Origin of the sequence: Caenispirillum bisanense, from assembly GCF_900230255.1 — a bacterium.
Classification (GTDB): Bacteria; Pseudomonadota; Alphaproteobacteria; order Rhodospirillales; family Rhodospirillaceae; genus Caenispirillum; species Caenispirillum bisanense_A.
Window position 1 is genome coordinate 356,822 of sequence record NZ_OCNJ01000003.1, and the last position, 189,875, is coordinate 546,696.

185 protein-coding genes and 3 tRNA genes are annotated in these 189,875 nt (G+C 69.2%); 114 read left to right on the forward strand and 74 right to left on the reverse strand.

What is annotated here, in order from left to right; genetic code table 11:
• Positions 1 to 244: 244 nt before the first annotated feature.
• A complete protein-coding gene (locus tag CRP50_RS08845; RefSeq protein WP_097278682.1) occupies positions 245 to 1,102 on the reverse strand; it encodes an ATP-binding protein in 858 nt (285 codons plus the stop codon).
• A 116-nt stretch (positions 1,103 to 1,218) separates the two neighbouring features.
• Here CRP50_RS08845 and yajC point away from each other — a divergent pair, with 116 nt between their 5' ends.
• The 4 genes from yajC to CRP50_RS08865 all read left to right on the forward strand — a co-directional run bounded on the left by yajC (position 1,219) and on the right by CRP50_RS08865 (position 4,724).
• Entirely contained in the window at positions 1,219 to 1,659 is a 441-nt protein-coding gene (gene yajC / locus CRP50_RS08850) for a preprotein translocase subunit YajC (protein ID WP_097278684.1), read from the forward strand.
• An 82-nt stretch (positions 1,660 to 1,741) separates the two neighbouring features.
• Positions 1,742 to 3,313: a protein translocase subunit SecD gene (secD, locus tag CRP50_RS08855; protein ID WP_097278685.1), complete on the forward strand. Its 1,572-nt coding sequence runs from the start codon at positions 1,742 to 1,744 to the stop codon at positions 3,311 to 3,313.
• An 11-nt stretch (positions 3,314 to 3,324) separates the two neighbouring features.
• Positions 3,325 to 4,290: a protein translocase subunit SecF gene (gene secF / locus CRP50_RS08860; protein ID WP_097278966.1), complete on the forward strand. Its 966-nt coding sequence runs from the start codon at positions 3,325 to 3,327 to the stop codon at positions 4,288 to 4,290.
• 56 nt (positions 4,291 to 4,346) lie between these two features.
• Positions 4,347 to 4,724, forward strand: a complete 378-nt coding sequence (locus CRP50_RS08865; protein ID WP_097278687.1) for an Mth938-like domain-containing protein — start codon at positions 4,347 to 4,349, stop codon at positions 4,722 to 4,724.
• Between the two features lie 110 nt (positions 4,725 to 4,834).
• Here the strand turns inward: CRP50_RS08865 and CRP50_RS08870 are convergent, their stop codons facing one another.
• From CRP50_RS08870 to CRP50_RS08885, 4 genes are all read right to left on the reverse strand, one after another.
• A complete protein-coding gene (locus CRP50_RS08870) occupies positions 4,835 to 5,437 on the reverse strand; it encodes a superoxide dismutase (RefSeq protein WP_097278688.1) in 603 nt (200 codons plus the stop codon).
• 100 nt (positions 5,438 to 5,537) lie between these two features.
• Positions 5,538 to 6,818, reverse strand: coding sequence for a hydroxysqualene dehydroxylase HpnE (hpnE, locus tag CRP50_RS08875; RefSeq protein WP_097278690.1), 1,281 nt, complete (start codon positions 6,816 to 6,818; stop codon positions 5,538 to 5,540).
• Complete coding sequence (locus tag CRP50_RS08880; protein ID WP_097278692.1) at positions 6,815 to 7,651, reverse strand: squalene/phytoene synthase family protein; 837 nt, start codon at positions 7,649 to 7,651, stop codon at positions 6,815 to 6,817. Before CRP50_RS08880 ends, hpnE begins: the two co-directional genes overlap by 4 nt.
• Positions 7,648 to 8,535 (reverse strand): squalene/phytoene synthase family protein, encoded by an 888-nt coding sequence (locus tag CRP50_RS08885; protein ID WP_097278694.1) that lies wholly within the window; start codon positions 8,533 to 8,535, stop codon positions 7,648 to 7,650. Before CRP50_RS08885 ends, CRP50_RS08880 begins: the two co-directional genes overlap by 4 nt.
• Positions 8,536 to 8,627: 92 nt before the next feature.
• On the opposite strand from CRP50_RS08885, the gene CRP50_RS08890 reads away from it, so the two are divergent.
• Together CRP50_RS08890 and CRP50_RS08895 are read left to right on the forward strand one after the other, a co-directional pair.
• On the forward strand, positions 8,628 to 9,500 hold the full coding sequence (locus CRP50_RS08890; RefSeq protein ID WP_176525092.1) for a phytoene/squalene synthase family protein: 873 nt from the start codon (positions 8,628 to 8,630) through the stop codon (positions 9,498 to 9,500).
• 231 nt (positions 9,501 to 9,731) lie between these two features.
• Positions 9,732 to 9,926: a hypothetical protein gene (locus CRP50_RS08895; protein WP_097278697.1), complete on the forward strand. Its 195-nt coding sequence runs from the start codon at positions 9,732 to 9,734 to the stop codon at positions 9,924 to 9,926.
• A 63-nt stretch (positions 9,927 to 9,989) separates the two neighbouring features.
• On the opposite strand, the gene trmFO is transcribed toward CRP50_RS08895, so the two are convergent.
• Positions 9,990 to 11,381 carry a methylenetetrahydrofolate--tRNA-(uracil(54)-C(5))-methyltransferase (FADH(2)-oxidizing) TrmFO gene (trmFO, locus tag CRP50_RS08900; RefSeq protein WP_097278699.1) on the reverse strand — a complete coding sequence of 464 codons (1,392 nt, stop codon included), beginning with the start codon at positions 11,379 to 11,381 and terminating at the stop codon, positions 9,990 to 9,992.
• 112 nt (positions 11,382 to 11,493) lie between these two features.
• On the opposite strand from trmFO, the gene CRP50_RS08905 reads away from it, so the two are divergent.
• Both CRP50_RS08905 and CRP50_RS08910 read left to right on the forward strand, forming a co-directional pair.
• Positions 11,494 to 11,934: a rhodanese-like domain-containing protein gene (locus CRP50_RS08905; RefSeq protein ID WP_097278700.1), complete on the forward strand. Its 441-nt coding sequence runs from the start codon at positions 11,494 to 11,496 to the stop codon at positions 11,932 to 11,934.
• 113 nt (positions 11,935 to 12,047) lie between these two features.
• The gene (locus CRP50_RS08910; RefSeq protein WP_097278702.1) at positions 12,048 to 12,467 is read left to right on the forward strand and encodes a DUF4170 domain-containing protein; all 420 of its coding nucleotides are present in this window, start codon (positions 12,048 to 12,050) and stop codon (positions 12,465 to 12,467) included.
• A gap of 157 nt (positions 12,468 to 12,624) precedes the next feature.
• Here CRP50_RS08910 and CRP50_RS08915 read toward each other — a convergent pair whose 3' ends face one another.
• The 4 genes from CRP50_RS08915 to uvrA all read right to left on the reverse strand — a co-directional run bounded on the left by CRP50_RS08915 (position 12,625) and on the right by uvrA (position 16,739).
• Positions 12,625 to 13,008 (reverse strand): type II toxin-antitoxin system VapC family toxin, encoded by a 384-nt coding sequence (locus CRP50_RS08915; protein ID WP_097278703.1) that lies wholly within the window; start codon positions 13,006 to 13,008, stop codon positions 12,625 to 12,627.
• Complete coding sequence (locus CRP50_RS08920; RefSeq protein WP_097278705.1) at positions 13,005 to 13,280, reverse strand: type II toxin-antitoxin system Phd/YefM family antitoxin; 276 nt, start codon at positions 13,278 to 13,280, stop codon at positions 13,005 to 13,007. The genes CRP50_RS08915 and CRP50_RS08920 overlap by 4 nt, the downstream gene beginning before the upstream one ends.
• Positions 13,281 to 13,380: 100 nt before the next feature.
• The gene (locus CRP50_RS08925; RefSeq protein ID WP_097278706.1) at positions 13,381 to 13,830 is read right to left on the reverse strand and encodes a DUF29 domain-containing protein; all 450 of its coding nucleotides are present in this window, start codon (positions 13,828 to 13,830) and stop codon (positions 13,381 to 13,383) included.
• 53 nt (positions 13,831 to 13,883) lie between these two features.
• Complete coding sequence (uvrA, locus tag CRP50_RS08930) at positions 13,884 to 16,739, reverse strand: excinuclease ABC subunit UvrA (RefSeq protein ID WP_097278708.1); 2,856 nt, start codon at positions 16,737 to 16,739, stop codon at positions 13,884 to 13,886.
• A gap of 349 nt (positions 16,740 to 17,088) precedes the next feature.
• Here uvrA and CRP50_RS08935 point away from each other — a divergent pair, with 349 nt between their 5' ends.
• From CRP50_RS08935 to CRP50_RS09030, 20 genes are all read left to right on the forward strand, one after another.
• Positions 17,089 to 18,006 (forward strand): ABC transporter permease subunit, encoded by a 918-nt coding sequence (locus tag CRP50_RS08935; protein WP_097278709.1) that lies wholly within the window; start codon positions 17,089 to 17,091, stop codon positions 18,004 to 18,006.
• A 3-nt stretch (positions 18,007 to 18,009) separates the two neighbouring features.
• Positions 18,010 to 19,395 carry a high-affinity branched-chain amino acid ABC transporter permease LivM gene (gene livM, locus CRP50_RS08940; protein ID WP_097278710.1) on the forward strand — a complete coding sequence of 462 codons (1,386 nt, stop codon included), beginning with the start codon at positions 18,010 to 18,012 and terminating at the stop codon, positions 19,393 to 19,395.
• A 10-nt stretch (positions 19,396 to 19,405) separates the two neighbouring features.
• On the forward strand, positions 19,406 to 20,299 hold the full coding sequence (locus tag CRP50_RS08945; protein WP_097278712.1) for an ABC transporter ATP-binding protein: 894 nt from the start codon (positions 19,406 to 19,408) through the stop codon (positions 20,297 to 20,299).
• 1 nt (position 20,300) lies between these two features.
• On the forward strand, positions 20,301 to 21,011 hold the full coding sequence (locus CRP50_RS08950; RefSeq protein ID WP_097278714.1) for an ABC transporter ATP-binding protein: 711 nt from the start codon (positions 20,301 to 20,303) through the stop codon (positions 21,009 to 21,011).
• Positions 21,011 to 21,352 carry a DUF6867 family protein gene (locus tag CRP50_RS08955; RefSeq protein ID WP_097278715.1) on the forward strand — a complete coding sequence of 114 codons (342 nt, stop codon included), beginning with the start codon at positions 21,011 to 21,013 and terminating at the stop codon, positions 21,350 to 21,352. The genes CRP50_RS08950 and CRP50_RS08955 overlap by 1 nt, the downstream gene beginning before the upstream one ends.
• Before the next feature lie 199 nt (positions 21,353 to 21,551).
• Complete coding sequence (locus CRP50_RS08960) at positions 21,552 to 22,664, forward strand: branched-chain amino acid ABC transporter substrate-binding protein (protein ID WP_097278717.1); 1,113 nt, start codon at positions 21,552 to 21,554, stop codon at positions 22,662 to 22,664.
• Positions 22,665 to 22,804: 140 nt separating this feature from the next.
• Positions 22,805 to 23,407, forward strand: a complete 603-nt coding sequence (gene ssb, locus CRP50_RS08965; protein WP_097278718.1) for a single-stranded DNA-binding protein — start codon at positions 22,805 to 22,807, stop codon at positions 23,405 to 23,407.
• Between the two features lie 150 nt (positions 23,408 to 23,557).
• Entirely contained in the window at positions 23,558 to 24,598 is a 1,041-nt protein-coding gene (gene dctP, locus CRP50_RS08970; protein WP_097278720.1) for a TRAP transporter substrate-binding protein DctP, read from the forward strand.
• Positions 24,595 to 26,670, forward strand: a complete 2,076-nt coding sequence (locus CRP50_RS08975) for an ATP-binding protein (RefSeq protein ID WP_097278721.1) — start codon at positions 24,595 to 24,597, stop codon at positions 26,668 to 26,670. Before dctP ends, CRP50_RS08975 begins: the two co-directional genes overlap by 4 nt.
• Positions 26,671 to 26,830: 160 nt before the next feature.
• On the forward strand, positions 26,831 to 29,653 hold the full coding sequence (gyrA, locus tag CRP50_RS08980; RefSeq protein WP_097278723.1) for a DNA gyrase subunit A: 2,823 nt from the start codon (positions 26,831 to 26,833) through the stop codon (positions 29,651 to 29,653).
• Positions 29,646 to 30,185: a pantetheine-phosphate adenylyltransferase gene (gene coaD / locus CRP50_RS08985; RefSeq protein ID WP_097278725.1), complete on the forward strand. Its 540-nt coding sequence runs from the start codon at positions 29,646 to 29,648 to the stop codon at positions 30,183 to 30,185. Before gyrA ends, coaD begins: the two co-directional genes overlap by 8 nt.
• Before the next feature lie 122 nt (positions 30,186 to 30,307).
• A complete protein-coding gene (locus CRP50_RS08990) occupies positions 30,308 to 30,811 on the forward strand; it encodes a peptidylprolyl isomerase (protein ID WP_245913414.1) in 504 nt (167 codons plus the stop codon).
• A gap of 117 nt (positions 30,812 to 30,928) precedes the next feature.
• Positions 30,929 to 31,004, forward strand: a tRNA-Lys gene (locus CRP50_RS08995).
• 229 nt (positions 31,005 to 31,233) lie between these two features.
• Positions 31,234 to 32,016, forward strand: a complete 783-nt coding sequence (locus CRP50_RS09000; protein WP_176525093.1) for a hypothetical protein — start codon at positions 31,234 to 31,236, stop codon at positions 32,014 to 32,016.
• A 153-nt stretch (positions 32,017 to 32,169) separates the two neighbouring features.
• On the forward strand, positions 32,170 to 32,433 hold the full coding sequence (locus CRP50_RS09005) for a hypothetical protein (protein ID WP_097278729.1): 264 nt from the start codon (positions 32,170 to 32,172) through the stop codon (positions 32,431 to 32,433).
• Between the two features lie 97 nt (positions 32,434 to 32,530).
• Positions 32,531 to 32,929, forward strand: coding sequence for a hypothetical protein (locus tag CRP50_RS09010; protein ID WP_097278731.1), 399 nt, complete (start codon positions 32,531 to 32,533; stop codon positions 32,927 to 32,929).
• Positions 32,930 to 33,303: 374 nt separating this feature from the next.
• Positions 33,304 to 34,149, forward strand: a complete 846-nt coding sequence (gene coxB / locus CRP50_RS09015; RefSeq protein ID WP_097278732.1) for a cytochrome c oxidase subunit II — start codon at positions 33,304 to 33,306, stop codon at positions 34,147 to 34,149.
• Positions 34,150 to 34,176: 27 nt separating this feature from the next.
• Positions 34,177 to 35,799, forward strand: a complete 1,623-nt coding sequence (gene ctaD / locus CRP50_RS09020) for a cytochrome c oxidase subunit I (RefSeq protein ID WP_097278734.1) — start codon at positions 34,177 to 34,179, stop codon at positions 35,797 to 35,799.
• Positions 35,800 to 35,872: 73 nt separating this feature from the next.
• Positions 35,873 to 36,439 (forward strand): cytochrome c oxidase assembly protein, encoded by a 567-nt coding sequence (locus CRP50_RS09025; RefSeq protein WP_097278735.1) that lies wholly within the window; start codon positions 35,873 to 35,875, stop codon positions 36,437 to 36,439.
• A gap of 93 nt (positions 36,440 to 36,532) precedes the next feature.
• Positions 36,533 to 37,351, forward strand: coding sequence for a cytochrome c oxidase subunit 3 (locus CRP50_RS09030; RefSeq protein ID WP_097278737.1), 819 nt, complete (start codon positions 36,533 to 36,535; stop codon positions 37,349 to 37,351).
• Positions 37,352 to 37,958: 607 nt separating this feature from the next.
• On the opposite strand, the gene CRP50_RS09035 is transcribed toward CRP50_RS09030, so the two are convergent.
• The 3 genes from CRP50_RS09035 to CRP50_RS09045 form a co-directional block, all read right to left on the reverse strand.
• Positions 37,959 to 38,150: a hypothetical protein gene (locus CRP50_RS09035; RefSeq protein ID WP_097278739.1), complete on the reverse strand. Its 192-nt coding sequence runs from the start codon at positions 38,148 to 38,150 to the stop codon at positions 37,959 to 37,961.
• A 132-nt stretch (positions 38,151 to 38,282) separates the two neighbouring features.
• Positions 38,283 to 38,432 (reverse strand): hypothetical protein, encoded by a 150-nt coding sequence (locus CRP50_RS25540; RefSeq protein ID WP_176525094.1) that lies wholly within the window; start codon positions 38,430 to 38,432, stop codon positions 38,283 to 38,285.
• 98 nt (positions 38,433 to 38,530) lie between these two features.
• On the reverse strand, positions 38,531 to 38,809 hold the full coding sequence (locus tag CRP50_RS09045; protein WP_141415094.1) for a (2Fe-2S) ferredoxin domain-containing protein: 279 nt from the start codon (positions 38,807 to 38,809) through the stop codon (positions 38,531 to 38,533).
• Between the two features lie 174 nt (positions 38,810 to 38,983).
• Here CRP50_RS09045 and CRP50_RS09050 point away from each other — a divergent pair, with 174 nt between their 5' ends.
• The 3 genes from CRP50_RS09050 to CRP50_RS09060 all read left to right on the forward strand — a co-directional run bounded on the left by CRP50_RS09050 (position 38,984) and on the right by CRP50_RS09060 (position 40,720).
• Positions 38,984 to 39,400, forward strand: a complete 417-nt coding sequence (locus CRP50_RS09050; RefSeq protein WP_097278744.1) for a bacteriohemerythrin — start codon at positions 38,984 to 38,986, stop codon at positions 39,398 to 39,400.
• 92 nt (positions 39,401 to 39,492) lie between these two features.
• Positions 39,493 to 39,861, forward strand: a complete 369-nt coding sequence (locus tag CRP50_RS09055) for a cyclic nucleotide-binding domain-containing protein (RefSeq protein ID WP_097278746.1) — start codon at positions 39,493 to 39,495, stop codon at positions 39,859 to 39,861.
• A gap of 79 nt (positions 39,862 to 39,940) precedes the next feature.
• Complete coding sequence (locus CRP50_RS09060) at positions 39,941 to 40,720, forward strand: DUF502 domain-containing protein (protein WP_097278748.1); 780 nt, start codon at positions 39,941 to 39,943, stop codon at positions 40,718 to 40,720.
• Positions 40,721 to 40,868: 148 nt separating this feature from the next.
• On the opposite strand, the gene recG is transcribed toward CRP50_RS09060, so the two are convergent.
• Positions 40,869 to 42,956, reverse strand: coding sequence for an ATP-dependent DNA helicase RecG (gene recG, locus CRP50_RS09065; protein ID WP_097278750.1), 2,088 nt, complete (start codon positions 42,954 to 42,956; stop codon positions 40,869 to 40,871).
• Between the two features lie 91 nt (positions 42,957 to 43,047).
• Between recG and CRP50_RS09070 the strand changes: the two genes are divergently transcribed.
• Positions 43,048 to 43,317: a succinate dehydrogenase assembly factor 2 gene (locus CRP50_RS09070; RefSeq protein WP_097278752.1), complete on the forward strand. Its 270-nt coding sequence runs from the start codon at positions 43,048 to 43,050 to the stop codon at positions 43,315 to 43,317.
• Positions 43,318 to 43,325: 8 nt separating this feature from the next.
• Positions 43,326 to 46,823, forward strand: a complete 3,498-nt coding sequence (gene mfd / locus CRP50_RS09075; protein WP_097278967.1) for a transcription-repair coupling factor — start codon at positions 43,326 to 43,328, stop codon at positions 46,821 to 46,823.
• A gap of 41 nt (positions 46,824 to 46,864) precedes the next feature.
• On the opposite strand, the gene CRP50_RS09080 is transcribed toward mfd, so the two are convergent.
• The 4 genes from CRP50_RS09080 to CRP50_RS09095 form a co-directional block, all read right to left on the reverse strand.
• The gene (locus tag CRP50_RS09080; protein WP_097278754.1) at positions 46,865 to 47,758 is read right to left on the reverse strand and encodes an ABC transporter permease; all 894 of its coding nucleotides are present in this window, start codon (positions 47,756 to 47,758) and stop codon (positions 46,865 to 46,867) included.
• The gene (locus CRP50_RS09085) at positions 47,755 to 48,639 is read right to left on the reverse strand and encodes an ABC transporter permease (RefSeq protein ID WP_097278756.1); all 885 of its coding nucleotides are present in this window, start codon (positions 48,637 to 48,639) and stop codon (positions 47,755 to 47,757) included. The genes CRP50_RS09080 and CRP50_RS09085 overlap by 4 nt, the downstream gene beginning before the upstream one ends.
• Positions 48,636 to 49,754, reverse strand: coding sequence for an ABC transporter ATP-binding protein (locus tag CRP50_RS09090; protein ID WP_097278758.1), 1,119 nt, complete (start codon positions 49,752 to 49,754; stop codon positions 48,636 to 48,638). The genes CRP50_RS09085 and CRP50_RS09090 overlap by 4 nt, the downstream gene beginning before the upstream one ends.
• A 72-nt stretch (positions 49,755 to 49,826) precedes the next feature.
• Positions 49,827 to 50,960 carry an extracellular solute-binding protein gene (locus CRP50_RS09095; RefSeq protein WP_097278760.1) on the reverse strand — a complete coding sequence of 378 codons (1,134 nt, stop codon included), beginning with the start codon at positions 50,958 to 50,960 and terminating at the stop codon, positions 49,827 to 49,829.
• 302 nt (positions 50,961 to 51,262) lie between these two features.
• Here CRP50_RS09095 and CRP50_RS09100 point away from each other — a divergent pair, with 302 nt between their 5' ends.
• The 4 genes from CRP50_RS09100 (at position 51,263) to CRP50_RS09115 (ending at position 56,062) form a co-directional block, all read left to right on the forward strand.
• Complete coding sequence (locus CRP50_RS09100; protein WP_097278762.1) at positions 51,263 to 53,677, forward strand: heavy metal translocating P-type ATPase; 2,415 nt, start codon at positions 51,263 to 51,265, stop codon at positions 53,675 to 53,677.
• On the forward strand, positions 53,674 to 54,093 hold the full coding sequence (cueR, locus tag CRP50_RS09105; RefSeq protein ID WP_097278764.1) for a Cu(I)-responsive transcriptional regulator: 420 nt from the start codon (positions 53,674 to 53,676) through the stop codon (positions 54,091 to 54,093). Before CRP50_RS09100 ends, cueR begins: the two co-directional genes overlap by 4 nt.
• 128 nt (positions 54,094 to 54,221) lie before the next feature.
• A complete protein-coding gene (locus tag CRP50_RS09110; protein WP_097278768.1) occupies positions 54,222 to 55,658 on the forward strand; it encodes a divergent polysaccharide deacetylase family protein in 1,437 nt (478 codons plus the stop codon).
• A gap of 200 nt (positions 55,659 to 55,858) precedes the next feature.
• Positions 55,859 to 56,062 (forward strand): heavy-metal-associated domain-containing protein, encoded by a 204-nt coding sequence (locus tag CRP50_RS09115; protein WP_097278770.1) that lies wholly within the window; start codon positions 55,859 to 55,861, stop codon positions 56,060 to 56,062.
• Positions 56,063 to 56,129: 67 nt separating this feature from the next.
• On the opposite strand, the gene CRP50_RS09120 is transcribed toward CRP50_RS09115, so the two are convergent.
• The 10 genes from CRP50_RS09120 to phnG all read right to left on the reverse strand — a co-directional run bounded on the left by CRP50_RS09120 (position 56,130) and on the right by phnG (position 66,231).
• Positions 56,130 to 57,878, reverse strand: coding sequence for a hypothetical protein (locus CRP50_RS09120; protein WP_141415095.1), 1,749 nt, complete (start codon positions 57,876 to 57,878; stop codon positions 56,130 to 56,132).
• 103 nt (positions 57,879 to 57,981) lie between these two features.
• Positions 57,982 to 59,661 carry a methyl-accepting chemotaxis protein gene (locus CRP50_RS09125; protein WP_097278773.1) on the reverse strand — a complete coding sequence of 560 codons (1,680 nt, stop codon included), beginning with the start codon at positions 59,659 to 59,661 and terminating at the stop codon, positions 57,982 to 57,984.
• 161 nt (positions 59,662 to 59,822) lie between these two features.
• Positions 59,823 to 60,539, reverse strand: a complete 717-nt coding sequence (locus CRP50_RS09130; RefSeq protein WP_097278775.1) for a DUF1045 domain-containing protein — start codon at positions 60,537 to 60,539, stop codon at positions 59,823 to 59,825.
• Entirely contained in the window at positions 60,539 to 61,720 is a 1,182-nt protein-coding gene (locus CRP50_RS09135) for an alpha-D-ribose 1-methylphosphonate 5-triphosphate diphosphatase (protein ID WP_245913415.1), read from the reverse strand. The genes CRP50_RS09130 and CRP50_RS09135 overlap by 1 nt, the downstream gene beginning before the upstream one ends.
• Positions 61,710 to 62,411, reverse strand: coding sequence for a phosphonate C-P lyase system protein PhnL (gene phnL / locus CRP50_RS09140; RefSeq protein ID WP_097278776.1), 702 nt, complete (start codon positions 62,409 to 62,411; stop codon positions 61,710 to 61,712). Before phnL ends, CRP50_RS09135 begins: the two co-directional genes overlap by 11 nt.
• A gap of 10 nt (positions 62,412 to 62,421) precedes the next feature.
• Entirely contained in the window at positions 62,422 to 63,228 is an 807-nt protein-coding gene (gene phnK / locus CRP50_RS09145) for a phosphonate C-P lyase system protein PhnK (protein WP_097278778.1), read from the reverse strand.
• Positions 63,228 to 64,097 carry an alpha-D-ribose 1-methylphosphonate 5-phosphate C-P-lyase PhnJ gene (locus CRP50_RS09150; RefSeq protein ID WP_097278780.1) on the reverse strand — a complete coding sequence of 290 codons (870 nt, stop codon included), beginning with the start codon at positions 64,095 to 64,097 and terminating at the stop codon, positions 63,228 to 63,230. The genes phnK and CRP50_RS09150 overlap by 1 nt, the downstream gene beginning before the upstream one ends.
• A complete protein-coding gene (locus CRP50_RS09155) occupies positions 64,084 to 65,184 on the reverse strand; it encodes a carbon-phosphorus lyase complex subunit PhnI (protein WP_097278781.1) in 1,101 nt (366 codons plus the stop codon). Before CRP50_RS09155 ends, CRP50_RS09150 begins: the two co-directional genes overlap by 14 nt.
• A gap of 4 nt (positions 65,185 to 65,188) precedes the next feature.
• Positions 65,189 to 65,776: a phosphonate C-P lyase system protein PhnH gene (gene phnH / locus CRP50_RS09160; RefSeq protein WP_097278783.1), complete on the reverse strand. Its 588-nt coding sequence runs from the start codon at positions 65,774 to 65,776 to the stop codon at positions 65,189 to 65,191.
• Between the two features lie 2 nt (positions 65,777 to 65,778).
• On the reverse strand, positions 65,779 to 66,231 hold the full coding sequence (gene phnG, locus CRP50_RS09165) for a phosphonate C-P lyase system protein PhnG (RefSeq protein WP_097278785.1): 453 nt from the start codon (positions 66,229 to 66,231) through the stop codon (positions 65,779 to 65,781).
• Between the two features lie 139 nt (positions 66,232 to 66,370).
• Between phnG and phnF the strand changes: the two genes are divergently transcribed.
• The gene (gene phnF / locus CRP50_RS09170) at positions 66,371 to 67,102 is read left to right on the forward strand and encodes a phosphonate metabolism transcriptional regulator PhnF (protein WP_097278788.1); all 732 of its coding nucleotides are present in this window, start codon (positions 66,371 to 66,373) and stop codon (positions 67,100 to 67,102) included.
• Between the two features lie 219 nt (positions 67,103 to 67,321).
• Positions 67,322 to 69,280 (forward strand): methyl-accepting chemotaxis protein, encoded by a 1,959-nt coding sequence (locus CRP50_RS09175; RefSeq protein WP_097278790.1) that lies wholly within the window; start codon positions 67,322 to 67,324, stop codon positions 69,278 to 69,280.
• 47 nt (positions 69,281 to 69,327) lie between these two features.
• Here the strand turns inward: CRP50_RS09175 and CRP50_RS09180 are convergent, their stop codons facing one another.
• Both CRP50_RS09180 and dusA read right to left on the reverse strand, forming a co-directional pair.
• Positions 69,328 to 69,831, reverse strand: a complete 504-nt coding sequence (locus CRP50_RS09180) for a hypothetical protein (protein WP_141415096.1) — start codon at positions 69,829 to 69,831, stop codon at positions 69,328 to 69,330.
• A 202-nt stretch (positions 69,832 to 70,033) separates the two neighbouring features.
• Positions 70,034 to 71,059, reverse strand: a complete 1,026-nt coding sequence (dusA, locus tag CRP50_RS09185) for a tRNA dihydrouridine(20/20a) synthase DusA (protein WP_097278969.1) — start codon at positions 71,057 to 71,059, stop codon at positions 70,034 to 70,036.
• Between the two features lie 379 nt (positions 71,060 to 71,438).
• Between dusA and CRP50_RS09190 the strand changes: the two genes are divergently transcribed.
• From CRP50_RS09190 to CRP50_RS09200, 3 genes are read left to right on the forward strand one after another with little or no spacing between them, the layout of a single operon-like run.
• Positions 71,439 to 72,821, forward strand: a complete 1,383-nt coding sequence (locus tag CRP50_RS09190) for a class II 3-deoxy-7-phosphoheptulonate synthase (protein WP_097278793.1) — start codon at positions 71,439 to 71,441, stop codon at positions 72,819 to 72,821.
• Positions 72,822 to 72,857: 36 nt separating this feature from the next.
• Complete coding sequence (locus CRP50_RS09195) at positions 72,858 to 74,060, forward strand: nicotinate phosphoribosyltransferase (RefSeq protein WP_097278795.1); 1,203 nt, start codon at positions 72,858 to 72,860, stop codon at positions 74,058 to 74,060.
• A 31-nt stretch (positions 74,061 to 74,091) separates the two neighbouring features.
• On the forward strand, positions 74,092 to 74,571 hold the full coding sequence (locus CRP50_RS09200) for a methylated-DNA--[protein]-cysteine S-methyltransferase (protein ID WP_245913416.1): 480 nt from the start codon (positions 74,092 to 74,094) through the stop codon (positions 74,569 to 74,571).
• Between the two features lie 12 nt (positions 74,572 to 74,583).
• Here the strand turns inward: CRP50_RS09200 and CRP50_RS09205 are convergent, their stop codons facing one another.
• Together CRP50_RS09205 and CRP50_RS09210 are read right to left on the reverse strand one after the other, a co-directional pair.
• Positions 74,584 to 75,363, reverse strand: a complete 780-nt coding sequence (locus CRP50_RS09205; RefSeq protein ID WP_097278797.1) for a hypothetical protein — start codon at positions 75,361 to 75,363, stop codon at positions 74,584 to 74,586.
• Positions 75,364 to 75,468: 105 nt separating this feature from the next.
• Complete coding sequence (locus tag CRP50_RS09210) at positions 75,469 to 76,287, reverse strand: hypothetical protein (RefSeq protein WP_097278798.1); 819 nt, start codon at positions 76,285 to 76,287, stop codon at positions 75,469 to 75,471.
• Between the two features lie 206 nt (positions 76,288 to 76,493).
• On the opposite strand from CRP50_RS09210, the gene CRP50_RS09215 reads away from it, so the two are divergent.
• The 3 genes from CRP50_RS09215 to CRP50_RS09225 all read left to right on the forward strand — a co-directional run bounded on the left by CRP50_RS09215 (position 76,494) and on the right by CRP50_RS09225 (position 82,842).
• Positions 76,494 to 78,161: an NAD+ synthase gene (locus CRP50_RS09215; RefSeq protein WP_097278799.1), complete on the forward strand. Its 1,668-nt coding sequence runs from the start codon at positions 76,494 to 76,496 to the stop codon at positions 78,159 to 78,161.
• A 43-nt stretch (positions 78,162 to 78,204) separates the two neighbouring features.
• The gene (gltX, locus tag CRP50_RS09220) at positions 78,205 to 79,557 is read left to right on the forward strand and encodes a glutamate--tRNA ligase (RefSeq protein WP_097278800.1); all 1,353 of its coding nucleotides are present in this window, start codon (positions 78,205 to 78,207) and stop codon (positions 79,555 to 79,557) included.
• Positions 79,558 to 79,722: 165 nt separating this feature from the next.
• Positions 79,723 to 82,842: an EAL domain-containing protein gene (locus CRP50_RS09225; RefSeq protein ID WP_176525095.1), complete on the forward strand. Its 3,120-nt coding sequence runs from the start codon at positions 79,723 to 79,725 to the stop codon at positions 82,840 to 82,842.
• Between the two features lie 25 nt (positions 82,843 to 82,867).
• On the opposite strand, the gene CRP50_RS09230 is transcribed toward CRP50_RS09225, so the two are convergent.
• The gene (locus CRP50_RS09230) at positions 82,868 to 84,148 is read right to left on the reverse strand and encodes a nucleotide sugar dehydrogenase (RefSeq protein ID WP_097278803.1); all 1,281 of its coding nucleotides are present in this window, start codon (positions 84,146 to 84,148) and stop codon (positions 82,868 to 82,870) included.
• A 240-nt stretch (positions 84,149 to 84,388) separates the two neighbouring features.
• On the opposite strand from CRP50_RS09230, the gene CRP50_RS09235 reads away from it, so the two are divergent.
• The 5 genes from CRP50_RS09235 (at position 84,389) to CRP50_RS09255 (ending at position 89,526) form a co-directional block, all read left to right on the forward strand.
• On the forward strand, positions 84,389 to 84,931 hold the full coding sequence (locus tag CRP50_RS09235) for a DNA-3-methyladenine glycosylase I (protein ID WP_097278804.1): 543 nt from the start codon (positions 84,389 to 84,391) through the stop codon (positions 84,929 to 84,931).
• Positions 84,932 to 85,544: 613 nt separating this feature from the next.
• Complete coding sequence (locus CRP50_RS09240; RefSeq protein WP_141415097.1) at positions 85,545 to 86,012, forward strand: hypothetical protein; 468 nt, start codon at positions 85,545 to 85,547, stop codon at positions 86,010 to 86,012.
• 143 nt (positions 86,013 to 86,155) lie between these two features.
• Positions 86,156 to 87,466 (forward strand): proline--tRNA ligase, encoded by a 1,311-nt coding sequence (gene proS / locus CRP50_RS09245; protein WP_097278808.1) that lies wholly within the window; start codon positions 86,156 to 86,158, stop codon positions 87,464 to 87,466.
• 148 nt (positions 87,467 to 87,614) lie between these two features.
• The gene (locus CRP50_RS09250; protein ID WP_097278810.1) at positions 87,615 to 88,859 is read left to right on the forward strand and encodes a lipoprotein-releasing ABC transporter permease subunit; all 1,245 of its coding nucleotides are present in this window, start codon (positions 87,615 to 87,617) and stop codon (positions 88,857 to 88,859) included.
• Positions 88,852 to 89,526 (forward strand): ABC transporter ATP-binding protein, encoded by a 675-nt coding sequence (locus CRP50_RS09255; RefSeq protein ID WP_097278812.1) that lies wholly within the window; start codon positions 88,852 to 88,854, stop codon positions 89,524 to 89,526. Before CRP50_RS09250 ends, CRP50_RS09255 begins: the two co-directional genes overlap by 8 nt.
• Before the next feature lie 99 nt (positions 89,527 to 89,625).
• Here CRP50_RS09255 and gltA read toward each other — a convergent pair whose 3' ends face one another.
• Positions 89,626 to 90,936: a citrate synthase gene (gene gltA / locus CRP50_RS09260; RefSeq protein ID WP_097278814.1), complete on the reverse strand. Its 1,311-nt coding sequence runs from the start codon at positions 90,934 to 90,936 to the stop codon at positions 89,626 to 89,628.
• A gap of 68 nt (positions 90,937 to 91,004) precedes the next feature.
• Positions 91,005 to 92,411 (reverse strand): glutamate--tRNA ligase, encoded by a 1,407-nt coding sequence (gene gltX, locus CRP50_RS09265; RefSeq protein WP_097278816.1) that lies wholly within the window; start codon positions 92,409 to 92,411, stop codon positions 91,005 to 91,007.
• Between the two features lie 231 nt (positions 92,412 to 92,642).
• Between gltX (CRP50_RS09265) and CRP50_RS09270 the strand changes: the two genes are divergently transcribed.
• Entirely contained in the window at positions 92,643 to 94,775 is a 2,133-nt protein-coding gene (locus CRP50_RS09270) for a ComEC/Rec2 family competence protein (protein ID WP_176525096.1), read from the forward strand.
• A 16-nt stretch (positions 94,776 to 94,791) separates the two neighbouring features.
• On the opposite strand, the gene lexA is transcribed toward CRP50_RS09270, so the two are convergent.
• The 9 genes from lexA to CRP50_RS09315 all read right to left on the reverse strand — a co-directional run bounded on the left by lexA (position 94,792) and on the right by CRP50_RS09315 (position 102,606).
• Positions 94,792 to 95,547, reverse strand: coding sequence for a transcriptional repressor LexA (gene lexA / locus CRP50_RS09275; RefSeq protein ID WP_097278819.1), 756 nt, complete (start codon positions 95,545 to 95,547; stop codon positions 94,792 to 94,794).
• A gap of 154 nt (positions 95,548 to 95,701) precedes the next feature.
• Positions 95,702 to 96,172 (reverse strand): cyclic pyranopterin monophosphate synthase MoaC, encoded by a 471-nt coding sequence (gene moaC, locus CRP50_RS09280; protein ID WP_097278821.1) that lies wholly within the window; start codon positions 96,170 to 96,172, stop codon positions 95,702 to 95,704.
• Between the two features lie 4 nt (positions 96,173 to 96,176).
• Complete coding sequence (gene trpC / locus CRP50_RS09285) at positions 96,177 to 96,980, reverse strand: indole-3-glycerol phosphate synthase TrpC (protein WP_097278822.1); 804 nt, start codon at positions 96,978 to 96,980, stop codon at positions 96,177 to 96,179.
• The gene (gene trpD, locus CRP50_RS09290) at positions 96,973 to 98,025 is read right to left on the reverse strand and encodes an anthranilate phosphoribosyltransferase (RefSeq protein ID WP_097278824.1); all 1,053 of its coding nucleotides are present in this window, start codon (positions 98,023 to 98,025) and stop codon (positions 96,973 to 96,975) included. Before trpD ends, trpC begins: the two co-directional genes overlap by 8 nt.
• Positions 98,025 to 98,618, reverse strand: coding sequence for an anthranilate synthase component II (locus tag CRP50_RS09295; protein ID WP_097278970.1), 594 nt, complete (start codon positions 98,616 to 98,618; stop codon positions 98,025 to 98,027). The genes trpD and CRP50_RS09295 overlap by 1 nt, the downstream gene beginning before the upstream one ends.
• Before the next feature lie 77 nt (positions 98,619 to 98,695).
• The gene (locus CRP50_RS09300) at positions 98,696 to 99,514 is read right to left on the reverse strand and encodes an undecaprenyl-diphosphate phosphatase (protein ID WP_245913417.1); all 819 of its coding nucleotides are present in this window, start codon (positions 99,512 to 99,514) and stop codon (positions 98,696 to 98,698) included.
• A gap of 349 nt (positions 99,515 to 99,863) precedes the next feature.
• The gene (locus tag CRP50_RS09305; protein WP_097278827.1) at positions 99,864 to 100,514 is read right to left on the reverse strand and encodes a DsbA family oxidoreductase; all 651 of its coding nucleotides are present in this window, start codon (positions 100,512 to 100,514) and stop codon (positions 99,864 to 99,866) included.
• A 50-nt stretch (positions 100,515 to 100,564) separates the two neighbouring features.
• The gene (locus CRP50_RS09310) at positions 100,565 to 101,893 is read right to left on the reverse strand and encodes a diguanylate cyclase domain-containing protein (protein WP_097278829.1); all 1,329 of its coding nucleotides are present in this window, start codon (positions 101,891 to 101,893) and stop codon (positions 100,565 to 100,567) included.
• Positions 101,894 to 102,090: 197 nt separating this feature from the next.
• Positions 102,091 to 102,606: a sigma-70 family RNA polymerase sigma factor gene (locus CRP50_RS09315; protein ID WP_245913418.1), complete on the reverse strand. Its 516-nt coding sequence runs from the start codon at positions 102,604 to 102,606 to the stop codon at positions 102,091 to 102,093.
• 493 nt (positions 102,607 to 103,099) lie between these two features.
• On the opposite strand from CRP50_RS09315, the gene CRP50_RS09320 reads away from it, so the two are divergent.
• The 5 genes from CRP50_RS09320 (at position 103,100) to CRP50_RS09340 (ending at position 105,676) form a co-directional block, all read left to right on the forward strand.
• On the forward strand, positions 103,100 to 103,414 hold the full coding sequence (locus CRP50_RS09320; protein ID WP_097278831.1) for an integration host factor subunit alpha: 315 nt from the start codon (positions 103,100 to 103,102) through the stop codon (positions 103,412 to 103,414).
• A gap of 26 nt (positions 103,415 to 103,440) precedes the next feature.
• The gene (locus CRP50_RS09325) at positions 103,441 to 103,953 is read left to right on the forward strand and encodes a MerR family transcriptional regulator (RefSeq protein ID WP_097278834.1); all 513 of its coding nucleotides are present in this window, start codon (positions 103,441 to 103,443) and stop codon (positions 103,951 to 103,953) included.
• 146 nt (positions 103,954 to 104,099) lie between these two features.
• Positions 104,100 to 104,176, forward strand: a tRNA-Pro gene (locus CRP50_RS09330).
• A 108-nt stretch (positions 104,177 to 104,284) separates the two neighbouring features.
• Positions 104,285 to 104,497 carry a hypothetical protein gene (locus CRP50_RS09335; RefSeq protein ID WP_097278836.1) on the forward strand — a complete coding sequence of 71 codons (213 nt, stop codon included), beginning with the start codon at positions 104,285 to 104,287 and terminating at the stop codon, positions 104,495 to 104,497.
• 114 nt (positions 104,498 to 104,611) lie between these two features.
• Positions 104,612 to 105,676, forward strand: a complete 1,065-nt coding sequence (locus tag CRP50_RS09340; protein WP_097278838.1) for a hypothetical protein — start codon at positions 104,612 to 104,614, stop codon at positions 105,674 to 105,676.
• On the opposite strand, the gene CRP50_RS09345 is transcribed toward CRP50_RS09340, so the two are convergent.
• Positions 105,667 to 105,888 carry a hypothetical protein gene (locus CRP50_RS09345; protein WP_097278972.1) on the reverse strand — a complete coding sequence of 74 codons (222 nt, stop codon included), beginning with the start codon at positions 105,886 to 105,888 and terminating at the stop codon, positions 105,667 to 105,669. The two genes, CRP50_RS09340 and CRP50_RS09345, sit on opposite strands and share 10 nt — an antisense overlap.
• A 138-nt stretch (positions 105,889 to 106,026) precedes the next feature.
• Between CRP50_RS09345 and cutA the strand changes: the two genes are divergently transcribed.
• Positions 106,027 to 106,359: a divalent-cation tolerance protein CutA gene (gene cutA, locus CRP50_RS09350; protein WP_245913419.1), complete on the forward strand. Its 333-nt coding sequence runs from the start codon at positions 106,027 to 106,029 to the stop codon at positions 106,357 to 106,359.
• 14 nt (positions 106,360 to 106,373) lie between these two features.
• Here the strand turns inward: cutA and CRP50_RS09355 are convergent, their stop codons facing one another.
• The gene (locus CRP50_RS09355) at positions 106,374 to 107,534 is read right to left on the reverse strand and encodes a bifunctional 2-C-methyl-D-erythritol 4-phosphate cytidylyltransferase/2-C-methyl-D-erythritol 2,4-cyclodiphosphate synthase (RefSeq protein WP_097278839.1); all 1,161 of its coding nucleotides are present in this window, start codon (positions 107,532 to 107,534) and stop codon (positions 106,374 to 106,376) included.
• 146 nt (positions 107,535 to 107,680) lie between these two features.
• On the opposite strand from CRP50_RS09355, the gene CRP50_RS09360 reads away from it, so the two are divergent.
• The 12 genes from CRP50_RS09360 to CRP50_RS09415 all read left to right on the forward strand — a co-directional run bounded on the left by CRP50_RS09360 (position 107,681) and on the right by CRP50_RS09415 (position 121,545).
• Entirely contained in the window at positions 107,681 to 108,481 is an 801-nt protein-coding gene (locus CRP50_RS09360) for an inner membrane protein YpjD (RefSeq protein ID WP_097278841.1), read from the forward strand.
• Between the two features lie 102 nt (positions 108,482 to 108,583).
• Complete coding sequence (gene dusB, locus CRP50_RS09365) at positions 108,584 to 109,597, forward strand: tRNA dihydrouridine synthase DusB (RefSeq protein ID WP_097278843.1); 1,014 nt, start codon at positions 108,584 to 108,586, stop codon at positions 109,595 to 109,597.
• Between the two features lie 14 nt (positions 109,598 to 109,611).
• Complete coding sequence (locus CRP50_RS09370; protein WP_245913420.1) at positions 109,612 to 110,751, forward strand: two-component system sensor histidine kinase NtrB; 1,140 nt, start codon at positions 109,612 to 109,614, stop codon at positions 110,749 to 110,751.
• Positions 110,748 to 112,193: a nitrogen regulation protein NR(I) gene (ntrC, locus tag CRP50_RS09375; RefSeq protein WP_097278845.1), complete on the forward strand. Its 1,446-nt coding sequence runs from the start codon at positions 110,748 to 110,750 to the stop codon at positions 112,191 to 112,193. The genes CRP50_RS09370 and ntrC overlap by 4 nt, the downstream gene beginning before the upstream one ends.
• Before the next feature lie 17 nt (positions 112,194 to 112,210).
• Positions 112,211 to 114,550 (forward strand): sensor histidine kinase NtrY-like, encoded by a 2,340-nt coding sequence (locus tag CRP50_RS09380; RefSeq protein WP_097278975.1) that lies wholly within the window; start codon positions 112,211 to 112,213, stop codon positions 114,548 to 114,550.
• Positions 114,540 to 115,952 carry a sigma-54-dependent transcriptional regulator gene (locus CRP50_RS09385; protein WP_097278847.1) on the forward strand — a complete coding sequence of 471 codons (1,413 nt, stop codon included), beginning with the start codon at positions 114,540 to 114,542 and terminating at the stop codon, positions 115,950 to 115,952. The genes CRP50_RS09380 and CRP50_RS09385 overlap by 11 nt, the downstream gene beginning before the upstream one ends.
• 39 nt (positions 115,953 to 115,991) lie before the next feature.
• Positions 115,992 to 117,368: a Trk system potassium transporter TrkA gene (gene trkA / locus CRP50_RS09390; protein WP_097278849.1), complete on the forward strand. Its 1,377-nt coding sequence runs from the start codon at positions 115,992 to 115,994 to the stop codon at positions 117,366 to 117,368.
• A gap of 72 nt (positions 117,369 to 117,440) precedes the next feature.
• On the forward strand, positions 117,441 to 118,319 hold the full coding sequence (locus CRP50_RS09395; protein ID WP_097278851.1) for a D-amino-acid transaminase: 879 nt from the start codon (positions 117,441 to 117,443) through the stop codon (positions 118,317 to 118,319).
• Positions 118,297 to 118,977: an HAD family hydrolase gene (locus CRP50_RS09400; RefSeq protein ID WP_176525098.1), complete on the forward strand. Its 681-nt coding sequence runs from the start codon at positions 118,297 to 118,299 to the stop codon at positions 118,975 to 118,977. Before CRP50_RS09395 ends, CRP50_RS09400 begins: the two co-directional genes overlap by 23 nt.
• Positions 118,978 to 119,057: 80 nt before the next feature.
• On the forward strand, positions 119,058 to 119,318 hold the full coding sequence (gene hfq, locus CRP50_RS09405; protein WP_097278852.1) for an RNA chaperone Hfq: 261 nt from the start codon (positions 119,058 to 119,060) through the stop codon (positions 119,316 to 119,318).
• Between the two features lie 71 nt (positions 119,319 to 119,389).
• A complete protein-coding gene (gene hflX, locus CRP50_RS09410) occupies positions 119,390 to 120,658 on the forward strand; it encodes a GTPase HflX (protein ID WP_097278854.1) in 1,269 nt (422 codons plus the stop codon).
• A gap of 5 nt (positions 120,659 to 120,663) precedes the next feature.
• Positions 120,664 to 121,545 carry an alpha/beta fold hydrolase gene (locus CRP50_RS09415; protein WP_097278856.1) on the forward strand — a complete coding sequence of 294 codons (882 nt, stop codon included), beginning with the start codon at positions 120,664 to 120,666 and terminating at the stop codon, positions 121,543 to 121,545.
• A gap of 2 nt (positions 121,546 to 121,547) precedes the next feature.
• Here CRP50_RS09415 and CRP50_RS09420 read toward each other — a convergent pair whose 3' ends face one another.
• The 4 genes from CRP50_RS09420 to CRP50_RS09435 all read right to left on the reverse strand — a co-directional run bounded on the left by CRP50_RS09420 (position 121,548) and on the right by CRP50_RS09435 (position 127,428).
• Positions 121,548 to 122,813: a threonine ammonia-lyase gene (locus CRP50_RS09420; RefSeq protein WP_097278858.1), complete on the reverse strand. Its 1,266-nt coding sequence runs from the start codon at positions 122,811 to 122,813 to the stop codon at positions 121,548 to 121,550.
• The gene (locus CRP50_RS09425) at positions 122,803 to 125,115 is read right to left on the reverse strand and encodes a penicillin acylase family protein (protein WP_176525099.1); all 2,313 of its coding nucleotides are present in this window, start codon (positions 125,113 to 125,115) and stop codon (positions 122,803 to 122,805) included. The genes CRP50_RS09420 and CRP50_RS09425 overlap by 11 nt, the downstream gene beginning before the upstream one ends.
• A gap of 108 nt (positions 125,116 to 125,223) precedes the next feature.
• Positions 125,224 to 126,723: an aldehyde dehydrogenase family protein gene (locus CRP50_RS09430; protein ID WP_097278862.1), complete on the reverse strand. Its 1,500-nt coding sequence runs from the start codon at positions 126,721 to 126,723 to the stop codon at positions 125,224 to 125,226.
• A gap of 69 nt (positions 126,724 to 126,792) precedes the next feature.
• Positions 126,793 to 127,428: a GntR family transcriptional regulator gene (locus CRP50_RS09435; protein ID WP_245913421.1), complete on the reverse strand. Its 636-nt coding sequence runs from the start codon at positions 127,426 to 127,428 to the stop codon at positions 126,793 to 126,795.
• Positions 127,429 to 127,693: 265 nt separating this feature from the next.
• Between CRP50_RS09435 and CRP50_RS09440 the strand changes: the two genes are divergently transcribed.
• The gene (locus CRP50_RS09440) at positions 127,694 to 128,554 is read left to right on the forward strand and encodes an alpha/beta hydrolase (protein WP_322090849.1); all 861 of its coding nucleotides are present in this window, start codon (positions 127,694 to 127,696) and stop codon (positions 128,552 to 128,554) included.
• A gap of 13 nt (positions 128,555 to 128,567) precedes the next feature.
• Here CRP50_RS09440 and CRP50_RS09445 read toward each other — a convergent pair whose 3' ends face one another.
• The 3 genes from CRP50_RS09445 to CRP50_RS09455 are packed head-to-tail and all read right to left on the reverse strand — an operon-like array spanning position 128,568 to position 131,142.
• Positions 128,568 to 128,771: a hypothetical protein gene (locus CRP50_RS09445; protein WP_097278864.1), complete on the reverse strand. Its 204-nt coding sequence runs from the start codon at positions 128,769 to 128,771 to the stop codon at positions 128,568 to 128,570.
• 53 nt (positions 128,772 to 128,824) lie between these two features.
• Positions 128,825 to 129,853: a porphobilinogen synthase gene (hemB, locus tag CRP50_RS09450; RefSeq protein WP_097278866.1), complete on the reverse strand. Its 1,029-nt coding sequence runs from the start codon at positions 129,851 to 129,853 to the stop codon at positions 128,825 to 128,827.
• A complete protein-coding gene (locus tag CRP50_RS09455; protein WP_097278868.1) occupies positions 129,850 to 131,142 on the reverse strand; it encodes an O-acetylhomoserine aminocarboxypropyltransferase/cysteine synthase family protein in 1,293 nt (430 codons plus the stop codon). The genes hemB and CRP50_RS09455 overlap by 4 nt, the downstream gene beginning before the upstream one ends.
• Positions 131,143 to 131,365: 223 nt before the next feature.
• Between CRP50_RS09455 and CRP50_RS09460 the strand changes: the two genes are divergently transcribed.
• The 4 genes from CRP50_RS09460 to CRP50_RS09475 all read left to right on the forward strand — a co-directional run bounded on the left by CRP50_RS09460 (position 131,366) and on the right by CRP50_RS09475 (position 134,857).
• On the forward strand, positions 131,366 to 132,505 hold the full coding sequence (locus CRP50_RS09460; RefSeq protein WP_097278870.1) for an isobutyryl-CoA dehydrogenase: 1,140 nt from the start codon (positions 131,366 to 131,368) through the stop codon (positions 132,503 to 132,505).
• 85 nt (positions 132,506 to 132,590) lie between these two features.
• Positions 132,591 to 133,664 carry an enoyl-CoA hydratase/isomerase family protein gene (locus CRP50_RS09465; RefSeq protein WP_097278872.1) on the forward strand — a complete coding sequence of 358 codons (1,074 nt, stop codon included), beginning with the start codon at positions 132,591 to 132,593 and terminating at the stop codon, positions 133,662 to 133,664.
• An 82-nt stretch (positions 133,665 to 133,746) separates the two neighbouring features.
• Positions 133,747 to 134,637, forward strand: a complete 891-nt coding sequence (gene mmsB / locus CRP50_RS09470; protein WP_097278874.1) for a 3-hydroxyisobutyrate dehydrogenase — start codon at positions 133,747 to 133,749, stop codon at positions 134,635 to 134,637.
• A gap of 19 nt (positions 134,638 to 134,656) precedes the next feature.
• The gene (locus CRP50_RS09475; RefSeq protein WP_097278876.1) at positions 134,657 to 134,857 is read left to right on the forward strand and encodes a DUF6898 family protein; all 201 of its coding nucleotides are present in this window, start codon (positions 134,657 to 134,659) and stop codon (positions 134,855 to 134,857) included.
• 97 nt (positions 134,858 to 134,954) lie between these two features.
• On the opposite strand, the gene CRP50_RS09480 is transcribed toward CRP50_RS09475, so the two are convergent.
• Positions 134,955 to 135,401, reverse strand: a complete 447-nt coding sequence (locus CRP50_RS09480) for a MucR family transcriptional regulator (protein ID WP_097278879.1) — start codon at positions 135,399 to 135,401, stop codon at positions 134,955 to 134,957.
• 488 nt (positions 135,402 to 135,889) lie between these two features.
• Here CRP50_RS09480 and rpiB point away from each other — a divergent pair, with 488 nt between their 5' ends.
• From rpiB to CRP50_RS09535, 11 genes are all read left to right on the forward strand, one after another.
• Positions 135,890 to 136,330 (forward strand): ribose 5-phosphate isomerase B, encoded by a 441-nt coding sequence (gene rpiB, locus CRP50_RS09485; RefSeq protein ID WP_097278882.1) that lies wholly within the window; start codon positions 135,890 to 135,892, stop codon positions 136,328 to 136,330.
• Between the two features lie 56 nt (positions 136,331 to 136,386).
• Positions 136,387 to 137,667, forward strand: coding sequence for a serine hydroxymethyltransferase (glyA, locus tag CRP50_RS09490; RefSeq protein ID WP_097278884.1), 1,281 nt, complete (start codon positions 136,387 to 136,389; stop codon positions 137,665 to 137,667).
• A 38-nt stretch (positions 137,668 to 137,705) separates the two neighbouring features.
• Entirely contained in the window at positions 137,706 to 138,158 is a 453-nt protein-coding gene (gene nrdR, locus CRP50_RS09495) for a transcriptional regulator NrdR (RefSeq protein ID WP_097278886.1), read from the forward strand.
• A gap of 69 nt (positions 138,159 to 138,227) precedes the next feature.
• The gene (gene ribD, locus CRP50_RS09500; protein ID WP_097278978.1) at positions 138,228 to 139,304 is read left to right on the forward strand and encodes a bifunctional diaminohydroxyphosphoribosylaminopyrimidine deaminase/5-amino-6-(5-phosphoribosylamino)uracil reductase RibD; all 1,077 of its coding nucleotides are present in this window, start codon (positions 138,228 to 138,230) and stop codon (positions 139,302 to 139,304) included.
• A 3-nt stretch (positions 139,305 to 139,307) separates the two neighbouring features.
• Entirely contained in the window at positions 139,308 to 139,901 is a 594-nt protein-coding gene (locus CRP50_RS09505; protein ID WP_097278888.1) for a riboflavin synthase, read from the forward strand.
• A 2-nt stretch (positions 139,902 to 139,903) separates the two neighbouring features.
• Complete coding sequence (gene ribB / locus CRP50_RS09510; RefSeq protein ID WP_097278889.1) at positions 139,904 to 141,025, forward strand: 3,4-dihydroxy-2-butanone-4-phosphate synthase; 1,122 nt, start codon at positions 139,904 to 139,906, stop codon at positions 141,023 to 141,025.
• Positions 141,025 to 141,480: a 6,7-dimethyl-8-ribityllumazine synthase gene (ribH, locus tag CRP50_RS09515; RefSeq protein WP_097278891.1), complete on the forward strand. Its 456-nt coding sequence runs from the start codon at positions 141,025 to 141,027 to the stop codon at positions 141,478 to 141,480. The genes ribB and ribH overlap by 1 nt, the downstream gene beginning before the upstream one ends.
• 11 nt (positions 141,481 to 141,491) lie before the next feature.
• The gene (gene nusB / locus CRP50_RS09520; protein WP_097278893.1) at positions 141,492 to 142,073 is read left to right on the forward strand and encodes a transcription antitermination factor NusB; all 582 of its coding nucleotides are present in this window, start codon (positions 141,492 to 141,494) and stop codon (positions 142,071 to 142,073) included.
• On the forward strand, positions 142,057 to 143,043 hold the full coding sequence (gene thiL / locus CRP50_RS09525) for a thiamine-phosphate kinase (protein ID WP_097278895.1): 987 nt from the start codon (positions 142,057 to 142,059) through the stop codon (positions 143,041 to 143,043). Before nusB ends, thiL begins: the two co-directional genes overlap by 17 nt.
• Positions 143,044 to 143,079: 36 nt before the next feature.
• Positions 143,080 to 143,553 carry a flagellar basal body-associated FliL family protein gene (locus CRP50_RS09530; RefSeq protein ID WP_097278897.1) on the forward strand — a complete coding sequence of 158 codons (474 nt, stop codon included), beginning with the start codon at positions 143,080 to 143,082 and terminating at the stop codon, positions 143,551 to 143,553.
• 317 nt (positions 143,554 to 143,870) lie between these two features.
• A complete protein-coding gene (locus tag CRP50_RS09535) occupies positions 143,871 to 145,958 on the forward strand; it encodes a sodium-translocating pyrophosphatase (RefSeq protein ID WP_097278899.1) in 2,088 nt (695 codons plus the stop codon).
• Positions 145,959 to 146,059: 101 nt separating this feature from the next.
• Here the strand turns inward: CRP50_RS09535 and CRP50_RS09540 are convergent, their stop codons facing one another.
• Complete coding sequence (locus tag CRP50_RS09540) at positions 146,060 to 146,524, reverse strand: outer membrane protein assembly factor BamE (protein ID WP_097278900.1); 465 nt, start codon at positions 146,522 to 146,524, stop codon at positions 146,060 to 146,062.
• A 156-nt stretch (positions 146,525 to 146,680) separates the two neighbouring features.
• Between CRP50_RS09540 and CRP50_RS09545 the strand changes: the two genes are divergently transcribed.
• The 6 genes from CRP50_RS09545 (at position 146,681) to CRP50_RS25040 (ending at position 151,476) form a co-directional block, all read left to right on the forward strand.
• Entirely contained in the window at positions 146,681 to 147,217 is a 537-nt protein-coding gene (locus CRP50_RS09545) for a ubiquinol-cytochrome C chaperone family protein (protein WP_097278902.1), read from the forward strand.
• 22 nt (positions 147,218 to 147,239) lie between these two features.
• A complete protein-coding gene (locus CRP50_RS09550; RefSeq protein ID WP_097278904.1) occupies positions 147,240 to 147,803 on the forward strand; it encodes a YceD family protein in 564 nt (187 codons plus the stop codon).
• 88 nt (positions 147,804 to 147,891) lie between these two features.
• Positions 147,892 to 148,074 carry a 50S ribosomal protein L32 gene (gene rpmF, locus CRP50_RS09555; protein WP_097278905.1) on the forward strand — a complete coding sequence of 61 codons (183 nt, stop codon included), beginning with the start codon at positions 147,892 to 147,894 and terminating at the stop codon, positions 148,072 to 148,074.
• A 45-nt stretch (positions 148,075 to 148,119) separates the two neighbouring features.
• Complete coding sequence (plsX, locus tag CRP50_RS09560) at positions 148,120 to 149,181, forward strand: phosphate acyltransferase PlsX (RefSeq protein ID WP_097278907.1); 1,062 nt, start codon at positions 148,120 to 148,122, stop codon at positions 149,179 to 149,181.
• A 2-nt stretch (positions 149,182 to 149,183) separates the two neighbouring features.
• Complete coding sequence (locus CRP50_RS09565) at positions 149,184 to 150,158, forward strand: beta-ketoacyl-ACP synthase III (RefSeq protein WP_097278908.1); 975 nt, start codon at positions 149,184 to 149,186, stop codon at positions 150,156 to 150,158.
• 217 nt (positions 150,159 to 150,375) lie between these two features.
• Entirely contained in the window at positions 150,376 to 151,476 is a 1,101-nt protein-coding gene (locus CRP50_RS25040) for a hypothetical protein (protein ID WP_141415098.1), read from the forward strand.
• A 157-nt stretch (positions 151,477 to 151,633) separates the two neighbouring features.
• Here CRP50_RS25040 and CRP50_RS09570 read toward each other — a convergent pair.
• A tRNA-Ser gene (locus tag CRP50_RS09570) sits at positions 151,634 to 151,724 on the reverse strand.
• 98 nt (positions 151,725 to 151,822) lie between these two features.
• Here CRP50_RS09570 and CRP50_RS09575 point away from each other — a divergent pair.
• The 11 genes from CRP50_RS09575 to CRP50_RS09625 all read left to right on the forward strand — a co-directional run bounded on the left by CRP50_RS09575 (position 151,823) and on the right by CRP50_RS09625 (position 163,173).
• Positions 151,823 to 152,608 (forward strand): YdcF family protein, encoded by a 786-nt coding sequence (locus CRP50_RS09575; protein ID WP_097278909.1) that lies wholly within the window; start codon positions 151,823 to 151,825, stop codon positions 152,606 to 152,608.
• Positions 152,609 to 152,676: 68 nt separating this feature from the next.
• A complete protein-coding gene (locus tag CRP50_RS09580) occupies positions 152,677 to 154,047 on the forward strand; it encodes a lytic murein transglycosylase (RefSeq protein ID WP_097278910.1) in 1,371 nt (456 codons plus the stop codon).
• Between the two features lie 80 nt (positions 154,048 to 154,127).
• Complete coding sequence (locus tag CRP50_RS26340) at positions 154,128 to 155,069, forward strand: septal ring lytic transglycosylase RlpA family protein (protein WP_097278911.1); 942 nt, start codon at positions 154,128 to 154,130, stop codon at positions 155,067 to 155,069.
• Positions 155,070 to 155,204: 135 nt separating this feature from the next.
• Positions 155,205 to 156,434, forward strand: a complete 1,230-nt coding sequence (locus CRP50_RS09590) for a D-alanyl-D-alanine carboxypeptidase family protein (protein WP_097278912.1) — start codon at positions 155,205 to 155,207, stop codon at positions 156,432 to 156,434.
• Positions 156,435 to 156,444: 10 nt separating this feature from the next.
• Positions 156,445 to 157,125, forward strand: a complete 681-nt coding sequence (gene tmk, locus CRP50_RS09595; RefSeq protein WP_097278913.1) for a dTMP kinase — start codon at positions 156,445 to 156,447, stop codon at positions 157,123 to 157,125.
• A complete protein-coding gene (locus tag CRP50_RS09600) occupies positions 157,122 to 158,267 on the forward strand; it encodes a DNA polymerase III subunit delta' (RefSeq protein WP_097278914.1) in 1,146 nt (381 codons plus the stop codon). Before tmk ends, CRP50_RS09600 begins: the two co-directional genes overlap by 4 nt.
• Positions 158,203 to 159,855: a methionine--tRNA ligase gene (metG, locus tag CRP50_RS09605; RefSeq protein ID WP_281257909.1), complete on the forward strand. Its 1,653-nt coding sequence runs from the start codon at positions 158,203 to 158,205 to the stop codon at positions 159,853 to 159,855. Before CRP50_RS09600 ends, metG begins: the two co-directional genes overlap by 65 nt.
• Positions 159,855 to 160,652, forward strand: coding sequence for a TatD family hydrolase (locus CRP50_RS09610; protein WP_097278916.1), 798 nt, complete (start codon positions 159,855 to 159,857; stop codon positions 160,650 to 160,652). Before metG ends, CRP50_RS09610 begins: the two co-directional genes overlap by 1 nt.
• A 19-nt stretch (positions 160,653 to 160,671) precedes the next feature.
• On the forward strand, positions 160,672 to 161,442 hold the full coding sequence (locus tag CRP50_RS09615; protein WP_176525100.1) for an MBL fold metallo-hydrolase: 771 nt from the start codon (positions 160,672 to 160,674) through the stop codon (positions 161,440 to 161,442).
• Positions 161,443 to 161,539: 97 nt separating this feature from the next.
• Positions 161,540 to 162,310: an enoyl-ACP reductase FabI gene (gene fabI / locus CRP50_RS09620; RefSeq protein ID WP_097278917.1), complete on the forward strand. Its 771-nt coding sequence runs from the start codon at positions 161,540 to 161,542 to the stop codon at positions 162,308 to 162,310.
• A 101-nt stretch (positions 162,311 to 162,411) separates the two neighbouring features.
• Positions 162,412 to 163,173 (forward strand): sulfite exporter TauE/SafE family protein, encoded by a 762-nt coding sequence (locus CRP50_RS09625; protein ID WP_097278918.1) that lies wholly within the window; start codon positions 162,412 to 162,414, stop codon positions 163,171 to 163,173.
• On the opposite strand, the gene CRP50_RS09630 is transcribed toward CRP50_RS09625, so the two are convergent.
• Positions 163,170 to 163,910, reverse strand: a complete 741-nt coding sequence (locus CRP50_RS09630; RefSeq protein WP_097278919.1) for an NAD(P)H-dependent oxidoreductase — start codon at positions 163,908 to 163,910, stop codon at positions 163,170 to 163,172. The genes CRP50_RS09625 and CRP50_RS09630 overlap by 4 nt on opposite strands.
• A 98-nt stretch (positions 163,911 to 164,008) precedes the next feature.
• Between CRP50_RS09630 and CRP50_RS09635 the strand changes: the two genes are divergently transcribed.
• On the forward strand, positions 164,009 to 164,875 hold the full coding sequence (locus CRP50_RS09635) for a LysR family transcriptional regulator (RefSeq protein WP_097278920.1): 867 nt from the start codon (positions 164,009 to 164,011) through the stop codon (positions 164,873 to 164,875).
• 85 nt (positions 164,876 to 164,960) lie between these two features.
• Here CRP50_RS09635 and CRP50_RS25045 read toward each other — a convergent pair whose 3' ends face one another.
• Positions 164,961 to 165,230 (reverse strand): hypothetical protein, encoded by a 270-nt coding sequence (locus CRP50_RS25045; protein WP_141415099.1) that lies wholly within the window; start codon positions 165,228 to 165,230, stop codon positions 164,961 to 164,963.
• Between the two features lie 151 nt (positions 165,231 to 165,381).
• Here CRP50_RS25045 and CRP50_RS09640 point away from each other — a divergent pair, with 151 nt between their 5' ends.
• The 3 genes from CRP50_RS09640 to CRP50_RS09650 are packed head-to-tail and all read left to right on the forward strand — an operon-like array spanning position 165,382 to position 167,202.
• Positions 165,382 to 165,642, forward strand: a complete 261-nt coding sequence (locus CRP50_RS09640) for a hypothetical protein (RefSeq protein ID WP_097278921.1) — start codon at positions 165,382 to 165,384, stop codon at positions 165,640 to 165,642.
• 40 nt (positions 165,643 to 165,682) lie between these two features.
• Positions 165,683 to 166,519 (forward strand): nucleoside triphosphate pyrophosphohydrolase, encoded by an 837-nt coding sequence (gene mazG / locus CRP50_RS09645; protein ID WP_097278922.1) that lies wholly within the window; start codon positions 165,683 to 165,685, stop codon positions 166,517 to 166,519.
• Entirely contained in the window at positions 166,516 to 167,202 is a 687-nt protein-coding gene (locus tag CRP50_RS09650) for a hypothetical protein (RefSeq protein ID WP_097278923.1), read from the forward strand. The genes mazG and CRP50_RS09650 overlap by 4 nt, the downstream gene beginning before the upstream one ends.
• 31 nt (positions 167,203 to 167,233) lie before the next feature.
• Here CRP50_RS09650 and CRP50_RS09655 read toward each other — a convergent pair whose 3' ends face one another.
• The 4 genes from CRP50_RS09655 to CRP50_RS09670 all read right to left on the reverse strand — a co-directional run bounded on the left by CRP50_RS09655 (position 167,234) and on the right by CRP50_RS09670 (position 169,677).
• On the reverse strand, positions 167,234 to 168,064 hold the full coding sequence (locus tag CRP50_RS09655; RefSeq protein ID WP_097278924.1) for an inositol monophosphatase family protein: 831 nt from the start codon (positions 168,062 to 168,064) through the stop codon (positions 167,234 to 167,236).
• A gap of 65 nt (positions 168,065 to 168,129) precedes the next feature.
• Positions 168,130 to 168,399, reverse strand: a complete 270-nt coding sequence (locus CRP50_RS09660; RefSeq protein WP_097278925.1) for a hypothetical protein — start codon at positions 168,397 to 168,399, stop codon at positions 168,130 to 168,132.
• A gap of 112 nt (positions 168,400 to 168,511) precedes the next feature.
• Complete coding sequence (locus CRP50_RS09665) at positions 168,512 to 169,048, reverse strand: GNAT family N-acetyltransferase (RefSeq protein WP_097278926.1); 537 nt, start codon at positions 169,046 to 169,048, stop codon at positions 168,512 to 168,514.
• Between the two features lie 146 nt (positions 169,049 to 169,194).
• Positions 169,195 to 169,677: a flavin reductase family protein gene (locus CRP50_RS09670; protein ID WP_097278927.1), complete on the reverse strand. Its 483-nt coding sequence runs from the start codon at positions 169,675 to 169,677 to the stop codon at positions 169,195 to 169,197.
• Between the two features lie 261 nt (positions 169,678 to 169,938).
• Between CRP50_RS09670 and motA the strand changes: the two genes are divergently transcribed.
• The 6 genes from motA to CRP50_RS09700 all read left to right on the forward strand — a co-directional run bounded on the left by motA (position 169,939) and on the right by CRP50_RS09700 (position 176,336).
• Positions 169,939 to 170,799 (forward strand): flagellar motor stator protein MotA, encoded by an 861-nt coding sequence (motA, locus tag CRP50_RS09675; protein ID WP_097278928.1) that lies wholly within the window; start codon positions 169,939 to 169,941, stop codon positions 170,797 to 170,799.
• Between the two features lie 47 nt (positions 170,800 to 170,846).
• Complete coding sequence (locus CRP50_RS09680) at positions 170,847 to 171,806, forward strand: flagellar motor protein MotB (RefSeq protein ID WP_097278929.1); 960 nt, start codon at positions 170,847 to 170,849, stop codon at positions 171,804 to 171,806.
• Between the two features lie 180 nt (positions 171,807 to 171,986).
• Complete coding sequence (locus CRP50_RS09685) at positions 171,987 to 172,739, forward strand: arginyltransferase (RefSeq protein ID WP_097278980.1); 753 nt, start codon at positions 171,987 to 171,989, stop codon at positions 172,737 to 172,739.
• A gap of 179 nt (positions 172,740 to 172,918) precedes the next feature.
• Entirely contained in the window at positions 172,919 to 174,019 is a 1,101-nt protein-coding gene (locus tag CRP50_RS09690) for a TRAP transporter substrate-binding protein (RefSeq protein WP_097278930.1), read from the forward strand.
• A 165-nt stretch (positions 174,020 to 174,184) separates the two neighbouring features.
• Positions 174,185 to 174,748 carry a TRAP transporter small permease subunit gene (locus CRP50_RS09695; RefSeq protein WP_097278931.1) on the forward strand — a complete coding sequence of 188 codons (564 nt, stop codon included), beginning with the start codon at positions 174,185 to 174,187 and terminating at the stop codon, positions 174,746 to 174,748.
• 1 nt (position 174,749) lies between these two features.
• Positions 174,750 to 176,336, forward strand: a complete 1,587-nt coding sequence (locus tag CRP50_RS09700; protein WP_097278932.1) for a TRAP transporter large permease — start codon at positions 174,750 to 174,752, stop codon at positions 176,334 to 176,336.
• 86 nt (positions 176,337 to 176,422) lie between these two features.
• Here the strand turns inward: CRP50_RS09700 and parC are convergent, their stop codons facing one another.
• From parC to folK, 11 genes are all read right to left on the reverse strand, one after another.
• A complete protein-coding gene (gene parC / locus CRP50_RS09705) occupies positions 176,423 to 178,663 on the reverse strand; it encodes a DNA topoisomerase IV subunit A (protein WP_097278933.1) in 2,241 nt (746 codons plus the stop codon).
• Positions 178,664 to 178,714: 51 nt separating this feature from the next.
• The gene (gene recO / locus CRP50_RS09710) at positions 178,715 to 179,449 is read right to left on the reverse strand and encodes a DNA repair protein RecO (protein WP_097278934.1); all 735 of its coding nucleotides are present in this window, start codon (positions 179,447 to 179,449) and stop codon (positions 178,715 to 178,717) included.
• A 10-nt stretch (positions 179,450 to 179,459) separates the two neighbouring features.
• Entirely contained in the window at positions 179,460 to 179,681 is a 222-nt protein-coding gene (locus CRP50_RS09715) for a hypothetical protein (protein WP_097278935.1), read from the reverse strand.
• Between the two features lie 30 nt (positions 179,682 to 179,711).
• Complete coding sequence (gene era, locus CRP50_RS09720) at positions 179,712 to 180,827, reverse strand: GTPase Era (RefSeq protein WP_097278936.1); 1,116 nt, start codon at positions 180,825 to 180,827, stop codon at positions 179,712 to 179,714.
• Positions 180,824 to 181,519 (reverse strand): ribonuclease III, encoded by a 696-nt coding sequence (gene rnc, locus CRP50_RS09725; RefSeq protein WP_097278937.1) that lies wholly within the window; start codon positions 181,517 to 181,519, stop codon positions 180,824 to 180,826. Before rnc ends, era begins: the two co-directional genes overlap by 4 nt.
• A 3-nt stretch (positions 181,520 to 181,522) precedes the next feature.
• Complete coding sequence (gene lepB / locus CRP50_RS09730) at positions 181,523 to 182,263, reverse strand: signal peptidase I (RefSeq protein WP_097278938.1); 741 nt, start codon at positions 182,261 to 182,263, stop codon at positions 181,523 to 181,525.
• Between the two features lie 105 nt (positions 182,264 to 182,368).
• Complete coding sequence (gene acpS / locus CRP50_RS09735; protein ID WP_097278939.1) at positions 182,369 to 182,788, reverse strand: holo-ACP synthase; 420 nt, start codon at positions 182,786 to 182,788, stop codon at positions 182,369 to 182,371.
• 40 nt (positions 182,789 to 182,828) lie between these two features.
• Positions 182,829 to 183,443 (reverse strand): DUF2062 domain-containing protein, encoded by a 615-nt coding sequence (locus CRP50_RS09740; protein WP_097278940.1) that lies wholly within the window; start codon positions 183,441 to 183,443, stop codon positions 182,829 to 182,831.
• A 142-nt stretch (positions 183,444 to 183,585) separates the two neighbouring features.
• Positions 183,586 to 185,772, reverse strand: a complete 2,187-nt coding sequence (locus CRP50_RS09745; RefSeq protein ID WP_097278941.1) for a RelA/SpoT family protein — start codon at positions 185,770 to 185,772, stop codon at positions 183,586 to 183,588.
• Between the two features lie 123 nt (positions 185,773 to 185,895).
• Complete coding sequence (gene rpoZ, locus CRP50_RS09750) at positions 185,896 to 186,357, reverse strand: DNA-directed RNA polymerase subunit omega (RefSeq protein ID WP_097278942.1); 462 nt, start codon at positions 186,355 to 186,357, stop codon at positions 185,896 to 185,898.
• Positions 186,358 to 186,430: 73 nt separating this feature from the next.
• Positions 186,431 to 186,970, reverse strand: coding sequence for a 2-amino-4-hydroxy-6-hydroxymethyldihydropteridine diphosphokinase (gene folK, locus CRP50_RS09755; protein ID WP_097278943.1), 540 nt, complete (start codon positions 186,968 to 186,970; stop codon positions 186,431 to 186,433).
• Positions 186,971 to 187,177: 207 nt separating this feature from the next.
• On the opposite strand from folK, the gene CRP50_RS09760 reads away from it, so the two are divergent.
• A complete protein-coding gene (locus tag CRP50_RS09760) occupies positions 187,178 to 187,774 on the forward strand; it encodes an NYN domain-containing protein (RefSeq protein ID WP_097278944.1) in 597 nt (198 codons plus the stop codon).
• 123 nt (positions 187,775 to 187,897) lie between these two features.
• Here CRP50_RS09760 and CRP50_RS09765 read toward each other — a convergent pair whose 3' ends face one another.
• Positions 187,898 to 188,947: a response regulator gene (locus CRP50_RS09765; RefSeq protein WP_141415100.1), complete on the reverse strand. Its 1,050-nt coding sequence runs from the start codon at positions 188,945 to 188,947 to the stop codon at positions 187,898 to 187,900.
• An 83-nt stretch (positions 188,948 to 189,030) separates the two neighbouring features.
• Between CRP50_RS09765 and CRP50_RS09770 the strand changes: the two genes are divergently transcribed.
• Positions 189,031 to 189,855, forward strand: a complete 825-nt coding sequence (locus CRP50_RS09770; RefSeq protein ID WP_097278946.1) for an IS5 family transposase — start codon at positions 189,031 to 189,033, stop codon at positions 189,853 to 189,855.
• Positions 189,856 to 189,875 lie beyond the last annotated feature (20 nt).

Below are 189,875 nucleotides of genomic sequence, written 5' to 3' on the forward strand. Positions count from 1 at the left end.
CCCGGCCATCCACGGCGTCACCGGCGGCGGCCGTTGGGGCTCTTGTCGCCACGGCCACCGGCGGCGGAGCCGTGGATGCCCGGATCAAGTCCGAGCATGACATAAGTGTCTGAAATTACGAAGAAACGTGTCATGGCCGGGCTTGGCCCGGCCATCCACGGCGTCACCGGCGGCGGCCGTTAGGGCGCCTGTCGCCACGGCCACCGGCGGGGGAGCCGTGGACGCCCGGCCGCAGCCGCAACCCCTACCCCAGCGTCCGCCCCTGCTCGCCGGCCAGGTCCTGGATGAACTGCCACGCGACGCGGCCCGAGCGGCTGCCGCGGGTCACCGACCACTCGATGGCGCGGGCCTTCAGGGCGTCGGGCTCGATGGCGAGGCCGTAGGCCTCCACGTAGCCGCGGATGATGGCGAGGAAGGTCGCCTGGTCCAGGTTGTGGAAGCCGAGCCATAGGCCGAAGCGGTCCGACAGCGACACCTTCTCCTCCACCGCCTCGCTGGCGTGGATGGCGGTCGACTTCTCGTTCTCGATCATGTCGCGCGACAGGATGTGGCGGCGGTTGGACGTGGCGTAGAGAATCACCGTGTCCGGCCGGCCCTCGACGCCGCCTTCCAGCACCGCCTTCAGCGACTTGTAGCTGCTGTCGTCGCCGTCGAAGGACAGGTCGTCGCAGAACAGAATGCAGCGCCGGTCGCCGTCGCGCAGCACGTGCAGCAGGTCGGGCAGGGTGGGGATGTCCTCGCGGTGGATTTCCACCAGCGCCAGCGAGCCCGGCACGTCCTCGTTCACCTGGGCGTGCACCGCCTTGACCAGCGAGCTCTTGCCGGTGCCGCGCGCGCCCCACAGGAGGGCGTTGTTGGCCGGCAGGCCGCGGGCGAAGCGGCGGGTGTTTTCCAGCAGCGTGTCGCGCTGGTGCTCGATGCCCTGCAGCAGGCCGAGGTCCACCCGATTCACCTTGGGCACCGGCTCCAGCCACTGTCGTTCGGCGTGCCAGACGAAGGCGTCGGCGGCGGTCAGGTCGGGCGTGCGCGGCGCCGGCGGGGCGAGCCGCTCCAGCGCCTCGGCGATGCGGGTCAGCACGGGAAGGAGATCGTTGTCGTTCATGGCTTTCTTCGACGAACTTGAGTGGCAACGCTAAGGGGATCGGCGGATTGCGTTTGCAACTGTCGCCCGGCCCGTTATAGTCCGCCCAATCGGTTTGGACCTAGGAGTTTGTCCGGATGTTCATTTCGCCTGCGTACGCCCAGGCCGCCGCGCCGGGCGGCGGCATGGGGGGGATCGAGGCCTTCCTGCCGCTGATCCTGATTTTCGTCGTGTTCTACTTCCTGCTCATCCGCCCGCAGCAGAAGCGCATGAAGCAGCACAAGGAACTGCTGGCCAACATCCGCCGCGGCGATCGCATCGTCACCAACGGCGGCCTCATCGGCCAGGTGACGAAGGTGCAGGACGGCGAGCTGCAGGTGGAAATCGCCGAAGGCGTCAAGGTGAAGGTGCTGCGCGACATGGTCGCCAACGTGCTCGCCAAGACCGAGCCCGTCTCCGGCGGCAAGGCTGACGACGGCGAGACCGCCGACGCCACCGCCGCCAACGACGGCGCCGCCGCCCCGGCCGAAGAAAAGAAGCCGGGTGGCTTGAAGGGCCTCCTGTCGGGCCGCAAGTAAGCAGCCGAGCAGAGAGAGTGGCGGGCGTCGACGCCCGCCGCTTTGGTTTTCAGCATAGCCCCACCGGATCCAAGCCCGACCCATGCTCTATTTCGCCAAGTGGAAGATCGGCCTGATTCTGGCCGTGGTCTTGGCCGGCATCGTGTTCGCGCTGCCGACCGCGCTGCCGCGATCGGTGACCGCCGATCTGCCCGAGTGGCTGCAGCCCGTCACCCTCGGCCTCGACCTGCAGGGCGGCTCCTACCTGCTGCTGGAGGTGGAGACCGACGCGGTCATCGAGGAACAGCTGACCAACACGGTCGAGACGATCCGGTCGTCGTTCCGCGAGAACCGCATCCGCTACCGCGACCTGGGCGTCCGTGCCGGCGCCGTCGAGGTGCGCGTGCCCGAGGCCGAGGACCGCGCCAAGGCGGACGAGCTGCTGCGCGGCATCGACCCCGAGGGCCAGACGGTGGATGCGGCCGACGACGGCCTCTACCGCGTGACCTTCACCGAGCAGGCCCTGCAGCAGCGGCGCATCAACGCCGTCACCCAGTCCATCGAGATCGTCCGCCGCCGCGTCGACGAGACCGGCACCCGCGAGCCCACCATCCAGCGCCAGGGCGACCAGCGCATCATCGTGGAGCTGCCGGGCCTGGACGACCCCGAGCGGGTGAAGGAACTCATCGGCCGCACCGCCAAGCTGACCCTGCACATGGTCGACCACGAGGCCGACATCCAAGACGCCCTGCGCGGTCGCGTGCCGCCGGGCTCCACCCTGGTGCAGAGCAACGAGCAGACGGCCGGCGGGCAATCCATCCCCTATGTGGTGAAGCGCCGCGTGGAAGTGTCGGGCGACCGCCTGACCGACGCTCAGCCGTCGTTCCAGAACGGCCAGCCGGTGGTGTCCTTCCGCTTCGATTCGGCCGGTGCCCGCCAGTTCGGCAACGCCACGACCGAGAACGTCGGCCGCCAGCTCGCCATCGTGCTCGACGACCGCGTCATCAGCGCACCGCGCATCAACGAGCCGATCATCGGCGGCTCGGGCATCATCACCGGCAACTTCACGGTGCAGGAAGCCCAGGACCTGGCGCTGCTGCTGCGCGCCGGCGCCCTGCCGGCGCCGCTGACCGTGCTCGAGGAACGCACCGTCGGCCCCGGCCTCGGCGCCGACTCCATCGAGGCGGGCGCCATCGCCTCGGTCCTCGGCCTCGTGCTGGTGGTGGTGTTCATGGGCGTGGCCTACGGCCTATTCGGCCTGTTCGCCAACATCTCGCTGCTGACCAACCTGGTGATCCTGCTCGGTGCGCTGTCCGGCCTCGGCGCCACGCTGACGCTGCCCGGCATCGCCGGCATCGTGCTGACGCTCGGCATGGCGGTGGACGCCAACGTGCTGATCTACGAGCGCATCCGTGAAGAGATCGCGGCCGGCCGCACCATCCAGAACGCCATCGAAGTGGGCTACCGCCAGGCCTTCAGCGCCATCTTCGACTCCAACATCACGACGCTGGCGGCGGCGGCCCTGCTGTTCTCGTTCGGCACCGGCCCGGTGAAGGGCTTCGCCGTGACGCTCGGCCTCGGCATCCTGACCTCGATGTTCACCGCCATCATGGTGAACCGCTTGATCGTGGTCACCTGGCTGCGCCGCGCCCGTCCCAAGACCCTGCCGATCTGAAGGTGACCGTCATGTTCCGCGGTATTCGTCTCGTTCCCGACACGACGACCATCGACTTCATCGGCAAGCGCATGATCGCCATGGCGCTGTCGGGCCTGCTGATCCTGGCGTGCCTCGTCTCGCTGGTGACCCAGGGCCTGAACTTCGGCATCGACTTCGCCGGCGGCCTGCTCATCGAGGCCCGCACCGAGCAGCAGGCCGACCTGAGCGACATGCGCCAGCGGCTCAACGCGCTGGGCCTCGGCGACGTCGCCATCACCGGCATCGGCGACACCGGGCGCGACGTCATGATCCGCGTGCCCAAGCAGCCGGGCGAGGAAGAGGCCCAGATGGCGGCGCTCAACGCCGTGAAGGCCGAACTCGGCACCGGCGTCGAGTTCCGCCGCACCGAGGTGGTCGGCCCCAAGGTCGGCGAGGAACTGGTGCGCGACGGCGCGCTCGCCGTCGGCCTCGCCATCCTGGTGATCTCCGCCTACATCTGGATCCGCTTCGAGTGGCAGTTCGGCGTCGGCGCGCTGGTCGCGACCATCCACGACGTCATCGCCACGCTCGGCATCTACTCGCTGTTCCAGATCGACTTCGACCTGACGACGGTGGCGGCGCTGCTGACCATCGCCGGCTATTCCATCAACGACACCGTGGTGAACTACGACCGCGTGCGCGAGAACCTGCGCCGCTACAAGACCACCACGCTGGCCGATCTCATCAACATCTCGCTGAACCAGGTGCTGTCGCGCACCATCCTCACCAGCGGCACGACGCTGGTGGCGGTGCTGGCCATCCTGTTCTTCGGCGGCCCCGTGTTGCGCGGCTTCGCCATCGGCCTTACGTGGGGTATCGTGATCGGCACCTTCTCGTCCATCTACGTCGCCATGCCGCTGCTGCTCTACACGGGCGTGCGGCGCGAGAGCGAGGAAGACCCCTTCACCGAGGGCGAGCAGCAGCAGCCGGACGCCGGCGGCAAGGCCAAGGGCTGAAGCAGCGCGGGCGGCCGCCGTTCGTGCCGGCCGCACCCCTTGCATCGGAGGCCGTATTGGACATCACCCCCCTCATTCCCGGCGATCGCAAGCTCATCCAGCGCTACGGCGACGGCCGGTTCCGCATCACCAACGAACAGTACGACGGCAACGTCATCGTCTTCCCCGACAAGGTGGTGCCCTGGCCGGTGGACAGTGCCGGTGCCATGACGCTGGAAAGCCTGCAGTCGGTGGTGGATGCAGCGGGGGCGGTGGACATCCTGCTGGTCGGCTGCGGCCGCTCCATGGTGCCGCTGCCGCCGGCGGTGCGGCGCGGGCTGAAGGAGCAGGCGGGCGTGACCATGGACCCCATGGACACCGGCGCAGCCTGTCGCACCTACAACGTGCTGCTGTCGGAAGAACGCAAGGTGGCGGCGGCGCTCATCGCCGTCTGAGCCGCCGCGGCCGCGTCGGCGCCGGCGTTGGTGCCGCAGCCGAAACCCAGACATGAAAAAGGGCGGAGCCTGTCGGCTCCGCCCTTCGTCCGTCAGGAAGACGACGGCGCTCAGGCGCCGGCCTTCTCCAGCTGCTGGTTCACGAAGTCCCAGTTGACCAGGTGGTCGAGGAAGGTCGTGACGAAGTCCGGGCGACGGTTCTGGAAGTCGAGGTAGTAGGCGTGTTCCCACACGTCGATGGTGAGCAGCGCGGTCGCGCCGTGAACCATCGGGTTCTCGGCGTTCGGCGTCTTCATGATGTCGAGCTTGCCGTCCTTCACGACCAGCCACGCCCAACCGGAGCCGAACTGCGTCTTGGCGGCGTCGGAGAACTTCTCCTTGAAGGCCGCATAGCCGCCGAGGTCGGAGGCGATCTTCTCGCCCACCTTGCCGGTCGGCTCGCCGCCGCCGTTCGGCTTCATGCAGTTCCAGAAGAAGGTGTGGTTCCACACCTGGGCGGCGTTGTTGAACACGCCCATGTTCTTCGACGACCAGGCGTCGTGGATCACCTCTTCCAGCGACTTGGTCGCCAGCGGAGTGTCCTTGGTCAGGTTGTTCAGGTTGGTGACGTAGGTGTTGTGATGCTTGCCGTGGTGGAACTCCAGGGTCTGGGCCGACATGTGCGGCGCCAGGGCATCCTTCGCATACGGCAGGGCGGGCAGTTCGAAAGCCATTACCAACCTCGCAATTATGGGTTTTGGAAAGTATCTAAACAGGGTGCCTACATAAGCCGGACCGAGCGGCGGATGCAAGGCCGCGCGGCGAAATTTCTGGTCATCGCTCGCGCACTCCGTGCGGTGCCGGGCCGGCCCGCCGTGCGGCTTCGACGCCGGAACGGACGGCGCCTTCCACCGTGCAGGGATAGCCGGTGGCGGTCCAGTCGCCCGCCAGGAAGAGGTTGCTCCATGGCGTCGTCGTGCCCGGCCGCAGCCGTTCGGCCGCCGGCGTGTGGGCGATCGTGGCCCGCCGCTCCCGCACAACGCGGCAGGGGGGCAGGCGGTTCCGCAGGGCGGCGAGGGCGGGCAGGCGGCTCGCGTCCGCCCACAGCCGGGCGGCGATGGCGGCGTCGTCGGCCTCGGCCAGCGCGTCGGCATCGCTGACCGTCACGGACAGCACGTCGTCGCGCAGGAACACCCAGTGCGCCTGCCCGCCGACCAGCCCGACGAAGCCCGGCGGCGGCAGCCGCACCGGCTCCGGCAGCAGGAAGTGGGCGTTGACGATGGCCCGCGTCGCCAGGGCCGGCGGCGGCAGGTCCGGCAGCAGGCGGCCGACGGCGAAGGCGGGCAGGGCGACCACCACCCGGTCCTGCGGCGCGAGGGCGATCAGTCCGTCGCGGGTCTCCAGCCGCTCCGCCCGGTCGGCGGCGAAGCCGATGCCCTTCACCGGCGCCGACAGCCGCACCTCCGCCCCCTGCGCCGTCAGCCAGGCGAGTGTCGGCTCCACCAGCGCGGCACCGAGGCCGGCGGGGAACAGCCACGGCCGGCAGGCCGCTTCGCCGCGGGCGAGGCTGTCGCCCACCACGGCACGGAAGCCGGCGGCGGAGGCTTCCGCCGGCGCGGTGTTCATCACCGCCTCGGCGATGGGGTGCCACAGCCGGTCGTAGAGCGGCCCGGCGAGCGCCTCGGCCACCGTCGCGTTGCGGCCGGCGGTGAACAGCCGGGCGAGGGCGCGCAGGTGCTGCATCGCCGTGGTGCCGGGGGTGCGGTGGTCGGCGCGGAACAGCCACAGCGGCAGCCGTCCGGGTGTCAGGCGCACGCTCCAGGCCGCATCGTCGCGCAGGTCATGGAAGGCGAAGGCGGCCGGGGCGACCTCGGTCACCCGCGCCCAGCCACCGGTGGTCTCCAGCAGGCGGCGGGTCTCGCGGTTGGCCGACAGCATCAGGTGGGAGCCGTTGTCGATCACCCGGTCGAGCCGCGCGTCGCGGTAGGAGCGGCAGCGGCCGCCGGCCTGCGGAGCGCCTTCGTGCACGGTCACCCGCCAGCCGCGGCGCACGGCCTCCACCGCACACGCGAGCCCGGCCATGCCGCCGCCGATGACGTGCAGGCGGGCGGTCATGCGGCGCCGAACACCCGGTGCCGCAGCGACAGTCCGATCAGCTCCAGGCGCCCGAGCGCCGGCCGCTGGTCGAGGTCCCGCCAGCCGCGCGCCGTGAGGCGGTCGAGCAGGCGGCGGTGCGCCTCCAGCATGACGCCGGCGCCCTGGGCGGCGGTGGGCCGCAACTCGGGCAGCATCAGCCGCGCTTCCTCGAACCGGCTGGCGGCCAGGGCTGCGAGGCTGTCGCACACCCATGGCAGGGCGTCGTGGCCCAGCACCTCGGCCGGGCTGGCGGCGACGATGCCCGCTTCCGCCAGCGTCTCGCGCGGCAGGTAGAGGCGCCCGAGGGCGGCGTCGTCGGCGAGGTCGCGCAGGATCACCGTCATCTGCATGGCCTCGCCGAGCACCAGACCGAAGCATCCGGCGGGCCGGCTGCGGTCGCCCAGAATGCCGAGGCCGAGGATGGCGACGGCCCCCGCCACGCGGCGGCAGTACAGGCGCAGGTCGCACAGCAGCGGCGCCAGCATGATGCCGGCGGCGTCCATCTCCATGCCCTTGACGATCTCTTCCAGCTCGTCGCGCGGCAGGTCGTAGCGACGGATGGGGTCGAGCAGGGCGAGACTGAGGCCGGTGGCGGGCAGGCCGGCGTAGAGGGCGTCCAGCTCCCGCCGCCACGCCGCCAGCCGGCCGCGCTTCTCGGCCAGCGGCACCGGGCCGTCGGCGACGGCCTGCAACTCGCGGCAATAGGCGGTCAGCGCTGTCAGAGCCGCCCGCCGGCCGCGCGGCAGCAGGCGCAGGCCCCAGTCGACGGGCGCGCGCGGGCGGAGCGGCGGGGTGGCGGGCGGCTGGCTCATCGGCCGCCTCCGATCCCGGCCCACAGGCCGGCCAGCGCCGCCGCGGCCCAGTCCAGGCGGCCGGCCTTGACACCGGCGGTTTCCGGTGCGGCGGCGCGCAGGCGGCGGGACAGGCGCTCGGCGAGGTCGATCACCATGCGCGCCTGCATGGCGAGGCCGCGGTCGCCGGCGAGGCCGGGCAGCGGCCGGGCCTCGGCGAGCAGCGCGTCGGTGCGGTCGAGCGCCGCCAGGATGGGGCCGCGGAAGGGCTCCGGCATGGGGCCGCGCGCCATGTCCTCAGGCGTCGCCCCGGCCGCCTCGATCCACGCGAGCGGCAGGTAGAGGCGGCGCAGGCGCAGCCAGTCTTCCCGCATGTCCTGCAGGTGGTTGAGGATCTGCAGGGCGCTGCACAGGGCGTCGGAAGGGCGGTCGGCGGCGGCGGGCGCCCCGTGCAGGCGCAGCAGGAAGCGGCCGACCGGGTTGGCGGAATGAACGCAGTAGTCGAGCAGGTCCTGCCAGGTGCGGCAGATCTCGCCCCGGCTGTCGGCGCGGAAGGCGATCAGCAGGTCGGACGCGACGGCGAGCGGGATGCCACGGTCCAGCAGCAGCGGGCGCAGGGCGGCGGCTTCGGCGGACAGGCGCGGGTCGGCCTCGCCGGCCAGCACGGCGGCCATGGTGTCGAGGGCGGCGACCTTGGCGTCGGGGGCCACGGCCTCGGCGTCGGCGATGTCGTCGGCGGTGCGGGCAAAGCGGTAATAGGCGACCACCACCGGCCGATGCCGGGCGGCCAGCAGCCGCGAGGCCACCGGGAAGTTCTCGTCCCCCATGCCCTTGCCGGAGCGCGGCGCCGCCGCGGGGGCCGCGGTGGGCGAGGGGTCGGAGACGGCGGTGTCGCTCACCGGCATGCGGGCGGGTTTCCCTGCAACGTTGAAACCTATATATGGCACAGCAGACGATGCCCCCGCAAACCACCCCGTCAGTCGCAAGGCAGGAAACCATGGCCGACGCCGCCAGCCGCCCCGTTCGCACGCCGCCGCTGTCGCTGGTGGGCGAGGAAGTGCGGCGCCACGATCGCGACCGCTTCACCACCGCCCTGTTCGCTCCGGCGGAGGCGCGCGAGGACCTGTTCGCGGTCTATGCCTTCAATGCGGAGGTGGCGAGCATCCGCGAGAAGGTGCACGAGACCATGATCGGTTTCATGCGGCTGCAGTGGTGGCGCGACACGCTGGATGGCATCTACGCCGGCGGCGCGGTGCCCGCCGGTCACCCGGTGGCGCAGGCGCTGGCGGAGGCGATCCGCCGTCGCGACCTGCCGCGCGACGCCTTCGACGCGGTGCTCGAGGCACGCGAGCTGGACATGGCCGACGAACCGCCGGTCGACCGGGCCGCCTTCCTCGCCTATGCCCGCGGCTCCGGCGGCGGCCTCCAGCGGCTGGCGGCGCACGTGCTGGCCGGCCGCGACGCCGAAACGGCGGCGGCGGCCGAGGATGTGGGCACGGCCTGGACGGTGGTCGGGCTGCTGCGCGCCGCGGCCTTCCACGCGGCGCAGCGGCGGGTCTACCTGCCGGCGGCCGATCTGGCGGCGCAGGGTGAGGGGCCGGAGGTGGTGGTGGCGGGTGTTCCGCACGCCGCCGTCGCCGCCGTCGCCGAGCAACTGGCGGGGGAGGCGAGGGGAGCCCTTGCCGCCGCCCGGGCGCGGCGTGGGGCGGTGCGGCGCGAGGCGGTGCCGGCCCTGCTGCCGGCGGTGCTGGCGGACGGCTATCTCGCCAGGCTTCAGCGACTCGACTGGAACGTCTTTCACCCCGACATGGCGATGGTCGACCCGCAGCCGCTGCGCCTGACCCTGCGCGCCTTCCTGCGCAGGTGGTGAGGGGGTGGCCTGGACTTCCGCCCGTTGTGGCACGGAAGGCTATGTCCATACTGAGTTTGGTGATAGGCCCGGCCGCCGACTTACGTCGGGTGGTTAGGGGCGGTTGCCAAACAAATCAAGCCATTGATTCCGAGTCGCTGCGGGCGTACTTTAACAGCCGACCCTCAGGGTCTTGGTGAAGAGAGGATTTTTTCGCCCAACGCAATCCCGCGAAGAGGGGAGACGGCGATCATGGACCCGCGCAAAGCAACCGCCGGCCAGCATGCTGCTGCCGTGTTGTGCGTTCTGCTCGTCAGCTTCGTCATGCATGGCCTGATTTCCCTGGGCGGCTGGGGTGAGACGGGGGCGCAGGCCTCGCTGTCCACCGACCCGGCGCTGGCGCAGACCTTCGACAGCGTGCTCTACCTGAAGCCAGGCCTGCGCTGAAACACCGAAGGGGCGCCTCGCGGCGCCCCTTGCGTTTGAACTCCATCGTTTTCCGGCCGTGTCTCAGGCCGCCGCCGTTCCCGTCCCGCCGAAGGGCGACGCGGCGAGCCAGGCGTCGAAGTCGCGCATGGCCCGCCGGCTGTAGGCGGCTTTGCGGTCGCGCCCCTTGGGCAGGCGGCCGCGGGCGGTGCGCTCCAGGTCATCGGGCCCGAGGTCGGGGAACAGGCCGAAGTTCACGTTCATGGGCTGGAAGGTCTCCGCCTCCGCCCCGCCGGTGATGTGGCCGAGCAGGGCGCCCATGGCCGTGGTGCGCGGCGGTGCCGTCTGGTCCAGCCCGAGCCGCTCGGCGGCGGCGAATCGGCCGGCGACCAAGCCCATGGAGGCGCTTTCCACATAGCCCTCGCAGCCCGAGATCTGGCCGGCGAAGCGCAGGCGCGGCGCGGCCTTGAGGCGCTGGCGGTCGTCCAGCAGGCGGGGGCTGTTGAGGAAGGTGTTGCGGTGGATGCCGCCCAGCCGCGCGAACTCGGCATTCTCCAGGCCCGGGATCATGCGGAAGATGCGCGATTGTTCGCCGTACTTCAGCTTGGTCTGGAAGCCGACGATGTTGTAGAGCGTGCCGAGCGCGTTGTCCTGGCGCAGCTGCACCACCGCATAGGGGCGCACGCCCGGCGTGTGCGGGTTGGTCAGGCCGATGGGCTTCATGGGGCCGAAGGTGAGGGTGCGGCGGCCGCGTTCGGCCATGACCTCGATGGGCAGGCAGCCCTCGAAATAGGGCGTGTCCTTCTCCCACTCCTTGAACTCGGTCTTCTCGGCGGCCAGCAGGGCGTCGATGAAGGCCTCGTATTCGTCGCGGCTCATGGGGCAGTTGATGTAGTCGGTGCCCGTGCCCTTGTCGTAGCGCGACTGGTACCACGCCTTGTCGAAGTCGATGGACTCCTTGTAGACGATGGGCGCGATGGCGTCGAAGAAGGCGAGGCTTTCTTCGCCCGTCAGCCGCCCGATCGCCTCGGCCAGCGGGGCGCTGGTCAGGGGGCCGGTGGCGACGATGACGCTGTCCCATTCCTCGGGCGGCAAGCCGGCGACCTCGCCGCGCTCGATTGTGACGAGCGGGTGCTCGGCCAGGCGCTGCTGCACTTCTTCCGCGAAGGCGTCGCGGTCGACGGCGAGCGCCCCGCCCGCCGGTACCGCATGCTTGTCGGCGCAGGCCAGGATCAGCGAGCCGCAGCGGCGCATTTCCCAATGCAGCAACCCGACGGCGTTATAGTCGGCGTCGTCGGAGCGGAACGAGTTGGAGCACACCAGCTCCGCCAGCCGGTCGGTCTGGTGGGCGTCGGTGCGGCGGTGCGGGCGCATCTCGTGCAGGATCACGGGGACGCCGGCGCTGGCGAGCTGCCACGCCGCTTCGGACCCGGCGAGACCGCCGCCGATGATGTGGACGGGTGCGATGTCGGACATGGGCCGTCATGTAGTCGTCCGCCGCGCTGCTGTCCAGCGTGGAGTTGACTTAAGGCCCGCCGCGACCATTCTATGAGCGCCTTTTCATGAACACGGGCCGGGACGACCAGACGTGGAAGCCTTCTTCGCCGAGTACAAGGACCTCATTCTCGCCGCCGCCGCCGGCGTGTTCGCCTATGTGGGCATCAAGGTCATCCCGCGGCTGATCTCGGGCGCCGGATTCATCGGCCCGCGCGAAGTGAACGAACGCCTGAAGGCCGGCGACGAGGTGGTGATTCTCGACGTGCGCGAGCCGGCCGAGTTCAGCGGGGATCTCGGCCACGTACCGGGCGCCGTCAACCTGCCGCTCGGCGAGCTGGGCCGGCGCATGGACGAGCTGCGGCCGCAACTGGCGGCCTATGCCGACACGCCGGTCTACGTCATGTGCCGCACCGCCGCCCGCGCCGCCTCCGCCGCCCGCGTGCTGAAGAAGGCGGGGCTCGGCAAGGTGCAGGTGGTGGCCGGCGGCATGGTCAAGTGGAACAGCGAGAAGCTGCCCACCACCCGGCGCTGACGCCGCCGCCCCGTTCGGGTGGGTTCGGCGAAACTTCATGGTTTCAACGGCGCCCGGAAGGCCTTATACAGGGCGCCGTCCTTTTTCTGCCGACCTAAGGAGACCGGGGCGTCATGGCGAGCAAATCCTACTACGTGATCGGCGGCGAATATGCCGACACCAGCTTCACCAAACCGGCGGCGGGCACCGAGCTGGAAAAGCACGGCCCCTTCACCGAGAAGGAAGCCCACGACTTCTGGCGCGACCTGACGGGCAAGACCGTCGACAACGCCATGGTCCGCTACGTGGTGCGCAACGAGGGCGACCTGCCCGACCAGCAGTTCTGGGTGGTCGGCGGCGAATACAAGTCGACCGACTTCGAGGAGATCGCCGAGGGCCGCAAGTTCGAGGTCTACGGCCCCTTCGGCAAGCAGCAGGCGCTGGACTTCTGGCGCGGCCTGACCAGCCAGACCATCGACAGCGCGACGCACCGCTACAGCATCGTCACCGACCCGGACAAGACCCGCGAGAAGCAGGCCGAACAGGCCTCCTGACGCGAGCCGAGAGGCCAGGGCAGAGCAGGCGGTCGGAGTTCGGTACTCCCCCAGTCTCCACGACGACCGCCCCTGCACCGCGACGGGACACGGATGAACCAAGGCCCGGCCGGGGAAACTCGGCCGGGCCTTCGTGAGTCCAGCTCCCGATTGCAGTCTAGCTGCTGTGGACGGGTAGGAGCGTCGCGCCGTATCGCGGCATGGTCCGGTCGGCAGAGACGAACGTCAGTCCGTCGCATAGCGCCTGCGCGACCAGAACGCGGTCGAACGGGTCACGATGGTGGGGCGGCAAACCTTCGAGGACGGCCAGGTGCCGGATCTCGATCGGTAGCAGTATGAAGCCGGCGCGTTCCAGCAACTCGCGGAAGTCGAGATCGAAGGTCAGTTTGCCGAGGCTTCGCTTGATGACGATCTCCCACAGCGACGCAATGCTGACGTAGACCGTCGCGTCCGGTGCCGCGATCGCATCGGCGACCGCTGCTGGAAAATCCTCGCCGTTGGCCCACCAGATCAGGATGTGGGTATCGAGGAGTAGCTTCACCGGCTGACGTCCCCGTCGTCGCCGCGGCCCTCGAAGGCGTCAATCAACCACTCCGGTGTCTCGTCGAAGTCCGGCGCCATCCAGACCCGGCCCTTGTACTGGCCGGGGCGCCGGTCGGGACGGCTCTTCACGTCGACAGGGTCCGGAACCGCCACCAGCCGCACCGCCTTGCCGTCCTTGCGAATGACCACGTCCTCGCCGGCCGCCACGCGGTCGACGAGGGTCCCGAGCTGGCTTGCCGCTTCCTGGTCGGTGACGACGGTGGTCCGCATCGGCGCGCTCCTTCTTCATCAGAGTATAAGGCCACGCCCGGTCGCCGTCACGCCCGTTGCCGTGCGCGCAGACATCCATGGCGTCCCTCGATGCTCAGCGCTAGTCCGGCATGTACTCGTCGTCGAGCGCCTGCTCCAGGGTGAAGGGCGCTTCCTCGGGGAACGTGGAGGCGGGCAGCCCGGTTTCCGCTACCGCATTGCGGCGGGCCACGCCATAGGCCTTGTCCCAAAGGGTCGTCAGGTGTGGCCGCAGGCTCGGGCTGTCGGCGACCAAGGCCGCGATCTCGTCGCGGGCATTGATGATGGAGACTTCCCTCCCGCCTTTGCGCTTGTCCGGTTGGTACGTCCACTTCAGGAGGTGCAGCAGCAGCACCTTCAGGTGGCTGTTGAGCGCCTGGCGTTGCGCCTTGCCCATGTCTTCCAGTTCCTCCGCCACCGTGTCGGCGTCGATGGCAGTGCCGATGCGGCTGCCGGCGGCGCGCAGGGACGCCGCCTGATCCATCAGCCAGGCGTGATAGTCCTCGTCGTAATGCGGTCGCTGGTGACGCATGGGTGCCTCCAGGGGCGGTCTCGCGCCAAGTCTATCCGCTGCCGCCGCCCCCGTCACGCCCGCAGCCGGGTGGCCGTGTTGGTCAGGTAGGGCTTCAGGTAGCGGCCGGTGTAACTCTCCTCCACCTCCACGATTTCTTCCGGCGTGCCGGCGGCGACCACCTTGCCGCCGCCCGAGCCGCCCTCGGGGCCGATGTCGACGATCCAGTCGGCGGTCTTGATGACTTCCAGGTTGTGCTCGATCACCACCACCGTGTTACCCGTCTCCACCAGCTGGTGCAGCACTTCCATGAGCTTGCGCACGTCCTCGAAGTGCAGGCCGGTGGTCGGTTCGTCTAGGATATAGAGGGTGCGGCCGGTGGCGCGGCGCGACAGTTCCTTTGCCAGTTTCACGCGCTGCGCCTCACCGCCCGAAAGGGTGGTGGCCTGCTGGCCGAGGTGGATGTAGCCGAGGCCCACCTGCTTCAGCAGTTCCATCTTGTCACGGATCACCGGCACCGCCTTGAAGAAGTCGGCCGCCTCTTCCACTGTCATGTCGAGGACGTCGGCGATGGACTTGCCCTTGAAGGCGACCTCCAGCGTCTCGCGGTTGTAGCGCTTGCCCTTGCAGACGTCGCAGGTGACGTAGACGTCGGGCAGGAAGTGCATTTCGATCTTGATGAGGCCGTCGCCCTGGCACGCCTCGCAGCGCCCGCCCTTCACGTTGAAGCTGAAGCGCCCCGGCTTGTAGCCGCGCGCCTGGGCCTCCGGCAGGCCGGCGAACCAGTCGCGGATGGGGGTGAAGGCGCCGCAGTAGGTGGCGGGGTTGGACCGCGGCGTGCGGCCGATGGGGCTCTGGTCGATGTCGACGATCTTGTCGATGTGCACCAGCCCGTCGATACGCTCGTGCGGCGCCGGGTGTTCGCGGGCGCCGTGCAGGGTGCGGGCGAGGGCCTTGTAGAGCGTCTCGATCACCAGCGACGACTTGCCGCCGCCGGAGACGCCGGTGACGCAGGTGAAGGTGCCGAGCGGGAAGTCCACCGTCACGTTCCGCAGGTTGTTGGCCCGCGCCCCGACCACGCTCAGCGCCTTGCCGTTGCCCTTGCGGCGCACCGCCGGCACCGGTACGAACTTCTTGCCCGTCAGGTACTGCCCGGTCAGCGAGGCCTCGTTGGCCATGACTTCGTCCGGCGTGCCCTCGGCGACGATGACGCCGCCGTGGCGGCCGGCGCCGGGGCCCATGTCCACCAGATGGTCGGCGCTGCGGATGGCGTCCTCGTCGTGCTCGACCACGATGACGGTATTGCCGATGTCGCGCAGCCGCCGCAGCGTCGCGAGCAGGCGGTCGTTGTCGCGCTGGTGCAGGCCGATGGACGGCTCGTCCAGCACGTAGAGCACGCCCGTGAGGCCCGAACCGATCTGCGACGCCAGCCGGATGCGCTGGCTCTCGCCGCCCGACAGGGTGCCGGAGGTGCGCGCCAGGGTCAGGTATTCCAGGCCGACGTTGTTGAGGAACATCAGCCGCTCGTTGATCTCGCGCAGGATGCGGCTGGCGATCTCGCGGTCCTTGGGCTTGAGCTGCGCCTCCAGGCCCTCGAACCAGGCGCCTGCGTCGGCGATGGACAGGTCGGTGATGTCGGAGATGTCCTTGCCGGCGATCTTCACCGCCAGCGCTTCGGGCTTCAGGCGCTTGCCGTTGCAGGCCTCGCAGGGGGCGGAGGCGCGGTACTTGTCGAACTCGTCGCGCATGTGCTGCGATTCGGTCTCGCGGTAGCGCCGGGCGATGTTGGGGATGACGCCCTCGAACGGCCGTTCCGTGGTGAAGGCGCGCGAGCCGTCGCGGTAGCTCATGCGGATGGGCGTGTTGCCCGAGCCGTCGAGGATCACCCGCTGCAACTCCGCCGGCAGGTCCTTCCACGGCGTGTCCATGTCGCAGCCGAAGTGGGCCGAGACGCTTTCCAGCGCCTGCTGGTAGTAGGGCGAGACCTGCCCCGTGGCGGCCCACGGCGCGACGGCGCCCTGGCGCAGGGTGCGGCGTTCGTCGGGCACCACCAGCATGGGGTCGAAGTACATCTTCACGCCGAGCCCGTCGCAGGTGGGGCAGGCGCCGAAGGGGTTGTTGAACGAGAACAGCCGCGGCTCCACCTCGTCGATGGTGAAGCCGGAGACCGGGCAGGCGAACTTGGCCGAGAAGGTGGTGCGCTCGCCCGAGCCGGCGTCCTCCGCGAACACAAGGCCGTCGGTCAGGTCCAGCGCCGTCTCGACGGAGTCCGCCAGGCGGCTCTCGATGCCTTCCTTCACCACCACGCGGTCGACCACGACCTCGATGTCGTGCTTCACCTTCTTGTTGAGGGCGGGTACCTCGTCGATCTCGTAGAGCTCGCCGTCGACCTTGACGCGCTGGAAGCCCTTGGCCTGCAGCTCGCGCAGTTCCTTGCGGTACTCGCCCTTGCGGCCGCGCACGATGGGGGCCAGCAGGTAGAGGCGGGTGCCGTCGCCCATCTCCATGATGCGGTCGACCATCTGGCTGACCGTCTGGCTCTCGATGGGCAGGCCGGTCGCCGGGCTGTGCGGCACGCCGACCCGCGCCCACAGGAGGCGCATGTAGTCGTAGATCTCCGTCACCGTTCCGACGGTGGAGCGCGGGTTGCGCGACGTCGTCTTCTGCTCGATGGAGATGGCCGGCGACAGGCCCTCGATGGATTCCACGTCCGGCTTCTGCATCAGTTCCAGGAACTGGCGCGCGTAGGCCGACAGGCTCTCGACGTAGCGCCGCTGGCCTTCCGCGTAGATGGTGTCGAAAGCGAGCGACGATTTGCCCGACCCCGACAGGCCGGTGATGACCACCAGCTTGTCGCGCGGCAGGGCGACGTCGATGTTCTTCAGATTGTGCTCGCGGGCGCCGCTGACGCGGATGTACTGCTGCGACATGGAGACTCCGGGGAAAATCGAGAGCGCAGGCGGGCCGGTCCCTCGGCGGCGAGCCGGATTTCGGAACCAACCCGGAACAGATAGAGCAACTTCACCGCCGTGACCAGAGCCCATTACGCACATCCGAAAGGGCCGGATCGGTCCCTATTGCGGTGCAACAAATGATCCACGCAATGCCGTTTCGCCGCAACGACTGTTCCGGGAAACTCCCTTTCGTAAAGAAGAAAATTTCGTGACGGGGGCGGGTGCAACTTCTTGACAGGTCGGATGGGTCCATTACGCTTCCGCCCTTGCTAGTCCCACCGTGCAACTGGGACTTGAAAAAAATTTAAACATGGGGAACAGCAGGGTGGCCTACTTCCTCCAACAGCTCATCAACGGTCTGACGCTGGGGTCGATCTACGGATTGATCGCCATCGGCTACACGATGGTGTACGGCATCATCGGCATGATCAACTTCGCCCACGGCGAAATCTACATGATCGGCGCCTTCCTGTCGGTCATCACCTTCCTGGTGCTCGGCACCGTCGGCATCGACAGCGTGCCCTTCGCGCTTCTCGTCATGCTGGTGGTCGGCATGGTGTTCACGGCGGCCTACGGCTGGACCGTGGAACGCATCGCCTACCGTCCGTTGCGCGGGTCCTTCCGCCTGGCGCCGCTGATTTCGGCGATCGGCATGTCCATCGCGCTGCAGAACTACGTCCAGATCACCCAGGGCGCGCGCGTGAAGCCGCTGCAGCCCATCATCTCGGGCGGTTTCACGCTGTATACGGGGCCGGACGGCTTCACCGTGCAGCTGTCGTTCCTGCAGCTGTTCATCTGGGTGCTGACCATCGCGCTCATGGTGGCCTTCACCTACGTCATCACGCAGACCTCCATGGGCCGCCAGCAGCGCGCCTGCGAGCAGGACCGCAAGATGGCGGGGCTGATCGGCGTCAACGTCGACCGGACCATTTCGCTCACCTTCGTTCTCGGTGCGGTGCTGGCCGCCGTGGCCGGCCTGATGGTGACCCTGCAGTACGGCGTGATCGACTTCTACATCGGCTTCCTGGCCGGCATGAAGGCGTTCACCGCGGCCGTGCTGGGCGGCATCGGGTCGCTGCCGGGCGCCATGCTGGGCGGCCTGCTGATCGGCCTCATCGAGGCCTTCTGGTCGGCTTACTTCACCATCGAGTACAAGGACGTGGCGACCTTCGGCATCCTGGTTCTGGTGCTGATCTTCCGTCCCACGGGCCTGCTCGGCAAACCCGAGATCGAGAAGGTCTGATCCATGGCGACCGATATTGCCTCCCCCTCGGCGTCGGCCGCCGCCAAGCGCCCGGGCAGCTACGACCTGCCCGGCGCGCTGAAGGAATCGGCCATCACGGCGGGCGTCGCCGCCGTTCTCGCGTTCCCCTTCCTCGGCCTGCAGGCCAACAACGACGGCCCCGAGCTGGTGCTGCTCACCCGCTGGGAGCTGTTCTTCTGGGCGGTCGCGGTCGTCTTCGTCGGCCGCATGCTGCTCACCGTGTTCCGCTGGCGCTCCGACGCCCGCGCCAAGAGCGCCGAGGGCCTGAAGGCCTTCGGCGCCAAGTTCCAGCGCTACAACGTCTGGATCGGCCTGGCCGGCGCGATCTTCGCCTTCACCCTGCCCATGTGGCCCTTCGCCGACCGCTACGTGGTCGACATCGCCACCACCTTCCTCATCTACGTGATGCTGGGCTGGGGCCTGAACATCGTGGTCGGCCTCGCCGGCCTGCTCGACCTGGGCTACGTGGCGTTCTATGCCGTCGGCGCCTATTCCTACGCGCTGCTGGCGACCATGTTCGACTGGTCGTTCTGGATCTGCCTGCCGCTGGCCGGCCTGTTCGCCGCGACCTTCGGCGTCATCCTCGGCTTCCCGGTGCTGCGCCTGCGCGGTGACTACCTGGCCATCGTGACGCTCGGCTTCGGCGAGATCATCCGCGTCGTGCTCATCAACTGGTACGACGTGACCAACGGCCCGGACGGCATCGGCTCGATCCCGCGCCCGACCTTCTTCGGCTACGCCTTCGACCGGTCGCCGGAGGAAGGCACCATGGCCTTCCACCAGCTGTTGGGCATCGACTTCGACAGCATGCACCGGATCATCTTCCTCTACTTCCTGATCCTGATCCTGGCGCTCATCACCAACGCCTTCACGCTGCGGGTGCGCAAGCTGCCCATCGGCCGCGGTTGGGAGGCCCTGCGCGAGGACGAGATCGCCTGCCGCTCGCTCGGCATGAACCCGACCAACACCAAGCTGTCGGCCTTCGCCATCGGCGCCATGTTCGGCGGTTTCGCGGGGTCGTTCTTCGCCACCCGCCAGGGCTTCATCAGCCCCGAGAGCTTCACCTTCATCGAGTCCGCCATCATCCTCGCCATCGTGGTGCTGGGCGGCATGGGCAGCCAGCTCGGCGTCGTCATCGCCGCCTTCGTGCTGGTGATCGTGCCGGAATGGCTGCGCGAGTTCGCCGAATACCGCATGCTGCTGTTCGGCCTCGCCATGGTGCTCATCATGGTGTGGCGTCCGCGCGGCCTGTTGTCGCACCGCGACCCGACCGTGCGGCTCCATCCACCAGGATACGTGCCGCGGCACGGGGTGGAGGCCCAGAAGGTGCAGGCCCAGGAGGCCGAACTCGCGGCCAAGGCGAAGTGAGGGTGTGACGATGACGACCGGAAATGTTCTGCTCGACGTCGAGCACCTGACCATGCGCTTCGGCGGCCTGGTGGCGATCGACGACCTGTCCTTCGAAGCCCGCCGCAACGAGATCACGGCCCTCATCGGTCCCAACGGGGCCGGCAAGACCACCGTGTTCAACTGCCTGACGGGTTTCTACAAGCCGACCGTCGGCCGGCTGAAGCTCAACCACCCCGCCAAGGGCGACTACCTGCTGGAACGCATGGACGGCTTCCGCATCACGCAGAAGGCGGATGTGGCCCGTACCTTCCAGAACATCCGCCTGTTCCCGCAGATGTCGGTGCTGGAAAACCTCATGGTCGCCCAGCACAACCGGCTGATGAAGGCGTCCATGTGGACCGTCGGCGGCCTGCTCAACCTGCCGTCGTTCCGGCAGGCGGAGAAGGAAGCCATCGAGCTCGCCAAGTACTGGCTGAACAAGGTCAGCCTGTACGAGCGCGCCGACTGGGAAGCCGGCAACTTGCCCTACGGCGACCAGCGCCGCCTGGAAATCTGCCGCGCCATGTGCACCCGGCCCGTCCTGCTCTGCCTCGACGAGCCGGCGGCCGGCCTCAACCCCAAGGAATCGCTGGAACTGAACGAGCTGCTGCTCGGCATCCGCGACGAGGAGAAGATCGGCATCCTGCTCATCGAACACGACATGAGCGTGGTGATGCAGATCTCCGACCACGTCGTGGTGCTCGACCACGGCCGCAAGATCTCGGACGGCACGCCGACCGAGGTGAAGAACGATCCGGCGGTGATCCGCGCCTATCTCGGCGAGGACGAAGACGAGGACCTGCCCAAGGAGGTCGCCAACGATCTCCACATGCCGAGCCACGCGCACGGCACGGGTCACGACCATGGGGGAGGGCAGGGCTGACATGCTCCGCGTATCAGGCGTACACACGTACTACGGCCAGATCCATGCCCTGAAGGGCGTGGACGTCGAGGTCAACGAGGGTGAGATCGTCACCCTCATCGGCTCCAACGGCGCCGGCAAGACCACCCTGCTCATGACCGTCTGCGGCAGCCCGCAGGCGGCCAGGGGCGAGATCGTCTTTCAGGGCCAGGACATCACGCGCATCCCGACCCACAAGCTGGTGGAACTGGGCATCGCCCAGTCGCCGGAAGGGCGGCGCATCTTCCCGCGCATGACCGTCTACGAAAACCTGCAGATGGGCGCCCTGCGCGCCGATCCGGGCCACTTCGAGAAGGACCTGCGGCGGGTCTACGACCTGTTCCCCCGCCTCGAGGAGCGCAAGAGCCAGCGCGGCGGCACCCTGTCGGGCGGCGAGCAGCAGATGCTCGCCATCGGCCGGGCGCTCATGAGCCGGCCCAAGCTGCTGCTGCTCGACGAACCGTCGCTCGGCATCGCGCCGCTGGTGGTGCGCCAGATCTTCGAAGCCATCAAGGAGATCAACCGCACCCAGGGCATGACGGTGTTCCTGGTGGAGCAGAACGCCTTCCACGCCCTGAAGCTGGCGCACCGCGCCTACGTCATGGTCAACGGCAACATCACCATGTCCGGCTCGGGCCGCGAGCTGCTCGACAATCCCGAGATCCGGGCCGCCTACCTCGAGGGAGGCCACTGATGGAAGACTTCATGGGAACCGACCCGCTGGCTTTCATTCTGTTCACCTGCGTGATGGGCGGCTGGCTGGCCTACATGACCGGCAATGCCTGCGCCGGCACCTGGCGTCCGCTGTGGCAGGTGGTGCCCTACACCATCCTGCTCGGCGTCGCCGACCGCTTTTTCCACTTTGCCCTGTTCGGCGGCGAGCTGCTGTCCGTGACGGGGTGGCTGATCGACACCGCGGTGCTCATGGCCATCGGCGTGCTCGCCTACAAGGCGACGCAGGCGCGCAAGATGGTCGCCCAGTATCCGTGGATGTACGATCGGGCCGGTCTGCTCGGCTGGCGCTCCAAGGGCTGACGGCAGCGGCCCCGGCCGGCCGCGCAGGCGGTGCGGCGGGGGCCACTTGCCGATTGACAGGAGCGATCCAATACCCGCCATAATGTTTCGATAAAACAAGCGGGTAATGTCCGAGCGAAATACCCTGTCGGCCGAGGGGATCGATGCCGGCGGGGACCGTGGATCAGAGATCCCACCTTGCGAACCAGGGAGAGCAAGCATGTCGAAGTTCAAGATCACTCTCGCCGCCGCCGCCAGCGCCGTCGCGCTCCTGGCCGCGACCGGCGCGAACGCCGAGATCGTGATCGCCACCGTCGGTCCGATGACCGGCCCCTATGCCACCTTCGGCGAGCAGATGAAGATGGGCGCCGAAATGGCGGTCAAGGACCTCAACGCCAAGGGCGGCGTGCTGGGCGAGAAGCTCGTCCTCGAGGTCGGCGACGACGCCTGCGACCCGAAGCAGGCCGTGGCCGTGGCCAACCAGTTCGTCAACAAGGGCGTGAAGTTCGTCGCCGGCCACTTCTGCTCGGGTTCGTCGATCCCGGCGTCGGCCGTCTACAACGAGGAAGGCATCATCCAGATCTCGCCGGCCTCCACCAACCCGCAGCTGACCGAGCAGGGCTTCAAGGGCGTGTTCCGCACCTGTGGCCGTGACGACCAGCAGGGCGAAGTGGCCGGCAAGTTCATCGCCGACAACTACAAGGGCAAGAAGATCGCCGTCGTCCACGACAAGCAGGCCTATTCGAAGGGCCTCGCGGACGAGACGCAGAAGGCCCTCGAAGGCCTGGGCATCAAGCCGGCCCTCACCGAAACCGTCACCCCGGGCGAAAAGGACTACTCTGCCCTGGTGACCAAGCTGAAGCAGGCCGGCATCGACGTCCTGTACTACGGCGGCTACCACACCGAAGCGGGCCTGATCGTGCGCCAGATGCGCGAGCAGGGCATGGACACCCAGCTGATCTCGGGCGACGCCCTGGTGTCGGACGAGTACTGGTCCATCACCGGTGACTCCGGTGCCGGCACCCTCATGACCTTCTCGCCGGACCCGGCCAAGAACCCGACCGCCAAGCCGGTGGTCGAGGCCTTCGAGGCGATCGGCTACAAGCCCGAGGGCTACACCCTCTACACCTACGGCGCCATCCAGGCGTGGGCGCAGGCCGCCGAGAAGGCCAAGTCGTCCGAGTTCGACGCCGTGGTCGCGGCGCTGAACGCCAACCAGTTCGACACCGTGCTCGGCAGCGTCGGCTTCGACGAAAAGGGCGACGTGACGGCGCCGGGCTACGTGTTCTACAAGTGGGAGAACGGCACCTACAAGGAGCTGGCCTCCAACTGATCCGCGCCCGCGCGTGATCGAACGGGAAGGGGCCCGGCGGCATCACCGCCGGGCCCTTTTTCCGTTCTTTCGCCGCGCGCGGGAAGGCGTTAAAGTCGCCGGCCGAGATCGATATCCAGACTCAGACAGAGAGCTTTTCCATGGCAGGCAGCGTCAACAAGGTCATCCTGGTCGGCAACCTGGGCCGCGACCCCGAGGTCCGGACCATGCAGAACGGCAACAAGATCGTGAACCTCAACATCGCGACCTCGGAGACCTGGAAGGACCGCCAGTCGGGCGAGAAGCGCGAGCGCACCGAGTGGCACCGCGTGGTGATCTTCTCGCCGCCGCTGGCCGACATCGCCGAGCGCTACCTGAAGAAGGGGTCGTCGGTCTACATCGAAGGCCAGCTGCAGACCCGCAAGTGGCAGGACCAGAACGGCCAGGACCGCTACTCCACCGAAGTCGTGCTGCAGCCCTTCAAGGGCGAGCTGACCCTGCTGGGCGGTGCCCCGGGCGGCGGCGGCGGTCGCGGCCAGGGCGGTGGGTACGACCAGGGCGGCGGCTATGACCAGGGCGGCGGCTACGACCAGGGCGGTTACGGCGGCGGCTCGGGCGGCGGCTACGGCGGCGGTGGTGGCGGTTACGGCGGCGGCCAGGGTGGCGGCGCCGGCGGCGGCCGTTCGGGTGGTGGCGGTGGTGGCGGCCAGGGCTCCGGCTGGGAGCCGCCGGCCTCCGACCTCGACGACGAAATTCCGTTCTGAGCCTGCGCGGCGCAGACCAGGGAAACGACTCAACGGCCCGGCATCTTCCGGGCCGTTGCCGTTTGGCCCGATGCCGTTGCTCCGTTTCGGCACAGGCCGTAAGATGACCCCGCGGGATGGCGCCCCCGAGGGGGCGGATGCGGGGGGTGCATGACTAGTCTCAGAGGCTTTCGGCGGTGGTTGCCGGCGGCTTTGGCGGCGGCGGCGGCCATTCTGGCGATGCCGGCGTGCGGGACGGCCGCGGGGCCGCTGCCCACGCTGACGCTGTCGACGGAAAACACGCCCGACCACGTCCAGACCCGCATGCTGCACCGTTTCGCCGAGCGTCTTCAGGTACGGCTGGACGGCCGTGTCGCGGTGATGGTCAAGGACAGCGCCGTGCTCTACAGCGACCGCGACGTGGTGGAGGCGGTCGCCGCCGGGCGGGTCGACATGGCGGCGCCGGGCCTGTGGCACCTCGATCGCTATGCGCCCGACTTCGCGGTCTTCCTGCTGCCCATGTTCTACGGCCGCGACGACGCGGTGAACTACGGCCTGCGCGACGGCCCGGTGGGGACGAACCTGGCGCGGCGCCTGGAGGCGGCGGTGGACGTCCACGTGCTCGGCCGCTGGATCGACCTCGGCGACGCACACGTCTTCACCCGCGGCGCCGATCTGCGCACCGTCGACGACCTGCGCGGCCTGCGCATCCGGGTCGCGGGCGGCGAGGGCAACGCCGAGCGCATCCGGGCGCTGGGGGCGGAAGCGACGGTCATCCCGTGGCCCGACTTCCCGCGTGCCCTGGGCGACGGCCGGGTGGACGGAACCCTGACGACGGCGGCGACGGTGGTCAGCGCCAACCTGTGGCGCTTCGGGCTCGACCATGCCTTCCTCGACCGCCAGTACTTCCCGCAGTACGTGCCGCTGGTGTCCGGCCGCCTGTGGGCCCGTCTGCCCGCCGACGTGCGCCAGGCCATGACCGAGGTGTGGGACGGCCTGGTGGATGAGGCGCGCCTCATGGCGGCAGAGGAACAGGCGTCGGCCCTCGAGACGTTGGCCGCCAACGGCGTCGCCATCGTCCGTCCGCGGCCCGCCGACGTAGCCGAGACGCGGGCCGCGCTCATGGCGCACCAGGATGCCATCGTCGCCCGCCTGGGGCTCGACGCGGCCCTGGTGAAGACGGTGGCCGAGGCGCTGGAGCGCGGGCCGTGATCCCCGCCCAACCGGCGCCGGGGCAGACGGGGCGCTGGTCGCGCCGGCTGTCGGGTGGCGCCGTGGTCGTGGCGCTGGTTCTCGTGGTGGCGATCATGGCCGTCGGCATTCTGCTGCTGCAGCGGGAACGCGCGAGCATTCTGCGCCTCGCCGCCGCCAACGCGGATCACCTGGCGCGGCAGGTGGCGGCGGAAACCGCGACGCTGACCCTGCTCGGCGACGTGGCGGCGCTGGCCGCCGCCGCCAGCGCCTTCGACCATGCCCACTCGGCAACGCGACTGGGGGCCGAACTGGAGACGACGGCGGTGGGTCTGCCGGGCGTCCGCGCAGCCGCGGTCTATGATGCCTCCGGCGCCGTTCTGGGCGCGAGCCGCCGGTACCCGGCGCTGGCCGCCGGGGCGATCCACGGCATCCTCGCGGCGCATCGCGACGGCTGGCAGGAGATGGGGCTGACGCCCGGCGGCTCCCTCGGCCTGGACGGCGTGCTGGCCGTCAGCCGGGCGCGCTGGAGCGACGACGGCGGGTTCGTCGGCTTCGCCGTCGCCATTGTCGATCTCGGGCGCCTGGCCGACTGGGCCCGCGAGCAGCGGGCCGTACGGGCGGCGGCCGTCGCGGTTTATCTGTCGGACGGGCGCCTGCTTGCGCGGCTGGAGGGCGACGAGCCCCACACCAGCGCCGCGTCCCTGGTCGCCGGGCTGGGCGAGCGTTGGACGGTCGAGGGCCACGCCCAGGGCGCCGGTCCGGTGGTGACCGGGGTCGGGATCGCGCGCGACCTGCCGGTGGTGGGGCTGGTCGAGATCGACAAGGCGGACCTTCTGGCACCGTGGCGACGCACCGCGATCATGGGGGTGTCGGCGGCAGCTCTGCTGTTCGCCGCCGCGCTCCTGTTCCTGGCCGTCTACGTTCGTGCCGAGCGCAGCCGGGCGGCCGCCGACCGCAGCCTCCGCCTCAGCGAGGAGCGGCTCGCCGCCGCGCTCGACAACGGCAACCTCAGCCTGTGGGACTGGTCCGTCGATCGCGGCGAGGTCCTGTTCGGCGACCGCCTGGCGGCCATGCTCGGGCGCCCGGCCGGGGATCCGCCGCCGAGCGTCGACGAGTTCCGCGCCCTCATGCACCCGGACGACCGCGAGGCGGTGGTGGCGGCGATCGACGCCCATGTGCGCGGCGAGACGGAGGTCTACGCCGCCCACTTCCGCGTCGCCCGCGCCGACGGCGGCTGGGCCTGGATCGCCGACCGCGGCCGCGCCGTCGACCGCCGGCCCGACGGCACCGCGCGCCGCGTCATCGGCGTCCACGCCGACATCACCGCGCTGAAGGAGGCGGAGGGAGCGCTGCAGGAGAAGTCCCGCGCCCTGGCGGACTCCAACCGCGAGCTGGAGCAGTTCGCCTACATCGCGTCCCACGACCTGCAGGAGCCGCTGCGCATGGTGTCGTCGTTCCTGTCGCTGCTGCTGCGGCGGGAAGGGGCGCGGCTCACCGACGAGGGGCGCTCCTTCGCCGAGACGGCCATGGACGGCGCCAAGCGCATGTCGCGCCTGATCCATGACCTGCTGGACTATTCCCGCATCGGCACCCGCGGCGCCGCCTTCGAGGCGGTGGAGACGTCCGAGGCCGTCGCCGAAGCCCTCGCCAACCTGAAGATGGCCGCCACCGATGCCGGCGCCGTGCTGGAGGTGCAGCCGGACGCGCCGGCCGTGCTCGGCGATCACGGGCAGATCGTGCGGCTGGTGCAGAACCTGGTCGGCAATGCCCTCAAGTACCGCGCGCCGGACCGGCCGCCGCACGTGCGCATCGGCTGGAGCCGCGATGCGCCGGGAAGGCTGCATCTGGCCGTCGCCGACAACGGCATCGGCATCGCCGCCGAGCACCACGAGACCGTGTTCCAGATCTTCAGCCGGCTGCACAGCGGGTCCGAGTACGAGGGCACGGGCATCGGGCTGGCCGTCTGTCGTCGCATCGTCGACCGTCACGGCGGCCGCATCTGGATCGACTCCGTCCCCGGGCAGGGCTCCACCTTCCATGTGGACCTGCCGCTCGCGACCGCCAAGGCCCGCAGCACCGCCGCCGAGTAGCGGAAACCGGCGCGCAAAGCAGCGAAACGTTGCCGCATCCCGCTCGATTTGCTAGGTTTCCCGGCTCTTGGGCGACGCTGTCTGCGGTGCCGCCCCACCTTCTGCGTCCGGCGCCTCGCGGTGCCGGCCCGTTGCCCTGAAACCGATCCAGGCCACAGCTTTGACGAACCCCCCGTCCACTCCGAAAGAGTTCGACGTCACGCCGGTCGCAATCGAAGACGAGATGAAGCGCTCGTACCTCGATTACGCCATGAGCGTGATCGTCTCGCGTGCCCTTCCCGACGTGCGCGACGGCCTCAAGCCCGTTCATCGGCGTATCCTCTACGCCATGAAGGAAAGCGGGTACGAGTACAACAAGCCCTACAAGAAGTCGGCGCGCATCGTCGGTGACGTGATGGGTAAGTACCACCCGCACGGCGACAGCGCGATCTACGACGCCATGGTGCGCATGGCGCAGCCGTGGTCCATGCGGCTGCCGCTCATCGACGGGCAGGGCAACTTCGGCTCCATGGACGGCGACGCCCCGGCGGCCATGCGCTACACGGAAGCGCGCCTCGCCAAGTCGGCCCATTCGCTGCTGGACGACATCGACAAGGAAACGGTCGACTTCCAGGCCAACTACGACGAAAGCTCGTGGGAGCCCATCGTCCTGCCGGCCCGGTTCCCGAACCTGCTGGTCAACGGCGCCGGCGGCATCGCCGTCGGCATGGCGACGAACATCCCGCCCCATAACCTGGGCGAGGTGATCGACGCGCTGTGCGCCATGATCGACAACCCGGACGTCACCGAGGACGAGATCCTGGAGATGGTGCCCGGCCCCGACTTCCCGACGGGCGGCACCATTCTCGGCCGCTCGGGCATCCGCAGCGCCTACACCACCGGTCGCGGCTCGGTGGTCATGCGGGCGCGCTGCCACATCGAGGAAATGGCCAAGGGCCGCGAGGCCATCATCGTCACCGAGATCCCGTATCAGGTGAACAAGGCGACGATGCAGGAGAAGATCGCCGAACTGGTGCGCGACAAGCGCATCGAAGGCATCTCCGACATCCGCGACGAGTCCGATCGGTCCGGCGTGCGCGTGGTCATCGAGGTCCGCCGCGACCATCAGGCCGACGTGGTGCTGAACCAGCTCTACAAGTTCTCCCAGCTGCAGACCAGCTTCGGCGTGAACATGCTGGCCATCAACGGCGGCAAGCCGGAGATGATGCGCATCGTCGACATCCTGCGGGCGTTCATCGTCTTCCGCGAGGAGGTCATCCGCCGCCGCACCGTCTACCTGCTGCGCAAGGCGCGCGAGCGGGCGCACACGCTGGTCGGCCTCGCCATCGCCGTCGAGAACATCGACCCGGTGATCGAACTGATCCGCGCCGCCCCCGACGCCAACGTCGCCCGCGAGCAGCTGATGGCGCGCGACTGGCCGGCCGGCGACGTGGCGCCGCTGGTGGAACTGATCGCCGATCCGTCGCATCAGGTGATCGACGGCAAGTACCGCCTGTCGGAAGCCCAGGCCCGCGCCATCCTGGAACTGCGCCTGCAGCGCCTGACCGGCCTCGAGCGCGAGAAGATCCACGGCGAACTGCGCGAAATCGGCGGCGAGATCGAGGAATACCTCTCGATCCTGCGCTCGCGCGAGAAGCTGTACGAGATCATGCGTACCGAACTGGTCGAGATGAAGACCGAGTACGCGACGCCGCGGCGCACGACCATCGAGTTCAGCGAGTTCGAAGCCGACATCGAGGACCTGATCCAGCGCGAGGACATGGTCGTCACGGTCACCCAGTCGGGCTACATCAAGCGCGTGCCGCTCGCCACCTACCGCTCCCAGCGGCGCGGCGGCAAGGGGCGCGCCGGCATGGCGACGCGCGAGGAGGACGTGGTCACCCGCGTCTTCGTCGCCAGTACCCACCAGCCGGTGCTGTTCTTCAGCTCGACCGGCATGGTCTACCAGATGAAGGTCTGGCGCCTGCCGCTCGGCAACCCGACGAGCCGCGGCAAGGCCATGGTGAACCTGCTGCCGCTGTCGGACGGCGAGACCATCTCGACCGTCATGCCGCTGCCGGAGGACGAGGGCACCTGGGGCGATCTGAACGTCATGTTCGCCACCACCTCGGGCACGGTGCGGCGCAACAGCCTGTCGGACTTCACCAACATCAAGTCCAACGGCAAGATCGCCATGAAGCTGGAGGAAGGCGAGGCCCTGGTCGGCGTCGCCACCTGCACCGACGAGTACGACGTGCTGCTGGCCGCCCGCGGCGGCAAGTGCATCCGCTTCCCCGTTTCGGAAGTGCGCGTCTTCGCCGGCCGCAGCTCCATGGGCGTGCGCGGCATCCGCCTCGCCGACGGTGATCGCGTGGTGTCGCTGTCGATCCTGCGCCACGTCGACTTCTCCAGCGAGCAGCGCGACTGCTACCTGCGGGTCGCCGGCGCCCTGCGGCGCGGCAACGGAACCGGCCACGAGGGCGAGGACGCGCAGGCGCCCGAGGTGTCGCTCGACCAGCTGCTGGCCGACGCCGGCCTGTCGCGCGACGACTACGAGACCTTCGCGGCGGCCGAGGAGTTCATCCTCACCATCACCGAGAACGGCTACGGCAAGCGCACCTCGGCCTTCGAGTACCGCATCACCGGCCGCGGCGGGCAGGGCATCACCAACATCGACACCGGCGAGCGCAACGGCATGGTCGTCGCGTCCTTCCCGGTGGCCGGGACCGACCAGGTGATGCTGATCTCCAATGCCGGCCAGATCATCCGCATGGGCGTGCACGACATCCGCATCGCCGGGCGCAACACCCAGGGCGTGACGCTGTTCCGCACCGCGCCCGACGAGACGGTGGTGTCCATCGCCCACCTGCCGCTCGACGGCAGCGAGGAGGACGAAGCCGCGGCCATGGACGCCGAGGCGGACGCCGCCACCGGCACCGAAGGCGGCGACACGGCGACCGGCGGCGACGACGCGGCCGGGGAAGGGAGCGACGGCAATGGCTGATCGTGCGGAGCGGGTGGGGGTCTACCCCGGCACCTTCGATCCGGTGACCAACGGGCACCTGGACATCATCACCCGCGCCACGCGGCTGGTCGACCGCCTCATCATCGGCGTCGCCGTCAATGCCGGGAAGGGCCCGCTGTTCTCGCTGGAGGAGCGCGTCGCCCTGACCGAGCAGGCGGTCGCCGCCCTGAACGGTCCCAACGGCTGCGCCATCGAGGTGCGGCCGTTCTCCAACCTGCTCATGCACTTCGCCGCCGAGTGCGGTGCCTCCACCATCGTGCGCGGCTTGCGGGCGGTCTCGGACTTCGAATACGAGTTCCAGATGGCCGGTATGAACGCGCGCGTGAACCCGCGCATCGACACCGTGTTCCTCATGGCGTCGGAGCGCTGCCAGTTCATCTCCTCGCGCTTCGTGAAGGAGATCGGCCGGCTCGGCGGCGACATCGCGTCCTTCGTGCCCGAAGTGGTGCGCCAGGCGCTCGCCGACCGTTTCGCAGAAGAGAAGGCCAAGGGGCTGGGTCCGGACGCCTGATCCGGTCCCGCCCGACCCCTCGACACCGTTTGCGCCCGCCGGACCCACCGCGCCGGCCGGGCGGAGGAAACCGTCCCATGCTGAATCGCATTCTGAGCGCACTCATCGGAGTTCTTTTCGCCATGACCGCTTCGCAGGCCGCCCAGGCTCTCGACCCCGAAAACACCCTGTACATGGAGCTCGAGTCGGGCCGCGTGGTGATCGAACTGCGCCCCGACCTGGCCCCCAACCACGTCGCCCGCATCAAGGAACTGGTGCGTGAAGGCTTCTACGACGGCACGCCGTTCCACCGCGTGATCCCGGGCTTCATGGCCCAGGGCGGCGATCCGACCGGCACCGGCACGGGCGGCTCGGGCCAGAAGCTCGACGCCGAGTTCTCCAAGGAGAAGCACGTGCGCGGCACCGTCTCCATGGCGCGCGCGGCGAACCCCAACAGCGCCGACAGCCAGTTCTTCATCGTGTTCGAGCCGGCGTCGCACCTGGACGGCCAGTACACCATCTGGGGCCGCGTGGTCGAAGGCATGGAACACGTGGACGCCATCAAGAAGGGCTCGGGCCCGAACGGCATGGTCAGCTACCCCGACCGCATCCTGAGCATGAAGGTCGCCGCCGACGCCAAGCAGTAAGGCGTTCCGGCAGCGGGAAAAAAAAGGCGGGGCCAGCGGCTCATGAGGCTTGACCGCCCCGCCCCCTTTCCCTAGTCTGCCGCCTCCCCGCACCGGGGGCCCGTAGCCCCGCACCGGGGGCCCGTAGCTCAGTTGGTAGAGCAGCTGACTTTTAATCAGCGGGTCACAGGTTCGAATCCTGTCGGGCTCACCATTACCGAGGCCCTGGAAGCACGCCGCTTCCAGGGCCTCGTCGTTATCCGCGGCCCGCTTGGTGCGGCGCGTCTGCGTCCATGGTCGTATGGCCGATGGACTATTCGGTTTCGGCTGCCGCGGCGCCAAAGGCGGTGCAATACTCCCGCCGGTTGCGGGAGAGTCGTGGGGAATTCCTCCCGCAGTGGACTTTCGGCCCAAGGGGGCCGAACTGGGGAGAGACCTTTCCGATGAGCGCACCGGACATCCTGCTGTCCTATCCGTCCATCCTGACCAACAAGGACTGGCAGAAGAAGAAGGGGCCGTTCGCCAAGATGGCCGGCAAGACCGGCCTCGGCGACACGCTGACCGACTGCGAGAAGGCCTGGGGGGCCGTCAAGTGGGCCGCCTTCGACGAGACCAAGGTGAAGAACGACCGGACCGCCATCGAGAATGCGTGGAAGGCGGCGCAGGCCGAGTACAAGAAGTCGGTCGAACCCCTGCGCAAGGCACTGCAGGGCGTCATCGCGACGGCCCAGAAGACGTCGGCCGCCTTCAAGAAGAACAAGCTGATCCCGAGCAGCGCCACCAAGGCCGCCGACGACATCGGCAAGGCGGCGGAGCGGCTGCTGGTCGCCACGCGGTCCATCGACACCAAGTGGTTCGAGGCCAAGATGGAGCGCTACAAGCGCATGGACAAACTGCGCACTTACGAGGACGCCCTGAAGGACCGCGAGTTCGCCAAGGAGTTCATGGCGTTCTGCGCCAAGGAGTTCTCGACCGAGAACGTCGAGTTCCTGGCGCGCAGCAAGGGCGTGAAGGTGACCGAGAAGAACGCCCAGGCTGTCTACGACACCTACCTGAAGCCTGGCGCCAAGTCGGAGATCAACATTCCCGGCTCGAAGCGCACCGCCTACGAAAAGTGCATGAAGACGGGCGACTGGAAGGGCATGGTCGACGTCATGCAGGGTATCCGCGCCGAGGTGGAGATCAACGTCGCCGACACCTTCTCGCGCTTCATCCTGCTGCCTTAGAACACGGGGCAGGGCGCGGCGGCAGACCGTGGCAGGGAAGGGTGCGGTCGACGCAGCGCCGCCCCCTTGCGATTTCCGGCATCCGGCGGCACCTTCGGTTCGTATACCGCAGGAGCGCCGGAATGCGGCGCCGGTATCCGAGGGGCGCTCGCCATGAAAGCCACGCACGACACCACCCTGGTCCGCTTCCTGGTGCAGCACTGCGCCGCCGGAGTGATCGCCGGCCTCGTGTTCTGCGGCGCCGTCATCTACCTCGACATCGCCAACATGCGCACCCTGCTGCTCGGGTCGGAGCACATGGGCAAGGGCCTCTACCTGCTTCTCGGCTCCATCTGCGGCACCTTCGGGGCGCTGGCCATGGCCGTCGGGGTCATGCGGCTCGGCGACCACAGCGACCACCCCGACCGCGAGTACTGAGGCACCGCCGCCTCCGACGGGGCGAGGCGAGGCTTTGCCGGCGCGCCGGGCTGTGGCACCATCGCGCCTCGTGAGGGTATTCGCCGGGGGATGAGACATGATCGGCACGTGGAGACAGGCGGCCGCCGCCGTGGCGGGACTGCTTCTTCTTCTGACGGCAGGCCAGGCCGCCGCCGACGGCATGCCGCCCGAGTTCGCCGATCCCGGCATCCGCACCGCCCCGGCCCCCGCGCCGCAACCCGCCCCGACCCCCGTCGTGCGGGCGATGCCGGCCCCCCTGCCGCTCGACATCGCGCCACCGCCGCCGCCCGAGCCCGTCGCCTTCACCGTCACCTTCGCGGAGTCCGTCGGCTACTTCGCCCGCATCGGCTACGAGGCGACCAAGGACAACGCCAGCCTCTATTGCGCGCGCTATGGCCGGGTCGCCACCCTCGACGCACGGTTCAGGGTGGAGAGCGACTGGTACGTGCGCTTCAAGTGCCTGCCGCCCGCCTGACGGGCGGTCCATTTCCATCATGCTCGAAGACTAGCGGGCGGCGGGGCAGGGCTCCGCCGCCCGTCTTCTTGCGCCGCGGCATGATCGCTAAACCCTTTCGCAACAGTCGAGAAATAACGACAATTTCCGTGTCGCAACGCGCCGCAACATAGGCAAAGCCTCTATTTTTGGTGCGGGCGAAATTGTGCGAAAAACCCCTCACGCTAGTCAGGAAGCCTCTTGCTCCCTTCGGCGCGAATCGCCCATACTGGCCTCACAGACAAGAAAACAAACAATGTCGCAAGGACTGGTCGCCGTTTTCACGCTCGAACCGATCCAGAGGGGCTGAAATACCCGGCAGGGGACGGCGCGGTCCAGCCAAGGGAGGCTAGGACATGACAGTGCAGTTGCCGCGGTTGCCCCGTCTGGGCGCGGCCGCAGTCGCCTTCGCCGGTGTGACTCTGCTCGCCGGTGCGGCCTTGGCGGGGCAGCCGGAGCCCTGGCAGGCCAACATGCAGGATCCCGCGTCTCCGACCATGGAGCGCATCTACAGCCTGCACAATTACATCACCATCATCATGATCGCCATCGTGCTGCTGGTGACCGCCCTGCTCGGGTGGTGCATGTTCCGCTTCAACGCGCGCCGCAACCCCGTGCCGTCCAAGACCGCCCACCACACGCTGCTGGAAGTGGCGTGGACGGCGGTGCCGGTCCTCATCCTGGTGGCCATCGCGGTGCCGTCGTTCCGGCTGTTGTACTTCATGGACCGCACCCAGGAGGCCGACATGACCCTCAAGGTCATCGGCCACCAGTGGTACTGGTCCTTCGAGTATCCCGATCACGAGAACGTCGCCATCGACAGCTTCATGAAGATGGACGAGGACCTGGCGGAAGGCGAGCCGCGCCTTCTGGCGGTCGACAACGCCATCGTGCTGCCGGTGGACACCAACGTGCGCGTCATCGTCACCTCCACCGACGTCATCCACAGCTTCGCCATGCCGGCGCTCGGCCTGAAGACCGACGCCGTACCGGGCCGCCTGAACGAGACCTGGGTGCGCATCGAGCAGCCGGGCGTCTACTACGGCCAGTGCTCGGAGCTGTGCGGCGTGAACCACGGCTTCATGCCGGCCGCCATCCGGGCCGTGCCGCGCGAGGAGTTCGATGCGTGGATGGCGGAAACCCAGGCGGCGATGGGCATCGAGCCGGGTGACGGGCCGGCGACCGAACTCGCCCGCCGGTAAGAAAAGCCAGGACAGGGGACTGAAGCGATGTATCAGGGAACAACGGCCGACCAGGCCCACGGCCACGGGCATGACGATCATGCGCCGACCGGCTGGAAGCGGTGGGTGTTCTCGACCAACCACAAGGACATCGGGACGATGTACATCGTCTTCGCGGTCATTGCCGGTTTGATCGGGGGCTTCATGTCGATCGTCATCCGCGCCGAGCTCTACGAGCCCGGCCTGCAGGTGCTCGGCGGCGACAACCAGCTCTACAACGTGTTCGTCAGCGCCCACGGGCTGATCATGATCTTCTTCGTGGTCATGCCGGCGCTCATCGGCGGGTTCGGCAACTGGTTCGTGCCGTTGATGATCGGCGCGCCGGACATGGCCTTCCCGCGCATGAACAACATCAGCTTCTGGCTGCTGCCGCCGTCCTTCCTGCTGATCTGCACGGCGCTGTATACCGGCGTCGGGCCGGGCACGGGGTGGACGCTCTACCCGCCGCTGTCGCTGAGCATCTCGCACTCAGACGCCGCGGTCGACCTGGCGATCCTGTCGCTGCACATCGCCGGCGTGTCGTCGATCCTGGGCGCCATCAACTTCCTGGTCACCATCATCAACATGCGCGCGCCGGGCATGACCATGTTCCGCATGCCGCTGTTCGCGTGGTCCATGTTCGTCACCGCCTTCCTGCTGCTGATGGCGGTGCCCGTGCTGGCCGGCGCGCTGACCATGCTGCTGACCGACCGCAACTTCGGCACGACCTTCTTCGACCCGGCCGGCGGCGGTGACCCGCTGCTCTACCAGCACCTGTTCTGGTTCTTCGGCCACCCCGAAGTCTACATCATGATCCTGCCGGCCTTCGGCATCATCAGCCACATCACCTCCACCTTCTCGAAGAAGCCCGTGTTCGGCTACCTCGGCATGGTGTGGGCCATGGTGGCGATCGGCGTCATCGGCTTCGCGGTGTGGGCGCACCACATGTACACGGTCGGCATGGACGTCGACACGCGCGCCTACTTCATCATGGCGACCATGCTCATCGCCGTGCCGACGGGCATCAAGGTGTTCTCGTGGATCGCCACCATGTGGGGCGGCTCCATCGAGTTCAAGACGCCCATGCTGTTCGCCATCGGCTTCATCTTCCTGTTCACCGTCGGCGGCGTGACGGGCGTGGTGCTGGCCAACGCCGGCGTCGACATCGCCCTGCACGACACCTACTACGTGGTGGCCCACTTCCACTATGTGTTGTCGCTCGGCGCGGTGTTCGCCATGTTCGCCGGCTTCTACTACTGGATCGGCAAGATGAGCGGCCGCCAGTACCCCGAGACGCTCGGCAAGATCCACTTCTGGCTCACCTTCGTCGGCGTGAACCTGACCTTCTTCCCGCAGCACTTCGCGGGTCTGGCGGGCATGCCGCGGCGCATTCCGGACTACCCGGACGCCTTCACGGGGTGGAACCAGATCTCCACCATCGGCGCCTACATCGGCGGCTTCGCGGCGCTGTTCTTCTGCTTCGTCATCTGGCGGACGCTCGCCGCCGGCGAGCGGGCCGCGAGCAACCCGTGGGGCGAAGGCGCCACGACGCTCGAGTGGACGCTGACCTCGCCGCCGCCGGTGCACGCCTTCGAGGAGCCGCCGGTGATCCCCGGCGCGCCGGCCGAGTAACGACCGCATCGACAGGGCAGGGGCCGGCCGCCGCGCCGGCCCCTGGCCGCACATCCGCACGGAGGGCCGTCGCATGACCGCAGCAGGGAACAGCAGGGCGCGCAGCAATGCCCGCACCGGCCTGATCTTCGCCGGCGTCGCCGTCGGCATGGTCGGCCTCGCCTTCGCCTCCGTCCCGCTCTACCGGCTGTTCTGCCAGGTGACGGGCTACGGCGGCACGCCGGCCATCGTGCTGGAGAAGAAGGGCATCACCGCCGATCCCGCCCATCCGGTGACGATCCGCTTCGACGCCTCGGTCAACGGCCGCATGCCCTGGCGGTTCGAGCCGCTGCAGCACGACGTGACCGTGCCGCTCGGCCAGGACACGCTGGTCGCCTATCGCGCCGTCAACACGTCGGACCGCCCCGTCGTCGGCACCGCCACCTTCAACGTGACGCCGGCCAAGGCGGCCCAGTACTTCAGCAAGATCGAGTGTTTCTGCTTCACCGAGCAACGCCTGGAGCCGGGCGAGGCGGTGGAGATGCCGGTCACCTTCTACGTCGACCCGGCCATCCTCGAGGACGAGCACGCCCGCGACGTCCATACCATCACGCTGTCCTACACGTTCTTCGAGAAGAAGGGCGAGGACGGGTCCTCATGACCGGGGCGTGACGCACCGCCGTCATCCTCCGTCACCGCGCGACGGGCCGCACCCTCCACAAGACGGCCCGCGCCATGCAAGGGAGCGCCAGCGATGAGTCAGGTTTCGGGCCATTCCGCCCGCAAGCATCCGTTCCACATCGTCGACCCGAGCCCGTGGCCCTTCGTCGGGTCGGTGGGCGCCTTCGTGCTGGCCATCGGCGCCGTGCAGTACTTTCACGACGCGCCGCCCTGGCTGATGCTGGCGGGCTTCGCCATCATCCTGGTCACCATGTTCGGCTGGTGGCGCGACGTGGTGAAGGAAGCCATGGTCGACAAGGCGCATACCGGGAAGGTGCGCCTCGGCCTGCGCATGGGCATGGCGATGTTCATCGCATCGGAGGTGATGTTCTTCGTCGCCTTCTTCTGGGCCTATTTCAACAACGCCTTCATGGTCAGCCCCGGCGTCACCGCCTGGCCGCCGGAGGGGATCGAGCCGGTGCACGCCTGGGGCATCCCGGCGCTGAACACGGCCATCCTCATCACCTCGGGCTTCACGCTCATGGCCTCGGCCACGGCGCTGAAGAAGGGCGCGCGCGGCCGCCAGCTGTTCTTCCTCGGCCTGACCATCGGCCTCGGCGTCATCTTCCTGGGCTTCCAGATCTACGAGTACGGCCTGATCGCCTTCGGCTTCCAGGACGGCATCTTCCCGTCGGTGTTCTACATGGCGACGGGGTTCCACGGCTTCCACGTGTTCGTCGGGGTGTGTTTCCTCGGCGTCATGTTCTACAGGAGCCTGAAAGGACACTTCGCCCCGGGCCGTGAGGCCATCGGCTACGAGGCGTCGGAGTGGTACTGGCACTTCGTCGACGTGGTGTGGGTGTTCCTTTTCGTGGTGTTCTACTGGTGGGTCGGCCCCGGCGTGGGTCACTGAGCCTACCCTCCGGCGCGATCCCGGCGCCCGTTCCCAGCCCCGGCCGCGGCTTCCGCGGCCGGGTGCTTTTTTGGGCGCGAAAAGCCCTTGCCAGGGCGCCGCGGCTTGGGGTAGTTTCCCGCCACTTCGCTCCTCCGGCCATCCCCGCGCCGGAAGTTATCCACAAGTCGGAAGATGCAAGCCACAAGCGGACCAACGGTGTTGGTGCCGCTCTTTTGTGCGTCCGGGATCCACCAGCGGTTCGCGCTTCCGACCGCTGCCGAAGTCGCGTGGCTGGTCCACGAACGTCGCAAACCGTTGCATTTTCTGTATTTGCCATGGTGTTTGGGCGGATCGCGGCGGCTCATGCCAGTAATCACCGCCTTGCCTCTTCCATGGGCTCCCGGTCGTGCCGAATTCTTAGGCAAAGGGGTGAGAGGTGCGCGGGGCGCGGGATCCGAACCGCTCTGCACAGACTTATCCACAGAAACGGGGGAAAAGCGCAAGCGCCCTGGGGAGAGTGCGGCGGCGCTATGGGGAGGGACTGCGGCGGATGCGAAAAGGGCGCCTCCCCGGTGGGAGACGCCCTCGACGGCCAGTCGCCGTGGTGCGGGGACCGCCTGCGGCCTTACGGCTGCGGCTCGGTCGGCAGGTTGATCTCGGCAGTGGGGTCGTTTTCGACGAGGCGCGCGACCTCCTCGTAGGCGGCCGCGTTCTGCTCCATCTGCTCGGCGAGACTCGGATTGTCCTGACCGACGGCCCGGAAGAAATTGGCGGCGCCGCGGAGCATGTCGCCGGCGATGTTGGCAATGGTGGCCATTGGGCTTCCCCTGATGTGTTTGCGAATTGTGCTGTGTTGCGCGCCCTCAGGCTACAAGCCCGCACACATCGGGTCAAACGCTGCGGGCGGGGCCGTCGTTACAATTTGCACCGCAGCGATAGGGGTATCCGCTCACCCCGCCACCGGCTCCACCCACCAGATCAACTGCGGCGCTGCGTGCCGTTCGTGCGCCAGCCGGAACTCGGCGAGGTAGCGGCTGAGGGGGCGGGAGAGGGCGCCGGTGGCACCGGTGAGGGGAGACTTCCAGAACACCTTGTACATCAGGACCACCCGTTCGGTTACGGAACCATGACGGCTCATACCTTCGGGCTAATCCCTTCGGCGTTTCAATGCTGAACTTTTTGTGGGTAAGGGAAGCGTCAGTCCGAGCGGGCGGCGACGGCGTCCACCACCGCTGCGACGTCGTGGGGCGCGACCCCGTGCAGCAGGGCGCCGCCGACGATCTTCACGTTGGGGCCGATGGTGCAGTGGCCGAAGCAGACGCCGACCTCCACCTCCGCCGCCAGGCGTCCTTCCGCGGCCGCCTGCTGCAAGGCGGCCAGCAACTCCTCCGATCCGCGCATGGCGCAGGACTGGGCCTGCGGGCCGAAACGGTAATGTGTACAGACGAGGACGCGGCAGGGGCTCGTTTCGGTCATGGCGGAGCGGCGGCAGGGGACGATCCATCGACTTTAGGTGCCGGCGCGGCGAAATCCTAGTCTTTCGGTCGGGCATGAGCGACAGGGTGCCCCCGCTTATCCGGCAGGACCTTTGCCCCTGTCGCCTGCGGGTGGCAAAGTTCCCCATGCAAACTTGAGGGGAGGTTGTCGCCGATGTTCGTAGAGTGGCGTCCGGAGTATGCCAGCGGCAACGGCGACATCGACGCCATGCACCGGCTCATCGTCGACCGGCTGGCCTGCGTCGGCCGCGCCGTCCAGGAAGGACGCGGGGCAGCGTCCGCCTTCCGCGACCTGCGGGGGGCGGTGCTCGACCATTTCGACGCCGAGGACCGGCTGTTGGAATTGATGGGGGCCGCCGCCAGCGCCGGTCACCGGCGGGAACACGGCCACCTCGCGCGGCTGCTCGCCGACGGGCAGGCATTGTGCGAAGACCACGGGCGCGCCGCCGCCGTCCCCACTTTCGTCGATGTGGTCGGGCGCTGGCTGATCCACGAAATCACCGCCAACGACCGCCATCTGGTCACCTTCCTCGCCGCCCGCGACCGGGCCCGGCAGCAGGCCGACTTCTGACGACCACCCGGCGACCACCACCTTCGGCTTACGCTTGACCGAAGGATCGGAAGCCCTCACCTTGCACGGCGGGAGCAGCCGGGGGAACGAACATGCAGCACATGGAGCCGAAGCAGCGGGTCATCGAGCGCAAGGTGTTCTATGCCGGGCAGTACGTCTTCCGCGAGGGGGAGGAGGGCAACCTCGCCTACCTGGTGCAGGAAGGGCGGGTGGAGATCATCAAGCGCACCGCCACCGGCGACAAGTTGCTGGGCGACGTGAGCCGCGGCGGCATCTTCGGCGAGATGGCGCTCATCGACAACCAGCCGCGCATGGCGTCCGCCCTGGCGGCCGAACAGACGACGCTCATCATCGTGACGCGCGAGCAGTTCGAGAAGAAGCTGCGCGACGCCGACCCCTTCATCCGCGGCCTTCTGAACATCTTCGTGCGCAACATCCGGTCCATGGCGGGCAAGTCCTGATCGTGCCGCCGGGAAACGTTGAACTGGGGCGGGGAATGCTCCACATTCACCCGCATCTTCTCCGTCCCACCGGATCCCGATGAGTCACGACCCCCACGAGCCCGCGCACGACCACCACCACGAGCCCGTGGACATCCCCTCCGTCAAGCCGCGCATCACGCTCGGCGGGCGGTTGCGGGCCTACTTCTTCGCCGGCATCCTGGTGACGGCGCCGGCGGCCATCACGTTCTACGTGGCGTGGCTGATCATCGGCTTCATCGACCAGCAGGTGACCAGCCTGCTGCCGAGCCGCTACAACCCGAACGACATCCTGCCGTTCTCCATCCCCGGCCTCGGCCTGGTGATCCTGATCGTGGTGCTGACCATGATCGGCGCTTTCACCGCCGGCTTCGTCGGCCGCATGGCGGTGCGCCTGAGCGAGGGGTTGCTGGCGCGCATGCCGGTCATCCGCTCGCTCTACGGCGCGGTGAAGCAGATCTTCGAGACGGTGCTGGCGACCCAGTCGACGGCCTTCCGGCAGGTGGTGCTGGTGGAATACCCGCGCCGCGGCATCTGGGCGCTCGGCTTCGTGTCGGGCGTCACCAAGGGCGAGGTGCAGAACCTGACGGAGGACGAGGTCATCAACGTCTTCCTGCCGACCACGCCGAACCCGACGTCGGGCTTCCTGCTGTTCGTGCCGCGCCGCGACCTGGTGGTGCTGAACATGACGGTCGAGGACGGCATCAAGATGGTCGTCTCCGGCGGCATCGTCACGCCCCCCGACCCGCGCCCGCCGGAAGAGAGCAAGGTGCCGCTCGTCCGCTCCAACGAACTCGAACAGCCGCCCGCGGTGCCGGAAGACCGCCAGCCGGTGGCGTGAGGCGCCGGGTTAACCACCAAGACATTGGGTTAACCACCAAGGCACCAAGACACCAAGACAGCGTGCCCATTGAAGCCGCAGTGCCTGCCGTCCCGCTGCGGCCTCTTGGTGCCTTGGTGTCTTGGTGGTTCAAAAAGCCGGAGCCGCCTCACCCGCTGCGCAGGGTCTTCACGCCTTCGTCGCGTTCGAACAGGTAGAGCAGGACGCGCAGGGCCTTGCCGCGCTCGGTCTGAAGTTCGGGGTCGCGGTCGACGATGAGGCGGGCGTCGTCGCGGGCGATGGCGAGCAACTCCCCATGCACCGCCAGATCGGCCAGCTTGAACTCCGGCAGGCCCGACTGGCGGGTGCCCAGCACCTCGCCGCCGCCGCGCAGGCGCAGGTCTTCCTCGGCGATGCGGAAGCCGTCCTCGGTGTCCTTCATGATGGTCAGCCGGGCGCGGGCCGTCTCGCTCAGCGGCTCGGCGAACAGCAGCAGGCAGGTGGAGGCCTTGTCGCCGCGCCCGATGCGGCCGCGCAGCTGGTGCAGCTGGGCGAGGCCGAAGCGTTCGGCGTGCTCGATGATCATCACCGTCGCCTCGGGTACGTTGACGCCGACCTCGATCACCGTCGTCGCCACCAGCACGTCGAGCCCGTCGCCGGCGAAGGCTTCCATCACCCGGTCCTTGTCCGTCGGCTTCATCTTGCCGTGGACGAGGCCGACGCGGTCGCCGAAGTGCTCGCGCAGGTAGGCCCAGCGCTCCTCGGCGGCGGCCATGTCGGAAACCTCGCTCTCCTCCACCAGCGGGCAGACCCAATAGACCTTGGCGCCGCCCTGCACGGCGCGGTCGACGGCGCCGACGATCTCGTCCAGGCGGTTGGTGGAGACGGTGCGCGTCTGAACCGGCTTGCGGCCCGGCGGCTTTTCGTCCAGGCGGCTGACGTCCATGTCACCATAGAGCGTCAGGGTGAGGGTGCGGGGAATGGGCGTCGCCGTCATCACCAGCACGTCCGGCGCCCGGCCCTTGGCGGCCAGTTGCAGGCGCTGGTGGACGCCGAAGCGGTGCTGCTCGTCGATCACCGCCATGCCGAGGTCCTTGAAGGCCACGTCCTCGGAGAACAGGGCGTGGGTGCCGACGAGGATGTCGATGCGGCCCTCGGCCAGTTCTGCGAGCAGCGCCTCGCGCGCCTTGCCCTTGTCGCGCCCCGTCAGCAGCCCGAGCCGCACGCCGGCGGCATCCGCCAGCGGCTCCAGCGTCGCCAGGTGCTGGCGGGCGAGGATTTCCGTCGGCGCCATCATGGCCGCCTGGGCGCCGGTTTCCACGGCGTTCAGCATGGCGAGCAGCGCCACCACCGTCTTGCCCGAGCCGACGTCGCCCTGCAGCAGGCGCAGCATGCGGCTCGGCTCGGCCATGTCGGCGTAGATCTCCTCCAGGCTGCGGGCCTGGGCGCCGGTCAGGGCGAAGGGCAGGGCGGCGAGCACTTTCTCCCGCAGGCGGCCGTCGCCGGCGAGCGGCCGGCCGGCCAGCCGCTTCTGGCTCTGGCGCACCAGCAGCAGCGCCAACTGGTTGGCCAGCAGTTCGTCGTAGGCGAGCCGCATGCGGGCCGGCGCCATGGCGCTCAGGTCTTCCTCGTCCTCCGGCGCATGGGCGGTGCGCAGGGCGGCGTCCCACTCGGCCCAGCCGTGGCGCGCCTTGAGGGGAGCGTCCATCCACTCCGGCAGCACCGGCACGCGACCGAGCGCCCCCAGCATGGCCTTGCCCAGCACCCGCGGCTGCACGCCGGCGGTCATGGGATAGACGGGCTCCACCCGTTGCAGGCTCTCCAGGTCTTCCGGCGGGCCGACGTGGTCGGGGTGGACGATCTGCGGCTCGTTGTAATTGTACTCCACCTTGCCCGAGACGACTCGGGTGGAGCCGATGGGCAGGATCTTCTCGATGAAGCCGCGCTTGAGGTGGAAATAGACCAGGTTCAACCGCCCGCCGGAGCCGTCGCCGCACACCACGCGGGTCGGCGAGCGCGGCCCGAAGCCGGTGTGATGCTCCAGCACGCGCACGACGAAGGTGCAGATGCGGCCCTCTGGCGCTTCCGTCAGCGGCGGCGAGAAGCGGCGGTCGATCATGCCGCTCGGCAGGTGCCACAGGAGGTCGACCACATGCCCGCCCTCCACCAGCCGTTCCACCAGCGGCGCCAGCTTGGGGCCGACGCCCGGCAGCACCGTCAGGGGCGCGAACAGGGGGTAGAGGATTTCCGGGCGCATGGTTCTCGGGCGGACTGCTGCTGACAGAAGTGTGCGGAAGCTTTATATCCTACCCCACCGCCCGCCTACCAGCAGAGCAGGACGACCACCCGTGGACGAAATTCGCCGCAAGCGCCTGATCTATCGCGCCAACCACCGGGGCATGAAGGAGGCCGACGTGATGATCGGCCGCTTCGTCGAGACCCACATCGACCGCCTCAGCCCCGAGCAGGTCGACCGGCTGGAAAGCCTGATGGACGAACTGGACCTCGACATCATGGATTGGCTCATGGACCGCCACCCCGTGCCGGCGCGCCATGATACGGACGTCTTCGCCATGCTGAAGGCCTTCGAACCCGCCGATCGCGAAGCCTATCGGTGAGCCGGCCGGTGTCGGATTTCGAAACGCTGTTCGCCGCCGCCGGCCGCCGCGCCATCGCCGGTCTGCCGGAGGGCATGGACGCCCTGTTCCTGGCCGACCTCGCCCGCTCGGGCGTGGCGCCGGAAATCCTCCACATCGCCCGCGACGACATCCGCCTTGCCACCCTGCGCGAGGCGCTGGCCGTCTTCGCGCCCGAGGTGGAGGTGCTGGAGTTCCCGGCGTGGGACTGCGTGCCCTATGACCGCGTCAGCCCCAACATCGAGATCGTGGCACGGCGCATCGACACGCTCTCGCGCCTCGGCCAGCCGCGCACCGGCACCGAAGGACCGCGCGTCGTGCTGGCGACCATCGGCGCCGCGGTGCAGCGCGTGCCCCGGCGCGAGGAACTGGAGGAGGTGGTCTTCGCCATCCGCCTCGGCGGCACGGTGGACATGGAGGCGCTGTCCCTCTACCTCGCCCGCAACGGCTACGGCCGCGCCGAGCAGGTGATGGAGCCCGGCGAGTATGCCGTGCGCGGCGGCATCATCGACGTCTTCCCGCCCGGCGGCGACGAGCCCTTCCGCATCGACCTGTTCGGCGACGAGGTCGACGGCATCCGCACCTTCGACCCCATGACCCAGCGCACCACCGGCAAGGCGGAGCAGGTGTTGCTCAAGCCCATGTCGGAAGTGTTCCTGGACGACGCCGGCATCGCCCGCTTCCGCACCGGCTACCGCGAGCTGTTCGGGGCGGCGACGGGCGGCGATCCGCTCTACGAGTCCATTTCCGAAGGCCGCAAGTTCAACGGCATGGAGCACTGGCTGCCGCTGTTCCACGACGGTCTCGACACGCTGTTCGCCTATGTGCCCGAGGCGGTGGTGACGCTGGATCACCAGGCCCCGGAGGCGCGCGACAGCCGCCTGGAGATGGTGTCGGAATACTACCAGGCGCGCCGCACTCTGTCGGACCAGAACATGGCCGAGGGCGGCTTCGTCTACCGCCCGGTGCCGCCGGAGCGCCTGTACCTCAACGCCGAGGAATTCGACCGCCTGCTGGCCGCCCGGCCGCACGCCACCTTCTCGCCCTTCGCCGCGCCCGACGTCGGATCGACGGCAATCGACCTGGGCGGCGTCACCGGGCGCGACTTCGCCGACGTGCGCGCGCGACCCGGCGAGAACGTTTACGACGCCCTGCGCCAGCACGTCGTCCGCCTGCAAGGCGAGGGGCGCACGGTGGTGGTGTGCTGCTACTCCGCCGGCTCGCGCGACCGCATCGGCGGCGTCATGCGCGAACATGGCATCGCCGGGCTGGAGTACGTCGACACCTGGGCCGATGCGCTGAAGGTCGGCACCAGGGGCGTCGCCATGCTGGTGCTCGGGCTGGAGCACGGCTTCGTCGGGCCGCAGGTGGCGCTGATCTCCGAGCAGGACGTGCTCGGCGACCGCCTCGCCCGGCCGAGCCGCAAGAAGAAGAAAAGCGACAAGTTCATCCATGACATCTCGGCCCTGGCCGAGGGCGACCTGGTGGTTCACGTCGAGCACGGCATCGGCCGCTATGACGGGCTGGAGACGCTCCAGGTCGGCGGCGCGCCGCACGATTGCCTGCGCCTGATCTACGAGGGCGGCGACAAGCTGTTCCTGCCGGTCGAGAACATCGACGTCCTCAGCCGCTATGGCACCGAGGCGGCCGGCGTCACCCTCGACCGCCTCGGCAGCCCGGCATGGCAGGCCCGCAAGGCCAAGCTGAAGGAGCGCATCCGCGACATGGCGGAGCAGCTCATCCGCATCGCCGCCGTGCGCCAGCTGAAGCCGGCCCCCAGCCTGTCGCCCGCCGAGGGCCTGTGGGACGAGTTCTGCGCCCGCTTCCCCTATACGGAAACGGAAGACCAGCTGAAGGCCATTTCGGACACCATCGACGACCTCGGCAAGGGCCGGCCCATGGACCGGCTGGTGTGCGGCGACGTCGGCTTCGGCAAGACCGAAGTGGCCCTGCGCGCCGCCTTCGTCGCCGCCATGTCGGGCATGCAGGTGGCGGTGGTGGTGCCGACGACGCTGCTCGCCCGCCAGCACTACCGCGCCTTCCTGGAACGCTTCCAGGGCATGCCGGTGCGCATCGGGCAGTTGTCGCGGCTGGTGACGCCGAAGAACGCGACCGTCACCAAGAAGGAACTGGCCGACGGAACCCTCGACATCGTCGTCGGCACCCATGCCGTGCTCGCAAAATCGGTGAGCTTCAAGCGCCTGGGCCTTGTCATCGTTGACGAAGAACAGCACTTCGGCGTCGCCCACAAGGAGCGGCTGAAGCAGTTCCGCTCCGACGTCCATGTGCTGACCCTGACGGCGACGCCCATCCCGCGCACCCTGCAACTGGCGCTGACGGGCGTGCGCGAGCTGTCCATCATCGCCACGCCGCCGGTCGACCGCCTGGCCGTGCGCACCTTCGTGCTGCCCTTCGACGGCGTGGTGGTGCGCGAGGCGATCCTGCGCGAGCGCTATCGCAACGGCCAGTGCTTCTACGTCTGCCCGCGGCTGGCCGACATCGACCGCGTCGCCGACCGCCTGAGCCGCCTCGTGCCCGAGGTGAAGGTGGCCATCGCCCACGGCCAGATGGCGCCGACCCAGCTGGAAGAGGTGATGACCGCCTTCGCGGACGGCGAATACGACATCCTGCTCGCCACCAACATCATCGAGTCCGGCCTCGACATGCCGTCGGTGAACACCATCATCGTCCACCGCGCCGACATGTTCGGCCTGGCGCAGCTTTATCAGCTGCGCGGGCGCGTCGGGCGCGGCAAGGCGCGCGGCTATGCCTACCTCACCCTGCCGCCCAGCAAGCCGCTGACCCCGGCCGCCGAAAAGCGGCTCCAGGTCATGCAGACGCTCGACACCCTCGGCGCCGGCTTCAACCTGGCGAGCCACGACCTCGACATCCGCGGCGCCGGCAACCTGCTCGGCGACGAGCAGTCGGGCCACATCAAGGAAGTGGGCATCGAGCTGTACCAGCACCTGCTGGAGGAAGCCGTCGCCTCCGCCAAGTCGGGCGAGGGCCTGGGCGAGGAGATGGCGACCGACTGGGCGCCCAGCATCAACCTCGGCACGGCGGTGCTCATCCCCGAGACCTACGTCAAGGACCTGGGCCTGCGCCTGTCGCTCTACCGCCGCATCGGCGACGTCACCGAAAGCAGCGAGATCGAGGCGCTCGCCGTCGAGATGATCGACCGCTTCGGCCCGCTGCCGCCGGAGGTGGAGAACCTGCTGGAGATCGTGGCGATCAAGGCCTATTGCCGCGTCGCCTGCGTCGAGAAGCTGGACGCCGGGCCGAAGGGCGCCGTGGTCGGCTTCCGCGAGAACAAGTTCCCGAACCCGGCCGGGCTCGTGCGCTTCATCAGCCAGCAGGTCGGCACCGTGAAGGTGCGCCCCGATCACCGGCTGGTGGTGCAGCGCAAGTGGGAAACGCCGAAGGAGCGCATCGACGGCGCCAAGCGGCTGCTCAAGACGCTGGCCGATCTGGCGCAGAAGGAAGGCTGAAGAAGGGCGAGGGAGGGGTGGCCCTCCCTCGCGCTCCTCCGTTACGGTTTCAGGGCCTGGCGGCGGCGCAACTCGTAGACTGCGGCGCCGATCACCGTGATGCCGATGAGGATCACACCCAGCGCGTTCACCGCCGGCGTCAGGCCGGTGCGCACCTGGCTGGCGATGTAGACCGTCAGCGTGGTGTCGAGGCCCTTCACGAACAGTGTCGTGTTGTAGTTCTCGAAGCTCTGCAGGAAGGCGATCACCGAGGCCGCCGCCAGTGACGGCGCCAGGAAGGGCAGGGTGATGCGGCGGAACACCTGGGTATGGGTCGCGCCGAGGTCGAGCGCCGCTTCCTCCAGTCCGGGGTCGAAGCGCTGCATGCGGGCCAGCACCATCAGCATGACATAGCCGGTGATGAAGCTCGCCTGCGCCAGGATGGTCAGCAGCACGCCGCCCGGCATGCCGAAGGCGCGGTCCCAGAAGATCAGGGTGGAAATGCCGATGATGACGCCGGGCGTCAGCAGCGGCGAGACCATGAGCGCATAGACGATGTTGCGCGCCCGCGCGTGCAGGCCGTTGAGCAGCAGCGCCGCCGCCACGCCCGTCGGCAGCGCCACGGCGACCACGCCGGCGCCGACGATCAGGCTGGTCCACAGGGCGTCCCACATCAGGCGGTCGTCGAGCAGCACGCCGAACCACTTGGTCGTCGTGCCCAACCACGGCAGCACCGTCGGGAAGCGGCTGTCGTTGAAGGTCGCCGCCGACATGATGGCGAGCGGCAGGAACAGGTAGGCGAAGAACAGCACCAGATAGAAGCGGGTCAGACCGCTGCGCAGCCGTTCCGCGGCGGGCGTCGTGGCGGCGGTGCGGCGGCGGCGGGTGGTCTCCGGCTCGCGCGGGGCCTGGGCCTCGGCGAGGGCGGCGAGGCGGTCGGGGGCGATCTCGGTCATTTCGCGATGTCCCCCAGCCGCACCTTGAACAGCTTCAGCATGAGCAGGATGAACCCGAGGCAGAGCAGCAGCAGGATGAAGGCATAGGCCGACCCCTGCGGCCAGTCGCCGCCTTCGAAGAACCAGTTGTAGATGATTTCCGTGAACCACCGGCTGCCCGGCGACCCCAGCAGCGCCGGCACGGCGTAGGATCCGGCCGCCAGCATGAAGGTCATGATGCAGCCCGTGGCGATGCCCGGCTTGGAATGCGGGATCACCACCCGCCAGTGGATGCGCGGGATGGACGCGCCGAGGTCGCGCGCCGCCTCGATCTGGTTGCGGTCCAGGCTCTCCATGGCGGTATAGAGCGGGAACACCATGAACAGGATATAGGCATAGACCATGCCGAGGATGACGCCGAGGTCGCCCTGCTTCAGGTCGATGGGCTCGGCGATGAGGCCGAGGCCCATGAGCGCCTCGTTGATGGGGCCACCGCGCGACAGCAGGATGTACCACGCGAAGGTGCGCAGGATCTCGTTCACCCAATAGGGGATGACCAGCAGCACCGCGAACAGCCCCGCCTTCGGCCCGCGCGCCACCTGCGCCATGTAATAGGCGATGGGATAGCAGACAACGAAGGTGACGAAGGTGACGAGGCAGCTCGCCCAGATGGTCTTGAAGAAGATGGCGAGGTGGATCTGGTTGGACCACAGCGTCTTGTAGTTCGCCAGGGTCCAGACGTCTTTCTCGGTGCCGATCTCGCGCGGCAGCAGGTTGGGGCGGAACGAGTAGTCGACCATCACCAGCTGCGGCAGGACGACCATCACCACCACCCACCACGCGCAGAGCAGCACGATGACCGCCGTCAGCGGCCAGCCGTAGCGGCGCAGCAGGGTGGTCATTCCGCCGCCTCCTGCGCCGGGGCGGCGCGGCCGTCGTCGGGCAGCACGATGGCCTCGTCGGGGCGGAAGGCGAAGACGGCGCGTTCGCCGACCGCCGGCCCGCCGTCGCCGCCGCCGGTGTGGACGAGGTGCGCGGTCACCGGCGTGCCGCCCTCGGTGCGCAGGGTGTAGAGGGCGAAGGCGCCTTCGAAGGCGCGGTCGGTGACGGTGACGGGGATGCGGTTCTCGGCGACGGCTTCCTCGCGCGGCGGCACGAGGCGCAGGCGCTCCGGCCGGGCGAACAGCAGCACGGCATCGCCCGTCTTCACGCCGGCTCCGGCGCGGGCGACGAGGCGGCCGGCGGCGGTCTCGACGCAGGCCAGCCCGTCCAGCACCTCGACCACGCGGCCGGGGAAGCGGTTGTTCTCGCCGACGAAGCCGGCGACGAAGGGGCTGACGGGGGCGTCGTACAGGCGCTCGGGCGTGTCCACCTGCTCGATGCGGCCGACGTCCATCACCGCCACCCGGTCGGACATGGCGAGCGCCTCGCCCTGGTCGTGGGTGATGTAGACGAAGGTGACGCCGGTGCGCTTCTGCAGGGCGCGCAGTTCCGACCGCATGTGCTGGCGCAGCTTGAGGTCGAGCGCCGACAGCGGCTCGTCGAGCAGCAGCACCTGGGGTTCGACCGCCAGCGCGCGGGCGATGGCGACGCGCTGCTTCTGGCCGCCCGACAGCTCCGCCACCTTCTTGTCGCCGATGCCGGGCAGGGCGACCAGGTCGAGCAGCGCGTCGGCGCGCTTGCGGCGCACGTCGCGGCGCACGCCGCGCACCTCCAGCCCGAAGGCGATGTTCTCGGCCACCGACATGAGCGGGAACAGGGCGAGGTTCTGGAAGATGAGCGTGGTCGGCCGCTTGTTGGGGCCGAGGCCGGCCATGTCCTTGCCGCCGATGCGCACGACGCCCTCGGTCGGCTCCATGAAGCCGGAGATGAGGCGGAGCAAGGTGGTCTTGCCGCAGCCCGACGGGCCGAGGAAGCTGAAGAACTCGCCGCCGTTGATGGTCAGGTGGGCGTCGCGCACGGCGGTGAAGTCGCCGAAGCGCATGGTGACATGGTCGAGATCGACGCTCTGGCTCATGGGGCCTCGCGGAAAAGGGCGCGGCCGCCCGGGTGCCGAGGCATCCGGGCGGCCGGCCTGTCACAGGGACGGTCAGGCCGACAGGAAGCGGTCCTGGTACTCGTTGCGGATGGCGACGTAGGCCGGATCCTGCACCGGCCACCACCACAGCTTGTCCAGCGCGTCGCCGGGGTAGGCTTCGGTCACGAAGGACTTCCACACGTCGCCGAGCTTGTCCTCGGCGCCGACCGAGGCGCTGGCGATGCCGCTCTTCTCGGTGTACATGGCGCCGGCTTCCGGCGTGTAGAACCAGTTGATGAAGGCGTAGGCCTGCTCCAGGTTCTCGGCGCCGGCGGGAATGCAGAAGCCTTCCATCCACGCCAGGGCGCCTTCCTTCGGCGCCATGAAGCCGATGGGCAGGTTTTCCTTGCGCAGCGCGTAGGCCGTCGAGTCCCAGGTCTGGCCGAGCACGGCGCCGTTGGTGCGGAAGGCGCCCTGGGCCTCGTTCTCGTTGGACCAGAACTGCACGATGTTGCCCTTGGCCTTGATGGCTTCGGCGACGATGGCGTCGAAGTTGGCGCGGGCGACGGCTTCGTTGCCCGGCTTGAACTGGTCGAGCAGCGGGTGCGGCAGCTTGCCCTGGCTTTCCAGGTATAGGCCGATGCCGATGAGCGCGGAGTGGGCGCGCAGGGTCACCTTGCCCGGCAGGTCGCCGCGCAGCATGTCGCCGTAGGACAGCGTGCCGTATTCGGCCTTCAGCTTGTCCTTGTTGTAGCACAGCGCCTCGGTGCCCCAGTCGGACGGAACTTGGTAGCGCTTGCCGTCGACCATGGCGCCGCGCGTCTCGGACCCCTTCACCAGGGCGGAAACGACGCCGTCCCACTTGATCTTGCTGTCGTCGAGCGGCTGGATCAGGCCGAAGTCGACGTAGTTCGGCACGCGGTCGACGGTCGGCCAGATGATGTCGAAGCCGCGGCCCTTGGTGGCGCGCAGCTGGTTCAGCAGCTCGTCGTTGGTGCCGTAGGGGGTGTAGGTCGGCTTGATGCCGGTCGACTTTTCGAAGGCGGCCAGCATCTCGTCGGAGATGTAGCCGGCCCAGGCGAAGATCTTCACCTCGCCCGACGACGCGCGGGCATTCGTCACGATGGCCGGGGCGGCCAGCACGGTCGCGGCGGCGGCGGTACCCTTGAGCAGCGTACGGCGGCTCAGCGCGGACAGGACGGTCATGATGGTTCCTCTCTTGCGGTTGGAGGATGTTGTAGGCCGAACCCGCCGATGGTGCGCCATATGTACCCCTGCGCGAAAATCACCCGGCGAGTGCTCGCCCTCCCTTATAGCGACGGCCCGAGAAACCTTTATGACGCCAATGTTACGAAATGATGTCAACGAGGGAGAAGGTCGAAATCTATCAGGGGTTTAGGGTCGAAGGTCCCACGACTTTCGTCGGGTATGCCGTGGGGCTTGACCTTCCAGCCGCTGGAAACCTCACATTGGACCCAACGTTCCAGTTTTTGGAAGGATTGGGTCCCATGACCACCACCACCGCCGCCGGGCCCGGCGCCAGCGTCGCGCTGCCCATCCGGGGCATGACCTGCGCCGCCTGTTCCACCCGGCTTGAGCGCGTGCTGAGCAAGGCGCCGGGCGTCGCCGAGGCGCGCGTGTCGCTGGCCGCCGAGCGGGCCGACGTGCGCTACGATCCCGCCGCCACCGGCGTCGCCGCCATCGCCGAGGCCGTCGCCAAGGCCGGATTCGCCGTGCCTGCCGCCGAGGTCGAGCTGGCGATTTCCGGCATGACCTGCGCCGCCTGCGCCACCCGCATCGAGAAGGTGCTGGCCCGCGTGCCGGGCGTGCAGACGGCCGCCGTCAATCTGGCGACGGAGCGCGCCAAGATCACCCTGCTGGAAGGCGCCGCCTCCGTCGCCGATCTCGTGGCGGCGGTGGAGCGCGCCGGCTTCACTGCCGACCCCACCACCGACAGCCGCGCCGCCGCCGAGGAGTCGGAGCGCAAGCGCGAGGCGGAGAACCGCCGCGAGCTGTGGATCCTGGGTGCGTCCATCCTGCTCACCCTGCCGCTGGTCGGCGGCATGGTGGCGGAACTGCTGGGCGGGTCCATGCTGCCCGGCTGGTGGCAGTTCGCCCTGGCGACGCCGGTGCAGTTCGTCATCGGCCGGCGCTTCTACGCCGGCGCCTGGAAGAGCCTGAAGGGCGGTGCCGGCAACATGGACGTGCTGGTCGCCATGGGCACCAGCGCCGCCTGGGGCCTGTCCACCTGGCGGGTCGCGGCAGGCGACGGGCACCACGGGCTCTACTTCGAGGCGGCGGCCGTCGTCATCACGCTCGTGCTCATGGGCAAGGTGCTGGAGGGCCGCGCCAAGCGCGGCGCCGCCTCGGCCATCCGCGCCCTCATGACCCTGCGCCCGGAAACGGCGCGGGTGGAGCGCGCCGGCGGCATCGTCGAGATCCCCGCCGAGCGCGTCGCCCACGACGACGTGGTGGTGGTCCGCCCCGGCGAGCGCCTGCCCGTCGACGGCGTCGTCATCGAGGGCCGCACCTCGGTGGACGAGAGCCTCATCACCGGCGAGAGCATGCCCGTCGCCAAGGAACCGGGCGACCCCGTCACCGGCGGCGCCATCAACGGCGAGGGTCTGATCCGCGTGCGCGCCACCGCCGTCGGTGCCGAGAGCACCCTGTCGCGCATCATCCGCATGGTGGAGAACGCCCAGGCGACCAAGGCGCCGGTGCAGAAGCTGGTGGACCGCATCTCGGCCGTCTTCGTGCCGGTGGTGGTGGTCATCGCCATCGGCACCTTCCTCGGCTGGTGGCTCATCGGCGGGTCGCCGGAGACCGCCTTCGTCGCCGCCGTGTCGGTGCTGGTCATCGCCTGCCCCTGCGCCCTCGGCCTCGCCACGCCGACCGCCATCATGGTGGCGACGGGCATGGCGGCGCGGCGCGGCATCCTCATCAAGGACGCCGAGGCGCTGGAGCGCGCCCACGACGTGACCGCCGTCATCTTCGACAAGACCGGCACCCTCACCGAAGGCCGCCCGTCGCTGACCGACGTGGTCGCCGCCGCCGGCGCGACTGAGGACGAGGTGCTGCGCCTCGCCGCCGCCGCCCAGCAGGGTTCGGAACACCCGCTCGCCAAGGCCGTGCTCGGCGCCACCGGCGCCCGCAGCATGGCGCTGCCGGCCGTCGTCGACTTCCAGGGCCTCGCCGGGCGCGGGCTCGCCGCGATGGTGGAGGGGCGGGCGATCCTGCTCGGCTCGCCGCGCCTGATGCGCGAGCGCTCCGTCGAGACCGCCGCGCTGGAGGCCCGCGCCACAGCGCTGGAGGAACAGGGCCGCACCATCATGTGGCTCGCCGAGGCCGACGGCCGCCTGCTCGGCTTCCTCGCCGCCGCCGACACGGTGAAGGAGAGCGCGCGCGGTGCCGTCGCGGCCCTCAAGGCGGCCGGTGTGACGCCGGTGATGCTGACGGGCGACAACCCCCGCGCGGCCCATGCGGTGGCGGCCGACCTCGGCATCGAGCGCGTCGTCGCCGAGGTGCTGCCGGAAGACAAGGCGGCCGAAGTCGCCCGCCTGCAGGCCGAGGGCCACACCGTCGCCATGGTGGGCGACGGGGTCAATGACGCCCCGGCGCTGGCCGCCGCCGACGTCGGCATCGCCATGGGCACCGGCACCGACGTCGCCATGCACACCGCCGGCATCACCCTCATGCGCGGCGATCCCGGCCTGCTGCCCGATGCCCTCGGCCTGTCGCGCCGGGGCTACGCCAAGATCCGCCAGAACCTGTTCTGGGCCTTCGCCTACAACGTGGTGGCCCTGCCCATGGCGGCGCTCGGCATGCTGTCGCCGGTGATCGCCGGCGCCGCCATGGCATTCTCCAGCGTCAGCGTGGTGTCCAACTCGCTGCTGCTACGCCGCTGGAAGGGAGGCGTGCGATGAACATATCCCAGGCCGCGAAGAAGTCCGGCGTCCCGGCCAAGACCATCCGCTACTACGAGAGCATCGACCTGATCCCCGAGGCCGGACGCACCGCCAGCGGCTACCGCGTCTACACCGACAAGGACGTGGAGCGGCTGCGCTTCATCCAGCACGCCCGCGGGCTCGGGTTCTCGGTGAAGGACGTGGGCGACCTGCTGGCGCTGTGGCAGGACCGCTCGCGCGCCTCCGCCGACGTGAAGGCGGTTGCGGCCAAGCGTGTGGAGGAGATCGACCGCAAGATCGCCGAGCTGCAGTCCATGCGCGACACCCTGAACCACCTCATGGACCGCTGCCACGGCGACGACCGGCCCGACTGCCCGATTCTGGAAAGTCTGGCCGACGCCGACGTGCCCGCAGCAGCCGGCGGCTGCCACTAAAGATCGCCGCCTATTGAAATTTTTAGGCGACTCTTCAAGGTGCTGCGGGAAGCTGCTAAGGTTGCGGCGCAAGGTCGGTCCAGCGCGACCGCCTTGCGTTCGCAACCTTCCCCCAGGACTCCCGTTTCGTGGCTGACACCCCCCGGTCCCGCTCGTCCTCGCGTTCCGCCACCGCGTCCGCCGCGGGCGGCGGCAGCCGGTCGTCCAAGGGGACCGGAACCCGCCGCGCCGCCGCCAAGCCGGCCGCGGGCAAGGGCACCAAGACCACCGCCGGCAAGCCGCGGCGGTCGAGCGGCGGCGGCTCGCGCACCGGGGCCAAGCGCCGCGGTGGCAAGGGCGGCGGCACTGCGGGCCGCATGCCGGGCCTGTCGCTGCGCACCCTCGTCCTGACGGCCGTCGCCGTCGCCCTGGTGGTGGTGGGTGCGGCCATCGGCGTCTCCATCGACAAGACCCTGCGCGAGGAGGAACGGGCCGAGGCCGCCGCCCGCCTCGCCGAGGAACGCGCCGCCGCGCCGCGCCCGGCGCCCAAGGTGACGGCCCCTTCCGCCGTCACTCCCGCGCCGGCCGAGCCGACTCCGGCGCCCGCCGCGGCACCCGCTCCGGTCGAAGCGTCGACGCCCGCCGTCACCTCGACCGAGGCGCTGGACTACGCCCACGCCAACTCCGGCTTCACGGAAGTCCCGCCGGCCCATTCGCCGGCGGTGTCCCCGCCCGCCGTCGTCACGCCGCGCACCAAGCCGCCGGTGCCCGCCGCCGCGCCGGCGCCGGAAACGCAGGTGGCCGCCCTGCCGGTGCCGCCGCGGGCGGTGTTCCAGCCGGCGCCCAAGGCCTTCGATGGCGAGGCGCCGTGGGTCAAGTACGCCGTGCCGTCGCCGGCGGCCAACGGCCGGCCCATGATCGCCATCGTCATCGACGACCTGGGCGTCGACAAGGCAGGCGCCAAAAAGATCGTCAGCCTGCCCGGGCCGCTCACCACCGCCTGGATGACCTATGCCGACAACGTCCGCGCCCAGGCCAAGGCGGCGCGGGCGGCGGGCCACGAACTCATCATCCACATGCCCATGGAGCCGCTCAACGGCGCCATCGACAGCGGCCCCGACGTGCTGAAGACCAGCATGACGCCCGAGCAGGTGCGCGCCCGCGTGCGCCACGGCTTCGAGCAGTTCGACGGCTACGTCGGCATCAACAACCACATGGGCAGCAAGTTCACCGCCGACAGCGAGGGCATGCGCGTCGTCATCGACGAGTTGCGGTCGCGCGGCCTGCTGTGGCTCGACAGCAAGACCTCCCCCAAGTCGGTGGGCGCCCGGCTGGCGGAACAGGCGGGCATCCCCTTCGCCGAGCGCCACATCTTCCTCGACAATACGGAAACCGTTTCCGCCATCCTCCACCAGCTGGCGGAAACGGAGAAGGTCGCCCGCAAGGTGGGTTACGCCATCGCCATCGGCCACCCGCACGACGCCACATACCGGGCGCTGAAGCAGTGGCTGCCGACGCTGGAGGACAAGGGCCTGGTGCTGGTGCCGCTGTCGGCCATCGTGCGCAAGCGCATGGGCCAGGGGTAGAGCGGTTTCCGATCGTACGAGATCGGAAGCCGCGGCCAGGGGCGCGACTGCGCCCCGCGCCGGTCAGGCGCGGGAGCCAGCGTGGCGCGTGAACGCAGCACTGGCGCGACGGCGACAGAGCGCAAACGGCTCCAGGGCTTGACCTTCCAGTAGCGGGAAGGTGCACTCTCGGCCCACAAGGTCAGCAGAGGAACCGACCCATGAGCAAGAGCTATACCGTGAAGGGCATGACCTGCGGCGGCTGCGCCCGCTCCGTCGAGCAGGCGATCAAGGCGCAGAAGGGCGATGCCGTGGTCACCATCGACCTGTCGACCGCCCGCGTGACGGTCGAGAACGGCCCCGACGACGTCGCCGTCGCCAAGGCGGTGGACGACGCCGGCTTCGAGTACGCCGGCCCGGCCTGACGCCCGTCCGGTGCCGCGACGAGGCCGCCGCTCCCGGCTGGGAGGGCGGCCTTTTCCGTGCCCGGGATCAGGCGCTGCCGACGAGCTTGGCGCGCGGCAGGCGCACCAGGCGGCCGGGCAGGGGGATGTCCTTGGAAAAGGCGCTGCCGCCGATCTGGCCGATGCCGTGGTCGAGCGCCGCCCCGATCTCCTGCCGCTTGCGCAGGCCCCACACGAAGGTGCCCGAGGCGCCGCCGAGGCGGGCCTTTTCCTCCAGCGTCTTGAGGCCGGGGCCGAGCCGCTCGGGCTGGCGGTGGGCGGCCGGCACGCTGTCGAGGTCCGACCCCACCAGCACGCCCTTGATGCCGAAGACGGCGCGGCTCGGGTCGAACAGGTTGGTCCGCAGGGCGACCTCGCGCACGACCGGCCGCAGGGCCTGCACGGCGGCGAGCACGGTCGCGGGCTTGGTGCCGGCGGTGATGCCGACCAGTTCCACCCGCAGCGACAGCATGCGCTGGCTCTGTGTCGCGCCGGACAGGGCCTTCAGCACATCCGCGCGTCGCTCGCCGGCCAGCGACACGGCGTGCAGGGGCACCACCAGCACCGCCTTGGTGCCGGCCGCCGCCATGGCGATGAGCGCCTCGGCCGCCTTGGTGGCGATGAGGGGATCGTGCAGCGACGCCGGCTCGCGCGTCTCGCCGGCGGGGATGGAGCCGCCGACCAGCACCGGGCGCAGCAGGAAGCAGTCCACCGCCTCCGTCGCCGCCGTCCAGCACGGCCGCAGGGACACCTGCACGCCGGCGGGCGCCTTGGCGGCTTCGTCCACCTCCGGCTCCGGTTCCTCGGGCGGCGGCGGCAGGGGCGCCGGCGTGTCGTCGGTCTTGTCCAGGCCGCCGCGCTTCAGATAGTCCTGCGGCGACAGGGTGGCGAGCAGGCCGCCGTGCATCTCCTCGAAGTGGCGACGCTCGGCCTCGCTCAACGGCTTGACGATGGGTTCCCACTTGGGCGTGCGTGCGGCCTCGCGGGCGGCGGCCAGGACCGGGTCCTCGGTTTCCGCCGGCTGTTCGTCGTAGTCGGCGCCGGCGCCCGAGGTGGCCCAGCTACGGCGGCTCGCCTCGCGGTCGGGCAGGGCGGCCTGGTGCCAGTGGCGGCGCTCCGGCTGGCCGAGGGCGGTGGGGTCGGTGGTCGGCAGCAGGCGCTGCGGCTTCTTCTCCGGCGGGCGGGTTTCCCAGAAGTGATGCGCTGCCTGCGAGTCGGGCGCCGCCGGCTCGACCGCCTGCCCGCCGGCGACCGCGGCGTGCAGCGCGTCCTCGTCGAGGCCGCCGTCGCCGCCGAGCAGCGCCTCGGGGTCGATCTCGGCGACGCGCACCAGCGCCTGCTTGCCGCCGAAGTTGGCGCCGGCGAGACGGCCGCCGATCTCCTCGGCCACCATGATGGCCCGGTTCTTCGCCTCGCCTTCCGACAGGCCGCGGAAGCCCAGCACGAACATGTCGGTGCCGCGCTGGGCGTAGGCATGGGCATGGCCGAGGCGCGAGCGCAGCACGCCCTCGGCGATGAGCATGATGTTGCGCGACAGCTTCAGCCACTTGGCCGAGCCGATGGCTTCCTTGAATTCCACCAGTGAGATGATGTGCATCTTGCCGCCGAAGGCGCCGATGTCCTCCTTCAGGATGTCCTCGAGGGTCATCTCGGGTGGCTCGTCGTCGAAGGCGGAGGCCTGCTGCCCGTCGGCGGCGGGCGCGGCGGCATCGGCCGGGTCGTCCTCGACCAGGCGCTTGATGACGTCGGGCACCACCTTGTCGACGATGCGCGAAAGGAACCGGGGCGGCTTGGCCATGACCTTGTTTTCCAAGAGGAAACGGCGCGGACCATGGGGGTCCGCGCCGTCGCTACTCTAGCGCCTGACGGGTGCCGCGGGCAACCGCCGCGCGCCGTCCGGTTCAGGCGGCCTTGATGGCGTCGAGGAAGGTCTCGACCTCGCGGCGCAGGGTGTCGGCTTCGGTTTCCAGTTCGTGGGCGGCGGAGCTGACGGCGCCGGCGGCCGACTTGGTCTCTTCCGTCGCTTCCGAGACGGCGGCGATGCTCTCCGTCACTTCCTGGCTGCCGCGGGCGGCTTCCTGGACGTTGCGGCTGATCTCGCCGGTCGCGGCCCCCTGTTCCTCGACGGCGGCGGCGATGGCGGCGGCGATCTCGTTGATCTCGACGATGGTGCCGCTGATGCCTTCGATGGCCTTCACGGCCTCGCTGGTGGTCTGCTGCACGGCGCCGATCTGGCCGGCGATCTCGTCGGTCGCCCGCGCCGTCTGGTTGGCGAGCGACTTCACCTCGTTGGCGACGACCGCGAAGCCCTTGCCGGCCTCACCGGCGCGCGCCGCTTCGATGGTGGCGTTCAGGGCCAGCAGGTTGGTCTGCTCGGCGATGTCGGTGATGAGCTTCACCACCTCGCCGATCTTGCCGGCGGCCTCGGCCAGGCCGCGGACGATGCCGTCGGTGCGGCGGGCTTCTTCCACCGCTTCGGCGGCGATCTGCGACGAGCGCGACACCTGACGGGTGATTTCCTGGATGGACGCCGACAGCTCTTCGGCCGCCGTCGCCACCGTCTGCACGTTGGCCGAGGCCTGTTCCGACGCCGAGGCGACGCGGGTGGAGCGCTCGGCGGTATGGGCCGCGCCGGTGTCGAGGCTGGAGGCGGCGCTGCGCAGGCTCTCGATGGAGCCTTCCACGGTGCCCATCAGGCGAATGACCGTCTGGTCGAAGCGGGCGGTCAGCTTGGCCACCTGCTCCTGGCGGGCGATCTTCTGCTCGGCCTCGGCGGCGCGGGCGGCGGTCAGGCGGTCCTGCTCGATGGCGGCGTCCTTGAACACCTGCAGGGCGCGGGCGAGGTCGCCCAGCTCGTTCTGCTCGTCGGCATAGGCGACGGTGATGGCGCGGTCGCCGGCGGCGAGCGCCCGCATGCCGCCGGTCAGCGCACCGATGGGGCCGGTGAGGGAGCGGCTGATCCACAGCGCGATGCCGACCACGATGCCGAGCATCACCAGCGCGATGGCGATGTACGGGCCGGCCACGCCCCAGAACTTGGCGTCGATGGTGTCGACGTAGATGCCGGTGCCGATGAACAGCTTCCACTCGGGGATCTCGATGGCGAAGCCGATCTTCGGCGCGTTGCCGCCGATGCTCGGCTTCGGCCAGATGTAGTCGACCACGGCTTCGCCGGTCTTGTCGGCCTGCCCGATCATCTCGCGCACGATGAAGGTGCCGTTCGGGTCTTTCAGGTCGATGAGCTCCTTGCCCACCATTTCCTTCTTCAGCGCGTGCATCTGGAACACGCCCTTGCGGTCGAAGGCGTAGAAGTAGCCGTCGTCGCCGAAGCGGTAGGTGGCGAGCGAGGCCAGCGCCTGGCTCTTGGCCTCTTCGGGCGTCATTTCGCCGGCCTTGCCGCGCGCGATGTAGTCGTCGACCAGCGAGCGGGCGGCCTGGGTCACCTGGCGCAGGCCGTTGGTCTCCTGCTCCACCAGCGAGCTGCGCAGCTGCCACAGGCCGTAGCCCATGAGCAGCGTCATGCCGACGGCCACGGTCGCCACGATCAGCCAGAACCGGGTCATGATACGGAACGTCTTCACGCTGAAAATTCCCTTCCCCAAACCCTCGCGAGCCCCGCCATGGCTGGCGGCAGGCAGGCGAGGCCAATCCTTCGTCATGGGATACGACAATAGGCGTATTCCCATCAAGCTGAAGGGTGATTTCGTATATCCGCGGTGTAATTCAGCGTTCGATAATACGATCAGCCGAACTTGTCGCGACAGAACAACCGGAAGTCGCCGTTGGGCTCGGGCTCGATGAACAGGCACACGGCGGTGACGTGCAGCGGCTTGCCGAGGCAGTCGCGGAACTCGTCGGCCAGGGCCGCCATGACCGCGTGCCGCTCGTCCTCGTCCGGCAGCGGCCCGCCGAGCGTCATGTGGAAGCGGTAGTCCTCGAAGACGTAAGGGTAGCCCCAGTGCTTCAGGTGGTCGAGCTGGCGCGGCGTCAGGCGGGTGTTGCGGGCCTTGCGGCGGGCGATCTCCTCGGCCGAGGGGGCGGCGCGGAACAGGTCGAAGGCGCGCACGCAGTCGTCCGCCAGGCGGTCGAGCGCCGCGCAGGGCTCTTCCGGCACCAGGGCGGGAAAGCCGAGGCTGGAGGTCAGCACCAGGCTCGGCACCGTGAAGGGATGGCGGACCAGGGTGAACTCCCGCAAGGACCGGCGCAGTTCGGTCGGGTCGCGCCCCTCCGCCAGGCGGAAGGGCGCTTTCAGCGTCGCATGGAAGCCGTAGCGCCGGGCGTCGGCCGTGATCTCGCGCAGCCGGTCCGGGCTGACGCCCTCCACCCGCGGCTGCTCGACGGGCGCGCCGGTGCGGCAGTCACGGCCGAGCCAGCGGCGCGCGATCTGCGCCAGCGGCTCGTCCGGCGACGGCGCGAAGTAGAGGGCGTAACGCCAGGCGGAAAGCTCCGTATGCTCCATCAGCAGACCCGTTTGCCGGTGACCCAGACCTCGCGGACCACCGGAGTATGCTCGGTGTGGGTGACGCGCACCAGATCGGCGCGCAGGCCTTCGGCGATGCGGCCGCGGTCGGGCAGACCGACCATCTGCGCCACGTTGTCGGAGACCTTGGCGACCGCGTCATGGAGCGGCATGCCCAGCTTCTCCGTGAGAAGGAACGCCGCGAACAGCAGTGAGGATGGCACGTAGTCGCTCGACAGGCCGTCGAGCTGCCCTTCCGCCGCGCAGTCGACGGCGGAGATGTTGCCCGAGTGCGAGCCGCCGCGCACCACGTTGGGCGCGCCCATGACCGTCTTCATGCCGGCCTCGCGGGCTTTGACGGCGGCGGTCATGGTGATGGGGAACTCGGCGATGACGACGCCGTCGGCGATGGCCTCGGCGACGTGGTCTTCCGTCGCGTCGTCGTGGCTGGCGAGCGGGATGCCGTGGGTGCGGGCCAGTTCCACCACCTGCCGGCGGTGCTTCGTGGAGTACTTCTCCTGCTCCGCCCGCAGGCGGTCGAGCTTGGCCTGCAGTTCGGCCTCGGACCAGTTCTCGCCCTTGTTGTACTGGACGAACTTGGACACGTCGGTCCACTGGCGCTGGCCCGGCGTGTGGTCCATGACCGAGACGAGGCGCACCAGCGGTTCGTGGGCGTAGGGCTCGAACATCTCGATGACGCAGGGGTCGGAGACTTCGCAGCGCATGTGGAAGTAGTGGTCGGCCTTGGTCAGACCCTCGGCGCGGCCGTGCTTCACGGCGGCGAAGGACTGGGCGAGGATGTTGCGGCGCGGGCCCTTTTCGGCGTATTCGCCGACCGAGATCGCGTCGAACACGGTGGTGATGCCGGCACCCGCCACCTGCAGGTCGTGGCCCAGCATGGCCGCCATGGGCGACGGCCACAGCACGCCGGGGCGCGGCACGAAGTGCTTTTCCATGTTGTCGGTGTGCATTTCGATCAGGCCGGGCAGCAGGTGGTCGCCGCTCAGGTCGAGCGCGCCGGGCGCCGCCGAGACGCCCTCGGCGACTTCAGCGATGAGGCCGTCGCGCACCACCACGGTGCCCTGCTCGATCACCCGGTCGCGGCAGACGACGCGGGCGTTGGTGAGGATCATCTCCTGGCTCATGGTCTTGCTGCTTCCGCTCTGCTGGTCACGCGGCATGACGGTATCCTTCGATTTCGAACAGACGGTCGCACACGCGGGTGCGCACATCGGCGTCGTGGAAGATGCCGACCACGGCGCAGCCGCGCGCCTTGGCCTCCTGGATCAGCGCCACCACCGTATCGCGGTTGGCGGCATCGAGCGACGCCGTCGGCTCGTCCAGCAGCAGGGCCGGATAGTCGACGACGAAGCCGCGGGCGATGTTGACGCGCTGTTGCTCGCCGCCCGAGAAGGTGGCGGGCGCGAGATGCCACAGGCGTTCCGGAATGCGCAGGCGGGCGAGCAGGCCGCCGGCCTTCTCCCGCGCCTCCGCCTCCGACGTGCCCAGCAGCTTCAGCGGCTCCGCCACCACATCCAGCGCCGGGACGCGCGGGATGACGCGCAGAAACTGGCTGACGTAGCCGAGGGTATGCTTGCGCACCGCCAGCACGTCGCGCGGTTCGGCCGTCGCCATGTCGACGAGGCGGTCGCCGTGGCGCACCAGCACCGACCCGGTGTCGGGCTTGTAGTTGGCATAGAGCGAGCGCAGCAGGGTCGACTTGCCGGTGCCCGACGGCCCGTGCAGGCCGACGCACTCGCCGGCCCCGACCGCCAGCGACAGGCCGTTGAACACGGGGATGCGCACGCCGCCCTGGGTGTGCAGGACGAAGTCCTTGCAGAGGTCGCGCACTTCGATGATGGGGGAAGACATGGAAGGCTCCTCAGACCTGCAGCACGGATGAGACGAGCAGCTGGGTATAGGGGTGGTGGGGGTCGTCCAGCACCTGGTCGGTCAGGCCGTGCTCGACGACGCGGCCGTCCTTCATGACCATCAGCCGGTGGGCCAGCAGGCGGGCGACGGCGAGGTCGTGGGTGACCAGGATCACCGACAGCCCCATCTCGCCCACCAGCGTGCGCAGCAGATCGAGCAGGCGCGCCTGCACCGAGACGTCGAGGCCGCCCGTCGGCTCGTCCATGAACATGAGGCGCGGGCCGGTGACCAGGTTGCGGGCGATCTGCAGGCGCTGCTGCATGCCGCCGGAGAAGGTGCGCGGCAGGTCGTCGACGCGCTCCTCCTTGATCTCGACGCGGCCCATCCAGTCGATGGCCTGGTCGCGGATGCCGCCGTAGTGGCGGGCGCCCAGCGCCATCAGCCGCTCGCCGATGTTGGCGCCGGCGGAGACGGCCATGCGCAACCCGTCGCGCGGGTTCTGGTGGACGATGCCCCATTCGGTGCGCACCAGCATGCGGCGGCGCGGCTCCGACAGGCCGTAGACGTCCACCACCTCGCCGTCGCGGGTCTGGTACTCGATCCGCCCGGCGGTGGGGTCCAGGCGGGCCGACAGGGTGTTGAGCAGGGTCGTCTTGCCCGAGCCGGACTCGCCGACGATGCCCAGCACCTCGCCGGGCCACAGGTCGAAGGAGACGTCGGTGCAGCCGATGCGGTCGCCGTAGTGGCGGGCGAGACCGGCGACGCGCAGCAGGGGGCGCTCGTCGCCGGGGGTGGCGGTGTTCTGGTCGAAGGGCATTATTCCGCGGCCTCCTGCGCCTGGGCAGCCTGACGGTCGCCGCAGAAGTCGGTGTCGGAGCAGACGTACATGCGGCCACCCTGGTCGTCGATCACCACCTCGTCCAGGTAGCTTTCGGTGGACCCGCACAAGGCGCAGGCGTGGTCCCAGGTCTGCACCTCGAAGGGATGGTCCTCGAAGTCGAGGCTGTCGACGCGGGTGTAGGGCGGCACGGCGTAGATGCGCTTCTCGCGCCCGGCGCCGAACAGCTGGAGCGCCGGCATGCGGTCCATCTTGGGGTTGTCGAACTTGGGGATGGGCGAGGGCGCCATGACGTAGCGGCCGTTCACCTTCACCGGGTAGTCGTAGGACGTGGCGATGCGGCCGAGGTGGGCGATGTCCTCGTAGAGCTTCACGTGCATGACGCCGTAGTCTTCCAGGGCGTGCATCTTGCGCGTCTCGGTCTCGCGCGCCTCCATCCAGCGCAGCGGCTCGGGGATGGGCACCTGATAGACCAGGATTTGGTCCTCGGTCAGGGGCTTTTCCGGGATGCGGTGGCGGGTCTGGATGACGGTCGCCTCCGTCGTCTTCTCGGTGGTGGCCACGTCGGCGACGGTGGCGAAGAAGCGGCGGATGGAGACGGCGTTGGTGGTGTCGTCGGCGCCCTGGTCGATGACCTTCAGCGTGTCGTCCGGCCCGATGATCGAGGCGGTCACCTGGATGCCGCCGGTGCCCCAGCCATAGGGCAGGGGCATCTCGCGCCCGGCGAAGGGCACCTGATAGCCGGGGATCGCCACCGCCTTCAGGATGGCGCGGCGGATCATGCGCTTGGTCTGTTCGTCCAGGTAGGCGAAGTTGTAGCCCGCCAGGGTGTCGTCACTCGGCCGCATCGGCAGCCTCCTGTCGCTTGTCGTGATCCTTGCGCAAGGTCCGCACGGTGACCAGCTCGCCCTGGAAGTCGACGTAGTGGGGCAGCTTGAGGTGCTGCACGAAACCGGACGCTTCCACGTTGTCGCAGTGGGACAGGACGAATTCCTGGTCCTGGGCCGGGGCCACCAGATCCTCGCCCAGGTCCTCCGCCCGCAAGCTGCGGTCGACCAGCGCCATGGCCATGGCCTTGCGCTCGCCGTGGCCGAAGGTGAGGCCGTAGCCGCGGGTGAACTGCGGCGGCGCCGCCTTCGATCCCTTGAACTGGTTGATCATCTGGCATTCGGTGACGGTGACCTCGCCGATGTCGATGGCGAAACCCAGCTCCTCCGGCACGATCTCCACCGCCACCTCGCCCATGCGGATCTCGCCGGCGAAGGGGTGGGTGCGGCCGTAGCCGCGCTGGGTGGAATAGGCGAGGCCGAGCAGCCAGCCCTCGTCGCCGCGCGCCAGGGTCTGCAGGCGCACGTCGCGGCCGGCGGGGAAGGACAGCGGCTCGCGGGTGATGTCGCCGACGGGGGCGGCGTCGGCCGGCCTCTCGTGCTCGATCAGGCCCTCGTGGTTGAGCAGGTCGGTGACGCGCGGCACCGTCTCGTCCTGGCGCGCCTCGGCGCGCTCCGGCTCGGGCGGCGGCGCGTCGGTCTCGGCGGCCAGCCGGAAGTCGAGCAGGCGGTGGGTGTAGTCGAAGGTCGGGCCGAGCACCTGCCCGCCCGGCAGGTCCTTGTAGGTGGCCGAGATGCGGCGGCGGACCGTCATGCGGGCGGTGTCGATGGGCTCGCTGACCGCCAGCCGCGGCAGGGTGGTGCGATAGGCGCGCAGGAGGAAGATCGCCTCCATCAGGTCGCCGCGCGCCTGCTTGATGGCGAGCGCGGCGAGGTCGCGGTCGTAGAGCGACCCTTCGGTCATGACGCGGTCGACGGCCAGCGTCATCTGTTCCTTGATCTGGGCGAGGCTGAGTTCGGGCACCGCCGCATCGCCCCGCCGCTCGTGGTCGAGCAGGCGATGGGCGTTGTCGATGGCGCGCTCGCCGCCCTTGACGGCAACGTACATGGCGTCACTCCGTGATGCGGGTGGTGCGCGGCAGCGCGGCGATGCGGTCCGGCGCGGCCAGGATGACGTCGATCCCCTGCGGGAACAGCGCCGCGTTGGCCGCCAGCGCCGGCCAGAACTCCGGCGCTAGGCCGGGGGCGGAGACGCGCGCGGTGTCGGCGATGCCGGGGCCGGTGAGGGTGGGCCCGGCGTCCTCGGTCAACGCCGCCACCTGCACGATGACGGTGGTGGAGGTTTCCGGGAACTCGGGCGTGCCGGTGGCGAAGCCGTCCATCTCGCCATCGGCGGGCACGACGGCGAAGGCGCCCTGCCAGCGCGCCTCGACGATGGGGCAGCCGGCGTGGAAGCGCAGCCAGGCCCGCACCGCGGGCGTATCCAGCGCCGGGTCGAGCCACACCGGCGCGTCCAGGTCGGCCAGCGCCAGCAGCACGGCGGCGGCGGCCGGGTTCAGCGGTGGCGGCGGCGTCAGGGCCACCGGCAGCGGCTGGATGCGGCCGGGGAAGGACAGGGCCTTCAGCACCGTGCGGAACACGGCCTGCCCGTCGAGCACCGGGTCGGCGAGGCCGGGGCGGAGGTCGGCAGCGGCGGTCATGGTCAATCCTCCCCGCGCACCATGGTGAAGAACTCGACCCGCGTCGCGGCGGCCTCGGCCACTGTGGCGGCGCGGGCGGCGGCCAGCACCTCGGCCTGCGGCTCGATCAGGTCGTTCAGCAGGCGGCGCCGATGGCGCGGCGTTTGGAGCAGGGCGTCGAATACCGCCGCCAGTTCCGCCTTGCGGCGCGAGCGGCCCGCCACATAGGCGTGGCCGACGGCCCCCTCGGCCGTGCGGACCGAGCAGCGGGTGACCGTCATCTCGCCCATGTTGAAGCGTTGGCCGGATCCGCCGGCGCGGGCGCGCACCAGGGCGGAGCCGATTTCCGGCCGCCGCAGGGCCTCGTAGGCCGGCGGCTCGGGCAGGGCGGCGAAAGCCTCTTCCAGGCGGGGCAGGGGCGTGCGGGCCAGGATGCCCATCCACCGCTGCCGGGCCGCGACGTCGTCGGTCGTCATCGTGATCCTCGACAATCAGAAAATTTGTCTAGACGTCTATATCTGAGCCTTTTATACTCCGCGCCAACCGGAGGCGGCAAGGGCGCATCCGGTGAAACTTCGATGACGAAAACCTTGAAATCTCTGGGGAGACAGAGCGATGGACGACGGCATCGACCGCCGCCGCGGCGCCGGGGTGGCCCTGTGGCGCCAGATCCAGCAGGTGCTGGAGCGCGAGATCGCCGACGGTGCGGTGAAGCCCGGTGAACGCCTGCCGACGGAGTTCGAGCTGGCCGAGCGCTTCCAGGTCAACCGCCACACGGTGCGTCGGGCTCTGGCGGAGATGGAGGAAAAGGGCCTGCTGCGGGTGGAGCAGGGGCGCGGCACCTTCGTGCACGAGCACGTCATCGACTACGCCGTCGGCAAGCGCACCCGGTTCGCCTCCAACCTCATGAAGGTGGGGCGCGAGGCCGGCCACGAATTCGTCCGCGCCGAAGCCGGCGAGGCCGACGGCTCGGTCGCCGAGGCGCTGTCCTTGCGGCGCGGTGCGCCGGTGATCGTGCTGGAGACGGTGGGCATGGCCGATGCGCGCCGCATCTCGTTCTCGACGCAATATTTGCCGGCCGACCGCTTCCCCGGCTTCGACATCGCCTTCCGCGAGACCCAGTCGATCACGCAGTCGCTGGCCCGCTACGGCGTCGCGGACTACACCCGCCGGTGGACCCGTGTCGTCGCCCGCATGCCGACCGCCGCCGAAGCGGACATCCTCCACCAGCCGCGCAACCGGCCGGTGCTGGTGACGGAAGCCCTCGACGTCGACCACGACGGCCGGCCGGTCAACCTGGGCGTGACGCGCTTCGCGTCGGACTGGGTGCAGCTGGTGATCGAGTAGGGTCGGGTCGTCTCGCCCCCAGCGTTCATACCCTCTTCGGCAGTGCGGGCCCTGTCTGCCCAATTCACGGATTGTATCGGCGATTCATCCTTACGGCGTAGGCGGCCCTCTTTTCTCCTCGTGCCGACCCTGTCCGATCGGGTAAGACCGAAAGATTACAGTTTTGTTCCGCTGCCGTGCCCTGTGCGCGGCGGTCGGTTCGCGCACGAGGGGAACTCCATGACCATCGCGAAGCTCGACCTGCGGACCCAGTTGGGTCTGATCGGTGTGGCCGTTCTCGCCGGCTTCGCTGCCGTGGCCGCCATCTATTGGTTCAGTGCCGACCGGGCCGCCGACGTCCGCGCTCGGCAGGCGGCGGTGGTCGGCGATCTCCAGTCGGTTCAGAATGCCGCCGCCGCCGCCCTGCGCGCCCAGACGGCGCAGAAGGACTTCCTGGCGTACCGCAACACGTCGGACATCGACGCCTTCCGCCGGTGGACCGAGGCCGCGGGCTCGGCCCTCTCGGCCGTCGACGATCCCGACCTGCGGCGCGACGCCGAAGCGGCCGCCAAGCGTCTCGGCGACTTCCGCGCTGCGTTCGCCAAGCTGGCCGACCACGCCCGCACCCTCGGCCTGGACGAGACGCAGGGGCTGCAGGGCGCCTTGCGCAGTTCCGTGCACGCCATCGAGAAGCGCCTGACGGAGGCTGCCTCCGACGACACGACCCGGCTGCAGGTCGACATGCTCATGCTGCGCCGGCACGAGAAGGACTTCATGCTGCGCCTCGACCCCAAGTACATCGAGCGCCACGCCGAAGGCGTGCAGGCCTTCGCGGCGACCCTGGCGGCGGCGTCGCTGCCCTTTCAGGCGCGGCAGGACATGAGCGATCTGCTCGCCGCCTACGGCCGCGGCTTCGCGGACTTCGCCGAGGGGCGCCTGATGGTGGAGGCCGACGCGGCAGCGCTGCAGGACATCCTGCAGTCGCTGCTGCCGCAGCTCGACGCCCTGGCGGAGCGGGCGGCGACGGCGGCGCAGGAAGCCGGCCGTCAGCAGGCGGAGAACGAGGTGCTGACCGGGCGCCTCATCACCGGCTCCATTGCCGGCGTGACGCTGGTGGTGGGCGCCCTGCTGGCCGTCATCGCCATGCAGCTGTCGTCGGTGCTGACGCGCATGGGTGCGGCCATGACGCGGCTGTCGGAAGGCGATCTGGACGGCGACGTTCCGGCCCACGGTTGGCGCAACGTGATCGGCCGCATGGCCGGCGCCATGGACGTGTTCCGGCGGAACATGACGGAGGTGCGCCGCCTGGAAGCCGAGCAGAAGGAGGCCGAGGTGCGCGCCGCCGCCGAGCGGAAGGCGCTGATGCAGCGCCTCGCCGACGACTTCGAGACGGCGGTCGGCGGCCTGGTGGCCGGCTTCCGCGGTGCGTCCGAGACCGCCAAGAACCACGCGGTGGAGTTGATCCGCGACGCCGCCGACACGTCGGAGGAAGTCGTCTCCGTCTCCGCCGCCGCCGAGCAGGCGACCACCAATGTGCAGACGGTGGCCTCCGCCGCCGAGCAGCTGTTCGGCTCCATCGCCGAGATCAGCCGCCGTGTGGGCGAGACCTCGAACCTCGCCCGCACCGCCTCCACCGACGCCGCCACGGCGGTGGAGCGCATGCAGTACCTCAACAGCGCCGCCGGGCGCATCGGCGAGGTGGTGACCCTCATCACCGACATCGCCAGCCAGACCAACCTGCTGGCCCTGAACGCGACCATCGAAGCCGCCCGCGCCGGCGAGGCGGGCAAGGGCTTCGCGGTCGTCGCCAACGAGGTGAAGTCCCTGGCGTCGCAGACGGCGCGGGCAACCGACGAGATCGTCGACCAGGTGAAGAGCATTCGCGAGGCGGTGGAGCACTCGGCCGCCGCCATCGGCGAGGTCGCGTCGCTGGTGGAGGAAACCGAAACCTACGCCACCGCCGTCGCCGGGGCGGTCGAGGAACAGTCCGCCGCCACCAACGAGATCGCCCGCAACGTCCAGGAGGCGGCGACGGGCACCCAGCACGTCAGCGCGGCGGTGCAGCGGGTGAGCGTGAAGGCCGACCGCACGCGGACCGCGGCGACCGTATTGGAGCAGGCGTCGGAAAGCCTGTTCGACGACGCCGCGCAACTGGACCTGCGGGTCCGCGACTTCCTCGGCACCATCCGCCACGCCTGAGGCGGGCAGGGGGCGCGGCGGAAGGATCCACCGCACCCCGCAAGGCATCAGGCGCCGTCGACGCGGGCGTTCGCTCGCTTCAGTTCCAGATCCGCCACGTCGGCGTCCAGGATCCGGTCGAGGGCGGAGAGGCGGCTCTTGCAGGCGTTCTCGTCGGCGCTGCACTGGGACGCGGTGGTCGCCTTCGTCTGCTCGTGCCGCACGCGCAGGGCGGCGATCTTCTGGTCGAAGAAGGCGTCGCGCGCCATGGCGCTGGGGAAGGACACCGGCGCGAGCTGCACGGTGACGCTCGGCGGGTACTTGTTCATGGCGCCCGAGGCGGCGTCGATGCCGACCCCGACGATGCCGCCGAAGATGATGTTGCCGAAGGTCATGCCCTCGAACGAACTGGCCAGCGTGCCGGCGCTGGGCTGGTAGCCCTCCTTCTCGCACAGCACCGTGACGTTGTCCTTGGACTTCTCCAGCTGGATCGACCCGGGCGTCGGGTTGACGATGCCGACGATCCCGCGGTTGCTCTCCAGCCGGCAGGACGCGCCAGACGGGTCGGTCATGACCGTGACATTCTGGGAAGACCCCTCGACGATGGTGGAGCAGGCGCCCAAGGTGACCAGCGACAGGCCTGCGAGTGCGGCACGAACGAACATTCGATATTCCCCCAAGAATGGCAGTTGCGGTGCTACCATATCCCAGGGGCAAACGATGCTGGCAATATTTAATCGGTGGGGCCGATGAACGGCGTGTGCCGTTCCTATGTCACGCCGCCGCGGCGGACTCCTCCGGCACCAGCGCGAGGGCCTGTTCCACCACCTCGGGGCCGGCGCCCGGGCGGGGGCCGTTTTCCGACAGGTGGCGGCGCCACGCGCGGGCGCCCTTGCAGCCCTGGAACAGCCCGAGGATGTGGCGCGTCATGTGCTTGAGGTGCGTTCCCGCCGCCAGTTGCTCCTCGATGTAGGGCAGGAAGCGGCGGACGACGGCGTGGCGGCTCTCCGGCTCGTGGGCCGGGTCGCCCCACACCCGCCGGTCGGCCTCGTGCAGGATCCACGGCGTCTCGTAGGCGGCGCGGCCGATCATGACGCCGTCGGTCGGGCCGAGGTGCGTCAGGGCCTCGGGCACCGAGCGGATGCCGCCGTTCAGGACGATCTCGAGGTGCGGGAAATCCTGCTTCAGGCGGTGCACCACGTCGTGCCGCAGGGGCGGGATCTCGCGGTTCTCCTTGGGGCTGAGGCCGCTCAGCCAAGCCTTGCGGGCGTGCACCACGAAGGTCCGCACGCCGGCGCCGGCCACCGTATCGACGAAGCGCGTCAGGTGGTCGTAGCCGTCCAGGTCGTCGATGCCGATGCGGTGCTTGACCGTCACCTCCGGCCCGTCGGCCGGTACGGCCTCGCGCATGGCGGCGAGGCACTCGGCCACCAGCTGCGGCTCGGCCATGAGGCAGGCGCCGAAGCGGCCGGCGCTGACACGGTCCGACGGGCAGCCGCAGTTGAGGTTGACCTCCTCGTAACCCCACTCCGCCGCGATGCGGGTGCAGGCCGTCAGCTCCGCCGGATCGGACCCGCCGAGCTGCAGCGCCAGCGGATGCTCGACGGCGCTGTGATCGAGGAAGCGCGCCGGGTCGCGGCCGTGCAGGATGGCGCCGGTCACCACCATCTCGGTGTAGAGCAGCGTGCGCCGGGTGAGGCAGCGCAGGAAGGCGCGGTCGTGGCGGTCGGTCCAGTCCATCATGGGGGCGACGGACAGGCGGCGGTCGACGCGGCGCGGCGGGAGGATATGGTCGGTCATGGCGGCGAATATAGGCCGGGCGGCGGTGCGAGAAAAGAGCGGGTTGACGCCGTGTTCCACGTGTGTTCTCATTCGCTCACGGGAACATTCCGCGAACTGAACCATCACAGAGGAGACCTGCCATGTCCTTCGCCGTGCTGTTCCGCGAAACCGTCGCCCTGCTGTCCCTGCTCGGCGTCATCTACCTGTGGTCGGTGATCGCGACGGCGCTCGTCGCCTGATCCTGCGCGCGATGTCGTGGGGAACAAAAGGAGATCGACCGCAGCCGCGGCGGTGGCCGGTTCCGTAGGTCCCGAATCGTTGCAATCGGTGCGCCCGCGTCGTATACCGGGTTCCTTCCATGAACACGCGCGTGCGTATTGCGTAAGGGAATTGCGAGATGCCTGGGACCTGGACGCCGGAGAGCTGGAGAAGCAAGCCGATTCAGCAGGTTCCGGTCTATCCCGACGCCGACCGTCTGGCCGCTGCCGAAACCACTTTGCGGGCCATGCCGCCGCTGGTCTTCGCCGGCGAGGCGCGGAACCTGAAGAAGGCGCTGGCCGAGGTCTGTGAAGGCAAGGCGTTCCTGCTGCAGGGCGGCGACTGCGCCGAGAGCTTCTCCGACTTCTCCGCCGACGGCATCCGCGACACCTTCCGCGTGCTGCTGCAGATGGCCGTGGTGCTCACCTTCGGCGCCTCCTGCCCGGTGGTGAAAGTCGGCCGCATGGCGGGCCAGTTCGCCAAGCCGCGCTCCGCCCCCACCGAGGTGATCGACGGCGTCGAGCTGCCGAGCTACCGCGGCGACATCGTCAACGGCCCGGAATTCACCGCCGAAGCCCGCGTGCCCGATCCCGAGCGCATGGTGCGCGGCTACAACCAGTCGGCCGCCACGCTCAACCTGCTGCGCGCCTTCGCGACGGGCGGTTATGCCGACCTGCACAAGGTGCACCAGTGGACGCTCGGCTTCGTCGGCAACAGCCCGCAGGGCCCGCGCTACGAGGAACTGGCCAACCGCATCGGTGAAAGCCTCGCCTTCATGGAGGCCTGCGGCCTGACCGCCGACCGCGTGCCGCAGCTGCGCGAGACCAGCTTCTACACCAGCCACGAAGCGCTGCTGCTGCCCTACGAGCAGGCGCTGACCCGCGTCGATTCCACCACCGGCAAGTGGTACGACTGCTCGGCCCATATGCTGTGGATCGGCGAGCGCACCCGCAACCCGGACGAGGCGCATGTCGAATTCCTGCGCGGCGTCGAGAACCCCATCGGCTGCAAGGCCGGCCCGTCGACCAAGGTGGACGACCTGCTGCGCCTGTGCGACGCGCTCAACCCGAAGAACGAGCCGGGCCGCCTGACCGTCATCGTCCGCATGGGCGCCGAGACGGTGCAGGAGAAGCTGCCGGCGCTGGTGCGCGCCATCAAGAACGAAGGCCGCAAGGTGGTGTGGGCCTGCGACCCCATGCACGGCAACACCATCAAGGCGTCCAGCGGCTACAAGACCCGCTCCTTCGACAGCGTGCTCGAGGAAGTGCGCGGCTTCTTCGCCGTCCACCGCATGGAAGGCACCCACGGCGGCGGCGTCCACTTCGAGATGACCGGCCGCGACGTCACCGAATGCATCGGCGGCGCCCAGGCCATCACCGAAGCCGGCCTCGCCGACCGCTACGACACGCTGTGTGACCCGCGCCTCAACGCCAGCCAGTCGCTGGAGTTGGCGTTCCTCATCGCCGAAGCGTTGAAGGAAGAACGGTCGCAGCAGTTCGCCGCCGCCACCGCCGCGCAGTAATCGCGCGGCGGCCGGCGCCGGCCTCCGGAGGACGGAATGGACGGCACTCAGCCCGATCCGGTTGCCCTGTGGCCCAGCCTGGACGACCTGCCCAGCTGGACCGACAAGTACTTCCGCCGCACCCGCGACGTCGTGCTGAAGTTCGGCGACGCCCAGGTGGTCTACGCGGTCTTCATGCGTCGCCCGGTGCTCTACGCCGGGCGCCTCGCCTGCGAGTGGCTGCGCCACATCACCACGCAGCGCGGCCAGACGGTGGCGATCGACGAACGCTACAAGGAAGGCGAATGGGTCGGCGCTGGTGAGCCGATGATCTACATCCGCGGCTCCTTCGCGGCGCTGGTGGATCTGGAAACCATCTTCCTGCAGAAGCTGGGCGCTGCCTGCGTCGCCGCCTACAACGCCCACGCCATGTGCGAGGAACTGCCGCACGTCGCCTTTCTCGCCATGGACGCCCGCCACTGCGCCGGCACGGAAATGGCCGAGCTGATGGCCTATGCGGCCTCGGTCGGCAGCGCGGCGGCCCGGCGGCGGGTGAACGCCGTCGGCTTCGTCGGCAACGCCACCGACGCCACGGCCCATTTCTTCGGCGAGAACGAAGGCCGCGGCACCATGCCGCACGCCCTCATCGGCTATGCCGGCTCGACGGTGCGCGCCGCCGAGATGTTCCACGAGACCTTCCCGGAGCAGATGCTCATCGTGCTCGTGGACTACTTCGGGCAGGAGATCACCGACAGCCTCGCCGTCTGCCGCCGCTTCCCCGAGCTGGCGGCGCAGGGGCGCATCGGCGTGCGGCTCGATACCCACGGCGGCAGGTACGTGGAAGGGCTCGACACCCAGGCCAGCTACGAGGTGCTGGAGCGCAACGCGCCCAAGGCCATCCGCGGCTACCGCACGGAGACGGAGCTGAAGCACCTGATCGGCACCGGCGTCTCGGCCGCGGCCATCTGGTACACGCGCGAACGGCTCAACGCCGCCGGCTTCCCCAATGTGAAGATCGTCGCGTCGTCGGGCTTCTCGCCGGCCAAGTGCCAGGTGATGGCGCTCGCCAACGCGCCCATCGACGTCATCGGCACCGGCAGCTACCTGCCGAGCGAATGGGGCGAAACCTACGCCACCGCCGACATCGTCGAGTACGACGGGGAATCGCGCGTGAAGGTGGGCCGCGAGTTCCTGCTGCGCGACCGCGCCCGCACGCCCGCCGGCAATGGCAACGGCAACGGCAACGGCAACGGCCGCTGAGGCCGCCAGCGCGGTCGTCGGGGTCGGCCGGTTGCCGACGCCGCTGGGTGATCTCGTCGTCGCCTGGAGCGGCGCAGCGCTGGTGGTCGCGGACTTCGCCGACAGCGGCCTTCGCCTCGACGGGCTGATCGGCAAGGCATTCAAGAACAAGCCGCAGGAGCTTGATGTTCCTGCGGTTTTTCGTGACCGGTTCACGCGCTACTTCAACGGGGAAATCGCGGCCTTGGACGGGGTGCCGGTGGCGCCCGTGGGTACGCCGTTCCAACTCGCCATGTGGCGCGGCCTGCGCGCCGTGCCGCCGGGCGAGCGCCTGACCTACGGAGCCATGGCGGCGCGGCTCGGGCTGTCGGCGACGGCGGCGCGGGCGGTGGGCCGGGCCAATGCGCTCAACCCCATCAGCGTGGTAATCCCGTGCCACCGCCTCACCGGCGCCGACGGAACGCTCACCGGCTATGCGGGAGGCCTGCATCGCAAGGCCTGGTTGCTGCGCCACGAGGGCCGCTTGGTCTGAGGCCGCCGCTGCTCAGGCGGCGGCGCCGGGCACGTCGCGGCGCGCGGCCAGATTGCCGAGCAGGGCGCGCAGCGCTGCCACCGCCTCGCCGCCGTAGTCCTCCGACAGGCGGCCTTCCCCGCCGGGCTGGGCCAGCGTCAGGCAGAGGTCGCCGTAGAGGGCGTCCAGCAGCAGGACGGCGCGGTCGGGGGTGCAATGCCAGTCCGGTTCGGCGTCTTCCTCGTAGCGCGGCGGCCGGTGGTTGTCGATCACCATGCACAGCCAGTCGAGCCGCCGATCGAAGTCGCCGAAGTGCTCGGCGGCGCCCATCAGGGTGGCGCGCACGAGGCGCGTCATCAGCGGGTCGCGGGCGAGGACGTCCCAGTCGGTGTTGCCGGCGGTGCGGGCGCGGTGAGCGGTCAGCAGGTTGGCGGCCAGCAGGCGACGCTCCGCCATGTGCTCTTCACCGGCCATCATGGTCAGGGCCTTCATGAGGCCGCGGATGAGGCGGCGCGACAGCGGGGCGCCGTGCAGCCGGCCGTCGTCGCCGGGGCGGTGCGGCAGCAGGTCGGCGAAGGCGCGGGCCAGCACGCGCTCGAAGGCCATGTGACGCCTGGCGTCGAACAGGGCGGTGCTGCCGTCGCCGATCTCGTCGGCGAGGTCGGCGGCCAGCCGGGCGAGGGTGGCGAGCGAAACGGTGGCACCGTCGCCCTCGGTTGCCGCGGCGGCGGCGGCGCGGCTCAGGAAGGCGCGGATGTGGGCGGCGCATGGGCCGGAAACGCCCAACTCCGGGCGGAACGGTACGGTCTGCATGAAATGATCCCCCAGGACATGCGATCCCTTCGCCCTGGGGTTTAGCAATGGCGGCGGCCATATACGCCGTTCGAATGAACGGGGCGCCAGCAGCCGCCGTCGCGCTCAGGCCGGCTGCATCGCCGGGTGCCCGACATCCGCCAGCAGATCCTGCACTGCCGCCATGTCGGCCTCGGTGAAACGCTCGCGCAGGCCGAGGCCGCCATCGCTCGCCAGGGCGAGGCGGAAGGGCTCGTAGAGGGCGCGCAGCATGGCGTCCACCGCCTCCGGGGTGCAGCGCCAGGCCGGATCGCGGTCCTCACGCAGGGGGGCGGTCAGGTGGTTGTTGATGACCAGGCACAGCCAGTCGCGGCGGCGCGCGTAGGGCCGGAAGTGCCGGGCACAGGCCACCAGCACCTCGGCCACCAGCGCCCGTGCGTCGTCGGAAGCGGCCAGGTCGCTCCACTCCACGAGGCCGAGGCGCTCCTCCCGATGACGGGCGAGCATGGTGGCGGCGGTGCGGCTGCAGCGCTCCATGGTCTCGACGCCGACCATCATGGTGAGCGCCGTCATGAAGCCGGGGATGAGGCGGCGCGACAGGGGCGCCGCGCCGGAGGCGGTGCCGTCGTCGCCGAAGCGCTTGGGAAACAGGTGACTGAAGCGCCGCGTCAGCAGGCGTTCGAAGGTGCGGAAGCGACGGTCTTCCCACAGGATGGTGTCGTGCAGGCGCAGGCAGTCGGCCGGGGCGGGCGTCGCCACCCGGGTATCGGCGAGGAAGCTCTCGGCCAGCCGGCGCAGGCGCAGCATGTCGAAACAGCCGTCGTCGGGGCCGCCGCTCGCTTCCACCTGCAGGTGGTCGAGGAAGGCCGTCAGAAGGCGGCGGTTCATGGAAAGCGGGCACCCGCGCTCCTCGGCAAGCCCCTCGGGCGACGGCACGGCGGCCATGGACGGTCTCCACCAGGAATTTAGGGTTATTACGGGCAGCCTACACGGCTTTGGCCGCAGGGGCGATAGCCTGAACCGCATGCGACGAAAGTCCAGGGTTGGCGCCGCCCGTCGTCGCGACAGATCCCGCCGCCGCGCCCCGGCGTTGACACGAACGAGCGCCGCCCATAGCTTCCCTGCCAGTCTTTCCCTGGGGTCCGCGTCCCATGACCGATGCCGCCGCCGCCCGCCTGTCCGTCCTGCTGGCGCAGATGAACCCAACCGTCGGCGACATCGCCGGCAACGTGGAGCTCATCCGCCGCACCCTCGACCGCGCGCAAGCGGCCGGTGCCGACCTGGTGGTGACGCCGGAACTGAGCATCTGCGGCTATCCGCCGGAGGACCTGGTCTACCGCCGTGCCTTCCTGGAGGAGGTGGAGCGCGGCGTCGAGGCGCTCGCCGAGGAAACCATCGGCCGCCCCGCCATCCTCATCGGCGCGCCGTGGCGCATGGAGCTGGGCGTGGTCAACGCCGTCCTGCTGCTGGCCGACGGCGGCGTGCAGGCGGTGCGGGCCAAGTGCCACCTGCCCAACTACGGCGTCTTCGACGAGCAGCGCGTCTTCGTGCCCGGCCCGCTGCCGGAGCCCATCACCTGGAAGGGCCTGCGCCTCGGCGTCCTGGTGTGCGAGGACATGTGGTATCCCGACGTGGCGGGCCATCTGCGCGCCACGGGGGCCGACATGCTGATCGTCCCCAACGGCTCGCCCTTCGAGGTCGACAAGCACGAGGTGCGCCTCAACCACGCCGTCGCCCGCGTGTCGGAAACCGGCTTGCCGCTGGTCTACGTCAACCAGGTCGGCGGCCAGGACGAGCTGGTGTTCGACGGCGGCAGCTTCGTGGTGAACGCCGACTACGCCCTGGCCGCCCGCGCCGCCAGGTGGGCCGAGGACGACCTGCTCACGCAGTGGACCAAGAGCGCCCGCTTCGGCACCTGGAACGTCGACTCCGCCCGCATCGAGCCGCAGCTCGACCGCTGCGAGGAGATCTACAACGCCATGGTGCTCGGCACCCGCGACTACGTGGGCAAGAACGGTTTCCCGGGCGTCATCCTCGGGCTGTCGGGCGGCATCGACAGTGCGCTGGCCGCCGCCGTGGCGGTCGACGCCCTGGGGCCGGAGAAGGTGCGCTGCGTCATGATGCCGTCGCCCTATACCAGCACCCACAGCCTGGAGGACGCGGGCGCCATCGCCCAGGCGCTGGGGGTCCGCTACGACACCGTCGGCATCGGCCCGGCCATGGAGGCCTTCGACGCCATGCTCGGCGGCTTGTTCGGGGGCACGGCACCGGGCATCACCGAAGAAAACATTCAGTCGCGCACCCGCGGCGTCATCCTGATGGCGCTGTCCAACAAGTTCGGCCCGATGGTTCTCTCGACCGGCAACAAGTCGGAGATGAGCGTCGGCTACGCCACCCTCTACGGCGACATGAACGGCGGCTACAACCCGCTGAAGGACGTCTACAAGACCGACGTCTTCGCCGTCTGCCGCTGGCGCAACGCCCACAAGCCGGCCGGCGCGCTCGGCCCCGACGGCCCGGTCATGCCCGACCGCGTCATCACCAAGCCGCCGTCGGCGGAACTGCGCGAGGACCAGAAGGACGAGGACAGCCTGCCGCCCTACGACGTGCTCGACGCCATCCTGCGCGGCCTCAACGAGGATCAGAAGGGCGTGCGTGAGCTGGTGGCCGACGGCTACGACGCCGAGGTGGTCGAGAAGGTCTGGACGCTGCTGAACCGGGCGGAGTACAAGCGCCGCCAGGCGCCGCCCGGCGTCAAGATCACGCGGCTGGCCTTCGGGCGCGACCGCCGCTACCCCATCACCAACCGTTACAAGTGACGGCCGCCGCATCCCGCGGCAGCGTCCCGAGACACCGGAAAGCATGACCCTTCGCGTACGCTTCGCGCCGAGCCCGACCGGCGACCTGCACGTCGGCAACGTCCGTGTGGCGCTGGTCAACTGGCTGCTCGCCCATGGCGCGGCCGGCGGTGCCTTCGTCCTGCGGTTCGACGACACCGACGCCGACCGCTCCCGCCCCGAATACGTCGACGGCATCCGCCGCGACCTGACGTGGCTCGGCCTGCGGTGGGACGAGGAACACTTCCAGTCGCAGCGCCTCGACGCCTACGACGCCGCCTTCGAGCGGCTGCGGGCGGCCGGGCGCATCTACCCCTGCTGGGAGACGCCCGAGGAGCTGGACTTCAAGCGCAACCGCCTGCGTGCCCGCGGCCTGCCGCCGGTCTACGACCGCTCGGCCCTGCGCCTGAGCGAGGCGGAGCGGGCGGCGCTGGAGGCGGAGGGGCGCCGGCCGCACTGGCGCTTCCTGCTGGAGGCCGAGGACGTGGCGTGGGACGACCGCGTGCGCGGCGCCTGCCACTACCAGGCCGGCAGCATCTCCGACCCCGTCGTGCGGCGCGAGGACGGCACCTACCTCTACATGCTGCCGTCGGTGGTGGACGACGTCGCCATGGGCATCACCGACGTGGTGCGCGGCGAGGATCACGTCACCAACACGGCGGTGCAGATCCAGATGTTCCGCGCGCTGGGGGCGGAGCCGCCGCGCTTCGCCCACCTGCCGCTGCTGGTCGACGCCGAAGGGAAGGGCCTGTCCAAGCGCCTCGGCAGCCTGTCCATGGCCGATCTGCGGGCCGAGGGCATCGAGCCGGCGGCCGTGGCCGCGCTGCTCGCCCGCCTCGGTACCGCCGACCCGGTGGTGCCGGTGCAGGGGCTGGCGGAACTGGCGGCGGCCTTCGACATGGGCCGCTTCGGCCGTGCCGCCGCGCGCTTCGATCCGGCAGAGTTGCGCAGCCTCAACGCCGCCGTGCTGCACGGCATGCCGTTCAGCGCCGCCGGGCCGCGTCTGGTGGCGCTGGGCGTCGCCACCGCCCAGGCGGAGGCGTTCTGGGAGGTCGTGCGCCCCAACATCGCCCGTTTCGCCGATGCGTACCAGTGGTGGCGGGTGGTCGTCGGCCCGGTGACTCCGGTCATCGCCGACGAGGATCGCACCTTCGCCGCCGACGCCGTCGCCGACCTGCCGGCCGAACCGTGGGACGCGACGACGTGGAGCGCCTTCAGCGGCGCGGTGAAGGCGCGCACGGGCCGCAAGGGCAAGGCGCTGTTCCAGCCGCTGCGACTCGCGCTGACGGGGCTGGACCATGGGCCGGAACTCAAGGGCCTGCTGCCGCTCATGGGTCGCGCCCGCGCCGCCGCCCGCCTGTCCGGGCGCACCGCCTGACACCGCGGCGTGGTTCGCCCGGCGCCTTGGATGCTACTCGCAGCCATGCCCGCCGATGCAGTGGGGTCAATACGACGAAAAGTGTAATAGGCTTGGGATTCTAGGTCTTTTGACGCTATTGTGTCACCCATGCCGATCAGGGTCGGCATGGCGGGCAGGAAGAGCATGACCACCGTACTCCTCGTCGAGGACAATCAGGTATTCGCGCAGTTGATCCGCGGATTGCTGACCTGTGCCCAGGGACTGGGCTTCACGGTCCTGCATGCGCGGACCCTGGCGGATGCCCACGACCGTCTGGCGGAGACGTCGGTGGATGCCGTGCTGCTCGACCTCGGCCTGCCCGACAGCGGCGGCATCGACACGGTCAAGCGCATGGTGGCCCTCGCGCCCAGCCTGCCGGTGGTGGTGCTGACCGGCGTCGACGGCGAGGAGACGGCGACCCAGGCCCTGCGCGCCGGCGCCCAGGACTACCTGACGAAGAACGAACTCACCACCGACCGCCTGGCCCGCAGCCTGACCTATGCCATGGAGCGGCGGGCCCGCCTCAACGCCGCCCGCGACGCCGACGGCGGCCTGATGGAAGGGCTGCTCAACAGCATGGCGGCGGTGGTCTGCCTGCTGGATACACACCGCGACGCCCTCGGCACCGTCACCGATTTCATCTTCCGCCTCGGCAATGCCGCCTGTGGTGCCGTGCTCGGCCGGCATGCGCGCGAACTGGCCGGGCGGGGCCTGCGGGAATGCCTGCCGGCGCTGGTCGACGCCGGCGTGCTGGACCAGCTGCGGGTGGCGGAGGCGACGGGCGCTGCGCCCGACATCGAGGTGACGGTGACGCCGGCCGGCGGCGGCCTGCCGCTCCGGGTCCGCTTCACCGCCAGCCGCATCGACCACGGCGTCGCCCTGGTCGGGCAGGACATCACCGACGTCCACCAGCAGACGGAAGCCCTGAAGTCCGCCAAGGACCGGGCGGAGAAGGCCGACGAGGACAAGTCGGCGCTGCTGCGCGCGCTGAGCCACGAGGTGCGGACGCCGCTCAATACCATCCGCGGCTTCGCCGAGATGATCACCTCGGAGATCCAGGGGCCGCTTCCGCATCCGCAGTACAAGGGCTACGTCGACCACATCCACAAGGCTGCCGAGGCGCTCGTCCAGATCGTCGACGGCATGCTCGACATGAGCCGCCTGCAGGCCATGGGGCGGCGCGAGAGCGGTTATTCCCACCTCATCGACCTGGCGCCGGACTGCATCGCGGTCTGTTGCGACGGCCGCATCGAACTGGTGAATCCCGCCGGCGCCGACATGCTGGGCCTGGCCGACCCCGAGGCGGCGGTGGGGCGCATGTTCAAGGAATTCGTGGCGCCGCACTACCGCCCCATCGTCGAGCACGGCCTCGACATCCTGGTGCGCGAACGCTCCCGCGTGCCCATGAAGATGGTGCGCGAGGACGGCCTGCCGGTGGACGCCGAAGTCGCCGCCACGCCCTTCGAGACCGAGGACGGCAAGCCGGCCGTCATGCTGGTCGCCCGCGACGTCACCGAGCGGCAGCGCGCCACCCGCGCCATCGTCCAGCGCGAGGAACGGCTGCGCAAGATCATGGAGACCATGGTCGACGCCCTGGTCATCATCGACAGCCGCGGCATCATCGAGACCTTCAACCGCGCCGCCGAGCGTATCTTCGGTTACAAGCCGCAGGAAGTGGTCGGCCGTTCGGTGAACATGCTGATGCCGGCCCACATCGGCGCCCAGCACGACGGCTTCATCCGCAGCTACATCAGTACGGGCGCGAGCCGCGTCGTCGGCATGGGGCGCGTGGTGGAAGGGCGCCGCAAGGACGGCTCCACCTTCCCCATGGAACTGGCCCTGTCGGAGCTGTTGCTCGGCGAATCGCGCCTGTTCATCGGCGTGCTGCGCGACATCACCGAGCGCCGGGCGCAGGAGGAGCGGCTGCGCTACCTCGCCACCCGCGACCACCTGACCGGCCTGCCCAACCGCGCGCTGTTCCAGGATCGGTTGGAGCAGGCGGTGGCAGCGGCCGACGACGAGGGCCACCACGTCGCCATCCTGTTCATCGACCTCGACCATTTCAAGAACATCAACGACACCCTCGGCCACCCCATGGGCGACCGCGTCCTGCAGGCGGTGGGGCGGCGGCTGGAGGCGGCGGTGCGGCCGGGCGATACGGTGGCGCACCTGTCCGGCGACGAGTTCACGGTAATCCTGAGCCGCGTCGGAGGCCCGACGGAGGCCTCCGCCATCGCCGACACGCTGCTCGACCGCCTCGCCGAACCCTTCGAAATCGAGGGACGGGAGATCTACACCTCGGGCTCCATCGGCATCGTCATGTACCCGGAAAACTCCGAGGACATCGCGAACCTGCTGAAGCACGTCGATACGGCGGTGAACTTCGCCAAGAAGCAGGGCCGTAACAACTTCCAGTTCTACACCGAGAAGCTCTCGGCCGACATGGTGCGTCGCCTGCAGGTGGAGAACGGCCTGCGCCGCGCCCTGGAACGCCAGGAACTGGAAGTCCACTACCAGGCCAAGGTCAGCCTCGCGAGCGAGGAGATCATCGGCTGCGAGGCTCTGCTGCGCTGGAAGTCCGCCGACCTCGGCTTCGTGTCGCCGGTCGAGTTCATTCCGGTGGCGGAAGAGACGGGCCTCATCGTGCCCATCGGCGAATGGGTGCTGAAGCAGTCGCTGCGTCAGCTGGACCTGTGGATGCAGGCCGGCCTGCCGCCCATCCGCGTCGGCGTCAACCTGTCGGCCCGCCAGTTCCGCGAGCCTCAGCTGGCGGCCAAGATCATGCTGGCGCTGGAAGAGGCGGGCGTCGGGGCCGAACTGCTGGAGCTGGAACTTACCGAGTCCATGCTGGTGGAAAACGCCGACGAGGCCATTCAGGCCCTGTGGGCGCTGAAGGGCCTCGGCATCACGCTGTCCATCGACGACTTCGGCACCGGCTATTCGTCGCTCAGCTACCTGAAGCGCTTCCCCATCGACGAGCTGAAGATCGACCGCTCCTTCGTCAAGGACATCCCCGACAGCGCCGACGACATGTCCATCACCAAAGCGATCATCTCCATGGCACGCTCGCTGGAGATGAAGCTGGTGGCGGAAGGCATCGAAACGCGCGATCAGGCGGCCTTCCTGCGCGACAACGGCTGCCACACGGGGCAGGGCTACCTGTTCGCCAAGCCGCTGCCGCCCGACGGCTTCCTGCAGCTGTTCACGGCGCAGAAGCAGCTCGCCTCCAACGACGATCTGCCGCTGGCAGCCCTCGGCGAGTAGCCGGGCAGGGCCGCGCCGGACTGCGTCACAGGTGCCAGACGAGGCGCCCGGTGGGCAGCACCAGATTGCGCCACATGCCCTTGATGTCGGCGATGATCCCGCCGGGGCTCACCAGCCGGTCGAACACATCCGACGAGAAGCCCTTGTAGGCGTCGTGCGGTACGGCGCCGATGAGCGCATCGTAGCCCCTGAGGCCGTCGAGGCTGCGCTTCAGCTCGATCTGGTAGTAGCGCGCCGCCTCGTCGGTGTCGGCCAGCGGGTCGTGGACGTCGACCAGATGCCCCTTGGCGCGCAGCTTCTGCACGATGTCGACCACGCGGGTGTTGCGCAGGTCGGGCACGTTCTCCTTGAAGGTCAGGCCGAGCACCAGGACGCGGGCGTTCTCTTTCTCCGGTCCCATGTGGTCCATGACGCGGTCGGCGATGTAGTGGCCCATGGCGTCGTTGACCTTGCGGCCCGACAGGATGATCTCCGGGTGGTGGCCGAGCTGGCTGGCGCATTCGGCCAGGTAGAAGGGGTCGACGCCGATGCAATGGCCGCCGACCAGGCCCGGCTGGAACTTGAGGAAGTTCCACTTGGTGGCGCTGGCTTCCAGCACGTCGTGGATGGACAGGCCCATGCGCTGGAAGATCATGGTGATTTCGTTGATGAAGGCGATGTTGATGTCGCGCTGGGCGTTCTCGATCACCTTGGCCGCCTCGGCCGCCTTGATGGACGCCGCGCGGAACACGCCGCCGGTGGTGACGCTGCCGTAGACCTGCGCCAGTTGCTCGGTCACTTCGGGCGTCTGGCCGGCGATCACCTTGGTGATGCGCTCCACCGTGTGCTCGCGGTCGCCGGGGTTGATGCGCTCCGGGCTGTAGCCGAGAAAGAAGTCGCGGCCGCACACGAGGCCGGAGAAGCGCTCCAGCAGCGGGCCGCACAGGTCTTCGGTGACGCCGGGGTAGACGGTGCTCTCGAACACCACCGTGGCGCCGGGCTCCAGCACCTCGCCGACCGTGCGGCAGGCCTTGCGGACGGGCTCCAGGTCCGGCTTGTTCCACTGGTCGACGGGCGTCGGCACGGTGACGATGTACATGTCGCTGCCGCGCATGTCCTCGGCATCGGTGGTCGACCGCAGGGTGGTGGCGCGCATGGCCTCGTCGTCCACTTCGCGCGTGCGGTCGTGGCCGGCCTGCAGTTCGGCGACGCGGCGGCCGTCGATGTCGAAGCCGACCGTCGCCGGGACGTGGCGGGCGATGGCGACCGCGAGCGGCAGCCCCACATAGCCGAGGCCGATGACGGAGATCTTGCTGATCGCGGACATGCGCGCTTCCCCTGGATGCCGTTGCACGAGGTGGACCCGGTGTAGCACCCGCCCCTGGGGCGGCCTATTCCGCTTGGGTGGGTACGCCGCGGGGGTTAAGCCGCTTCGTCTTCATCCGGGAGAGTGCGCGACGCCTCCGCATGGATGAGGCGCCGGCCCCCTCGGCGGCGGGCGGTTTGGCGCTGGACGCGGGCATTTCCAGAGGGTTGACTGAAGATCGATCCAACGAGGGGAACCTGCATGAGCTGGTATTGCGACGTCGCGCCGAACGATCCGTTCCACGCGCCCTACCACGACGGCGAGTACGGCTTCCCCGTTTCCGACGACCGGGTGTTGTTCGAGCGCCTGTCGCTGGAGGTCTTCCAGGCCGGCCTGTCGTGGCTGCTGGTGCTGAAGAAGCGGGCGGCCTTGAACGCCGCCTTCGCCGACTTCGACCCGGTGAAGGTGGCGGCTTTCGACGACACGGACCGGGAGCGCCTGCTGGCCGACGCCGGCATCATCCGCAACCGCCTGAAGATCGACGCCACCATCGAGAACGCCCGCCGGCTGTTGGTGATCCAGGCCGAGCACGGCAGCTTCGCCGCCTGGATCGACACGCATCACCCCCTGCCGAAGGAGGACTGGGTGAAGCTGTTCCGCAAGACCTTCAAGTTCATGGGCGGCGAGGTGGTGAACGAGTTCCTCATGAGCACCGGCTGGCTGCCCGGCGCCCATCGCCCGGACTGCCCGGTCATGGAGCGCATCCGGGAGGCGGGTCCGGCGTGGGGGCGGGTGGAGGGGTGAACCACCAAGACACCAAGACACCAAGGCGACCGAGCGGGGCGGCAGGCCCACGGGCTTCAAGCCCCCGTCTCATCATTGCCGGCGGCGCGACTCAGGCGGAGGCGCAACCTGCACGGCCTCTTGGTGTCTTGGTGTCTTGGTGGTTCAACAACCGCCGCGAACCCATTGAAAAAGGCCGGAACCTCCCGGGCTCCGGCCTTGCGCCTTTGCGGCGTCCTTGTTCGGCGCGGTGCGCCGGCCGCTGTCGCGGCGTCCTCCCTAAACCTGAGCCGTTGCAGCCCTTGTTCGAACGAGATGGAAGATATGAAATTTTCAGGCGTGTGTCACCCTGAAATCGACATGAAATGACCATACCTCTTCAGGGGTAGACGCATCATTGCGCGAGCGGGTGTCGGCTCGGCTCTCGCAGGTAGGCGAACGGGGGTGCGGCGAAGGCGGGGACGACGATCCAGGGCGAGCCCGAAGAGGCAAGGGGCGGGGCCTCCGTCGTCGCGGGTTGCGGGGGCGCCGCCGCAACCCTTCCTTAAGGGAGCGCCACGCAGACTGGCGCGGACGGTTCCGGATTGAAGGGGTGACGACGATGGCGCGTGGCGGGATGAGGGCGACGCTCGCGGTGCTCGCAGGACTCGCGCTGCCGGTGGGGGCCGCCGGTGCGGCGGAGGTGACCGTCACCGAGGACGGGCCGCTGCGCATCACCATCACGCCGCTCGACTGTTCCCGCATCGACCAGGGCATCGCCTACCGCCAGCCGCCGGGCGTCGAGTACCAGCCGGGCGTCGACGCGCGGGGGCGGGCGGTGGCGCCGGCCGACGTCGGCGGCGGCTACAATATCGACCTGCCGGAGGAGATTTCCTTCTACCTCTCCCTCGACCTGGCGGAACGGCTGCAGGAGCGGGTGCCCGAGGCGGCGCGCGGTGCCATCAAGGCCGAGACGGTGCTGGGCGCCGTCACCATCTACCAGGGGCAGGCCTACTGGAACGGCGAGCCCATGGAACCCTCCGTCCAGCGCGAACTGCGGGAGGCCTGCCGCACGCTTGAGGCGCAACGGCAGGCGGCGCGGCAGCGTTCGATGCAGCGCTGACCGCCCGCATTTCCGCCCCATTGGGGGTCTGGAGTGAGGGTGCCGCGTGCTGTTGCCCCGGGGCAGGGCGCGCGGTAGAGTGCGGCCCAGCCTGCCCGGCCGAGTCCTTCGGTCGCGCCTTCCCATTGCCATCCGAGGATTGCATGCGTCTGTCCCGCTATTTCCTGCCGACGCTCAAGGAGACCCCGTCCGAGGCGCAGATCGTCTCGCACCGCCTGATGCTGCGCGCCGGCATGATCCGCCAGCACGCCGCCGGCATCTACAACTGGCTGCCGCTCGGCTACCGGGTGCTGCGCAAGGTGGAGCAGATCGTGCGCGAGGAACAGGACGCCGCCGGCGCCCAGGAAGTCCTCATGCCGACCATCCAGTCGGCCGACCTGTGGCGCGAGAGCGGCCGCTACGACGACTACGGCAAGGAGATGCTGCGCATCACCGACCGCCACGGGCGCGACATGCTCTACGGCCCGACCCACGAGGAAGTGGTGACGGACATCTTCCGCAACAACGTGCGCAGTTACAAGAACCTGCCGGCCAACCTCTACCAGATCCACTGGAAGTTCCGCGACGAAGTGCGGCCCCGGTTCGGCGTCATGCGCGGCCGGGAGTTCCTGATGAAGGACAACTATTCCTTCGACCTGAGCAAGGAAGACGCCCGCAAGTCCTACAACCGCATGTTCGTCGCCTACCTGCGCACCTTCGCTCGCATGGGGCTGAAGGCCATCCCCATGCAGGCCGACACCGGCCCCATCGGCGGCGACCTCAGCCACGAGTTCATCGTGCTGGCCGAAACCGGCGAGTCCGGCGTCTATGTCGACAACGCCCTGCTGCAGAAGCCCATCCCGGAAAACGTCGACTACGACGGCGACCTGCAGCCCATCGTCGACGAGTGGACCAGCCTGTTCGCCGCCACCGACGAGAAGTACGACCCCGAGAAGGACGAGAAGCCGGCCGGCGACGTGGTGAACGCGCGCGGCATCGAGGTCGGGCACATCTTCTACTTCGGCACCAAGTACTCCAAGCCCATGGGCGCCGTGGTCACCGGCCCCGACGGTGACGAGGTGGTGGTGCACATGGGCAGCTACGGCATCGGCGTCTCCCGCCTGCTCGGCGCCATCATCGAGGCGAGCCACGACGACGCCGGCATCATCTGGCCGGAGAGCGTGGCGCCCTACACGGTCGGCCTCATCAACCTGAAGGCCGGCGACGCCGCCTGCACCAAGACCTGCGACGACCTCTACGCGGCGCTGAACGCCGCCGGCGTCGAGGTGCTGTACGACGACCGCGACGAGCGGGCCGGCGCCAAGTTCGCCGACATGGACCTGATCGGCGTGCCGTGGCAGGTCATCGTCGGGCCGAAGGGCGTGGCGGCCGGCATCGCCGAGATCAAGAACCGCAAGACCGGCGAACGCAGCGAACTGCCGCTCGACGCCGTGGTCTCCCGCTTCGCCGGGTGAGTGGACTCTTGAACCACCAAGACACAAAGACACCAAGGGCGCCGTGCCACCGGCCGCCCGGAAGGCTCGTGACGATCACACATCTGCCTTCGTGTCTTGGTGTCTTGGTGGTTCCACTTCCCGTCGGTGCGGCTGAATAAGGACAGGCATGGTGTTTTCCGCCTTCGAACGGATGATGGCGTTCCGCTACCTGCGGGCGCGGCGGCGCGAGGGCTTCGTGTCCGTCATCGCCGGGTTTTCGCTGCTCGGCATCGCGCTGGGCGTCGCCACCCTCATCATCGTCATGGCGGTGATGAACGGCTTCCGCCAGGAGCTGCTCACCCGCATCCTCGGCCTCAACGGCCATGTGACGGTGTTCTCCAACGGCCCCAACTTCTTCGACTACGAAGGCGCGGCCGGCGAGATCCGGGGCCTGCCCGGCGTGGTGGCCGTGACACCCATGATCGAGGGCCAGGTCATGGCGACCGCCAACGGCCAGTCGGGCGGCGCCATCGTGCGCGGCGCGGCCATGGAGAACCTGGCCCAGCGCAAGATCATCGCCGACAACATCGTGCAGGGCTCGCTCGCCGACCTCGGTGACGAGAAGATCCTCATCGGCCAGCGCATGGCGGAAAAGTACGGCCTGCGCCTCGGCGACAAGCTGTCGCTCATCAGCCCAAAGGGCAACGTGACCGCCTTCGGCACCGTACCGCGGGTGCGCGGCTACGAGGTGGGCGCCATCTTCAACGTCGGCATGTACGAATACGACAGCAGCTTCGTGTTCATGCCGCTGGCGGCGGCGCAAGTGTACTTCCAGCAGCCGGAGGCGGTGACCCACCTCGAGGTGGTGCTCGACAACGCCGACCGCACCGAAAGCGCCATGGCGGCCATCGCCGGCGAGCTCGGCCCCGGGTACCGGCTGTTCGACTGGCGGCGCACCAACTCCAGCTTCTTCAATGCGCTGCAGGTGGAGCGGAACGTCATGTTCCTGATCCTGACGCTCATCATCCTGGTGGCCGCCTTCAACATCATTTCCGGCCTTATCATGCTGGTGAAGGACAAGGGGCGCGACATCGCCATCCTGCGCACCATGGGCGCCTCGCGCGGGTCGGTGATGCGGATCTTCTTCATGGCCGGCGCCTCGGTGGGCGTGGCGGGGACGCTGGGCGGCCTCGGCCTCGGCGTCGCCTTCGCAGCCAACATCGAGGAAATCCGCCAGTTCCTGCAGAGCCTGACCGGCACCGAGCTGTTCTCGGCCGAGATCTACTTCCTCGCCCACATGCCGGCGGAGATGGACTGGAACGAGGTGCTGTCGGTGGTGCTCATGGCCCTCGGCCTGTCGTTTGGCGCCACCATCTACCCGAGCTGGCGCGCCGCGCGCCTCGATCCCGTGGAGGCCCTGCGCTATGAGTGACCCCGCACTGCGCCTGGCGGAGGTCCGCCGCAGCTTCAAGCAGGGCGGCGAGACGCTGGAGGTCCTGCGCGGCATCGACCTCAGCATCGCCAAGGGCGAGATCGTGGCGCTGGTCGGCCCGTCGGGCTCCGGCAAGTCCACCATGCTGCAGATCTGCGGCCTGCTGGAAAAGCCGAGCAGCGGCTCCGTCGCCATCGCCGGCACCGAGGCCGGGCGCCTGTCCGACGACAAGCGCACGGCCCTGCGGCGCAGCCACCTCGGCTTCGTCTACCAGTACCACCACCTGCTGCCGGAGTTCTCGGCCGTGGAGAACGTGGTGATCCCGCAGATGATCGCCGGCGTCTCCCGCGGCAAGGCGAAAGAACGGGCGATGATGCTGCTCGACGGCATGGGCCTCGCCAAGCGGGCGAGCCACCGGCCGGCGGAGCTGTCGGGCGGCGAGCAGCAGCGCGTCGCCATCTGCCGCGCGCTCGCCAACCGGCCCAAGCTGCTGCTGGCGGACGAGCCGACGGGCAACCTCGATCCGCACACCTCCGACCACGTGTTCGGCGGCTTTCTTCATCTGGTGCGTGAAGAAGGGCTCGCGGCCCTCATCGCCACCCACAACCCCGATCTCGCGGCCCGCATGGACCGCACGGTGCGGCTGAACGACGGCCGCCTGACCTGATCGGGCGACGGCCATCCGGCCCCTGAAACGACGACGGCGCGGGAGTTTCCTCCCGCGCCGTTTTCGCATTCAGCGGACGTCGGTCCGCCGGTCCCGGTCTCAGCCGCGGCTGTTCATGGGCACGAAGTCGCGCTTGGTGTGGCCGGTGTAGAGCTGACGCGGACGGCCGATCTTCTGGTGCGGGTCCTCGATCATCTCGTTCCACTGGGCGATCCAGCCGGTCGTGCGGGCGAGCGCGAACAGGCAGGTGAACATGCTCACCGGGATGCCCATGGCGCGGAAGATGATGCCCGAGTAGAAGTCGACGTTCGGGTACAGCTTCTTCTCGACGAAGTATTCGTCCTCGAGGGCGATCTTCTCGAGTTCCATGGCGATCTCGAGCAGCGGCTCGTTGTGGACGCCGAGCTCGTCGAGAACCTCGTGGCAGGTCTTCGACATGATCTTGGCGCGCGGGTCGTAGTTCTTGTAGACGCGGTGGCCGAAGCCCATCAGACGGAACGGATCGTTCTTGTCCTTGGCGCGCTTCACGAACTCGGGGATGTTCTTCTTGTCGCCGATTTCGGTCAGCATCTTCAGCACGGCTTCGTTGGCGCCGCCGTGGGCAGGGCCCCACAGCGAGGCGATGCCGGCCGCGATGCAGGCGAACGGGTTGGCACCCGACGAACCGGCCAGGCGGACGGTGGAGGTCGAGGCGTTCTGCTCGTGGTCGGCGTGCAGGATGAGGATGCGGTCCATGGCACGCGACAGCACCGGGTTGTCCACGTACTCCTCGCAGGGGGTCGCGAACATCAGGCGCAGGAAGTCGGCGGCGTAGCGCAGGTCGTTCTTCGGGTACATGAACGGCTGGCCGACCGAGTACTTGTACGCCCAGGCCGCGATGGTCGGCATCTTGGCGATCAGGCGGTAGCTGGCCACCATGCGGTGGTGCGGGTCGTTGATGTCGAGCGAGTCGTGGTAGAAGGCCGACAGCGCGCCGACGACGCCGCACATGACGGCCATCGGGTGGGCGTCGCGACGGAAGCCCGAGTAGAACTTCGTCAGCTGCTCGTGCACCATGGTGTGGTGCGTGATGTCGAACTCGAACTTGGTCTTCTGCTGTTCGTTGGGCAGTTCACCCTTCAGCAGCAGGTAGGCGACTTCCATGAAGTCGCAGTTCTCGGCGAGGTCTTCGATGGCATAGCCGCGGTGCAGCAGAATGCCGTTGTCGCCGTCGATGTAGGTGATCTTCGATTCGCACGAACCCGTCGAGGTGAAGCCCGGGTCGTAGGTGAACATGCCGGTGTCGGCATAGAACTTGCGAATGTCGACGACGTCCGGTCCCGTCGAACCCTGCATGACGGGGAAGTCGTACGTCTTGCCCGTCTTGTGGTCGGTTACCGTGACCGAGTTATTCTTGCCGGCATCAGTCATCTTGTTCTCCGTTCGAAGATTTTTCCCTGTAACACGTATCGGCTGTCACCGCTTCTGACGGCCCTGTTCTACTGCTTGGTGTCCACGGCATCGCGAATGCGCGCCAGGGAGTCGTCACGCCCCAGGATCTCCATCACTTCGAAGATCGGCGGCGAGACGGTCGAGCCGGACAGCGCGGCCCGGAGGGGTTGGGCGACCTTGCCGAGCTTGAGGCCCTGGCTTTCCGCCGTGCGGCGGGCGTGGTCCTCGAGGGCGGCGGCGGTCCAGTCCAGGCCGTCCAGCTCGGGCAGCATGGTGCGCAGGAGGTCGCGGCCGCCGTCGGCGAGGATCTTCTCCGCCTTCTCGTCGATGGGCAGCGGCCGGGCGCGGAACAGGAAGGCGGCGCCGTCGGCCATTTCCACCAGAGTCTTGGCGCGCGGCTTCAGGTCCTTCATGGCGCGGGCGAGCAGGCCGCGCTGGGCGTCGGTGAGCGTCAGGCCGTGATTGTCCGCCAGGAAGCCGGCGACCAGATCGGTCAGACGGGCGTCGTCGGCCTCGCGGATGTAGTGGCCGTTCAGGTTGTGCAGCTTGTCAAGGTCCATACGCGACGGCGAGCGGCCGACGTCGACGATGTCGAACCATTCGATCGCCTTGTCGGTCGGAATGATCTCCTCGTCGCCGTGACCCCAGCCGAGCCGCAGCAGGTAGTTGCGCATGGCCTCCGGCAGGATGCCCATGTCGCGGTAGGCCTCGACGCCCAGCGCCCCGTGGCGCTTGGACAGCTTGGCGCCGTCCTGGCCGTGGATGAGGGGGATGTGGGCGAACTTCGGCGCCGTCCAGCCCATGGCCTGATAGAGCTGGTACTGGCGGAAGGTGTTGGTGAGGTGGTCGTCGCCGCGGATGATGTGGGTGATGCCCATGTCATGGTCGTCCACCACCACCGACAGCATGTAGGTCGGCGTGCCGTCGGCGCGCAGCAGCACCATGTCGTCGAGCTGGCTGTTGGCGACGTGCACCTCGCCCTGCACCAGGTCGGGGATCACGGTGGAGCCGTCCTGTGGCATCTTCAGGCGGATGACGCCGGGCACGCCCGCCGGCGCCTCGGCCGGGTCGCGGTCGCGCCAGCGGCCGTCGTAGCGGATGGGCTGGCCGGCGGCGCGCTGCTCGGCGCGCATGGCGTCCAGTTCTTCCGGCGAGGCATAGCAATAGTAAGCCTTGCCCTCGGCCAGCAGCTGGCGGGCGACCTCGGCATGGCGGTCGGCGCGGGCGAACTGGTGCACCGGCTCCTCGTCCCAATCCAGCCCCAGCCATTCCAGGCCCTGGAAGATCTTCGCCGTGGCGTCTTCGGTGGAGCGGGCGCGATCGGTATCCTCGATGCGCAGCAGGAACTTGCCGCCCGTGTGGCGGGCGTACAGCCAGTTGAACAGCGCGGTGCGCGCGCCGCCGATGTGCAGGTACCCCGTGGGGGACGGGGCGAATCGGGTTACGACCGTCATGAATCCGCTTTCCGGCCTATTCTTTAGAGTTGGCGGACCCGACCCGCACCGCTGGGGAAAGCGGGCGGTTTCTGCCGGGCGCGCGTCCTTGTATCATACTCCTTGCGCGCTTGCAGCATGAGGAATGCGGTGGACGCCACCGACGTCTTGCCCCTGCGGCCGGCACCGGCCGCCGAGGCATTCTCAGATAAACGAAAAGGGCGCGCCCTGGCAACGGCTTGGCGCGGGTTGTTGCCGTCGCCCGCGAACGATCTGGCGGCCGATCGCGACCGCTGGGTGCTGTGGCTGCCGCCGGCTTTCGGAACGGGTGCGGCGGCCTATTTCCTCCTGCCGGCCGAGCCACCCCTGTGGGTAGGGCCGAGCGGGGTGGGCGCCGCGCTCGCGCTGACGGCGCTGGCGTGGCGGGCGGCACCGGCTTTCGTCGCCCTGCTGCTCGGGCTGCTGGCGGTCGCCGGCGGCTTCACGGCGGGGCAGGTGCGCAGCGAGCTGGTGGCCGCGCCCGTGCTGCCGCAGCAGATCGGCCCCGTCACCGTCACCGGCGAGGTGCGGCTGGTGGAGGACAAGGGCGGATCGCTGCGGGTGACGCTGGCCCCGACCTCGGTGGAACGCCTGTCGCCGGCGCGGGTGCCAGCCACCGTGCGCCTCACCCTGCGCGGCGACGGGCCGGAGCCGAAGCCGGGCCAGATGCTCCGCCTGCGCGCCGTGCTCATGCCGCCGCCGGCGCCGAGCGCACCGGGCGCCTTCGACTTTCCGCGGCACGCCTGGTTCCAGCGCCTGGGCGCGGTCGGCTACACGGTCGCCCCGGCGGAAGTGCTGCCCGGGCCGCCGGCCGGCGGCTTCGCCGTGGCGGTGGAAACCTTGCGCGATACGGTCACCCGCCGGATCCGTGCCGCGGTCGGCGGTATCGAGGGTGAGATCGCCGCTGCCCTCGTCACCGGCGCCCGCGCCGCCATTCCCGAGGCGACGCTGGAGGCGTGGCGCGACTCCGGCCTCGCCCATCTGCTGTCCATCTCCGGCCTGCACATGACGCTGGCGGCTGGCCTGGTGTTCGTCGGCGTGCGCACGGTGCTGGCGGCGATCCCGGCCGTCGCGCTGCGGTGGGACGTGAAGAAGGCGACCGCCGCCGTGGCGCTGGCGGCCGCGGCCTTCTACGTGGTGCTGTCCGGTGCTGCGGTGCCGAGCCAGCGCGCCTTCGTCATGACCGCCATCGTGCTGCTGGCCGTTCTCGCCGACCGCACGGCCATTTCCCTGCGCACGCTCGCCTGGGCCGCCATGGTGGTGCTGCTGACCCAGCCCGAGGCGCTGATGGGGCCGAGTTTCCAGATGTCCTTCGCCGCGGTGACGGCGCTGGTCGCCGGCTACGAGTTGGTGGCGCCGCGGCTGTCGGCGTGGCGGGGCAGGGGGTGCTGCCGCTGGCTGCGGACGGCCGGCGTCTACGTCGCCGGCGGCGTCGCCTCGACGGTGCTGGCCTCGGTGGCGACGGCGCCCTTCGCCGCCTATCACTTCAACACCGTCGCCAGCTACTCGCTGGCCGCCAACCTGGCGGTCATGCCGGTGGTGAGCGTCGCCGTCATGCCGGCCGCCATCGTCGGGCTGCTGCTCATGCCGCTCGGGCTGGAGGGCCTGCCCTTCATGGTCATGGGCTACGGCCTCGCCGCCGTGAACGCCGTCGCCGAGACGGTGGCCTCCTGGCCCGGCAGCGCGTGGCCGGTGCCGGTGCTGCCGCCGTGGGGGCTGGCCGCCGTCACCCTGGGCGGCCTGTGGTTGTGCCTGTGGCGGCGGCCGTGGCGGCTGGCGGGGCTGGTGGTGGCTGGCGTCGCCATGTCGAGTGCGTGGTGGAGCCCGGGACCCGACATCATGGTCAACGACGAGGGCACCGTCATGGCGGTGCGCGGCCCCGGCGGCGGGCTCATCCTGTCGCCGGGCCGCAGCGACGGCTTCGCCCGCGACCTGTGGCAGGAGCGCTTCGGCGCCCCCGACCCGATCCCCTGGCCGCGCAGCGGCGCATCGACCGGTCCGGCGGTGCCCTTCACCCTGGACAGCCCGCCGCACCTCGCCTGCGACGGCATGGGCTGCATCTACAAGGCCCGCGGCCTGTCGGTGGCCCTGGTCAACCGCCCCGATGCGCTGCCAGAGGATTGCTGGGCCGCCGACGTGCTGGTGGCGACGGTGCCCGTCGGGCGGTGGTGCGATCAGGCGCTTGCCGTGATCGACCGCTGGGACCTGAAAGACAGGGGCGCCCACGCCATCTGGCTCGGCCCTCGCCCGCGCGTCGAGACGGTGGCCGAAACCATGGGCGACCGGCCGTGGTCCCCGTTCCATCGCTGGCGTCAGCGGCAAGCGGAGGGCGAGGGCGGCCCGTGAGCCGCTCCAGGGCGTGTCAGTACTGCCGCAGCAGGCCGACCAGACGGCCCTGGATCTGCACCCGGTCGGGGCCGAAGACGCGCGTCTCGTACTTGGCGTTGGCCGGTTCGAGCGCGATGGAGGAGCCCTTGCGGCGCAGGCGCTTCAGCGTCGCTTCCTGGCTGTCGACCAGGGCCACGACGATGGAGCCGTTCTCGGCCGTCTCGCAGCGGCGGATGATGACGGTGTCGCCGTCCAGGATGCCGGCCTCGATCATGGAATCGCCTTCCACCGTCAGGGCGTAGTGCTCGCCGCCGGTGATGAGGCTGCCGGGCACCGGCACGGTGGCGGTGGTGTCGCGCAGCGCCTCGATGGGCGTTCCGGCGGCGATCTTGCCGTAGAGCGGCAGGTCGACGGGCTCGCCGGCGCCGGCGGTCATGCCGGGCATGGGGGCGAAGTGGCCCTTGATGACGTTGGGGTGGAACGGGGTCCGCGGCTCCGCCGGCGCGGCGGCAGCAGCCTCGGCGAAGGCCGGGTGCGCGGCCGGCGCGGGCGCCTCCACCTTGGTCCCGGTCACGTTCTCGGGCAGGCGCAGCACTTCGAGGGCACGGGCGCGGTGCGGCAGGCGGCGGATGAAGCCGCGTTCCTCGAGCCCGGTGATGAGACGGTGGATGCCCGACTTGGACTTGAGGTCCAGCGCATCCTTCATCTCGTCGAAACTCGGGGAGACGCCGGTGGCGCGCAGCCGTTTCTCGATGAACATCAAGAGTTCGTACTGCTTCCTCGTCAGCATGGACGCGACTCCCCGGTAAGGCGGCGGCTGGAAATGGTCTGGGAACAAAGACGAAACGATCTTTGGTTGTTCTAGTTTGGTTCGCCGCCTGTCGTCAAGGGAAAAACCGGGGAAAACTGCCGACTCGGCAGAATTCGAAGAGAGCCGAAGGGGTCTAGTCGGCCGTCCAGGTGCCCGACTTGCCGCCGCTCTTGCTCACGACTCGCACGTCGGTGATGCGCATGCCGCGGTCGACGGCCTTGCACATGTCGTAGACGGTCAGCGCCGCCACCGACACGGCGGTCAGCGCCTCCATCTCGACGCCGGTGCGGCCCTTGAGCTTGCAGGTGGCGGTGATCTCCACCGCGTCGTCGCCGAGCATCAGGTCGACGGTGACCTTGGTCAGCGCCAGCGGGTGGCACAGCGGAATGAGGTCCGGCGTGCGCTTGGCGCCCATGATGCCGGCCAGCTGCGCCACGGCCAGCACGTCGCCCTTCTTCACCCCGTGGCCGGCGATGAGCGCCGCCGTCTCCGGCTGCATGAGCACCCGCCCCTTGGCGACCGCCACCCGCTCCGTCTCCGCCTTGTCGGAAACGTCGACCATGACGGCGTTGCCGGCCTCGTCGAAGTGGGTGAAGTCGGCCATGGGATCAGGCCTCGACGGGGGCGAGCAGGGCGCGCGTCGCCGCCGCCACGTCGGGCTGCTTCATCAGGCTTTCGCCGATGAGGAAGCGGCGGGCGCCGGTGCGGGTCATGCGGGCGAGGTCGTGGTTGGTCTTCAGGCCGCTCTCGGCCACCAGCACGCGCCCGGGCGGCAGCATGGGGGCGAGGCGCTCGGTGACGGCCAGGTCGATCTCGAGGGTCTTCAGGTTGCGGTTGTTCACGCCGAGCAGCGGCGAGCGCAGGGTCGCCAGCGCCCGCTCCATTTCGCCTTCGTCATGAACTTCGATGAGCACATCGAGTCCGTAACGATCGGCGGCGTCTTCCAGCTCGGCGGCCTGGGCGTCGGACAGGGCGGCCATGATGACGAGGATGCAGTCGGCGCCGATGGCGCGCGCCTCGGCCACCTGGTAGGGGTCGACCAGGAAGTCCTTGCGCAGGACGGGCAGGGCGCAGGCGCCGCGCGCCAGGGCAACGAAGGTGTCGTCGCCCTGGAAATACTGCCGGTCGGTCAGCACCGACAGGCAGGTCGCCCCTCCGGCCTCGTAGGCGGCGGCGAGCGCCGCCGGGTCGAAGTCGGGCCGGATGAGGCCCGCCGAGGGCGAGGCCTTCTTGATCTCGCAGATGAGCGCGAGGCGGCCTTCGGCGACGGTGCGGTCCAGTGCGGCGGCGAAACCGCGGGCCGGTGCCTGCTCCGCCGCGGCGGCCTCCACCGCGGACAGCGGGCGGGCGGCGCGGGCGGCGGCCACTTCCTCGCGCTTGGTGGCGAGGATCTTCTGCAGCACGTCAGACACCGGCCGTCTCCGTTTCCGTCTGGTCTTCACCGTTGGTGATGCGGATCATGTGGGCGAGCGTTGCCGCCGCCTTGCCGCTGTCGAGCGCCGCGGCGGCCAGCGTCACGCCCTCGCGCAGGTCGGCGGCACGGTCGGCCACAACCAGGGCGGCGGCGGCGTTGAGCAGCACGATGTCGCGATAGGCGCCCGGTCGGCCGGCCAGCACGTCGCGGATGGCGGCGGCGTTGGTCTCGGCGTCGCCGCCCTTCAACTGGTCCATGGTGGTGCGCTTCAGGCCGGCATCTTCCGGCGTCACCTCGAAGGTGGTCACGGCGCCGTCGGCCAACTGGGCGACGAAGCTCGCGCCCGTCGTGGTCAGCTCGTCCAGTCCGTCGGAGCCGTGCACCACCCAGGCCTTCTCGCTGCCGAGGCGGGCCAGCACCTGGGCCAGCGGCTCCACCCACTGGTGGGCGAAGACGCCGAGCACCTGGCGCCGGGCATGCGCCGGGTTGGACAGCGGGCCGAGCAGGTTGAAGATGGTGCGGGTGCCGAGCTCGGTGCGCGTCGGACCGACGTGGCGCATGGCGGCGTGGTGGCGCGGCGCCATCATGAAGCCGATGCCGGCCTCGTGCATGGCCTTGACCACTCGCTCGTGCGGCGCGTCCAGGTCGACGCCGAGGGCGGCCAGCACGTCGGCGGAGCCCGACTTGGAACTGGCGGCGCGGTTGCCGTGCTTGGCGACGGGCACACCGCAGGCGGCCGCCACGATGGCGGCGCAGGTGGAGATGTTGTAGGTGCCCGAGCTGTCACCACCGGTGCCGCAGGTGTCCAGCGCCCGTGCGGGGGCGGGGATGCGGGTGGCCTTGGCGCGCATGATGCGGGCAGCGCCGGTGATTTCCTCGACCGTCTCGCCACGCACCCGTAGCGCCATGAGGAAGGCGCCGATCTGGCTCGGCGTGGCGGCGCCCGACATGATGACCTCGAACGCCCGCTCGGCGTCGGCCTCCGACAGGCTGGCGCCGGTGGCGACGGTCGCGATCACCTCTTTCATCAGGTCGGCGGACATCAGGCGGCCCTCCGCTCGGGCGCGCGGGCGCTGTCGAGGAAGTTGCGGAGGATCTGGTGGCCGTGCTGGCTCTCGATGCTTTCGGGGTGGAACTGCACGCCGTGGATGGGCAGGTCCTTGTGGCGCAGGCCCATGATGAGGCCGTCGTCGGTCCAGGCGGTGACGGCCAGGCTCTCGGGCAGATCGTCGCGGCGCACCACCAGGGAATGGTAGCGGGTGGCGCGGAAGGGGCTCGGCAGGCCGGCGAACACGCCCTCGCCCGTGTGGGTGATGTCGGAGACCTTGCCGTGCATGGGCTGCGGCGCGCGGATCACGGCGCCGCCGAAGGCCTGACCGATGGCCTGGTGGCCGAGGCAGACGCCAAACAGCGGCAGCTTCGCTTCCGCCGCCGCGGCGATGAGGTCGAGGCAGATGCCGGCGCGATCGGGATCGCAGGGGCCGGGCGACAGGATGATGCCCTGGGGCTGCAGCGCCAGCGCCTCGGCGACGCTCAGGGCGTCGTTGCGGCGCACCTCCACCGTGGCCCCCAGTTCGCCCAGGTAGTGCCACAGGTTGTAGGTGAAGCTGTCGTAGTTGTCGATCAACAGGTACATGCGCTCGCCGCCCTGGTCCCGGTTCGTTCGGCCGAACATGGCAAGCGGCGGCGGGCGCGTCAAGAAATCCGGGCGGCTCAGCCGGCCGCCGCGCCGCCCCCGCCGGTCAGCAGAAGCACCAGCATGATGGTGCCGACGACGATGCGGTACCACGCGAAGGGCGCGAAGCCGTGCCGCCCGATGAAGGCCAGCGCCGCCTTCACCACCACCAGGGCCGTCACGAAGGCGGCGGTGAAGCCGGTGGCGATCAGGCTGCCGTCGCTGAAGTCCAGCTCGCCGCGCGCCTTGTAGACGGAATAGACGGTGGCGCCGAGCATGGTCGGGATGGCGAGGAAGAACGAGAACTCGGCCGCCGTCTTGCGCTCCACGCCCGCCAGCAGCGAGCCCATGATGGTGGCGCCGGAGCGCGACACGCCGGGCACCATCGCAAGGCACTGGAAGATGCCGATCTTGAGAGCGAGCGGGGCGGAAAAGTCTTCCACCGCATGGACTTTCGGCGTTTTCCTCAGGCGCTCTATCACCAGGATGGCGACGCCGCCGACGATGAGCGCGACCGCCACCACGATGGGTGCGCCCAGCATGGCCTTGATCGCCTTGTAGGCGACGGCGCCGATGACCATGGCGGGCAGGAAGGCGATGAGGATGTTGCGCACGAAGGCGCGCTCCCGTGGGTCGCCGAACATGCCGGTCGCCGCCCGCCACAGGCGCGGCCAGAACAGCAGGCAGACGGCCAGGATGGCGCCGAGCTGGATGACCACCTCGAAGGTCTTGCCGGGCGGGGCGGGGAAGCGAAGCAGGTCGACCAGCAGGACCAGGTGCCCGGTGGAGGACACGGGCAGGAACTCGGTGAGCCCCTCGACGAAGCCGAGGAGGGCGGCGAGCAGGGTGGTGTCCAAGGGATACGACTCCGGAAGTCCGTGGGCGGCAGGATGATGGTGCCGCGGCAGAGGAAAGGCAACGCCGCCGGAAGGCGCACGGCCTCCGCTGAAAGGGGCAGAAAGCTGCCGCGTTTCACGCATTTCACGGCTGCGTGCTGCCTCTCGTCTACTAGTAGACGACATCGGCGCCAAGGAGTCGCGTCCTAGGGACGGGTTCCTAGGCTTTCAGTCCGTGAAACATGCGAAACGCGGCAGCTGTCGGGAAATCTCTGCGTCTCGTCAAGGCCATGAGGCAACGACGCAGGCCTGCCCCGCCGTGCCTTTACCGGCCGGCTGGGGAGCGGTCTACTAGTAGAGAATGGGAGCGTCAGAGTTGGCTGACGGGGGCCAGGGCGTCGGTTTCGGCCGCCATGTCGATCATGCGGACCAGCACTTCCACTTCCTGGGCGCCGGCCATGCTGAAGCGATCGCCGAACACGAAGCACGGCACGCCGTTGATGCCCATGCGATGGCTGCGCGCATTGGCGGCGTAGACGGAATTGGCGCCGGACTCGCTGCGCAGGCGGCGGAACACGTCGTCGCCGTCCAGGCCGTGGGCGGCGGCGACGGCGGCCAGTTCCGCCGGGTCGCCGATGTCGATGCCGTGGGTGAAGTAGGCGACGAACAGGGCGTCCACCAGGCGCGGCTGCACGGCCGCCGGCGTCATCTGGATCAGCCGGTGGCTGTTCAGGCTGTTGGGCGTGCGGCGGATGCGGTCGAAGCTGAAGTCGATGCCCTCCACCCGTCCCGCCGCCGCCAGGGCGTCGTACATGCGGTCCACCCGCTGCCGACCGCCGAACTTGCGCTCGAGGTAGAGCGAGCGCTCGGTGCCCTCGGGCGGCAGTTCGGGGTTGAGCAGGAAGGGCTGCCAGCCGAACTCCGGGCGCACCTCCGGCCGCGACCGCAGCGCCCGCTCCACCCGGCGCTTGCCGATGAAGCACCAGGGGCAGACGGTGTCGAAGACGATGGAAATGCGCATCGGAGGGTCTCGGCGGCGTTCCGGCGGCGGCGTCGGGTTGCGGTTCAGGCTCAGTCGGCGGCGGCCTCGGCGCGGGCGAGCAGGGCCGCCGCGCTTTCGCCCGGCGTCCAGGCGGCGGCGCCCACGTGCGGCCAGACCTTCACCACCTGGTATACGTCCTGAACGGCGAAGTCGGTGTAACCGATGACGCCGGCGATGCGCTGCATCACCACTTCCGCCTCGTCGAGCGGTGTGTCGGGCAGGGCGACGGCGAAGCGGCTGCCGCCCAGGTGGGCGGCCAGATCCTCGGCGCGGGTCAGGCTGATGATCCACTGGCCGAGCTGCTGGCGCAGGTGGTTGCCGGCCGGGGTGCCGAACTCTTCCTCGATACGGGCGACGCCGCCGAAGGAGAAGTGGATGATCGAGAGCGGCTTGCCCTGCGCCGCCGCGGCGGTGACGCGATCGGCCAGATAGGCGTCGAGGAAGGCGGCGGTGTAGAGGTCGGGCAGGTCGGTCGACAACAGGGCGGGCAGGCGGGTGCGGTCGAAGGCGCGGCGGATGGCCCAGCGGCGCTGCTGGCGACGCACCAGCGTGGTCAGCGCCCAGCGCAACGCATCCTCGTCGGGGTGGCGCGGCAGCACCTGGCTGGCGCCGAGCACGTAGGCGCGTGCCATCTCCGCGGCGTCGGCGCCCTCCGCCAGCAGCACGACGGGCAGGTTGAACAGGCGCGGGTTGCGGCGGATCTGGGTGCAGATGTCGAGGGCCTGATCGGCGGCGGCCTCGTCGACGGCGATGACCAGGCAGTCGAAGATCCGCCGGCTCATCAGGTCGTCGGCTTCGAACAGGCTGTCGGTGGCGGTCAGGTCCATGCCGGGGCCGGCGGCGGCGGTGACCGCGGCGACGTCTGCGGCCTCTCCGCAGACCAGCACCTGGGGCCGTTCCGAGGGGGCGTCGACATGGTCGGAAACGGAAAGGCCGAACCGTCCGGCGCTGGCGGTCCGGTGCGTCAGCTCGGCCTGCATGGTCGACAGCCGCACCAGCGGACGCAGCCGGGCGGCGAGCACCGAGCGTTCGGCATCGGCCGGCAGGGCATCGTCGACCCCCGCCGCGGCGAGCTCGCCGAGTCGCTCCGGGTGCCAGTCACGTGCGGCGAAAAACACCGGAATGTCGCGGGTCACCTGCTCGTCCTTCAGGTGCCGGATGAACTCCATCGCCGTCATGTCGGCGGGGTGTTCGCCCACCACCACCACGTCGGGCCGGCGCGCCCGGGCTTGGGCCAGCGCCTCGGCGCCCGAGCCGATCAGCGGCCCCGTGAAGCTCTCCGCCGTCAACGCCCCATGCAGGGCGCGGGCCGCTGCGCCGTCGGCCATCACCAGCAGGATATTGGCGAGATGAATCATGCTCTCCCCCACGCAGGATCGCGGCGCTTGCCCCTGCCGCGCCGGTTTCGGCCAGACTAGCGCCGAAAACCGGGCGGGGATAGGGGCAATGGCAGGCGTGAACCCAGCGGCGGAAGGCGGGCAAAAGAAAGGGGAAAGGCACGGCGGCCTTTCCCCGGAAAACGTCCGGCAGGGAGGGGAGCGGACGGCGGGAGCCTTCAGAGATCGCCGTCGCTCATCTGCAGCACGGTGCGCAGGTTGGCGCGGCCGCGCGACAGGCGGGACTTCATGGTGCCGACCGGCAGGCTGTTGACCGCGGCGGCGTCCTGGTGCGACATCTCGTCGATGCCGAGCATCTGCACGGCGGCACGTTCCTGGGAGGAGAGCGCATCCAGCGCCTTCACCGTTTCCTTCAGATAGACGCTGTGCATCTGGTTGGGGCGGGCGATCATGGTGTCGTCGTGCACCACCTGCGCCATGTAGCGGTTGGCGACGGCCTCGCGGCGCTTCTGGCTGATGAAGACGTTGCGCATCATGGTGAACAGCCAGGACCGCAGGTTGGTGCCGGGGCGGTAGAGGTGCCACTTCAGGATGGCCCGCTCGACGCAGTCCTGCACGAGGTCGTTGGCGTCGTCTTCGGTGCGGGTGAGGGACCGGGCGTAGCGCTTCAGGTCGGGGATCTGGGCCTCGATCTGGATGCCGGGATCAGCGTGCATGGGGGCGTTGCTGGTCATTCCGAGGGCTCCTTCTCGTTCGTTTCGCTGTCTGGCGGGCCGGCCGCGCCGTGGCCCCGCTCTCCATGGATCCCAGACTGCCCCCGATGCCCGTAAAGCCGCCATGCGGCCTTTCATCGGGTCGCGTAAAGGGGGTGTCAGCGCTTCCCACCGGCCGCGGGCAACCGCGACGCAACCTTCGGGCCGCACGGCCAATGCGGTCGAAACATGCGTGAAATCAGCGGCTTGAGGGGGTGTCCGCCACCCGTTGCAGGGCGCCTCGCGAGCGGCCCGGGGGTGTTCCGGCAGGCCATAAAAGGGATGTAAGCGGTTCGGCGGGGGCGACCGCGACCTCGGGAGAATCGCCCTGTTCGGCACGGGCGGCCGGGCCGGCTCGGCGGCCCCGACGGAGCCGCCCGCCCGCGCGTGAGGGCTGCCGGCCAAGACGTTGATATTGACGCATTTCGCCAAGCAGGGTTACCGTGGTCCCCTCAACAGGGTAATGGGGCGAGCCATGACCGGGAGAACCATAACCCGCGCTCAGCTGAGCGAGGCCGTGTACCAGGAGGTCGGGCTGTCTCGGAACGAGTCCGCCGATCTGCTGGAAATGGTGCTGGAGGAGATCTCCACCGCGCTCGCCGAGGGCGACGTGGTCAAGATCTCGTCCTTCGGCAGCTTCTCCGTGCGGAAGAAGGGCCAGCGTGTCGGGCGGAACCCCAAGACCGGCGAGGAGGTTCCCATCCTGCCGCGGCGGGTTCTGGTCTTCCGGCCGTCGCAGCTCCTCAAGAGCCAGATCAACGACAGCTTGAAGGACGGCGAGGCCCACTGAGGGTCCGCCGGGCAAGGAACGAGGACATGACCGACTCGACGGCCGGACCCCGCGCTGCCGCGGGCAAGTCCGAGGCCGCCTTTCGCACCATCAGCGAGGTGGCCGAGGAACTGGACGTGCCGCAGCACGTCCTGCGCTTCTGGGAAACCAAGTTCACCCAGATCCGCCCCATGAAGCGGGGCGGCGGCCGGCGCTATTACCGGCCCGAGGACGTGGCGCTGCTGCAGCGCATCCGCGCCCTGCTCTACGACGACGGCCTGACCATCAAGGGCGTGCAGAAGCTGCTGCGCGAGAAGGGCGTGAAGGCGCTCGTCGGCGACCCGCAGCCTCTGCCGGCGACGCTGGCCGAGGTCGAGGCTCCGGCCGTGGCGGACGATCGGGCGCCGACGCTGCCCTTCGACGCGGCGCCGGCGGCACCGGATGCGGCCGTCGCCGGCCTCAGTGCCCGCCAGCGGCAGGAGATCGAAACGGCGCTCGCCGAACTGATCGCCCTGCGCGACGACCTCGCGGCCGAGCTGCGCCGCCAGGAAGCGGCCTGATCCAAAAGGAGAGGGTCGGGTCCCAAGTATTTGCCGCAAGGGAATTTTTACCCTGCGAAATTTTCTGAAAATAGGCGTTGCCCACCGGCCGGACGGCCGGTATAGTGCGCGCCTCTTCGGGGGACAACCTCCGGAGCAGAGACGGTCGGAGCGTGGCGCAGCCTGGTAGCGCACTTGACTGGGGGTCAAGGGGTCGCAGGTTCGAATCCTGTCGCTCCGACCATTCTCTCCAAATCCAGGAACGACGGGGCGCCCTTTGGGGCGCCCTTCGTCGTGATACCGCTAGCGAAACATTTTTTCATCGGGTGCAGAAATGGGTGTCGTCGGTTTGATGCTCGTCGTGTGGATGGCGGTCTTCGCCATGCTGCGTATGGCGCTGGCGAGCGCGGCCTCGGCGGCCGGCGCGACCGCCTTCGTGGCGCTGCTGGCGGGCCTGGTGGCCGCCAACGACCACGGACTGTGGTGGGGTCAGGCGCTGAGCCTCGCTTCCACGGCCGTGCTGGTCGCGGTGCTGGTGGCGACGGTGCGTCCGCGCTTCGGCTGAGCCGCGCCGCAGGGCGATGACGGCAGGACAGGGCGCCGGCGACGGCGCCCTTCGTGTTTCCGCCTCCGCCCGACGCCGCTATAACGGCTGCACCGATCCCCGCCGGAGTCGTCCATGCCCGCCGTCTACGCCGCCGTCACGCCCCATGGCTACGGCCATGCCGCCATCACCCTGCCGGTGCTCGATGCCTTGTGGCGCCGGCGTCCCGACGTGCGCATCGGCCTCGTCGGCGGCCCGCCGGAGGAATGGGTGGCGCGGCGGCTGACCGTGCCGCTGGTCCTGCACGACCGCGACATCGCCGACCTAGGCATGGTGAACGCCGACAGCAACACGGTGCTGCCGGGCCCGAGCCTCGACCGCTACCGCGCCCTCATGGCCGACTTCGAGCCGGTGGTCGCCGCCGAAATGGCGCGCCAGCGGGCCTTCGCGCCGGATCTCGTGGTCTCCAACGTCGGGTTCGTGCCGCTGGAGGCGGCGCGGCGGCTCGGCATCCCGGCGGTCGCCCTGGCGCCCTTCCACTGGGGGCAGATCCTGGCGGCCTACTGCGATGCGCCCGACATCGTGGCCCGGCTGGAGGCCATATACGCCGGCTGCGACGCCTTCATCCAGACCAGCCCCTTCGTGCCCATGCCCGGCCTCGCCAACGGCATCCCCGTCGGCCCGGTCACCCACACCGCCCGGCGACGGCGCGAGGATTTGGTGGCGGCGCTCGGCTGCGACTCCGACCGGCGCCTGGCGCTCATCGCCATGGGCGGCATCGGCAGCGACCTGCCGGTGGCGCAGTGGCCGCGCTTTCCCGGCTGGACCTTCATCCTCTGCGGCCCGGACCGCAGCGACGGCCATCCCGACCTGGTGAACGGCGACGCGCTGCCGCTCTCGTTCACGGAGCTGGTCGCCTCCGTCGACGTGGTGGTGACGAAACCCGGCTACGGCACGGTCACCGAGGCCGCCTGCGCCGGCACCCCGATCCTGTATCGGGAGCGCAACGACTGGCCGGAGACTCCGCACATGATGGGCTGGGCACGGCAGCACGTGCCGGTCGCCGAACTGGCGGCAGAGGCTTGGTTCAGCGGAGATTTCCGGGAAAAACTGCAAACGTTGTCGCAGTCGCCCGACCGCAACCCGGCCCGGCCGACCGGCGCGGAGGAGGCCGCCGCGATCCTCGCCCGCTACCTGTGATCCGCCAGCGAGGCGCGGCCGAGGTCGGTGAGCTTGCACACCAGCCAGTCGGGCTTCAGGGGGTTGGCGAACCACGGCTCGCACAGGCCGCGGTCGAGGCAGGCCTGCACCGTCTGGCGGCTGACGCGGCGGCCCTCGGCGTCGAACAGCGGCAGCTTGCCGCCCGGCTGGTCGAGGCCGCGGGCCAGCCACTTGCGCTGCGCCGGCGTCAGGGGAATCGGAGCGGCGGCGCCCTCCGGCGCGTTGACCTCAACACTTTGATCGCGCACCTTTTTCCCCCGCGGCATCGGCACCGGTCCCTCATCCGTATGGTCGATGCCCCATCCTAAGGTCCGGAGGGAGTGGAGTCCATGTCGAGCCCCGTCCTCGTCTACATGACCGCCGCCACGCGCGACGAGGCGCTGGCCATCGGCCGCACCCTGGTGGAGGAGCGGCTGGCCGCCTGCGTCAACGTCCTCGGCGGCATGACGTCGCTCTACTGGTGGGACGGCGCGGTGCAGCAGGACGAGGAGGTCGCCTTCCTCGCCAAGACCCGGCAGGGCCTGGTCGACCCGCTCATCGAGCGGGTGAAGGCGCTGCACAGCTACGACTGCCCGTGCATCGTGTCGCTGTCCATTCAGGACGGCAACGTCGCCTTCCTGCAGTGGATCCAGGACCAGACCAGCGAGTTGCCGCGGCCGTAGGCCCTGCCGGGCAGTCAGTAGAGCGCGGGCAGCAGCACGGTCGCCGCCGCCTGGGCGGCGATGCCTTCGCCGCGGCCGGTGAAGCCGAGGCGTTCCGTCGTCGTGCCCTTCACGTTCACCCGGTCGGCGGCGATGCCGAGGATCTCCGCCACCCGGGCCCGCATGGCGGCGCGGAACGGACCGACCTTGGGGCGCTCGCAGATCAGGGTGACGTCGACGTTGACGATGCGGCCGCCGCGCGCCTCCACCAAGCGTGCCGCATGGGCCAGGAAGACCGCCGAATCGGCGCCCTTCCAGCGGGCGTCGGTGGGCGGGAAGTGGCGGCCGATGTCGGCGGCGCCGATGGCGCCCAGGATGGCGTCGGTGAGGGCGTGCAGGCCGACGTCGGCGTCGGAATGACCCTCCAGCCGGCAGGAGTGGGGCACCAGCACGCCGCACAGGTGGACGCCGTCGCCGTGGTCGGCGAAGCGGTGGACGTCGAAGCCGGTGCCGCTGCGCGGCTCCAGCGGGCGGTCGAACAGGCGTTCGGCGCGGGCGAGGTCGTCCATGGTGGTGATCTTGACGTTCGCTTCCGCCCCCGGAACGAGCGCGACGGTGCCGCCGGCCGCCTCCAGCACCGCGCCGTCGTCGGTCAGCACCTGGCCGGCGGCCTTGCGGTGGGCGTCCAGGATGTCGGCGAAGCGGAAGCCCTGCGGCGTCTGGGCGCGCCACAGGCCGTCGCGCGGTACCGTCTCGACGATGACGCCGTCGCGGCCGCGCTTCAACGTGTCGGCGACGGGCAGGGCAGGGATGGCGCCGGGATGGCCGTCCAGGGCGGCGATCACCCGGTCGACCAGCCCGGCCTCCACGAAGGGGCGGGCGCCGTCGTGGACGAGCACGACGTCGGGCGACAGGGCGGCGGCGGCTTCCAGGCCGAGGCGCACGGAATCCTGCCGCTCCGCTCCGCCGATGACGGGGTCGGGCAGGGCGAGGCCGGCGGCCGCTTCGTCGTAGAGGCCGCGGTCGTCGGCGTGGATGACGGTCAGCACGGCGTCGACCGAGGGGTGCGCGGCGAAGGCGCCCAGGGTGTGGCGCAGCACCGGCCGGCCGCCGAGCAGGCGGTACTGCTTGGGCATGCCGGGACCGAGGCGCGAGCCGCGTCCCGCCGCCACCACCAGGGCCACCACCTTCGCCATGGGTCGTTCTCCCGTCGTCGTCGTCGTCGTCGTCGCATGGTGCCGCGCTCTGCCGCCGCGGGGCGGTCGTTGCGCGGCCGGACGGTAGCAGCCGGGGCGTTCGCGCGCGATTGTTTTTCGCCGGGGGCTGTGCCTATAGTCCGCCCATGTTCCAGGGCTTTCTCTACGATCTCGGCGCCGCGCTGTCGATGGTGCCGCTGGCGCTGGTGAACCGGCGCGTCGAGGCCCGCCGCGACGGGCCGTTCTGGATCGCCATGGCCGTCGCCGTGGCGGGGCCGGCGACCCACGCCGTCGGCCAACTTTCCGGCCCCTGGCACACCGGCTTCGCCATGGCGCTGTGGGTGGCCATCGCCGTCTCCATGGCCATCTTCGCCGGCCTCGCCGCCACCGCCCGCAACGCCTGGCGCATGGCGCCGCTGCTCGCGCCCTACATGATCGCCCTCGGCCTGCTGGCGGCGGTGTGGCGCACGGCGGTCGGGCCGCGGCTGGCTGCGCCGGTGCCGCTCGGCTGGCTCGAGGTGCACATCGGCGTCTCGGTCGTCACCTACGGCCTGCTGACGCTCGCCGCCGTGGCGGCCCTGGCGGCCTTCCTGCAGGAGCGGGCGCTCAAGCGCAAGCGGCGCACGCCGCTGACGGTCATGCTTCCGCCGGTGGCCGACAGCGAGGCGCTGTCCGGCCGCCTGCTGCTGGCGTCGGAGGTGGTGCTTGGCGCCGGCCTTGCGACCGGCATGGCGGTGCAGTACATGGAGAACCAGCGGCTGCTGGTGGTCGACCACAAGACCCTGCTGTCCATCCTCGCCTTCGTGCTGATCCTCGCCCTGCTGGCGTCGCGTCGGTTGTGGGGAGTGCGGGGCAGGGCGGCGGCGCGCGGCATCCTGGTCGCCTATCTTCTGCTCACCCTTGCCTATCCCGGCGTCAAGTTCGTCACCGACGTGATCCTCGCCTAGGCTACGGCGTGTGCAATCGCCCTTGCGGTGGGCGATGTGCCTAATTACTATGCAGCCTTGTTCCCTCTCTGGCATCCGGTCGCTCGGCACCGGAGGAGATGCATGACCCTGTCGTCCAGCCCCTTGCAGATCGGTCCGCTGACCGTCGCCAATCCGGTGCTGCTCGCCCCCATGTCGGGGGTGACGGACCAGCCGTTCCGCCGGCTGGTCAAGCGCTTCGGCGCCGGCCTCGTGTTCTCGGAGATGATCGCGAGCCGCGAGATGGTGCGCGCCCATGCCGACACCATGCGCATGTCGACGGCCTGCGCCGACGAATTCCCCATGGCCGTCCAACTGGCCGGCAACGAGCCGGAGATCATGGCCGAGGCGGCGCGCATGAACGTCGACCGCGGCGCTGCGCTGGTCGACATCAACATGGGCTGTCCGGTGAAGAAGGTGGTCAAGGGCTACGCCGGCTCGGCGCTCATGCGCGACGAGGCGCTGGCCGGGCGCATCATGGCCGCCGTGCGCGCCGCCGTGCCAGACACCATTCCGGTGACGGTGAAGATGCGCCTCGGCTGGGACACCGACTGCCTCAATGCCCCACGGCTGGCGAAGATCGCCGAGGACAGCGGCCTCGCCATGGTCACCGTGCACGGCCGCACCCGCCAACAGATGTACACCGGCACCGCCGACTGGAGCGCCATCCGCGCCATCGTCGAGGCGATCTCGCTGCCCGTCGTCGGCAACGGCGACGTGCTGAGCGAGGACGACGCGGCGGAACTGCTGCGCCAGTCCGGCGCCGCCGGCGTGATGATCGGCCGTGGCTGCCAGGGGCGCCCGTGGTTCCTCGGGCAGGTGGCGCACTTCCTCGCCACCGGCACGCGCCGCCCCGACCCGAGCCTGCCGGAGCAGCAGGCCGTGCTGCTGGAGCACCTCGACGCCCTGCTGGAGCACTACGGCGACTGGAAGGGCCTGCGCATCGCCCGCAAGCACATCGCCTGGTACACCACCGGCCTGCGGGGCGGCAACGCCTTCCGCGAGCGCATCAACGGGATGGACGAGGCCGCTGCTGTGCGGGCCGAAATCGCCGCCCTTTACGAGTCCGCCGCCGCCGACCGGCGCGCGGCCGCCTGACCCCTGGGTTCATCGTGCCGAAGCCATCCACCGCAGTCTCCTCTTCTGCCGCTCCCCTCGGGCGCGGCGCCCTCGATCCGGCGAGCGTGCTCAACACGCTGCCGACGGCCGTCATGGTGCTCGACGACGACGGCGTCATCCGCGAGGTCAATACCGCCTGCGAACACCTGTTCGAGCTGGGCTCCGGCCACCTCTGCGGCATGGGTCTGACCGAGCTGCTGCCCGCCGACAGCCCCGTCGTCGGCCTCGTGCAGCAGGTGCGCGACGAAGCCTATGGCGTCTCCGAGCACGGCGTCACCCTCGACAGCCCGCGCACCGGCCTGCGCACCGTCACCGTGCAGGCGACGCCGGTCGCCGAGCGGCGCGGCTGGGTGGTGCTGGCGCTGGTGGAACAGACGCTCGCCATCCGCATCGGCCAGCAGATGGGCCACCGCAATGCGGCGCGGTCGGTCAGCGCCATGTCGGCCCTGCTGGCCCACGAGATCAAGAACCCGCTGTCGGGCATCCGCGGCGCCGCCCAGCTGCTGGAGCAGAGCAGCGGCGAGGAGGATCGCGTCCTCACCCGCCTCATCATGGACGAGGCCGACCGCATCGTGAAACTGGTGGAGCGCATGGAGGTGTTCTCCGACACCCGCCCGCCGGTGCGCGAGCCGGTGAACATCCACCAGGTCATGGAGCACGTCCGCCGCATCGCCGAAAGCGGCTTCGGCCGCGCCGTGCGCTTCACCGAGCACTACGACCCGTCGCTGCCGCCGGTCCCCGGTGACCGTGACCAGTTGGTGCAGGTCTTCCTCAACCTCGTTAAGAACGCCGTCGAGGCGGCGCCCGAGCAGGGCGGCGAGGTGATCCTGTCCACCGGCTATCAGCACGGCGTGCGCGTCGCCGTGCCGGGCTCGCGCACCCGCATGAACCTGCCCCTGGTGGTGTCGGTGCAGGACAATGGCGAGGGCATCCCCGACGACCTGCGGCCGCACCTGTTCGACCCCTTCGTCACCACCAAGCCCAAGGGCTCCGGCCTCGGCCTCGCGCTGGTGGCCAAGATCGTCAACGACCACGGCGGCATCATCGAGTTCGACAGCCAGCCGCGTCGCACCGTGTTCAAGGTCATGCTTCCGATCCTGCGCATCGGGGGCCGAGAGAGAAAGTCCCGATGACGACCTCCACCATCCTCGTCGCCGACGACGACCACGGCATCCGCACCGTCCTCAGCCAGGCCCTCGGCCGGGCCGGCTACGACGTCCGCACCACCGGCAACGCCGCCACCCTGTGGCGCTGGGTGTCGGACGGCGAGGGCGACCTCGTCATCACCGACGTGGTGATGCCCGACGAGAGCGGCCTCGACCTCATCCCGCGCATCAAGAAGATCCGCCCCGACATGCGCATCATCGTCATGTCGGCGCAGAACACCCTGCTGACGGCGGTGAAGGCCACCGAACGCGGCGCCTTCGAGTACCTGCCCAAGCCCTTCGACCTGACCGAGCTGGTCAACGTGGTCAAGCGCGCCCTCAGCCTGCCCAAGAGCCCCGGCGCCCGCACCACCACCGAGGTGGCGGAGGAGGAGCGCCTGCCGCTCATCGGCCGCTCGCCGGCCATGCAGGAGATCTACCGCACGCTCGCCCGCCTGATGAACACCGACCTGACGGTGATGATCAACGGCGAGTCGGGCACCGGCAAGGAACTGGTGGCGCGCGCCCTGCACGATTACGGCAAGCGCCGCAACGGCCCCTTCGTCGCCGTCAACATGGCCGCCATCCCGCGCGAGCTGATCGAGAGCGAGCTGTTCGGCCACGAGAAGGGAGCCTTCACCGGCGCCCACGCTCGGGCCCAAGGCCGTTTCGAGCAGGCGGAGGGCGGCACCCTCTTCCTCGACGAGATCGGCGACATGCCGCCCGAGGCCCAGACCCGCCTGCTGCGCGTTCTCCAGGAAGGCGAGTACACCACGGTCGGCGGCCGCACGCCCATCCGCGCCAATGTGCGCATCGTGGCGGCGACTCACCGCGACCTCAGCCAGCTGATCCGCCAGGGCCTGTTTCGCGAGGACCTGTTCTACCGCCTGAACGTGGTGCCCATCCGCCTGCCGCCCCTGCGCGAGCGCGCCGAGGACATCGCCGAGCTGGCGAGCCACTTCCTCACCATCGCCAGCGAGGAAGGCCTGCCGCCCAAGGCGCTCGACCCCGCCGCCATGGACCGGCTGAAACGCCACCGCTGGCCGGGCAACGTGCGCGAGCTGGAAAACCTCATGCGCCGCCTTGCCGCGCTCTATTCGCAGGAAGTGCTGGGCGTCGAGGTGATCGAGCTGGAACTGGCGTCGGCCACCAGCGCCCCGGCCGCGCCGGCGGGCACCGACGGCGAGGGCCTGTCCGACATGGTGGAGCGGCATTTGCGCGACTACTTCTCGGCCCATGCCGACGGCCTGCCGCCGCCCGGCCTCTATGACCGCATCCTGCGCGAGATCGAGCGGCCGCTGCTGGCGCTGACGCTGGAGAGCACCCGCGGCAACCAGATCCGCGCCGCGCAGGTGCTGGGCCTGAACCGCAATACCCTGCGCAAGAAGATCCGCGACCTCGACATCTCCGTCGTGCGCGGCATGAAGTGACCGACGGATACACCGCCGTGAGCGACACACCGCCGTCCCCGTCGCCGACCCAGGGCAGCTCCAGCGTCTCGCTGAAGCGCACCTTCCTGCGCCTCGGCCTGTGGGCCCGCCACGTCGACCTGGGGCGCAAGCTGGCGATCCTGCTGACGCTGGCCGCCATCGCCTCGGGCGCCGCCACCTACGTGGTGATGACCGACCAGGGCGGCACGGCGACGGAAAGCTCGTCGCTGTTCCTGCTGCTGCAACTCGACCTCGTGCTGCTGCTGGCGCTGACGGTGGTGGTGGTGCGGCGCATCGTCGCGCTGTGGATGGAGCGGCGGGCCGGCTCGGCCGGCTCGCGCCTGCACGTGCGGCTGGTGCTGCTGTTCTCGGCCGTCGCCATCACGCCGACGGTCCTGGTCGCCGTGTTCTCCGCCCTGTTCTTCAACCTGGGCGTCCAGGCGTGGTTCGGCGAGCGGGTGAAGACGGCACTGGAGGAAAGCCGCGAGGTGGCGCGCGCCTACATGGTCGAGCACCAGCAGGCCATCGGCGGCGAGGTGCTGGCGGTCGCCAACGACATCCTGCGCCAGTGGCCGCAACTGGCCCGCTCCACCCAGGCGCTGGAGCGCTTCCTGGAGGCGCAGGCGAGCATCCGCGGCCTGTCGGAAGCGCTGATGTTCACCACCGACGGCAAGGTCTTCGCCCGCGCCGGCTTCACCTTCGCCCTGCAGTTCGAGGACGTGCCGTTCTGGGCGCTGGAGCGCGCCAACAACGGCGAGGTGGCGGTGCTGACCGGCGAGACCGACGACCGCGTGCGCGCCCTGGTGCGGCTCGACACCACACCGGCGAGCTACCTCTACGTCGGCCGCTTCGTCGACCGCAAGGTCATCAACCACATGGAACGGACCGAGCAGGCCGTCTCCGAGTACCAGCGCCTGGAAGGCCAGCGTTCGGGACTGGAGATCACCTTCTCGCTCATGTTCATCGTGGTGGCACTGCTGCTGCTGCTGGCCGCCGTGTGGGTCGGCCTGACGCTGGCGACGCGGCTCGCGAGCCCCATCGTCGCCCTCATCGACGCGGCGGAGCGGGTGCGGGGCGGCGACCTGAACGTGCGGGTGCGCGAGATCGTGGCGAGCGACGAAGTCGCCTCCCTCGGCCGCGCCTTCAACCGCATGACCAGCCAGCTGTCGAGCCAGCACGACCGGCTGGTCGCCACCAACCGCGAGCTGGACGAACGCCGCCGCTTCACCGAGACGGTGCTGGAAGGCGTCTCCGCCGGCGTCGTCGGCACCGACGAGGCTGGGCGCATCACCCTGCCCAACCGGTCCGCCTGCACGCTGCTGGAAACCGACCTGCACGCCTGGGTCGGCTGGCCGGTGGCCGACGCCATCCCCGAGTTCGCCGAACTGATGGAGGAGGTCGCCCAGCGGCCCGACCGCACCCTGCAACGCGACCTCGGCATCGTCCGCGGCAACCGCTCGCTGACGCTGCTGGTGCGGGTGACGGCGGAAAACCTGGACGGGCAGGTGATCGGCCACGTGCTGACCTTCGACGACATCACCGAACTGCAGTCGGCCCAGCGCAAGGCGGCGTGGGCGGACGTGGCGCGCCGCATCGCCCACGAGATCAAGAACCCGCTGACGCCCATCCAGCTGTCGGCCGAGCGCCTGAAGCGCAAGTACCTGAAGCAGATCGACGAAGACAGCGACACCTTCGTCAAGCTGACCGACACCATCGTCCGCCACGTCGGCGACATCGGCCAGATGGTGGACGAATTCTCGGCCTTCGCGCGCATGCCGCAGCCGGTGATGAAGAGCGAGAACTTGAACGAGCTGGTGCGCCAGGCGGCCTTCCTGCAGCGCACCGCCTATCCGCAGATCACCTTCGACCTCGACCTGCCGGCGGGCCGCGTCGCCCTCGACTGCGACGCCCGGCAGGTGGGTCAGGCGTTGACCAACCTGATGAAGAACGCGGTCGAAGCCATCGACGGCCGGCCGGAGCCGGACCAGCCGGGCGACGCCCTGCCGCCGGGACGCGTGCGGGTGGCCGTGGCCGCGCCGGCGACGGCGGGCGAAGGGCCGGTGCGCGTCACGGTCGAGGACAACGGCAAGGGCCTGCCGACCGGCGAGGAACGCGGCCGCCTGACCGAGCCTTACGTCACCACGCGGGCCAAGGGCACCGGCCTCGGCCTCGCCATCGTCAAGAAAATCCTGGAAGACCATGGGGGCGAATTGGTATTGGAAGATGCCGAAGCCGGCGGAGCGCGCATCACGCTCGTTTTCCCGCCGTCGCGATCCGCGCCCGGAGACGCCGCGGTCGACCAGTCGAAGCCCGAATCCATCCCTTCGTCAGACGTTCGATCCAGCCATGGCGCGTGACATTCTCATCGTCGACGACGAATCCGACATCCGCATGCTCATCGCCGGCATCCTGGAGGATGAAGGCTATGAAGCCCGCGAAGCCTCCGACGGCGACCAGGCGCTGGAGCAGATCCGCGCCCGCGCGCCCTCCATGGTGGTGCTCGACATCTGGCTGGAAGGCAGCCGCCTCGACGGCCTGCAGGTGCTGGAGGCCATCAAGGCCGAGCACCCGCATGTGCCGGTGGTGATGATCTCCGGCCACGGCACCATCGAGACGGCGGTGTCGGCGCTGAAGATGGGCGCCTACGACTTCATCGAGAAGCCCTTCAAATCCGACCGCCTGCTGGTCATCATCCAGCGCGCCATGGAAGCGGCCAGCCTCAAGCGCGAGAACGAGGAACTGCGCCTGCGCGCCGGCGGCCCGGCGGAGCTGGTGGGCGCCTCGGCGGCCATGGGGCAGGTGCGCCAGGGCATCGACCGAGTGGCCCCGACGGGGTCGCGCGTGCTCATCTCCGGCCCGCCGGGTGCCGGCAAGGAGGTCGCAGCGCGGCTCGTCCACGGCAAGTCCAAGCGCGCCGGCGGCCCCTTCGTGGTGGTCAACTGCGCCGCCATGCACCCCGACCGCATGGAGATCGAGCTGTTCGGCACCGAACAGCCGGTGGACGGGCAGGCGACCCGCAAGGTCGGCATGTTCGAGCAGGCCCACGGCGGCACCCTGGTGCTCGACGAGGTGGCCGACATGCCGCTCGAAACCCAGGGCAAGATCGTGCGCGCCCTGCAGGAACAGACTTTCGAGCGCATCGGCGGCACCAAGAAGGTGCAGGTGGACGTGCGCGTCATCGCGACCTCCAACCGCGACCTGCAGCATGCCATCGCCGAGGGCGCCTTCCGCGAGGACCTGTTCTACCGCCTGAGCGTGGTGCCCATCAGGATCCCGCCCCTGCGCGACCGCCGCGAGGACATTCCCCAGCTCGCCCGCCACTTCATGGAGCGCGCCGCCCAGGCCGCCGGCATGGCGCCGCGCATCATCGGCGATGACGCCATGGCGGCGCTGCAGAGCTATGAATGGCCGGGTAACGTGCGCCAGTTGCGCAATGTGGTGGACTGGCTGCTCATCATGGCGCCGGGCGACCCTCGCGAGCCCATCACGGCGGAGAACCTGCCGGCCGAGATCGGCTCCATCACGCCCGAGGTGCTGCGCCTCGAAAACTCGGGCCAGATCATGTCGCTGCCCCTGCGCGAAGCGCGCGAGCTGTTCGAACGCGAATACCTCATCAGCCAGATGACGCGCTTCAACGGCAACATCTCGCGCACGGCGGAGTTCGTCGGCATGGAGCGCTCGGCCCTGCACCGCAAGCTGAAGGCGCTCGGCGTCACCGGCTCGGGCGGCGGCGGCGACGACGGCAACGGCAAGCGCTGAACCAGGCGCCGCGGCACGACCCGCGGACGGAGGACACCCATGAAAGTCATCATCTGCGGCGCCGGTCAGGTCGGCTTCAACATCGCCCGCTATCTGGCGGTGGAGAACAACGACATCACCGTCATCGACCAGCGGCCGGACCTGATCCGCAAGATCGCCGACAGCCTGGACGTCAAGGCGGTGCTGGGCTACGCCTCGCACCCCAACGTGCTGGAGCAGGCCGGCATCTCCGACGCCGACATGATCATCGCCGTCACCGCCTACGACGAAGTGAACATGGTGGCCTGTCAGGTGGCGCACAGCCTGTTCTCGGTGCCGACCAAGATCGCCCGCGTGCGCAACCAGTCCTACCTGCAACCCATCTGGGCCAACCTGTTCTCGCGCGAGAACATGCCCATCGACGTCATCATCTCGCCGGAGATCGAGGTGGCGCGCGCCGTCACCCGCCGCCTGCGGGTGCCGGGGGCCATCGACATCATTCCGCTGGCGGAAGGGAAGGTCCAGGTGCTGGGCGTGCGCTGCACGGAAGCGACGCCGGTGGTCAACACGCCGCTGCGCCAGCTGACCCAGCTGTTCCCCGACCTGCAGATCGTCATCGTCGGCATCGTGCGCGACGACCGCGCCATGGTGCCGTCGCCCGACGACCACATGCTGCCGGGCGACGAGGTCTACTTCGTCGTCTCGCGCGACCACATGAGCCGCGCCCTCTCGGCCTTCGGGCACGAGGAGAAGGAGACGCGCCGCGTGCTCATCTTCGGCGGCGGCAACATCGGCCTGTTCCTGGCCCAGCAGCTGGAGACGGAACACCCCGAGATCAGCGCCAAGGTCATCGAGCTGGACAAGGAGCGGGCGGAATTCGTCGCCAAGACGCTCAACCGCACCATCGTGCTGAACGGCGACGTGCTCGACCCGGAAATCCTGGACGAGGCCGCCATCGGCAGCGTCGAGACGGTGGTCGCCGTCACCGACGACGACGAGGTGAACATCCTCGCCTCGCTGCTCGCCAAGCGGTCGGGGGCCCAGCGAGCCATCGCGCTGCTCAACAAGACCACCTACAACGCGCTCGTCGGCCCGCTCGGCATCGACGTGGTGGTCAACCCGCGCGCCATCACCGTCTCCAACATCCTGCAGCACGTGCGCCGCGGCCGCATCCACGCCGTCCACTCGCTGCACGAAGGCTTCGGCGAGATGATCGAGGCCGACGCACTGGAGACCAGCTCGCTGGTCGGCAAGCCGCTGCGCGACGTCAAGCTGCCCAACGGCGTCATGATCGGCGCCGTGGTGCGCGGCAAGGACGTCATCAGCCCGCGCGGCAATACGGTGGTGCAGGGCGGCGACCGCGTCGTGCTGTTCGCCGCCAAGGAAGCGGTGAAGCGGGTCGAGAAGATGTTTTCGGTGCGGCTGGAGTACTTCTGATCCCACCGGCGCCGGCGGATCGTATACAGTCGCCGGACTACTGTCTGCACACGGAAGAGGGGAACCCCCGCCATGTCCCGCATCGCCTACGTCAACGGCCGCTACGTTCCGCATCGCGCCGCCACCGTTCACATCGAGGATCGCGGCCTGCAGTTCGCCGACGGCGTCTACGAGGTGATCGCGATCTGGCGCGGCCTGCCCGTCGACCTCGGCCCCCACCTGAACCGCCTGGAGCAGGGCCTGACGGAGCTGCAGATCCCCATGCCCGCCAGCCGCCGGGTCGTCGCCCACGTCCTGCGCGAGGTGGTGCGGCGCAACGGCATCGGCACCGGCATCGTCTACCTGCAGGTCAACCGCGGCGTGGCGCCCCGCCTCCACACCTGGGACCACGGCCTGCGCCCGAGCATGATCGCCACCGCCCGCCGCATGCCGAGCATGGCGCGCACCGTGATCGAGGACGGCGCCAAGGTCATCTCCGTCGAGGACATCCGCTGGAAGCGCCGCGACATCAAGACCGTCGGCCTGCTGCCCAACGTGCTCGCCAAGCAGAAGGCCCAGGCCGCCGGCTGCCCGGAGGTGTTCCAGGTGGACGGCGACGGCATGGTGACGGAAGCGGGCGCCTCCAACGCCTGGATGGTCGACCAGGACGGCCGCCTGATCACCCGCCCGCTCGGCCACGAGATCCTGCCCGGCATCACCCGCCGGACCCTGGTGCGCCTCGCCCGCGACGCCGGCATGGAGGTGGTGGAACGCCCCTTCAGCCTGGAGGAGGCGAAGGCTGCCCGCGAAGCCTTCTTCTCCAGCACCACCAACTTCGTCATGCCGGTGGTGCAGATCGACGACGCGGTCATCGGCAACGGCAAGCCGGGCTCGGTTTCCGCCCGCCTGCGCGCGCTCTACCTGGATTACCTGAACGGACTGACGCCCGATGCCTGGACTGCCGCGGCCTGACGCGATCCTGTTCGACTGGGACAACACCCTGGTCGACACCTGGCCCTGCATCATCAAGGCCATGAACACGACGCTGGACGCCATGGGCCACGACCCATGGACCGAGGAAGAGGCGCAGCGCCGCATCGCCCGGTCCTTGCGCGAGGCCTTCCCCGACCTGTTCGGCGACCGCTGGCAGGAGGCGGCGGAGATCTTCTACCGCACCTTCGCCGAGGTCCACATCGACATGCTGCGGCCGCTGGCCGGCGCCGGCGAGGCGCTGGCGGCGCTGCGCGAGGCCGGGGTGACGCTGGCCGTCGTGTCCAACAAGACCGGCCGTTACCTGCGCGAGGAAGCCGACCATCTGGGCTGGACGCCCCACTTCCACCGGCTGGTGGGGGCGGGCGACGCACCGCGCGACAAGCCGGCGGCGGACGTCGTGCACCTCGCCCTGTCGGGCAGCGGCATCGACCCGGCGGAGCATTGCGTTTGGTTCGTGGGTGACATGGCGGTGGACATGCAGTGCGCCCAGGCGGCCGGCTGCCGGTCGATTCTCGTCCGCCCGGCGGAGCCGACGGCCGAGGAATTCGCAGACTGCCCGCCGGAGGTTCGGCTGGCGTCGGCGCAGGAGCTTCTCCAACTGTTTCGTGACGAGACGGTTCCCAACGCCGCGGATTGATGGTAACCAGGGCTGGTGAACGTTCCGATGCGGGGCCAACCCGCGCGGGGGCAAGAATAACAAACCAAAGGGCCAACCTAATGTCTGCTGAAAAGAGCCAGAACGTTCAGGACGTCTTCCTGAACCACATCCGCAAGAATAAGGCTCCGGTGACCGTCTTCCTCGTGAACGGCGTGAAGCTGCAGGGTATCGTCACCTGGTTCGACAACTTCTCGCTGCTGCTGCGTCGCGACGGCCATACCCAGCTGGTCTACAAGCACGCCATCTCCACCGTCATGCCGACCTCGCCGATCTCGTTGTTCGAGCAGACGAAGGAGGAAGGCGAGGCTCAGCAGTCCTGAACTGCGAAGGCCGCGCCCACAGCGTGACAGAAAAAGACAAGCACAGCCGCGAACGCGAACCCGCCCGCTGCATGGTCGTCCACCCGACGCTGAAGCGGGGCGGGGCCGACGATGCGCGCGACCCGCAGGCCCGCCTGGACGAGGCGAAAGGTCTGGCGCTCGCCATCGATCTCGCCATCGTCCACGGCGAGGTGGTGCCCATCAACAAGCCGAAACCCTCCACCTACCTCGGCGAAGGCCAGGTGGAGCGCCTGGCGCAGATCGTCGAGGACAACGGAGTCGAGGTCGCGGTCATGGACTGCGCCGTGACGCCGGTGCAGCAGCGCAACCTGGAACGCGCCTGGAAGTGCAAGGTCATCGACCGCACCGGGCTGATCCTGGAGATCTTCGGCGAGCGCGCCCGCACCCGCGAGGGCATGCTGCAGGTGGAACTGGCGCACCTCAGCTATCAGCGCTCCCGCCTCGTGCGGTCGTGGACCCACCTGGAGCGCCAGCGCGGCGGCTTCGGCTTCCTCGGCGGCCCCGGTGAGACGCAGATCGAAATCGACCGCCGCCTCATCGGCGAACGCATCGCCAAGCTCAAGAAGGAGCTGGAGGAGGTCAAGCGCACCCGCCATCTCCACCGCGAGGCGCGGCGGCGCGTGCCGTACCCCATCATCGCCCTGGTCGGCTACACCAACGCCGGCAAGTCGACCCTGTTCAATCGCCTGACGCGGGCCGAGGTCTACGCCCAGGACCAGTTGTTCGCGACCCTGGACCCGACCATGCGCGGCCTCGTGCTGCCGTCGGGCACCAAGGCGATCCTGTCCGACACCGTGGGATTCGTCTCCGACCTGCCGCACGAACTGGTGGCCGCCTTCCATGCGACGCTGGAAGAGGTGCTGGAAGCCGACGTCATCGTCCATGTGCGCGACGCCGCCAGCCCCGACACCGAGGCCCAGAAGGCCGACGTGGAGACGGTGCTGCGCGTCGAACTCGACCTCGGCGACGAGGTGGACGAGGGCCTGCTCGAGGCCATGAACAAGATCGACCTGCTGCCCGACGAGGAGCGTGTCGAACTGGTCAGCCAGGCGCGCCGATCGGAGCACATGGTGGCCCTGTCGGCGGTGACGGGCGAGGGGACCGACGCCCTCTTGCGCCGCATCGACGAGCTGCTCCAGCGTAACCGGGTGACGGTGGAACTGGACGTGCCGCTGACCGATGGCGGCCTCATCGCCTGGCTCTATCGCAAGGGCGACGTGGTGTCGCGCAGCGACGGCGAAGAAATGGCGCACATGATCGTCCGCCTCGACCCCGCCGACGCCGAACGGCTGCGCAACGGCAAGCCGGTCCGGGACTGACCGCTATGGCCGCCGACCGCCTGACCGGCACGCTGCAACGCGGCCCCTTCGCGCTGTCCTATGCGGTCGAAGGGCAGGGCGTGCCGGTGCTGGTGGTCGGCAGCGCCGTCTACTATCCGCGCACCTTTTCCGCCGACCTGCGCCGGCACCTGCGCCTCGCCTTCGTCGACCACCGCGGCTACGGGCGGGCGACGGGGACGTATGGGGCGGAGGACATGACCCTCGACCGCGTGATCGAGGACATGGAGGCGCTGCGCCGTCACCTGGACCTGCGTGAGAGGGTCGTCGTGCTCGGTCATTCCGGGCACGGATACATGGCGCTGGAATACGCCAAGCGCTACCCGCAGGCCGTCGCCGCCGTGGCGCTGGTCGGCACCGGTCCGAGCCACCGGCCCGAGCACATGGAGCAGGCGGAACGCGCCTGGGACGAGGCCGTCTGCCCGGAGCGCAAGGCTCGTTCCGCCGCCGACATGAGCGGGCTCGCGGCCGCCGTCGAGGCCGACCCCGACAACCGCTTCGTCACCTTCTGCCTGCGCATGGCGGCGCGGTCGTGGTTCGACCCGGCCTACGACGCCGCGCCGCTGTGGCAGGGCGTCGACGTCAACCTGCCGGTCATCGATCACCTGTGGGGCGAGACCTTCCGCGACATCGACGTCGGCGCCGGCCTGCCCGACCTCGATCGGCCGGTGCTGCTCGCGCTGGGGCGGTTCGACTATCTGGTGGCGCCGGTGGAAGCCTGGGCGCCTTACCGCCCGCTGTTCCGCGACCTGACGGTGCGGGTGTTCGAGCGCAGCGGCCATACCCCGCAGTTGGAGGAACCGGCGGCCTTCGACGCCGTGCTGCTGGACTGGCTCGGCGCCAAGGGCCTCCTGCCGGTGGCGGGCTGAGCCTACTTCTCCTGCCCCATGGTGCTGAGCAGGCGGGTCGGGAAGCCGGCCTTGTTCAGGTTCTCGATGATGCGGTGGACGTGCGGCGCGTCCGTCGCCTCGATCACCGCGTCGACGTCGGTGCGCTTCAGCGGCACGTCGAGGAACAGGCGGTGGTGGTAGATCTCGATGATGTTGCCGCCGCCGCGGCCGATCACCTCGGCGACCTTGGCGAGCACGCCCGGCCGGTCGGGGATCTCCACCCGTAGCTTCACCATGCGCCCCGCCCGCGCCATGCCGCGCAGCAGGATGGACGCCAGGATCTGGCTGTCGATGTTGCCGCCGGAGACGACCAGCGTCGCCGTGCGGCCCTCGAACAGGTCGGGGCGCGACAGCACGGCGGCGAGCGGCGCGGCGCCGGCGCCTTCCACCACCACGTGCTGTTCCTCCATGAGCAGCTGTACGGCGCGCTCCAGCGCCGGCTCGTCGACCACCACCACCTCGTCGACCAGCCCGTCCATGATGGCGGCGGTGAGGCCGCCGGGTGCCTTCACGGCGATGCCCTCGGCCAGGGTCTGCCCGCCGCCCGGCTTGCCGCCGCCGCTGCGGTGCAAGCTGTAGCCGGCGTAGCTCGCCACCTGCACGCCGATGATGCGGGTCTGCGGCGCCAGCGCCTTGACGACGGTCGCCACCCCCGACATGAGCCCGCCGCCGCCGATGGGCACCACCACGTCCTGCGGCGCCGGGCGGTCCTCCAGCATCTCAAGGCCGACGGTGCCCTGGCCGGCGACGATGGCCGGGTCGTCGAAGGGGTGGACGAAGGTCAGGCCGTCGCGGTCGGCCAGCATGCGGGCATGCTCGCGCGCCTCGTCCAGCGTCTCGCCTTCCAGCACCACGGTGGCGCCCCATTGCTCGGTCAGGCGCACCTTGGTGAAGGGGGTCTCCATCGGCATGACGATGGTCGCCGGGATGCCGAGCCGCCCGGCGTGGTAGGCGACGCCCTGGGCGTGGTTGCCGGCCGACATGGCGACGACGCCGCGGGCGCGCTGCGCCTCGCTCAGCGTCAGCAGCTTGATGAGCGCCCCGCGCGCCTTGAACGAGCCGGTGACCTGCAGGTTTTCCAGCTTCAGCGTCAGCTCGCAGCGGAACAGGCGCGACAGGGTGAAGGAATCCACCGTCGGCGTGCGCACGATGGCGCCGGCAAGGGCGGTCGCGGCGGCGCGGATGTCGTCGAGGCCGACGGTGACGGGGGCGGGGCCGGGGGGCGTGGCGGTGGTTTCAGTCGTCATGGTTCAAGCGAAGCACGGAAACGGGTTCTCCGTCCAGTTCCAGTAGTTCACCCTTCAACCACAGCATCATCTGGTCGTCGTAATGGGGCGACAGCGGGTTCTCCGACTGGCCCGTCGCAATGACGAAGCGGGAACGGTCGGGCTGCGCCATGTCGAGCACCATGCGTAGGCCGGCGCCGTGCACGGCATCGAAGGCGAGGCCTTCACCTGACCGCCATCCGGCGCGCAGCAGGGTGTGATTGCCACCGTCCAGCGGCGGGCGGCGGTTGGCGAAGTCGCCCACCACCGGCAGCATGCCGTAGATGCGGTTGACGAAGGCGGCACGGTGGGCGTCGCCCCAGCGCCAGGACCGCAGGTCTTCGCCCCAGCGGGCGGACCCGGCGGCGACGGCGCGGTCGAGCGCGGCGCCCAGCAGGGCGCCGCACGACTCGATGGCGCCCTCGGTGCCACGGTCGTCGCACCACGATGCATCGCCGGCGAGCGCCGCGAGCATCGCCTGTTCCCGCTCGCCGTCCCAGTCGTCGAAGGCAGGGCCGAGGTCGTCGGCGAAGACCGCCCGTTCCGCCTCGCGCAGCCACAGGGCGAAGAGCAGCGGCTCCGGCCGCTCGGCGCGTTCGCGGAAGTCCCACCCGGCGAGCAGGGCACGGGCCTGCGACGGTGCCGACTCGGCCGGCAGGGCGGCGAGCATGCGCGGCAGCAGGGCCTGCGCGGCGGTCGACAGGGCATCCACCTGCATGGCGGCGCTGTCGGACAGGCCGTGGCGGTCCTTGCGCGCCAGCAGTGCCTCGGCGCGCACCGCCCGCCACGGCGCCGGCCATTCGGCGGCGATGAGGTGGGGGTAATCCTCGGGCACCACGCGGTTGTTGGCGTTCATCAGGACGCCTGCGGGCGGCGTGGTCGCCTGCGGCAGGTCGTCGTAGGGCACGAAGCCGGTCCAGTCGTGGCTGCCGTCGGCGCCGGGGACGGGCAGGGTGCCGTCGCCGGCCCGCCGCACCGGCACCAGCCCCGCCGACACGAAGCCGGTGGCGCCGGCGGTATCGGCGAAGAACACGTTCTGCATGGGCGCCTCGAACAGCCGCAGCGCCTCGTGGGCGGCCGCGGCATCGGCGGCATGGTTGAGGCGGTAGAGGGCGTCGGGCGTGCGGTCGCGCGGCCGCAGGGCCGTCGCCGCCAGCGCCGTCACCTGCCCCGGCGCGCCTGCACCGGCGAAGGCGGCGAGGTCGGAGACGACGGGGCCGTGGCGGGTTTCACGCACGGTCAGCGCCACCGGCTCGCCGCCGCGCACCTTGATCAGCTCGTCGCGGGTTTCGAAGGGCCGCGGCCCGCTCGGCGTCAGGTAGGTGCGGCTGTCGTCGGCGAGGGTTTCCACGAACAGGTCCATGGTGTCGGCGTGGGTCGTCGTGATGCCCCAGCCGAGGCCTGCGTTGCGGCCGATGAGGTGGAAGGGCACGCCGGGCACGGTGGCGCCCGCCAGTTCCCAGTCGGGCGTGCGCACCGTCGCCAGATACCACAGGATGGGCGCCTCGAACCCCAGGTGCGGGTCGTTGGCGAGGATGGCGCCGCCGGTGGCCGACCGGTGCGGCGCCAGGCTCCAGACGTTGGAGGCGAGCGTCGGGGCGAACTCGGCCGGTGGCGCCGGCGGCAGGGCGGCCTCGCGCAGCGGGACGGGCAGGGTGACCGGCGTCGCGTCGTCGTCTTCCGGCCACAGCGCCGCCACCCGGTCGGGCGGCAGGCGCTCCAGCAGGCGGGCGCGCAGCAACTCGTCGGGCCAGTTGCCGGCCAGCCGCAGGGCCATGAGGCGCTGCCACACCAGGCTGTCGGCCGGGCGCCACGGCTCCGGCGCCACCCCGAGCGCCAGCAGCGCCGGCGGCAGCACCTGCCCGCTCTCGGCGAGCCAGGCGTTGACGCCGTCGGCATAGGCGGCCAGCGCCTCCTGCGTCGCGTCGTCCAGGCCGGCGACGGCGGCGTTGGCGCGGCGGTAGAGGCCGAGGGTGCGGCTCCAGCGGTCGATGCCGACGCCGCGCTCGCCGATCACCTCCGCCAGCCGCCCGGCGCCCAGGCGGCGCATCATCTCCATCTGCAGGAAGCGGTCCTGGGCGTGCACGAAGCCGAGCAGGGCGTAGGCGTCGCGCGTCGTGCCGGCGGTGAGGGTGGGGATACCGTGAGCGTCGCGCACCACCGTCGCCGGCCCCTCCAGGGCGCCGAGGGTGAGGCTGCCCTCCACCGTCGGGCGCGAGGCCTGGAAGACGCCCCAGACGGCGCCGCCGGCGAGGACGGCGACGGCGGCCAGGGTGGCGGGCACGGCGATCAACCAACGGCGCAGGCGACGGGGAATGGCGGTGTCCTCCGCAATGGAAAAAGGGCGCCCGGCGGATGCCGGACGCCCTTCGTCCAGACTCTCGGCCGGAGCTTACTTCATGTTGAAGATGATGGTCTTTTTGTGGGTGAAGTGCTCCAGCATGGCTTCCAGCGAGGCTTCCTTGCCGAGACCCGACTGCTTGATGCCGCCGTAGGACAGGTTCGGCTGCACCACCAGGTTCTGGTTCACCTGCACGAAGCCGGCTTCCAGGCGCCGGGTGGCGTCCATGGCCGTCTTCAGATCGTTCGTCCACACCGTCGCGGCAAGGCCGAACACGCTGTCGTTGGCGGCGGCGAGCACTTCCTCGTAGTCGGTGAACTTGAACACGCAGGTCACCGGGCCGAAGATCTCCTCGCGGCTCGGCGGGGCGTCGGCCGAGATGTCGGTGAAGATGACCGGCTGGATGAACAGGCCCTTCTTCAGCGCCGGATCCTCGGGCAGGGCGGAGCAGGCGTTGGCGGTGCCGCCGGCGTCGATGCCCTTCTGGATGTAACCCTGCACCTTCTCCAGCTGATCGCGCGAGATGATGGTGCCGATGTCGGTCGCCTCGTCCAGCGGATCGCCCATCTTCATGGCGTCGGCCTTGGCCTTCAGCTTGGCGACGAACTCGTCGTGGATGTCGGCGTGGACGTAGATGCGGCTCGACGCCGTGCAGCTCTGGCCCTGGCGGGTGAAGCGCACGCCGGCGACGGCACCGGCGACGGCCCGCTCCAGGTCGGCGTCGGCGAAGACGATCATCGGGCTCTTGCCGCCCAGTTCCAGCGTCACCGGGATCAGCTTGTCGGCGGCGGCCTTGGAGACGATCTTGCCGGTCTCGACCGAGCCGGTGAAGGTGATCTTGTTGACGGCCGGGTGCGACACCAGCGGCGCGCCGCACTCGGGGCCGAAGCCGGACAGGATGTTGAACACGCCCGGCGGCAGCACTTCGTTCATGATCTGGCAGACGCGCAGCACGGTCAGCGGCGCTTCTTCCGCCGACTTCACCACCACCGTGTTGCCGGCGACGATGGCCGGGGCGATCTTCAGCGCCATCAGCATCAGCGGCACGTTCCACGGAATGATCGCGCCGACCACGCCGATGGGCTCGCGCACCGTGACCGTCAGCATGTCGGGGTTGAAGGGCACGCTCTCGCCCTTCAGCTCGCTGGCGAGACCGCCGTAGAAGATGAAGGCGTCGGCCAGCACCGAGGCCTCGACGCGGCTTTCGGTGCGCAGGGCCTTGCCGGTTTCCAGCGCCACCAGACGGCCCAGTTCTTCCACCCGCTCGGTGAGGCGGCGGCCGCACTCGGCCACCAGCTTGCCGCGCTCGCGCGCCGGCATGGCCTTCCAGGCCTTCTGGGCGCGGGCGGCAGCGGTGGCGGCGCGATCGACGTCGGCGGCGTCACCGGCGGCGGCCTCGCCGACCTTCTCGCCGGTGGCCGGGTTGACCACGTCGAAGGTCTTGCCGGAGGCGGCGCGCACCATCTCGCCGTCGATCAGGTGGAAGCCCGACAGCTCCTTGGCGAGCGAGAAGGGATCGGTGTTCTGGGAAATCTTGCTGACCATGTTCATGGCGTCTTCTGGCCCTCTTGGACTAGGTTCTGATTATGGCTGAGAAAGCGACGACAACCCTTTGAGAAATCACGCGACGTAGCCCTGCGGCAGCGTCGAGATGAAATCCGTGAACACGTCGCCCTGGACGTTGACGTGGCGCGCCATGAGGCGGCTCGCGGCGTCGGCGTCGTAGGCGAGGATGGCGTCCACCACCTGCTTGTGCTCGGCCAACGACTCGCTGATGCGGCCTGGGCGGTTGAGCTGGTGACGGCGGTAGGGGGCGGTGCGGCGGTGCAGGGTGCGGGTCATCTCGGCCAGCACCTCGTTGTGGCTGCCGTCGTAGATGGCGTCGTGGAAGACCTTGTTGGCGGCGTAATAGCCTTCCAGGTCGATCTTCTTCTCGAAGCCCTCGCAGTCGCGCACCACCTTCTTCAGCGCCTCGCGCTCCGCCGGGTTCATGCGGCGGGCGGCGAGCCGGGCGCACATGGCTTCCAGCTCGGCCATCACCTCGAACATCTCGACGAGGCGGGGCAGGGTGATGACGGCGACGACGGCGCCCTGGCGCGGTCGCACCTCGATGAGGCCGGAGGCCGAAAGCTGGCGCAACGCCTCGCGCACGGGCGTGCGCGACACGTCGAACCGCTGGGCGAGGCTCTGCTCGTCCAGGCGGTCTCCCGGTTTCAGGCGGCCGGCGAAAATGTCTTCTTCGAGAGCGCGGCGCAATTGGTCCGCGCGGGTCGGCGTTCTTCTCGGCATGGATGCGCCTTTGTTTCTTGGCGGCGCCCCGTGGACACTCCCGCCTTTGACTCAGCGCCTCTCATGGGCGAACGGCGGATTGCGCACGGCTCAGGACGCCAGACGTTTCTCCCTGTAACACGACTTGTATACATCAACGTGCCTTTCCGTATCCAGCACTTTCCCTTTGCGGAAGGGCCGCCGGCTTGCCACCCTCGGGATCGGAACACGGTCACGGAGGACGATGATGGCGATGACGCAGCGGACGGTGCCGGTGCTGCGGCCCGAAGGGTTCAAGCGCATGGCCTACACCGAGTGGGGCGCGGCCGACGCGGCGCAGACGGTGGTCTGCGTCCACGGCCTGACGCGCCAGGGCCGCGACTTCGACGCCCTCGCCGAGGCCCTGAGCGCCGACCCGCGCCGCCGGGTCCTCTGCCCCGACGTGCTCGGCCGCGGCCGCAGCGAGTGGCTGGCCGACAAGGCGGGCTATGCCTACCCGCAGTACATGGCCGACATGACAACCCTGCTCGCCCGCAACGGCGCCGAGACGGTGGACTGGGTCGGCACCTCCATGGGCGGGCTGATCGGCCTGTTCGTGGCGGCGACGCCCGGCAACCCCATCCGCCGCCTCGTCATCAACGACATCGGCCCGCTGGTGCCGTGGGAGGGCCTGGCGCGCATCGGCACCTACGTCGCCGAGGACCCGCTGTTCCCCGATCTCGACACGGCCTCCCGCCGCCTGCGCGAGCGCACGGTGACCTACGGCCCGCTGCCGGAGGAGCGCTGGATGCCGCTGGTGGAGGCCTCGACGCGCCCGGACCCCGAAGGCAAGGGCCTGCGCCTCGCCTACGACCCGGCCATCGCGCTCGCCTTCCAGGCGGTGCCGCAGGACCAGCCCATCGACCTGTGGGCGCTGTGGGATCGGGTGACGGTGCCGGTGCTGGTGATCCGCGGCGCCAAGTCGGACCTGCTGCCCGCCGAGGTCGCCGCCGAGATGCAGCGCCGCGGCCCCGGTTGCCAGGTGGTGGAGGTGCCGGATGCCGGCCATGCGCCGTGGCTCATGACGCCCGACCAGATGGCGCCGGTGGTCGACTTCCTGACCGGGCACGGGTGAGGGGCGGGGCGCCCTACTCTGCGAAGCGCTCGGTGACGGCCTCGGCGGTGCCGGCGACGCAAAATTCCATGCCGTTGTCGAGATAGACGAACGACGCCTGCGTTCCGGGCACGCTGCGCACCGCCGTCACCTTGTCGCGGCAGATGTGCAGCGTGACGCCGGTCTCGCTGCCGGTGGTCGGGTTGAATTCGGCGACTGTGACGAAGGGCTCGGCCATGGCGCGGTCTCCGCTGTGGGGCAGGGACCGTCACCATAGCACGCCGGCGGGCGTCAGCCCCGCTTCAGAAGGCGCGCCGCTTCCTTGGCCGCGTAGGTGAGCACCGCATCGGCGCCGGCGCGGCGGAAGGCCAGCAGGCTTTCCAGCACCGCGGCGTCGTTGTTCAGCCAGCCGTTGTGGACGGCGGCCTTCAGCATGGCGTACTCGCCGCTCACCTGATAGGCGAAGGTGGGAACCGCGAAGGTCTCCTTCACGCGCCGGATGATGTCCAGGTAGGGCATGCCCGGCTTGACCATGACGAGGTCGGCGCCTTCCTGCAGGTCGAGCGCCACCTCGCGCAGGGCCTCGGCGGAATTGGCCGGGTCCATCTGGTAGGTCTTCTTGTCGCCCTTCAGCGCCCCGCCCGAGCCCACCGCGTCGCGGAACGGGCCGTAGAAGGCGCTGGCGAACTTGGCGGCGTAGGAGCAGATGCGAACGTCCTGGAAGCCGGCGGCGTCCAGCCCGTCGCGGATGGCGCCGATGCGGCCGTCCATCATGTCCGACGGGGCGATGATGTCGCAGCCGGCCTGCGCCTGAACGATGGACTGGCGCACCAGCACTTCCACCGTCTCGTCGTTCACGACATAGCCGTCGCGGCAGATGCCGTCGTGGCCGTCGGAGTTGAACGGGTCGAGCGCCACGTCGCACAGCACGCCGAGGTCGGGCAGGGCGTTCTTGATGGCGCGCACGGCGCGGCAGACCAGGTTCTCGGGATTGGTCGCCTCGCGGCCGTCCGGCGTCTTCAGCGCCGGATCGACCGAAGGGAACAGCGCCACGCAGGGAATGCCCAGGTCCCAGGCTTCCCCGCAGGCCTCGACCAGCAGGTCGATGGACAGGCGCTCGACCCCCGGCATGGACGCGACCGGCTGCCGCTCGTTGGTGCCCTCCACCACGAAGACCGGCCAGATGAGATCATCGGCGGTCAGGCGGTTCTCCGCCACCAGCCGCCGGGTGAAGTCGTCCCGGCGGAGGCGGCGCAGGCGCGTGCGCGGAAAGGAGCCGAATGCGGCGGTCGGTCGGGCGATGCCAGGGTCGCTGCTCACGCTTTCTCCAGGGCCTGTTCCAGATCGGCGAGGATGTCGTCGATGTGTTCGATGCCGATAGACAGACGGACATACCCCTCCGACACGCCCGTTGCAACCTGGTCTTCGGCCGAAAGCTGCGAATGGGTGGTGGAGGCCGGGTGAATGGCGAGCGAACGGGCGTCGCCGATGTTCGCCACATGGTAGAACAGCTGCAGCGAGTCGATGAAGCTCTTGCCGGCCTGCAGGCCGCCCTTCAGCTCGAAGCCGAGCAGGCCGGAATAGCCGCCCTTCATGACGGCGTCGGCGCGCTCGCGCTGCTTGCCGGTCGACAGGCCGGGGTAGATGACCTTGGTCACCTTGGGGTGCTTGGCGAGGTAGTCGGCGACCTTCTGGGCGTTTTCCGAATGCGCCCGGATGCGCAGCGGCAGCGTCTCCAGGCCCTGGATGATCTGGAAGGCGTTGAACGGCGACATGGCGGCGCCGATGTCGCGCAGCAGGATGACGCGGGCGCGGATGATGTAGGCGATGGGGCCGAGCGGCTTGACGGCCTCGGTCCACACGGCGCCGTGGTAGCTGTCGTCGGGCGAGTTCAGGGTCGGGAAGCGGGCGCCCTGGGCCTCCCAGTCGAAGTTGCCGCCGTCGATGATCATGCCGCCGATGGAGGTGCCGTGACCGCCGATGAACTTGGTGGTCGAGTAGACGACGACCGCCGCGCCGTGGTCGAACGGACGCACCAGCACGGGGGCCGCCGTGTTGTCCATGATCAGCGGCACGCCGAGTTCGCGGCCGATCTTGGCGACGTCGGCGATGGGGAAGACGTGCAGCTTGGGGTTCGGCAGCGTCTCGGCATAATAGGCGCGGGTGCGGTCGTCGGTGGCGCGGCGGAAGTTCTCGGGGTCTTCCGGATCGACGAAGCGGACTTCGATGCCGAACTGCTTCAGGGTGTTGGCGAACAGGTTCCAGGTGCCACCGTAGAGGTCGGTGGACGACACGATGTTGTCGCCGGCCTGGCACAGGTTCATGACCGCGAAGGTGGAGGCCGCCTGGCCCGACGCGACACCGAGGGCCGCGACGCCGCCTTCCAGGGCCGCCAGGCGCTGTTCCAGCACGTCGACGGTCGGGTTCATGATGCGGCTGTAGATGTTGCCGAATTCCTTCAGCGCGAACAGGTTGGCCGCATGGTCCGTCGAATCGAACTGGTAGCTGGTGGTCTGGTAGATGGGCACGGCCACCGACTTGGTGGTTTCGTCGCGGCGGTACCCGGCGTGCAGGGCGAGGGTTTCCGGGCGCGCGGTCTTGAGGGTCATGGCAGGCTCCCCTGGGGTGGCGATGATTCCGTGGATGCAGCAAAGCCGAGGCCGGCCGTTCTGTCAATACGATCCTTGCGGTTGCAACTGTAAAAAAGAAACAAACAACACGGAATATGGTGGATTTCCGCAATCGGAAACCTTGTCCTTTACAGCCGGCGCCGCGTGTGTATGATCTTCGACCAAAATTGTATGCAAGAACGATAGCTTCGGGAGGAGCACCATGGATTTCCTGCTCACCGAGGATCAGGTCGCCTTCCAGGACGCGGCGCGGTCCTTCGCCCAGAACGAGATGCTGCCCCACGCCGCGACGTGGGACGCCGAGCACATCTTCCCGGAAGAGGCCCTGCGCAAGGCGGCCGAGCTGGGCTTCGCCGGCATCTACGTGCGCGATGACGTCGGCGGCTCGGGCCTGACGCGCCTGGATGCCGCGGTGATCTTCGAGGAACTGGCCGCCGCCTGCCCGTCGACCGCCGCCTACATCTCCATCCACAACATGGCGTCGTGGATGATCGACCGCTTCGGCAACGACGAGCAGCGCCACAAATTCCTGCCCAAGCTCTGCTCCATGGAGCACTTCGCCAGCTACTGCCTGACCGAGCCGGGGGCGGGCTCGGACGCCGCCTCGCTCAAGTGCCGGGCGGAGCGCGACGGCGACCACTACGTGCTGAACGGCGAGAAGGCCTTCATTTCCGGCGGCGGGCGCTCCGACGTCTACGTCGTCATGGTGCGCACCGGCGAGCCGGGGCCCAAGGGCATCTCGACGCTGGTGGTGGAGAAGGGCACGCCCGGCCTGTCTTTCGGCAAGCAGGAAGAGAAGCTCGGCTGGCACAGCCAGCCGACCAGCGCCGTGATCTTCGAGAACTGCCGCGTGCCGGTGGCGAACCGCCTGTCCGACGAAGGCATGGGCTTCAAGATCGCCATGATGGGCCTGGACGGCGGCCGCCTGAACATCGGTGCGTGCTCGCTCGGTGGCGCGCGTGCCTCGCTGGAGGCGGCGCTGGAGCACGTGACGGTGCGCAAGCAGTTCGGCAAGGCGCTGGCCGAGTTCCAGGGTCTGCAGTTCAAGCTCGCCGACATGGCGACCGAGCTGGAAGCGGCCCGCCTGCTGCTGCACAAGGCCGCCTGGACGCTCGACCGCAAAAGCCCCGACGCGACGCAGATGTGCGCCATGGCCAAGCGCCTGGCGACCGACGTCGGCTTCAAGGTCACCAACGAAGCCTTGCAGCTGCACGGCGGTTACGGGTACATCCGGGAATATCCCATCGAGCGCTACCTGCGCGACCTCCGGGTGCACCAGATCCTCGAGGGGACGAACGAGATCATGCGCCTCATCATCTCGCGCAAGATGATTTCCGGCTGATCCGGCGCAGGATCGCAACGCTCCACCAGCCGCCGCCGCCGGCATCAGACCCGGCGCGGCGGCCGTCGAAGGAAAGAGGGACCGGATGTCCGAGGACGAGATCCTGTTCGCGGTCGAAAACGGCATCGCGACCATCACGCTCAACCGCCCGAAGGCCATGAACGCGCTGACGCTGGCGCAGGTCGAGGCCATGGACCCGCAGCTGCGCCGCTGGGCGACGGACGATGCCGTGCACGCCGTCGTCATCCAGGGCACCGGCGAGAAGGCGTTCTGCGCCGGCGGCGACGTGGTGGCGCTGCACCGTGCCGGCCAGGCCAAGGACGAGGCCTACCTGGCGCGCTTCTACGCCGAGGAATACCGCCTCAACCGCCTCATCAAGACCTATCCGAAGCCCTATGTCGCGCTGCTCGACGGCGTGGTGATGGGTGGCGGCGTCGGCGTGTCGGTGCACGGCTCGCACCGCATCGCCACCGAACGCACCCTGTTCGCCATGCCGGAGACCGGCATCGGCATGTTCCCCGACGTCGGCGGCACCTACTTCCTGCCGCGCCTGCCGGGCAAGCTCGGCATGTACCTCGGCCTGACGGGCGCCCGCCTGCGCGCCGCAGACTGCGTCCATGCCGGCGTCGCCACCCACTACGTCCCCGCCAACCGCCTGAAGGACCTGCTGCAGGCCCTCGGCGAGGCGGAGACCGAGGCCAAGACCCCCGACGAGATGCAGCAGGCCGTGACGGTCGTGCTCGACATGTACGGCGAGGAGCCCGGGTCGGCGCCGCTCGCCAAGGTGCAGGAGCAGATCGACCACTGCTTCGCCGGCGACTCCGTCGAGGACATCCTGGCCCGCCTGGACGCCGACGGCAGCGAGTGGGCGCAGCAGACGCGCGACACCATCCTCGCCAAGAGCCCGACCGCCACCAAGGTGGCCTTCCGCCAGATCCAGGTCGGCGCCCAGGTCGATTTCGACCGCGCCATGCAGATCGAATACCGCCTGTCGCAGCGCTTCATGAAGGGCCCCGACTTCTTCGAGGGCGTCCGCGCCCTGCTGGTGGACAAGGACAACGCCCCCAAGTGGAGCCCGGCGGACCTCGACGCCGTGGCGCAGGAGGCGGTGGACGCCTTCTTCGCCCCGCTCGAACAGGGCGACCTGACGGTCGAGTGACCGTCCGACGACGACCGGCCGGCCGCCGAACCCGGCGGCCGGCATCTTACCCCACAAGAACACGATCAGGAGGAGTGACGTCATGGCGAGCATCGGGTTCATCGGTGTCGGCAACATGGGCGGCCCCATGGCCGTCAACCTGGCCAAGGCCGGCCACACCGTGAAGGCCTTCGACCTCAGCAAGGAAGCCGTCGACAAGACGGTGGCCGGCGGCTGCACCGCCGCCGAGACGGTGACCGACGCCGCCCGCGACGTCGACGTCATCATCACCATGCTGCCCGCCGGCAAGCACGTGGCGCACGTCTACGAAGGCACCGACGGCGTCTTCGCGACGGCCCGCCCCGGCGCGCTGATGATCGACTGCTCGACCATCGACGTCGACACCGCCCGCGCCGTCATCGCCGCCGCCGAGAAGCACGGTTTCCCCATGGTCGACGCGCCGGTCTCCGGCGGTGTCGGCGGTGCCGAGGCCGGCACGCTCACCTTCATGGTCGGCGGCTCCGACGAAGCGGTGGAGAAGGCCCGCCCCATCCTCGAGAAGATGGGCAAGGCGATCATCCACGCCGGCGGCCCCGGCAACGGCCAGGCGGCCAAGATCTGCAACAACATGATGCTCGGCATCCAGATGCTGTCCGTCGCCGAAGCCTTCACGCTCGCCAAGCGCCTGGGGCTCGACGCGCAGAAGCTGTTCGACATCTCGTCGAAGGCCTCGGGCCAGTGCTGGTCGCTGACGTCGTACTGCCCGGTGCCCGGCCCGGTGCCGACCTCGCCGGCCAACCGCGACTACAAGCCGGGCTTCGCCGCCGACATGATGCTGAAGGACCTGAAGCTGGCGCAGGAAGCCGCCTCGCGCGCCGGTGCCTCGACCCCGCTCGGTTCGGCGGCCGAGAGCCTCTATCAGATGATGTCGAGCAAGGGGAACGGCGGACTGGACTTTTCCGCCATCATCAAGATGATCGACGGCGAGATCTGAGACCCCATCCGAGGCAGTCATGGCGGCGCGGCAACCCGGCGATGTCCTGTTCGAGATCACCTACCAGGGCAACGTGGCACGCTGCTCCGCCATCGACGTCGCGACCAATACCGAGGTCTCCATCGTCGCGCCGGCGACCTATTCCCGCTTCACGTTGCAGCAGAATGCGCTGCGCAAGCTGAACCGGGCGCTGGAGGCGAAGGGGCAGGGCGGGCGCTGAGCGCGACGCCCTCACCGTCTCGGCGGCATCGGAAACGGAAAACGGCCGCAGGTCCAGGGACCTGCGGCCGTTTCTTTTTGGCCCTGGGGCGCGCGCCTTACTTGGCGGCGCGGCGGCGGCCACCCTCTTCCGAAGGCTTGCGGCCGAGACCGATCTTCTTGGCGAAGGCCGAGCGCTGCTGGGCGTAGTTGGGCGCCACCATGGGGTAGTCGGGCGGCAGGCCCCACTTCGCGCGGTACTCGTCCGGCGTCATGTTGTAGTTGGTCCGCAGATGCCGCTTCAGCATCTTCAGCTTCTTGCCGTCTTCCAGACAGATGATGTATTCGGGCGTCACCGACTTCTTCGGATTGACGGCCGGACGCGGCGCCTCCGCGGACGGGGCCTCCGGACGCGAAAGCCCGGCGAGGGCCGCGTAGACGGTCTGGATGAGCTCCGGAATCTGCGCCCCCGGCATGCTGTTCTTGCTGACGTAGGCGGCGACAACGTCGACAGCCATGCGCAGCATGTCGTCGCGGTTGGCTTCCTCAATCCGGCTTTCAGTCATCTCGTCACCAGTTCGTTTTCTATCCGCACAATCAGTTCTCGACGGTTTCCGCCATCCCTCCGCCGCCGAATTTCGGGGCGCCCGACTACGGCGATACCGTCGCAAAGTGGCTACTCTATGTCGCCATGTTTGTTGGTTTTTACCACGTTGTCAATTGGATACGGATGTTTATCCAATAATTCAATACTTGATCGAGCGGTCGGGTGCAGTAAAAGGTCTTTGGCCCGATCGCTGCAAGAGGGGCCTGACTGGCGCGATGGAGGGTCCGGTTGGTCGCGGAACATGCCGATGGAAATATCCGCGGGTCATGAGTACCGGCGGAAGGTCTGTTTACCTGTACTTTAGTGCCGATCTGATCGCGAGCGCGCCCGGCACCGGCGGCCGGGTCGGGCAGGGGTGGGGCCGGATGTCGTGGCCGTGCTGGCATGGCGCGCCGACATATGGTAACAGTCCGGCAACCCTTTCCCCCGAAGCAGCAGCGGCGTGCCATGTCCGACACCATCGCCATCGCCTCCGACCACGGCGGCCTGGAGCTGAAGACCCTTCTGAAGCAGGATCTGGAGGCCCGCGGCCTCTCCGTCCTCGATCTCGGGACCAACTCCACGGATTCCGTCGACTATCCGGATTTCGCCGACGCCATGGCGGAGACCGTGAAGTCGGGCAAGGCCGCGCGCGGCGTGTTGATCTGCGGCACCGGCATCGGCATCTCCATCGCCGCCAACCGCCACCCGGAAATCCGCGCCGCGCTGGTCCACGACGCCTTCACCGCGCGTATGGCCCGGCAGCACAACGACGCCAACGTGCTGGTGCTGGGCGGCCGCACCACGGGTCCGGAAGTGGCCCGCGACTGTCTGGCCGTCTTCCTCGATACTGCGTTCGAGGGTGGTCGCCACGCACGGCGCGTTGAAAAGATGAGCCGGCCGGGTTAAATCCGGCGGCAGCGACAGCTCTATACTTTTTCCGGCAGCAAGGATTGATCGCAGCGATGTCCGCCAACAGCTTCTTCGGCGCCTCCCTGGCCGAGGCCGATCCCGACATCAAGAAGGCTCTGGACCTGGAGCTGGGCCGCCAGCAGAACCAGATCGAGCTGATCGCGTCGGAGAACATCGTCTCGAAGGCGGTGCTCGAGGCGCAGGGCTCGGTGCTGACCAACAAGTATGCCGAGGGTTACCCCGGCAAGCGCTACTACGGCGGCTGCGAGTACGTCGACATCGCCGAGAGCCTCGCCATCGAACGCGCCAAGAAGCTGTTCGAGTGCGAATACGTCAACGTGCAGCCGCACTCCGGCGCCCAGGCCAACGGCGCCGTCATGATGGCGCTGGTGAAGCCCGGCGACACCATCATGGGCATGAGCCTCGCCGCCGGCGGCCACCTGACCCACGGCGCCGCCCCGGCGCAGTCGGGCAAGTGGTTCAACGCCGTGCAGTACGGCGTGCGCCGCCAGGACGCCCTCATCGACTTCGACGAGGTCGAGCGTCTGGCCGTCGAACACCAGCCGAAGCTCATCATCGCCGGCGGCTCCGCCTATCCGCGCGTCATCGACTTCAAGCGCTTCCGCGAGATCGCCGACAAGGTGGGCGCGCTGTTCATGGTCGACATGGCCCACTTCGCCGGCCTCGTCGCCGGCGGCGCGCACCCGAGCCCGCTGCCCTTCGCCGACGTGGTGACCACCACCACCCACAAGACCCTGCGCGGCCCGCGCGGCGGCATGATCCTGTCCAACAACCCGGACATCGGCAAGAAGATCAACTCGGCCGTGTTCCCGGGCCTGCAGGGCGGTCCGCTCATGCACGTCATCGCCGCCAAGGCCGTGGCCTTCGGCGAGGCGCTGCGCCCCGAGTTCAAGCAGTATGCCGCCCGCGTGGTGGAGAACGCCCGCACGCTGGCCGACACGCTGGTGCGCGGCGGCCTGGAGATCGTCTCCGGCGGCACCGACACCCACCTCATGCTGGTCGACCTGCGGCCGAAGAAGCTGACCGGCAACGTCGCCGACCAGAGCCTCGAGCACGCCGGCATCACCTGCAACAAGAACGGCATCCCGTTCGACCCGGAAAAGCCCATGGTGACCTCGGGCGTGCGCCTCGGCACCCCTGCCGGCACCACCCGCGGCTTCGGCCCGGACGAGTTCCGCTACATCGGCGAGCTGATCGTCGAGGTGCTGGACGGTCTCGCCGCCAATCCGGACGACAACTCGGCCGTCGAAGCGTCGGTGCGCCAGCGCGTCGAGGAGCTGTGCGGTCGCTTCCCCATCTACCAGGGGGCCTGAGGCATCGGCGCCGCCGGGGTTAGAGGGGGATTTGCCACATGCGTTGCCCGTTCTGCGGACACGACGACACCCAGGTGAAGGACTCCCGGCCGACGGAGGACAACTCCGCCATCCGCCGGCGGCGCTACTGCCCGTCCTGTGAAAGCCGCTTCACCACCTTCGAGCGCGTGCAACTGCGCGAGCTGACGGTGGTGAAGCGCAACGGCCAGCGCATCCCCTTCGAGCGGGAGAAACTGGCCCGCTCCATCCGCACCGCCTGCCGCAAGCGGGCGGTGGACGAGGAGCGCATCGAGCGCATCGTCAACGGCATCCAGCGCCGCCTGGAAAGCTCCGGCGAGACGGAAATCCCGTCGAGCATGATCGGCGAGCTGGTGATGGAGGCTCTGCAGGGCCTCGATCAGGTCGCTTACGTGCGCTTTGCGTCGGTCTACAAGAACTTCCGCGAAGCGAAGGATTTCGAAGACTTCGTGGAAAAGCTCGGAGGCGAGTGAGCCGTGACCGCCGGTTCCGCCGCCGCTCCGGCCGATCCGGCACCGCCGCCGGAGGAGATGCTGCGCCACATGCGGGCCGCCCTGGCCCTCGCGCGGCGCGGGCTCGGGCGCGTCTGGCCCAATCCCACCGTCGGCTGCGTCATCGTGCGCGAGGGCAGGGTGGTCGGCCGCGGCTTCACCCAGCCCGGCGGCCGTCCGCATGCCGAGCCGCTGGCGCTCGCCATGGCCGGTGAGGCGGCGCGCGGTGCCACGGCCTATGTCTCCCTCGAACCCTGCAGCCATTACGGCAAGACCCCGCCCTGCGCCGACGCCATCGTGAAGGCCGGCGTGGCGCGCGTGGTGGCGGCCGCCGTCGATCCCGACCCGCGCGTGTCGGGGCGCGGCCTCGCCCGCCTGCGGGAAGGCGGCGTCGAGGTCATCGAAGGCGTGCTGCGGGCCGAGGCGGAGGCGCTGAACGCCGGCTTCTTCCTGCGGGTCGGGCAGGGGCGGCCGCTGGTGACGCTCAAATGCGCCACGACGCTGGACGGCCGCATCGCGCTGGCGAACGGCGAGAGCAAGTGGATCACCGGCGATCCGGCCCGCCAGCGCGGCCACCTGCTGCGCGCCGACCACGACGCCATCCTGGTCGGCTCCGGCACCGCCCTCGCCGACGACCCCAGCCTCACCTGTCGCCTGCCGGGCCTCGCCGACCGTTCGCCGGTGCGGGTGGTGCTCGACGGGTCCCTGCGCCTGCCGCTGGCCTCTGCGCTCGTGCGCACGGCGCGCGAAGTGCCGCTGTGGCTGGTGACGCGCGAGGGCCATGCCGAGGCGCGCCTCGCCGCCTACCGTGCCGCCGGCGTCGAGGTGATCGAGGTCGCCTGCGACGACACCGGCCGCACGTCCGTCGAGGCCGCCCTCCATGCCGTCGCGGCGCGCGGCGTGACGCGGGTGCTGGTCGAAGGCGGCGGGCAAGTGGCGGCGAGCCTGCTGCGCGCCGGCCTGGTCGACCGCCTCGCCTGGTTCCGCGCCGGCCGCGTCATCGGCGGCGACGGCCGACCGGCGGTCGCCGAGATGGCCCTTGACCATCTGGCCGACGCCCCCGATTTTGCCCCCGTCTCGCTCACCCGCGTCGGGGACGACGTTCTGGAAGTCTTCGGGAGACGCTGATCCATGTTCACCGGCATCATCACCGACCTCGGCCGCGTCCGTTCGGTCGCCCGCCAGCCCGGCGGCGACACGCGGTTCGAGTTCGCCACCCGCTACGACATGAGCACGGTGGACATCGGCGCCTCCATCGCCTGCAATGGCGTGTGCCTGACCGTCATCGAGAAGGGCGACGGCTGGTTCACGGTGCAGGCGAGCGACGAGACCCTGTCCAAGACCACCCTCGGCGGCTGGAGCGAGGGCCGCCCGGTGAACTTCGAACGCGCCATGAAGGTGGGCGACGAACTCGGCGGTCACATCGTCTCGGGCCACGTCGACGGCGTGGCGAGTGTGGTGGAGATCCGCGACGAGAACGAGAGCAAGCGCTACGTCTTCGAGGTGCCGGAAGGCCTGCGCCGGTTCGTGGCGCCCAAGGGCTCGGTGGCGCTCGACGGCGTGTCGCTGACGGTGAACGAGGTCGAGGGCGCCCGCTTCGGCGTCAACATCATCCCGCACACCCAGGAGATGACCACGTTCGGGTCGTACCGGGTGGGCGACCGGGTTAACATGGAAATCGACATGCTGGCGCGCTACGTCGCGCGTCTTCTCGAAAAGGACTGACCGTGCCCTACAGCGAGTACCTCTCCTCCATCGAGGAGATCATCGAAGACGCCCGCAACGGCCGCATGTTCATCCTGGTCGACGACGAGGACCGGGAGAACGAGGGCGACCTGGTGATCCCCGCCCAGATGGCGACCCCCGACGCCATCAACTTCATGGCCAAGTACGGCCGCGGCCTCATCTGCCTGACGCTGACCAGCGACCGCTGCGACCAGCTCGGCCTGCCCATGATGCAGAGCCACAACCAGTCGCGCCTCGCCACGGCCTTCACCGTCTCCATCGAGGCGAAGGAAGGGGTCACCACCGGCATTTCCGCCAGCGACCGCGCCCGCACGGTCGCCGTCGCCATCGACCCGACCCGCGGCAAGGACGACATCGCCATGCCCGGGCACATCTTCCCGCTGCGTGCCCGCGACGGCGGCGTGCTGGTGCGCGCCGGCCATACGGAAGCGGCGGTGGACGTGGCGCGGCTGGCCGGCCTCAACGCTTCGGGCGTGATCTGCGAGATCATGAACGACGACGGCTCCATGGCCCGCATGCCGGACCTGGTGCAGTTCGCCCAGCTGCACGGCCTGAAGATCGCCACCATCGCCGACCTCATCGCCTATCGCCGCCGCAAGGAAAAGCTGGTGCGCCGCGAGGCCGAGATGCCGTTCCAGAGCGTCTGGGGCGGCGACTGGCGCATGATCGTCTACGTCAACACGGTGGCCTATGCCGAGCACATCGCCCTGGTGAAGGGCGACATCACGGGCCACGAGCCGGTGATGGTGCGCATGCACGCCCTCAACGTGCTCGACGACGTGCTGGGCGACGTGCATGCCGGCAAGGGCCGCCAGTTGCACACCGCCATGCGCCAGGTGGACGAGCACGGCCGCGGCGTCGTCGTGCTGGTGCGCGAGCCGCTGCCGACCAGCCTGTCCGACCGGGTGCGCGAGCGCCTCGCCGGCAAGGCCGATCCGGCCCGACTGGTCGATTACGGCGTCGGCGCACAAATTCTGTTGGATTTGGGCGTGAAGGACATGATCCTGTTGTCCAATACGCCGAAACACATCATCGGGCTTGACGGCTACGGCCTGCGGGTGGTGGAACAGCGTCCGATCCCCGCGCACGAGGAAACTGAGTAATGGCTACCGGACCGCGCATCCTCATCGTCGAATCGCGCTTCTACGAAGACATCGCCGACCAGTTGGTGAAGGGTGCGGTGCAGGAACTGACCGCCCAGGGGGCGGGGTACAAGCGCATCATCGTGCCGGGCATCCTCGAGATCCCGGCGGTGATCCGCTTCGCCGTCCGCGCCATGGAGCTGCGCGCCACCGACTTCCGCTTCGCGGGCTACGTGGTGCTCGGCTGCTCCATCAAGGGCGAGACCGACCACTACGAGCACGTCTGCAACGAGTCCATGCGCGGTGTGAGCGATCTGGTGCTGCAGTACTCCCTCGCCCTCGGCAACGGCATCCTCACCTGCCGCACGCGCGAGCATGCGTGGGAGCGGGCGCGCGTCGACGGACGCAACTTCGGGGGTCAGGCGGCGCGCGCGGCGCTTCGCATGATCCAGGTGAAACGCGAGATGGGCCTGTGAGCCCGGAACGGATGTCCGAGATTCCTTCGAACAAGACCGAAACCCCGAAGCCCCGCAAGGCGCGCCTGCCCGGTGGCGGCGCCCGCCGCCGCTCGGCCGCGCGTCTGGCGGCGGTGCAGGCCCTCTACATGATCCATGTGGGCGAACAAAACCCCGACGACGTCATCCGCGACTTCCTGGAAGGGCGCATGGGCGGCGAAGCGGTGGAGGTGGACCCCGACACCGAAGAGGAACGGGTCACCAGCCTCATCGACTTCGACCACGAGCTGTTCGTCTCGCTGGTGCGCGGGGTGCTGGCCCGCTGCGAGGATCTCGACGGCGTGCTCAGCCAGTCCCTGTCGTCGGGCTGGCAGTGGGACCGCATGGAGAACACCGTGCGCGAGATCCTGCGCTGCGGCTGCTTCGAGATCCAGGAACGCACGGACGTGCCGCCGCGCGTCGCCATCAACGAATACGTCGACGTGGCGCACGCCTTCTACGCCGGCCCGGAGACGCGGCTGGTCAACGCCGTGCTCGATCGTCTCGCCCGCGTGGTGCGGCCCGACGAGATGGAGCGCGGCCGCGACGGCGGTGGTCATGGCCGGCCGGGGTGAGTTCGGCCTCATCGCCGATCTCTTCGAACCGCTGGCCGCCGGCTACCCCGGAGCGCTTTCCCTGCACGACGACGCCGCCCTGGTGGAGGTGGACCCCGGCCATCGGCTGGTGGTGACCACCGACGCCCTGGTGGCGGGCGTGCATTTCCTCCCCGACGATCCGCCCGACCTGGTGGCGCGCAAGGCCTTGCGCGTCAACCTGTCGGACGTCGCCGCCATGGGCGCCCGCCCGGTGGCCGTATTGGTGGCCGCCTGTTTCCCGAAGGAAGCCGGCGAGGCTTGGGCGGAGATCTTTGCCCGCGGCCTGGCCGAGGACGTGCGGGGCTTCGGGGTGCCGCTCATCGGCGGCGACACGGTGGCGACGCCGGGGCCGGCGACCATCACCGTCACCGCCCTCGGACAGGTGGCCGTGGGGCACGAGTTGCGCCGTGACGCCGCCCGCGAGGGTGACGTGCTCCTGGTGTCAGGCACCATCGGCGACGGCGCGCTCGGCCTGCTGGTGCAGCGCGGGCGCTGCCCCGGCCTGTCGGACGCCCATCGGGAGTTCCTCATCGACCGCTACCGCCTGCCGCAGCCGCGGGTGACGCTGGGACCGGAACTGGCCGGCATCGCCCGGGCCTGCCTCGACGTGTCGGACGGGCTGATCGGCGACGTCGGACACATCTGCCGCCATTCCGGCCTCGGCGCCGTCATCGACGTCGACGCCGTGCCGCTGTCGCCGGCTGCCGCCGCGGCGGTGGCCGAGGACGCGGCGCTGCTGCGGACGGCGGTGCTGTGCGGCGGCGACGATTACGAGCTGGCCTTCACCGTGCCCGCCGAGCGGGTGGGTGAGGCGCAGGCCGCCGCGGCCGCCTGCGGCGTGACGGTGACGGCGATCGGTGTCATGGTCGCCGGCGACGGCGTGAAGGTGCGGAGCGCCGGCGGTGCTCCGGAAGCCTTCACCGAGTCGCCGGCCTGGCGCCATTTCTAGGGACGGCGGGCGGGCGCCGGGGGCAGGGGGAACAACATGAAGCGGCTGCTGATCGTCGTGTTCGCGCTGGTGCTGTTGGGCGGCGCCTCGCTGGTGGGGCTGGTCGCCTTCGGCATCGTGCCGGACTTCCTCGGGCTCGGCATCCGCATGGAGGAGAAGGTGGCCGAGGCGCCGCCGCCGCCTCCGCCGCCGCGTCCCGACTACGTCAACATCGCGCCCTTCGTGGTGCCGATCATCCTGGAAAACGGGCGCCTGCACCGGCAGCTCTACTTCGACCTGCGCCTCGAGGTGCAGCCCGGCAAGGCGGGCGAGGTCTACGCCCGCATGCCCGTCCTGCACGACGCCTTCATCCGCTATCTGCACCAATGGTACCCCCTTTGGATGCGCGACAATTCCGACATCGACCTGCGGGAGACGAAGGCACGGCTGAGAACGGTGGCCGAACGGGTGGTCGGTCCCGGAGTGGTGGACGAGGTGCTGTTCATCGCCCTGTTCGACAAGCCGGTGTAAGGCTTTGGCCCGCTTGCGCTTTCGGCGACGGGGCAGGGCTGCTGCCTTGCCCTGGCCGGATCGGCGGAAGAACGTCGGCAAGTAAATCGGAAGTCGCCCATCCGTTCGACGCGAAGCGGCAACATTCCTTACGCAAATAATTCCCCGAGTCGGGGCAGGGTGGAATTTATCCGCCATTGCAAGCGCTTGCGGCCTCTGGCAGGCTTTTCCCGTCCCGCGCGGCTCTCGGGTGGTTCGCCCATTGAGCGAGCCGCCGCGCCGCGGGCCGGAGCGGGCCGTTCCTTTTCGCCCCATGCGGAAAAGGGGGAGGCTCCCCAATGGCCGGAACCATTATTTTCGTCATTCTTTGCGGGATACTCGCCGTCGCCTACGGCGCCTATTCGAGTCGCGCCATTCTCGCCCTGCCCACCGGCACCGAGCGGATGGTGGAGATCGCCAAGGCGGTGCAGGAGGGCGCGCAGGCGTACCTCAACCGCCAGTACCGCACCATCGCCATCGTCGGCGTCATCATCGGCATCCTGCTCGGCCTGCGGCTGGGCTTCCATGTCGCCGTCGGCTACTTCCTCGGCGCCATCCTGTCGGGACTCGCCGGCTTCGTCGGCATGCTGATCTCGGTGCGCGCCAACGTCCGCACCACCGAGGCGGCGCGCTCCCACGGGCTGGACGAGGCCCTGCAGGTCGCCTTCAAGTCGGGTGCCGTGACGGGCATGCTGGTGGTCGGCCTCGGCCTGCTCGGCGTCGCCGTCTACTTCGGCATCCTGCTGCTGTTCGACCTCGACAGCCGGGCGGTGATCGAGGCGCTGGTGGCGCTGTCGTTCGGCGCCTCGCTCATCTCCATCTTCGCGCGCCTCGGCGGCGGCATCTTCACCAAGGGCGCCGACGTCGGCGCCGACCTGGTCGGCAAGGTCGAAGCGGGCATCCCCGAGGACGACCCGCGCAACCCCGCCGTCATCGCCGACAACGTGGGCGACAACGTCGGCGACTGCGCCGGCATGGCCGCCGACCTGTTCGAGACCTACGCCGTCACCGTCGTGGCGACCATGCTGCTCGGGTCCATCTTCTTCACGGGCGAGGCCCAGATGGCGACCATGGTCTACCCGCTGCTCATCGGCGGCGTGTGCATCATCGCGTCGGTCATCGGCACCTACTTCGTGAAGCTGGGGACCGGCGACACCAACATCATGAAGGCCCTCTACAAGGGCTTCATCGCGACTGCCCTGTTCTCGCTGATCCTCATCGTGCTGGCGACCGGCTTCCTGTTCGGATTCTCGGGCGGAATCACCGACGGCCAGGGGCGCGTCATCACCGACCTCGACCTCATCGGCTGCGCCGTGGTCGGGCTCGGCGTGACGGCGCTCATCGTGTGGATCACGGAATACTACACCAGCACCGCCTACCGCCCCGTGCGCAGCGTCGCGGCGGCGTCCCAGACGGGACACGGCACCAACGTGATCCAGGGCCTCGCCGTCTCCATGGAGGCGACGGCGGCGCCGGTGATCGTCATCGTCGTCGGCATCCTGCTGTCCTACGGCCTTGCCGGGCTCTACGGCATCGGCGTGGCGGCGACGACCATGCTGGCGCTGGCCGGCATGGTGGTGGCGCTCGACGCCTACGGCCCGGTCACCGACAACGCCGGTGGCATCGCCGAAATGGCCGACCTGCCGGCCGACGTGCGCAAGATCACCGACGCCCTGGACGCCGTCGGCAACACCACCAAGGCGGTCACCAAGGGCTATGCCATCGGCTCGGCCGGCCTCGCGGCGCTGGTGCTGTTCGCCGCCTATGTGGAGGACCTGGGACACTACTTCCCGGACCTCGAGGTGCGCTTCGCCCTGTCCGACCCCTTCGTGGTCATCGGCCTGTTCATCGGCGGCATGATGCCCTACCTGTTCGGGGCGCTCGGCATGCAGGCGGTGGGCCGCGCCGCCGGTGCCGTGGTGGTGGAAGTGCGCCGCCAGTTCCGCGAGATCCCCGGCATCATGGACGGCACGGGCAAGCCGGAATACGGCCGCTGCGTCGACATGCTGACCAAGGCCGCCATCAAGGAGATGGTGGTGCCGTCGCTGCTGCCGGTGCTGTCGCCGCTGGTGCTCTATCTGCTGGTCTGGGGGCTCGTCGGCCAGGCGCAGGCCTTCACCGCGCTCGGCGCCATGCTGCTCGGCACCATCGTCACCGGCCTGTTCGTCGCCATCTCCATGACGTCCGGCGGCGGCGCCTGGGACAACGCCAAGAAGTACATCGAGGACGGCCACTACGGCGGCAAGGGATCCGACGCCCACAAGGCGGCGGTGACCGGCGACACCGTCGGCGACCCGTACAAGGACACCGCCGGTCCGGCGGTGAACCCCATGATCAAGATCACCAACATCGTCGCCATCCTGCTGCTCGCCCTCATCGCCGGGTGAGGGCAGGGCAGGGCAGGGCAGAGCACTTTGCGCGAGTCGTGAAAAAGGCCCCGGGGCGCGTCGCCCCGGGGCCTTCGTCCTGTCGGTGCGCCGGTGTGCGCCTACTTCGCCGCGTCTTTGTTGAAGCGGCCGAGGTTGCCGAGCAGCTGCTGGATGATGGTTTCCTCGCGGCCGGGAGTCGGCGTGGTGCGGTCGACGATCTCCACGTCGCGGCCCGCCGTCTCGTCCATGGTGCGCACGTCCTTGACGATGCCGCGGTCGTCGAAGGAGATGGCGACCACCTGGCGCTGCAGTTCCTCCGTCGCGTTGAAGGCCCATTGCGTCGTCTGCGAGCTGATGTAGTACCAGGTCTCGTCGCCGAAGGCCGAGGTGGTCGACGGCGAGCCGAGCAGGGCGCGCACGTCGCCGCGGGTCAGCTCGCCCGGCTTCACCTGCGCCAGCAGTTCCGGCGCCGGTTCGTTGCCGCGCGGTGCGATGTCGGCCGAGCAGGCGGCGAGAACGGTCAGCGCCGCCAGAGCCAGCGTAAGGCGGCCGGCCGTGCGGGCGGGGCGGGGGAGGTATGTCATGCGGCGTTCACCCAAGTTCTTGTCCAGGGCCGGCGATCCCTGCTAGAGAACCGGCGGCGGCCCTTGCGTCGTCCGTCGACCCGCAGCATTTATCACACAATCGCCGTCGGACGGAACATCCGCCGACCACCGCCCGCCGATTCGGATGCGCACTCCATGATCTTCGACCGCTTTTCCGCCACCCGGCGCCGCCGCCGTCGCCTCGCCGAGGAGGTTTACGTGCGCCTCGTGGAACGGGCGCGCGACCCGTGGTTCTACGACGTCGCCGCGGTGCCAGACACGGTGGACGGCCGCTTCGACATGATCGTCATCCACGCCCACCTGCTGTTCCGTCGCATGGGCGAGACCGGCGCGGAGGGCGAGGCGCTGGCGCAGGACATCTTCGACGTCATGTTCCTCGACATGGACCGGTCCTTGCGCGAGATGGGCGTCGGCGACCTGTCGGTCGGCAAGCACGTGAAGGGCATGGCGCGCGCCTTCTACGGCCGCGGCGGCGCCTACGAGTTGGGGCTGCAGCAGGGCCGCGAGGTGTTGCGCCGCGCCCTGGTCGAAAACGTTTACAGACAGAGCGAGCCGTCGACGGAAGCGATCGACGCCCTGGCGCACTATATGGAAACCCAGGCGGCCGCCATGGTCGACATGCCGCTCGATGCCATGACCGCCGCGACGGGCCCGTTCCCGCCGCGCCGCTGAGAAGACCCGGAAGAGCCGACCCATGACCACCGACGCCCCCGTGCCGCCGCCGGAATTTTCCCGGCCCCACTCACCCGACCGCATTCCGCCCGACGGCTTCGTCGGCCGCTTCGAGGCGACGCCGGAGGAGCGCGCCGCCCTCGCCGCGCGCTTCGGCCTGCCTGCCATCGCGGCGCTGGCCGGCGAATTTCATTTGAAAACCGTCGCCGGCGGTCCCATGGTGCGGCTGACCGCACGGTTCGCGGCCGACGTGACGCAGACCTGTGTCGTGACGCTCGAACCGTTCGCCGCCCATGTGGAAGACGGCTTCGAGATGCTCTACGGCCCCGAGGCCGACGACTACCGTCCCGGACAGGAAATCCACCTGGACGTCGACGCCGCCGACCCGCCCGAGCCGTTCGACGCCGACGGCATGGTCGACGTGGGCGAGGCGGTCGCCGAGCACTTGTCGCTGGCCCTCGACCCGTTCCCGCGCAAGCCGGGGGCGGTGGTGGAGGCGCCGAAGGGCGTCGAACTGGACGGGCCGGACACCCTGCCGAACACCCCGTTCACGGCGCTCGCGGCGCTGAAGGAAAAGCTGCGCTGAAACAAAACCGTCCACGGCTTGCCGCGCGGACTCTTTTCCGCTAAATAAGCTGGCTTTCCCGTGGCCCCTTAGCTGGAGTTAGCAGAAAATGGCCGTTCCCAAGAAGAAGACCTCCAAGTCCCGTCGCGACATGCGCCGCGCCCACCACCACCTCGGCGCCGTCAACGCGCACGAGTGCCCGAACTGCGGCGAGCTGAAGCTGCCGCACCACGTCTGCACCTCCTGCGGCCAGTACGATGGCCGTGAAGTCGTTGCGACGGCCGAGGCGTAAGGCGTCCCGGCGAGAGTTGTGGAAGCCACGGAAGGTGCGAGGCCAGTGAGCGAGCGGCTCACCCTGTCTCTGGATGCCATGGGGGGCGATCACGCCCCTCATATGGTTATCGAGGGAATTCAGCTGGCGCGGAAGCGCTATCCCGACGTCCATTACCTCCTGTTCGGCGACGAGCGGCTGATAACGCCGCTCGTGCCGCAGGAGCTGAAGGACTTCGTCAGCGTGCGCCACACCGACCAGGTGATCTCCGGCGACGACAAGCCGTCGCAGGCGGTCCGGACCGGCCGCAACTCGAGCATGGCACTCGCCATCAAGGCGGTGAAGGAGGGCGAGGCGGCCGGTGTCGTCTCGGCCGGCAACACCGGCGCCCTGATGGCCATGGCGAAGCTCAGCCTGCGCACCCTGCCCGGCATCGACCGGCCGGCGATCGCCACCATGATCCCGACGGTGCGCGGCGAGAGCATCATGCTCGATCTCGGTGCCAATACCGAGGTCAAGGCGAACAACCTGGTCGAGTTCGCCATCATGGGCGAAGTGTTCTCGCGCTGCCTGCTCGGGCACGTGCAGCCGACCATCGGGCTCCTCAACATCGGGTCGGAAGACCTGAAGGGGACCGATGCGCTGCGCGAGGCCCACAGCATCCTGCGCGAGCACCCGCTCAACATGAAGTTCCACGGCTTCGTGGAGGGCGACGACATCGGCGCCGGCACGGTGGACGTCATCGTCACCGACGGCTTCACCGGCAACGTCGCCCTGAAGACGGCGGAAGGCACCGCCAAGCTCTATACCAAGTTCCTCAAGGACGCCTTCGGCAGCTCGCTGCTCGCCAAGATCGGCTACCTGCTCGCCAAGGGGGCGCTCGCCAAGGTGCGGCAGCGCACCGACCCGCGGCGGTACAACGGGGCGATGCTGATCGGCCTGAACGGCATCTGCGTCAAGAGCCACGGCGGCACGGACGCGGTCGGCTTCGCCAACGCCATCGGCGTGGCGATCGACCTGATCCACAACCGCCTGAACGACCGCATCCGCGAGGAATGCGCCCATCTCGCCGGCGAGCTGGAGACCCCTCCGCCCGTCGCTTCGTCCTCCTCAGCCGCTTCGGGATAAGAATGGTCACTCGGTCCGTCATCGTCGGCTGCGGCGCGTATCTGCCGCAGCGGGTCGTCACCAATGCGGAGCTCGCCGAGAAGGTCGAGACCACCGACGACTGGATCGTCGAGCGCACGGGCATCCGCAGCCGCCACATCGCGGCCGACGGCGAGACGACGGCGGACCTTGCGACCCACGCCGCCCGCGATGCCCTGGCGCACGCCGGCATCGACGCTTCCGAGGTCGGGCTGATCGTGCTGGCGACCGCCACCCCCGACAACACCTTTCCGGCCACCGCCGCCAAGGTGCAGGCGCGCCTGGGGTGCGTCGGCGGGCCGGCGTTCGACGTGCAGGCCGTGTGCTCGGGCTTCGTCTACGCGCTGGCGGTCGCCGACAACTTCATCAAGGCGGGGCAGGTGAAGACGGCGCTGGTGATCGGCGCCGAGACCTTCAGCCGCATCCTCGACTGGAACGACCGCACCACCTGCGTGCTGTTCGGCGACGGCGCCGGCGCCGTGGTGCTGCGCGCCGAGGAGGCCGCCGGCACCAACCGCGACCGCGGCATCCTCTCCACCCACCTGCATTCCGACGGCACGCAGCACGACCTGCTCTACGTCGACGGCGGCCCGTCGTCGACCCAGACCGTCGGCCACCTGCGCATGACGGGGCGCGAGGTGTTCCGCCACGCCGTGGTGAACCTCGCCCAGGTGGTGAAGGAAGCCATCGAGGCCAACGGCCTGACGGCGTCGGACATCGACTGGCTGGTGCCGCACCAGGCCAACAAGCGCATCATCGACGGCACGGCGAAGAAGCTGAACGTGTCGGCGGAGCGCGTGGTGGTGACGGTGGAGCGCCACGCCAACACCTCGGCCGCCTCCATCCCGCTGGCGCTGAACGAGGCGGTGAAGGACGGCCGCATCCAGCCCGGCCAGCTCGTCCTGCTGGAAGCCATGGGTGGCGGCTTTACGTGGGGCTCGGCGCTCGTTCGGATGTGAGGGGGGGGGCCTGTCGAAGCTTGTCGACAGCCGAACTGGCCGGAGCGACAGCTCCGGCCTTTGTCTTTTGTGGTCCCGGCGAGCAGGATCACTCCAGACGGAGAACTAAGGGCCACGTCCAATTGCTCAGAACATGGATTGCGGTATTCTGCTGGCTGTCGGCCGCTGAGCGTGCGGATAACCTGCTACCGCCTGAGCAGAGGATAAAAGGCGCCTCATGTCGATCAGAATTTATGACTATTACCACTTGTTTCCGGATGAAGATGGCAGTTTGAAGAAGCGACTGCAGTCACAGTCTGAAAAGGACAGGCAGGGTGCAGAGTTCGAACTGCTGCTGCACGAGATGTTCCGGCGTGCTGGATGCCAACTTACGCCTCATCCGAAGATTTCAGGTTCTTCTGAAACGCCAGATTTTCTCGTCGATACTCCTGACGGAAAAAGCTTCTTTTTGGAAGCGACAGTCGTCACAGGGACGTCTGATCATTTTGAGAAGAGCGAAGCAAGGAAGCGCCCACTTCTAGAGAAGCTCTACAGATTGCGCCGCGAAGGCATATACTTGGAGTTCGGCATATATGGAACGCCAGAACAACCGGTTGCTACACGTGCAATTATTCGCCGCGTACAAGATTGGCTCGCTTGCCTGAGTGTTGAGGCGGTGCGGCGGCGCCGGCGCTACCTTACGAATCATGCTGAGCGGTACCCCAGATATAGATTGCCGCGTCTGGGAGAACGCGAACCTGAGTGGAAGGAACCAGATCCCCCATCGTCGCCTGCCGAGAAAACTAGCCTCTACATCATTCTTGGCGAAGAGTGCCATCTGATTGTCGTAGCATGGCCAGAAGATGAGGTTCCTGCCGGGATACCGCTTCAGGTGCTCTGTCAGCCATTCTTCGGTGAACCGGGAATTAAGGCCAAACTTGCCAAGAAAGCAAGGAAGTACGGACCCGTAGACAAACCACTATTGGTCGCCGTGAATGTCATGCGCCATTTCGGCTCATCACTTTCCGACGTGGGTGCGAGATTCTCTGAGGAAATCCTCGGTTACCGCGACACTAATTTTGACGAAGACGGCAATCTCGTAGATGGTGCGTATATCAACGGAGTATTGAGCCCAACTGCAAACCGCAAGGTGAGTGGCGTTCTCGTATTCACAAAATTCGACGTAAAACATTTGCAAGATAGTTACGCTCGTTGGATCATAAATCCATGGGCGCGAATTCCACTCACGAATCTGCCGGTAGAATTACCGCCTTATGATCCTGAATCCTATCAGATCGATGCGACGCCGAATGGACCCCATCTACTCGGGCTTCGTTAAGGATCAATCGCCTAGACTTGAATCCTATATTTCCCATTGGTTGCCGAGTCTTTAACCGCTCAACTGCAGTAAGTTTCTTTGGCGGCGTCTCAACCCCCACTCGTTGTCAGCGCGGTCGCTATCCGGCGTCATCGACAGACAGCCTAGAGCAAGCAAATGGCGGATGGGGTGGGATTCGAACCCACGGTGGGGCGGAACCCCACGCCGGTTTTCAAGACCGGTGCCTTAAACCGCTCGGCCACCCATCCCGCGCGCCGGCGCGCAAGTGCGCGGCGGCCGGGCGCGGACGATAGCGCCCCGCCTGCGTGCTTGCAAGCCTGCCGCCGGTACCGGATGCTTCCGGATCATGAGCTTCGTCTTCTCCAAGATCGCCTGGCTGATCCTCCAGCCCGATACCCTTCTCGTACTCGCCCTGGTGGGCGTCTTCGTGTTCGGTCGAATGGGGCGACGGACGCGGGTCGCGCTCGGGGTGGTGACGGGCGTCGTCGTCGCACTGGCCGTGCTGCCGCTGGGCAGCTGGCTGCTGCGGCCGCTCGACGACCGCTTCCCGCCGCCCACGCCAGAGCAGGTGGCGGCGGCGCCGGGGATCGTGGTGCTGGGCGGGGCGGTTTCGCTCGGCATGACGGCGGCGCGGCCGGGCATTGCCCTCTCGGGGCGCGCCGAGCGCTATACGGAAGCGGCCCGGCTGGCCCATGACCATCCGGAAAAACCTTTAGCGTTTACAGGTGGTACCGGCTCGATGCTCGACCCGCATAGCAGGGAAGGGGAGGTGGCGCGCGAGCTGTTCACCGCCTTCGGCGTCGCGCCCGAGCGGCTGGTGATCGAGAGCGACAGCCGCAACACGGCCGAGCACCCGCGCCTGCTGGCGGCCCTGCTGCCCGAGGGGGCGCCGCAGGCGGGGTGGCTGCTGGTCACCTCGGCGTGGCACATGCCGCGGGCGGTCGCGGTGTTCCGGGCGGCGGGGTGGCGGGTCGTGCCCTATCCGGTCGATTACGCAACGCTGCCGCGCGGCGGCTGGCTGCCGGGGCTGCTCAACGGGCTGGCCGGCGTCAGCTATGGCGTGCACGAGTGGCTGGGCCTGATCGCCTACCGTGTGATGGGCCATTCGGACACCCTCTTTCCCGCGCCCTGACGATGGTTGCCGCCGGGGCGCCGGCTGTGGCACAACCCGCAGGTCCACTGATTGCCAGGGTGTCCCGCATGCAGCGCCGCTCTCCTTTCCGTACCGCCGCCGTCGCCGGTGCCCTTCTGGCCACGGGGGCGCTGCCGGCCTGCTCGGCGACCCCGCTGCCGACCGAGAAGCCGACGCCGCAGGCCGCCGCTCCGGCCCCCGCGCCGGCGCCGGCGCCCGCTCCGGCCAAGCCGCAAGCGGCGGCGCCCGCCAAGCCCACGGTCGCCGTCGGCCCGGCCGAGAATGCCGCCTTCGCCGAGTGGAAGCGCGCCATGGCCGCCGAGGCGCGTGCCGCCGGCCTGTCCGCCCGCGCCGTCGGCGCCCTGGAGGCGGCGCAGATCCAGGCGCGCGTGCTGGAACTGGACCGCAGCCAGCCCGAGTTCACGCAGACCTTCTGGGGCTACGTCGGCCGCCTGGTCAACGACCGCCGCGTCACCGAGGGGCAGGCGCTCCTGCGCAAGCACGCCGCCCTGCTGGCCGACGTCGAGGCGCGCTACGGCGTGCCCGGCCGCTTCCTGGTCGCCTTCTGGGGCATGGAGACCAACTACGGCGCCACCTTCGGCGGCTTCCCCGTGGTCGATGCCCTGGCAACGCTCGCGTGGGACACCCGCCGCAGCGACTTCTTCCGCCGCGAGCTGATGACGGCCCTGCGCATCATCGATGCCGGCCACATCGCGCCGGAGCGCATGGTGGGCTCGTGGGCCGGCGCCATGGGGCACATGCAGTTCATGCCCTCCACCTTCGCCGCGCACGCGACGGACGCCACCGGCGACGGCCGCATCGACATCTGGGGCAGCCTGCCCGACGCCTTCGCCTCGGCCGCCAAGTACCTGTCGGACATCGGCTGGAGGCGCGACGAGACCTGGGGGCGCGAGGTGCGCCTGCCGCAGGGCTTCGACTTCTCCCTCGCGGACGGCGAAACGGAGAAGCCGCTGGCGGAGTGGGCGGCGCTCGGCCTCGCCCGCGCCGAGGGCGGTGCGCTGCCGGTGGTGGAGGGGATGACGGCGACGCTCATCCTGCCCGGCGGCGCGCGCGGCCCGGCCTTCCTGGTCTACGACAACTTCGACGCCATCATGAGCTGGAACCGCTCGGTGCTCTATGCGGTCTCGGTCGGGCATCTGGCCGACCGGCTGGCCGGGCTGCCGCCCTTCGCGACGCCGCGCCCGGCGGACGACCGGCCGCTCAGCCGGGCCGACGTGGTGCGCCTGCAGACGCTGCTCAACGACGCCGGCTTCCCGGCGGGCGCTCCCGACGGGCTGGTCGGCTCCGGCACCCGTGGGGCGCTGCGGGCCTTCCAGCGCGCCGCCGGCCTGCCGCCCGACGGCTACCCGACGCCCGAGGTGCTGGCGGCGCTGGAAGCCTTCGCCGGACGCCGCGCCGCCCAGATGCCCGTCCAATGATGCCGTTGCGGTTGCGAGCATCTTGCGGAACCGCTAAGGTCTCGCGAGATGCGGGGAGAGAGCAGGGTAGGGGCCACCAGATGTTGCGTTCGCGCGGTTTGTTCCGTGGTCTGGCCGCCCGAGCCGGCGTGCTGGCCGTCGCCACCCTGGCGCTCGCCGCCTGCGCCGAGACCCAGTTCGCCGCCCATACGGCGAAGCGGGTGACCGGCTCGGCCGACCTGCCGGCGCGCGGCGTCTACAAGGTGGGCAAGCCCTACCAGATCGACGGCACGTGGTACTACCCGAAGGAAGAGTACGACTACCGCGAGGACGGCGTCGCCTCGTGGTACGGCGCCGACTTCCACGGCAAGCCGACCGCCAACGGCGAAGTCTACGACATGAACGACCTGACGGCGGCGCACCGCACGCTGCCGCTGCCGTCCGTCGTGCGGGTGACGAACCTCGACAACGGCCGCTCGCTCATCCTGCGGGTGAACGATCGCGGCCCCTTCGCCAAGAACCGCATCATCGACGTGTCGCGCCGCGGCGCCCAGCTGCTCGGCTACGAGGCCAAGGGCACGACGCGGGTGCGGGTGGAGATCCTGCCGGAAGAAAGCGTCGCCCTGCGCGACGCCATGCTCGGCAAGGGCCGCGGCGAGGGCGCCGTGGTGACGGTCTCGGCCCCGGCCGCCCCGGCGGCGGCCGCACCGGCCGTGGTGGTCGCGACGCCGGCGCCGCCGCCGGTCATGGTGCAGACGGCGCCGCCCGCGCCGGCCCCGGTGGTCGCCGCGACGCGGCCGCAGGCGGCCGTGGTCGGCGGGGCCTACGTTCAGGCCGGCGCCTTCTCCACCATGGAGAACGCCCGTCACCTGGAGTTCCAGTTGCAGGACTACGGCCCGACGGTGATCATGCCCGTGCAGTCGGGCGCGGCGACGCTCTACCGCGTCCGCATCGGCCCCCTGGCCGACGCCGGCGAGGCCCAGCGCATGCTGGACCGCGTGCGCGGCGCCGGCTATTCCGACGCCGTGGTGGTGGCCGACTAGCGCGGTCGGGCCGCCGGAATTTCCGGAACGGCGGCGCCGGCGCCATCAAGTCGCCCCGATCGGGTGGCAGCGTGGCGGTCGCCGCGACGGACGCGGGCTTTCGAACAACGATGTCATGACAAGGTACAGGGTACGATGACGGTGACGACGGGCAAGACCTACCGGACCTGGACGCGCGGCGGCGCCGCCGCGGCACTGGCGGCTGTGCTGTTCGCCGCGGCCTCGGGGCAGGCGGCGGCCATCGAGACCAAGGCGCGCGAAGCGCTTCTCATGGACTTCCACACCGAGACGGTCATGTTCGCCAAGGACGCCGACATCGCCATGCCGCCGTCGTCCATGAGCAAGCTGATGACCACCTACGTCGTCTTCGAGCTGCTCAAGCAGGGCAAGCTGAAGATGGACGACGTGTTCACCGTGTCGGAAAACGCCTGGCGCAAGGGCGGTGCGGCCTCGGGCGGCTCGACCATGTTCCTCGAGCCCAACAGCCAGGCGACGGTCGAGGATCTGCTGCACGGCATCATCATCCAGTCGGGCAACGACGCCTGCATCGTGGTGGCCGAGAACATCGCCGGCAGCGAGGACTCCTTCGCCGAGTTGCTGAACCGCAAGGCCAAGGAAATCGGCCTGTCCGGCTCGCACTTCACCAACGCCACCGGCCTGCCCGACCCCGACCACTACATGACGGCGCGCGACCTGGCGACGCTGGCCAAGCGCCTGATCCTGGACTTCCCGGAATACTACTCCATGTACAGCATGACGGAGTTCACGTATAACGGGATCACCCAGCACAACCGCAATCCGCTGCTCTACATGCCCATCGACGCCGACGGGCTGAAGACCGGCCATACGGAGATCGCGGGCTACGGCCTCACCGCCTCGGCCAAGCGCGGCGACCGGCGGCTCATCCTGGTGGTCAACGGCCTCGCGTCCACCAAGGAACGCGGGCAGGAGACGCAGCAGCTGCTCGACTGGGGCTTCCGCAGCTTCGAGAACCGCGACCTGTTCAAGGCCGGCGACACGGTGGAGAACGCCGAGGTGTGGCTGGGCGAGATGGCGACCGTGCCGCTGGTCATCGACCGCGACCTGCGCCTGACCATGCCGCGCCGCCCCGGCGACGACTTCCAGGTGAAGGTGGTCTACGACGGCCCGGTGCCGGCGCCCATCCAGAAGGGCCAGCAGATCGCCCGCCTGGTGGTCGACGCGCCGGAGATGGAGCGCAAGGAATACCCGCTGGTGGCGGGCGCCGACGTGCCCAAGCTCGGCTTCTTCGGGCGCATGGTGGCGGCCGCCAAGAACATGGTGTTCGGCTACGTGCAGCCGCAGCCGGCCGCAGTGCCGGCGGCGGCGCCGGCGCAGAGCCAGTAAGGCGCGGCCGGTGACGCAGGCGCGGCGGCAACGCGGGGCTTTCATCACGCTGGAAGGCGGCGAGGGCGCAGGCAAGTCCACCCAGGCGCGCCTGCTGGCCGAGGCCCTGCGCGGCCGCGGGCTCGACGTGGTCGCCACCCGCGAGCCCGGCGGCTCCACGGGCGCGGAGGACATCCGCACCCTGCTGGTGACCGGCGAGCCGGGACGCTGGGACCCCATGACCGAAGCCCTGCTGCACTACGCCGCCCGCCGCGATCACTGCCGCCGCGTCATCGCGCCGGCGTTGGTGGGCGGGCGCTGGGTGGTGTGCGACCGCTTCGCCGACAGCACCATGGCCTACCAGGGCTACGGCCATCAGCTCGGCCGCGAGACGATCCGGCGGCTGGACGCGCTGGTCCTCGACGGCTTCAAGCCGGACCTGACGGTGATCCTCGACCTGCCGGTGGAACAGGGCCTCGCCCGCGCCGGCGGCCGCGGCGGTGCCGAGGACCGCTACGAGCGCATGGACGTCGCCTTCCACGAGCGCCTGCGCGAGGGCTTCCTGGAAATCGCCCGCCGCGACCGCCAGCGCTGCGCCGTCGTCTCCGCCGAGGGGACGCCGGAGGAGGTGCACGCCGCCATCCTCGCCGCCGTCGCCGAACGCCTGCCGCTGCCCGACGCGGCGGCTCCGGCGGGAGACGGCCCGGCATGAGCCCCGCCGCCGACGCCGCCCTCGACGATCCGCTGCTGCCGAGCCGCATGCTCGACCTGGTCGGGCACGAGGCGGCGGAGCGCGAGGTGCTGGACGCCTGGACCTCGGGCCGCATGCACCACGCCTGGCTGATATCCGGCCCGCGCGGCATCGGCAAGGCGACGCTCGCCTACCGCATCGCCCGCTTCGTGCTGGCCCAGGGCGCCACCGACGCCGGCGCCGCGGCGGCGGCCGGCCCCAGCCTGTTCGGCGACGCCCTGCCGCCGGTGCTGCCGACGTCCCTCGACCTGGCGCCCGATCATCCGGTGGTACGCCGGGTGGCGGCGGGCGGCCACGGCGACCTGCGGGTGATCCAGCGCGAGCTGGTGGAGGACAAGAAGACCAAGCGCCTGCGCGCCCAGGGCGTCATCACGGTGGATGCCGTGCGCGGCATCGGGCACTTCCTCTCCATGACCTCGGCCGAGGGCGGCTGGCGCATCGTGCTCATCGACGGCGCCGAGGAGATGAACCGCAACGCCGCCAACGCCGTGCTGAAGGTGCTGGAGGAACCGCCGCGCCGCGCCCTTCTGCTGCTGGTCAGCCACAACCCGGCGCGCCTGCTGCCGACCATCCGCTCGCGCTGCCGCCGCCTGCCGCTGACGCCGCTGCGCCATGCCCAGGTGGTCGACCTGCTGGCCCGCCACAAGCCCGGCCTCGCCGCCGCCGACCGCGACGCGCTGGCGGCCATGGGCGAGGGCAGCGTCGGCGTGGCGCTGGACCTGGAGGAACAGGGCGGGCTCGACCTCTACCGCGACCTGCTGGCGCTGCTGCAGGGGCTGCCCAAGCTCGACGTCGGCGGCCTGCACGCGCTCGCCGAGAAGCTCGCCCGCGGCGACGACGGCTTCCGCATCGCCAGCGACCTGTTCACCTGGTGGCTCGGCCGCGTGATCCGGGCCAAGGGCAGGGGCCATCCGGACCCGGAAGTGCTGCCCGGCGAGGCCGCCCTCACCCGAAGGCTGGCCGAGGCGGGTAGCCTTGAACAATGGGTGCAGGTGTGGGAAAAGATCACCCACCTTTTCGACCGGACCACCGCGGTCAATCTCGACAAGAAACAGGCCCTCATCAGCGCCTTCCTCGCGGTCGAGCGGCTGGTCCGGGCTTGAGACACGCCAGCCGGAGGCCCTCGCGATGAGCGGGCAGACGCCCTTCTACATCACCACGCCCATCTATTACGTCAACGACAAGCCGCACATCGGGCACGCCTACACCACGCTGGCCTGCGACGTTCTGGCCCGCTTCAAGCGGCTGGACGGCTTCGACGTGAAGTTCCTGACGGGCACCGACGAGCACGGCCAGAAGGTGGAGAAGTCGGCGGCCGCCAAGGGCATCGCCCCCAAGGCCTTCACCGACGAGGTGTCGCAGAACTTCCGCGACCTCGCCGCGGCCATGAACTTCTCCAACGACGACTTCATCCGCACCACCGAGGAACGCCACCTCGCCGCCTGCCAGGCCCTGTGGAACCGCCTGATCGAGAAGGGCGAGATCTACCTCGACGCCTACAAGGGCTGGTACGCCGTGCGCGACGAGGCCTTCTACGCCGAGGACGAGCTGGTCACCCAGCCCGACGGCACCAAGCTGGCGCCCACCGGCGCGCCGGTGGAATGGGTGGAGGAGCCGAGCTACTTCTTCAAGCTGTCCGCCTGGGGCGACCGCCTGCTGAAGTTCTACGAGGACAACCCGGGCTTCATCGCCCCCGACAGCCGCCGCAACGAGGTCATCAGCTTCGTGAAGTCGGGCCTGCAGGACCTGTCGGTGTCGCGCACCACCTTCAAGTGGGGCGTGCCGGTGCCGGGCGACGACGACCACATCATGTACGTCTGGCTCGATGCCCTGACCAACTACATCACCGCCGTCGGCTACCCCGACCAGGGCGGCGAGTACGCCAAGTTCTGGCCCGCCGACCTGCACATGGTGGGCAAGGACATCCTGCGCTTCCACGCCGTGTTCTGGCCGGCCTTCCTCATGGCCGCCGAGCTGGCGCCGCCCAAGCGCGTGTTCGCCCACGGCTGGTGGACCAATGAAGGCCAGAAGATCTCCAAGTCGGTCGGCAACGTCATCGACCCGCTGGCGCTGATCGAGAGCTATGGCCGCGATCAGGTGCGCTACTTCCTGCTGCGCGAGGTGCCCTTCGGCAACGACGGCGACTTCAGCCACCGTGCCATGGTCAACCGCATGAACGGCGAGCTGGCCAACGACCTCGGCAACCTCGCCCAGCGCGTGCTGTCCATGGTCGCCAAGAACTGCGGCGCCCAGGTGCCGGCGCGCGGCGAGCTGACCGCCGACGACCGCGAGCTGCTGGACGCCGCCTGGGGCCTGATCGGCCGCCTGCGCCCGCTCATGGACCGCCAGGCCTTCCACGAGGCGCTGGAAGCCATCTGGGTTGTCGTGCGCGCCGCCAATGCCTATGTGGACCGGCAGGCGCCCTGGGCGCTGCGCAAGACCGATCCCGACCGCATGGCGACCGTCCTCTGGGTGCTCATGGAGACCGTGCGCCAGGTGGCGATCCTGATGCAGCCGGTGACGCCCGAGAGCGCGGCGAAGATGCTCGACCAGCTGGCCGTGCCGGCCGATGCCCGCGCCTTCACGGCGCTGGGCGAGGGCGGGGCGCTGGTGCCAGGCACCGACCTGCCGAAGCCGCAGGGGGTGTTCCCGCGCTTCGTCGAAGAGGAGAACCAGGAGACCAAGGGCTGATGCTCGTCGACAGCCATTGCCACCTCGACTTCCCGGACTTCGCGGAGGAACTCGACGCCGTCGTCGAGCGCGCCCGCGGGGCCGGGATCGGGCACATGCTCACCATCTGCACCCACGTCACCAAGTTCGGCCAGGTGCTGGCCGTGGCGGAGCGTTTCCCCGAGGTGACTTGCACGGTCGGCATCCACCCGCACGAGGCGGGTGCCGAGCCGGCGGTGACGGCCGCCCAACTGGTCGAGAAGGCGCAGCACCCGAAGGTGATCGGGTTCGGCGAAACCGGGCTCGACTACTTCTACGACCACAGCCCGCGCGAGAAGCAGCAGCGCTCCTTCCGCGCCCACCTCATGGCGGCGCGCGAGGCGCAGTTGCCGGTGGTGGTACACACCCGCGACGCCGACGCCGACACCGCCCGGATCCTGACGGAAGAGATGGCGGAAGGCGCCTTCCCCGGCCTCATCCATTGCTTCAGCTCCGGCCGGGAACTCGCTGAAAAGGCTGTTGAATTGGGCCTGTACATCTCGCTGTCCGGCATCCTGACCTTCAAGAAGTCGGAAGACCTGCGGGAGACCGCCCGCGCGGTGCCGCTGGACCGTCTACTAGTAGAGACGGACGCGCCCTATCTGGCGCCGGTGCCCAAGCGCGGCAAGCGCAACGAGCCGGCCTTCGTCGCCCATACGGCGGCGGTGCTGGCCGAGGTGAAGGGCGTGTCGGTGCGCGAGATCGAGGAGGCGACCACCGCCAACTTCTTCCGGCTGTTCGGCAAGGCGCCGAAGCCCGCCGCCCTGGCGGCCGAGTAGGCCGGGCGAGGGGCGGGCGGTGCGGGTCACCCTCCTCGGCACCGGCGCCGCCGGCGGCGTCCCCATGCTGTCGGTCGGCTGGGGCGCCTGCGACCCCGCCGAGCCGCGCAACCGCCGCCTGCGCTCCTCCATCCTGGTGGAGGACGGCGACACGCGCATCCTGGTCGACAGCGGCCCCGACGTGCGCGAGCAGTTGCTGACCGCCGACGTGCGCCACCTGACGGCGGTGCTCTACACCCACGCCCACGCCGACCACATCCACGGCCTGGACGAGCTGCGCGAGATCAACCGCGCCATGCGGGCGCCGCTCGACATCTGGGGCGACGCCGACACGCTCGCCGACCTGCAGCACCGCTTCGCCTATGCCTTCGAGGGCATCGACCTGGCGACGCAGCCCATCTTCCGCCCCTGGCTGATCCCGCACGAACTGGCGCCGTCCTTCCAGGTGGGCGGGCTGACGGTGCGCAGCTTCGCCCAGGATCACGGCTGGACCACCAGCTGGGGCTTCCGCTTCGGCGACTTCGCCTATTCCACCGACGTGCTGAGCCTGGACGAGGCCGCCTTCGCGGCGCTGGCGGGGGTGCGCACCTGGGTGGTCGGCTGCCTGACCGACCAGCCCCATTCCACCCACGCCCACGTCGCCAAGGTGGTCGACTGGCATGGGCGGGTCGGGCCGGCGCGCACCATCCTCACCCACATGGGGCCGGGGCTCGACTACCGCACCCTGTGCGACACCCTGCCGGCCGGGATCGAGCCGGGGTACGACGGCATGGTGCTCGACGTCGCCTGACGCCGCGTGTCGTCTTCATACTTTCACTGGAAACCCGCAGCCGATTAAGGCGTTTTGCCGTGGCGTTGCACTGCAACAAACCCTCACGGAGAGCGCCATGTCACCCTTTTCCTTGGCCGGCAAGAAAGGCCTCGTCATCGGCATCGCCAACGACCAGAGCATCGCCTGGGGCTGCGCGCAGCAGTTCCATGCCGCCGGCGCCGAACTGGCCGTGTCCTACCTGAACGAGAAGGCGAAGCCCTACGTCGCGCCGCTGGCCGAGCGCATCGACGCGCTGCTGCTCGGCCCCTGCGACGTGCGCGAGAGCGGCCAGCTGCGCGGCGTGTTCGAGGCGGTGACGGAACAGTGGGGCGAGCTCGACTTCGTGCTGCACTCCATCGCCTTCGCGCCTAAGGACGACCTGCACGGCCGCGTGGTGGATTGCTCGCGCGACGGCTTCGCCCAGGCCATGGACGTCAGCTGCCACAGCTTCATCCGCGTCGCCCAGTACGCCGAGCCGCTGATGAAGAACGGCGGCAGCCTGCTCACCGTCACCTTCTACGGCGCCGAGAAGGTGGTGACCGACTACAACCTCATGGGCCCGGTGAAGGCGGCGCTGGAGAGCGTCACCCGCTACATGGCCGCCGAACTGGGCGAGAAGGGCATCCGCGTCAACGCCATCTCGCCGGGGCCGCTGAAGACCCGCGCCGCCAGCGGCATCCAGCGGTTCGACGAGATGATGGCGCGCGCCGCCGACCGGGCGCCGCAGCACACGCTGGTGACCATCGAGGAAATCGGCGACTACGCCAACTTCCTCGTGTCCGACGGCGCCCGCACGGTGACGGGCGGCGTCCACTACGTCGACGCCGGCTACAACATCGTCGCCTGAGGCGGGGTCGGGCAGGGCAGGCGGGAGGGGCCGGACAATGGATCTTTCCGCCCGCCTGACAAGGGGTTAGGCTGCCGCTTTTCACGCGCCGCGGAAACCCCATGGACCTCGCCGACCTCGCCCTCATCTGCACGGCCGCCTTCTTCGGCGGGGCCTTGAACGCCATCGCCGGCGGCGGATCGTTCCTCACCCTGCCGGCGCTGGTGTTCATCGGCGTGCCGCCGGTGACCGCCAACGCCACCGGCACGGTCGCGCTGCTGCCCGGCTACGTGGCGAGCGCCTGGGGCTTCCGCGACCTGCTGCGGCCGCCGCCGGGCGGCCTGTCGCTCAAGGCCGTGGCGGTGATCACCGGCATGGGCGGTGCCGTCGGTGCGGCGCTGCTTCTGGTAACCAGCAACGAGGCCTTCAGCGCCCTGGTGCCCTGGTTGCTGCTGGTGGCGACGCTGCTCTTCGCCTTCGGGCCCATGCTGCTGGCGCGCCTCGGCCGCGGCGGCGCGGGAGGCGGGCAGGGCGCCGCCGTCACCGGCCTCGCCATCCTCGCGGTATCCGTCTACGGCGGCTACTTCAACGGCGGCCTCGGCATCATCCTGCTGGCCATGCTGCGGCTGCTGGGCGAGGCCGACATCAACGTCGCCAACGGCCTGAAGAACGTGCTGTCCGCCCTGCTGACGTTCATCGCCGTGCTGCTCTATGCAGGCGGCGGCGTGGTCGAGTGGGTCTATGCGCTGCCCATGGCGGTCGCCGCCGTGGCCGGCGGCTATGCCGGCGCCCGCGCCTCCCGCGCCGTGCCGGCCGCCTGGGTGCGGGGCGTGGTGGTGGTGACGGGCGCGGTGATGACGGCGCTGTTCTTCGCCCGGCTCTAGCAGGTGGCCGCGGCTGCGACCGACCGGCCGGCCGCATCCCAGTCGTCCCAGCCGGGGAAGCGCAGCGGCACGTCGCCGTCGAGCCGGTGCAGACGTTCCGCCCAGACCCGCTTGCGCTCCTCCAGGTGGCCCGCCAGGGCCTCGGCGCCCTGGTAGGTGTAGCCGTGGCCCTGGATGCCGCCGGCGAGGGCAGGCGGCAGCACCGTGAATCCCATGTAGTGGAGCGAGTAGTGCAGGGGCCATAGGATGGCGCCCAGGTCGCCGCCCCGCCCGCCTCTGCCGAAGGTTCCCGCCGGGGCGCCGGCCGTCACCGAGACCAGCGCCCGCTTGCCGCGGAAGTGGCCGCGGTCGTAGCGCTTGGTGCTGGTGTAGAGCCGGCCGCTCACGAAGACCCGGTCGAGCCAGCCCTTGAGCATGGCCGGCGGCGCATGCCACCAGACGGGAAACTGGAAGATCACCAGGTCGGCGCGCTCCAGCCGCGCGATCTCCGCCGTCACGGCCGAGGGCAGGGTTCCGGCCTGGCCGGCCTGCCGCTGCTCGGCCAGCGCGGCGAAGCGGTGCGGATCGGCCCGCGGGGCGTAGTGATCCGGCCCCTCCACCGGATCGAACCCGGAACGATACAGGTCCGAAACTTCCACCGCATGGCCGGCCTGGCGCAGCATTTCCGTCGCGACGTCGGTGAGGGCGGCGTTGAAGGACGTCGGCTCGGGATGGGCATGGACGATGAGGACGTGCACGGCTGTTCTCCTTTTGGGCTTGTCTTGATGGTCTAGCCAACGTAGGCTGTTCATAGCCGGACAGGCAGTCCTCATTCCTGCCGAAGGAGCTTGCAGAAATGGACAGGGCGTTGCGCTGGGACGACCTGCGCATCGTGCTCGCCATCGCCGAGGCCGGATCGCTCGCCGGTGCCGGGCGCCGGCTGGGCGTCAGCCACACCACCGTCTTCCGCCGGCTGGATGCGCTGGAGGACCGCCTCGGCGTGCGCCTGTTCGAGCGCCTGCCGGAAGGCTACACGGCGACACCGGCCGGCGAGGACCTCGCGGCGGTGGCGCGGCGCGTCGAGACGGAGGTGCTGGACGCCGAGCGGCGCGTCCAGGGGCGCGACCTGGCGCCCTCGGGCATCGTGCGCGTCACCACCACGGATACGCTCTATGCCGGCCTGCTTGCGCGGATCCTGACCGACTTCCGCCGGGCGCATCCGGCCATCACCCTGGAAGTGACCGTCTCCAACCGCGTCCACGACCTGTCGCGGCGCGACGCCGACATCGCCATCCGTCCGTCGGACAGCCCGCCGGAGTCCCTGGTCGGCCGACGGCTCGGCCAGCTACGGCAGGCCGTCTACGGCGCCGCCGGGGCAGGGCAGGCCGCCGCCCTCGCCGCCGCAGACTGGATCGGTCCCGACGACACCATGGGCTACCGGACGCTGGAGCGCTGGATGGCGGCCGCCGGGTACGCCGAGCGCTGCGTCCTGCGCCTGGACAGCGTGCTGGCAATGGCCACCGCCGTGCGATGCGGTTCGGGCATCGCCGTGCTGCCGCGCTATCTTGCCGACGCCGATCCCGGCCTGCAGCGCCTCGGCGACCCGATCGAGGCCCTGGCGACGGACCTCTGGCTGCTGACACATGCCGACCTCCGGCACACGACGCGGATCCGGGCGCTGCTCGATCATGTGGCGGCGGCTTTGGCCGGGAAACCCTTGTGAAGCGCCCTCTTCCGGATCTGCGGCAATCCTCTTCATAATATACATTATGCGACAAACGGATGTTGGGCGGCCAGGAAGGCCCTCCTCAGCGCTTGCCGTACACGTAGTCCCACCGGTCCACCCACCAGCACAGAGAGGCATTGCCGTTCCGCCGGAAATCCGGGTTCTTGCACCACTGTCGCTGGACGTTGGTCGGCTTGCATGACGGCGAAAGGCTCGGCTGCTGCCAGCACGCCTTCGCCGATGGCGTATCCTTGCGCTTGGCGCCGCCATTGAGGACGGCGGCATCGCCACCGGTCGGAACGGCGAGGGTCGAAGCGACGATGCTGAGGCACACGAGAAGCCGACGGACCATCGGCGCGATCTCCTACAGGTTGATCGATGCTATGAATGCACCCTCAACAAGCCTGTGCCAATCCTGCCGAACGTCAGAGGTGTTGCGTGCCCTGCCCTGACCCGCCATGATCCGCCGGTCCGCCCGATCCGCCACGACGGTCCGCATCCCAATGTCCGACGACGACCTCGGAAACCGCTTCGGCCAGCACTGGCTGCGCATGAGCGATCTGCTGCTGGCGGAGCTGAAGAAGCGCGAGCTGCTCGATACGCCCGAGGCGCAGGCCTTCATGACCGCCCGGCGGCGGCAGATCCGTGCCGTCAAGGCGGCGGAGGCGGCTGGCGCCCTGCCCGCCGGCAAGGGCGGCGAGACCAAGTGGCAGGCCTTCCTGCGCCTGATCGGCCGGCCGCCCGGCTCCACGACGAAGCACTGAGCCGGTATCCCGGCGGCAAACTGGAAAGCACCGAGGCAGCATGACGCACGAGATCCGTCCCCGGCCCGTCGACGACCTGCTCGCCATCATGGCCCGGCTGCGCGATCCCGACGGCGGCTGCCCGTGGGACCTGGAGCAGACCTTCGCCTCCATCGCGCCCTACACCCTCGAAGAAGCCTACGAGGTCGCCGACGCCATCGAACGCGGCGTCATGGCCGACCTGCAGGACGAACTGGGCGACCTGCTGCTGCAGGTGGTGTTTCACAGCCGCATGGCCGAGGAAGGCGGGCATTTCGCCTTCGCCGACGTCGTCGGGTCCATCTGCGCCAAGATGCTGCGGCGGCATCCCAACGTGTTCGGCGATGCCGAGGTGGCCGACGCCGATGCCCAGACGGCGGCGTGGGAGGAACAGAAGGCCCGCGAGCGCGCCGCCAAGGCCGCCGCCGAGGCGTCCGAGGGCGCCGCCGCCCGCCATTCGGTGCTGGACGGCCTGCCGGTCGCCCTGCCCGCCCTGGTGCGCGCCGTGAAGATCCAGAAGCGCGTCGGCCGCGTCGGCTTCGACTGGCCCGACGCCGCCCAGGTCATCGACAAGATAGAGGAAGAGCTGGAGGAAGTGCGCGTCGAGCTGGACGCCCCCGAACAGGACCCGGCCCGCGTCGAGGAGGAAATCGGCGACCTGCTGTTCGCCGTCGCCAATCTCGCCCGCAAGACCGGGGTGGACGCAGAGAGCGCCTTGCGTGCCGCCAATGCCAAGTTCGAGCGTCGCTTCCGCGCCGTCGAGGACCTGCTTGAAAAGCAGGGGAAATCGCCGGAGAATTCGAGCCTGGACGAGATGGAGGCCCTGTGGGGCCGAGTGAAGAAAGACCTCCGCGGATGACCGCCGCCCTCGCACGCCGCCGCCTGCTGCCGGCCCTGCCCGCCTTTGCCCGCCGTGCCGTGCGGGCCGCCGCGGCGCTGGTGCTCACCCTGCCGCTGCTGGCCGGATGCTACCTGCCCGACCGCTTCCAGTCGGAAATCCGCCTCGCCCGCACCGGCGAGTACGGCGTGTACTTCAAGGGCAATCTGACGTGGCTGCCGCTGGTGAAGGACCTGCGCGAGGGCAAGGTCAGCGAGGCCGAACTGCCGGAGCGCATGGCCGTGTTCCAGCGCGACCTGGACCGCGACAGCAACTTCTCCACCGTCCGCCCCGTCGGCCCCGGCACCTTCGCGGTGGAGTACAACCGGCTCGGCCGGCTCGACCTGCCCGACCTGGTGACCTTCGTGCGCCGCAACGCCCGCATCATCAGCATGCAGACGGCGGAAGACGGCAAGATCACCGTCACCGGCAGCCAGGCCATCAAGATGATCCCGCCGGAAACCATCGAGCGCGCCGGCCTGAACAGCCGCGGCCTGTTCCGCATCACCACCAACGCCGAGGTGATTCGCCACAACGCGGATTCGGTGCGCCTCGGGCCCGAGGGCTACGTGATCTACGACTGGAACATCAACGGCGTGCGCGGCCAGGAACCGCATTTCGAGGCCAAGCTGGAGATTCCCGGCGCGGCGCGGCCGGGGAACTGACGCGCCCGTCGCGCAGCCCCTGCCCGCCCCGTCAACGCCGCTTGGCGTGGGCCGCCACGTGGGGAGCGATGATCTCGCGGATCTCCCGCCACACCTCTTCGTCCGGTGCGAGAATGATGTGGTCGCCCGCCGTGTCGCCGGGGCGATAGCTGCGCCCGTCGAACAGGCGGGCATAGCCGCCGGCCTCGGCGTGGATGAGCGCGCCGGCGGCGTGGTCCCACGGGTTCAGGCGTCGGCGGAACAGGGCGAAGCCGATGCGGCCGTCGCTCGCCTGCATGTAGTCGTGGGCGGCGCTGCCGGTCTGGCGGGTGCGGATGCCCATGGGCTTGAACAGCTTGGCGTGGGCGTAGCCGGTGGCCCCGGTCAGCCGGCGCAGCGGAGCCGGCTCGCACACCCGGATGCGGCGACCGTCGCACCAACTGCCGGCGCCGCACTCGGCGACGTAGAGGCTGTCGGCCACCGGATCGAGGATCCAGCCGGCGACCGTATCGCCGCCGCGCACCAGCGCCACCATGACGGCGAAGCGGGCGACGCCGTGGGCGAAGTTGCGGGTGCCGTCGACGGGATCGAGCACCCAGACCGGCGCGTCTTCCTGCAGCTTGTCGAGCACGGCGGGGTCGGCGTGCGCCGTTTCCTCGCCCACCACCACCGATCCGGGCAGCAACGCCCGCAGCCGCTCCGCCAGGGCCTTTTCGGCCGCCACGTCGGCGGCGGTCACCAGGTCGCCCGGGTGGCTCTTCTGGCTGATCTCGTGGCTTTCCAGGCTGCGGAAGCGCGGCAGGATCTCGGCCAGCGCCACCTCGCGCATGATGGCGGCGACGGCGTCGGGATCGACGGTTCTGTGGATCGTGGCGGCGGTCATGGTCCCTCTTCTACGGCAACCCGCCGCCGGCGGCAACGGCCGGGCGCACGGGGGGACAACGTCCGTCAGGGGGCATAGAGCTCCCGGTCGGATTGATAGGCGTCCGACAGCAGATCGAGGAGTCGCGCCGCCTCGGCATTGTGGCCGGACTGCTGCATCAGCCATTGCACGACGAAGGCCGAGAAGGCGACCGCCTCGCCCTTGCCGCGCAGCGCGAAGCGGTCGCCCACCTCCTCCAGCCAGGCGTGCACCTGCCCGCGCGCCATGACGTTGAGCTGCTTCTTGACGTAGCGGTTCTTGCGGCGCCAGCGCGTCTGCGATTCGGTGGTGGCCATGCGGCGCCCTCCTGTCTCTCTACTAGTAGAAGACGATCGCACGAGGGCGGTTGCGGGTCTACCGTGTTTCACGGTTTCCCGGCCCGCTGTCTACTAGTAGATGGCTGCAGCGTCAGTCCGGCAGGGTACCGTCGCCCTCGCCCAGCGGCCGCTGCATGAGCACGCTGTCGACCCACCGCCCGAACTTGAACCCCACCGACGGCAACAGGCCGACGCGGACGAAGCCGAGGCTCTCGTGCAGGCCGATGGAGCCGCTGTTGCCGCTGTCGCCGATGACGGCGATCATCTGGCGCAGGCCCATGGCCTCGCAGTGGGCGACGACGGCGGCGAGCAACTGCCGGCCGATGCCCCGCCTGCCCTGCCCCGGCGCCACGTAGACCGAATCCTCCACCGTATGGCGATAGGCCGGCCGCGGCCGGTAGAGCCCGGCATAGGCGTAGCCGACCACGGCCCCGCCCTCGCCGTCCGTCGCCACCAGATAGGGCAGCCCGCGGCCGACGATGTCGGCACGGCGGCGGAGCATTTCCACCTCGTCCGGCGGCACCGTCTCGAACGACGCGATGCCGGTCAGCACGTGGTGGGCATAGATGGCCTGCACCTGCGGCATGTCGGCTTCGGTGGAGGGGCGGACGACGATGGGGGACGGCATGACGGCAGAAGCTCCGCGGCTGGGACCGGCGGCGGGTCTTAGGCCGACGGCCGAGCCCCCTGCAAGGGCCTCTCTGCGCCGAAAGTGCGGGCCGCCCGGCCGGCACACGGCGAAAGTCCTGCCGTCTTAACGGAAGATTAGGGCGATCAGAGGCAGGAATCGATGCGGGCATAGGCACCACGGAAGTACAGCAGCGGCTGCCCGCCGGTCTGGTACTCCATGTGGTGGACGCGCCCGAGGAAGATTTCGTGGTCGCCGCCGTCGGACACGCTCTCGACCGAGCATTCCAGCACGGCGAGGCAGTTGGGGAGAATGGGGGCGCCGGCGACCCCTGTGCGGCATTCCAGCCCGGCGAACTTGTCGTCGCGGCGGCTGGCGAAGCGGATGGAAAGTTCCCGCTGGTCCTCGCGCAGGATGTTGACGGCGAAGGAGCCCGAGCGGAAGGCGTCGATTCCCGAGGTGCGGCGGTCGAGGCAGAACAGAACGAGCGGGGGAGACAGCGACAGGGAGGTGAAGGCGCTGACGGTGACGCCGACGGAGCGGCCGGCCGCGTCGGTGGTGGTCATGACGGCGACCCCGCTGGCAAAACAGCCGAGAGCCTTCTTGTAAGAGCGTTCGTCGATGCTCATCTGCCTGACCCGATAGTTCGGACGGGGATCGCGGGGGCACGACCGGTGTCCTCCGGACTAACATGAATTGCCACACAGGCGCAAAGGTGACTTTGGGGTACCCACGCGGCGGATGAGACTTCCCTTTCGATCGGTCGCATCGCTATAATCGCGCCGCTTTCTGCGGCCCCGGGGCCAACCGCCCGAACTCGCTGGTTTTTCCGACGCGGATGCCGTATCGGCAGAACGCCTGAAGCTCTGAACGGATAGTAGGACCAGAGAATGCTCGTCATCATCGGCACCATCGTCGTCATCCTGAGCGTGATCGGCGGGTACATGGGTGCAGGCGGCCACCTCGGCGTGCTCTGGCAGCCGTTCGAGTTCGTCATCATCTTCGGCGCGGCCTTCGGAAGTTTCATCATCGGCGCACCGAAGCCGATCCTGACGGGCACGATCAAGGCGATCGGCCCCATGCTGCGCGGTCCCAAGTACAACAAGGACAGCTTCCTGGAACTGCTGTCCATGCTGTACTCGGTGTTCAAGCTGGCCAAGACCAAGGGCGACCTGGCGCTGGAAAGCCACGTCGAGAAACCCGACGACAGCCCGCTGTTCCAGCGCTTCCCCAAGTTCGCCGCCGACCACCACAATCTGGCCTTCCTGTGCGACTACCTGCGTCTCCTGACGCTCGGCACCAACAACGCGCACGAGGTCGAGGCCATCATCGACGCGGAAATCGAGGCCCATCACCACCACAACCACGAGATCTCGCACAGCGTGATCAACATGGCGGACGGCATGCCGGCCCTCGGTATCGTCGCGGCGGTGCTGGGCGTCATTCACACCATGGGCTCGATCACCGAGCCGCCGGAGGTGCTCGGTCACCTCATCGGCGCGGCGCTGGTCGGCACCTTCTCGGGCGTGCTGCTGTCCTACGGCTTCTTCGCGCCCTACGGCAAGGCGATGCAGTCGGTGTTCGACAACGAGACGCTCTACCTGCAGTGCATGAAGGCCGGCCTGCTGGCCCACATGCAGGGCTACGCGCCGCAGGTCTCCATCGAGTTCGCCCGCAAGATCCTGCCCGACCACCTCCGTCCGACCTTCCAGCAGCTGGAAGAAACCGTCACCAACCTGCCGACCGAATAAAGTAGCGGACGAGAAAACCGGCCTGCGGGCCGGGTAGAGGAAGCGTCATGGCGGAAGAACGCAACGTCACGATCATCAAGCGGATCAAGAAAGGCGGCGCCGCGCACCACGGCGGCGCCTGGAAGGTGGCCTATGCCGACTTCGTGACCGCGATGATGGCCTTCTTCCTGCTGCTGTGGCTGCTGAACGCGGTGACGGAAGAGCAGCTGCAGGGCATTTCCAACTACTTCAGCCCCGTCACCGTGTCGCAGAGCCCCTCGGGTGCCGGCGGCATGCTGGGCGGCCAGGTGATCGGCGAGGGCGCATCGTCCAACAACAGCGGCTCGCCCATCGCCATGACCCTGCCGCCGCCGACCATCGGCCAGGGCGGCGACGACTTCACCGACCCCAAGGAAGGCCGCACCGACCAGGACGTCGACGACTTCGTCTCCGGCACCCAGGCGAGCAAGGCCGAGGCCGAGCGCCGTCAGGCCGAAGAAATGGGGAAGGTGGAAGACGAGTTGCGCGCCGCCATGCAGTCGGTGCCCGACCTCGCCAAGATGGCGCCCAACCTGGTGGTCGACCAGACTCCGGAAGGCCTGCGCATCCAGATCGTCGACAACGAGGGCCGCAGCATGTTCCCGGCCGGCGGCGCCGGCATGTTCCCGCAGACCAAGGCGCTGCTGGAACTGGTGGCCAACGTGGTCAAGCGCCTGCCCTACCAGATCGCCGTCGACGGCCACACCGACGGCACGCCGTTCAACGACCAGGGCGGATACGGCAACTGGGAACTCTCGGCCGACCGCGCCCTCGCCGCCCGCCGCGTGCTCTCGAACGCCGGCGTGCCGGAGGATCAGGTCAACCGCGTCACCGGCAAGGCGTCGTCGGAGCTTCTGGTCGACGACCAGCCCGACAACCCGCGCAACCGGCGCATCAGCATCATCCTTCTGCGGGATCGCCCGACGGACGAGGCGCCGGCCGAAACCCCCGCCAACGACCGGATGCCGAGCATCATCCGCGGTCGCTGAGGGCCTCGCGGCGCCCCCTGCCCGCCCGCGCGCCGCCAACCGCGGCGACGGCGAGGCCGTTTCTCCGGCAGACGGGGGGACTGGAACGAGCCGCCGCCATGCCCCATAGTGAAGTGACGAAGGCGGGCGCCGGCGGCACGGGCCGCGGCGCCGACCGAAGGAGCGTCAGTCTGCATGGTCATGGACCACCAGTCAGTCAAGCGGCCGCAGTTCTTCTTCACGACCGCGCCCATGCCCTGCCCCTACCTGCCGGGCCGGATGGAGCGCAAGATCGTGACGGAACTGACGCCGCCGGGCGCCGACGCCCTGCACGACGTCCTGTCGCGGGCCGGATTCCGCCGCAGCCACTCCATCGCCTACGCGCCCGCCTGCTCGGGCTGCAATGCCTGCGTGCCGGTGCGCATCGTCACCGCGGAGTTCAGCCAGTCGCGCACCCAGCGCAAGGTGTGGGCCGCCAACCAGGACCTGCACGCGACGCCGGTGCCGGCGCGCGCGACTGCCGAGCAGTACGCGTTGTTCAGCCGCTATCAGGCGGAGCGCCATACCGGCAGCGACATGGCGCTCATGGGCTTCTACGACTATCGCTCCATGGTCGACGAAAGCCCCATCGACACCTGCCTGCTCGAGTTCCGCGACGGTGACGGCGAGTTGAAGGCCGTGTGCCTGACCGACCGCATGACCGACGGCCTCTCTGCGGTCTACAGCTTCTTCGACCCGCGCCTGACCGACCGCAGCCTCGGCACCCACATGGTGCTGTGGCTGGTGGCGGAGGCGCGGCGCCTCGGCCTGCCCTACGTCTATCTCGGGTACTGGATTCGCGACAGCCGCAAGATGGCTTACAAGATCCGCTTCCGGCCGCTCGAAGGCTTCACCAGTCAGGGGTGGCGGCGGATCGATGAAACGTTCGTTCCGGAAACTCCGGCCGACCGTTAGCCAAACCCGACCCGGGGCGTTGCACATTCGGCTAAATCGCTTATACTTCCGCAACTTGATTGCGGGAGGTCGCATGGCATCTTGAACCCTTACAACCCCGGCGCCATGTAGCCCCGGGACGGTTCGACCGGTGCCTGTGGATCATTTAATTCAATCAAATGCGTCGAAGGGAAACATCCATGAAGCGTCGTGAGTTCATCAAGGGCGTCGTGCCCGCCGCCGCCGGTCTCGCCGCCGCCTCGGGCCTCGCCGCCCCGGCGATCGCGCAGAACAAGCGCGAGCTGAAGATGGTGACGGCCTGGCCGAAGAACTTCCCGGGCATGGGCGTCGGGGCCGAGCGTCTCGCCAAGCGCATCACCGAAGCGACCGACGGCCAGTTGTCGGTGCGCGTGTTCGCCGCCGGCGAACTGGTGCCGCCGTTCGAGATCTTCGACGCCGTTTCCTCCGGCACGGCCGAGATGTACCACGGCGCCGAGTACTACTGGCCCGGCAAGTCGCCGGCCTTCAACTTCTTCTCCGCCGTTCCCTTCGGCCTCACCGCCGCCGAGAACAACGCCTGGATCTACCACGGCGGCGGCCAGGAACTGTGGGACGAGCTGTCGGCCAAGTTCAACGTGAAGGCCATGCTGGTCGGCAACACCGGCGTCCAGATGGGCGGCTGGTTCAACCGCGAGATCAACACGCTCGAGGACCTCAAGGGTCTGAAGATGCGCATTCCGGGCCTCGGCGGTGAAGTGCTGCGTCGCCTGGGCGCCTCCACCCTGTCGCTGCCGGGCGGTGAGATCTACCCGGCCCTGCAGTCGGGCGCCATCGACGCGACCGAGTGGGTCGGCCCCTGGAACGACCTGGCCTTCGGCTTCCACAAGATCGCCAAGTTCTACTACTACCCGGGCTTCCACGAGCCGGGCACGTCGTTCTCCGTCGGCTTCAACAAGGGCGCGTGGGAAGGCTTCACGCCGGCGCAGCGCCAGATCCTGCAGAACGCCGCCGCCGCCGAGAACGACTACATGCTCGCCGAGTTCAACGCCCGCAACGGCGCCGCGCTCAAGACCCTGGTCAACGAGCACAAGGTGCAGCTGCGCAAGTTCTCCGACGACGTCATGAAGGAAATCGGCCGGGTGTCCGGCGAGACCATCGCCGAACTGGCCGCCGGCAACGAGGACGTGAAGAAGGTCTACGACAGCTTCATCGACTTCCGCGCCAACGCGAAGGAGTGGGCCAACATCTCCGAGAACGCCTACTTCGACTCGCGCAACCTGGACTACAAGTACACGAAGTAAGCGCGACAGCGTCCATCACCGGCCTGCGCCTCCTCCGGGGCGCAGGCCGCCGTATTTGAGGGCGGCGGAAGGCCCTGCTCTTCCGCGACGGCCGGGACTCCGGCTAGACTGCCAGCGCATCCCGGGTTCGGGACCTCTTCCACCGCATAGCGCGAGAGTGCCACCGTGCAGGCTCTGTATCTACTGGCGCGGGCCATCGACCGCACCAACAGCATCATCGGCAAGCTCATGGCCTGGCTGACGCTGGGCATGGTGCTGGTGCAGTTCACCGTCGTGGTGCTGCGCTACGTCTTCGGCCTCGGCTTCATCTGGATGCAGGAAAGCATCCTCTACATGCACAGCCTGGTGTTCCTGGTGGGCGCCGGCTATACGCTGCTGAAGGAAGGGCACGTCCGCGTCGACATCTTCTACCGCGGCGCGACGGTGCGGAAGAAGGCGATGGTCGACCTCGCGGGCGTCCTGCTGCTTCTGTTCCCCTTCTGCATTCTCGTCTGGTACGTCGCCCTGCCCTACGTGATGAACTCCTGGGCGGTGTTCGAAGGCTCCAAGGAGACCAGCGGCATCCAGGGCGTCTATCTGCTGAAGACGACGATCCTGGCCTTCACCGTGCTGGTGGCCCTGCAGGGCCTCGCCATGGCGATCAAGTCGGGCCTCGTGCTCGCCGGCGTCATCGACGACCACGGCGACACCACCGTCCCTGCCCACGAACGTACCGGCGGAGCCCACTGACATGGCCACCATGCTGGAAAAGGAAGTCTTCGCCGGGCTCATGTTCCTCGGCACGGTCATCGTGCTGCTGTTCGGCTTCCCGGTCGCCTTCACCCTGGGCGGCGTGGCGCTGCTGTTCGGCATCGCCGGCTGGTTCTACGGCGCCTTCGACATGGCCTTCGTGGCCGCCATGCCGCAGCGCATCTACGGCAGCATGACCAACGACGTGCTGATCGCGGTGCCGCTGTTTGTGTTCATGGGCATCATGCTCGAACGCTCCAAGGTCGCCGAGGAACTGCTGGAGAGCATGGGCAAGCTGTTCGGCCCCATGCGCGGCGGCCTCGGCATCTCGGTCACCATCGTCGGCGCGCTGCTGGCGGCCTCCACCGGCATCGTCGGCGCCACCGTGGTGACCATGGGCCTCCTGTCGCTGCCGACCATGATGCGCCGCGGCTACGACCCCAAGCTCGCCTGCGGCACCATCTGCGCCGCCGGCACGCTCGGCCAGATCATCCCGCCGTCCATCGTGCTGGTGCTGCTCGGCGACCAGATCTCCAACGCCTACCAGGACGCCCAGCGCGCCCTCGGCAACTGGTCGCCGGAGCCGGTGTCGGTCGGTGACCTGTTCGCCGGCGCGCTGATCCCGGGCCTGATGCTGGTCGGGCTCTACATCGTCTACCAGCTGATCGTCGCCCTGCTCCGCCCCAACGCCTCGCCGGCGATTCCGGCCGAGGAACGGGTCGGCGGCGACTCGGGCGGCGGCTGGAGCACGCTGCTGCACGCCCTGATCCCGCCGGTGGTGCTCATCATCGCCGTGCTCGGGTCCATCCTCGGCGGCGTCGCGACGCCGACCGAAGCGGCCGCCGTGGGTGCCGTCGGCGCCGTGCTGCTGGCCGGCCAGCGCCTGACGGATGGTCCGGCGTGGTCCATCTACGCCGCCACCGGCGCGCTGGTGCTGGTGCTGGTGCTGACGTCCTTCATGGACCTGCGCGTCGCCCGCAACGAGATCCCGGCCGGCGACTGGGTGGGCATCGTAGTCGCCATGATCTGCTGCGCCGCCATCGCCTGGGGCCTGATCGCCAGCCTGAAGAAGGTGTGGGACAACAACACCCTGATGGAGGTGATGTCGTCCACCCTGTCGGTGACGTCCATGGTGTTCATCATCATCGTCGGCGCCGGCCTGTTCTCGCTGGTGTTCCGCGGCTTCGGCGGCGACGACATGGTGCACGAGTTCCTCACCAACCTGCCGGGCGGGGTGTTCACCGCCATGCTGGTGGTGATGCTGGTGATGTTCGTCCTCGGCTTCTTCCTCGACTTCATCGAGATCGTCTTCGTGGTCGTGCCCATCGTCGGCCCGATCCTGCTGAAGATGGACATCAACCCGGTGTGGCTCGGCGTCATGATGGCCATGAACCTGCAGACGTCGTTCCTGACGCCGCCCTTCGGCTTCGCGCTGTTCTACCTGCGCGGCGTCGCCCCGCCGAGCATCACCACCGGTCACATCTACAAAGGCATCATTCCCTTCGTGATCATCCAGGTGCTGGCGCTGGGCATCCTCGCCCTGTTCCCCGAGCTGGCGACCTGGCTGCCCAAGGTGATCTTCGGCTGAGGCCGACGGCACCCGCCGGCAACGAGAAAGGCCCCGGAGCATGTGCTCCGGGGCCTTTTCTCTTGCGGGGTACGGGGTCGGCGGGATCAGCCGGTGAAGCGGCCCGAACGGGGGAAGCCGGCCGGCGGCAGCTTGCCGCTGGAGGCCCGCTTGCCGATCCACGGCGTCAGGTCGGTTTCCGTGCGGGTCTTCTCGCCGAGGCGCCACGACAGGCCGTCGGCCGCCTTGAACAGCATGAGGTCACGCAGGCCGCCGTCCTTGTACTTCTGCAGGATGACGCCGCGCCCGCGGGCCATCTCCGGCACTTCCTCCAGGGCGAAGACCAGCAGCTTGCGGTTGTCGCCGACCACGGCGACGCTGTCCTGCCCTTCCTCCACCGGCACCACGTGGGTAGCGCGTTCCTTGTCGGCGACGTTGAGGATCTGCTTGCCGGCGCGGGTCTGGGCGACGACGTCGTCCTCGGCCACCAGGAAGCCGCGGCCGCCGTCGGAAGCGAGCAGCAGCTTGCGGCCGGGCACGTAGACCAGCATGGCGACGATGTCGCTGTCGTTGGGCAGGTCGACCATCAGGCGCACCGGCTCGCCGAAGCCGCGGCCGCGCGGCACGCGGTCGCCGGTGACGGTGTAGAAGCGCCCGTTGCTGCCCAGGATGAGGATCTTGTCCGTGGTCTGGGCGTGCAGGGTCATCTTGAGGGCATCGCCCTCCTTGAACTTGGTGGTGTCGTCGCCGGTGACGGCGTTGTGGCCCTTCACGGCGCGCAGCCAGCCCTTCTCCGACAGGATGAGGGTGATGGGCTCGCGCTCCACCAGCGCCTCCAGCGGCACCACCACGGCGGACGGCGCATCGCCGATTTCGGTGCGGCGGCGGCCGAGGGCGGTATGCTGGCCGAACTTCTTCTTGGTGTCGCGGATCTGGTCGGCGATGGTCTTCCAGCGCACGCCCTCGTCGTTGAGCAGGGTGATGATGTCCGCCTTCTCGCCCGACAGGCTGTCGTGCTCGCGGCGGATCTCCATCTCCTCCAGCTTGCGCAAGGACCGCAGGCGCATGTTGAGGATGGCTTCCGCCTGCACGTCTGTGAGGCCGAAGACGCGCATCAGCTCCTGCTTGGGCTCGTCCTCCTCGCGGATGATGCGGATCACCTCGTCGAGGTTCAGGTAGGCGACGAGGTAGCCTTCCAGGACTTCCAGGCGGTGGTTGATCTTGTCCAGCCGGTGGCGGCTGCGGCGCACCAGCACCTCGTGCCGGTGGTCGAGGAAGGCGCGCAGCACCTCCTTCAGCGACATGACGCGCGGCACATTCTCGCCGTCGAGCACGTTCATGTTGAGGCCGAACCGGATCTCCAGGTCGGTCTGCTTGAACAGGTGCTCCATGAGCACGTCGGGGTCGACGGTGCGCGACCGCGGCTCCAGCACCACGCGCACGTCTTCCGCCGACTCGTCGCGCACGTCGCCGAGGATCGGCAGCTTCTTCTGGTTCAGCAGCTCCGCGATGCGCTCGATGAGCTTGGACTTCTGGACCTGGTAGGGGATCTCGGTGATGACGATGTGCCACAGGCCGTGGGACAGCTTCTCCACCTCCCACCGCGCCCGCAGGCGGAAGCCGCCGCGGCCGGTGGCATAGGCCTCGCGGATGGCCTCGGCCGTCTCCACCAGCACGCCGCCGGTCGGGAAGTCGGGGCCCTTAACATAGGCCAGCAGGTCGATGGTCTCGGCGTCCGGCTTCTTGATGAGGTGCAGCAGCGCGTCGCACAGCTCGCCGGCGTTGTGCGGCGGGATGTTGGTGGCCATGCCGACGGCGATGCCCGAGGCGCCGTTGGCCAGCAGGTTGGGGAAGGCGGCCGGCAGGACCACCGGTTCCTCTTCCTCGCCGTCGTAGGTGGAGCGGAAGTCGACCGCGTTCTCGTCCAGCCCGTCGAGCAGGGCGATGGCGACCTCGGTCAGGCGCGCTTCCGTGTAGCGCATGGCCGCCGGGTTGTCGCCGTCGATGTTGCCGAAGTTGCCCTGCCCTTCGACCAGCGGATAGCGAACGGCGAATTCCTGCGCGAGGCGCACCATGGCCTCGTAGACGGCGCTGTCGCCGTGCGGGTGGTACTTACCGATGACGTCGCCGACCACGCGGGCGCATTTCTTGAAACCGGCGTTGGGGTCGAGCTTCAGCTGCCGCATGGCGAACAGCAGGCGGCGGTGCACCGGCTTCAGGCCGTCGCGCACGTCGGGCAGCGAGCGCGAGACGATGGTCGACAGCGCATAGGCGAGGTACCGCTCGCTCAGCGCCTTCTCCAGCGGTTCGACGCGGATGTCCTCGGGTTTCGCGGGCTTGGTGGTCATCGGCAGGTACTGTTTCCCGGTGTTTCTGGGGCGTTGGGCGCAAAATATAGGCTATCGGCCCGCCATGCGGTCAAGAAATCGTGCCCGCGCCCCCGGCACCGGCCGGTCCAGCGCCGGGAACAGGCGGCGCTCCAGGAAGTAGCCGGACAGCCGGAGGCCCTGGCGCACCGCCTCGGCGTCGGGCTCGACCCCGGACTCCGCCGCCGCGCCCAGCAGGAAGGGCGGCAGCGGCAGCAAGCGGTCGGCGTAGGCGGCACCGGCGGCGCGGCTGACGGCGCGGCCCGAACGCGGGCTGACCCAGGCGAGATCCTCCGTCGCGCCGGTGGCGGCGCATTCCGACAGGTCGAGGCCGTACCCGAGTTCGGCCATGAGCACCAGTTCCCACCGCACGTAAAGCGGCGGCCAGCCGTCGTCGCGCACCAGGGCGTCGGTGAGCAGGCGCAGGCCTTCGAACAGCAGGGGGTGCGGCTCGCGCTCCGGCAGGGCGGTTTCGGCCAGGGCGCAGGCGGCCGCCAGGCAGGCGAGCCGGGTGCGGTCGCCGAGTAGCCCGGCGGCACGGGCGTCGAGCAGTTCGCCGGTGAAGGTGCCGAGGTGTTCTTCCAGCCGCCCGCGCCAGGTGGCGTCGACGCGGTTGCCCGGCTGCCACAGGCCGCGCGAGCCTTTGCCGGCGGCGCCGCGCACCAGCGCGCCGTGGCGGCCGTGGTCGCGGGTGAGCAGGTGGACGACGGCGCTGGTCTCGCCGTGGCGGCGGGCCGTCAGCACGATGCCCTCGTCCCGCCATTCCACCGCGGCGGCCCTAGAGCACGCCGAGCGCCAGGGCGCCCAGGCCGAGGATCATGGCCGATACCCCACCGACGGTGAGCAGCGCCTCGGCCCCGCGTTGCGCCTTGGTGGCGGCGAGGCCGGCGCGGGCGAGGCGCTCGCGCATGACGATCAGCGCCCCGAGCAGCAGCACCCCGAGGCCGAGGAACATGACCCCGGCCGCCAGATGATACGGGTTCAGAACGCTGCCGCCCATGGGACCGCCCTCGCCTCGCCGTCCCTGCCCTTACGAGTCGAAGTCCAGGCCCCACTCGGCGTAAGTGTCGCGCCGCTCGGCCCAGTCTTCCTTGACCTTCACGTGCAGGAACAGGTGCACGCGACGCTCCAGCAGCGCCTCCAGTTCCTCGCGGGAGGCGGCGCCGATGGCCTTGATCTGCCGGCCCTGCTTGCCGAGCACGATGGAACGCTGGCTTTCGCGCATGACGAAGATGGTCTGGTCGATGCGCACAGACCCGTCCTTGCGCTCCTCCCAGCCCTCGGTGTGGATGGTCACGGCGTAGGGCAGTTCCTGGTGCAGGTTGAGGAACAGCTTCTCGCGGGTGATTTCCGCCGCCAGCAGGCGCTGCGGCAGGTCGGAGATTTCGTCCTCGGGGAACAGCCACGGGCTTTCCGGCATGCGCTTGGCGAGCAGGCGCACCAGATCCTTCACGCCGCTGCCGGTCAGCGCCGAGATCATGAAGACCTCGGAGAACACGCTGGTCTCGTAGAGTTCCTGGGCCAGGGCGAGCAGCTTCGGCCGCTCGATGGCGTCCACCTTGTTGAGCGCCAGGATCGCCTGCCGCTTGGTGCGGCCGAGGCCGTCGACGATGCGCTTCACGTCGTCGCTGAAGCCGCGGCGACTGTCGACCACCAGCAGCACCTGGTCGGCATCCTGCGCGCCGTTCCAGGCGGCGGAGACCATGGCGCGTTCCATGCGCTTCTTCGGCTCGAAGATGCCCGGGGTGTCGACGAAGATGAGCTGCGTCTGCCCCTTCATGGCGATGCCGCGCACGATGGAGCGCGTGGTCTGCACCTTGGGCGAGACGATGGTCACCTTGGCGCCGACGATGGTGTTGACCAGCGTCGACTTGCCCGCGTTGGGGGCGCCGAGCACGGCGATGAAGCCGGCCCGGGTCGGGCCCTCGGCGTCTTCCTCGTCGTCGGCCTCGCCGTCCTCGTCTTCGCCGTCGAAGTCCTCGTCGTCCTCGAAGTCCTCGTCCTCGTCGCCGAGGTCGTATTCGAGGTCGCCGTCCAGGACGTCGTCCTCGGGTTCGCGGGCGTCTTCGGAAGCCGCGTCGGCTTCGGTGGGCGCCGCGGGGGCGTCCTCGGGGCGGCGGCCGTCCGGGGTATCGTCGTCGGTCATGCTGTCTTCGTCACCTTGTCGAGCAGCGCCTCGGCGGCCATCTGTTCCGCCTTGCGCTTGGAAGTACCGGTACCGGTGGCCGGCGCCACCCCGTCGACGGCCACCTCCACCACGAAATGCGGCTCGTGCGCCGGTCCGACGGTTTCCACCGTACGGTAGACCGGCAGCGGCTTGCCCTGCCCCTGCGCCCATTCCTGCAGGGCGGTCTTGGCGTCCTTGGGCGGCTTCAGCTCCGCTTCCATGAGCGGCGTGAAGCGCCGTTCCACGAACCGACGGGCGGCTTCGATGCCGCCATCCAGATATAGGGCGCCGATGACCGCTTCGCAGATGTCGGCCTTGAGGCTCGCCGAATTGCGCGACCCCGCCTCCTCCTCGCCGCGCGACAGGCTCACGTGGGCGCCGAGGTCGAGGCCGTCGGCCACCACCACCAGAGCCTCCTTGCGCACCAGGGCGGCGTGCCGGCGGGCGAGTTGGCCTTCGGCTTCCGTCGGGTAGCGGGCCAGCAGCATGTCGGCGACGATCAGGCCGAGCACCCGGTCGCCGAGGAACTCCAGCCGCTCGTAGCCCACCGGGAACGGCCCGCCGCCGCTGCGATGGGCCAGCGCCTCCGCCAGCAGGCGGGGATTGCCGAAGGTGTGGCCGAGGGCCGCTTCCAGCCGCGCCCGGTCGGGCGTGGAACCGCTTGCCGCCATCGGTCAGCCCACCGCGTCGAAGAACCGCGACCAGCGGATGGAGCCCGGCCACTTCCAGAGCTCCCAGATGCGCGCCGTGCCGTCGGTGGAGAAGAACAGCACCTCGGCGCGGCCGACGAAGTTCTCGAAGGGCACGAAGCCGACATTGCCGCGGCTGTCGTCGGAATTGTCGCGGTTGTCGCCCATCATGAAATAATGCCCGTCGGGCACCACGAACTCGCGCGTGTCGTCGGACATGCGGTCGTCGCCCATCTCGATGATGCGGTGCTGGGTGCCGCCCGGCAGCGTCTCGATGTACTGGGCGAAGCGCCGGGTGTTGCCCAGCGGGTCACGCTCCACGTAGTCCTCGATGCGCTCGCGCGGCACCACCTCGCCGTTGATGACCAGGCGGCCGGCCTGCATCTGGATGCGGTCGCCGGGCAGGCCGACGACGCGCTTGATGTAGTCGGTCTTGTTGTCGCGCGGGAACTTGAACACCGCCACGTCGCCGCGCTGCGGCTCGTCCGCCAGCACGCGCCCGTCGAACGGCGGCATGCCGAAGGGGAAGCTGTAGCGGCTGTAGCCGTAGGAGTACTTGGAGACGAACAGATAGTCGCCGATGAGGAGACTCGGGATCATGGACCCCGAGGGAATGTTGAAAGGCTCGAAGGCCACCGTGCGCACGACGACGGCGATCAGGACGGCGTAGATGACCGTGCGGATCGTCTCGCCGAAGCCGCCCGACTTCTTCTTCTCGCTGAACAAGTGCCTTCACCTTGTTGATTAACAAAGGAATTTCGAACAAACACGAAAATCGCAACCGCCGCGATCAAAGCGCCGGATGCGGGCCATGTCAAGGCGCACCGCCGATCAGGCCTTGTCGGCCGGCACGGCGGTGATGATCACCATGGCTTCGGCGATAGGATATTCGTCGGTGAGCGTCAAGTTGATCTGCGCCCTCATGCCCGGCGGCGTGATTTCCTTCAGCCGTTCGGCGGCCCCGCCGGTGAGCACGACCGTCGGCTGGCCGCTCGGCAGGTTGACCACCCCCATGTCGCGCCAGTAGACGCCGCGCCGGAAGCCGGTGCCGAGGGCCTTGGAGGCGGCCTCCTTGGCGGCGTAGCGCTTGGCGTAGGTGCCGGCGTACTGCTTGCCGGCGCCCTTGCGGCGTTCGGCCTTGGCGATTTCCGTGTCGGTGAAGATGCGGCGGATGAACCGCTCGCCGAAGCGCTCCAGCGTCTGCTCGATGCGGCGGATGTCGATGAGGTCGGAACCGAGGCCGATGATCATCGCGGGTGTCCTCCGTGTTCGGGATGGGCGGGCGTCACGGTCACTTCTCCGCCTCGCGGGCCGTACCCTGCCCGCCCGTGAGGGCGGCGAGGCGTTCCAGGCGGCGCATGGTGCGCAGGCGGTCGTAGGACGCCAGCACGCGCTTGATGGGCAGGTAGAACAGCAACCACGTCACCACCGCCCACGGCAGCGAGCCGACGAACATGGGCCACCACACCGGCCACACGCCCTGCATGAGCAGCGGCCCGTCCAGCGTGACCACGCCCTGCCACAACGCATGGAACAGGTCGGCGAAGTCCAAGTGATGCACCGATTGCGCCTGGCCGCCCAGCAGGAAGTTGCCGGTGTGCCAGCTCGCCACCCAGATGAAGGGGAAGGTCCAGGGGTTGCCGACCACCGTGCCGATGGCGGATGCGATGATGTTCCCGCGGAGCGCCCAGGCGAGGGCCGCCGCCAGCAGGAAGTGGAAGCCCACCATGGGCAGGATCGACACCGCCGCACCGCAGGCGAAGCCGGCGGCGATGGCGCCCGCCGACCCCTGCAGGCGGTAGAGCTTCAGGGCATAGAGGCGGCCCGACCGCCGCCAGCCGAGGCGCGGCCAGAAGAAGTCCCGCATCTTGAGGATGAACGTCTTGGGGACGCGGCGCTTGAACATCGGAGGCGGCAGGGTCTCGGGGCCGGGCGGGACGCCGCTGGGCTCGCGCCGGCGGCGGGGTGACGGGGGTAGGCTTGCTCGCTAGGCCCGTACGGTCGGCGGTGGCGGCTCGACGCGCCGCCCCCGCTCCGCCGAAGCTCGATTATTGCCGCGCCCGCTCCACGGTGTTCACCGCGGCGTTGGCGCGGAGCGCCGCGATGATGTTGGTCAGGTGTTTCACGTCCCGCACTTCGATGTCCATCAGCATGTCGAAGAAATCGGTGGTGCGGTTTAGGATCTTCAGGTTGGTGATGTTGCCGAGGTTCTTGGCGATCACCGTCGACAGGGTGCCGAGGGTGCCCGGCTCGTTGGCCACCACCATCTTGACGCGGCCGATGTGGGTGCGCGCCCCGCTCTCGCCTTCCCAGGCGAGGTCGAGCCAGCGTTCCGGCTCGTCGGAGAACTGCTCCAGCTGGTCGCAGTCGATGGTGTGGATGGTGACGCCGCGCCCGGTGGTGACGATGCCGACGATGCGGTCGCCGGGCAGCGGATGGCAGCAACGGGCGTAGTGCACCGCCATGCCGGGGATCAGGCCCTTGATGTGCAGCGCGCCGATGCCGACCGCCTTGGGCTCGCGGTCCATGGGCCGGTGTTCGGCCGGCGACGGGTGGCTCCGCTTGCGGCGGAAGAACTGCACCACGTTCTCGATGCGCGACTGCTTGACGCCGGGATAGACCGCCGTCAGCACTTCCTGCGCCGTGTGGGTGCCCTCGCCTACGATGGCGTGCAGGTCTTCCACCGAATCGGCCTTGAAGCGGCGCAACACGCCCTCCAGGCCCTTTTCCGTCAGGTCGTAGCCTTCGTGCTTGAAGGTCCGCTGCAGCAGCTGGCGGCCCAGTTCCACGTACTGGGCGCGGGCCTGGCTGCGGATGAAGCGGCGGATGCGGGCGCGCGCCTTGCCGGTGGCGACGAACCGCTCCCATTCTGGCGACGGCGTCTGCGCCTTGGACGTGATGACGTCCACCTGGTCGCCGTTCTTCAGCACCGTGCGCAGTGGCACCATGCGGCCGTTGACCTTGGCGCCGACGCAGGTGTCGCCGACCTGGGTGTGGACCGCATAGGCGAAGTCCACCGGGCAGGCGCCCGACGGCAGGGCGATGAGGTCGCCCTTGGGCGTGAAGCAGAACACCTGGTCCTGGAACATCTCGAGCTTGGTGTGCTCGAGGAACTCCTCGGGACCGGAGGCGTGCTCCAGGATCTCCAGCAGTTCGCGCAGCCAGCGGTACTGGCGGCCTTCCATGTTGGGCGAACTGCCCTGCTTGTAGGACCAGTGCGCCGCCACGCCCAGCTCGGCGATCTCGTGCATCTGGCGGGTGCGGATCTGCACCTCGATGCGGTGCTTCTCCGGCCCGATGATGCCCGTGTGCAGCGACTTGTAGCCGTTGGGCTTGGGGGTCGAGATGTAGTCCTTGAACCGCCCCGGAACCATCGGGTACGAGCCGTGGATCACGCCGAGCGCGCGGTAGCAGTCCTCGACGCTGTCGACGATGACGCGGAAGGCCATGATGTCGGACAACTGCTCGAAGGCCACGTCCTTCATCTGCATCTTGCGCCAGATGCTGTAGGGCGTCTTCTCGCGGCCCGACAGTTCGACACTGTCGAGCCCGTTCTCCTTCAGGACCTTGTTCAGCTCGTCCAGGATGCGCGTGACCAGATCGCCACCCTGCTCGCGCAGGTACTTGAGGCGGGTCATGATGGACTCGCGCGCGTCCGGGTGCAGCTCGGCGAAGGCGCGGTCTTCGAGCTCCATCTTCCACGCATCCATGCCGATGCGTTCGGCGAGCGGCGCGTAGATCTCCATGGTCTCGGCGGCGATGCGCTGGCGCTTCTCCGGCTTCTTGATGTAGTGGAGCGTGCGCATGTTGTGCAGCCGGTCGGCCAGCTTGACCAGCAGCACGCGGATGTCCTCGGACATGGCGAGCAGCAGCTTGCGGAAGTTCTCCGCCTGCTTGGCCGAATCCGAGGTCAGTTCGATGCGGGTGAGCTTGGTGACGCCGTCCACCAGACGCGCGACCTGCGGCCCGAAGAGCTTCTCGATCTCTTCGAGGGTGGCCGGCGTGTCCTCGATGGTGTCGTGCAGCAGCGCCGTGATGATGGAGGCGCTGTCCAGCTTGTAGTCGGTGAGGATGCCGGCGACTTCGACGGGGTGGGAGAAATAGGGGTCGCCCGAGGCCCGCAACTGCGAGCCGTGCATCTTCATGGCGAAGACGTAGGCGCGGTTCAGCGCGTCTTCGTCCGCCTGCGGGTCGTAGGAACCGACCCGCTCCACCAGTTCGAATTGGCGCATCATGGCGAAATACCCTCCGCCATGCCGGCGGCACCACCGAGAGCCGGAATGCTGCCGGTGAGGGGTCGGGCCGAAGCCCTATGTCGGGTGCACCCCTCGTGCGCCATCATCACCTCCGGACGGGACTCAGAGCTCCTCGTCCGCTTCGTCGTCGGTCGCGCCCTCGGTGTCGTCGATGGCCTCTTCGGCGCCCATGTCCTCGGCGGAGAGGGCGTCGGACTCTTCGTCCAGCGTCGAGCTCTCTTCCTCGATGGTCAGGGCGTCGGCATCGATTTCCTCGAGCTCGGAGGCGTCACCGAGTTCCGAAGACAGCTGGCGGGCTTCGAGCTGCTCGAACTCGTCCTCTTCCAGCTCGTCGACCTCGACGTGGCGCTGCAGGCTCTGAATGACCCCGTTGCGCAGCGGCTCGGTCTGGACGGTCTCGTCGGCGATCTCGCGCAGGGCCACGACGGGGTTCTTGTCGTTGTCGCGGTCCACGGTCAGCGGCGCGCCGGCGGTGACGTCACGCGCCCGCTGGGCGGCGAGCAGCACGAGCTCGAAGCGGTTGGGAACCCTGAGGACGCAGTCTTCGACGGTAACGCGGGCCATCGAGCACTCCAAAAACACGAAGGACGGAAAGGAAGCAGACTATATATGGGGCGGCAGCGGCGAAGGCAAGGAATTATGGGGCTTTCACAAGCCCGGCGGGCGCGTCGGACAGGCGCTCGCAGCTCTCGACGTCGGCCCGCGGCAGGGCGGCGAGCAGGTCGGGAAGGGCCCTGCCCGTCCGCGGATCGACCCAATCCGGCGCCACGTCGCGCAGCGGCAGCAGCACGAAGGCCCGGTCGGCGAGACGCGGGTGCGGCACCACGACGTTGCCGTCCATCACCACGGCGCCGTGCGCCACCAGGTCGAGGTCGAGCGGACGGGCGGCGTTGGCGACGCTGCGCACGCGCCCGAAGTCGGCCTCCACCGAATGCAGGCAGGCCAGCAGCTCCACCGGGCCGAGCGCCGTCGTCACCCGCGCCACGGCGTTGACGTAGTCCGGCTGGTCCGAGCCCGGCGGCCACGGCGGCGTGCGGTAGAAGGCCGAGCAGGCCGCCACCGCCACCCCCCGTTCGGAGAGGGCGGCCAGGGCGGCCCGCAGGGTATCCATGGGGCCGCCGAAGCGGCTGGGCAGGTTGGCGCCCAGCGCGACGAGGATCGGGCGATCGGGAGTCAACGCAACTCCTCCTGGAAACGTATGCAGCTTGGGGAGGTGCCGTCTTGCGCCGCCCGGGTCGCGACCTTACCCTCAGGGCACGGCTGCGGTTGAACGACCGGCGCCGTGGCTCGCGGAATAATGGCGCGGGCCATGAATGTTCTCCATTTCGTCCGCTGCGGCGGACCGTCGATTGGCGACGAAGTCATTTCAGAAGGATTGCCGACAATGATCTTTTACCCGTCGGAACGCATAGCCTTGTTCATAGACGGCTCCAACCTCTATGCCGCGGCGCGCTCGCTGGGCTTCGACATCGACTACAAGCGCCTGCTGGAGCTGTTCGCCGCCAAGGGGCGGCTCATTCGCGCCTTCTACTACACCGCTCTCGTGGAAGACCAGGAGTATTCGCCGATCCGCCCCCTGGTCGACTGGCTGGACTACAACGGCTACACCATGGTTACCAAGCCGACCAAGGAATTCACCGACGCCGCCGGCCGCCGCAAGATCAAGGGCAACATGGACATCGAGCTGGCCATCGACGTCATGGAGATGGCCGAGCACGTCGATCACATCGTGCTGTTCTCGGGCGACGGCGATTTCCGCCGCCTGGTGGAGGCGGTGCAGCGCAAGGGCGTGCGGGTGACGGTGGTGTCCACGGTGCGGTCGCAGCCGCCCATGGTGGCCGACGAATTGCGCCGCCAGGCCGACAACTTCGTGGAGCTGCTGGACCTCGAAGCCTCCATCAGCCGCATCGTGCCGCACCGCCAGCAGCAGGCGGTCTCTCCGCCAGTCGTTGGATCAGCTCGAGGACAGGCTGACGACTGATCCAATATCTGAGGGTGGTTATTGTGCTCGAAGCAGTGTGCGCGACAACTCATGAGGCGGCGGTTACGCCGCCTCGCCCTGCAGCCGCGGCATTCACAACTCAAGTGAAAGGAGCCGTGTCAATCAGTGAGGCGCGGCGCAAGGCTGTGATTCCTGTGGTACAAGTATAGTGTCGAGGACCTCATAAATTCGCGCATCACCAAAAGATTTTTCTATCCACGCATCATAACCAGTCCGCCCATCGCTTTCGGGGCCATGCGCCGAAAAAATAATAAACTTGCTTCTCATGCCTGTCATCTTCATGGTTTTCATCATCACGATACCATCCATATCAGGCATACGCATATCCAAAATAACTGCAAGATATTCCGTGCCCACAGCAGATACCAATGCGCCCTTACCTCGATCGTAATGAACGACCTCAACGGGATAGCGATCAGTAATTATCTTTGCGAGAGCCTTTCCGACCAAAGGGTGATCGTCGACAATAAGCACCTTACCAATCGGATTATCAGCGTTCTTGAATGAATTTTCTCGCCCTCCCACGCATTGTCCGGGCGTATAGCGAAGCAAAAGCTTATGCACACTGGAAAGAGCTGCTTCAAGTCGAGCGACAGCGCCACTGTAGTCACCCTGAAGCAAACGATCCTCTGCCTCATTAACTAAACCAGTGAGATGTTCGCACCCTGCCATCACAGGCACCTCGCCCACCCGTCTTAGTAGTTCCGCAAATTTTTTCAGGGTGGCACGCCTGTTCTGACGACGCAGTAGCCACCGAGATTCTGATCTGTAGGGCAAGTCAGCCGTCTTGCGATAAGCAGCAACGGCTATCGCCCACGGCTCATTCTGCGGAAACGCAAGCTCCGGAGGAAGCACTCTCTCGACTTTCAGATGCCGTGCACCGTCAAAGCTGAGCATTACGATTAAGTCGTCATAATTCAGTGGCAAAAAAGAAAATGAGGCCTCAAACATGAGCGGATGCGCCTCAATCTCTCTGTAAATGAACTCTAAAATATCATCCTTCTGCAGCTTCATAATAATAATGTCATTTTCGCACATCCAGAGAAATGATATTTTCCACTCGCAGCCCTCCTCCGATGCGAGCTTATCTGCCGATTCGTCCGTAATGCTGTCAGAAAACCCACCGCTGACGGGCTGAGCGTCAAGATCCACCGATAAATCGCGGAATTTGAAACTTCTAAGAGGCTGTTTGAAAAAGGCTTGAGCGCCTGAGGCGGGGATGATTCAAGCTGTCGATGTGGAACACATCGACGCGCAGCCGCATGGCGGCCATTGAAAAGAAGACGAAACGGTATCCCAGCGACCTGACCGATGAGGAATGGGGCGCGCTGGAGCCTTTTCTGCCGCAGCCTTCGGGGCGTGGGCGCAAGCGGACGACCGATTTGCGCGAGGTGGTGAACGCCTTGCGCTACATGGTTCGGTCCGGTTGCGAGTGGCGGATGTTGCCGGTCCATTTCCCACCGTGGCAGACGGTCTATTGGTGGTTCCGGCGTTTTGTGCGTTCTCTGCTGTTTCGCACCATCCATGACGTGGCGCTGATGATCGACCGCGAGCGCGCCGGACGGGAGGCCAGCCCGACGGCAGGCGTCATCGACAGCCAGACCATCAAAGCCCCGATGGCTGACAAGCGCGGTTACGACGCGGGAAAGAAGATCGTCGGTCGCAAGCGGCACATCGCGGTGGACACAGATGGGCGGCTGCTCGCCGTTAACCTGACCACGGCAGATATTTCCGACAGCGCCGGGGCAATGCCTATCCTCGACGCCATCCGCAAGCGCTGGCCGTGGGTGAAGCACTTCTTCGCTGATGGCGCTTACGACCGCCGCAAGCTGCTCGACAAGGCCGCCTTCCTCGATTTCGTCGTCGAGGTCGTGCGCCGCTCCGACACCGATCCTGGGTTCAAGGTCATCCCGCGTCGCTGGGTGGTTGAGCGTAGCATCGGCTGGCTGACCCGGTACCGCCGCCTCGTCCGCGATTACGAGCAACGTATCGACGTGTCCGAGGCAATGATCTTCCTCGCAATGGGCAACCTACTCGTCCGCAGGATCTGCCACCCCTGACATTCTCAAACGGACTCTAA

Bases quoted from the DNA above. Each gene is read 5' to 3' on its own strand.
- CRP50_RS09590 (WP_097278912.1), top strand. From the start codon at position 155,205: ATGACGGTGACGACGGGCAAGACCTACCGGACCTGGACGCGCGGCGGC.
- CRP50_RS09315 (WP_245913418.1), bottom strand. From the start codon at position 102,606: ATGACCAGCAACGCCCCCATGCACGCTGATCCCGGCATCCAGATCGAG.
- CRP50_RS08910 (WP_097278702.1), top strand. From the start codon at position 12,048: ATGGCGAGCAAATCCTACTACGTGATCGGCGGCGAATATGCCGACACC.
- CRP50_RS09640 (WP_097278921.1), top strand. From the start codon at position 165,382: ATGTCCGACGACGACCTCGGAAACCGCTTCGGCCAGCACTGGCTGCGC.
- CRP50_RS09745 (WP_097278941.1), bottom strand. From the start codon at position 185,772: ATGATGCGCCAATTCGAACTGGTGGAGCGGGTCGGTTCCTACGACCCG.
- CRP50_RS09670 (WP_097278927.1), bottom strand. From the start codon at position 169,677: ATGAGCATCGACGAACGCTCTTACAAGAAGGCTCTCGGCTGTTTTGCC.
- CRP50_RS08885 (WP_097278694.1), bottom strand. From the start codon at position 8,535: ATGCCGGTGAGCGACACCGCCGTCTCCGACCCCTCGCCCACCGCGGCC.
- CRP50_RS26340 (WP_097278911.1), top strand. From the start codon at position 154,128: ATGTTGCGTTCGCGCGGTTTGTTCCGTGGTCTGGCCGCCCGAGCCGGC.
- gltX (WP_097278816.1), bottom strand. From the start codon at position 92,411: ATGACGGTCGTAACCCGATTCGCCCCGTCCCCCACGGGGTACCTGCAC.
- CRP50_RS09180 (WP_141415096.1), bottom strand. From the start codon at position 69,831: ATGACCGACCCGTCTGGCGCGTCCTGCCGGCTGGAGAGCAACCGCGGG.
- phnL (WP_097278776.1), bottom strand. From the start codon at position 62,411: ATGTCTTCCCCCATCATCGAAGTGCGCGACCTCTGCAAGGACTTCGTC.
- CRP50_RS09565 (WP_097278908.1), top strand. From the start codon at position 149,184: ATGGTCACTCGGTCCGTCATCGTCGGCTGCGGCGCGTATCTGCCGCAG.
- coxB (WP_097278732.1), top strand. From the start codon at position 33,304: ATGACAGTGCAGTTGCCGCGGTTGCCCCGTCTGGGCGCGGCCGCAGTC.
- trpD (WP_097278824.1), bottom strand. From the start codon at position 98,025: ATGTCCGCCGACCTGATGAAAGAGGTGATCGCGACCGTCGCCACCGGC.
- CRP50_RS09115 (WP_097278770.1), top strand. From the start codon at position 55,859: ATGAGCAAGAGCTATACCGTGAAGGGCATGACCTGCGGCGGCTGCGCC.
- CRP50_RS09250 (WP_097278810.1), top strand. From the start codon at position 87,615: ATGGTGTTTTCCGCCTTCGAACGGATGATGGCGTTCCGCTACCTGCGG.
- thiL (WP_097278895.1), top strand. From the start codon at position 142,057: ATGGCCGGCCGGGGTGAGTTCGGCCTCATCGCCGATCTCTTCGAACCG.
- CRP50_RS09460 (WP_097278870.1), top strand. From the start codon at position 131,366: ATGGATTTCCTGCTCACCGAGGATCAGGTCGCCTTCCAGGACGCGGCG.
- CRP50_RS08950 (WP_097278714.1), top strand. From the start codon at position 20,301: ATGCTCCGCGTATCAGGCGTACACACGTACTACGGCCAGATCCATGCC.
- CRP50_RS09400 (WP_176525098.1), top strand. From the start codon at position 118,297: ATGCCTGGACTGCCGCGGCCTGACGCGATCCTGTTCGACTGGGACAAC.
- CRP50_RS09030 (WP_097278737.1), top strand. From the start codon at position 36,533: ATGAGTCAGGTTTCGGGCCATTCCGCCCGCAAGCATCCGTTCCACATC.
- CRP50_RS09295 (WP_097278970.1), bottom strand. From the start codon at position 98,618: ATGTACCTGTTGATCGACAACTACGACAGCTTCACCTACAACCTGTGG.
- CRP50_RS25045 (WP_141415099.1), bottom strand. From the start codon at position 165,230: ATGGTCCGTCGGCTTCTCGTGTGCCTCAGCATCGTCGCTTCGACCCTC.
- CRP50_RS09760 (WP_097278944.1), top strand. From the start codon at position 187,178: ATGATCTTTTACCCGTCGGAACGCATAGCCTTGTTCATAGACGGCTCC.
- recG (WP_097278750.1), bottom strand. From the start codon at position 42,956: ATGCGCCCGGAAATCCTCTACCCCCTGTTCGCGCCCCTGACGGTGCTG.
- CRP50_RS09155 (WP_097278781.1), bottom strand. From the start codon at position 65,184: ATGTACGTTGCCGTCAAGGGCGGCGAGCGCGCCATCGACAACGCCCAT.
- CRP50_RS09685 (WP_097278980.1), top strand. From the start codon at position 171,987: ATGGACCACCAGTCAGTCAAGCGGCCGCAGTTCTTCTTCACGACCGCG.
- CRP50_RS09530 (WP_097278897.1), top strand. From the start codon at position 143,080: ATGAAGCGGCTGCTGATCGTCGTGTTCGCGCTGGTGCTGTTGGGCGGC.
- CRP50_RS09580 (WP_097278910.1), top strand. From the start codon at position 152,677: ATGCAGCGCCGCTCTCCTTTCCGTACCGCCGCCGTCGCCGGTGCCCTT.
- secD (WP_097278685.1), top strand. From the start codon at position 1,742: ATGCTCTATTTCGCCAAGTGGAAGATCGGCCTGATTCTGGCCGTGGTC.
- CRP50_RS09650 (WP_097278923.1), top strand. From the start codon at position 166,516: ATGACCGCCGCCCTCGCACGCCGCCGCCTGCTGCCGGCCCTGCCCGCC.
- CRP50_RS09655 (WP_097278924.1), bottom strand. From the start codon at position 168,064: ATGACCGCCGCCACGATCCACAGAACCGTCGATCCCGACGCCGTCGCC.
- fabI (WP_097278917.1), top strand. From the start codon at position 161,540: ATGTCACCCTTTTCCTTGGCCGGCAAGAAAGGCCTCGTCATCGGCATC.
- CRP50_RS09095 (WP_097278760.1), bottom strand. From the start codon at position 50,960: ATGACCGTCCTGTCCGCGCTGAGCCGCCGTACGCTGCTCAAGGGTACC.
- phnG (WP_097278785.1), bottom strand. From the start codon at position 66,231: ATGACGACCGACGACGTCGCGGCCCGGCAGCGGTGGATGGGCATCCTG.
- CRP50_RS08955 (WP_097278715.1), top strand. From the start codon at position 21,011: ATGGAAGACTTCATGGGAACCGACCCGCTGGCTTTCATTCTGTTCACC.
- acpS (WP_097278939.1), bottom strand. From the start codon at position 182,788: ATGATCATCGGCCTCGGTTCCGACCTCATCGACATCCGCCGCATCGAG.
- CRP50_RS09310 (WP_097278829.1), bottom strand. From the start codon at position 101,893: ATGATTCATCTCGCCAATATCCTGCTGGTGATGGCCGACGGCGCAGCG.
- CRP50_RS09335 (WP_097278836.1), top strand. From the start codon at position 104,285: ATGCTCGTCGTGTGGATGGCGGTCTTCGCCATGCTGCGTATGGCGCTG.
- CRP50_RS09610 (WP_097278916.1), top strand. From the start codon at position 159,855: ATGCTCGTCGACAGCCATTGCCACCTCGACTTCCCGGACTTCGCGGAG.
- CRP50_RS09080 (WP_097278754.1), bottom strand. From the start codon at position 47,758: ATGACCGAGATCGCCCCCGACCGCCTCGCCGCCCTCGCCGAGGCCCAG.
- CRP50_RS09355 (WP_097278839.1), bottom strand. From the start codon at position 107,534: ATGGCGAAGGTGGTGGCCCTGGTGGTGGCGGCGGGACGCGGCTCGCGC.
- CRP50_RS09545 (WP_097278902.1), top strand. From the start codon at position 146,681: ATGATCTTCGACCGCTTTTCCGCCACCCGGCGCCGCCGCCGTCGCCTC.
- CRP50_RS09340 (WP_097278838.1), top strand. From the start codon at position 104,612: ATGCCCGCCGTCTACGCCGCCGTCACGCCCCATGGCTACGGCCATGCC.
- CRP50_RS09150 (WP_097278780.1), bottom strand. From the start codon at position 64,097: ATGCGGCCGAGTGACGACACCCTGGCGGGCTACAACTTCGCCTACCTG.
- CRP50_RS25540 (WP_176525094.1), bottom strand. From the start codon at position 38,432: ATGTACAAGGTGTTCTGGAAGTCTCCCCTCACCGGTGCCACCGGCGCC.
- phnK (WP_097278778.1), bottom strand. From the start codon at position 63,228: ATGCCCTTCGACCAGAACACCGCCACCCCCGGCGACGAGCGCCCCCTG.
- mazG (WP_097278922.1), top strand. From the start codon at position 165,683: ATGACGCACGAGATCCGTCCCCGGCCCGTCGACGACCTGCTCGCCATC.
- secF (WP_097278966.1), top strand. From the start codon at position 3,325: ATGTTCCGCGGTATTCGTCTCGTTCCCGACACGACGACCATCGACTTC.
- proS (WP_097278808.1), top strand. From the start codon at position 86,156: ATGCGTCTGTCCCGCTATTTCCTGCCGACGCTCAAGGAGACCCCGTCC.
- CRP50_RS08990 (WP_245913414.1), top strand. From the start codon at position 30,308: ATGACCGCTTCGCAGGCCGCCCAGGCTCTCGACCCCGAAAACACCCTG.
- cutA (WP_245913419.1), top strand. From the start codon at position 106,027: ATGTCGAGCCCCGTCCTCGTCTACATGACCGCCGCCACGCGCGACGAG.
- rpiB (WP_097278882.1), top strand. From the start codon at position 135,890: ATGTCCGACACCATCGCCATCGCCTCCGACCACGGCGGCCTGGAGCTG.
- CRP50_RS09035 (WP_097278739.1), bottom strand. From the start codon at position 38,150: ATGGCCACCATTGCCAACATCGCCGGCGACATGCTCCGCGGCGCCGCC.
- CRP50_RS09740 (WP_097278940.1), bottom strand. From the start codon at position 183,443: ATGTTCAAGCGCCGCGTCCCCAAGACGTTCATCCTCAAGATGCGGGAC.
- dusB (WP_097278843.1), top strand. From the start codon at position 108,584: ATGACCCTGTCGTCCAGCCCCTTGCAGATCGGTCCGCTGACCGTCGCC.
- CRP50_RS09085 (WP_097278756.1), bottom strand. From the start codon at position 48,639: ATGACCACCCTGCTGCGCCGCTACGGCTGGCCGCTGACGGCGGTCATC.
- parC (WP_097278933.1), bottom strand. From the start codon at position 178,663: ATGACCACCAAGCCCGCGAAACCCGAGGACATCCGCGTCGAACCGCTG.
- CRP50_RS08845 (WP_097278682.1), bottom strand. From the start codon at position 1,102: ATGAACGACAACGATCTCCTTCCCGTGCTGACCCGCATCGCCGAGGCG.
- CRP50_RS09235 (WP_097278804.1), top strand. From the start codon at position 84,389: ATGAGCTGGTATTGCGACGTCGCGCCGAACGATCCGTTCCACGCGCCC.
- CRP50_RS09635 (WP_097278920.1), top strand. From the start codon at position 164,009: ATGGACAGGGCGTTGCGCTGGGACGACCTGCGCATCGTGCTCGCCATC.
- CRP50_RS09090 (WP_097278758.1), bottom strand. From the start codon at position 49,754: ATGAGCCAGAGCGTCGATCTCGACCATGTCACCATGCGCTTCGGCGAC.
- CRP50_RS09660 (WP_097278925.1), bottom strand. From the start codon at position 168,399: ATGGCCACCACCGAATCGCAGACGCGCTGGCGCCGCAAGAACCGCTAC.
- CRP50_RS09680 (WP_097278929.1), top strand. From the start codon at position 170,847: ATGGCGGAAGAACGCAACGTCACGATCATCAAGCGGATCAAGAAAGGC.
- CRP50_RS09025 (WP_097278735.1), top strand. From the start codon at position 35,873: ATGACCGCAGCAGGGAACAGCAGGGCGCGCAGCAATGCCCGCACCGGC.
- CRP50_RS09050 (WP_097278744.1), top strand. From the start codon at position 38,984: ATGTTCGTAGAGTGGCGTCCGGAGTATGCCAGCGGCAACGGCGACATC.
- phnF (WP_097278788.1), top strand. From the start codon at position 66,371: ATGGACGACGGCATCGACCGCCGCCGCGGCGCCGGGGTGGCCCTGTGG.
- CRP50_RS08960 (WP_097278717.1), top strand. From the start codon at position 21,552: ATGTCGAAGTTCAAGATCACTCTCGCCGCCGCCGCCAGCGCCGTCGCG.
- nusB (WP_097278893.1), top strand. From the start codon at position 141,492: ATGTCCGAGATTCCTTCGAACAAGACCGAAACCCCGAAGCCCCGCAAG.
- CRP50_RS09135 (WP_245913415.1), bottom strand. From the start codon at position 61,720: ATGCCGCGTGACCAGCAGAGCGGAAGCAGCAAGACCATGAGCCAGGAG.
- ribD (WP_097278978.1), top strand. From the start codon at position 138,228: ATGCGGGCCGCCCTGGCCCTCGCGCGGCGCGGGCTCGGGCGCGTCTGG.
- CRP50_RS09360 (WP_097278841.1), top strand. From the start codon at position 107,681: ATGTTCCAGGGCTTTCTCTACGATCTCGGCGCCGCGCTGTCGATGGTG.
- CRP50_RS09440 (WP_322090849.1), top strand. From the start codon at position 127,694: ATGACGCAGCGGACGGTGCCGGTGCTGCGGCCCGAAGGGTTCAAGCGC.
- CRP50_RS09175 (WP_097278790.1), top strand. From the start codon at position 67,322: ATGACCATCGCGAAGCTCGACCTGCGGACCCAGTTGGGTCTGATCGGT.
- CRP50_RS09480 (WP_097278879.1), bottom strand. From the start codon at position 135,401: ATGACTGAAAGCCGGATTGAGGAAGCCAACCGCGACGACATGCTGCGC.
- rnc (WP_097278937.1), bottom strand. From the start codon at position 181,519: ATGGCGGCAAGCGGTTCCACGCCCGACCGGGCGCGGCTGGAAGCGGCC.
- CRP50_RS09060 (WP_097278748.1), top strand. From the start codon at position 39,941: ATGAGTCACGACCCCCACGAGCCCGCGCACGACCACCACCACGAGCCC.
- CRP50_RS09010 (WP_097278731.1), top strand. From the start codon at position 32,531: ATGATCGGCACGTGGAGACAGGCGGCCGCCGCCGTGGCGGGACTGCTT.
- CRP50_RS09475 (WP_097278876.1), top strand. From the start codon at position 134,657: ATGGCGGCGCGGCAACCCGGCGATGTCCTGTTCGAGATCACCTACCAG.
- CRP50_RS09195 (WP_097278795.1), top strand. From the start codon at position 72,858: ATGGACGGCACTCAGCCCGATCCGGTTGCCCTGTGGCCCAGCCTGGAC.
- yajC (WP_097278684.1), top strand. From the start codon at position 1,219: ATGTTCATTTCGCCTGCGTACGCCCAGGCCGCCGCGCCGGGCGGCGGC.
- CRP50_RS09215 (WP_097278799.1), top strand. From the start codon at position 76,494: ATGACCGATGCCGCCGCCGCCCGCCTGTCCGTCCTGCTGGCGCAGATG.
- mmsB (WP_097278874.1), top strand. From the start codon at position 133,747: ATGGCGAGCATCGGGTTCATCGGTGTCGGCAACATGGGCGGCCCCATG.
- CRP50_RS08890 (WP_176525092.1), top strand. From the start codon at position 8,628: ATGGCCGACGCCGCCAGCCGCCCCGTTCGCACGCCGCCGCTGTCGCTG.
- motA (WP_097278928.1), top strand. From the start codon at position 169,939: ATGCTCGTCATCATCGGCACCATCGTCGTCATCCTGAGCGTGATCGGC.
- CRP50_RS09100 (WP_097278762.1), top strand. From the start codon at position 51,263: ATGACCACCACCACCGCCGCCGGGCCCGGCGCCAGCGTCGCGCTGCCC.
- dctP (WP_097278720.1), top strand. From the start codon at position 23,558: ATGACTAGTCTCAGAGGCTTTCGGCGGTGGTTGCCGGCGGCTTTGGCG.
- lexA (WP_097278819.1), bottom strand. From the start codon at position 95,547: ATGCTGACGAGGAAGCAGTACGAACTCTTGATGTTCATCGAGAAACGG.
- gltA (WP_097278814.1), bottom strand. From the start codon at position 90,936: ATGACTGATGCCGGCAAGAATAACTCGGTCACGGTAACCGACCACAAG.
- CRP50_RS09690 (WP_097278930.1), top strand. From the start codon at position 172,919: ATGAAGCGTCGTGAGTTCATCAAGGGCGTCGTGCCCGCCGCCGCCGGT.
- CRP50_RS25040 (WP_141415098.1), top strand. From the start codon at position 150,376: ATGTCGATCAGAATTTATGACTATTACCACTTGTTTCCGGATGAAGAT.
- CRP50_RS08945 (WP_097278712.1), top strand. From the start codon at position 19,406: ATGACGACCGGAAATGTTCTGCTCGACGTCGAGCACCTGACCATGCGC.
- cueR (WP_097278764.1), top strand. From the start codon at position 53,674: ATGAACATATCCCAGGCCGCGAAGAAGTCCGGCGTCCCGGCCAAGACC.
- CRP50_RS08925 (WP_097278706.1), bottom strand. From the start codon at position 13,830: ATGCGTCACCAGCGACCGCATTACGACGAGGACTATCACGCCTGGCTG.
- CRP50_RS09000 (WP_176525093.1), top strand. From the start codon at position 31,234: ATGAGCGCACCGGACATCCTGCTGTCCTATCCGTCCATCCTGACCAAC.
- gltX (WP_097278800.1), top strand. From the start codon at position 78,205: ATGACCCTTCGCGTACGCTTCGCGCCGAGCCCGACCGGCGACCTGCAC.
- CRP50_RS08880 (WP_097278692.1), bottom strand. From the start codon at position 7,651: ATGAGCCAGCCGCCCGCCACCCCGCCGCTCCGCCCGCGCGCGCCCGTC.
- ctaD (WP_097278734.1), top strand. From the start codon at position 34,177: ATGTATCAGGGAACAACGGCCGACCAGGCCCACGGCCACGGGCATGAC.
- rpoZ (WP_097278942.1), bottom strand. From the start codon at position 186,357: ATGGCCCGCGTTACCGTCGAAGACTGCGTCCTCAGGGTTCCCAACCGC.
- CRP50_RS09600 (WP_097278914.1), top strand. From the start codon at position 157,122: ATGAGCCCCGCCGCCGACGCCGCCCTCGACGATCCGCTGCTGCCGAGC.
- CRP50_RS09665 (WP_097278926.1), bottom strand. From the start codon at position 169,048: ATGCCGTCCCCCATCGTCGTCCGCCCCTCCACCGAAGCCGACATGCCG.
- CRP50_RS09210 (WP_097278798.1), bottom strand. From the start codon at position 76,287: ATGGCCGCCGTGCCGTCGCCCGAGGGGCTTGCCGAGGAGCGCGGGTGC.
- CRP50_RS09465 (WP_097278872.1), top strand. From the start codon at position 132,591: ATGTCCGAGGACGAGATCCTGTTCGCGGTCGAAAACGGCATCGCGACC.
- rpmF (WP_097278905.1), top strand. From the start codon at position 147,892: ATGGCCGTTCCCAAGAAGAAGACCTCCAAGTCCCGTCGCGACATGCGC.
- CRP50_RS09770 (WP_097278946.1), top strand. From the start codon at position 189,031: ATGTGGAACACATCGACGCGCAGCCGCATGGCGGCCATTGAAAAGAAG.
- glyA (WP_097278884.1), top strand. From the start codon at position 136,387: ATGTCCGCCAACAGCTTCTTCGGCGCCTCCCTGGCCGAGGCCGATCCC.
- CRP50_RS09715 (WP_097278935.1), bottom strand. From the start codon at position 179,681: ATGGGCGGCAGCGTTCTGAACCCGTATCATCTGGCGGCCGGGGTCATG.
- CRP50_RS09230 (WP_097278803.1), bottom strand. From the start codon at position 84,148: ATGTCCGCGATCAGCAAGATCTCCGTCATCGGCCTCGGCTATGTGGGG.
- coaD (WP_097278725.1), top strand. From the start codon at position 29,646: ATGGCTGATCGTGCGGAGCGGGTGGGGGTCTACCCCGGCACCTTCGAT.
- CRP50_RS09550 (WP_097278904.1), top strand. From the start codon at position 147,240: ATGACCACCGACGCCCCCGTGCCGCCGCCGGAATTTTCCCGGCCCCAC.
- CRP50_RS09455 (WP_097278868.1), bottom strand. From the start codon at position 131,142: ATGACCCTCAAGACCGCGCGCCCGGAAACCCTCGCCCTGCACGCCGGG.
- CRP50_RS09045 (WP_141415094.1), bottom strand. From the start codon at position 38,809: ATGACCGAAACGAGCCCCTGCCGCGTCCTCGTCTGTACACATTACCGT.
- trmFO (WP_097278699.1), bottom strand. From the start codon at position 11,381: ATGTCCGACATCGCACCCGTCCACATCATCGGCGGCGGTCTCGCCGGG.
- ribH (WP_097278891.1), top strand. From the start codon at position 141,025: ATGGCTACCGGACCGCGCATCCTCATCGTCGAATCGCGCTTCTACGAA.
- CRP50_RS09055 (WP_097278746.1), top strand. From the start codon at position 39,493: ATGCAGCACATGGAGCCGAAGCAGCGGGTCATCGAGCGCAAGGTGTTC.
- hfq (WP_097278852.1), top strand. From the start codon at position 119,058: ATGTCTGCTGAAAAGAGCCAGAACGTTCAGGACGTCTTCCTGAACCAC.
- CRP50_RS09700 (WP_097278932.1), top strand. From the start codon at position 174,750: ATGGCCACCATGCTGGAAAAGGAAGTCTTCGCCGGGCTCATGTTCCTC.
- CRP50_RS09190 (WP_097278793.1), top strand. From the start codon at position 71,439: ATGCCTGGGACCTGGACGCCGGAGAGCTGGAGAAGCAAGCCGATTCAG.
- CRP50_RS09005 (WP_097278729.1), top strand. From the start codon at position 32,170: ATGAAAGCCACGCACGACACCACCCTGGTCCGCTTCCTGGTGCAGCAC.
- CRP50_RS08895 (WP_097278697.1), top strand. From the start codon at position 9,732: ATGGACCCGCGCAAAGCAACCGCCGGCCAGCATGCTGCTGCCGTGTTG.
- CRP50_RS09535 (WP_097278899.1), top strand. From the start codon at position 143,871: ATGGCCGGAACCATTATTTTCGTCATTCTTTGCGGGATACTCGCCGTC.
- moaC (WP_097278821.1), bottom strand. From the start codon at position 96,172: ATGGCCGACTTCACCCACTTCGACGAGGCCGGCAACGCCGTCATGGTC.
- uvrA (WP_097278708.1), bottom strand. From the start codon at position 16,739: ATGTCGCAGCAGTACATCCGCGTCAGCGGCGCCCGCGAGCACAATCTG.
- CRP50_RS09395 (WP_097278851.1), top strand. From the start codon at position 117,441: ATGTCCCGCATCGCCTACGTCAACGGCCGCTACGTTCCGCATCGCGCC.
- CRP50_RS09225 (WP_176525095.1), top strand. From the start codon at position 79,723: ATGACCACCGTACTCCTCGTCGAGGACAATCAGGTATTCGCGCAGTTG.
- CRP50_RS09325 (WP_097278834.1), top strand. From the start codon at position 103,441: ATGACCGACTCGACGGCCGGACCCCGCGCTGCCGCGGGCAAGTCCGAG.
- CRP50_RS09505 (WP_097278888.1), top strand. From the start codon at position 139,308: ATGTTCACCGGCATCATCACCGACCTCGGCCGCGTCCGTTCGGTCGCC.
- CRP50_RS09320 (WP_097278831.1), top strand. From the start codon at position 103,100: ATGACCGGGAGAACCATAACCCGCGCTCAGCTGAGCGAGGCCGTGTAC.
- CRP50_RS09255 (WP_097278812.1), top strand. From the start codon at position 88,852: ATGAGTGACCCCGCACTGCGCCTGGCGGAGGTCCGCCGCAGCTTCAAG.
- hpnE (WP_097278690.1), bottom strand. From the start codon at position 6,818: ATGACCGCCCGCCTGCACGTCATCGGCGGCGGCATGGCCGGGCTCGCG.
- CRP50_RS09540 (WP_097278900.1), bottom strand. From the start codon at position 146,524: ATGACATACCTCCCCCGCCCCGCCCGCACGGCCGGCCGCCTTACGCTG.
- hflX (WP_097278854.1), top strand. From the start codon at position 119,390: ATGGTCGTCCACCCGACGCTGAAGCGGGGCGGGGCCGACGATGCGCGC.
- era (WP_097278936.1), bottom strand. From the start codon at position 180,827: ATGACCGACGACGATACCCCGGACGGCCGCCGCCCCGAGGACGCCCCC.
- dusA (WP_097278969.1), bottom strand. From the start codon at position 71,059: ATGACCGACCATATCCTCCCGCCGCGCCGCGTCGACCGCCGCCTGTCC.
- CRP50_RS09420 (WP_097278858.1), bottom strand. From the start codon at position 122,813: ATGACGACTGAAACCACCGCCACGCCCCCCGGCCCCGCCCCCGTCACC.
- CRP50_RS09430 (WP_097278862.1), bottom strand. From the start codon at position 126,723: ATGAACATGGTCAGCAAGATTTCCCAGAACACCGATCCCTTCTCGCTC.
- ssb (WP_097278718.1), top strand. From the start codon at position 22,805: ATGGCAGGCAGCGTCAACAAGGTCATCCTGGTCGGCAACCTGGGCCGC.
- livM (WP_097278710.1), top strand. From the start codon at position 18,010: ATGGCGACCGATATTGCCTCCCCCTCGGCGTCGGCCGCCGCCAAGCGC.
- CRP50_RS08920 (WP_097278705.1), bottom strand. From the start codon at position 13,280: ATGCGGACCACCGTCGTCACCGACCAGGAAGCGGCAAGCCAGCTCGGG.
- trkA (WP_097278849.1), top strand. From the start codon at position 115,992: ATGAAAGTCATCATCTGCGGCGCCGGTCAGGTCGGCTTCAACATCGCC.
- CRP50_RS09445 (WP_097278864.1), bottom strand. From the start codon at position 128,771: ATGGCCGAGCCCTTCGTCACAGTCGCCGAATTCAACCCGACCACCGGC.
- nrdR (WP_097278886.1), top strand. From the start codon at position 137,706: ATGCGTTGCCCGTTCTGCGGACACGACGACACCCAGGTGAAGGACTCC.
- CRP50_RS09385 (WP_097278847.1), top strand. From the start codon at position 114,540: ATGGCGCGTGACATTCTCATCGTCGACGACGAATCCGACATCCGCATG.
- CRP50_RS09575 (WP_097278909.1), top strand. From the start codon at position 151,823: ATGAGCTTCGTCTTCTCCAAGATCGCCTGGCTGATCCTCCAGCCCGAT.
- CRP50_RS08870 (WP_097278688.1), bottom strand. From the start codon at position 5,437: ATGGCTTTCGAACTGCCCGCCCTGCCGTATGCGAAGGATGCCCTGGCG.
- CRP50_RS09130 (WP_097278775.1), bottom strand. From the start codon at position 60,539: ATGGAGCATACGGAGCTTTCCGCCTGGCGTTACGCCCTCTACTTCGCG.
- CRP50_RS09205 (WP_097278797.1), bottom strand. From the start codon at position 75,363: ATGCAGACCGTACCGTTCCGCCCGGAGTTGGGCGTTTCCGGCCCATGC.
- CRP50_RS09305 (WP_097278827.1), bottom strand. From the start codon at position 100,514: ATGCGCATTTCCATCGTCTTCGACACCGTCTGCCCCTGGTGCTTCATC.
- phnH (WP_097278783.1), bottom strand. From the start codon at position 65,776: ATGACCGCCGCTGCCGACCTCCGCCCCGGCCTCGCCGACCCGGTGCTC.
- CRP50_RS09120 (WP_141415095.1), bottom strand. From the start codon at position 57,878: ATGGCCAAGCCGCCCCGGTTCCTTTCGCGCATCGTCGACAAGGTGGTG.
- CRP50_RS09415 (WP_097278856.1), top strand. From the start codon at position 120,664: ATGGCCGCCGACCGCCTGACCGGCACGCTGCAACGCGGCCCCTTCGCG.
- CRP50_RS09625 (WP_097278918.1), top strand. From the start codon at position 162,412: ATGGACCTCGCCGACCTCGCCCTCATCTGCACGGCCGCCTTCTTCGGC.
- ntrC (WP_097278845.1), top strand. From the start codon at position 110,748: ATGACGACCTCCACCATCCTCGTCGCCGACGACGACCACGGCATCCGC.